The sequence below is a fragment of the Microbacterium aureliae genome, from assembly GCF_054780155.1.
The window spans coordinates 738487-964261 of sequence record NZ_BAAGWW010000002.1 but is presented as its reverse complement, the minus strand read 5'-3'; the positions used below and the strand labels follow the sequence as shown (position 1 = coordinate 964261).

General features: G+C 70.8%; 217 protein-coding genes and 1 riboswitch (2 of these 218 running past the window's edge). Of the genes, 67 read left to right on the top strand and 150 right to left on the bottom strand.

The features are described 5' to 3' along the window. Together ACYVF4_RS10580 and ACYVF4_RS10575 are read left to right on the top strand one after the other, a co-directional pair. Positions 1 to 639, top strand: partial view of a fumarylacetoacetate hydrolase family protein gene (locus tag ACYVF4_RS10580; protein WP_460722444.1) — the 3' portion only. The gene continues 147 nt to the left of window position 1, outside the view; the window shows 639 of its 786 coding nt (coding positions 148-786); its start codon lies beyond the left edge, outside the window; its stop codon occupies positions 637 to 639. After that, the gene (locus tag ACYVF4_RS10575; protein ID WP_460722442.1) at positions 624 to 1433 is read left to right on the top strand and encodes an HpcH/HpaI aldolase family protein; all 810 of its coding nucleotides are present in this window, start codon (positions 624 to 626) and stop codon (positions 1431 to 1433) included. Before ACYVF4_RS10580 ends, ACYVF4_RS10575 begins: the two co-directional genes overlap by 16 nt. A gap of 61 nt (positions 1434 to 1494) precedes the next feature. On the opposite strand, the gene ACYVF4_RS10570 is transcribed toward ACYVF4_RS10575, so the two are convergent. Both ACYVF4_RS10570 and ACYVF4_RS10565 read right to left on the bottom strand, forming a co-directional pair. After that, positions 1495 to 2790 carry an HNH endonuclease signature motif containing protein gene (locus ACYVF4_RS10570; protein WP_460722440.1) on the bottom strand — a complete coding sequence of 432 codons (1296 nt, stop codon included), beginning with the start codon at positions 2788 to 2790 and terminating at the stop codon, positions 1495 to 1497. Between the two features lie 85 nt (positions 2791 to 2875). Further along, positions 2876 to 3178: a hypothetical protein gene (locus ACYVF4_RS10565; RefSeq protein ID WP_460722438.1), complete on the bottom strand. Its 303-nt coding sequence runs from the start codon at positions 3176 to 3178 to the stop codon at positions 2876 to 2878. A 172-nt stretch (positions 3179 to 3350) separates the two neighbouring features. Between ACYVF4_RS10565 and ACYVF4_RS10560 the strand changes: the two genes are divergently transcribed. After that, positions 3351 to 5003: a thiamine pyrophosphate-binding protein gene (locus tag ACYVF4_RS10560; protein WP_460722436.1), complete on the top strand. Its 1653-nt coding sequence runs from the start codon at positions 3351 to 3353 to the stop codon at positions 5001 to 5003. Between the two features lie 3 nt (positions 5004 to 5006). Here the strand turns inward: ACYVF4_RS10560 and ACYVF4_RS10555 are convergent, their stop codons facing one another. From ACYVF4_RS10555 to paaA, 6 genes are all read right to left on the bottom strand, one after another. Continuing rightward, positions 5007 to 5768 (bottom strand): enoyl-CoA hydratase/isomerase family protein, encoded by a 762-nt coding sequence (locus ACYVF4_RS10555; protein ID WP_460722434.1) that lies wholly within the window; start codon positions 5766 to 5768, stop codon positions 5007 to 5009. A gap of 23 nt (positions 5769 to 5791) precedes the next feature. Next, positions 5792 to 6928, bottom strand: a complete 1137-nt coding sequence (gene paaE, locus ACYVF4_RS10550) for a 1,2-phenylacetyl-CoA epoxidase subunit PaaE (RefSeq protein WP_460722432.1) — start codon at positions 6926 to 6928, stop codon at positions 5792 to 5794. Then, positions 6928 to 7422, bottom strand: coding sequence for a 1,2-phenylacetyl-CoA epoxidase subunit PaaD (gene paaD, locus ACYVF4_RS10545; RefSeq protein WP_460723124.1), 495 nt, complete (start codon positions 7420 to 7422; stop codon positions 6928 to 6930). The genes paaE and paaD overlap by 1 nt, the downstream gene beginning before the upstream one ends. A 176-nt stretch (positions 7423 to 7598) precedes the next feature. Then, positions 7599 to 8420, bottom strand: a complete 822-nt coding sequence (gene paaC / locus ACYVF4_RS10540; RefSeq protein WP_460722430.1) for a 1,2-phenylacetyl-CoA epoxidase subunit PaaC — start codon at positions 8418 to 8420, stop codon at positions 7599 to 7601. An 8-nt stretch (positions 8421 to 8428) separates the two neighbouring features. Next, complete coding sequence (gene paaB / locus ACYVF4_RS10535) at positions 8429 to 8785, bottom strand: 1,2-phenylacetyl-CoA epoxidase subunit PaaB (RefSeq protein ID WP_460722428.1); 357 nt, start codon at positions 8783 to 8785, stop codon at positions 8429 to 8431. Further along, positions 8782 to 9753 (bottom strand): 1,2-phenylacetyl-CoA epoxidase subunit PaaA, encoded by a 972-nt coding sequence (gene paaA, locus ACYVF4_RS10530; protein WP_460722426.1) that lies wholly within the window; start codon positions 9751 to 9753, stop codon positions 8782 to 8784. Before paaA ends, paaB begins: the two co-directional genes overlap by 4 nt. 54 nt (positions 9754 to 9807) lie before the next feature. Between paaA and ACYVF4_RS10525 the strand changes: the two genes are divergently transcribed. Then, positions 9808 to 10428: a TetR/AcrR family transcriptional regulator gene (locus ACYVF4_RS10525; protein ID WP_460722424.1), complete on the top strand. Its 621-nt coding sequence runs from the start codon at positions 9808 to 9810 to the stop codon at positions 10426 to 10428. A 143-nt stretch (positions 10429 to 10571) separates the two neighbouring features. Here the strand turns inward: ACYVF4_RS10525 and paaZ are convergent, their stop codons facing one another. Then, positions 10572 to 12662 carry a phenylacetic acid degradation bifunctional protein PaaZ gene (gene paaZ / locus ACYVF4_RS10520; RefSeq protein ID WP_460722422.1) on the bottom strand — a complete coding sequence of 697 codons (2091 nt, stop codon included), beginning with the start codon at positions 12660 to 12662 and terminating at the stop codon, positions 10572 to 10574. Between the two features lie 127 nt (positions 12663 to 12789). Here paaZ and paaI point away from each other — a divergent pair, with 127 nt between their 5' ends. The 5 genes from paaI (at position 12790) to ACYVF4_RS10495 (ending at position 16678) form a co-directional block, all read left to right on the top strand. Next, entirely contained in the window at positions 12790 to 13212 is a 423-nt protein-coding gene (paaI, locus tag ACYVF4_RS10515) for a hydroxyphenylacetyl-CoA thioesterase PaaI (RefSeq protein ID WP_460722421.1), read from the top strand. 51 nt (positions 13213 to 13263) lie between these two features. Beyond that, the gene (locus ACYVF4_RS10510) at positions 13264 to 14061 is read left to right on the top strand and encodes a transglutaminase-like domain-containing protein (RefSeq protein WP_460722419.1); all 798 of its coding nucleotides are present in this window, start codon (positions 13264 to 13266) and stop codon (positions 14059 to 14061) included. Between the two features lie 122 nt (positions 14062 to 14183). Then, a complete protein-coding gene (locus ACYVF4_RS10505; protein ID WP_460722417.1) occupies positions 14184 to 15050 on the top strand; it encodes an ABC transporter substrate-binding protein in 867 nt (288 codons plus the stop codon). 36 nt (positions 15051 to 15086) lie between these two features. Then, positions 15087 to 15947 carry an amino acid ABC transporter permease gene (locus tag ACYVF4_RS10500; protein ID WP_460722415.1) on the top strand — a complete coding sequence of 287 codons (861 nt, stop codon included), beginning with the start codon at positions 15087 to 15089 and terminating at the stop codon, positions 15945 to 15947. Next, positions 15944 to 16678, top strand: a complete 735-nt coding sequence (locus ACYVF4_RS10495) for an amino acid ABC transporter ATP-binding protein (protein ID WP_460722413.1) — start codon at positions 15944 to 15946, stop codon at positions 16676 to 16678. The genes ACYVF4_RS10500 and ACYVF4_RS10495 overlap by 4 nt, the downstream gene beginning before the upstream one ends. Positions 16679 to 16722: 44 nt before the next feature. Here ACYVF4_RS10495 and ACYVF4_RS10490 read toward each other — a convergent pair whose 3' ends face one another. Next, positions 16723 to 17601 carry a bifunctional methylenetetrahydrofolate dehydrogenase/methenyltetrahydrofolate cyclohydrolase gene (locus ACYVF4_RS10490; RefSeq protein WP_460722411.1) on the bottom strand — a complete coding sequence of 293 codons (879 nt, stop codon included), beginning with the start codon at positions 17599 to 17601 and terminating at the stop codon, positions 16723 to 16725. A 134-nt stretch (positions 17602 to 17735) separates the two neighbouring features. Continuing rightward, positions 17736 to 19010 carry a serine hydroxymethyltransferase gene (gene glyA, locus ACYVF4_RS10485; RefSeq protein ID WP_460722409.1) on the bottom strand — a complete coding sequence of 425 codons (1275 nt, stop codon included), beginning with the start codon at positions 19008 to 19010 and terminating at the stop codon, positions 17736 to 17738. Between the two features lie 56 nt (positions 19011 to 19066). Further along, positions 19067 to 19150, bottom strand: a riboswitch (ZMP/ZTP riboswitch). A 158-nt stretch (positions 19151 to 19308) separates the two neighbouring features. On the opposite strand from glyA, the gene ACYVF4_RS10480 reads away from it, so the two are divergent. From ACYVF4_RS10480 to ACYVF4_RS10465, 4 genes are all read left to right on the top strand, one after another. After that, positions 19309 to 20229 carry a hypothetical protein gene (locus tag ACYVF4_RS10480; protein ID WP_460722407.1) on the top strand — a complete coding sequence of 307 codons (921 nt, stop codon included), beginning with the start codon at positions 19309 to 19311 and terminating at the stop codon, positions 20227 to 20229. A gap of 49 nt (positions 20230 to 20278) precedes the next feature. After that, complete coding sequence (locus ACYVF4_RS10475; RefSeq protein ID WP_460722405.1) at positions 20279 to 20662, top strand: YrdB family protein; 384 nt, start codon at positions 20279 to 20281, stop codon at positions 20660 to 20662. Further along, complete coding sequence (locus ACYVF4_RS10470) at positions 20659 to 22053, top strand: FAD-binding oxidoreductase (RefSeq protein ID WP_460722403.1); 1395 nt, start codon at positions 20659 to 20661, stop codon at positions 22051 to 22053. Before ACYVF4_RS10475 ends, ACYVF4_RS10470 begins: the two co-directional genes overlap by 4 nt. A 115-nt stretch (positions 22054 to 22168) precedes the next feature. Further along, on the top strand, positions 22169 to 23623 hold the full coding sequence (locus ACYVF4_RS10465) for a L,D-transpeptidase family protein (RefSeq protein WP_460722401.1): 1455 nt from the start codon (positions 22169 to 22171) through the stop codon (positions 23621 to 23623). A 70-nt stretch (positions 23624 to 23693) separates the two neighbouring features. On the opposite strand, the gene ACYVF4_RS10460 is transcribed toward ACYVF4_RS10465, so the two are convergent. After that, positions 23694 to 25910, bottom strand: coding sequence for an NADP-dependent isocitrate dehydrogenase (locus ACYVF4_RS10460; protein ID WP_460722399.1), 2217 nt, complete (start codon positions 25908 to 25910; stop codon positions 23694 to 23696). A gap of 134 nt (positions 25911 to 26044) precedes the next feature. Between ACYVF4_RS10460 and ACYVF4_RS10455 the strand changes: the two genes are divergently transcribed. Further along, positions 26045 to 26497, top strand: coding sequence for a GNAT family N-acetyltransferase (locus ACYVF4_RS10455; protein ID WP_460722397.1), 453 nt, complete (start codon positions 26045 to 26047; stop codon positions 26495 to 26497). Positions 26498 to 26594: 97 nt separating this feature from the next. Here the strand turns inward: ACYVF4_RS10455 and ACYVF4_RS10450 are convergent, their stop codons facing one another. The 4 genes from ACYVF4_RS10450 to ACYVF4_RS10435 form a co-directional block, all read right to left on the bottom strand. Further along, positions 26595 to 28409, bottom strand: a complete 1815-nt coding sequence (locus ACYVF4_RS10450) for an ABC transporter ATP-binding protein (protein WP_460722395.1) — start codon at positions 28407 to 28409, stop codon at positions 26595 to 26597. Then, complete coding sequence (locus ACYVF4_RS10445; protein ID WP_460722393.1) at positions 28406 to 30229, bottom strand: ABC transporter ATP-binding protein; 1824 nt, start codon at positions 30227 to 30229, stop codon at positions 28406 to 28408. Before ACYVF4_RS10445 ends, ACYVF4_RS10450 begins: the two co-directional genes overlap by 4 nt. A gap of 355 nt (positions 30230 to 30584) precedes the next feature. After that, the gene (locus tag ACYVF4_RS10440) at positions 30585 to 31079 is read right to left on the bottom strand and encodes a methylated-DNA--[protein]-cysteine S-methyltransferase (RefSeq protein WP_460722391.1); all 495 of its coding nucleotides are present in this window, start codon (positions 31077 to 31079) and stop codon (positions 30585 to 30587) included. Further along, positions 31076 to 32602 carry an AlkA N-terminal domain-containing protein gene (locus ACYVF4_RS10435; protein WP_460722390.1) on the bottom strand — a complete coding sequence of 509 codons (1527 nt, stop codon included), beginning with the start codon at positions 32600 to 32602 and terminating at the stop codon, positions 31076 to 31078. Before ACYVF4_RS10435 ends, ACYVF4_RS10440 begins: the two co-directional genes overlap by 4 nt. Positions 32603 to 32739: 137 nt before the next feature. Here ACYVF4_RS10435 and ACYVF4_RS10430 point away from each other — a divergent pair, with 137 nt between their 5' ends. Then, on the top strand, positions 32740 to 34164 hold the full coding sequence (locus ACYVF4_RS10430; protein WP_460722388.1) for a dihydrolipoyl dehydrogenase family protein: 1425 nt from the start codon (positions 32740 to 32742) through the stop codon (positions 34162 to 34164). A gap of 33 nt (positions 34165 to 34197) precedes the next feature. On the opposite strand, the gene purH is transcribed toward ACYVF4_RS10430, so the two are convergent. Genes purH through ACYVF4_RS10415 form a run of 3 tightly spaced genes read right to left on the bottom strand, consistent with a single transcriptional unit; the run spans position 34198 to position 37894 of the window. Then, complete coding sequence (gene purH, locus ACYVF4_RS10425) at positions 34198 to 35805, bottom strand: bifunctional phosphoribosylaminoimidazolecarboxamide formyltransferase/IMP cyclohydrolase (RefSeq protein WP_460722386.1); 1608 nt, start codon at positions 35803 to 35805, stop codon at positions 34198 to 34200. Positions 35806 to 35836: 31 nt separating this feature from the next. Then, positions 35837 to 36433, bottom strand: a complete 597-nt coding sequence (purN, locus tag ACYVF4_RS10420) for a phosphoribosylglycinamide formyltransferase (RefSeq protein ID WP_460722384.1) — start codon at positions 36431 to 36433, stop codon at positions 35837 to 35839. A gap of 9 nt (positions 36434 to 36442) precedes the next feature. Next, complete coding sequence (locus tag ACYVF4_RS10415; protein WP_460722382.1) at positions 36443 to 37894, bottom strand: cell division protein PerM; 1452 nt, start codon at positions 37892 to 37894, stop codon at positions 36443 to 36445. A 115-nt stretch (positions 37895 to 38009) separates the two neighbouring features. Between ACYVF4_RS10415 and ACYVF4_RS10410 the strand changes: the two genes are divergently transcribed. Further along, a complete protein-coding gene (locus ACYVF4_RS10410) occupies positions 38010 to 39476 on the top strand; it encodes an NCS2 family permease (RefSeq protein WP_460722380.1) in 1467 nt (488 codons plus the stop codon). Positions 39477 to 40230: 754 nt separating this feature from the next. On the opposite strand, the gene ACYVF4_RS10405 is transcribed toward ACYVF4_RS10410, so the two are convergent. From ACYVF4_RS10405 to ACYVF4_RS10385, 5 genes are all read right to left on the bottom strand, one after another. Beyond that, positions 40231 to 40974, bottom strand: a complete 744-nt coding sequence (locus ACYVF4_RS10405; protein ID WP_460722378.1) for a formylglycine-generating enzyme family protein — start codon at positions 40972 to 40974, stop codon at positions 40231 to 40233. Positions 40975 to 40984: 10 nt separating this feature from the next. Next, positions 40985 to 41422, bottom strand: a complete 438-nt coding sequence (locus ACYVF4_RS10400) for a nitroreductase family deazaflavin-dependent oxidoreductase (RefSeq protein ID WP_460722376.1) — start codon at positions 41420 to 41422, stop codon at positions 40985 to 40987. A gap of 82 nt (positions 41423 to 41504) precedes the next feature. Then, positions 41505 to 42407, bottom strand: coding sequence for a succinate--CoA ligase subunit alpha (sucD, locus tag ACYVF4_RS10395; protein ID WP_460722374.1), 903 nt, complete (start codon positions 42405 to 42407; stop codon positions 41505 to 41507). A 21-nt stretch (positions 42408 to 42428) separates the two neighbouring features. Next, positions 42429 to 43592 (bottom strand): ADP-forming succinate--CoA ligase subunit beta, encoded by a 1164-nt coding sequence (gene sucC / locus ACYVF4_RS10390; protein WP_460722372.1) that lies wholly within the window; start codon positions 43590 to 43592, stop codon positions 42429 to 42431. Between the two features lie 117 nt (positions 43593 to 43709). Next, entirely contained in the window at positions 43710 to 45236 is a 1527-nt protein-coding gene (locus tag ACYVF4_RS10385; RefSeq protein WP_460722370.1) for an FAD-dependent oxidoreductase, read from the bottom strand. 92 nt (positions 45237 to 45328) lie between these two features. Here ACYVF4_RS10385 and ACYVF4_RS10380 point away from each other — a divergent pair, with 92 nt between their 5' ends. From ACYVF4_RS10380 to ACYVF4_RS10365, 4 genes are all read left to right on the top strand, one after another. Further along, on the top strand, positions 45329 to 46006 hold the full coding sequence (locus tag ACYVF4_RS10380) for a TetR family transcriptional regulator (protein ID WP_460722368.1): 678 nt from the start codon (positions 45329 to 45331) through the stop codon (positions 46004 to 46006). A 67-nt stretch (positions 46007 to 46073) separates the two neighbouring features. Next, complete coding sequence (locus ACYVF4_RS10375) at positions 46074 to 47309, top strand: acyl-CoA dehydrogenase family protein (RefSeq protein WP_460722366.1); 1236 nt, start codon at positions 46074 to 46076, stop codon at positions 47307 to 47309. A gap of 77 nt (positions 47310 to 47386) precedes the next feature. Then, positions 47387 to 48535 (top strand): AI-2E family transporter, encoded by a 1149-nt coding sequence (locus ACYVF4_RS10370; RefSeq protein WP_460722364.1) that lies wholly within the window; start codon positions 47387 to 47389, stop codon positions 48533 to 48535. 3 nt (positions 48536 to 48538) lie between these two features. Then, on the top strand, positions 48539 to 49585 hold the full coding sequence (locus ACYVF4_RS10365; RefSeq protein ID WP_460722362.1) for an ATP-dependent DNA ligase: 1047 nt from the start codon (positions 48539 to 48541) through the stop codon (positions 49583 to 49585). Between the two features lie 49 nt (positions 49586 to 49634). Here ACYVF4_RS10365 and ACYVF4_RS10360 read toward each other — a convergent pair whose 3' ends face one another. After that, complete coding sequence (locus ACYVF4_RS10360; RefSeq protein WP_460722360.1) at positions 49635 to 51215, bottom strand: aspartate:alanine exchanger family transporter; 1581 nt, start codon at positions 51213 to 51215, stop codon at positions 49635 to 49637. Next, positions 51212 to 52264, bottom strand: coding sequence for a non-homologous end-joining DNA ligase (gene ligD, locus ACYVF4_RS10355; protein ID WP_460722358.1), 1053 nt, complete (start codon positions 52262 to 52264; stop codon positions 51212 to 51214). Before ligD (ACYVF4_RS10355) ends, ACYVF4_RS10360 begins: the two co-directional genes overlap by 4 nt. A 185-nt stretch (positions 52265 to 52449) precedes the next feature. Between ligD (ACYVF4_RS10355) and ACYVF4_RS10350 the strand changes: the two genes are divergently transcribed. Continuing rightward, entirely contained in the window at positions 52450 to 53244 is a 795-nt protein-coding gene (locus ACYVF4_RS10350) for a substrate-binding domain-containing protein (protein ID WP_460722356.1), read from the top strand. Here the strand turns inward: ACYVF4_RS10350 and ACYVF4_RS10345 are convergent. The 10 genes from ACYVF4_RS10345 to ACYVF4_RS10300 all read right to left on the bottom strand — a co-directional run bounded on the left by ACYVF4_RS10345 (position 53234) and on the right by ACYVF4_RS10300 (position 63810). After that, positions 53234 to 54361, bottom strand: a complete 1128-nt coding sequence (locus ACYVF4_RS10345) for an SseB family protein (RefSeq protein ID WP_460722354.1) — start codon at positions 54359 to 54361, stop codon at positions 53234 to 53236. The genes ACYVF4_RS10350 and ACYVF4_RS10345 overlap by 11 nt on opposite strands. Before the next feature lie 195 nt (positions 54362 to 54556). Further along, the gene (locus tag ACYVF4_RS10340; protein ID WP_460722352.1) at positions 54557 to 56608 is read right to left on the bottom strand and encodes a sunset domain-containing protein; all 2052 of its coding nucleotides are present in this window, start codon (positions 56606 to 56608) and stop codon (positions 54557 to 54559) included. 135 nt (positions 56609 to 56743) lie between these two features. Next, positions 56744 to 59191, bottom strand: coding sequence for an ATP-dependent helicase (locus ACYVF4_RS10335; protein ID WP_460722351.1), 2448 nt, complete (start codon positions 59189 to 59191; stop codon positions 56744 to 56746). Positions 59192 to 59264: 73 nt separating this feature from the next. After that, positions 59265 to 60146, bottom strand: coding sequence for a CHAD domain-containing protein (locus ACYVF4_RS10330; RefSeq protein ID WP_460722349.1), 882 nt, complete (start codon positions 60144 to 60146; stop codon positions 59265 to 59267). Positions 60147 to 60161: 15 nt separating this feature from the next. Continuing rightward, on the bottom strand, positions 60162 to 61031 hold the full coding sequence (locus tag ACYVF4_RS10325; protein WP_460722347.1) for a hypothetical protein: 870 nt from the start codon (positions 61029 to 61031) through the stop codon (positions 60162 to 60164). A gap of 47 nt (positions 61032 to 61078) precedes the next feature. After that, entirely contained in the window at positions 61079 to 61327 is a 249-nt protein-coding gene (locus ACYVF4_RS10320; protein ID WP_460722345.1) for a DUF1232 domain-containing protein, read from the bottom strand. Positions 61328 to 61423: 96 nt separating this feature from the next. Further along, positions 61424 to 61678, bottom strand: coding sequence for an SHOCT domain-containing protein (locus tag ACYVF4_RS10315; protein WP_460722343.1), 255 nt, complete (start codon positions 61676 to 61678; stop codon positions 61424 to 61426). A gap of 90 nt (positions 61679 to 61768) precedes the next feature. After that, positions 61769 to 62602 (bottom strand): WD40/YVTN/BNR-like repeat-containing protein, encoded by an 834-nt coding sequence (locus ACYVF4_RS10310; protein WP_460722341.1) that lies wholly within the window; start codon positions 62600 to 62602, stop codon positions 61769 to 61771. Between the two features lie 56 nt (positions 62603 to 62658). Continuing rightward, on the bottom strand, positions 62659 to 63249 hold the full coding sequence (locus tag ACYVF4_RS10305) for a DUF305 domain-containing protein (protein WP_460722339.1): 591 nt from the start codon (positions 63247 to 63249) through the stop codon (positions 62659 to 62661). Between the two features lie 87 nt (positions 63250 to 63336). Next, positions 63337 to 63810 (bottom strand): DUF6153 family protein, encoded by a 474-nt coding sequence (locus tag ACYVF4_RS10300; RefSeq protein WP_460722337.1) that lies wholly within the window; start codon positions 63808 to 63810, stop codon positions 63337 to 63339. Between the two features lie 97 nt (positions 63811 to 63907). On the opposite strand from ACYVF4_RS10300, the gene ACYVF4_RS10295 reads away from it, so the two are divergent. Next, positions 63908 to 66496 carry an AMP-binding protein gene (locus ACYVF4_RS10295; RefSeq protein WP_460722335.1) on the top strand — a complete coding sequence of 863 codons (2589 nt, stop codon included), beginning with the start codon at positions 63908 to 63910 and terminating at the stop codon, positions 66494 to 66496. Here ACYVF4_RS10295 and ACYVF4_RS10290 read toward each other — a convergent pair. The 4 genes from ACYVF4_RS10290 to ACYVF4_RS10275 all read right to left on the bottom strand — a co-directional run bounded on the left by ACYVF4_RS10290 (position 66450) and on the right by ACYVF4_RS10275 (position 70701). Further along, on the bottom strand, positions 66450 to 67166 hold the full coding sequence (locus ACYVF4_RS10290; RefSeq protein ID WP_460722333.1) for a glycosyltransferase family 2 protein: 717 nt from the start codon (positions 67164 to 67166) through the stop codon (positions 66450 to 66452). The two genes, ACYVF4_RS10295 and ACYVF4_RS10290, sit on opposite strands and share 47 nt — an antisense overlap. Beyond that, on the bottom strand, positions 67163 to 68578 hold the full coding sequence (locus tag ACYVF4_RS10285) for a bifunctional PIG-L family deacetylase/class I SAM-dependent methyltransferase (RefSeq protein ID WP_460722331.1): 1416 nt from the start codon (positions 68576 to 68578) through the stop codon (positions 67163 to 67165). Before ACYVF4_RS10285 ends, ACYVF4_RS10290 begins: the two co-directional genes overlap by 4 nt. Continuing rightward, positions 68578 to 69600 (bottom strand): acyl-CoA dehydrogenase family protein, encoded by a 1023-nt coding sequence (locus tag ACYVF4_RS10280; protein WP_460722329.1) that lies wholly within the window; start codon positions 69598 to 69600, stop codon positions 68578 to 68580. The genes ACYVF4_RS10285 and ACYVF4_RS10280 overlap by 1 nt, the downstream gene beginning before the upstream one ends. Before the next feature lie 90 nt (positions 69601 to 69690). Then, a complete protein-coding gene (locus ACYVF4_RS10275; RefSeq protein WP_460722327.1) occupies positions 69691 to 70701 on the bottom strand; it encodes a glycerophosphodiester phosphodiesterase family protein in 1011 nt (336 codons plus the stop codon). A 128-nt stretch (positions 70702 to 70829) separates the two neighbouring features. Between ACYVF4_RS10275 and ACYVF4_RS10270 the strand changes: the two genes are divergently transcribed. From ACYVF4_RS10270 to ligD (ACYVF4_RS10260), 3 genes are all read left to right on the top strand, one after another. Then, the gene (locus ACYVF4_RS10270; RefSeq protein WP_460723122.1) at positions 70830 to 71729 is read left to right on the top strand and encodes a Bax inhibitor-1/YccA family protein; all 900 of its coding nucleotides are present in this window, start codon (positions 70830 to 70832) and stop codon (positions 71727 to 71729) included. 135 nt (positions 71730 to 71864) lie between these two features. Continuing rightward, the gene (locus ACYVF4_RS10265; protein WP_460722325.1) at positions 71865 to 73952 is read left to right on the top strand and encodes an alpha/beta fold hydrolase; all 2088 of its coding nucleotides are present in this window, start codon (positions 71865 to 71867) and stop codon (positions 73950 to 73952) included. A 46-nt stretch (positions 73953 to 73998) separates the two neighbouring features. Continuing rightward, positions 73999 to 75231 (top strand): non-homologous end-joining DNA ligase, encoded by a 1233-nt coding sequence (ligD, locus tag ACYVF4_RS10260; protein WP_460722323.1) that lies wholly within the window; start codon positions 73999 to 74001, stop codon positions 75229 to 75231. Between the two features lie 143 nt (positions 75232 to 75374). Here the strand turns inward: ligD (ACYVF4_RS10260) and ACYVF4_RS10255 are convergent, their stop codons facing one another. The 7 genes from ACYVF4_RS10255 to guaB all read right to left on the bottom strand — a co-directional run bounded on the left by ACYVF4_RS10255 (position 75375) and on the right by guaB (position 82802). Further along, entirely contained in the window at positions 75375 to 76769 is a 1395-nt protein-coding gene (locus ACYVF4_RS10255; RefSeq protein ID WP_460722321.1) for a glycosyltransferase, read from the bottom strand. Between the two features lie 37 nt (positions 76770 to 76806). Next, positions 76807 to 78390: a glutamine-hydrolyzing GMP synthase gene (guaA, locus tag ACYVF4_RS10250; RefSeq protein WP_460722319.1), complete on the bottom strand. Its 1584-nt coding sequence runs from the start codon at positions 78388 to 78390 to the stop codon at positions 76807 to 76809. Beyond that, the gene (locus tag ACYVF4_RS10245; protein WP_460722317.1) at positions 78387 to 78929 is read right to left on the bottom strand and encodes a DUF3817 domain-containing protein; all 543 of its coding nucleotides are present in this window, start codon (positions 78927 to 78929) and stop codon (positions 78387 to 78389) included. Before ACYVF4_RS10245 ends, guaA begins: the two co-directional genes overlap by 4 nt. 10 nt (positions 78930 to 78939) lie before the next feature. Further along, the gene (locus tag ACYVF4_RS10240) at positions 78940 to 79767 is read right to left on the bottom strand and encodes an SURF1 family protein (RefSeq protein WP_460722315.1); all 828 of its coding nucleotides are present in this window, start codon (positions 79765 to 79767) and stop codon (positions 78940 to 78942) included. Next, complete coding sequence (locus ACYVF4_RS10235) at positions 79767 to 80882, bottom strand: GuaB3 family IMP dehydrogenase-related protein (RefSeq protein ID WP_460723120.1); 1116 nt, start codon at positions 80880 to 80882, stop codon at positions 79767 to 79769. The genes ACYVF4_RS10240 and ACYVF4_RS10235 overlap by 1 nt, the downstream gene beginning before the upstream one ends. Positions 80883 to 80988: 106 nt before the next feature. Beyond that, complete coding sequence (locus ACYVF4_RS10230) at positions 80989 to 81267, bottom strand: DUF2277 domain-containing protein (protein ID WP_460722313.1); 279 nt, start codon at positions 81265 to 81267, stop codon at positions 80989 to 80991. A 32-nt stretch (positions 81268 to 81299) separates the two neighbouring features. Continuing rightward, entirely contained in the window at positions 81300 to 82802 is a 1503-nt protein-coding gene (gene guaB / locus ACYVF4_RS10225; protein ID WP_460722311.1) for an IMP dehydrogenase, read from the bottom strand. Between the two features lie 327 nt (positions 82803 to 83129). Between guaB and ACYVF4_RS10220 the strand changes: the two genes are divergently transcribed. From ACYVF4_RS10220 to ACYVF4_RS10205, 4 genes are read left to right on the top strand one after another with little or no spacing between them, the layout of a single operon-like run. Next, a complete protein-coding gene (locus ACYVF4_RS10220) occupies positions 83130 to 84428 on the top strand; it encodes a branched-chain amino acid ABC transporter permease (RefSeq protein ID WP_460722309.1) in 1299 nt (432 codons plus the stop codon). 9 nt (positions 84429 to 84437) lie between these two features. After that, positions 84438 to 85418 (top strand): branched-chain amino acid ABC transporter permease, encoded by a 981-nt coding sequence (locus tag ACYVF4_RS10215; protein WP_460722307.1) that lies wholly within the window; start codon positions 84438 to 84440, stop codon positions 85416 to 85418. A 55-nt stretch (positions 85419 to 85473) separates the two neighbouring features. Beyond that, the gene (locus tag ACYVF4_RS10210) at positions 85474 to 86421 is read left to right on the top strand and encodes an ABC transporter ATP-binding protein (RefSeq protein ID WP_460723118.1); all 948 of its coding nucleotides are present in this window, start codon (positions 85474 to 85476) and stop codon (positions 86419 to 86421) included. After that, a complete protein-coding gene (locus ACYVF4_RS10205; protein WP_460722305.1) occupies positions 86418 to 87158 on the top strand; it encodes an ABC transporter ATP-binding protein in 741 nt (246 codons plus the stop codon). The genes ACYVF4_RS10210 and ACYVF4_RS10205 overlap by 4 nt, the downstream gene beginning before the upstream one ends. Positions 87159 to 87470: 312 nt before the next feature. Here the strand turns inward: ACYVF4_RS10205 and ACYVF4_RS10200 are convergent, their stop codons facing one another. Further along, on the bottom strand, positions 87471 to 88754 hold the full coding sequence (locus ACYVF4_RS10200; RefSeq protein WP_460722303.1) for an ABC transporter substrate-binding protein: 1284 nt from the start codon (positions 88752 to 88754) through the stop codon (positions 87471 to 87473). Positions 88755 to 88961: 207 nt separating this feature from the next. Here ACYVF4_RS10200 and ACYVF4_RS10195 point away from each other — a divergent pair, with 207 nt between their 5' ends. From ACYVF4_RS10195 to ACYVF4_RS10185, 3 genes are read left to right on the top strand one after another with little or no spacing between them, the layout of a single operon-like run. Further along, positions 88962 to 89174 carry a heavy-metal-associated domain-containing protein gene (locus tag ACYVF4_RS10195; protein WP_460722301.1) on the top strand — a complete coding sequence of 71 codons (213 nt, stop codon included), beginning with the start codon at positions 88962 to 88964 and terminating at the stop codon, positions 89172 to 89174. Beyond that, positions 89174 to 91429, top strand: coding sequence for a heavy metal translocating P-type ATPase (locus ACYVF4_RS10190; protein ID WP_460722299.1), 2256 nt, complete (start codon positions 89174 to 89176; stop codon positions 91427 to 91429). The genes ACYVF4_RS10195 and ACYVF4_RS10190 overlap by 1 nt, the downstream gene beginning before the upstream one ends. Beyond that, positions 91426 to 91752, top strand: a complete 327-nt coding sequence (locus ACYVF4_RS10185) for a metal-sensitive transcriptional regulator (protein WP_460722297.1) — start codon at positions 91426 to 91428, stop codon at positions 91750 to 91752. Before ACYVF4_RS10190 ends, ACYVF4_RS10185 begins: the two co-directional genes overlap by 4 nt. A gap of 262 nt (positions 91753 to 92014) precedes the next feature. On the opposite strand, the gene rarD is transcribed toward ACYVF4_RS10185, so the two are convergent. Together rarD and groES are read right to left on the bottom strand one after the other, a co-directional pair. Further along, positions 92015 to 92965 (bottom strand): EamA family transporter RarD, encoded by a 951-nt coding sequence (gene rarD, locus ACYVF4_RS10180; protein WP_460723116.1) that lies wholly within the window; start codon positions 92963 to 92965, stop codon positions 92015 to 92017. A 216-nt stretch (positions 92966 to 93181) separates the two neighbouring features. Then, complete coding sequence (groES, locus tag ACYVF4_RS10175; protein ID WP_251453483.1) at positions 93182 to 93478, bottom strand: co-chaperone GroES; 297 nt, start codon at positions 93476 to 93478, stop codon at positions 93182 to 93184. Positions 93479 to 93650: 172 nt separating this feature from the next. On the opposite strand from groES, the gene ACYVF4_RS10170 reads away from it, so the two are divergent. Continuing rightward, on the top strand, positions 93651 to 94904 hold the full coding sequence (locus tag ACYVF4_RS10170; protein ID WP_460722295.1) for a THUMP-like domain-containing protein: 1254 nt from the start codon (positions 93651 to 93653) through the stop codon (positions 94902 to 94904). Here the strand turns inward: ACYVF4_RS10170 and ACYVF4_RS10165 are convergent. From ACYVF4_RS10165 to glmS, 8 genes are all read right to left on the bottom strand, one after another. After that, positions 94873 to 95334, bottom strand: a complete 462-nt coding sequence (locus ACYVF4_RS10165; RefSeq protein WP_460722293.1) for a hypothetical protein — start codon at positions 95332 to 95334, stop codon at positions 94873 to 94875. The genes ACYVF4_RS10170 and ACYVF4_RS10165 overlap by 32 nt on opposite strands. Then, a complete protein-coding gene (tsaD, locus tag ACYVF4_RS10160; RefSeq protein ID WP_460722291.1) occupies positions 95331 to 96407 on the bottom strand; it encodes a tRNA (adenosine(37)-N6)-threonylcarbamoyltransferase complex transferase subunit TsaD in 1077 nt (358 codons plus the stop codon). Before tsaD ends, ACYVF4_RS10165 begins: the two co-directional genes overlap by 4 nt. Beyond that, entirely contained in the window at positions 96404 to 96916 is a 513-nt protein-coding gene (gene rimI, locus ACYVF4_RS10155) for a ribosomal protein S18-alanine N-acetyltransferase (RefSeq protein WP_460722289.1), read from the bottom strand. Before rimI ends, tsaD begins: the two co-directional genes overlap by 4 nt. Next, positions 96913 to 97572: a tRNA (adenosine(37)-N6)-threonylcarbamoyltransferase complex dimerization subunit type 1 TsaB gene (tsaB, locus tag ACYVF4_RS10150; protein WP_460722287.1), complete on the bottom strand. Its 660-nt coding sequence runs from the start codon at positions 97570 to 97572 to the stop codon at positions 96913 to 96915. Before tsaB ends, rimI begins: the two co-directional genes overlap by 4 nt. Positions 97573 to 97831: 259 nt before the next feature. Continuing rightward, complete coding sequence (gene tsaE / locus ACYVF4_RS10145; protein WP_460723114.1) at positions 97832 to 98278, bottom strand: tRNA (adenosine(37)-N6)-threonylcarbamoyltransferase complex ATPase subunit type 1 TsaE; 447 nt, start codon at positions 98276 to 98278, stop codon at positions 97832 to 97834. 50 nt (positions 98279 to 98328) lie between these two features. After that, positions 98329 to 99453, bottom strand: coding sequence for an alanine racemase (gene alr, locus ACYVF4_RS10140; protein ID WP_460722286.1), 1125 nt, complete (start codon positions 99451 to 99453; stop codon positions 98329 to 98331). Continuing rightward, entirely contained in the window at positions 99450 to 99815 is a 366-nt protein-coding gene (locus ACYVF4_RS10135; protein ID WP_460722284.1) for a holo-ACP synthase, read from the bottom strand. The genes alr and ACYVF4_RS10135 overlap by 4 nt, the downstream gene beginning before the upstream one ends. A 40-nt stretch (positions 99816 to 99855) precedes the next feature. Then, a complete protein-coding gene (gene glmS, locus ACYVF4_RS10130) occupies positions 99856 to 101709 on the bottom strand; it encodes a glutamine--fructose-6-phosphate transaminase (isomerizing) (RefSeq protein ID WP_460722282.1) in 1854 nt (617 codons plus the stop codon). Between the two features lie 96 nt (positions 101710 to 101805). On the opposite strand from glmS, the gene coaA reads away from it, so the two are divergent. Then, positions 101806 to 102783, top strand: coding sequence for a type I pantothenate kinase (coaA, locus tag ACYVF4_RS10125; protein WP_460722280.1), 978 nt, complete (start codon positions 101806 to 101808; stop codon positions 102781 to 102783). A 33-nt stretch (positions 102784 to 102816) separates the two neighbouring features. On the opposite strand, the gene ACYVF4_RS10120 is transcribed toward coaA, so the two are convergent. Then, positions 102817 to 102981, bottom strand: a complete 165-nt coding sequence (locus ACYVF4_RS10120; protein ID WP_460722278.1) for a hypothetical protein — start codon at positions 102979 to 102981, stop codon at positions 102817 to 102819. Positions 102982 to 103086: 105 nt separating this feature from the next. Here ACYVF4_RS10120 and ACYVF4_RS10115 point away from each other — a divergent pair, with 105 nt between their 5' ends. Next, positions 103087 to 104031: a Ppx/GppA phosphatase family protein gene (locus ACYVF4_RS10115; protein WP_460722276.1), complete on the top strand. Its 945-nt coding sequence runs from the start codon at positions 103087 to 103089 to the stop codon at positions 104029 to 104031. 24 nt (positions 104032 to 104055) lie between these two features. Here the strand turns inward: ACYVF4_RS10115 and ACYVF4_RS10110 are convergent, their stop codons facing one another. The 8 genes from ACYVF4_RS10110 to ACYVF4_RS10075 form a co-directional block, all read right to left on the bottom strand. Then, positions 104056 to 106152 carry a glycoside hydrolase family 32 protein gene (locus ACYVF4_RS10110; protein ID WP_460722274.1) on the bottom strand — a complete coding sequence of 699 codons (2097 nt, stop codon included), beginning with the start codon at positions 106150 to 106152 and terminating at the stop codon, positions 104056 to 104058. A gap of 63 nt (positions 106153 to 106215) precedes the next feature. Continuing rightward, entirely contained in the window at positions 106216 to 107169 is a 954-nt protein-coding gene (locus ACYVF4_RS10105; RefSeq protein ID WP_460722272.1) for a family 43 glycosylhydrolase, read from the bottom strand. Between the two features lie 126 nt (positions 107170 to 107295). Continuing rightward, a complete protein-coding gene (locus ACYVF4_RS10100) occupies positions 107296 to 108225 on the bottom strand; it encodes a carbohydrate kinase family protein (protein WP_460722270.1) in 930 nt (309 codons plus the stop codon). Beyond that, entirely contained in the window at positions 108222 to 109175 is a 954-nt protein-coding gene (locus ACYVF4_RS10095) for a carbohydrate ABC transporter permease (protein ID WP_460722268.1), read from the bottom strand. The genes ACYVF4_RS10100 and ACYVF4_RS10095 overlap by 4 nt, the downstream gene beginning before the upstream one ends. A 1-nt stretch (position 109176) precedes the next feature. Beyond that, positions 109177 to 110118, bottom strand: coding sequence for a carbohydrate ABC transporter permease (locus ACYVF4_RS10090; protein WP_460722266.1), 942 nt, complete (start codon positions 110116 to 110118; stop codon positions 109177 to 109179). Positions 110119 to 110181: 63 nt separating this feature from the next. After that, positions 110182 to 111471, bottom strand: coding sequence for a sugar ABC transporter substrate-binding protein (locus ACYVF4_RS10085; RefSeq protein WP_460722264.1), 1290 nt, complete (start codon positions 111469 to 111471; stop codon positions 110182 to 110184). Between the two features lie 38 nt (positions 111472 to 111509). After that, complete coding sequence (locus ACYVF4_RS10080) at positions 111510 to 112595, bottom strand: LacI family DNA-binding transcriptional regulator (protein ID WP_460722262.1); 1086 nt, start codon at positions 112593 to 112595, stop codon at positions 111510 to 111512. A 136-nt stretch (positions 112596 to 112731) separates the two neighbouring features. After that, positions 112732 to 113031 carry a putative quinol monooxygenase gene (locus ACYVF4_RS10075; protein ID WP_460722260.1) on the bottom strand — a complete coding sequence of 100 codons (300 nt, stop codon included), beginning with the start codon at positions 113029 to 113031 and terminating at the stop codon, positions 112732 to 112734. Between the two features lie 157 nt (positions 113032 to 113188). Here ACYVF4_RS10075 and ACYVF4_RS10070 point away from each other — a divergent pair, with 157 nt between their 5' ends. Then, positions 113189 to 114805 (top strand): glycoside hydrolase family 68 protein, encoded by a 1617-nt coding sequence (locus ACYVF4_RS10070; protein WP_460722258.1) that lies wholly within the window; start codon positions 113189 to 113191, stop codon positions 114803 to 114805. Between the two features lie 85 nt (positions 114806 to 114890). Further along, positions 114891 to 116576: a glycoside hydrolase family 32 protein gene (locus ACYVF4_RS10065; RefSeq protein ID WP_460722256.1), complete on the top strand. Its 1686-nt coding sequence runs from the start codon at positions 114891 to 114893 to the stop codon at positions 116574 to 116576. A 54-nt stretch (positions 116577 to 116630) separates the two neighbouring features. Here ACYVF4_RS10065 and ACYVF4_RS10060 read toward each other — a convergent pair whose 3' ends face one another. The 7 genes from ACYVF4_RS10060 to ACYVF4_RS10030 all read right to left on the bottom strand — a co-directional run bounded on the left by ACYVF4_RS10060 (position 116631) and on the right by ACYVF4_RS10030 (position 123130). Next, positions 116631 to 117680: a LacI family DNA-binding transcriptional regulator gene (locus tag ACYVF4_RS10060; RefSeq protein ID WP_460722254.1), complete on the bottom strand. Its 1050-nt coding sequence runs from the start codon at positions 117678 to 117680 to the stop codon at positions 116631 to 116633. A 31-nt stretch (positions 117681 to 117711) separates the two neighbouring features. Further along, a complete protein-coding gene (glmM, locus tag ACYVF4_RS10055) occupies positions 117712 to 119067 on the bottom strand; it encodes a phosphoglucosamine mutase (protein WP_460722252.1) in 1356 nt (451 codons plus the stop codon). Between the two features lie 14 nt (positions 119068 to 119081). Beyond that, a complete protein-coding gene (gene rpsI / locus ACYVF4_RS10050; RefSeq protein ID WP_460722250.1) occupies positions 119082 to 119555 on the bottom strand; it encodes a 30S ribosomal protein S9 in 474 nt (157 codons plus the stop codon). A 26-nt stretch (positions 119556 to 119581) separates the two neighbouring features. Further along, positions 119582 to 120028 (bottom strand): 50S ribosomal protein L13, encoded by a 447-nt coding sequence (gene rplM / locus ACYVF4_RS10045; RefSeq protein WP_460722248.1) that lies wholly within the window; start codon positions 120026 to 120028, stop codon positions 119582 to 119584. 173 nt (positions 120029 to 120201) lie between these two features. Further along, positions 120202 to 121815, bottom strand: coding sequence for a hypothetical protein (locus ACYVF4_RS10040; protein WP_460722246.1), 1614 nt, complete (start codon positions 121813 to 121815; stop codon positions 120202 to 120204). Positions 121816 to 122002: 187 nt separating this feature from the next. Continuing rightward, the gene (locus tag ACYVF4_RS10035) at positions 122003 to 122815 is read right to left on the bottom strand and encodes a shikimate 5-dehydrogenase (protein ID WP_460722244.1); all 813 of its coding nucleotides are present in this window, start codon (positions 122813 to 122815) and stop codon (positions 122003 to 122005) included. A 180-nt stretch (positions 122816 to 122995) separates the two neighbouring features. Next, the gene (locus tag ACYVF4_RS10030; protein WP_460722242.1) at positions 122996 to 123130 is read right to left on the bottom strand and encodes a hypothetical protein; all 135 of its coding nucleotides are present in this window, start codon (positions 123128 to 123130) and stop codon (positions 122996 to 122998) included. Between the two features lie 158 nt (positions 123131 to 123288). Here ACYVF4_RS10030 and ACYVF4_RS10025 point away from each other — a divergent pair, with 158 nt between their 5' ends. The 4 genes from ACYVF4_RS10025 to ACYVF4_RS10010 all read left to right on the top strand — a co-directional run bounded on the left by ACYVF4_RS10025 (position 123289) and on the right by ACYVF4_RS10010 (position 126751). After that, positions 123289 to 124599: a UDP-glucose dehydrogenase family protein gene (locus ACYVF4_RS10025; protein WP_460722240.1), complete on the top strand. Its 1311-nt coding sequence runs from the start codon at positions 123289 to 123291 to the stop codon at positions 124597 to 124599. A gap of 183 nt (positions 124600 to 124782) precedes the next feature. After that, the gene (locus tag ACYVF4_RS10020; RefSeq protein WP_460722238.1) at positions 124783 to 125814 is read left to right on the top strand and encodes a TerC family protein; all 1032 of its coding nucleotides are present in this window, start codon (positions 124783 to 124785) and stop codon (positions 125812 to 125814) included. 114 nt (positions 125815 to 125928) lie between these two features. Continuing rightward, on the top strand, positions 125929 to 126345 hold the full coding sequence (locus tag ACYVF4_RS10015; RefSeq protein WP_460722236.1) for a CBS domain-containing protein: 417 nt from the start codon (positions 125929 to 125931) through the stop codon (positions 126343 to 126345). Positions 126346 to 126439: 94 nt separating this feature from the next. Further along, a complete protein-coding gene (locus ACYVF4_RS10010; RefSeq protein ID WP_460722234.1) occupies positions 126440 to 126751 on the top strand; it encodes a hypothetical protein in 312 nt (103 codons plus the stop codon). Here the strand turns inward: ACYVF4_RS10010 and ACYVF4_RS10005 are convergent. Beyond that, complete coding sequence (locus tag ACYVF4_RS10005) at positions 126726 to 128207, bottom strand: plasmid pRiA4b ORF-3 family protein (RefSeq protein WP_460722232.1); 1482 nt, start codon at positions 128205 to 128207, stop codon at positions 126726 to 126728. The two genes, ACYVF4_RS10010 and ACYVF4_RS10005, sit on opposite strands and share 26 nt — an antisense overlap. Before the next feature lie 547 nt (positions 128208 to 128754). On the opposite strand from ACYVF4_RS10005, the gene ACYVF4_RS10000 reads away from it, so the two are divergent. Beyond that, positions 128755 to 130116: a threonine/serine exporter family protein gene (locus tag ACYVF4_RS10000; protein WP_460722230.1), complete on the top strand. Its 1362-nt coding sequence runs from the start codon at positions 128755 to 128757 to the stop codon at positions 130114 to 130116. A 168-nt stretch (positions 130117 to 130284) separates the two neighbouring features. On the opposite strand, the gene ACYVF4_RS09995 is transcribed toward ACYVF4_RS10000, so the two are convergent. Beyond that, positions 130285 to 130710 carry a universal stress protein gene (locus ACYVF4_RS09995; protein WP_460722228.1) on the bottom strand — a complete coding sequence of 142 codons (426 nt, stop codon included), beginning with the start codon at positions 130708 to 130710 and terminating at the stop codon, positions 130285 to 130287. Between the two features lie 207 nt (positions 130711 to 130917). Here ACYVF4_RS09995 and ACYVF4_RS09990 point away from each other — a divergent pair, with 207 nt between their 5' ends. Then, positions 130918 to 134478, top strand: a complete 3561-nt coding sequence (locus tag ACYVF4_RS09990) for a carbohydrate binding domain-containing protein (protein WP_460722226.1) — start codon at positions 130918 to 130920, stop codon at positions 134476 to 134478. Positions 134479 to 135120: 642 nt separating this feature from the next. Here ACYVF4_RS09990 and ACYVF4_RS09985 read toward each other — a convergent pair. From ACYVF4_RS09985 to ACYVF4_RS09940, 10 genes are all read right to left on the bottom strand, one after another. After that, the gene (locus tag ACYVF4_RS09985; protein WP_460722224.1) at positions 135121 to 136131 is read right to left on the bottom strand and encodes an alcohol dehydrogenase catalytic domain-containing protein; all 1011 of its coding nucleotides are present in this window, start codon (positions 136129 to 136131) and stop codon (positions 135121 to 135123) included. 40 nt (positions 136132 to 136171) lie between these two features. After that, the gene (locus ACYVF4_RS09980) at positions 136172 to 137293 is read right to left on the bottom strand and encodes an aminopeptidase (RefSeq protein WP_460722222.1); all 1122 of its coding nucleotides are present in this window, start codon (positions 137291 to 137293) and stop codon (positions 136172 to 136174) included. Then, a complete protein-coding gene (locus tag ACYVF4_RS09975; RefSeq protein ID WP_460722220.1) occupies positions 137290 to 138777 on the bottom strand; it encodes an FGGY-family carbohydrate kinase in 1488 nt (495 codons plus the stop codon). The genes ACYVF4_RS09980 and ACYVF4_RS09975 overlap by 4 nt, the downstream gene beginning before the upstream one ends. 2 nt (positions 138778 to 138779) lie before the next feature. Beyond that, positions 138780 to 139586, bottom strand: coding sequence for a BtpA/SgcQ family protein (locus ACYVF4_RS09970; protein ID WP_460722218.1), 807 nt, complete (start codon positions 139584 to 139586; stop codon positions 138780 to 138782). Further along, positions 139583 to 140215, bottom strand: coding sequence for a DAK2 domain-containing protein (locus tag ACYVF4_RS09965; RefSeq protein ID WP_460722216.1), 633 nt, complete (start codon positions 140213 to 140215; stop codon positions 139583 to 139585). Before ACYVF4_RS09965 ends, ACYVF4_RS09970 begins: the two co-directional genes overlap by 4 nt. 3 nt (positions 140216 to 140218) lie before the next feature. Next, entirely contained in the window at positions 140219 to 141220 is a 1002-nt protein-coding gene (locus ACYVF4_RS09960; protein ID WP_460722214.1) for a dihydroxyacetone kinase subunit DhaK, read from the bottom strand. Further along, the gene (locus ACYVF4_RS09955) at positions 141217 to 142356 is read right to left on the bottom strand and encodes an ABC transporter permease (protein WP_460722212.1); all 1140 of its coding nucleotides are present in this window, start codon (positions 142354 to 142356) and stop codon (positions 141217 to 141219) included. Before ACYVF4_RS09955 ends, ACYVF4_RS09960 begins: the two co-directional genes overlap by 4 nt. Then, on the bottom strand, positions 142353 to 143372 hold the full coding sequence (locus tag ACYVF4_RS09950) for an ABC transporter permease (RefSeq protein WP_460722210.1): 1020 nt from the start codon (positions 143370 to 143372) through the stop codon (positions 142353 to 142355). The genes ACYVF4_RS09955 and ACYVF4_RS09950 overlap by 4 nt, the downstream gene beginning before the upstream one ends. Further along, the gene (locus ACYVF4_RS09945) at positions 143372 to 144868 is read right to left on the bottom strand and encodes a sugar ABC transporter ATP-binding protein (protein ID WP_460722208.1); all 1497 of its coding nucleotides are present in this window, start codon (positions 144866 to 144868) and stop codon (positions 143372 to 143374) included. Before ACYVF4_RS09945 ends, ACYVF4_RS09950 begins: the two co-directional genes overlap by 1 nt. Positions 144869 to 144944: 76 nt before the next feature. Next, positions 144945 to 145991: a substrate-binding domain-containing protein gene (locus tag ACYVF4_RS09940; RefSeq protein ID WP_460722206.1), complete on the bottom strand. Its 1047-nt coding sequence runs from the start codon at positions 145989 to 145991 to the stop codon at positions 144945 to 144947. Positions 145992 to 146184: 193 nt separating this feature from the next. On the opposite strand from ACYVF4_RS09940, the gene ACYVF4_RS09935 reads away from it, so the two are divergent. Further along, positions 146185 to 146919 (top strand): DeoR/GlpR family DNA-binding transcription regulator, encoded by a 735-nt coding sequence (locus ACYVF4_RS09935; RefSeq protein WP_460722204.1) that lies wholly within the window; start codon positions 146185 to 146187, stop codon positions 146917 to 146919. A 459-nt stretch (positions 146920 to 147378) separates the two neighbouring features. Next, positions 147379 to 148395, top strand: a complete 1017-nt coding sequence (locus ACYVF4_RS09930) for a magnesium and cobalt transport protein CorA (protein ID WP_460722202.1) — start codon at positions 147379 to 147381, stop codon at positions 148393 to 148395. Between the two features lie 3 nt (positions 148396 to 148398). Here ACYVF4_RS09930 and ACYVF4_RS09925 read toward each other — a convergent pair whose 3' ends face one another. Further along, the gene (locus ACYVF4_RS09925; protein ID WP_460722200.1) at positions 148399 to 148602 is read right to left on the bottom strand and encodes a dodecin; all 204 of its coding nucleotides are present in this window, start codon (positions 148600 to 148602) and stop codon (positions 148399 to 148401) included. Between the two features lie 229 nt (positions 148603 to 148831). On the opposite strand from ACYVF4_RS09925, the gene ACYVF4_RS09920 reads away from it, so the two are divergent. The 5 genes from ACYVF4_RS09920 (at position 148832) to ACYVF4_RS09900 (ending at position 153941) form a co-directional block, all read left to right on the top strand. Then, the gene (locus tag ACYVF4_RS09920; protein ID WP_460722198.1) at positions 148832 to 149524 is read left to right on the top strand and encodes an SGNH/GDSL hydrolase family protein; all 693 of its coding nucleotides are present in this window, start codon (positions 148832 to 148834) and stop codon (positions 149522 to 149524) included. 431 nt (positions 149525 to 149955) lie between these two features. Next, positions 149956 to 151077, top strand: a complete 1122-nt coding sequence (locus ACYVF4_RS09915; RefSeq protein ID WP_460722196.1) for a glycosyltransferase — start codon at positions 149956 to 149958, stop codon at positions 151075 to 151077. Between the two features lie 311 nt (positions 151078 to 151388). After that, complete coding sequence (locus ACYVF4_RS09910) at positions 151389 to 152093, top strand: glycosyltransferase (RefSeq protein ID WP_460722194.1); 705 nt, start codon at positions 151389 to 151391, stop codon at positions 152091 to 152093. Beyond that, positions 152083 to 152979: a glycosyltransferase family 2 protein gene (locus tag ACYVF4_RS09905; RefSeq protein WP_460722193.1), complete on the top strand. Its 897-nt coding sequence runs from the start codon at positions 152083 to 152085 to the stop codon at positions 152977 to 152979. The genes ACYVF4_RS09910 and ACYVF4_RS09905 overlap by 11 nt, the downstream gene beginning before the upstream one ends. Next, positions 152976 to 153941, top strand: coding sequence for a glycosyltransferase family protein (locus tag ACYVF4_RS09900; protein ID WP_460722191.1), 966 nt, complete (start codon positions 152976 to 152978; stop codon positions 153939 to 153941). Before ACYVF4_RS09905 ends, ACYVF4_RS09900 begins: the two co-directional genes overlap by 4 nt. Here the strand turns inward: ACYVF4_RS09900 and ACYVF4_RS09895 are convergent. Next, the gene (locus tag ACYVF4_RS09895; RefSeq protein ID WP_460722189.1) at positions 153886 to 155259 is read right to left on the bottom strand and encodes a hypothetical protein; all 1374 of its coding nucleotides are present in this window, start codon (positions 155257 to 155259) and stop codon (positions 153886 to 153888) included. The two genes, ACYVF4_RS09900 and ACYVF4_RS09895, sit on opposite strands and share 56 nt — an antisense overlap. A gap of 100 nt (positions 155260 to 155359) precedes the next feature. Here ACYVF4_RS09895 and ACYVF4_RS09890 point away from each other — a divergent pair, with 100 nt between their 5' ends. The 6 genes from ACYVF4_RS09890 (at position 155360) to ACYVF4_RS09865 (ending at position 161470) form a co-directional block, all read left to right on the top strand. Then, complete coding sequence (locus tag ACYVF4_RS09890) at positions 155360 to 156478, top strand: polysaccharide pyruvyl transferase family protein (RefSeq protein WP_460722187.1); 1119 nt, start codon at positions 155360 to 155362, stop codon at positions 156476 to 156478. Positions 156479 to 156566: 88 nt separating this feature from the next. After that, the gene (locus ACYVF4_RS09885) at positions 156567 to 157682 is read left to right on the top strand and encodes a Coenzyme F420 hydrogenase/dehydrogenase, beta subunit C-terminal domain (protein WP_460723112.1); all 1116 of its coding nucleotides are present in this window, start codon (positions 156567 to 156569) and stop codon (positions 157680 to 157682) included. Continuing rightward, positions 157592 to 158242 carry an acyltransferase gene (locus ACYVF4_RS09880; RefSeq protein ID WP_460722185.1) on the top strand — a complete coding sequence of 217 codons (651 nt, stop codon included), beginning with the start codon at positions 157592 to 157594 and terminating at the stop codon, positions 158240 to 158242. The genes ACYVF4_RS09885 and ACYVF4_RS09880 overlap by 91 nt, the downstream gene beginning before the upstream one ends. Next, positions 158239 to 159132 carry a glycosyltransferase gene (locus ACYVF4_RS09875; RefSeq protein ID WP_460722183.1) on the top strand — a complete coding sequence of 298 codons (894 nt, stop codon included), beginning with the start codon at positions 158239 to 158241 and terminating at the stop codon, positions 159130 to 159132. The genes ACYVF4_RS09880 and ACYVF4_RS09875 overlap by 4 nt, the downstream gene beginning before the upstream one ends. A gap of 66 nt (positions 159133 to 159198) precedes the next feature. After that, positions 159199 to 160656 (top strand): lipopolysaccharide biosynthesis protein, encoded by a 1458-nt coding sequence (locus ACYVF4_RS09870; RefSeq protein ID WP_460722181.1) that lies wholly within the window; start codon positions 159199 to 159201, stop codon positions 160654 to 160656. Positions 160657 to 160672: 16 nt separating this feature from the next. Beyond that, complete coding sequence (locus ACYVF4_RS09865; RefSeq protein WP_460722179.1) at positions 160673 to 161470, top strand: polysaccharide pyruvyl transferase family protein; 798 nt, start codon at positions 160673 to 160675, stop codon at positions 161468 to 161470. A 150-nt stretch (positions 161471 to 161620) separates the two neighbouring features. Here ACYVF4_RS09865 and ACYVF4_RS09860 read toward each other — a convergent pair whose 3' ends face one another. Together ACYVF4_RS09860 and ACYVF4_RS09855 are read right to left on the bottom strand one after the other, a co-directional pair. Beyond that, positions 161621 to 162895 (bottom strand): acyltransferase family protein, encoded by a 1275-nt coding sequence (locus tag ACYVF4_RS09860; RefSeq protein ID WP_460722177.1) that lies wholly within the window; start codon positions 162893 to 162895, stop codon positions 161621 to 161623. Positions 162896 to 163184: 289 nt separating this feature from the next. Next, complete coding sequence (locus ACYVF4_RS09855; RefSeq protein ID WP_460723110.1) at positions 163185 to 163436, bottom strand: acyltransferase; 252 nt, start codon at positions 163434 to 163436, stop codon at positions 163185 to 163187. Positions 163437 to 163885: 449 nt separating this feature from the next. Here ACYVF4_RS09855 and ACYVF4_RS09850 point away from each other — a divergent pair, with 449 nt between their 5' ends. Next, complete coding sequence (locus ACYVF4_RS09850) at positions 163886 to 164461, top strand: cation transporter (RefSeq protein WP_460722176.1); 576 nt, start codon at positions 163886 to 163888, stop codon at positions 164459 to 164461. Positions 164462 to 164464: 3 nt separating this feature from the next. Here the strand turns inward: ACYVF4_RS09850 and ACYVF4_RS09845 are convergent, their stop codons facing one another. The 8 genes from ACYVF4_RS09845 to ACYVF4_RS09810 form a co-directional block, all read right to left on the bottom strand. Continuing rightward, the gene (locus ACYVF4_RS09845; RefSeq protein WP_460722174.1) at positions 164465 to 164965 is read right to left on the bottom strand and encodes a hypothetical protein; all 501 of its coding nucleotides are present in this window, start codon (positions 164963 to 164965) and stop codon (positions 164465 to 164467) included. A 173-nt stretch (positions 164966 to 165138) separates the two neighbouring features. After that, positions 165139 to 166050 carry a mechanosensitive ion channel family protein gene (locus tag ACYVF4_RS09840; RefSeq protein WP_460722172.1) on the bottom strand — a complete coding sequence of 304 codons (912 nt, stop codon included), beginning with the start codon at positions 166048 to 166050 and terminating at the stop codon, positions 165139 to 165141. A 265-nt stretch (positions 166051 to 166315) separates the two neighbouring features. Further along, positions 166316 to 169531, bottom strand: coding sequence for a hypothetical protein (locus tag ACYVF4_RS09835; RefSeq protein WP_460722170.1), 3216 nt, complete (start codon positions 169529 to 169531; stop codon positions 166316 to 166318). A gap of 294 nt (positions 169532 to 169825) precedes the next feature. Beyond that, complete coding sequence (locus ACYVF4_RS09830) at positions 169826 to 170923, bottom strand: glycoside hydrolase family 172 protein (protein WP_460722168.1); 1098 nt, start codon at positions 170921 to 170923, stop codon at positions 169826 to 169828. Between the two features lie 63 nt (positions 170924 to 170986). Next, positions 170987 to 171883, bottom strand: a complete 897-nt coding sequence (locus tag ACYVF4_RS09825) for a carbohydrate ABC transporter permease (RefSeq protein ID WP_460722166.1) — start codon at positions 171881 to 171883, stop codon at positions 170987 to 170989. After that, entirely contained in the window at positions 171883 to 172821 is a 939-nt protein-coding gene (locus tag ACYVF4_RS09820) for a carbohydrate ABC transporter permease (protein WP_460722164.1), read from the bottom strand. The genes ACYVF4_RS09825 and ACYVF4_RS09820 overlap by 1 nt, the downstream gene beginning before the upstream one ends. Positions 172822 to 172868: 47 nt before the next feature. Beyond that, positions 172869 to 174209, bottom strand: a complete 1341-nt coding sequence (locus tag ACYVF4_RS09815) for an ABC transporter substrate-binding protein (RefSeq protein ID WP_460722162.1) — start codon at positions 174207 to 174209, stop codon at positions 172869 to 172871. A 116-nt stretch (positions 174210 to 174325) separates the two neighbouring features. Then, positions 174326 to 175351, bottom strand: a complete 1026-nt coding sequence (locus ACYVF4_RS09810; RefSeq protein WP_460722160.1) for a LacI family DNA-binding transcriptional regulator — start codon at positions 175349 to 175351, stop codon at positions 174326 to 174328. A 146-nt stretch (positions 175352 to 175497) separates the two neighbouring features. On the opposite strand from ACYVF4_RS09810, the gene ACYVF4_RS09805 reads away from it, so the two are divergent. Then, a complete protein-coding gene (locus tag ACYVF4_RS09805) occupies positions 175498 to 176925 on the top strand; it encodes a DUF222 domain-containing protein (RefSeq protein WP_460722158.1) in 1428 nt (475 codons plus the stop codon). 13 nt (positions 176926 to 176938) lie between these two features. On the opposite strand, the gene ACYVF4_RS09800 is transcribed toward ACYVF4_RS09805, so the two are convergent. Further along, entirely contained in the window at positions 176939 to 177523 is a 585-nt protein-coding gene (locus tag ACYVF4_RS09800) for a VanZ family protein (protein WP_460722156.1), read from the bottom strand. Between the two features lie 135 nt (positions 177524 to 177658). On the opposite strand from ACYVF4_RS09800, the gene ACYVF4_RS09795 reads away from it, so the two are divergent. Next, positions 177659 to 177802, top strand: a complete 144-nt coding sequence (locus ACYVF4_RS09795; protein WP_460722154.1) for a hypothetical protein — start codon at positions 177659 to 177661, stop codon at positions 177800 to 177802. 46 nt (positions 177803 to 177848) lie between these two features. Here the strand turns inward: ACYVF4_RS09795 and ACYVF4_RS09790 are convergent, their stop codons facing one another. The 14 genes from ACYVF4_RS09790 to ACYVF4_RS09725 all read right to left on the bottom strand — a co-directional run bounded on the left by ACYVF4_RS09790 (position 177849) and on the right by ACYVF4_RS09725 (position 191652). Then, on the bottom strand, positions 177849 to 177989 hold the full coding sequence (locus ACYVF4_RS09790; RefSeq protein ID WP_460722152.1) for a hypothetical protein: 141 nt from the start codon (positions 177987 to 177989) through the stop codon (positions 177849 to 177851). Beyond that, positions 177986 to 178162 (bottom strand): hypothetical protein, encoded by a 177-nt coding sequence (locus tag ACYVF4_RS09785; protein ID WP_460722150.1) that lies wholly within the window; start codon positions 178160 to 178162, stop codon positions 177986 to 177988. Before ACYVF4_RS09785 ends, ACYVF4_RS09790 begins: the two co-directional genes overlap by 4 nt. A 118-nt stretch (positions 178163 to 178280) precedes the next feature. Beyond that, positions 178281 to 178451: a CsbD family protein gene (locus ACYVF4_RS09780; protein WP_460722148.1), complete on the bottom strand. Its 171-nt coding sequence runs from the start codon at positions 178449 to 178451 to the stop codon at positions 178281 to 178283. A gap of 278 nt (positions 178452 to 178729) precedes the next feature. After that, a complete protein-coding gene (locus tag ACYVF4_RS09775; protein ID WP_460722146.1) occupies positions 178730 to 180304 on the bottom strand; it encodes a glycoside hydrolase family 32 protein in 1575 nt (524 codons plus the stop codon). Positions 180305 to 180519: 215 nt separating this feature from the next. Continuing rightward, the gene (locus tag ACYVF4_RS09770) at positions 180520 to 181950 is read right to left on the bottom strand and encodes a glycoside hydrolase family 32 protein (protein WP_460722144.1); all 1431 of its coding nucleotides are present in this window, start codon (positions 181948 to 181950) and stop codon (positions 180520 to 180522) included. 32 nt (positions 181951 to 181982) lie between these two features. Continuing rightward, on the bottom strand, positions 181983 to 183011 hold the full coding sequence (locus ACYVF4_RS09765) for an ATP-binding cassette domain-containing protein (RefSeq protein ID WP_460722142.1): 1029 nt from the start codon (positions 183009 to 183011) through the stop codon (positions 181983 to 181985). Next, entirely contained in the window at positions 183011 to 183922 is a 912-nt protein-coding gene (locus ACYVF4_RS09760; protein ID WP_460722140.1) for an ABC transporter ATP-binding protein, read from the bottom strand. Before ACYVF4_RS09760 ends, ACYVF4_RS09765 begins: the two co-directional genes overlap by 1 nt. Then, on the bottom strand, positions 183919 to 184962 hold the full coding sequence (locus ACYVF4_RS09755) for an ABC transporter permease (protein WP_460722138.1): 1044 nt from the start codon (positions 184960 to 184962) through the stop codon (positions 183919 to 183921). The genes ACYVF4_RS09760 and ACYVF4_RS09755 overlap by 4 nt, the downstream gene beginning before the upstream one ends. A 9-nt stretch (positions 184963 to 184971) precedes the next feature. Beyond that, the gene (locus tag ACYVF4_RS09750; protein WP_460722136.1) at positions 184972 to 185949 is read right to left on the bottom strand and encodes an ABC transporter permease; all 978 of its coding nucleotides are present in this window, start codon (positions 185947 to 185949) and stop codon (positions 184972 to 184974) included. An 82-nt stretch (positions 185950 to 186031) separates the two neighbouring features. After that, a complete protein-coding gene (locus ACYVF4_RS09745) occupies positions 186032 to 187696 on the bottom strand; it encodes an ABC transporter substrate-binding protein (RefSeq protein WP_460722134.1) in 1665 nt (554 codons plus the stop codon). Between the two features lie 64 nt (positions 187697 to 187760). Then, positions 187761 to 188780: a LacI family DNA-binding transcriptional regulator gene (locus ACYVF4_RS09740; protein ID WP_460722132.1), complete on the bottom strand. Its 1020-nt coding sequence runs from the start codon at positions 188778 to 188780 to the stop codon at positions 187761 to 187763. 575 nt (positions 188781 to 189355) lie between these two features. Beyond that, positions 189356 to 190315, bottom strand: coding sequence for a DUF418 domain-containing protein (locus tag ACYVF4_RS09735; protein WP_460722130.1), 960 nt, complete (start codon positions 190313 to 190315; stop codon positions 189356 to 189358). 77 nt (positions 190316 to 190392) lie between these two features. Next, the gene (locus tag ACYVF4_RS09730; protein WP_460722128.1) at positions 190393 to 191085 is read right to left on the bottom strand and encodes an endonuclease/exonuclease/phosphatase family protein; all 693 of its coding nucleotides are present in this window, start codon (positions 191083 to 191085) and stop codon (positions 190393 to 190395) included. Positions 191086 to 191199: 114 nt separating this feature from the next. Beyond that, positions 191200 to 191652 (bottom strand): OsmC family protein, encoded by a 453-nt coding sequence (locus ACYVF4_RS09725; RefSeq protein WP_460722126.1) that lies wholly within the window; start codon positions 191650 to 191652, stop codon positions 191200 to 191202. 144 nt (positions 191653 to 191796) lie between these two features. On the opposite strand from ACYVF4_RS09725, the gene ACYVF4_RS09720 reads away from it, so the two are divergent. From ACYVF4_RS09720 to ACYVF4_RS09695, 6 genes are all read left to right on the top strand, one after another. After that, on the top strand, positions 191797 to 192258 hold the full coding sequence (locus ACYVF4_RS09720; protein ID WP_460722124.1) for an RrF2 family transcriptional regulator: 462 nt from the start codon (positions 191797 to 191799) through the stop codon (positions 192256 to 192258). Positions 192259 to 192348: 90 nt separating this feature from the next. Then, positions 192349 to 193374 (top strand): sulfite exporter TauE/SafE family protein, encoded by a 1026-nt coding sequence (locus tag ACYVF4_RS09715; RefSeq protein WP_460722122.1) that lies wholly within the window; start codon positions 192349 to 192351, stop codon positions 193372 to 193374. Positions 193375 to 193568: 194 nt separating this feature from the next. Continuing rightward, positions 193569 to 194408, top strand: coding sequence for a hypothetical protein (locus tag ACYVF4_RS09710; protein WP_460722120.1), 840 nt, complete (start codon positions 193569 to 193571; stop codon positions 194406 to 194408). Between the two features lie 138 nt (positions 194409 to 194546). Then, positions 194547 to 195443 carry a response regulator transcription factor gene (locus ACYVF4_RS09705; RefSeq protein WP_460722118.1) on the top strand — a complete coding sequence of 299 codons (897 nt, stop codon included), beginning with the start codon at positions 194547 to 194549 and terminating at the stop codon, positions 195441 to 195443. Positions 195444 to 195791: 348 nt separating this feature from the next. Continuing rightward, positions 195792 to 197441, top strand: a complete 1650-nt coding sequence (locus tag ACYVF4_RS09700) for a sensor histidine kinase (RefSeq protein WP_460722116.1) — start codon at positions 195792 to 195794, stop codon at positions 197439 to 197441. Then, on the top strand, positions 197438 to 198640 hold the full coding sequence (locus tag ACYVF4_RS09695; protein ID WP_460722114.1) for a hypothetical protein: 1203 nt from the start codon (positions 197438 to 197440) through the stop codon (positions 198638 to 198640). The genes ACYVF4_RS09700 and ACYVF4_RS09695 overlap by 4 nt, the downstream gene beginning before the upstream one ends. A 9-nt stretch (positions 198641 to 198649) precedes the next feature. Here the strand turns inward: ACYVF4_RS09695 and truA are convergent, their stop codons facing one another. From truA to infA, 12 genes are all read right to left on the bottom strand, one after another. After that, on the bottom strand, positions 198650 to 199516 hold the full coding sequence (gene truA, locus ACYVF4_RS09690; protein WP_460722112.1) for a tRNA pseudouridine(38-40) synthase TruA: 867 nt from the start codon (positions 199514 to 199516) through the stop codon (positions 198650 to 198652). A 69-nt stretch (positions 199517 to 199585) separates the two neighbouring features. After that, complete coding sequence (locus ACYVF4_RS09685) at positions 199586 to 200425, bottom strand: universal stress protein (protein WP_460722110.1); 840 nt, start codon at positions 200423 to 200425, stop codon at positions 199586 to 199588. A gap of 94 nt (positions 200426 to 200519) precedes the next feature. Continuing rightward, positions 200520 to 201611, bottom strand: a complete 1092-nt coding sequence (locus ACYVF4_RS09680; protein ID WP_460722108.1) for a hypothetical protein — start codon at positions 201609 to 201611, stop codon at positions 200520 to 200522. 26 nt (positions 201612 to 201637) lie between these two features. After that, the gene (locus ACYVF4_RS09675; RefSeq protein WP_460722106.1) at positions 201638 to 203071 is read right to left on the bottom strand and encodes a mechanosensitive ion channel domain-containing protein; all 1434 of its coding nucleotides are present in this window, start codon (positions 203069 to 203071) and stop codon (positions 201638 to 201640) included. A gap of 3 nt (positions 203072 to 203074) precedes the next feature. Continuing rightward, positions 203075 to 205330 (bottom strand): adenylate/guanylate cyclase domain-containing protein, encoded by a 2256-nt coding sequence (locus ACYVF4_RS09670; protein ID WP_460722104.1) that lies wholly within the window; start codon positions 205328 to 205330, stop codon positions 203075 to 203077. Between the two features lie 73 nt (positions 205331 to 205403). Continuing rightward, positions 205404 to 206462 carry a GNAT family N-acetyltransferase gene (locus ACYVF4_RS09665; protein WP_460722102.1) on the bottom strand — a complete coding sequence of 353 codons (1059 nt, stop codon included), beginning with the start codon at positions 206460 to 206462 and terminating at the stop codon, positions 205404 to 205406. Between the two features lie 275 nt (positions 206463 to 206737). Beyond that, entirely contained in the window at positions 206738 to 207328 is a 591-nt protein-coding gene (gene rplQ, locus ACYVF4_RS09660) for a 50S ribosomal protein L17 (RefSeq protein WP_460722100.1), read from the bottom strand. A 45-nt stretch (positions 207329 to 207373) separates the two neighbouring features. Beyond that, a complete protein-coding gene (locus tag ACYVF4_RS09655; protein WP_460722098.1) occupies positions 207374 to 208363 on the bottom strand; it encodes a DNA-directed RNA polymerase subunit alpha in 990 nt (329 codons plus the stop codon). A gap of 150 nt (positions 208364 to 208513) precedes the next feature. Further along, positions 208514 to 208912 (bottom strand): 30S ribosomal protein S11, encoded by a 399-nt coding sequence (rpsK, locus tag ACYVF4_RS09650; protein WP_251451638.1) that lies wholly within the window; start codon positions 208910 to 208912, stop codon positions 208514 to 208516. A gap of 32 nt (positions 208913 to 208944) precedes the next feature. Continuing rightward, positions 208945 to 209319 (bottom strand): 30S ribosomal protein S13, encoded by a 375-nt coding sequence (rpsM, locus tag ACYVF4_RS09645; protein WP_460722096.1) that lies wholly within the window; start codon positions 209317 to 209319, stop codon positions 208945 to 208947. A 209-nt stretch (positions 209320 to 209528) separates the two neighbouring features. Continuing rightward, positions 209529 to 209645, bottom strand: a complete 117-nt coding sequence (rpmJ, locus tag ACYVF4_RS09640) for a 50S ribosomal protein L36 (RefSeq protein WP_005050492.1) — start codon at positions 209643 to 209645, stop codon at positions 209529 to 209531. Between the two features lie 62 nt (positions 209646 to 209707). Beyond that, the gene (infA, locus tag ACYVF4_RS09635; protein ID WP_005050493.1) at positions 209708 to 209929 is read right to left on the bottom strand and encodes a translation initiation factor IF-1; all 222 of its coding nucleotides are present in this window, start codon (positions 209927 to 209929) and stop codon (positions 209708 to 209710) included. Between the two features lie 153 nt (positions 209930 to 210082). Here infA and ACYVF4_RS09630 point away from each other — a divergent pair, with 153 nt between their 5' ends. Continuing rightward, positions 210083 to 211648 carry a DUF2142 domain-containing protein gene (locus tag ACYVF4_RS09630; RefSeq protein ID WP_460722093.1) on the top strand — a complete coding sequence of 522 codons (1566 nt, stop codon included), beginning with the start codon at positions 210083 to 210085 and terminating at the stop codon, positions 211646 to 211648. Between the two features lie 7 nt (positions 211649 to 211655). On the opposite strand, the gene ACYVF4_RS09625 is transcribed toward ACYVF4_RS09630, so the two are convergent. The 25 genes from ACYVF4_RS09625 to ACYVF4_RS09505 form a co-directional block, all read right to left on the bottom strand. After that, entirely contained in the window at positions 211656 to 212339 is a 684-nt protein-coding gene (locus ACYVF4_RS09625; RefSeq protein ID WP_460722091.1) for a DsbA family protein, read from the bottom strand. A 23-nt stretch (positions 212340 to 212362) separates the two neighbouring features. Beyond that, positions 212363 to 213202, bottom strand: coding sequence for a type I methionyl aminopeptidase (gene map, locus ACYVF4_RS09620; protein WP_460723108.1), 840 nt, complete (start codon positions 213200 to 213202; stop codon positions 212363 to 212365). Beyond that, positions 213202 to 213807, bottom strand: a complete 606-nt coding sequence (locus tag ACYVF4_RS09615; protein WP_460722089.1) for an adenylate kinase — start codon at positions 213805 to 213807, stop codon at positions 213202 to 213204. The genes map and ACYVF4_RS09615 overlap by 1 nt, the downstream gene beginning before the upstream one ends. Further along, positions 213804 to 215126, bottom strand: coding sequence for a preprotein translocase subunit SecY (secY, locus tag ACYVF4_RS09610; protein ID WP_460722087.1), 1323 nt, complete (start codon positions 215124 to 215126; stop codon positions 213804 to 213806). The genes ACYVF4_RS09615 and secY overlap by 4 nt, the downstream gene beginning before the upstream one ends. Before the next feature lie 97 nt (positions 215127 to 215223). Then, positions 215224 to 215790: a 50S ribosomal protein L15 gene (gene rplO, locus ACYVF4_RS09605; RefSeq protein WP_460722085.1), complete on the bottom strand. Its 567-nt coding sequence runs from the start codon at positions 215788 to 215790 to the stop codon at positions 215224 to 215226. Further along, positions 215790 to 215975 (bottom strand): 50S ribosomal protein L30, encoded by a 186-nt coding sequence (gene rpmD, locus ACYVF4_RS09600; RefSeq protein WP_023954062.1) that lies wholly within the window; start codon positions 215973 to 215975, stop codon positions 215790 to 215792. Before rpmD ends, rplO begins: the two co-directional genes overlap by 1 nt. Further along, positions 215975 to 216661 carry a 30S ribosomal protein S5 gene (gene rpsE / locus ACYVF4_RS09595; RefSeq protein WP_460722084.1) on the bottom strand — a complete coding sequence of 229 codons (687 nt, stop codon included), beginning with the start codon at positions 216659 to 216661 and terminating at the stop codon, positions 215975 to 215977. Before rpsE ends, rpmD begins: the two co-directional genes overlap by 1 nt. After that, positions 216658 to 217017, bottom strand: coding sequence for a 50S ribosomal protein L18 (rplR, locus tag ACYVF4_RS09590; RefSeq protein ID WP_460722082.1), 360 nt, complete (start codon positions 217015 to 217017; stop codon positions 216658 to 216660). The genes rpsE and rplR overlap by 4 nt, the downstream gene beginning before the upstream one ends. A 2-nt stretch (positions 217018 to 217019) precedes the next feature. Next, the gene (gene rplF, locus ACYVF4_RS09585; protein WP_460722080.1) at positions 217020 to 217556 is read right to left on the bottom strand and encodes a 50S ribosomal protein L6; all 537 of its coding nucleotides are present in this window, start codon (positions 217554 to 217556) and stop codon (positions 217020 to 217022) included. A gap of 6 nt (positions 217557 to 217562) precedes the next feature. Next, positions 217563 to 217961, bottom strand: a complete 399-nt coding sequence (gene rpsH, locus ACYVF4_RS09580; RefSeq protein WP_460722078.1) for a 30S ribosomal protein S8 — start codon at positions 217959 to 217961, stop codon at positions 217563 to 217565. A 104-nt stretch (positions 217962 to 218065) separates the two neighbouring features. Next, positions 218066 to 218656, bottom strand: a complete 591-nt coding sequence (gene rplE, locus ACYVF4_RS09575; protein WP_460722076.1) for a 50S ribosomal protein L5 — start codon at positions 218654 to 218656, stop codon at positions 218066 to 218068. 2 nt (positions 218657 to 218658) lie between these two features. Next, positions 218659 to 219018 (bottom strand): 50S ribosomal protein L24, encoded by a 360-nt coding sequence (gene rplX / locus ACYVF4_RS09570; RefSeq protein ID WP_460722074.1) that lies wholly within the window; start codon positions 219016 to 219018, stop codon positions 218659 to 218661. Positions 219019 to 219020: 2 nt separating this feature from the next. Further along, on the bottom strand, positions 219021 to 219389 hold the full coding sequence (rplN, locus tag ACYVF4_RS09565; protein WP_045246799.1) for a 50S ribosomal protein L14: 369 nt from the start codon (positions 219387 to 219389) through the stop codon (positions 219021 to 219023). Continuing rightward, positions 219386 to 219712, bottom strand: coding sequence for a 30S ribosomal protein S17 (gene rpsQ / locus ACYVF4_RS09560; protein ID WP_460722071.1), 327 nt, complete (start codon positions 219710 to 219712; stop codon positions 219386 to 219388). The genes rplN and rpsQ overlap by 4 nt, the downstream gene beginning before the upstream one ends. After that, complete coding sequence (rpmC, locus tag ACYVF4_RS09555; protein WP_460722069.1) at positions 219712 to 220026, bottom strand: 50S ribosomal protein L29; 315 nt, start codon at positions 220024 to 220026, stop codon at positions 219712 to 219714. Before rpmC ends, rpsQ begins: the two co-directional genes overlap by 1 nt. Continuing rightward, positions 220026 to 220445 (bottom strand): 50S ribosomal protein L16, encoded by a 420-nt coding sequence (gene rplP / locus ACYVF4_RS09550; RefSeq protein ID WP_045275476.1) that lies wholly within the window; start codon positions 220443 to 220445, stop codon positions 220026 to 220028. Before rplP ends, rpmC begins: the two co-directional genes overlap by 1 nt. Continuing rightward, positions 220445 to 221203: a 30S ribosomal protein S3 gene (gene rpsC / locus ACYVF4_RS09545; RefSeq protein ID WP_251451664.1), complete on the bottom strand. Its 759-nt coding sequence runs from the start codon at positions 221201 to 221203 to the stop codon at positions 220445 to 220447. Before rpsC ends, rplP begins: the two co-directional genes overlap by 1 nt. Continuing rightward, positions 221203 to 221601, bottom strand: a complete 399-nt coding sequence (rplV, locus tag ACYVF4_RS09540) for a 50S ribosomal protein L22 (protein WP_460722066.1) — start codon at positions 221599 to 221601, stop codon at positions 221203 to 221205. The genes rpsC and rplV overlap by 1 nt, the downstream gene beginning before the upstream one ends. A 25-nt stretch (positions 221602 to 221626) precedes the next feature. Continuing rightward, on the bottom strand, positions 221627 to 221908 hold the full coding sequence (gene rpsS / locus ACYVF4_RS09535; RefSeq protein ID WP_019181724.1) for a 30S ribosomal protein S19: 282 nt from the start codon (positions 221906 to 221908) through the stop codon (positions 221627 to 221629). Between the two features lie 12 nt (positions 221909 to 221920). Beyond that, positions 221921 to 222760, bottom strand: a complete 840-nt coding sequence (gene rplB / locus ACYVF4_RS09530; RefSeq protein WP_460722064.1) for a 50S ribosomal protein L2 — start codon at positions 222758 to 222760, stop codon at positions 221921 to 221923. A 24-nt stretch (positions 222761 to 222784) separates the two neighbouring features. Beyond that, positions 222785 to 223084, bottom strand: a complete 300-nt coding sequence (gene rplW, locus ACYVF4_RS09525; RefSeq protein ID WP_192635689.1) for a 50S ribosomal protein L23 — start codon at positions 223082 to 223084, stop codon at positions 222785 to 222787. After that, positions 223081 to 223740, bottom strand: a complete 660-nt coding sequence (rplD, locus tag ACYVF4_RS09520; protein ID WP_460722062.1) for a 50S ribosomal protein L4 — start codon at positions 223738 to 223740, stop codon at positions 223081 to 223083. The genes rplW and rplD overlap by 4 nt, the downstream gene beginning before the upstream one ends. Positions 223741 to 223742: 2 nt before the next feature. After that, the gene (rplC, locus tag ACYVF4_RS09515) at positions 223743 to 224402 is read right to left on the bottom strand and encodes a 50S ribosomal protein L3 (RefSeq protein WP_460722060.1); all 660 of its coding nucleotides are present in this window, start codon (positions 224400 to 224402) and stop codon (positions 223743 to 223745) included. 8 nt (positions 224403 to 224410) lie between these two features. Then, positions 224411 to 224719: a 30S ribosomal protein S10 gene (gene rpsJ, locus ACYVF4_RS09510; protein ID WP_013584016.1), complete on the bottom strand. Its 309-nt coding sequence runs from the start codon at positions 224717 to 224719 to the stop codon at positions 224411 to 224413. 440 nt (positions 224720 to 225159) lie between these two features. Then, positions 225160 to 225375 (bottom strand): hypothetical protein, encoded by a 216-nt coding sequence (locus ACYVF4_RS09505; RefSeq protein WP_460722058.1) that lies wholly within the window; start codon positions 225373 to 225375, stop codon positions 225160 to 225162. A 155-nt stretch (positions 225376 to 225530) separates the two neighbouring features. Here ACYVF4_RS09505 and ACYVF4_RS09500 point away from each other — a divergent pair, with 155 nt between their 5' ends. After that, a protein-coding gene (locus ACYVF4_RS09500; protein WP_460722056.1) for a sugar transferase crosses the window boundary here: on the top strand, positions 225531 to 225775 show its 5' portion. It continues 1294 nt past the right edge of the window; the window shows 245 of its 1539 coding nt (coding positions 1-245); its start codon is at positions 225531 to 225533; its stop codon lies beyond the right edge, outside the window.

Genomic DNA, 225775 nt, shown 5'->3' with positions numbered 1-225775 from the left:
AACCTCGCCGCCGGCCGGCGCCTGGTCGGCCGCAAGATCGGGCTGACCTCCAAGGCGATGCAGCAGGCGACGGGCATCACCGAGCCGGACTACGGGGTGATGTTCGACGACACGGTCTATCAGGACGGCGCCGACATCCCCGTGGAGCACTTCTCGAACGTGCGCATCGAGGTCGAGCTCGCCTTCGTGCTGAAGGAGCCACTCGAGGGCCCGGACTGCACGCTCGAGGACGCCCTCGCCGCGATCGACTACGCGGTGCCCGCGCTCGAAGTGCTGAACTCGCACATCGAGCTCGAGGGCCGCACGATCGTCGACACGATCAGCGACAACGCCGCCTACGGCGCGATGGTGCTGGGCAGCGAGCGTCGCCATCCGGACGAGATCGACCTGCGGTGGGTTCCGGGTGTGCTCTCGCGCAACGGCGAGATCGAAGAGACAGGTGTCGCGGCGGGAGTTCTCGGGCATCCGGCGACGGGTGTGGCGTGGCTGGCGAACAAGTTCCACCAGCACGGTGCCAGACTCGAGGCGGGCGAGATCATCCTCGCCGGATCGTTCACGCGGCCCATGTGGGTCTCGCGCGGCGACACCGTCCACTGCGACTACGGACCGATGGGGACCATCACATGCCGCTTCGTCTGACCCCCACCTTCCGTGACGCCCTGGCCGGGAGCGACCGGGCGCTGGCGGGGATGTGGGTGTGCTCGGGGTCGCCGCTCGTCGCCGAGATCGCGGCAGGGTCGGGCCTGGACTGGGTGCTCATCGACATGGAGCACGCCCCCAACGGCCTCGAGTCGGTCCTGGTCCAACTGCAGGCCGTCGCTGCGTACCCGGTCACCCCGGTGGTGCGCGTTCCGAGCCTGGACCCGGTGGTGCTCAAGCAGGTGCTCGACCTCGGCGCGCAGAACGTGCTGGTGCCGATGGTGAACAGCGAAGCGGATGCCGCGGCCGCCGTCGCGGGGGTCCGCTACCCGCCGCGGGGTCGCCGGGGCGTCGGTTCGGCGCTCGGCCGCTCGGCCCGGTGGAACCGCGTGGACGGCTATCTCGCCGACGCCGACGACCACGTCTCGCTGTTCGTGCAGGTCGAGACCGCCGAGGCGGTGGCGGCAGCATCCGCCATCGCGGCCGTCGACGGCGTGGACGGCGTGTTCGTCGGCCCCAGCGATCTCGCCGCATCCATGGGGCGGCTCGGCGCGCAGACCCATCCGGACGTCGTCGCCGCCGTCCGGCGCACCTTCGACGCGGTGCGCGGAGCGGGCAAGCCGGTCGGAGTCAACGCCTTCGACCCCGACGTCGCCCAGGCATACCTGGATGCGGGCGCGTCGTTCGTCCTCGTCGGCGCGGACGTCGCGCTGCTCGCGCGCGGCTCGGAAGCCCTGGCGGCACGGTTCACCCCCCGAGGCGCACCGGACGACCGCCACCGCCCCTCGTACTGAGGGGTCGTACTGGCTGAGGGGTCGTACGGGGCAGAGTCCTCCCCCATTGCGGGTCTCGTCGTCAGAACGGCGCGGGGGTCTCCTCGACGTCGCGGCGGGGCGTGAAGACGGGCACGCGCCTCTCGGGCTGCACGGCGTAGACGCGTCCCGTGGGCGATTCCCATTCGAGCACCCCGCCCGCCCGCTGCCTGACCGCCCAGTCGCCGTGGGTCTTGACGATGTGGTGGTTCTTGCAGAGCGGACCGAGATTCCACATCGCGGTCTCGCCGCCGGCCGACCACGCGAGCGTGTGATCGACCTCGCAGCGGGACGCCGGCATGCTGCATCCGGGAGCCAGACAGCGGTCGGCCCGCCATTTCACCAGTCGCTTGAGCGACGGGGGCGGTTCGTACGCGTCCCGCCCCACCGACAGGACCATGCCGGTCTCGGGGTGGGTGAGCACCCGCATCCACGACCGGGCGCCGCCGCACAGTTCACGGGCGGCGTCGATCGGGATCGGCCCGACGCCCTCGACCACCGGCGGATCGGGACGGCGCGCATGCTCGTCGTCCAGCAGGGCGAGAGCAGGCACGGTGACCACGACGCGGGCGCGGATGCCGCGGACAGCGGCCGAGTGCTGCGGCACGTCGCCGTCGATCATGAGGTCCGACAGGACGTCGGCGCGCACCTGATCGATGGTCCGCGTCTCTCCCGGCGCCGACATGATCTGCTTCGCCATGCGCGTCGCACGGTCGAAAGCAGCGTGGGCTTCGACGGTCGGCCCGTAGTGGTGGGTCCACGACATCCCGTCGCCGTCGTGCTCGATGTACACCCGGCGTGCGATGAGCGCGCGCTGCTGGCGTTCGGCGAGGGTGTGCGCGCGGGCGCCGTCGATCAGCTTGCGCAGCAGCCGCCGGAACGCGCCCAGCGGGTGCGACTCCGCCAGCCGCAGCGCCTCGCTCTCGAGCGACTGCGCGATGTCGGGCTCGATGCCGTCCATCAACGACACGAACGTCCGTGCGTGCTGTTCGGTGATGATCGCGCGGCTCAGCGAATCGAACACCGTGCGATGGCGATGCAGCAGCGACTGGGTGAGCGACATGAGCTCCTGCGCGGCGTACTCGGTGAGCCCCATGCCGGCCACCAGCTCCAGCCGCAGCGATCGGTCGAGGACGTCCGTGATCGCCCTTCCGGCCGCACCCGCTTCGGCGATGCGGGTCGCGCGCAGCTGCTCGATCGCCATCAGCTGCTCGGCGAACATGACCGCCCGCATCGTGGCGATCTCGAGCACCCGGTCCATTTCGTCGGGCGGGGGCGGGTCCGGCGAATCCGGCGGTCGTCGCCGGTCGTCCGAATCGTCGTGATGTTCGATGTCCATGCCCCGACTCTATGAGGGGGTTCGGACATCAGAACGAGAGCGGTCCCCGGGGTTGCGCCCCGGGCCCCAACCCCCGGCCGCGCCGTCAGGCGCAGACGTCGGTGACGAACTGGATGTTGTAGTGCGCGACGCGCTGCGGAACCCCGGCGAAGGCCTCGGCGCGCGCGTCCGAGGCCATGTACTCCTCCTCCAGCGCGAGGAAGGCCGCCTCGTCGCCCTCGGCCGAGACGGCCCACACGAACTCGTTCGTCTCGGGCAGACCGTAGGCGAACTCGATCGGGAACCCGGCCTCGGGCCGCACCCGCGGCATCCACTCGTTCCACCAGTCGACGAACGCGTCGTACTCGCCCTCGACGAGGGTGTACCGGCGCAGCTGAACGGTTCTCATGCCGCCATCATGCCGCGCGGCCGCGACGGGCGGGAAATCCCGCCGCGCCCTATAATCGACAGCGTCCGGCGCCACGGGTGCCGGTGCTCGAAAAATGGGCACGGATGCGCTGCGGCGTCGCACGCGCGAGACACATACGGCCTCTTCGTCGTCCCGTCTCGAAAGCATCGCCATGCCCTCTGTCTCTGCGCACGTCGCCCTCACCCTCGCCCGCCACATCGACCACGTCTTCGGCGTGATGGGCAACGGCAACGCCTACGTCCTCGATGCCCTCGAACGCTCGACGTCGGTGACGTTCACCGCCGTCCGGCACGAGGCCGGCGGCGTCGTCGCCGCCGACGCCTATCACCGCGCGTCGGGGCGCCTCGCCGCGGCGACAGCGACCTACGGCGCGGGCTTCACCAACACCCTCACCGCCCTCGCCGAGGCCGTGCAGGCGCACGTGCCCCTCGTGCTGGTGGTCGGCGACGAGCCGACTTCGGGACCCCGGCCGTGGGACGTCGACCAGATCGCCCTGGCCTCGGCGGTCGGCGCGCGCACCTACACGGTGGGGCGAACGGATGCCGCAGCCACGACCGTCATCGCCATCGAGCACGCGCTGACCTACCGCGTCCCTACGGTGCTCGCCGTCCCCTACGACGTCGCCGTCGCCGACGCCGGTCCCGTCCCCGAGGTCCCCGACCTGCGGCTGCCCGGTCCCCTGCCCGTGCGCGGGGAGTTCGCCCAGGCGACGCTGGATGCGGTCGCCGACGCCCTCGCGGGCGCGGCCCGGCCCTTCCTGCTGGCCGGCCGCGGCGCCTGGGTCGCCGGAGCCGGCCCGGCGCTCGGCGACCTCGCCGACGCGACCGGCGCCGTCACCGCCTCGACCGCGCTCGGCCGCGGCGTCTTCCCGCGCGGCGAGTACGACCTCGGTGTGACGGGCGGCTTCGGCGCCGCCGGCGCCATGGACCTCGTCCGCGAGGCGGACGTCGCGGTCGTCTTCGGCGCCTCGCTCAACCAGTTCACGATGCGGTTCGGCGAGCTGTTCGCCGCCGGCACGCGCGTCTTCCAGGTCGACGTGGCTCCCGCCGCGACCCACCCGCACGTCGGCGGGTACCTGCGCGGCGACGCCGCCGTCGTCGCCGCCGCCCTCGCCGACCGGCTGCGCGCCCGTGGCGCCGCGGCGAGCGGGTGGCGCGACACGGTCGACTTCACGACGCTGCGCCGGAACGACCCCGGCGACGGCGTCGCCCCGGACGGGCGCCTGGACCCCCGCTCGGTCGCCGCCCGCATCGGACAGTTGCTGCCCGAGGACCGCGTCGTGGTCTCGGACGGCGGTCACTTCATCGGCTGGGCGAACATGTACTGGCCGGTGGCGTCGCCCGATCGCATGATGATGGTCGGCACCGCCTTCCAGTCCATCGGCCTGGGCTGGCCGTCGGTGCCCGGTGCGGCGCTGGCCAAGCCCGAGTCGACGATCGTCCTCACCACCGGCGACGGCGGCGGGCTCATGGCCCTGGCCGACCTCGAGTCCGCCGTCCGGGTCGCCGCCGGGCGCGGCATGGCCGTGGTGTGGAACGATGCCGCCTACGGCGCCGAGGTCAACCTCTACGGGCTCAAGGGGCTCGCCCGCGAGCCCATGCTGATCCCCGAAGTGGACTTCGCGGCCCTCGCGGCGGGCGTCGGCGCCGACGGCGTGGTCGTCCGCAGCCTCGACGACCTGGAACGGCTGGCCTCATGGGCGGCCGAGCCGCCGGCATCCCGTCGCTTCCTCGTGCTGGACTGCCGCGTCTCGGGCGCCGTCATCGCGCCTTATCAGCACGAGATCATCCGGGTGAACTCGTGACGTTCAGTCCCCGCTGAAGCCGGGCGCGCGCTTCTCGCGGAAGGCCGCGAAGCCCTCGCGGTAGTCGGCGGTGGCGGCGAGGCCCGCCTGCGCGGCGGTCTCTGCATCCACCGCCTGCCAGAGGTGGGGGCCCTGCAGGCCGGCGACGATGCGCTTGGACGCGGCGAAGGCGAGAGTGGGGCCGGATGCCGCACGCGCAGCCCGCTCGCGGGTGAAAGCGAGCAGATCGCCCGGCGCGACCGCGCGGCTGAACAGCCCGGCCGCCACGGCGTCGGCGCCGGTCAGCAGGTCGCCCGTGTAGATGAGGTCGAGCGTGCGGTGCGCGCCCAGACGCTCGAAGAACAGGGCGTGCCCGCCGGAGTCGAGGGTCGCGCCGAGCTTGACGAAGGGCGAGCCGACCTCGGCGTCCTCGGCGATGTAGACGACGTCGGTGGCGATCGCGAGGCCCAGGCCGACGCCCAGGCACGCGCCCTGCACGGCCGCGAAGGTGGGGGCGGGAAAGGCCGCCATGCGGCGCATGACCCGCTCGACGGCGGCGAGGTAGCCGTGCACGTCATCGGTGCGCGGGTCCACGTCGGCGATGTCGCGACCGGCGCAGAAGACCTTGCCCTCGCCCCGAAGCACGAGCGCGCGGGCGCCGGCCCGTTCGGCGGCGAGATACGCCTCGTCGAGTTCGGCGAGGTCGCCGAGATCGACGGCGTTGCGCTTCGCCGGGGCGTTCAGGCACACCTCGGCGACGTCGTCGGCGATGGTCAGCTCGATCATCGGTGCTCCTTTCGCAGGACGCCTCAGGCGTCCCAGTCGACCTCGACGGTGTCACTGGTCGGCACGGCCTGGCAGGTGAGGATGAGGCCCCGGGCCAGTTCCTCCGGCTCGAGCGCGTGGTTCTGCGCCATCTCGGCGGTGCCGCGCCGCAGCACCGCGCGGCACGTGCCGCAGACCCCGTCGGCGCACGCGAACGGCACGTCGCCGCGCGTGCGCAGCGCCGCCGCGAGGATCGTCTCGCGCGCGCTCACCGGGGTCGTGACGGTGCCGGTCGTCCCGTCCAGCCGGAACGCGATGGTCCGCACCGGCTCCCCGGCGCGGGTCTCGGGCGGCGCGATGCGCGGGGCTTCGCCGGCCGGGCGCCCCGTCGAGAAGAGCTCGACCCGGATGGATGCCGGATCCACGCCCAGCCGGCGCAGCACCGACCGGGCGCGCTCGACGAGTTCGATCGGACCGCACAGGAACCACTCGTCCACGCCGTCCACGCCGATCACCCGCGTCAGGAGCGTCTCGAGCCGCTCGTCGTCGAGCCGGCCGGACAGCAGCTCGGCCGGCCGCGTCTCGCGCGTGAGGACGTGGTGCAGGGCGAGGCGGGCGGGGAAGCGGTCCTTGAGGTCGGCGAGTTCGTCGACGAACATCGCGTCGCCGGCGGTGCGGTTGGAGTAGACCAGGTCGAAGGTGTCGTCCGGGCGCTCGCGCAGCTGGTGCTCGATGAGGGCGACCATCGGGGTGATGCCGGATCCCGCCGCGATCGCGGCGAACCGCGCCGGACGGTCGTAGACACCGTGGGGGACGAAGTGCCCGTCGGGACTCATCACCTCGAGGACGTCGCCCGCCTGGAGCTCCGACACCGCCCACGTCGAGAACGCCCCGCCCTGCTCGCGCTTGATCGCGACGGTGAGCCGCCCCGGCGACGGCGCGCGGCAGATGGAGTAGCTGCGGCGAAGCTCCGCCCCGTCGATGCGGGCGCGCACGGCCACGTGCTGGCCCGCACGGTACGCGAAGGAGTCGGCGAGCTCCTCGGGGACGTCGAACACCACCTCGACCGCCTCGGCGGTGAGCGGGCGCACCGCGGCCACCGTCAGCGGGTGGAAGACGGCGCGGCGGCGGGGCGCGGCATCCGTCGGCTGATCGGTCGCGGGAGCGGGCGTGGGGGGCATCACAGCTCCTTGAAGCGATCGAAGGGCTCGCCGCACGCCTGGCACTGCCACAGCGCCTTGCACGACGTCGACGCGAAGCGCGCGAGTTCGCGCGTGTGCAGCGAGCGGCAGCGGGGACAGCGGACGCCAAGGCCCAGCGCCACGGTGCCGCCCGCGCCGCGGGGGCGGGGCGGGGCGATGCCGTAGGCCTCGAGCTTCGTGCGGCCCGCCCCGCTCATCCAGTCCGTCGTCCAGGCGGGGGCGAGGACGACCTCGACCCGGGCCGGCACGCCGTGTGCGGCGAGCGCGGCGACGATGTCGGTGCGCAGGGCCTCGACGGCGGGGCAGCCGGAATACGTCGGGGTCAGCTGCACGACCGCCGTGCCGTCGGCGTCGAGGCGGACGCCGCGGAGCATCCCCAGGTCGGCGATCGTGAGGACCGGCAGCTCGGGATCGGTCACGGTGGCCGCGGCATCCCAGATCGCCGCGAGCTGCGGGTCGGCCGGGCGCGGCAGGGCGACGGCCTCGGCGGCCGGCGTCGACGGCCGTTCAGGACTCCACCGATCCGCGCGGGTTCGGGCGCCGTTCGCCCCTGCAGCCTCTGTCGGCCCCGAATCCGTGGAGTTCTGCACCGCGCCCGCGACGGCGCCGGCCTCGGCGCCCGCGACAGCCTCGGCGGGCCCGGCGGCCGTCACCATGTCGCACCCGGATGCGCGCGGGCGAGGACCTGCATCTCGCCGATCAGCCGGCCGAAATCCTGGGAGTGGACGCCCTGACGCCCGCCGCCGCGGGCGAACGGGACGGTGGGCACCATGAGGCCGGCATCCTCGATCACCGTGACGAGGGCCGCGAGCACCTCGTCCCGCAGCTCCGCCGGGTCCACCGCGACGCCCGCGAGCCCCTCGGTGGCCGGGTCCGGCTCGAAGAGCTCGCCGACGTACGGCCACACGTCCGCGACGGCGCGCTCCAGGCGCCGGTGGGACTCCTCGGTCCCGAGCCCGAGGCGCAGCATCCACAGGCTCGCGTGCTCGGCGTGGTACGCGACCTCTTTCACGGCCTTGGCGGCGATGGCGGCGAGGGTGGCGTCCGCCGATCGGGCGAGCCTGCGGTACAGCGCCCCGAACCACAGCGAGGCCACGGTGAGCCGGGCGATCGTGAACGCGAAGTCCCGGCCGCCGGTGACGGCGTTGGGCAGCTCGAACAGCCACCGGCTGCGGAACTCCGCCTCGGACCGGAAGTAGGCCAGGTAGTCCTCGCTCCGCCCCGAGGCGGAACCGGCGTAGGTGAGCAGCGCGCGGGCGTGCCCCAGCAGGTCGAGCCCGATGTTGCCGAGGGCGACGTCCTCCTCGAGTTCGGGGGCGTGGGCGATCCACTCCCCCATCCGCTGCGCGAGCACGAGCGCGTCGTCGCCGAGACCCAGGGCGTAGTCCGCGACGGCCGGCGTCGCCGGTGCGAGCGAGGGGACGGATGCCGCGGCATCCGGCGTGAGGATCGAGAGCCTGTCGGTGGTCATGGCGGACCTCACAGGTGCGGCACGTCGGCGGACGCGCGGTAGGCGGTCGGGAAGCGGTAGTCCTTGCCGTGCGGCGACTCGAACCACGCGTCGCGGTCGTCGGGGTCGCTCGCGGCGATCGCCGACGAGGGGACGACCCACACCGACACCCCCTCGCCCCGGCGGGTGTAGAGGTCGCGGGCGTTCTGCAGGGCGAGCTCGGCGTCGGGGGCGTGGAGCGATCCGGCGTGCACGTGCGAGAGGCCGCGGCCGGAGCGGACGAAGACCTCCCACAGGGGCCACGTCTCGCGGCGCGGGGCGGCGGGCGCTTCGCCTGCCTGCGCTCGCTCGGCGACCGGGGAAGCGACCGGGTCCGGGGTGCTCACGATGCCACCGCCTCGAGCTCGCGCTCGGCGGCGACGCGGTCGGCGTACGCCCGCGCGGCCTCACGTACCCACGCGCCGTCCTCGTGCGCCTGCCGGCGGGTGGCCAGCCGCAGTGCGCCGGCCTGCCCGTTGCCGGCGAGCACCTCACGGAACTCGTCCCAGTCGAGGTCGCCGTAGTCCCAGTGGCCGCGCTCGTCGTCCCAGCGCAGGTCGGGGTCGGGCAGGGTCACGCCGAGGATCTCGGCCTGCGGCACGATCATGTCGACGAAGCGCTGGCGCAGCTCGTCGTTGCTGAAGCGCTTGATGTTCCACGCCATCGACTGCGCGGAGTTCGGCGACGCGTCATCGGGCGGCCCGAACATCATCAGCGCGGGGGCGTACCAGCGGTTCACCGACTCCTGCGCCATCTCGCGCTGGGCGTCGGTGCCGTTCATGAGCGTCAGCAGGATCTCGAACCCCTGCCGCTGGTGGAACGACTCCTCCTTGCAGATCCGCACCATCGCGCGGGCGTACGGCCCGTAGGACGCGCGGCACAGCGGCACCTGGTTGCAGATGGCCGCACCGTCGACGAGCCATCCGATCGAGCCCATGTCCGCCCACGACGGGGTGAGGTAGGTGAAGATCGAGGAGTACTTCGCGCGTCCGCTCAGCAGCTGGTCGTACATCTCCTCGCGCGGGGTCCCCAGCGTCTGGGCGGCCGAGTACAGGTAAAGGCCGTGGCCGGCTTCGTCCTGCACCTTGGCCATCAGGATCGCCTTGCGCTGCAGGCTCGGCGCCCGCGTGATCCAGTTGCCCTCGGGCTGCATCCCGATGATCTCGGAGTGCGCGTGCTGCGAGATCTGCCGCACAAGCGTCCGCCGGTAGGCGTCGGGCATCCAGTCGGCGGGCTCGATCTTGTCGTCGGCGGCGATGATCTCGTCGAATCGCGCCTGCCCGACGGCATCCCGTTCGGCCGTCGTCTCCTGCATCCGCGCCTCCTTGCGCTACTTACCGGTCGTTCAGTAATGCTACTCTCTGGGAGCATGAGCGACAAGGCGACGGCACCCTTCCGTCGGGGCAACGGCCGGCTCGACCGCCCGGCGTACGACCTGGACACCGTGCTCGACGTCGCCGTCGCCCTCTTCAACGAACGCGGCTACGAGGCGACCTCGATCAGCGCGCTCGCCGAGCGTCTGGGCACCAGCAAGTCCGCGCTTTACTATCACGTGAGCGGCAAAGAGGAGCTCCTCGCCCACGCCCTCGACCGTGCGCTCGACCGGCTCGAGCACGTGCTGTCGCAGGCGACGGATGCCGGCTCCGCCGCCGCCGACCGGCTCGCGTTCGTGCTGCGCGGGGCGGTCGCGGTGCTGGTGGCCGAGCTGCCGTCGGTCACCCTGCTGCTGCGCGTGCGGGGCAACACGGACATCGAGCGCGACGCGCTGCGGCGCCGGGCCGACATCGACCACGCCGTGACGGGGCTCGTCGCCGAGGCGCAGGCCGAGGGATCGCTGCGCGCCGACCTGGACCCCGGCACGACCTCGCGGCTGCTGTTCGGCATGATCAACTCGATCGTGGAGTGGTACCGCCCGGGCGGCGCGCTGGACGCCGACGCCCTCGCCGACGCGACGGTCTCGGTCGCTCTGGACGGCCTGCGCTCCCGCTGATCCCGCGGCCGCGCTGCCGCCGGGCGCGGCCAGCCCCACACCCGCGAGACTGCATCTCTCGCCCGAGACCGCGGTCTGCACCCACGGTTTCGGGCCGGAGATGCAGTCTCGCGGACGGGGCGGGCCGCGGCCGCGCGGCCGGGTCAGGACTTCGCGACGAGGGTCAGGACGTCGTAGGTGGCGACGACCTCGTCCCGCTGGTTGACGATCACGGCATCCCACCGGACTTCGCCGTAGTCGGCGTCCTCGCGGGGCGAGAGCGCCTTGGCCGTCAGCGTCACCCGCACGCGGTCGCCGGGCGAGACGGGCGTGACGAACCGCAGGTCCTCGAGCCCGTAGTTGGCCAGCACCGGACCGGGAGCGGGGTCGACGAACAGCCCGGCGGCGAACGACACCAGCAGGTAGCCGTGCGCGACGCGCCCGGGGAAGAACGGGTTGGCCGCGGCGGCGGCCTCGTCCATGTGGGCGTAGAACTCGTCGCCGGTGAACCCGGCGAAGTGCTCGATGTCGTCGAGGGTGACCTCGCGCTCCTCGGACGCGAACCGGTCCCCCACCCGCAGCTCGGCGAGGGACTTGCGGAAGGGGTGGATGCCGTCGGCCACGGCCGCCCCGGCGTGCCACTGGCCGGTGGTGCGGGTGAGGACGTCCGGCGACCCCTGCACGGCGGTCCGCCGCATGTAGTGCAGCACGGAGCGGATGCCGCCGAGCTCGGCGCCGCCGCCCGCGCGGCCGGGGCCGCCGTGGACGAGGTGCGGCACGGGCGAGCCGTGGCCGGTCGACGTCCGTGCGACCGAGCCGTCGAGCACCAGCACGCGGCCGTGCCACGGCGAGATCCCCGCCACGACCTCGCCGACGAAGGCCGGGTCGGCCGAGCACACGGTCGCCACCAGCGACCCGCCGCCGAGGTTCGCCAGCCGCACCGCGTCCGCGGCGTCGCGGTAGCCGATGACCGACGCGACCGGGCCGAAGGCCTCGACCTCGTGCACCGCGGGGGTGTCGGCGTCGGCGAAGCGCAACAGCACCGGCGCGACGAACGCGCCCTCGGGCGCGGTCCGGCGCGAGCCGTCCGCGACGACGATGTCGGGCTCGTCGGTGGATCCGACGACGATCTCGCCGCCTGCGGCGACGAGTTCGGCCACACGGGCGCGCACCTCGTCGCGCTGGGCGATCGAGACGAGCGGTCCCATCGTGACCCCCTCGGCGCGGGGGTCACCCAGCACCGCCTTGGCCCGCAGGCGGGCGCGCAGGGCGTCCACGAGGTCGTCGAGGACCCCCTCGGGCGCGATCACCCGCCGGATCGCGGTGCATTTCTGCCCGGCCTTGGCCGTCATCTCGGTCACGACCGACGCGACGAAGGCGTCGAACTCCGCCGTTCCGGCGACGGCGTCCGGCCCCAGGATCGCGGCGTTGATCGAGTCCGCCTCGCACGTGAGCGTCACACCCCGGTCGATCACGGCGTCGTCGCGGCGCAGCATCCGCCCCGTCGTCGCCGACCCGGTGAAGCCGACCGCGTCACGCGCGTCGAGGTGGTCGAGGAAGCCGCGGACGGGACCGACGACGAGCTGCAGCGCACCGTCGGGCAGCAGGCCGGAGTCGACCATCACCCGCACGGCCGCCTCGGTGAGCGCCGCCGTGGGCGTGGCGGGCTTGACGATCGAGGGGACGCCGGCGAGGAACGCCGGGGCGAACTTCTCGAGCATGCCCCACACCGGGAAGTTGAACGCGTTGACCTGGAACGCCACGCCCGGCAGCGACCGCCACACGTGGTGCCCGCCGAACGAGCCGTCGCGCGAGAGGTTCTCGGCCGCGCCGTCGACGAGGGTCGTCGCGTTCGGCAGTTCGCGCCTGCCCTTGGACCCGTAGGTGAACAGCACGCCGATGCCCCCGTCGATGTCGATCATCGAGTCGCGGGCCGTCGCGCCGGTGGTCGCGCTCACGGCGTAGAGCTCGTCCTTCGCGGCGGTGAGCGCCTGCGCGAGCGCCTTCAGCAGCAGCGCACGTCGATGGAAGGGGATCGCCCCGAGCGCACGCTGGCCGTTCTCGCGACCATACGCGACCGCCGCGGCGACGTCCGGTGCGCCGCCGACCCGTGCCACCGGCATCCCCGTGGACGCGTCGGCGACGACGGTCGCGTCATCGCCGTCCGGCGTCCACCAGGTCCCGGCCACGTAGCTGGCGACGAGCGGGACGCTCGAGTCGTCCATGGGAGCGTCGGCGTCGGTCAGAAGCGTCATCGCAGGTTCCCTCCGGTGAGTCGCGTTCGTGACACGGCCCCGCCTTGACTTACTGAACGTTCGTTCGACACCATGATTCCACAGCCCCGTCGGCGCCTCAACGCCGCGCGGACACCCGAGGAGCGCCATGGACGACGACGTGTACGCGACCGAGCACACCCGCCGGATGATCGCCGGCGACGCCTGCTCGACCGCGCTCGGGATGCAGGTGGTCACCGCCTCGCCCGGTCACGCCGTCGTGCGCATGCGCGTGCGGACCGACATGCTCAACGGCTTCTCCGTGGCCCACGGCGGCATGGTGTTCGCCCTCGCCGACACGGCGTTCGCGCTGGCGTGCAACGAGACGGATGCCGTGACTCTGGCCGCGGGCGCCGACATCGCCTTCCTGTCCCCCGCCCGCGAGGACGAGGTGCTCGAGGCCGTCGCCGAACGCCGCGCGATCGGCGGGCGATCAGGTCTCTACGACGTGCGGGTGACCGGTGGCGACGGCCGCGTCGTCGCCGAGCTGCGCGGCCGCAGCCGCACTACCCGCGGCACGCTGCCCGGCTGACCGCGCGGCCACCGGCATCCGCTCGTCAGCGGGGTCTGGCATGCTGACCGGATGCAGCGTGACGTCTCGAGCCGGATCGTCCTGACCGTCACCGAGCCCGCCGACCTGTGGTTCGAGGTCGCGGTGTCGGCGCACCACTCCCCCGCGTCGGAGTCGCTGACGGCGACGCTCGACGGCGCCGCGGTCGAGGTGACCGAGCTGCGCGACGCACACGGCACGCGCGTGCACCGCGTGCGACCGGGCGCGGGCGAACTCGTCGTGCACTACGAGGCCGCGCTGGCCGGCCCGGGCGACGAGGCGGCCCCCGATGACGTCGAGCGCCTCGTGTACACCCGGCCGAGCCGGTACGCCGAGTCCGACGCGCTCGCCCCGACCGCCGCCGCGGAGTTCGCCGGCATCACCGATCCCGCCCAGCTGCTGACGGCGGTGTCGAGCTGGGTGGGCACGCGGCTCGCCTACGTCCCCGGCTCGTCGCTGCCGACCGACGGCGCCTCGCGGACGCTGCTGGCCCGGCGGGGTGTCTGCCGCGACTACGCCCACCTGTGCGTGGCGCTGCTGCGCGGCCTCAACGTCCCCGCGCGACTGGTGTCGGTGTACGCGCCGGGCCTTCAGCCGATGGACTTCCACGCCGTCGCCGAGGCCTGGGTCGAGGGCGCCTGGCACGCCGTCGACGCGACCACCCTCGCCCCGCGCGGGAGCCTCGTGCGGATCGCGACGGGCCGGGATGCCGCCGACACGGCCTTCCTCACCGTGACGGCCGGCCGCGCCGACCTGGTCGAGGTGACGGTGTCCGCGACCGCCGACACGCTCCCGGACGACGACCTGGACCGCCTCGTGCGCCTTCGCTGAGCGGCCGGGTGCGGGCGTAACAGTCCGACTCGCGCGGACCGCGGCGGTCCCGCGGGCGGCGAGAATGGAACCGGCCCGTCCGCCGATCCGGCGCACCGGCCCTGACTCCCAGGAGGACCCCCATGTCGCGTCGCCTCACGCTGCGCACCGCTCTGGCCGGTGTCGCCCTCGCCGCTCTCGCCCTGACCGGCTGCGCCGGCGGCACGGGAGGGACCGGGTCGGACACCGGCGCCGCCACCGCCGGCGGCGTGCCCGACGACGCCTACATCACCCCCGGCAAGCTCACGATCGCGACGGGCGAGACGGCGTACTTCCCGTACGTGATCGACGACGACCCCGCCAGCGGCGAGGGCTTCGAGGCCGCCGTCGCGTACGCCGTCGCCGACAAGCTCGGCTTCGCCCCCGAGGACGTCGAGTGGGTGCGCACGAGCTTCGAATCGGCGATCGCGCCGGGGCCGAAGAACTTCGACTTCAACATCCAGCAGTACACGATCACCGACGAGCGCAAGCAGGCCGTGGACTTCTCGTCGCCGTACTACGCCGCCAGCCAGGCGGTCGTCGCGATCGAGGGCGGCGCCGCCGACGACGTCACCGACCTCGCGGGCCTCAAGCCCCTCGTCATCGGCGCGATGGCCGGTTCGACCAGCGCCAAGACCGTCGAAGAGGCGGTGCAGCCGGACGCCGAGCCGCAGCTGTTCAACTCCAACGAGGATGCCGTGGCCGCCCTCATCGCCGGTCAGATCGACGCCATCGTGCTCGACCTGCCGACCGCGTACTACGCCACCGGCGTGTACATCGAGGACTCCTTCATCGTGGGCGAGCTGCCCGCCGCGGGCGTCCCCGACGAGTGGGGCCTGCTGCTGCCGAAGGACTCCCCCCTCACCCCCGGGGTGACCGCGGCCGTCGACGAGCTCCGCGAGGACGGCACGCTCGACGAGATCACCGACGAGTGGCTGGGGTCCGGCCAGGGCGTGACGCTGCTGGAGTGACGGGGCCGGCCGTGAGGTCGCGCTAGCGTCGTTCTCGTGTCTTCCCCCCATGCCCGCGGGCACGAGCCGAGTCCTCTCGAGCTCGAGCGCCGCGCGTACCGCCGCCGCCGCGAACAGCGGTCGGTGCTCGTGGCGATCGGCTCCACCCTCGCCTTCGCGCTGATCGTCTGGCTGACCGTCGTCAACACCCCCGGGTGGGCGGCCGTCCAGCGGGCGTTCTTCGACCCCGTCATCGGGCTCGAGGCGCTCCCGCGCGTGTGGGACGGCTTCATGCTGAACCTGCAGGTGCTCGGACTGTCGCTCATCACCGTGTCGGTGACCGCCACGGCCGTCGCGCTCCTCCGCACCCTGCGCGGCCCGGTCTTCTTCCCCGTTCGCGTTCTCGCCGCCGGCTACACCGACCTCTTCCGCGGCATCCCCTTCATCATCGTGCTGTTCCTCGTGGGGTTCGGCGTTCCCACCATCCTCGACACCCGCATCCCGCCGATCGTGCTCGGCGTGATCGCGGTGACGCTGACCTACTCCGCCTACGTCGCCGAGGTCATCCGCGCGGGCATCGAGGCGGTGCACCCGTCGCAGCGCCTGGCCGCCCGCTCGCTGGGCCTCAGCTACGGCCAGTCGCTCGGCCGCGTCGTGCTCCCCCAGGCGCTGCGCAAGATGACCCCGCCGCTCATGAACGATTTCATCTCGATGCAGAAGGACGTCGGCCTCATCTCGATCCTCGGCGCCGTCGACGCCGTACGCGGGGCTCAGATCGAAGCCGCCCAGAACTACAACTTCACGCCCTACGTCGTCGCCGGCATCCTGTTCGTCCTGATGGCGATCCCGACGATCCGACTGACCGACTGGTACACCGCGCGACTGCGCGAGCGCGAGCAGACGGGATCCGTGCTGTGAGCGCACTGCTCCAGGCGACCGGCATCTGGAAGTCCTTCGGCGATCGCGACGTGCTGCGCGGCGTCGACATCGACCTCGCCGCCCACGACGTGGTCGCCCTCATCGGGGCGAGCGGGTCGGGCAAGTCGACCCTGCTGCGGTGCCTGGGGCTGCTCGAGCCGATCGACGACGGCCGCATCCTGCTCGCCGGCGACGACATCTCCGACCCCCGCGTGGACGGCAACCGCGTGCGCGCCCGCTTCGGCGCGGTGTTCCAGCACTTCAACCTGTTCCCCCACCTGTCGGTGCTCGGCAACGTCACCCTCGCCTCGCGCGTGGTGCACAAGGTGCCGAGGGCGGCCGCCGAGAAGCGCGGACTCGAGCTGCTGGATCGCGTGGGGCTCGCCGACAAGGCGCGCGAGCACCCTGACCGGCTGTCGGGCGGGCAGCAGCAGCGCGTGGCGATCGCGCGCGCCATCGCCACCGACCCCGAGGTGCTGCTGCTGGACGAGATCACCTCGGCGCTGGATCCCGAGCTCGTCACCGAGGTGCTCGAGCTCGTCCGCCGCCTCGCCGCCGACGGCACCACGATCCTCATGGCGACCCACGAGATGGCGTTCGCGCGCGACGTCGCCGACCGCGTGGTGTTCCTCGACGACGGCCGCATCATCGAAGAGGGCCCGCCTGCCGAGGTCTTCGGCGCCCCGCGCGAGGCGCGCACGAAGGCGTTCCTGTCCCGCTTCACCGCCTGAGACGGGTCGGATGCCGGCGGCCCCGGCCACCGGCATCCGCTCGTCTATGACGCCTGGCGCTCGGCGGCCTCGACGACGTTCGTCATGAGCAGCGCCACCGTCATCGGCCCCACCCCGCCCGGGTTGGGCGAGAGGTAGCCGGCGACGTCTGCGACGCCCGGGTGGACGTCGCCGTAGACGCGAGAGATGCCCTCGGCGTCGGTCTCGCGCGTGACGCCGACGTCCAGCACGGCGGCGCCGGGCTTGACGTCCTCGGCGCGCACGATATGCCGGACGCCGGCGGCGGCGACGATGACGTCGGCCTGCCGCAGGTGATCCGACAGGTCGGCCGTGCCGGTGTGGGTGAGGGTGACCGTGGCGTTGTACTCGCGGCGGGTGAGCAGCAGCCCGATCGAGCGGCCGATCGTGACGCCGCGGCCGACGACCACGACGTGCTTGCCGGCGAGGTCGTAGTCGTTGCGCACCAGCAGCTCGATGACGCCCCGCGGCGTGCACGGCAGCGGCGTGTCGATGGGCGTGTTGACGTTCAGCACGAGCCGTCCGAGATTCGTCGGATGCAGTCCGTCGGCGTCCTTGGCCGGGTCGATGCGCTCGAGCACGGCGTCGGTGTCGATGTGCTTGGGCAGCGGCAGCTGCACGATGTAGCCGTGACAGTCCGGATCGGCGTTGAGCTCGTCGATCAGCGCCTCGACGTCGGCCTGGGTGGCGTCGGCGGGGAGCTCGCGCTGGATCGAGTTCATCCCGATCGCCACGGACTGCCTGTGCTTCATGCCCACGTACAGCTGCGAGGCGGGGTCGGCGCCGACGAGCACCGTGGCGATGCCCGGCGTGATGCCGCGCGCCTTCAGCGCGTCGACCCGCTCGCGCAGCTCGTCCTTGATCGCGGCCGCCGCCGCCCTGCCGTCGAGTGTCGTCGCGGTCATGTCTCTCCTCACGTCGGTCCGCCCGGACGAGCCGGGCGCCGATTCGGCGTCGCCATCCGCGAGACTGCATCTCCGGCCCGAAACCCCGGGCTCACACCACCGTCTCGGGACGGAGATGCAGTCTCGGCGTCGGGCTACTGCTGCAGGCCGGGGTACAGCGGGAAGGCGTCGGCGAGGGCGCCCACGCGGGCGCGGAGCGCCTCGACGTCCGCGCCGGGCTGCAGCGCGAGGGCGATGACGTCGGCCACCTCGGTGAACTCGGCATCGCCGAAGCCGCGCGTGGCCAGCGCCGGCGTCCCGATCCGCAGCCCCGACGTCACCATGGGCGGGCGCGGGTCGTTGGGGACGGCGTTGCGGTTGACGGTGATGCGGATCTCGTGCAGCAGGTCCTCGGCCTGCTTGCCGTCGATCGCGGCGTCGCGCAGGTCCACCAGCACCAGGTGGACGTCGGTGCCGCCGGAGCGCACCGTGATGCCGGCATCCTTCACGTCCTGCTGCGACAGCCGGTCGGCGATGATCGCCGCACCGCGCAGGGTGCGCTCCTGCCGCTCGCGGAACTCGGGGGTCGCCGCCAGCTTGAACGCCGTGGCCTTGGCCGCGATGACGTGCATGAGCGGGCCGCCCTGCTGGCCGGGGAAGACGGCGGAGTTGATCTTCTTGGCGATGTCGGCGTCGTTGGTGAGGATGATGCCCGAGCGCGGGCCGCCGATGGTCTTGTGCACCGTCGAGGACACCACGTGCGCGTGCGGCACGGGCGAGGGGTGCAGGCCCGCCGCGACGAGTCCGGCGAAGTGGGCCATGTCGACCCACAGCAGCGCGCCGACCTCGTCGGCGATGGCGCGGAAGGCTGCGAAGTCCAGCTGGCGCGGGTACGCCGACCAGCCGGCGATGATGACCTTGGGCTTGTGCTCGACGGCGAGGCGGCGGACCTCGTCCATGTCGATGATGCTGGTCTCGGGGTCGACACCGTAGGCGACGATGTTGTACAGCCGGCCCGAGAAATTGATCTTCATGCCGTGGGTCAGGTGGCCGCCCTGGTCGAGCGAGAGCCCGAGCAGCGTGTCGCCGGGGCGGGCGATGGCGTGCAGGACGGCGGCGTTGGCCGACGCGCCCGAGTGCGGCTGGACGTTGGCGAACTCCGAGCCGAACAGCGACTTCGCGCGGCTGATCGCCAGCTCCTCGGCGACGTCGACCTCTTCGCAGCCGCCGTAGTAGCGGCGGCCCGGGTAGCCCTCGGCGTACTTGTTCGTCAGCACGGAGCCCTGGGACTGCAGCACCGAGACGGGCACGAAGTTCTCGGAGGCGATCATCTCGAGGTAGCCGCGCTGGCGGTCGAGCTCGCGCTCGAGCACCTGGGCGATCTCGGGGTCGACCTCGCTGAGCGGGGCGTTGAAGTACGGATCGGTCATGACGCTCTGGTTCCCTTCCGGTGGTCGGATGCCGACGCGAAGCGACGGTGTATCGAGACCCCGGCCCAGGCGTGCGGTCGAATGCCGTGTCAGTCGCTCCCCGGTGGTGGCCCACCTCAACGCCAGTCGCGACATCGACGAGCATAACGGATGCCGGGCGGCGAGCGCCCCGTCGCAATCGGCCCTGGTCAAACGGTGACCCAGCCGCCACAATGGGACGGTCGCCCGATGCTGGGGGCGCGGGCGACGGCGATCGGCGCTGTGGGAGCGCCGATGCGGCACCCCGCCCGGAGTCAGTATGGGATACGAGACTGCGCGCACCGAGCGCGACCCGAGCATGCTCGCGGATTCGGCGCTGGTCCTGCGAACGAGGTCCGGTGACGTCCGCGCACTGGGCGAGCTCCGGCGCCGCCACCGGCACGCGGGGGTGACGGTCGCGGCGTCGGTGTCGAACCTGGATCCGGTCAAGGTCACGGACGAGGCGTTCTCGCGGAGCGCGCAGGCGATCGCCGCGGGCGGGTCGCCGTCGGGGTCCTTCCGGGCCTACCTCTTCGCCAGCATCCGCAGCACGGCGGCGACGTGGGGCAAGACCGCGCGTCGCACCGCCGACGACGTGCTCGATCCGCAGCACGCGCTCCCTCCCGCGCGGGCCGACGCCGAGACCCTCGACCGCAGCCTCATCCATCAGGCGTTCCGCCGGCTGCCCGCCCGGTGGCAGGAGGTGCTGTGGTACACCGAGGTCGAGCAGATGCGGTCCGCTGATGTCGCACCGCTGCTCGGGCTCCGGCCGGGCGCCGTGGCCGCGCTCGCCGGCCGCGCCCGCGAGGGCCTGCGCACGGAGTGGCTGTCCGCCCATCTGCGCTCCGTCGCCGCCGAGTCCGAGTGCCGCGACGCGCTGGAGCTGATCGGGGATGCCGCTCACCTCGGGCGCCGCGATCGCGCACGACTCGACGAGCATCTGGAGCGCTGCACCCGCTGCACGATCGTCGCCGACGAGGCGGACGACATCTCTCAGCGTCTCGCGCTCGTGCTGCTGCCGCTCACCGTCGGCATCGCCGGCACCGCGGGGTACCTCGCCGCGTTGCAGGCGGGCGAGTCGGCCGTCGGCTTCGAGGCGGAACCGGTGGCGGGCGAACCCGCCGCGACGACGCCGGCCCGGGGGCCGATGACGCCCGGCGCGCGGAGGCGGTCGCGCGCGTTCCCGTGGCGGTCCCGGTGACGCGCCAGGCCTGACGGGGCGAACCGGACCGCGGCCTACACTGGAGGCCATGCCCGAATCCCCCGACACGGCCGCCGTCCCCGCCGACTCCGGGCTGCGGGCCCGGCCGTCCGTCCTGGACGTGCTCGCGCTGCTGAGCCAGCTGTTCGCCGTGGTGACCCTCGCCATCTGGGGGTTCGCGTTCTGGGCGTTCCCGTGGAACATCGTCGTCGGGATCGGCGCCCCGCTCCTCGCCGTCATCGTGTGGGCGCTGTTCGTGTCGCCCCGGGCCGTGCTGGCCGTCCACCCGTTCGTGCGCGCGGTCATCGAGCTGCTGGTGTACCTCGCGGCGACGATGGCGTGGTGGAGCATGGGGGCGACCTGGGTGGGACTGATCTACGCTGTGGTCGCGGTGACCCTCGGCGTCCTGGCGGGACGGCGCCGGATCGGATGAGCACGCCCGCCGAGGTCCTGACGCTCCTGCGCGAGCACCTCGGCGAGCGCGTGGACACCGCCCCCGCCTCGCTCGAGGCGGCACGGGCCGACAAGTCCGGGCACGCCGCCGCCGGGCGGCCCCTCGCGGTGGTGCACGCGGCATCCGTCGCGGACGTCCAGCACACACTGCGGGTGGCCACGGCCACCGGCACGCCGGTCGTGACGCGCGGGGCGGGCACCGGGCTCGCCGGCGGCGCGAACGCGGGCGCGGGCGAGATCGCCCTGTCGGTCCGGGCCATGGACCGGGTGCTCGAGGTGCGACCCGACGACCTCGTCGCCGTCGTCGAACCCGGGATCATCAACGCCGACCTCAACGCCCTGCTGGCCGGACACGGACTCTGGTGGGCGCCGGATCCCGCGAGCCGCGCGATTTCGACCGTCGGCGGCAATATCGCCACCGGCGCCGGCGGCCTGCTGTGCGCGAAGTACGGCGCGGTGAGGGACGCGGTGCTGGGGGTCGATCTCGTGCTCGCCGACGGACGTCTGCTGCACCTCGGCCACCGCACGGTCAAGGGCGTGACCGGCCTCGACCTTACAGGCCTCGTCGTGGGTTCCGAAGGCACCCTCGGCGTGGTGGTGGGGGCCACCCTCAAACTGCGGCGGCTGATCCCGGGCGAGGTCCGCACTCTCGCGGCGACCTTCCCCGACGTGCGCGCGGCCGCGGCGGCCTCGGCCGCCGTCACCGCCGCGGGCCTGCAGCCGGCGATCATGGAGCTGATGGATGCCACGTGCCTGGCGGCCGTGCACGATCTGCTCGACCTCGACCCGCCCACGCCGGGCGCCTCCCAGCTCACCATCCAGACCGACGGGCCCTCGGCATCCGTCGAGAGCGACGCGATCACCGAGATCCTGCGCGCGGCCGGCGGCACCGTCGCCGTCGCCGCCGACGCCGCGGAGGGTGAGCGGCTGCTCACGATCCGGCGGTCGATGCACCCCGCTATGGAGCGCCTGGGCACGACGCTCATCGAGGACGTCTCGGTGCCGCGCAGCGCGCTGCCGGACATGTTCGACGAGATCGCGCGCGTCGAGCGCGGGCACGACGTGCGCATCCCCACGGTCGCGCATGCCGGCGACGGCAATCTGCACCCGAACTTCGTCTTCGACGCCGACACCACCGGCACCGACGGCGTCGTCGAGGTGCCCGAGCACATCTGGGCGGCCGCCGACGACCTCTTCCGCGCCGCGCTGCGCCTGGGCGGCACCCTCACCGGAGAGCACGGCATCGGCGTCCTCAAGAGCCGCTGGCTGGCCGACGAGCTGGGCGAGGACCAGTGGCGCCTGCAGCGCGAGATCACCCGGGTGTTCGACCCCGCTGGCATCCTGAACCCGGGCAAGGTGTTCGCCCGCTGAGGCGATCCCCTTCGCGCGGTCATTTACCCAACCGTTACACCCCCGGGGCGTACATGCCCCATCGCGCACACGCCGGGGCCTACCATGGATCCAGCGCGGATCACAATCGGGGGGTGTGGGTGTGACGGATCTGGCGACGAAACCGGGGGCCGACGAGGCACCTCGCGACGCCGTGCCCGGCGCGGACTCCGCGCCGCCCTCGGGGTACGCGTGGGCACCCGCTGAAGCTCCCGCACGCCGTCGACGCACCGGCCTGTGGATCGGGGTCGGCGCCGCCGTCACCGCCATGGGCTTGGTCGCCGCGTCGCTCGTGCTCATCGCCCCCGGCACATCCATCGCCGGCGTAGGCGTGGGCGGAATGACCGCCGGCGCCGCTGCGGACGCCGTCTCGCAGCGCCTGGCGGACACCGTCGTCGTGCTCACCGGCGACGGCGGCGACGCCGAGTTCACCGGAGCCGACCTCGGCGCCTCGGTGGATGCCCGCGGGCTCGCCGACGACGCCTTCGCCCAGCATCCGATGTGGAATCCCGGGCAATGGTTCCGGGAACCGTCGGACGCCGCGATCACCCTGGACGCCGAGGTCGCCGACTCCGCCCTGCGCGCGGCCGCTCCCGAGCTGTACGTCGCGCCGGTCGACGCGACCCTGGTCTACGACTCCTCCGAGGTGCGCTACGTCACCACTCCGGCCGAGGACGGCGTGGGCGTCGACCTCGACGCGGTGCGGGCGGCCCTGCAGCAGGCCTTCGACGACGGCGTGACGCGCGTCGAGGTCGCCGCCACCCCCGCGCCGCTGGCCCCGCTGGTGACCACCGGCGCCGCAGAAGAGACGGCCGCCACGCTCAACGGGATCATCGAGAAGGCGGGCTTCTACATCGACGACGAGCGGGTCGTGCCCGTCAAGCCCGCGACCGCCGCGTCCTGGCTGTCGGTCTCGCAGACCCCCGAGGGGACCTTCGAGATCTCGGCCGACGCCGCGGCCATCGAGAAGGTCGTCGGCACCCTCGCCAAGTCCGTCGACCGCGAACCGGTCGACGCGCGCGTCATCACCGACTCGTCCGGATCGGTGCTGCGCACCGAGGTCGAGGGGGTCACTGGGCGCGAGCTCGGCAGCACCGACGGCATCGCCGCGGACTACGCCGCGCAGCTCGCCGAGGGCGAGGCCGTCTTCGACCTGCCGGTCACCGAGACCGACTTCGCCACCACCGCGATCGCCCGGCGCATCGAGGTGAACCTCAGCTCGCAGCGGACCTACCTCTTCGAGAACGGCGAGGTCACGCGCGCCTACGCGATCTCGTCGGGCCTGCCCGACACCCCCACGACGACCGGCTCGTATCGCATCTTCGCGCACGTCCCGATCCAGGACATGGGCTGCTTCGAGAACGCCCCGTACTGCACCGAGGACGTGCCGTGGGTGACGTACTTCAACGGCGACCAGGCGTTCCACGGGGCGTACTGGCACAACAACTTCGGCACCCAGATGAGTCACGGCTGCGTGAACATGCCCGTCGACGTCGCCAAGTACCTCTACGACTGGGCGCCCACCGGCACCGAGGTGTGGGTGCACTACTGACCTCGGCCAGGATCTGAACGACGAGGGGGCGGATGCCGCAGCATCCGCCCCCTCGTCGTTCGCGGTCTCGTCAGATCCCGTCGATGATCCGGTTGAAGGTCTCGGACGGACGCATCACGTCGGCGACCAGCTGGGGATCGGGGCGGTAGTACCCGCCGATGTCGGCCGGCGAGCCCTGGACGGCGATGAGCTCCTCGACGATCTGGGTCTCGGCCGCGGAGAGGTCCTCGGCCACCGGCGCGAACGTCGCCGCGAGCTCGGCGTCGGCCTGCTGCGCGGCCAGCTCCTGCACCCAGTACAGCGCCAGATAGAAGTGGCTGCCGCGGTTGTCGATCGTGCCGAGCGCACGGCCCGGCGACTTGTCGTTCTCGAGGAAGGTTCCCGTCGCGGCATCCAGCGTGTCGGCCAGGACCTTCGCCCGCGCGTTGCCGGTGAAGTCCGCGAGGTGCTCCAGCGATGCGGCGAGCGCGAAGAACTCGCCGAGCGAGTCCCAGCGCAGGTAGTTCTCGGCGACCAGCTGCTGCACGTGCTTGGGGGCGGAGCCGCCCGCGCCCGTCTCGAACAGGCCGCCGCCGGCCAGCAGCGGGACGATCGAGAGCATCTTGGCGCTCGTGCCGACCTCGAGGATCGGGAAGAGGTCGGTGAGGTAGTCGCGCAGCACGTTGCCCGTGACCGAGATGGTGTCCTCGCCCTTGCGCAGTCGGTCCAGCGAGTACTGGGTCGCCGCGGCGGGCGCGAGGATCTCGATCGTCAGGCCGTCGGTGTCGTGCTCGGCGAGGTACGTCTTCACCTTGCCGATCAGCGTGGCGTCGTGGGCGCGGCCCTCGTCGAGCCAGAACACCGCGGGCGCCCCGGTGGCGCGGGCGCGCGTGACGGCGAGCTTGACCCAGTCGCGCACCGCGACGTCCTTCGTCTGGGTGGCGCGCCAGATGTCGCCCGTCGAGACCTCGTGCTCGAGGAGCACGTCGCCGGCCCGGTTTGTGACGCGGACGACGCCCGGCGCGGCGATCTCGAAGGTCTTGTCGTGGCTGCCGTACTCCTCGGCCGCCTGCGCCATGAGCCCGACGTTGGGGACGGTGCCGATCGTGGCCGGGTCCAGCGGCCCGTTCGCGATGACGTCGTCGATGACGCTCTGGTAGACCCCCGCGTAGGACGAGTCGGGGATGACCGCGAGCGTGTCGTCCTCTGCCCCGTCGACTCCCCACAGCTTGCCGCCGTTGCGGACGAGCGCCGGGATCGAGGCGTCGATGATCACGTCCGAGGGCACGTGCAGGTTCGTGATGCCCTTGTCGGAGTTCACGTACGACAGGCGCGGGCCGTCGGCGAGCGCGGCGTCGAACGCCGCGGCGATCTCGTCCCCGCCGGCGACCTGCGACAGGCCCGAGAGGATCGAGCCGAGGCCGTCGTTGGGGGTGAGGCCGGCGGCGGCGAGGGCGGCGCCGTGGGTGGCGAAGACGTCGGCGAAGAAGGCCTTGACGACGTGCCCGAAGATGATGGGGTCGCTGACCTTCATCATCGTGGCCTTGAGGTGCACCGAGTACAGCACGTCGTCCGCCTTGGCGGTCTCGAGCGTCTCGGCGAGGAAGGCGTCGAGGGCGGCGGCCGAGAGGAACGTCGCGTCGACGATCTCGTTCTCGAGGACCTTCACTCCGGATTTCAGCTCGGTGACCGTGCCGTCGGCCGCCACGTGCGAGATCGTGAGGACGTCGTCACCCGGGATCGTCACGGACTTCTCGTTCGAGCGGAAGTCGTCGTGCCTCATCGTCGCCACCCGCGTCTTCGAGCCCTCGGCGAAGGGCTTGTTGCGGTGCGGGTGCTTGCGCGCGTAGTTCTTCACCGACAGGGGGGCGCGACGGTCGCTGTTGCCCTCGCGCAGCACGGGGTTCACGGCGGAGCCCTTGATGCGGTCGTAGCGGGCGCGCACGTCCTTGTCCTCGATCGTCTGCGGCTCGTCCGGGTAGTCCGGGATGTCGTAGCCCTGCGACTGCAGCTCGGCGATGGCGGCCTTGAGCTGCGGGATGGACGCCGAGATGTTCGGCAGCTTGATGATGTTGGCCTCGGGCAGCGTCGCGAGCCCGCCGAGCTCGGCCAGGGCGTCACCGACCTGCTGCTCGGGCGTCAGCCGCTGCGGGAAGGCGGCGAGGATGCGACCGGCCAGCGAGATGTCGCGGGTCTCGACGTCCACCCCCGCCTGATGCGTGAGGGCCTGCACGATCGGCAGGAAGGACGCGGTCGCGAGCGCCGGCGCCTCATCGGTGTAGGTGTAGATGATGGTCGAGTCGGTCACCTGTGTCGTCTTTCGTTCGGGGCGCCGTTCAGCCTATCGCACCGCCTCAAACTATCTCGATGTCGAGATAATCGGATGTCGGTGGCGCACGCCGTGCGTGACCGGCACCGCCGATTGCGGATACCCTGTGGACCATGGCTGATCTGCGACTCGAGGAACTCTCCGCCGCGACCATCGTGGCCGTCAACAACCTGTCGCTGAAGCCGGGGCAGGAACAGTTCCTGGCGCCGGTCAGCTACGGGATCGCCGCGACCGTGATCAACCCCAAGACCTCGTGGCAGCGCGTCGTGCTCGACGGCGACGAGGTCGTCGGGTTCGTCAGCGCGAACTTCGACGACGAGGCCCCCGAGGACCACTTCAAGTCCGTGCTGTGGCGCATCAACGTCGACGCCGACGACCAGGGACGCGGCGTCGGCCGCTTCGCCGTCGAGAAGCTGATCGGCGAGGCGCGCGAGCGCGGCATGGACCACGTCAACGTCATCTACGAAGCCGGTGAGGGCGGACCCGAGGCCTTCTTCCGCCGCGTGGGGTTCACCCCCGTCGGCGAGACCGAGTACGGCGAGGTCATCGCCGAGGTCCGCCTGTAACACCTACGCCCGCCAGCCGCGAGACTGCATCTCTCTCCCGAGACCGCGGTCTGAAGCCGGGGTCTCGTCGCTGAGATGCAGTCTCGCGGTCGTCCGCTCAGACGAGCGACTCGCGCCAGGCCGCGTGCAGCTTGGCGAAGCGACCCTCGCCGCCGATGAGGTTCTCGGGGGCGTCGTCCTCGATGATCCGGCCGTGCTCCATCACCAGCACGCGGTCGGCGATCGCCACCGTCGAGAGGCGGTGGGCGATGATGATCGCGGTGCGGTCGGCGAGCAGGGTCTGCAGCGCCTCCTGGATCTGGCGCTCGCTCGGGATGTCGAGCGAGGCCGTCGCCTCGTCGAGGATCAGCACCGACGGATCGGCGAGGAACGCGCGCGCGAACGAGATCAGCTGCCGCTGACCCGCCGAGACGCGCCCGCCGCGCTTGTTGACGTCCGTGCCGTAGCCGTCGGGGAGCGCCTCGATGAAGTCGTGCGCACCCACCGCTCGCGCCGCCGCCTCGATCTCGTCCAGCGTGGCGTCGGGCTTGCCGAGCGCGATGTTGTCGGCGACCGTGCCGCTGAAGAGGTAGGCCTCCTGCGTCACCATCACGATCGCGCGGCGCAGATCCTTCGGATGCAGCATCCGCAGGTCCACGCCGTCGAGCGTGACGCTGCCGGCGGTGGGGTCGTAGAACCGCGACACCAGCTTGGCGAGCGTGGACTTGCCGGCGCCCGTGGTCCCGACCAGGGCGATGGTCTGCCCGGCGGGGATGTCGAGGGTGAAGTCCGGCAGGATCAGGCGGTCCCGGGCGTAGCCGAAGCGCACCGCGTCGAAGCGGATGTGCCCCTTGGCCGTCCACAGGTCCACGGGGTGGGCCGGGTCGGGCACCGTCGGCTCCTCCTCCAGCACGCCCGACACCTTCTCGAGCGCCGCCGTGGCGGACTGGTACGAGTTCAGGAAGAACGCGACCTCCTGCAGCGGCGAGAAGAAGTTCCGCACGTACAGCACCGCTGCCAGCAGCACGCCGACGGCGATCCCGCCGTCGACCACGCGGATGCCGCCCCACAGCAGCACGAGCGCGACCGACACCGAGGCCACGGCCATGAGGCCGGGCTCGAACGTGCCGAACAGGCGGATGGACCGCATGTTGATCTCGCGGTAGGCCGCCGCCGAAGCGCCGAACTCGGCGTCGTTGCGCGGCTCCTTGCGGAACGCCTTCACCGCACGGATGCCGGTCATCGTCTCGACGAACTTGACGATCACCTGCGCGCTCAGCACGCGCGACTCCCGGTACACCACCTGCGAGCGGCGGTAGAACCAGCGCATCAGCATCATCAGCGGGATGCCCATGACGGCCAGGATGATCCCGGACTGCCAGTCCAGCAGCAGCAGCGCGATGAGGGTGAAGCCGCCGTAGAGCAGCCCCGAGACGAGCTCGTTGAGCCCGCCGTCCAGCAGCTCGCGGATGGAGTCCAGGTCGCTCGTCTGCCGCGAGATGATGCGGCCCGACGTGTACGACTCGTGGAACTCCAGGCTCAGCTTCTGGGTGTGCAGGAAGATGCGCTTGCGCAGATCCAGCATCACCGCCTGCGTCAGCCGGGCCGCCACGACCACGTACCACCCGATGAGGGCGGCGCCGGCGGCCGCCGTGACAAGGTACACAGCGACGACGCCGACGGTCGGCATCCAGTCCAGGCGCTCGACGACGGCCGGGAGGGCCCGGTCGATCCCGAACGCGATGAGCGCGGGACCGGCCACCCGGAAGGCCGTCGAGATGACCAGCACGGTGGCCGCGAGGATCAGCTGGCCGCGCAGCGGGCGCACGAGCGAGCCCAGAAGGCGCAGCGAGCGCCGGCGGATCGCGCGGCTCTCGTCGCGGGTGTAGTCGGAGCGGTCCTCGCCGCTGGTTCCGGTGACCGTGGTGCTCACAGGTTCACCTCCCTCTCTCGCAGGCGGGCCTGCTCGACTTCGAGACTCGAGATCACGTGACGGTAGTGCTCGCTGGTGCGCAGCAGCTCGGAATGGGTGCCCACCGCGGTGATGCGGCCGGCCTGCAGCAGGGCGACGCGGTCGGCGAGCATGACCGTCGACGGGCGGTGCGCGACGACGAGCGCCGTGGTCTCGTGCAGCACTTCGCGCAGCGCGTCCTCGACCAGGGCCTCGGTGTCGACGTCCAGCGCCGACAGCGGATCGTCGAGCACGAGGACCGCCGGTCGGGCGGCGACCGCGCGGGCGAGGGCCAGGCGCTGCCGCTGCCCGCCCGAGAGGCTCAGGCCCTCTTCGCCGATCACCGTCTCGACGCCGTCGGGCAGGTCGTCGACGAACCCGGCCTGGGCGACGGCGAGGGCCTCGCGCAGCACGCGCTCCCCCTCGTCCGAGTGCGGGTCGAGGTCCTCGCGCCCGAGCAGCACGTTCTCGCGCACGGTCTGCGAGAACAGCGTCGCGTCCTCGAAGGCCATCCCGATGTGGCGGCGCAGCTCGACCAGGCCGAGGTCGCGCACGTCCACGCCGTCCAGCAGCACGCGGCCGCCGGTGACGTCGTACAGCCGCGTCGGCAGCGTCGTCAGGGTCGTCTTGCCCGATCCCGTGAGGCCCACGAGCGCCATCGTCTCGCCCGGTTCGAGGGCCAGGTCGACGCCGTCCAGCAGGTCCCGCTCGGTGGGCGCGGCATCCTGATAGCGGAAGTGCACGTCCTCGAACACCAGCTCGCCGCGCGGCCGGGGCAGGGTCACGGGGTCGGCGGGGTCGGTGATGGAGTTGTGCTCGTCGAAGACCTCGAAGATGCGGTCGGTGGCGGTGCGGGCATCCAGCATGAACGAGAACAGGAACCCGATCGACTCCATGGGCCAGCGCAGCACCGTGGCCATCGCGAAGAACGCGACGAGCTCTGCCGTCTGCAGCTGCCCCAGCTGGACCAGCAGGATGCCGGCACCCAGGCACAGCGCGAAGGCGATGTCGGGCAGCAGCACGAGCCAGAACCAGATGAACCCGATCGCGCGGGCCTTGCTCAGCTCGGTCTGACGGAGCGTCTCGGCCTGCCGGGTGAACTTCTGCAGCGCGTGCGCGCCGCGGCCGAAGGCCTTGAGCACGCGGATGCCGTGGACGCTCTCTTCGACCGAGGTCGCCAGATCTCCGGCCTGGTCCTGGCTGCGGCGGGCGAGCGAGCCGTAGGTCTTCTCGAAGCGGTAGCCGGCGTACCACAGCGGCGCCGAGGTGACGAGGAAGATCGTCCCCAGCAGCCAGTGCCAGCGGAACAGCAGCACCGTGCCCACGGCGATCGTGATGACGTTGACCACGAGCAGGACGAGACCGAAGGCGAGCCACCGGCGCATCATGCTGAGGTCCTGCATCATGCGGCTCAGCAGCTGACCGGACTGCCACCTGTCGTGGAACGCCACGGGCAGGCGCTGCAGGCGGGAGTAGAAGGTCTGCCGCAGCTCGTACTCGACGGCGGTGGCGGGGCCGAGCACGAACCAGCGCCGCAGCCACACCATGGCCGCTTCGGCGAGCCCGAGGACGAGGATGGCCACAGCACCCCACACGATGAGGCCCAGGTCGCCCGAGGCGATGGGGCCGGCGACGACCTGCTCCAGGACGAGTGGGATCGACAGGGCGAGCAGGCTCGCGATGAGCGCGCTGACGGCGCCCATGCTCAGCCGCGGCAGCACCGGGCGCGCGAAGGGCAGCAGTCGGATCAGAGAGCGGAAGGTGGACAGTTCGGACCGTGGCGGTTCGGCGGTGAGGGTCATGATCCTTGTGGGGAGAGTGAGGCGGTGGCCCGATCGGGGCCGGATGAGCGCGCGGACGCGCGAGGAAGCGTGGCGTCGGTGGTGAGAACGCTCCCGGGGGCGGCGTTATGCCGGTTCAGGTGGCGCGACGGGCGCGCAGGCCTTTCGGGGAGCGGTCAGCCCCGGGGGCGAAGGAGGAGGCGACCCGGGATGCCGCGGACGGCGGCGGGGAGGACGACCTTCGCAGCGACGGCGATCAGGGACATGGCATCCTCCTCGGTTGAGCGGTGGTGCCGCGAGCGCGACAGCCCTCCAGCGTATGGCTGTGAGCCGGCTGAACGCAAGCGTTTTCTCGCCCGCCCTGCGACGCCCTCCCTCAGCTGCGCGCTTCGCGCTCGAGCAGGCTGTGCTTGACCGCGGTCCCCCACGCGAAGCCGCCGAGCGAGCCGTCGGCCCGCAGCACCCGGTGACACGGCACGAACAGCGCCGGGGCGTTTCGTGCACAGACGGATGCCGCGGCGCGGACCGCGCGCGGCTGACCCAGCTCGGCGGCGAGCTCGGTGTAGGTCAGCGGCCTCCCCAGGGCGATGCGGCGCAGCGCATCCCATCCGGCCCGCTGCATCGGGGTGCCGGACTGGCTGACCTCGACGTCGTCGATGGCGGCGAGGTCGCCGGCGTAGTAGGCGGCGACGGCGGAGGCGGCATCCGTCACGCCCTCGCGCACGTCGACCGGACGCCGCGCCGGCTGCAGACGGGCGAGGATCGCCTCGGCGTCCGCCGTCCAGCCCGATGCGAGGACCCGACCGGCGTCGTCGGCGAGGATCGTGAAGGCGCCGTCGGGGGTGTCGACGGTCTGCAGGGTCGCGGTCATCGCGGACTCTCTTTCTGCGGGGCGGGGCCCGATGCTGTGGCGGGGGTCCGCCAGGCCCGCGTGACGGGGGCGGCGTACCAGAGGTGGGCCATGAGGTAGCTGCGCCAAGGCGCGGTGCGCCCGGCCCACGCGGTGAGCCCGGCCGCGTCGGCGGGGATGCCGAGGACGGCGGCACCGGTGCGGGCGGCGACGTCGCCGGGCAGCAGCACGTCGGGCGAGCCGAGGATGCGCATGCCGACGTAGTCCGCCGTCCACGGGCCGATGCCGGGGAGGGCCAGGAGCGTGCGGCGCTGCTCGGCGGGGTCGTCGCCGGGTCCGAGGGCGAGGGAGCCGTCGGCCAGGACGGCTGCGGCGGCGATGATCGCGCGGACGCGGGCCGCCGGCCCGCGCAGCACCTCGGCCCCCCGCTCGGCGATCTCCGCCGGAGCCGGGAACAGCAGGGCGGGGCCGTGCGGGGTGTCGACGGACTCGCCGAGCTCGGCCGTCAGGCGTCCCTGCACGGTGCGCGCCGAGGCGACGCTGATCTGCTGCCCGATCATCGCGCGGATCAGCATTTCTGCGGGGTCGACGGCCCCGGGGACCCGCACCCCCGGGATGCCGGCGACAGCGGCGGTGAGTTCCGGATGCCGGGCGAGGGCGTCGTCGATCGCGAGCGGATCGGCGTCGAGGTCGAACAGGCGCCGCACGCGGGCGATGAGGGTGCCGAGGTCGGCGAGCACGGACAGCTGGGCGCGCAGCCGCAGGCGGCCCGCTTCCTGCCGCACCTCGAACCACGCCGGCCCCCCGGGCAGGCGCACCACCCGGGCGAACGAGTCCGCTCCACCGGTCTCGACGCCCGGGACGGCGTGGGCGCGCATCCAGCCGAACAGCCCGGCGGCGTCGATCGGGCCGCGGAACGGAAGGGCGAGATCGAGGCTCCCGGCCGACGCGGGGCGGGGACGGCGGGCGCGCAGTTCGAGCGGCGGCATCCCGAACACCTCGCCGATGGTGTCGGTGAACTGGCGGACGCTGGTGAAGCCGGCAGAGAAGGCGACGTCGGCGGCGCTCAGATCGGTGCCGACGAGCAGCATCCGCGCAGTGTGCGCGCGGTGCGCCCGCGCGAGGGCGAGCGGCCCGGCGCCGAGCTCGGCCGTCAGCAGCCTCGTGAGGTGTCTCGGCGAGTAGCCGAGGCGGGCGGCGAGCCCCGGCACGCCCTCGCGGTCGACGACGCCGTCGGCGATCAGCCGCATCGCCCGCGCGGCGGTGTCGCTGCGCAGGTCCCACTCCGGTGATCCGGGCGCCGCCTCGGGGAGGCACCGCTTGCAGGCGCGGTACCCGGCCTCGTGCGCGGCGGCCGAGGTGGCGTAGAAGGTGACGTTCGCTTCTTTGGGCGTCCGCGCGGGGCAGCTCGGACGGCAGTAGATCCCGGTCGTGCGTACGGCGGTGACGAACTGCCCGTCGAAGCGCGGGTCGCGGGAGCGGATGACGCCGTAGCGCTCGGCGAAGGTCATCCCCCGCGGCGGCGCCGTCATCGTCGTGCTCATGCCCTAAGCCTGACACGGGCCCGCGACACCGGCTGGCGGAAATCGGACACGGCGGTGGCGGTAGGGAACGCTGCGGCACACCGGGGCCGCGGCTGCAACCCCCGGTGCCCCACCGCGCGCCCGGCTACCGTGTGGCCATGAGCGCACGGGAGTACGACCTGATCGTGATCGGCGCCGGGGCGGTCGGCGAGAACGTCGCCGACCGTGCGGTGCAGCGGGGACTGTCGGCGGTGATCGTCGAGGCCGAACTCGTCGGCGGGGAGTGCTCGTACTGGGCCTGCATGCCGTCCAAGACGCTGCTCCGCCCGGCGGCGGCGATCCGCGCGGCCCGCAGCGTCGCCGGCGCCCGCGAGGCGGTGACCGGCGACCTCGACGTCGCCGCCGTCTTCGCCCGGCGCGACGGCATGGTGCACCAGTGGGACGACACCTCGCAGGTCGAGTGGCTCGCGAGCGCCGGCATCGACCTGGTCCGCGGGCACGCGCGCCTCAGGGGCGAGCGGCAGGTCGAGGTCACGGGCGCGGACGGCGCCACCACGCGCCTCGCCGCCCGCCACGCCGTCGCCGTCTGCACCGGCTCGGCCGCCCTGCTCCCCGACATCCCGGGCCTCGCCGACATCGCGCCGTGGACCAGTCGCGAGGCGACCAGCGCCCGCGAGGCGCCGACGAGCCTGGCGATCCTCGGTGGCGGCGTGGTGGGCTGCGAGATCGCCACCGCCTATGCCGGGTTCGGCACGGCGGTCACGCTGCTCGCGCGCTCGGGGCTGCTCGGCGGCATGGAGCCGTTCGCGGGCGAGCGGGTGACGGCATCCCTCCGCGAACGCGGCGTCGAGGTCAGGCTGGGCGTCGAGGTCGTGGGCGCGCGGCGCGACGGCGACGACGCCGTGCTCACGCTGGACGACGGATCCGAGGTGACGGCCGCCGAGGTGCTCGTCGCGACCGGGCGGACGCCCCGCACGACCGACCTCGGCCTCGAGGCGGTCGGCCTCGAGCCCGGGACGTGGCTGGACGTGGACGACACCCTGCGCGTCCGCGGCACCGACTGGCTCTACGGGGTGGGAGACGTCACCCACCGGGCGCTGCTGACCCATCAGGGCAAGTACCAGGCGCGCGCGGCGGGGGACGTCATCGCCGCCCGCGCGCGGGGGGACGAGGTCGACGACGCCCCGTGGGGGTCGCACGTGGCCACCGCCGACCACGACGCGGTGCCGCAGGTCACCTTCACCGATCCCGAGGTCGCATCCGTCGGGCTCACCGCCGTAGCCGCGCGAGAGAAGGGCCTCGACATCCAGGTGATCGACTACGACCTGGCGAGCATCGCCGGCGCCTCGACGCACGCCGACGACTACGCGGGTCAGGCGCGCGCGGTCGTCGATCGCGACCGCGGCGTGCTCGTGGGCGCGACGTTCGTCGGCCCCGATGTGGCCGAGCTGCTGCACGCGGCGACGATCGCCGTGGTCGGCGAGGTGCCGCTGTCGCGGCTGTGGCACGCGGTGCCCGCCTACCCCACGCTCAGCGAGGTGTGGCTGCGGATCCTCGAGGAGTACGGCCGCCCGGGTTCCTGACGACCGTACGCCGGGCGGCGGACGGCGCCGGGCTCAGTGGAAGAAGTGGCGCTCGCCGGTGAAGAACATCGTCACTCCCGCGGCGCGGGCGGCGTCGATGACCTCCTGGTCGCGGACGGATCCGCCGGGCTGGATGATCGCCCGGATCCCGGCGTCGATCAGCACCTGGGGGCCGTCGGCGAAGGGGAAGAACGCATCGGATGCCGCGACCGACCCGGCCGCACGGCTGCCGGCCCGCTCGACGGCGAGGCGGCACGAGTCCACGCGGTTCACCTGGCCCATGCCGATGCCGACAGTGGCCGAGCCGTGCGCCAGGACGATGGCGTTGGACTTCACCGCGCGGCACGCCTTCCACGCGAAGATCAGGTTCGTCATGGCGTCCTCGGCGGGGCGCTCGCCCGAGACGAGCTCCCAGTCCTTGGCGACGGACTCGATGTCGTCGGGGAAGCGGTCGGCGTCCTGCAGCAGCAGTCCGCCCGAGACCAGGCGCACGTCCATGCGCTCCTGCTGCCAGTCGGCGGGCAGGCGCAGCACGCGCAGGTTCTTCTTGAGCTTGAACAGCTCGAGCGCCTCGGGCTCGAAGTCCGGCGCGACGATCACCTCGGTGAAGATGTCGCGCAGATTCTCGGCCATCTTGAGCGTGACGGTGCGGTTGGCGGCGATGACGCCGCCGAACGCCGACACCGGATCGCACTCGTGCGCGCGCAGGTGCGCGCTGGCGATGGGGTCCAGCGCCTGCGGGGCCGTCACGGCGATGCCGCACGGGTTGGCGTGCTTGATGATCGCGACGGCCGGCTTGACCATGTCGAACGCGGCGCGCAGGGCGGCATCGGCGTCGACGTAGTTGTTGTACGACATCTCCTTGCCCTGAAGCTGGGTGGCCTGGGCGATGCCGTGCCCGCCGATGCGGGTGTAGATCGCGGCGCGCTGGTGCGCGTTCTCGCCGTAGCGCAGCGTCGTCAGGCGCTCGGCCTTGATCGTCAGATGGCGGGGCAGGTCGCCCTCTTCGGCGATGGACTCCTCGGCGAACCAGGTCGCCACCGCGCGGTCGTACGCCGCAGTGTGGGCGAAGGCGCGCGCGGCGAGCTCCCTGCGCTGGGCGAGCGTGGTGCCGCCGGCTCCCAGCGCCTCGATGATCGCCGGGTAGGACTCGGGAGAGGTCACGATCGCGACGTTGGCGTAGTTCTTCGCCGACGCGCGGACCATCGCGGGTCCGCCGATGTCGATCTGCTCGACGACGTCGTCGCCCTGGGCGCCCGAGGCTACGGTCTCGACGAACGGATAGAGGTTGACCACGACGAGCTCGAAGGGCTGGATGCCGAGTTCTGCCAGCTGCCGCTCGTGGTCCTCGAGGCGCAGGTCGGCGAGCAGCCCGGCGTGGACGCTGGGGTGCAGCGTCTTCACGCGCCCGTCCAGCGACTCGGGGAACCCGGTCACCGCCGACACGTCGGTCACGGCGTGCCCGGCGTCGCGGATGGTCGCCGCCGTCGAGCCGGTCGAGACGATCTCGACGCCGGCGCCCGCGAGCGCCTCGGCGAGGGCGAGCAGGTCGGTCTTGTCGCTGACCGACACCAGCGCGCGCCGGATCGGGACCTCGTCGCGGCGGCGGTACGAGTCGGGGGCGTGGCGGGGTCCGGCCATGAGGGCTCTCCTGGGGCGTGAGGCGGGCGGGTCAGGGGGTGTGCGCGACGGCGTCGAGGTCGAGGTCGCCCGTGGCGATGCGGTGGACGACGTCGATGAGCAGCCGGCGCTCGACGGGCTTGATGCGCTCGTGCAGCGTGTGCTCGTCGTCGCCGGGCAGCACCGGCACGCGCTCCTGCGCGAGGATCGGGCCCGAGTCGACCCCGTTGTCGACGATGATGACGCTCGCCCCCGTCTGGGTCGCCCCGGCGTTGAGCGCATCGCGCACGCCGTGCGCGCCGGGGAATTCCGGCAGGTAGGCGGGGTGGGTGTTGATGATGCGCGGCGCGCGTGCGTCCACGAGCCCGGCGGGCAGCAGGCGCATGAGTCCGCTGAGCACGACCAGGTCGGGCTGCCACACGTCGAGCTGCTCGGCGAGTTCGGCGCCCCATTCCTCGCGGCTGTCGAAGCGCTCGTAGGGAACCATGAAGGTCGGGATGCCGTACTCCTCGGCGTGCGCGAAGCCGTCGGCCTCGCGATCGGCCCCCACGACGACGACGCGCGCCGGGTAGGCGGGGTCGGCCGCGGCGTCCAGGAGCGCCCGCATGTTGGAGCCTGCGCCAGAGATGAGGACGGCGACAGTCAGCATCCGGCCAGTCTACTGTCGTGGGCCTGCGCCGTCAGACGGGTGCTCCCCCGAGCCGAGGGGCTCCAGCGGCTGCGTCTCGTCGAAGGATCCGGGGCGCTCCAGCGGCTCGATCGGCTGCGTCTGGTCGAGCGGCTGCGTCTGGTCCAGCCACGGCGAGCGCCCGCTCGAGGCACTCGCAGGCGTCTGCGCCTGCGCGGGCTGCGGCGAATGCTCGCGGCGGCGCGGGGCGAGCAGCAGGATGCCGGCACCCACCGCGACCTCCAGCCCCACGGCGAGGGCGACCGGACCGGGTTCCGGCCCCACCTCGGCGAGGCGTCCGGGCCCGATCGATCCGGACGCGACGGCGGCGAGCAGCGCCCACGCGCCGCCGGCGACGAGGGCGATGCCGGCGGTGACGGCGAGGCGCGCGGCGATGGGGTCGTCGTCGTCGGCGCGGCGCAGCACGGGGCCGATGCCGCGGGCGACGGCATCCTTCTCGAAGGCGATCAGGCGAGACCGCGCGATCCAGCCGGCCAGCGCGCCGATGCCCACGGGGACGAGCGCCAGCAGCAGCAGCCAGGGCGACGTCGAGCCGGGGACGATCCCCAGGATCGGGATGCCGGGGACGACGCCCAGCTGCGTCGCCGCCGGCGACACCGACGAGCCGGCGCCGAGGGCGAATCCGGGTCCGGCGGCGAAGGCGAGACCCCACACCGCGAGGGTCGGAAGGTACGCGGCCTGCGCGAGTGTCAGCAGCGTCGCTCCGGCTGCGTCGACGTTGCCGGCCTGGAAGAGGGCGATCACCTCGGAGCCGCGCGTGAGGATGCCGACGGCGACGACGAGCGCGCCGAGCCCGAGCAGCCCTGTCACGGCGGCGGCGCCGCCGCGGGCCACGAGGGCGGGGACGTACCCCCAGCCGTGGGGCGAGCCCTCGATGTCGTCGCGCAGCCGGGCGACGGCGCCGGCGCCGGCTTCGCGCCACTCCGTGACGACCGCGCCGGCCAGGGCGGGGAGCGCGAACCACAGGACGGGGTACAGCGCCGCCTGCCACTGTTCGGTGCGGGCGACGGCGGTGGCGGAGGTGAGCGAGATCAGCGCGCTCAGGATGCCGGCGACCGCCGCGCCGGTCACGACCCCGGTGATCCACGCCTCGGCGCGCGACGCGCGGGCGCCCGAGCGGGCGGCGAAGATCGCGGTGAACGCGGCGAGGGCGAGCGGGGGGACCGAGACGACGAAGGTCTCGGCCGCCGGGTCGACGGCCACTTCGGTGGCGTAGACCGGCGCGAGGGCGAGGTCGAGCGGGACGCCGTGGCCGAGCTGCCAGATCGTCGCGGCCGCCGGCCACAGGCTCGTCCAGTCGGCGCCGCCGCCGAAGCCGAAGACCCACAGCAGGGTGAGCGGCGCGAGGGTCGCCGCGATGCCGACGGCCACCGCGATGGCGGCGTCGACGGCGGCAAGGAGGACGACGGTGAGGCGATGCATGCGCCATCGACCCTACTCGCGCCGTCGGCGGCCGCCGTCGCGGCGGGCCGGGCGGACGGCATCCGGTCGAGCGCGTGACGCCGGAGCGACTAACGTTCTTCGTCGGAGGTCCTTCATGAGCACTGCCCCGTCCCGCGCATCCGAGAACGTCGAGGCTCCCGAGCCCCGCAACGGCATCGATCGGTTCTTCGACATCACCCGGCGCGGTTCGACCGTTTCCGCCGAGGTGCGCGGGGGTGTCGTGACGTTCGTGACGATGGCCTACATCGTCATCCTGAACCCGATCATCCTGTCGGGCGGGGTCGATGTCGAGGGCGGCAGCCTGGGATTCGCGCAGGTGGCGGCCACCACCGCGCTGACCGCCGGCGTGATGACGGTGCTGTTCGGCCTGGTCACCCGCCTGCCGTTCGCCTTCGCGGCGGGGCTGGGGATCAACTCGTTCCTCGCGGTGTCGGTGGTGGGGCAGGTCACGTGGGCCGAAGCGATGGGGCTGGTCGTCATCAACGGCCTCATCATCGTGCTGCTGGCGGCGACCGGGTTGCGCCGCATGATCTTCGATGCGGTGCCGATCCAGCTGAAGCTTGCGATCACCGTGGGGATCGGGCTCTTCATCGCCTTCATCGGGTTCGTCGACGCGGGGCTGGTCACCGCGACGGGTGCGGGGTCCCCGCCGGTGGGCCTCGGGGTCGACGGCTCGGTCAGCACCGTGCCGACCCTCGTGTTCGTGTGCACGCTGCTGCTGACGGGGGTGCTGGTCGCCCTGCGGGTGAAGGGCGGCATCCTGCTGGGCCTCGTGGCGGGCACGGTGGCGTCGCTCATCATCGAGGCGATCTGGAACCTCGGGCCGAAGTTCGACGGCGACCAGGTCAACCCCGGGGGATGGGGACTGTCGGTGCCCGAGATCCCGGCGTCGCTGGTGAGCGTCCCCGACCTGTCGCTGCTCGGCCAGGTGTCGTTCGGCTCGTTCGAACGAATCGGAGTGCTCGCCGCGCTCATGCTCGTCTTCACCCTGGTGTTCACCAACTTCTTCGACGCGATGGGCACGATGACCGGCCTGTCGAAGGAGGCGGGTCTCGCGGACGCGAAGGGCGACTTCCCCCGGATCCGCTCGGCGCTCGTGGTCGAGGGCGTCGGCGCGGTCGCGGGCGGGCTGACGTCGAGCTCGTCCAACACGGTGTTCATCGAGTCCGGAGCGGGCATCAACGAGGGCGCCCGCACGGGCCTCGCCAACGTCGTCACGGGCGTGCTGTTCCTGGTCGCGATGTTCTTCACGCCGCTGGTGTCGGTGGTGCCGACCGAGGTCGCCGCGGCGGCCCTCGTCATCGTGGGCGCGTCGATGATGGCCCAGATCCGGCACATCGACTTCTCGGACTTCTCGGTGCTGCTGCCGGTCTTCCTGGCCGTGACGGTCATGCCCCTGACGTACTCGATCGCCAACGGCATCGGCGCGGGCTTCATCGCGTGGGTGGTGCTGCGCTCGCTCTCGGGCAAGGCGCGACAGATCAGCCCCCTGCTGTGGATCGTCGCCGCCGGCTTCGTGCTGTACTTCGCCCGCGGTCCGCTCGAGGCGCTGCTCGGATGAGTCGGGGTCGTTTCGCGCGCTGACCCGCGAGCGCGGTAGCGGCGAGGGCCGTCGTGGCGGGGGTGCCGGGCGTGGCGGGCGTGGCGGGCGTGGCTGGCGTGCGGGTTTCGCCCGGCGTGCCCGCTTGCGGGCGTGCCGTCTCGCCCGAGGCAGCCGGCCTCCCCGGCGGGCCTCCCCGGCGTACCCAAAGGGCTTTCGACGTTTCTTTATTTGGCCATTGAACTTCCCGCTCACAAGCCCCTGACGCCGCCGGTCCAGCTGTCGGATACGCCATTGAACTTCCCGTTCACACAGTCTGTGGCGGCGCCCGTCCAGCTGCCGGATACGGCGATGAACTTCATGCTCACATGGCACGGGCAGGCGGACGTGTGATCGCGCGCCCCGCGCGCCGGACGGGTCCTCCCCCGCCCTCCGCGAGCACCACGGGCGCCCACACGCACCGCGTGCCCACCAAGGGTGAGCGGGAAGTTCATCGCCCGATGCCGAATATCGCGACGGGCAACCCCCACACGCACCGCACCCTCATCACCCGTGTGAGCGGGAAGTTCATCGCCCGATGCAGAACATTGCGACGGGCAACCCCCACACGCACCGCACCGTCACCACCCGTGTGAACGGGAAGTTCATCGCCGAATACAGAATGTTGGATCGGGAAACACCACGCACAACACGCCTACCAACCGTGTGAGCGGGAAGTTCAATGCCGAATCCAGAACATGTCATCGCACGACCAGACCACCAGCGCACGACACCCTCAGCGCAGCGGCGTCCAGCCCGGCGGCAGCGGTCCGTCGACGTCGGCACGCTCGCGGTCGACCGCGGCAGACCACCCCTGGGCGGCGTCGACGGCGTCGAACCCGCCGCGGGCGACGCGGAAGCCGACGTCGTCGTGATGCATCCGCGGGGCCCCGCCGCGCCGCGCCGACGCGCGCACGCTCCACGCGTCATCGGCGAAGCCGCCGCCGCGGAACACTCGGTAGTCCGCGTACCGCGCAGGATCCAGCAGATCCCAGCACCACTCCCAGACGTTGCCGAGCGTGTCGAAGAGACCGTTGAGATTCGGAAGCTTCCCGCCGACGTCCTGCGGGGACGTCACGCCGTCGGCGCTCGTCCACGCGATGTCCGCGAGCGGGCCGTAGTGGGCGCCCGTCGAACCGGCGCGGCACGCATGCTCCCACTCGGCCTCGGTCGGAAGGCGGAAGCCGTCGGCATCGACGTGCCACGTCACCTCCTCGCCGTCGAACGTGTACGCGGGGTCGAGCCCCTCCCACTCCGATGCGGCGTTGCAGAAACGGATCGCGCGCAGCCAGCTCACGTCGGTCGCGGGACGCCGCGGGCGCGTCGCCGGCTCGCCCAGCAGCTCGGCGAGCTGCTCCTGCGTGACCGGGAACACCCCGATCTCGAACTGCTCGAGCGCGACGCTCCAGCGCACCTTGCGACGGGCGTCGTGCAGCGTGACCGAGCCGGCACCGATCGACCTCAGCTCGATGTCGGCCACCGGGATCGGATCAGTCCTGCGGCTCGAGGACGAACACGGCGATCTGCCGGTCGGTGCGCGTCTGGTACGCGTCGTAGTCGGGCCACACCGCGCTCGCGCGCTCCCACCACGCGGAGCGCTCGTCGCCGGACAGCTCCCGCGCGACATAGTCGCGCTTCACGGCGCCGTCCTGCAGCTCGACCAGCGGATGCCGGCGCATGTTCTCGGCCCACTTCGGCTCGTCCGGCGCGCCGCCCTTCGACGCGACGACCGCGTAGCGCCCGTCGTGCTCGACACGCATCAGCGCCGTCTTGCGCAGCGCGCCCGTCTTCGCGCCGACCGTCGTCAGCACGATGATCGGCACGCCACGCAAGAGGTTCCCCTCGCGTCCACCCGAGGCCTCGAAGACCTCCGCCTGCTTGCGCGCCCACTCGGACGTGGACGGCTTGTACTCTCCGGTCAACGGCATGCGTCCACGATAACGGCGCACGCGACGACGAAGGGCGGATGCCGGGGGCTCAGGCCCCGGAATCCGCCCTCACGTACTGGCGTTACAGCGACTCGATGATCTCGCGCATCAGGGCGGCGGTCTCGGACGGCGTCTTGCCGACCTTCACGCCGGCGGCCTCGAGGGCCTCCTTCTTGGCCTGCGCGGTGCCCGCCGAGCCCGAGACGATGGCGCCGGCGTGGCCCATGGTCTTGCCCTCGGGAGCGGTGAAGCCGGCGACGTAGCCGACAACGGGCTTGGTCACGTTGGCCTTGATGAACTCGGCTGCGCGCTCCTCGGCGTCGCCGCCGATCTCGCCGATCATCACGATCGCCTTCGTGTCGGGGTCCGCCTCGAACGCCTCGAGGGCGTCGATGTGGGTGGTGCCGATGACCGGGTCGCCGCCGATGCCGATGGCGGTCGAGAAGCCGAGGTCGCGCAGCTCGAACATCATCTGGTAGGTCAGCGTGCCCGACTTCGACACCAGGCCGATCGGGCCCTTGCCGGTGATGTTGGCGGGCGTGATGCCCACGAGCGACTCGTCCGGGGTGATGATGCCGGGGCAGTTCGGTCCGATGATGCGGGTGGTGTTGCCCTTGGACTTCGCGTACGACCACGCCTCGGCGGTGTCGCCGATCGGGACGCCCTCGGTGATGACGACCAGCAGCGGGATCTGCGCGTCGATGGCCTCGATCATCGCGGCCTTGGTGAAGGCGGCGGGGACGAAGGCGATCGACACGTCGGCACCGGTCTTCTCCATCGCCTCGGCGACCGAGCCGAACACGGGCAGCTCGACGCTGTTGCCGTCCTTGTCCTTGTGCAGCACCGTGGTGCCGGCCTTGCGCGCGTTGACGCCGCCGACGACCTGCGTGCCGGCCTTCAGCATCAGCGCGGTGTGCTTGGTGCCCTCGCCGCCGGTGATGCCCTGGACGATGACCTTGGAGTTCTTGTCAAGGAAGATCGACATGTTTCTTGGTTCCTATCCGGGTCAGGCGTTGGCGAGCTCGGCGGCCTTGTCGGCGCCCTCGTCCATGGTCGCGGCGAGGGTCACCAGCGGGTGACCGGCATCCTGGAGGATCTTGCGCCCCTCGTCGACGCGGTTGCCGTCGAGGCGGACGACGAGCGGCTTCGAGGCGGTCGAGCCCAGCTCGGCGAGCGCGCCCACGATGCCCTTGGCCACCGCGTCGCACGCGGTGATGCCGCCGAAGACGTTGACGAACACCGACTTCACCTGCGGGTCGCCGAGGATGACGTCCAGGCCCGCGGCCATGACCTCGGCCGAGGCGCCGCCGCCGATGTCGAGGAAGTTGGCGGGCTTCACGCCGCCGTGCTTCTCGCCGGCGTAGGCGACGACGTCGAGGGTCGACATGACCAGGCCCGCGCCGTTGCCGATGATGCCGACCTCGCCGTCGAGCTTGACGTAGTTGAGGTCGTTCTCCTTGGCCTTCGCCTCGAGCGGGTCGGCGGCGTCCTTGTCCTCGAGCAGAGCGTGCGAGGCGTGGCGGAACTCGGCGTTCTCATCCAGCGTGACCTTGCCGTCCAGGGCGATGATGTCGCCCTCCTCGGTCTGGACCAGCGGGTTGACCTCGACGAGGGTGGCGTCCTCGCCCTTGTACACGGCGAAGAGCTTGACGAAGACGTCGGCGACCTTGGGGGCGAGCTCGTCGTCGAAGTTCGCCGCGCGCGCGATCTCGAGCGCCTTGGCTTCGTCGATGCCGGTCAGCGGGTCCACCTCGATGCGGGCGAGCGCCTCGGGCTTCTCGACGGCCAGCTGCTCGATCTCCATGCCGCCCTCGACCGAGCACAGCGACAGGTACGAGCGGTTGGCCCGGTCCAGCAGCACCGAGAAGTAGAACTCCTTGGCGATGCGGGCGCCGGCGGCGACCATCACGCGCTTGACGACGTGGCCCTTGATGTCGAGGCCGAGGATGGCCTGAGCGGCCTCGAACGCCTCGTCCGGGGTCTTGGCGACCTTGACGCCGCCGGCCTTGCCGCGGCCGCCGGTCTTGACCTGGGCCTTGACGACGACGACTCCGCCGAGCTTCTCAGCGGCGGCCTTTGCTTCTTCAGGGGTGTCCGCGACGATGCCGGCGAGCACCGGCACCTCGTACTTCTCGAACAGATCGCGTGCCTGGTACTCGTAGAGATCCACGTGCAGTCCTTCGCTGTGGCGAATGGCGCCAGCGTCAGCGCCGGTTTGTCTTGACGTCGAGAGATTTCGACCGCGACCAGCCTACTACCGCCGAGGACGGCCGCGAGACCAGCGATGTCATCCCAGCCGGGGCAGATCGTGCAACGCCGGCCCCTCGATGCGGGTGCCGTCGGGGGCGAACCGCGACGCGTGCAGCGGGCAGTCCCACGTGCATTCGGCGTCGTTCCACGACAGCACGCCCCCCAGGTGCGAGCACACGGCGCTCACCGCGCGCGTCGTGCCGTCGACCGTCGAGATGCCCACCGGCTGGGCGCCGCGATGCGCCACGACCCCCTCGCCTTCGGCCGGGCGGTCGATGGGGACCGTGGTGCGCTGCGCGCCGACCCAGCGGGATGCCGCCTCCCACCCCACGCGGATGTTCTCGGCGCCGCCGCGGCCCAGGTCGGCGGGCACGGTGAGCCGGTGGGCGATGACCGACATCCACCGCGGACGCTCCCGCCAGGGCACGCGGCGGATCTCGGCACTCAGCCGGAGCGCCGCGGCAGGGCCGTTGGACAGCCCCCACTTGCCGAATCCGGTGGCGAAGCGGATGCGGCCGAGGCTGCGCGGAAGCACGCCGACGAACGGGACGAGGTTGTGCGACTCGTAGTCCTGCGCCGACCATGACGTCACCGGTTCGGCCCCCGGGAAATGCCGCCGGGTCCACGCGACGATCTCATCGACGTGGGACCGCTCCGACACCACGCGCCCCACCGGATGACCGTGGCCGCCGACGATCAGCTGTGCGGCATCGGCCGGCCCATCGTCGGCCGTGACGGACCGGATCGAGCGAGCCGGGGTGTCCACGGATAGATAGAGGCCGTCCGGCACCTCGCCGTCATAGGCGAAGGCGACGCAGTAGGAGCGCAGGCCGCGGGTCTTGGCGAAGTACAGCCCGCGATCGAGGATCGCCGCTCCCGTCGCCAGGACGATGCTGTCGGCCGAGAGCGAGCCGTCGGCCGTCTCGACCGATGGCGTCGGCACCGCGTGCACCCTCGTGACGCGGGCGCCCGTGTGCAGCGTCCCGCCCGCGTCGAGGAACGCGCGGGCGAGCGCCCCCGCGAGCCGGCCGGGGTCGAGGGCGATCTGGTCGTCGAGGGCCACGGCGTCGACGAGGGGGAAGGGCGTGGGGGATCCGGCATCCGTCATCACCCGACGCACGGGCAGGCCTGCCTCGAGCGCGGCGGCCGCCTCAGCCTCGACGCACGGCACCCCGTGCGTGCTCTGGGCGTAGGAGTACGCGATGCGGCGGCTCGTCGGGACGCCCGCCTCGGCGGCGAAGGACGTCAGCCATTCCGCTCCGTCGCGGTTGGCGTCCACGTAGGCGCGGACGAGGGATGCCGGGTGGTGCCGGCGCAGGTTCGACAGCACGCACCCCTGCATCAGGGACAGCTTGCCGGTGTTCGACCCGGTCGCCAGGTGCGCGACCTGCTCCGCCTCGACGACGGCGACGTCGATGCCGTCCCGCTGGAGCATGAGCGCCGTGCACAGCCCCGTGATCCCCGCGCCGACGACGACGACGTCGTGTTTCGCGCCGGCTTCGAACGGCCGGCCCTGCAGGGCGTCGGCGTCGAGCGATGCGGGGCGAGGCCACAGTGCGTCCATCAAGTCAGTGAACCGTCACGGCCCGGACGGCTGTAGTGGGTTGACAGCCGTGGGGGCTGATGACAAAGCGCCTGATCGCTAGGCTCGTCCCCGTGACAGCCGAGGCACCTTCTCCTCCCGCCGGGCATGCGGCGGTCGTCAGCGCGGCACTCGAGCTGTTCGTCACGCGCGGGTTCGACCAGACGTCGGTCGAGCAGATCGCGCAGGCGGCGGGAGTGTCGCGCTCGACGTTCTTCCGGCAGTTCGGGGGAAAGGACGACGTGGTCTTCGTCGACCACGAGCTGCTGCTGGACCAGCTGCGGGAGTTCCTGTCCGAACCTCACGACAACCCGTGGGCCGCGGTGTGCGAGGCCTCGATCCGCGTGTTCAGCCACTTCGCCGCCGATCCTGAGCTCGCGCGCCGCCGATATGCCGTGGTGCGCGAGGTGCCGGCGCTGCGCGAGCGCGAGATCGTGACCGTGTTCCGCTACGAGCGGCTCTTCGACGACTACCTGCGCCGCGCCCTGCCCGGCATCGACCCGCTGGACGCCGTCGGCTTCGCCGCGCTGGTCACAGCCGTGCACAACCATGTGCTTCGCCAGCTGCTGCGCAGCCCCAAGCGCGTGCCGGTCTCGACCCTGCGGCGAGCGCTCGACGGCGCGATGCGCCGCTTCGGCGTCCTCGATCCGGCCGATCCGGCGGACGACGACGTGGTCGTGGCGGTCTTCCCCAAACGGATGCCGCGGGCCGAGGTCGCCCGCCGGCTGCAGGAGCACCTCGACGCCGACTGACCTGCGCCGGACCCGCGTGATACGCAGTCCCAGCATTTGCGACATCCAGTTCCGTTACACTGCGGGCATGAGCGCGTTCACGCCCGTCCCCGGCCAGCAGGTGGAGTCCTACGACCTGACCGCGGCCCTCGACACCGACTACTACGCCGTCTTCGCCGATCTGAGCGACGGCGAGCGCGACGCGTGGCGGCGGGCGCGGACGTTCGTCGACGAGATCCTCCCGGTCATCGACGAGCACTGGGACCGCGGCGAGTACGACACGGCCTTCGCGCGGCGGATGGGCGAGCTCGACCTCTTCACCGACGGCATCGAACACGAGGGGCTGACGCACCTGTCGCCGCTGGCGGCGGGCCTGGTCAACATGGAGATCTCGCGCGGCGACGGCTCGATGGGCACGATCCTCGCCGTCCAGGGCGGGCTCGCCCTGCGCACCCTGGCCCTGTTCGGCAGCGACGCCCAGAAGGAGCAGTACCTGCAGCCTCTTGCCCGCGGCCAGGTCCTGGGCTCCTTCGCGCTCACCGAGCCCGACCACGGATCGGACTCCGTCTCGCTCGAGACCCGCGCCGCCCGGCAGCCGGACGGCTCCTGGGTGCTGGACGGGGCCAAGAAGTGGATCGGCAACGGCGCCTCGGGCGGCGTCACCTTCGTGTGGGCGCGGGTCGTCTCGCCCGGCGCCGAGGACGACGGCGCGGTGCGGTGCTTCGCCGTCCCGCAGGACACCCCCGGCTACGTCGGCGAGCCGATCCTCGGCAAGGCGTCGCTGCGCGCCATCCACCAGGCCCACATCACGCTCACCGGCGTCCGGCTTCGCGCCGACGCACTCCTTCCCGGTGCGAAGACGTTCAAGGATGCCGCCACGGTGCTGTACTCGACGCGCTCGGGTGTCGCGTGGTCGGCGCTCGGGCACGCGACCGCGTGCTACGAGGCCGCCCTGCAGTACTCCCAGCAGCGCGTGCAGTTCGGCAAGCCGCTGGCGAAGTTCCAGATGGTGCAGGAGCGGCTCGCCCAGATGCTCGAGGAGCTCACCGCGATGCAGCTGTACTGCCGCCACCTCGCCGACCTCGAGGCCGCCGGCGGCCTGCGTCCCACGCAGGCGTCGCTCGCGAAGTACCACAACACCCGCGCCGCACGCCGGATCGCCGCCACCGCACGCGACCTGCTCGGCGGCAACGGCATCCTGCTGCGATACCGCGTGATGGCGCACATGGCCGACATCGAGGCGATCCACACCTACGAGGGGACCGAGAGCGTGCAGGCGCTGCTCATCGGCCGGGACATCACCGGCATGAGCGCCTTCGCCTGACCGTGCGCCCCTAGCGGCTCGGCGTGCCGGGACGCAAGGCGCGACCGGCGTCGGGGCCGAGGGCTACTGTCGCAGGCATGGGACTGTTCCGCCGCACCGACGACCGCCCCGAATCGCCCGCGTCCGTCGCGCTGGGCATCCCCGCCGTCCGCCTGTGGAGCGACGGCTTCGGAAAGCTTGCGACCCGCTCGTTGCAGGTGCTGATCGTCGTCGCCCTGGCGACCCTGATGATCTTCGGCATCCGCCAGCTCACCCTCGTGACGATCCCGCTCGTGATCGCCCTCATCCTCGCGTGCGCGTTCCACCCCGTCATGGCGTTCATGCGCCGGCGCGGCGTGCCGTCGGCCCTCGCCACCGTCCTCACGCTGCTGTCGATCGTGCTGCTGCTGACGGGCGTCGGCTGGCTGATCGTGTGGGCCGTGCGCGACCAGTGGGACGAGCTGTACGCCCAGGCGCAGACCGGCCTGCAGTCGGTGGTGGAGTGGGCGCAGAACCTGCCCTTCGCCCCCACGCAGCAGCAGCTGGACGAATGGCTGCAGGCGGTGACGGACTTCCTCACCAGCGCCCAGTTCGGATCGGGCGCCCTGGCGGGCGTGAACGCGGTGGTCAACTTCGTCACCGGCTTCATCCTGATGGTGACGATCCTCTTCTTCTTCCTGAAGGACGGCCCCCGCATGTGGGAGTTCCTCCTGCGGCCCTTCCGCGGTGAGGACTACGCCCGTGCGCGCCGCATCGGCGACAAGACCGTCACCGTCCTCGGCTCGTACGTGCGCGGCACCGCGACCGTCGCGGCGGTCGATGCCGTCGGCATCCTGATCGGTCTTCTCATCCTGCAGGTGCCGCTGGCGATCCCGCTCGCCGTGCTGGTGTTCCTGCTCGCCTTCATCCCGATCGTCGGTGCGACCCTCGCCGGCATCCTCGCGGCGCTGGTGGCGCTCGTCGCCAACGGCTGGGTGAACGCGCTGTTCGTGGTGGGCGTGGTCGTGCTCGTCAACCAGCTCGAGGGCAACTTCCTGCAGCCGGTGCTGATGGGACGGTCGATGAAGCTGCACGCCTTCGTGATCCTGGTCGCCCTGACCGTGGGCACGGTGCTCGGCGGCATCGTCGGGGCCATCCTCGCCGTCCCGCTCGCCGCCGCGGCGTGGGGCGTGATCCAGGTGTGGGACGGTCCCGGCACGCCGGCGCGCTGGGCGCGCCCCAAGCGCGCCGAACTCGCGAAGGAGTGACCCGTGACCTACGTGATCCCCGCGCCGATGCTGGCGAAGTCCGTTCCCGAGGTCCCCGGCCCCGACGCCGTCGCGGGCGGGGTGAGCTACGAGCCGAAGTGGGACGGCTTCCGGGCGCTGGTGTCGTGGGACGGCGAGAGCGTCGAGATCGGCTCCCGCGGGGCGAAGCCGCTCACCCGCTACTTCCCCGAACTCGTCGAGGCCTTCGCGCGGCTGCTCCCCGAACCGTGCCTGCTCGACGGCGAGGTCGTCGTCCCCCGGGGCGAGGCCGGCGCGCAACGCCTGGACTGGGACTCGCTCACCCAGCGGATCCATCCCGCCGCCTCGCGGGTGGCCATGCTCGCCGAGACCACCCCGGCGATGTTCATCGCCTTCGATCTGCTCGCCCGCGGCGACCGCGATCTGCAGCCGGCGCCCTTCCGCGAGCGGCGGGAGCAGCTGGTCGCCCTCGTGTCCGGCCTGCCGCACCCGATCCACGTCACCCGCACGACGACGGATGCCGCGACCGCCCGCCGCTGGCTGAGCGAGTTCGAGGGCGCAGGGCTCGACGGCGTCGTGGCCAAGCCGCTCGAGCAGCCGTACGCGCCCAACAAGCGGACGATGTTCAAGATCAAGCACGCACGCACCGCGGATGTCGTGGCGCTCGGCTACCGCGTCCACAAGTCCGGGCGCGGCGTCGGGTCACTGCTGGTCGGGCTGTACGACGACGAAGGCCGGCTCCACAACGTGGGCGCCGTGTCGGCGTGGAGCGACAAGCGGCGCCTGGAGCTCGTGGACGAACTGGCGCCGCTGGTCGAGACGGACTCCTCGGGCGACGCGGTCACCGGCGAGGGCGAGAAGTCCCGCTTCTCGGCACCGGACCGGGACTCGTCGTTCGTGAAGCTGCGCCCCGAGCGGGTGCTCGAGGTCCGCTACGACCAGCTCGAGAAGCACCGGTTCCGCCACACCGTGCAGTTCGAGAGGTGGCGACCCGACCGCGACCCCGCGTCGTGCCGGTACGACCAGCTCGAATCGGTGTCGGCCTACGACGTCGGAGCGGTGCTGGAGTGAGGCCGCCCGCGCCTGCCGACCCCGGGCATCGCCCGGCCCGGCCCGGGCGTCACAGCAGGACGAGCACCTGGGCGAGAAGGATCTTCACCACCATCGCCGCCGGGTACACCAGGCTGTAGCCGAGCGCGACGCGCACGTCGTAGCCGGTGCGGCCGTTGGCGAAGGCGAGGATCGCCGGATTGGTCTGCGCCCCGCCGATGAGCCCCGACAGCCGCGTCCCGCCGATGCGGAACACGTGCCGCATCAGCAGGTACGTGCCGAGCATCACGACGGTCGTCACCACCGCTCCCAGCAGCAGCAGCCGGACGACTTCGCCCGACACGATCGCCGCGATGATGAGCGAGCCGGCCTTCGTGCCCGCGTAGGCGAGGAAGATCAGCAGGCCGACCTCGGCCAGCACGGTGGCCGCCGTGTGCGGCAGCGACACCAGCACCGGGCCGATACGCGTGACGCGGCCGAACACGAGACCCACCACGAGTGCCCCGGCGGCGAAGCCGAGACTGAACTGCCCGCCGCCGGGCAGCGGCACCTGGATCGAGCCGAGAAGCAGCCCGAGGGCGAGCCCCAGGCCGAGGGCGACCGGGTTGATGTCCGACAGGCCGCGCTCGGAGTCCCCGAGGTGGGCGGTGACGGCCTTCAGTTCGGATGCCGGGCCCACGACCCGCAGCCGATCGCCGAGGTGCAGCACCAGGTCCGGCGAGCCGACGAGGTCGACGTCGCCGCGCCGGACCCGGATGATGCTGGCGCCGTACCGCTCGCGCAGCCCCAGACTGCCGATCGTGCGGCCCGCCAGGCGCGGATCCGACAGGATGATCCGGCGGTAGTCCAGCACCGTGCGGTCGCGCACGAGGTCGATCGCCGACGTGTGTCCGAGCTCGGTCGCGACGGCGTCGACCTTGTCCTTCGGGCCGACGACGTTGACGACCGCGCCGGGAGGCAGGGGGGTGTCGGGCCAGACGGGCTGCGGGTCTCCCCCGCCCTTGGGCCGCAGGCGCGAGAAGGCGACGGCGTCCCCGTAGCGCCGGGCGAGATCACCCGCGGTGGGCATCGCGGCGGTGTCGACCCGCACGGGCTTGTCCACGATCGCCGCGGGCGCGTCGGTATCGCCCGCCCGGTGGCGGAGCGCGAGCGCCGCCACGGCCATGGCCCCGAGGACGCCGAAGACGTACGTGCTGGCGTAGCCGATCGTCGCCTGCGGGTCGCCCCCGGTGGCCGCCAGTGCCGGGGTGTTTGTGAGGGACCCGGCGAACGATCCAGCGATGGTGAGCGGCGGGACACCGAGGGCGGTGCCGAGGAAGAAGGCGATCGCCGCGCCGACCAGCAGCAGCGCGGTCACCACGAGCATGAGCGGATACGCCGTGCGCAGCGCGTTGAAGAACCCGGGTCCGGCGATGATGCCGGTGCAGAAGGCGAAGAGCACCAGCCCGGCATCCCCGATCGGCGGCGGGATGGCGATCACCACCCCCTGCGACACGCCCCACGCCGTCACCCCGATCGCGGCGAACAGCACCGCGACGGCGCCGAGCGACACTCCTGCCACCCGCACCCGGCCGACGGCGGCGCCGAGGCCGATCAGAGCGAACAGCACGATCACCGGCTGCGCGGCGAGGAACTCGAACACCGCCGTCACGTCGTCTCCTGCGCCGCGGCATCCTCGCCGCCGTCTTTGCGCGCGCGGCTGGGCTGCACCCGCGGCGGCTCCCCCGGCATCTTGGGGAACTCCGGCGGGAAGGGCAGTTCGCCGAGCCCGGCGTCCAGGTCGCGCTGCCACCACTCCAGCAGGGTGTCGATCCGGCCCGGCTCGCGGAGCAGTCCCGCCCACGGATCGCCGACGTCGGCGAGGCGCTGGGGCACGGTGCGCACGGTGAACGCGGACGGGTCGACCCCGGGCAGCTCGTCCCACGTGAGGGGCGTCGACACCGTCGCCGCCGGCAGCGCGCGCGGACTGTACGCGCCGGCCATCGTGCGGTCGCGGTTGGCCTGGTTGAAGTCGAGGAAGATGCGCCGGCCCCGCTCCTCCTTCCACCAGTTCAGGGTGACCTTGTCCGGCATCCGCCGTTCGAGCTCGCGCCCGGCGGCGATGACGGCGTGGCGGACGTCGAGGAACTCGTGCGTCGGCTCGATCGGGCAGAACACGTGGATGCCGCGGTTCCCGCTCGTCTTGAGGAACGCCGTCAGCCCCGCCTCGGCGAGGACGTCGCGCAGCGCGGGGGCCACCGCCGCGGCATCCGCGAAATCCGTGCCCGGCTGCGGATCCAGGTCGATCCGCAGCTCGACCGGGCTGTCGGTGTCTGCCGTGAGCGAGGCCCAGGGATGGAAGACCACCGTGTTCATCTGCGCCGCCCACACCACGGCGGCGGGTTCGGTCAGCACGATCTGCGGATGCCGGCGCCCGCTGTTGTAGCGCACCGTCACCGTGCGGACGTAGTCCGGGGCGCCTTTCGGCGGGTTCTTGGAGTAGAACCGCTCGCCGTGGACCCCCTCGGGAAACCGCTCCAGCGACACCGGCCGGTCGCCGTTGGCCGCCAGGAACGGCCCGGACACGGCGAGGAGGTACTCGGCGAGCTCGTGCTTGGTGATCCCGAGCTCGGGCCACAGCACGCGGTTCGGGCTGGACAGCCCCACCTCGCGGTCCCCGTCGGGGCCGGGGATGGTGAGGGTGATGCGTTCCGGGGCCATGGTTTCACGCTAGACCAGCGCGGCCGCCCCCGTCAGCGGGCTCGCGAGCGGATCCGGGGTCGCGGTCGTGCGTGCGTGAGGCATGCGGCATGCGGAATGACGACCCGGTCGCGCGAGGGTGAACATCTCGGGAACAGCAGGCGGACCGGGCGTCCGAGCCGGATGCCGCTTGTTAGAACGGTCGAATGGTCATCCGCGGGCGAGGTCGCCTCATCGCGATCGACGTCGCCGCCCCGCGGAGCCGCCGCGCGGTCGAGGTCGTCGATGCGGTTCGGCGCGCCGCCGAGACGGCGGGGTTCCGGCTCGCCGCAGCCGGCGACCCCGTCGCCGCGCGGGTGCGGGTGCGACCCGGAGTCTCGGGCGTCGAGGTGCGCATCACCCTCACCGACCCCGCGGCACGCCCGGGAGCGGGTGTCATCGGCGCGGACGACGCCGCCGCGATCCGCCTGGCCGTGCACCACCTCGCCGCCCTCGGGCACCGGCGGATCGCGCTGGCCTTCGACGCCGATGCCGCCGAGGGGCCCCTGCGCCGCGCGGCCTACATCGATGCGATGGCCTCGCTCGGGCTCGGGCGCAGCAGCATGCTCCTCGGTCCCGCAGACATCGGCGAGGCACTGACCGGGTCCGCCGGCGGGACCTCGCCGGCCGCCGCGGATGCGACGGCGGGAACTGCCCCGGGCGCCGCGGCGCCCACAGCGCTGTGCGCGGCGGACGCGGCATCCGTTCATGCCGTGCAGAGCGCGACGGCCGCCGGCGCGCCGCCGGTGAGCGTGGTCGCGTGCGAGAGCGACGACGAGTCGCTGGCACGCGTGGACGTGCGCATCGACGAGGTCGCCCGGCGGGCGCTCGAGCTGCTGGCCACCATGCTGGTGGGCGACTGGCCGCGCACCGAGACCGTCAGCCCTGTGCTGCGACCCGGCCCCTCGGCCGTCGCGGCGCCCGGCTGGACGGTGCCGGCCCTCGCGACGCTCAGTCGGTGAGGGCGAGCAGGGGTGCGAGGTCGTCGCGACGCAGTCGCAGCCAGGGGCCGCGCGGGTCGACGACGATGCCGGTCAGCCGCTCGTCCGAGAACAGCGACTTGGCCAGCTGCGCGGCCGTGATGGGCGCCGCCTGGTCGCCCCGGCCGCCGGCCACCACCTCGAGCGGGTGCGAGTACACCTCGAGATAGCGCGACCCGTCGGCCTGGCGCGACTCGGCGACCCCGATCGGACCGTCTTCACCGGCACGGTTGACCGCGACCCAGAGCGGCGCGTGGGTGAGCGCCTCGGCCACGCGCGCGGCGGTCTCGGGGGTGCGCTCCCCCGCGAGCAGCGTCTTGATGGTCAGCTGCTCGTCGAAGGTCTCGACCATCTTCGTCAGCAGCGCGGTCGGCAGGACCGCGCGGGCGGGCGCCGACGCGTGATCGAGGATCAGGCCGTCGTACTTCGCCGACAGCACGTGCCGGATGACGGCGAGCACCGGCTGGCCCATCGCGGACGTGCTGGTGTCGCCGTCGGCGCGCACGCTCGCCTGGAGCGCGGCGCCATTGCTGTAGGCGAGGGCGAACCGCTTGTCGTTGATCGTGGCGACGGCCAGGGGCAGGTTCTTGCCCTCGGCGATCAGACTGCGGGCATCGCCCTGGACCCGCAGGAACAGGTGGCCCTGGAGGAGCTGCCGTGCGACGTTCATCAGGTCCACGCCGTCCGGGGAATCCGGAAGGTTCGCCAGCGTCTTGGCCACGAGCGCGTTGTCGCGCAGCCCCGGGATGGTCTCGGTGGGTGCCGGCGGCAGCTCGGGAGCCTGCGAGCGCGGGCGCGGCGCGGCCGGGGGGGCGGGCTGCGCGGCAGGCGGCGCCGCCGGGGGCTTGCCGTACGTCGAGACCGAGATGCCGACCTGCGGCACCGCCTCACCGGGCTGCTCGGTGTCGGCCGCGGCGTCCTGGGTGGCGAGTCCCGCGGCCTGGTCGGCGGCCTGGACCGGGGCGGTCTGAGCCGCCGTGTCCGCGGGCTGGTCCGGGGTGGCCGCGTCCGGGGCCGCCTGGTCCGGGGCGGTCGCTCGGTCCTCGGCCGGAGCCGCCGCATCGTCGCGCGAGCGCTTGCCGCGAGAGAAGATTCCCATCGTTCGAGCCTAGCCCCGCCCTGCGTTCAGAACTCCACCGATCCGGCAGCCGCAGCAGCACTCACCCGCCCGCGCGGCCGCTCCCGCCCCGATCCCGTGGAGTTCTGAACCGGCCCGGCGCCGAGGTCGGCCGGCCGGACGCCGAAGCCGGCCGGCCGGTGGGGGCGCTCCGCGTTGGAGCACCCCCACCACGCCTCAGACCTTGGCCTTGCGGTAGCCCGCCGAGATCGCCGCGGACTCGGTGCGGAAGCATTCCTCGGGCTGGGTCACGTCGTAGTACCGCTGGCCGGGCACGTGGTAGATCCAGGAATTCTGGTTGCCCTTGATCGGCGCCCAGGACGGGCAGTTGTACAGGCTGATGGGCGCGGTCCTGCTCGCGTAGCCGACGGTCGCCGACGCCGCCGACGTCCGCGAGATCGTGGCGTAGCCCGACAGACGGCCGGTGACCTTGACGGTGATCCGCTTTCCGGCGTGCGCCGAGGTGAGCTTCAGGCTCGATCCGGTCGCGCCCGAGATCGCGGTGCCGTTCGCGTACCACTGGTACGCGAAGGACGTGCCCGAGGTCCACGTCCCGCGGTTGACGGTCAGAGTCTGGGTGACCAGCGCCGTGCCCGAGATGCTCGGCGTCGAGGCGCGGAGGATCTTCGCCGTCGGCGACGACGTCAGCGACACCGTCGCGTACCCCGACAACCGCCCGGTGACCCGGACCGTGATCTGCTTGTGCTCGGTGCTCGACGAGAGCCGGTAGCTCGACCCGGTCGCCCCCGAGATGGCGGTCCCGTTCGCGAACCACTGGTACGCGAAGGTGGTTCCGGTGGTCCACGTCCCGCGCTTGGCGGTCAGGGTCGCCCCCACCGCGCGCGTCCCCGAGATCGACGGCGTGACCGCGGTGGCCACCTTGCCCGACACCGCAGAGGTCTTCGACACCGTCGTGTGCCCGGACTTCTTCGCGGTCACCTTGACCGAGATGCGCTTGCCCTTCAGCGTGCTCGGGATCTTGTACGTCGTCGCCGTGGCTCCCGAGATCGCGCGGCCGTCGGCGTACCACTGGTACGCGAAGACGGCGTCTGCCGTCCAGGTCCCCCGGTCGACCCGAACGGTGAAGCCCGCGGCGATCGGTCCGGTGATCTTCGGCGTCGTCCAGCGCATCACCCGCGGCGTCTGCGACGTCGTCTTGGTGACCGTGGTGTAGCCCGCTTTGGCCCCCGTGATCGCCACCGAGATCCGCTTGCCGTCCTGGGCGGCGGCGGGACGGAAACTCGAGCCGGTCGCCCCCGTGATCGCGGCGCTGTCGGCGAGCCACTGATACGTGAACGTCGTGCCCGACGTCCACGTGCCGGGGCTCGCCGTCAGCAGGCTTCCGACCGCGGCGGTTCCCGAGACGGCCGGGCTGCCGGCGGTCAGGTTCACCAGCAGGTCCGCGCTGACGTCGAGCTCCTCGCCGGCCGCGAGCGGCAGCACCGTGGCGTCCTCGAAGGACGGCTGGTCATCCCACCACTCGGACCGATAGCTCGTGGACGGCGAGGTGTACTCCACGAGGTAGTGACCGGCCGGCAGCTGGCCGAGTCCGAAGCCGATGGTGTTCGTGGTGACGTCCATCACCGGCTGGAAGAACGCGCTTCCCGACTCGTCGGGGCCGTCCGTCCCCCACACCGTCACGACGGCACCCGAGATCGCACCGCCGGTTCGCGCGCTGGTGACGGCCCCGTAGAGCCCTGCCGCCGCCGCCATCGCTCGCGGCTCGAGGTGGACGGAGCCGCCGTCGGTGACGACCGCGGGCACGTCGTACGACGGCACCGCGTAGCCGGCGTACCAGCCCCACGCGAGGTCCGAGCGCTCACCCGGGTCGAAGAAGAAGTCGTACTCGCCCGCGGCGAGCGCGGCGAACGCATACCCGCCGGCGTCGTCCGTGGCGGCGGTCTCGACGTGCTCGTACTCGTCGCCGACCAGACGCCACGCACTGACCTGGATGCCGGCGACCGGCGTGACCCCGTCGTCCGCCGTCACCGTGCCGGCCACGCTCGGCGACACGGCGTCCTCGGTGGTGACCGGGGCGGACTCGCCGTGCTGCAGGGCCTGGACCGTCGGGCTGTCGGGGTCACCGGGCCCGTCGACGGCTGTGGCGAGGCGCCCAGGCGCGGCGGTCGCTTCAGCGGTGTCGCTCGCGACGAGGAGCGCACCGGTGAGGACGGAGCAGAGGACGATCGCGAGCAGCAGGCGCGCTCGCAGGACGAATGCGTGGATCACGGCGTTGGCCTTCAGGTCACGCCGAGCGACGGTGGTTCGAGGCCCCCCGCCTCGGACTCTCCGACTCTATGAGGCGCCTATGCTCCGCCGCGAGCGTGAATCGACGACTCCCGGTGACGAATCGATAACCGCCGGCTACAGCTTTTGGATGGGGGCGATCTTGATCAGCAGCTTCTTCGCGCCCGCGGAGTCGAAGCGGACGTGGGCGACGCGCTTGGCGCCCTCGCCGGTGACGGTGTCGACCCGCCCCTCGCCGAAGTCCTCATGACGGATGCGGTCGCCCGCCGCCAGCTCCATGTCACCGTTGTCGCGGACCTTGGCGGGAATCCGGTTGGCGAACTTCTCGATGTCGGCGCGCGGTTCCCGCCGGCCGAGTGGGACGAGGTCGTCGCCGTACCGCTTGCCGCCGAAGCCGCCTCCTGACCCGCCGCGCCGCGCGTTCAGCGCGCGCGACTGGGTGCCGCCGCGGGAGTTGACGTCGCCCGGCGACTGCCGCCAGTGCAGCAGCTCGGCGGGGATCTCCTGCAGGAAGCGGCTGGGCATCGCCACGGTCACCTCTCCGAACTGCGCGCGCGTCATCGCCAGCGACATGTACAGGCGCTTGCGCGCCCGCGTGATGCCGACGTAGAACAGCCGGCGCTCCTCCTGCGGCCCGCCCGGCTCCCCCGCCGAGATGCGGTGCGGGATGAGGTCCTCTTCGACGCCGGTGAGGAACACCGCGTCGTACTCGAGGCCCTTCGCGGTGTGCAGGGTCATCAGCGACACCGACCCGGACGCGTCGTCGAGGTCGTCGGCATCCGACACGAGAGCGACCTCGGCCAGGAAGTCGATGACGGTGCCGTCGGGGTTGTTGCGCGCGAACTCCCGTGCGACGGCGACGAGCTCGTCGAGGTTTTCGAGGCGGGCCTCGTCCTGCGGGTCCTTGCTGGCGCGCAGGGCGTCGCTGTAACCGGACTTGTTCAGCAGCAGCTGCAGTCCCTCGGCGACGGCCGTCGGCGGCGCCAGTTCACCGGATGCCGGCAGCATGAGCGCGGTCGCCTCGGCCAGCACGGCATCCAGGTGCGCGATGGCGGTCTGGATCTTGGGGCCCACGCCGAGCGCCGAGGAGTTGGCCAGGGCGTCGCGGAAGGTGATCTGCTCCTCTTGCGCGTACCGCGAGATCGCCTCGATCGTGACGTCGCCGATCCCTCGCCGGGGCCGGTTGATGATGCGGCGCATCGCCATCTCGTCGGCGGGGTTGGACACCGCGACGAGGTACGCGAGCGCGTCCTTCACCTCGGCGCGCTCGTAGAACTTGGTGCCGCCCATGATCTTGTACGGCACCGCCGAGCGGATGAAGATCTCTTCCAGCGCGCGGGACTGCGAGTTGGTGCGGTAGAAGACCGCCATCTGCCCGTAGTCGATCCCCGCGCGGTGCAGCACGTCGATCTCGTCGGCGACGAACTGGGCCTCGTCGTGCTGCGAGTACCCGGTGAAGCCGATGATCTTCTCGCCCGCGCCGACGTCGGTCCACAGCTTCTTGTCCTTGCGGTCGAAGTTGTGGCCGATGACTGCGTTCGCCGCCGACAGGATGTTCTGCGTCGACCGGTAGTTCTGCTCGAGCAGCACCACCTTGGCGCCGGGGTAGTCGCGCTCGAACTCGGTGATGTTGCGGATGTCGGCGCCCCGGAAGGCGTAGATCGACTGGTCCGAGTCGCCGACGACGGTGAGGGATGCCGCGTCCTCGGCGGACGGCTCCGGTTCGAAGATCATCATGCCGCCGCCGACGGCGGTGGGCGCGGCATCCGACCCGACGGGCTTGGTCAGCTCGTGGATCAGTGCGTACTGCGCGTGGTTGGTGTCCTGGTACTCGTCGACGAGGATGTGGCGGAACCGCCGGCGGTACACATCGGCGACATGCGGGAACGTCCGGAACAGGTACACGGTCTGGGCGATGAGGTCGTCGAAGTCGAACGCGTTCGCCCGCTGCAGCGCGCGCTGGTAGTCCGCGAACACGTCCACGAACACCCGCTCGGCGGGATCGTTCATATTGGCCTGACGCGCATAGGACTCGGCATCCGCGAGCTCGTTCTTGAGCTTGGAGATCCGCGACTGGGTCGCCGCCGGGGTCAGGCCGTAGGCGTCGGCCTCGTGCTCCTTCACCAGCCGCTTGATGAGCGCGCGGGAATCACCGGAGTCGTAGATCGTGAAGGCCTTCGTGAATCCGAACTGGTCGGCCTCGCGGCGCAGGATGCGCACACAGGCGGAGTGGAAGGTCGAGATCCACATCCCCTGCGCCCGGTCGCCGATCAGCTGCTGCACGCGCTCGCGCATCTCGCCGGCGGCCTTGTTGGTGAAGGTGATGGCGAGGATCTGGCTCGGCCAGGCGTCCTTCGTGCGCAGGAGCGAGGCGACACGGCGCGTGAGCACGCTCGTCTTGCCGGATCCGGCGCCGGCGACGATCAGCAGCGCCGGACCGCGGTAGGTCACCGCGTCGCGCTGCTGCGGGTTCAGTCCGGCGAGAAGGTCTTCATCGGGGCGGATGCCGGCGGACTGCGGCCCGCGGTCGCCGCCGACGATGAGGGGGATGGGGGCGTCGGTCATGGCCCGACAAGTCTAAGTTGCGCCGCCGACACCGGCGGATCGTCCGCGACGGCGCCGGGGCGGAGGGATGCCGCTACCCCGGCAGCTCCGCGGCGGCCCGGCGCACCCGGCGCACCGCGTCGTCGAGGCCTTCGAGAGATCGCTCGGCCTCGCGGTGCACGTGCGCGATGAGGACGTCGTACGCGGCTGCCGGCTCGCCCGCTCGCCGCGCCTGCGCCCGGGCGATCTCGAGGCTGCGGGTGAGAATGAGGCCGTCGCGGTGGTCGCCGAGCATGTCGTGGATGTCGTCGCCGCCGGCGGCGAGCCCGTCGAGCTCGTCGCCGAACAGCTCGGGAGCGACCGCCGCGATCGCCTCGGCGTTGTATCTCAGTCGCCTGCCGGCCTTCCGCAGCACGTGGAAGGCGTCCAACGACCCGTCGACGCCCTTCGCGGCGCGCCGCACGCGGCGGGCCTCATGCCCCAGCACGCCGGCCAGCGTGTCACGGGCGGATGCCGCCGGATCGGCCAGCAGAGGGTGTTCCGCCGCCTCGTCCAGCAGCCGACGTCGCTCGTCGGCCCGCGGGTGCACGGCCAGCTCGAGCAGCCGTCCGTGAGCGCGCCGGCACTCGTCGCGGTGCTGCTCGACGACGCGGCGGCGCACGTCGGCGTCGTCGATGTCGCACGCCTGGAGCGCGCCTTCGCCCAGTTCGGCGAGCACTTCGAGGTCGCGGACGACCCCGAGCTCGTGACCCCACTCGTCATACCGCACCCGCAGCATGCGTGCGACCGACGGGTCGAGGACGTGGCGGAAACCGCCGAGGACGCTGCGCAGCCGCCTCACCCGAACGCGATGCTGGTGGACTCCGTCGGGGTCGTCGTCCCGAGCCGCCGGCCACGTCTGGATCAGCTCGGTCCTCGCACCCCGGAGGACGTCACCGACGATGTCGGCGAGTGGACGCTCGTCGGCTGCCGGCATGTGCGATCCCGTCGGTCAGAGGCCGACGCGCTCCGTCCGGCGCGCAGAGATGCCGAGGAAGACTCCCACCGCGGCCACGAGCACGGCGACCACGATGACCGGCCAGGCGATGCCCGAGCGGTCTCCGGCCGCTGAGACGGCGGTGAGCACGGCGACCATCACGGCGACGCCGGCGCCGAGGCCCGCGAGGATGAAGCCGACCGCGCGCCGCGCACCGAACGTGCCGTGCAGCGCCCAGGCCCCGGCGACGAAGATCCACGCCGTCGCGGCGAAGGCGACACCCGACGCGATCGCGCGCAGCACCGGCGACGACACCACGACGCTCCACCACCCGTCGGGCCCCGCGAACGAGATCTCTGCCAGAGACAGGATGCTGTGCAGCACGACGCCGCCGCCGACGGCGGCGATGACGGGCCAGGGTGAGCGGCCGCCGACCAGCAGCCGCACGACGACCGCGAACACCACCCAGCCGGCGAGCACGGCGAGCAGCTCGCCCCACGACGTCAGCTCCGCCTGCAGGATGCGGGTGCCGACCAGCAGCGCCGCGGGGATCGCGAACATCAGCGCCCGATCGAGCGGCAGCAGGCCGAGCGAGGACTCGCGCGCTCGCCAGGGACGCGACGACGACAGCCAGGTGGCGCGGGCTCCGGCGGCCCCGGGGCGCCGCACCAGGCTCGTCTGGGCGGCGAACATGCCGATGACGAGCCAGGCGAGCGCGAGCGCCATCAGAGCACGCGCACCCCAGACCAGGCCCGGTGCGTCCCCGGCCGCGGCCGGCCTGACGAGGAAGACGGTCGAGATCAGCGGGGCGGCCAGCGTGCCGGCGATGAACAGACCCGCGACGAGGGCCACCGAGATCGTGCCCTTGTGCGCCGCCGTCGCCATCCGCTCAGCCTAATCCGTGCCGGGCGTGTCGCGTACGGCGGGGCGACTCAAGCGGCCCCGGCCCGCTTGCCCGACTTCAGCCCGGCGCGCCACCGGCCGTGTTCGCGGGCGACGAGGACGGCGAAGACCCCCCAGAGCCCGAGGTCGTCGGCGAACCCGAGCGGCCCCAGGATCAGCTCCGGGATCAGGTCGATGGGCACGACCGTGTAGACGAGGGCCGCGAGCCCGGCGATCCACGTCGTCGGCGCGACACGGTGCTCGCGCGTCCGGATCGCCTTGATGAAGCTCCACCACATGTGTCCAGTGTGCGCCACACGCGCGACATCGCCCAGACGCCGAGCGACCGCCGGGCCCTGACCTCCCCCTCGGTCACGGGCCCGGCGGCACGATTCTCACCCGCCGCGCTGATCCAGCGCCCGGGTGATGTGCCCGAACTCCTCTGGACTGATCTCACCGCGCGCGAGCCGCTCTTCGGCGATGTGGCGCGCCGCGCTCGGCGACCCCCATCCGGGGTTCACGCCGGGACGCCGCGACGAATCCATGCTGAACAGCCTGACCAGCAGCACGATGAGCGCCACGAGGACGAGCACCAGCAGGATGATGCCGAACCACATCCAGCCCCAGCCCCAGCTTCCGCCGTACATCATGGGACACCTCCGCTCGATCCGGACCATGGGGTCCGTGGTCTCATCGTCCTCCGCGGCTGCGCGACGGTGAGGGCCGAAGGTCCCGCCTCGTCAGCCGTCAGAGGATGTCAGCAGCGTCAGCCCGCTGTCGTCGACGACGAGGACGTCGCCGCGATCGTCGATGCCGACCGCCTGCACGGTCCCGTGCACCGCGCCGATACGCTCCCACGCGGCATCCGGAGCCGAGGTCGTCCAGACGTCGCCCCTCCGATCGACGCCCACCAGCCGCGCGCGGTCGGCCGACGCGGACACGAGGAAGAGGCTCGGCGCGTCCGTCAGCCGGCCGAACGTCGCTCCCTGATCGTCGCTCACGCGCGGCCCCTCGGGGCCGGCCAGGATGACGCGACCGGCGGCATCCACCGCCAGGGCGAACGCGGGCAGCGTGGTGCCGGTGGGAGCCCAGGTGGCTCCGCCGTCGACGCTGCGCAGCACCTGGCCGCTGTCGGTCGCCTGGCCGTAGAGTTCGCCGTCGAGACCACCGGCGAGCACGTGGAAGTCCTTCTCGCCGGTGAAGGCGACCGGAGCCCAGGTGAGACCGCCGTCGTCGCTGCGGATGATGCCCAGGTGAGGCGAGCCCAGCTCCTCGGGTGTGGCCGAGCCGGGGTGGCCGGACGCGAACAGCGTCTCGCCGCCGGCGGCGAGACCCATCGCGTCGAAGTCGTCGCGGCCGATGCGGTCGCCGAGCTCGCCGTCCGCGGTGACCGCGACGAGACCGCCGTGGGTGCCGAGCAGGAAGCCCTCGCCCGCCGGATCGGGGATCACCGCGTGGACGTGCGTGCCGATGTCGGCATGCTCCTCGTCGGGCGGCGCGGCGGCGGCGCATCCGGTGAGGGCGAGGGGAAGGAGCGTGGCGGCGACGGCCGCCGCGCGCAGAGTCGTGCGCATGAGGACCTTTCGGAACGGGGGCGGGGGCGCCGGCATCCGGACGCCCCCGCCGGACGTCACATGTCGGCGAGCATCTCGCGCATCAGTTCGATCTCGGCCGTCTGCGACTCGACGATCGCCTCGGCGAGCGCGCGCACGTCGGCGCTCTCGCCGTTCTCGAGCGCGACCTCCGCCATCTCGAGGGCGCCCTCGTGGTGCTGGATCATCTGCTCCAGGAACAGCTTGGACGCCTCGGCGCCCTCGGCGTCCTCGAGGGCGTCCATGTCGCCCTCGCTCATCATCCCGTCGCCATGGCCCATGTGGTCGCCGTCGGAACCCGGCATGTCGACGTCCCACTCGTCGAGCCACTCCTCCATCTGGTCGATCTCGGGCTGCTGGGCGTCCTTGATCTGCTGGGCGAGGTCGGCCACGTCCGCGTCGATGTCGTCCTTGCCGAGCAGCAGATCGGACATCTCGACGGCCTGTTCGTGGTGGGGGATCATCATGCGCGTGAACATGACGTCCGCCTCGTTCACGCCGGCGACCTCGGACGAGCCGTCGCCGGGCCCCATCCCGGGCATGGTGTCGGGCCCGCCGCCGGCGCAGCCGGACAGGGCGAGCAGGGCGGTCAGCGTGAGCGCGGTGATTCCCGCGTGTCGGATTCTCATCAGGATTCTTCCTCTACAGGTTCGTGAAATCCCTCGGCGGATGCCGGGGGCGCGGGTCGAGGGAGCGGACGGTCCGCTCCCCGCCCGTCACGTGCGGCTGATGCAGAGGGCGACGAGCGAGGGCGGGCGCAGCGGCGGGCGCGCGGAGGCCGTGCGCTGCCGGAGCTCCGCGCGCGGGAGGAGGTCGGACAGGAGCAGCGCGCCGCGCGGCCTCAGCAGCAGCAGCAGGACCACGGCGAGGATCGCGAGGACGCACGTGATCGCGAGGGCGTCGAGGTGCCCGCCGTCGCAATCGCACGGCTGGCCGGCGACGGAGTCGGTGGCCGCCGTCATCGAGCCGGCCCCGGCGCCCGCGTCGTGGTGGGTGTGCGCGGCGCCTGCCTGATGCGCGGCGGGAGCGGCGACGACGGGTGCGGCGTGCGCACCCGCGTGAGGGCCGCCGAGCGCGTGCATGGCCAGGAGTCCGACGATCACGGCGCCGGCGATCCCGATGGCGAGGAGCACGGCGCGAGCGAGCGACTGCCCGGCGCGGAGCCGTCCGTGCAACGCGATCAGCGACATGTCTCCTCCGCGTTCCACGGTACGTCACCGCGGACGGGTGACGCACGATGACGCACAGATCGCCCTTCAAGATTGCTTAGGCTACCCTTACCTCGTCATGCTTCCCTCTTCCTCCCTCGATGCCCGCCCGGCGCGTCGCCTCTTCGCCGGCGCGAGCGATGCGGTCGCGCTCGTCCACGACGGCGAGCGCATCGACTACGCCGAGCTCGAGCGCCGCGTCGACGAGCGGCGGGCCCAGATCGGCACCGCTCGGCGTCTCGTCCTGATCACGGCGGGCAATGCCGTCGAGCCGATCGTCACGTTCCTCGCGGCGGTCGAGGGCCGGCATCCGGTGCTGTTCGTGCCGGACGGCCCCTCGAACGAGCGGCATCGTCAGGCGATGATCGCGCGCTTCGATCCCGACGTCATCGCCGCGGGGCAGGATGCCGGGTGGCGGCTCATCGAGCGTCACGACGCCCCGCGGCACGAGTTCCACGACGACCTCGCGATGCTCGCGAGCACCTCCGGGTCCACGGGGTCGCCCAAGCTCGTGCGCCTGTCGTTCGAGAACCTGCGCAGCAACGCCGCCGCCATCGCCCAATACCTGGAGCTGACCCCCGACGACCGCGCGGCGACCACGCTGCCGCTGCAGTACTGCTACGGGCTGTCGGTCGTGACGAGCCACCTCGCCGTCGGCGCGAGCCTCGTCCTCACCGACCGCAGCGTCGCCGAGGACCGCTTCTGGAGCGAGTTCACCGCCGCCGGCGCGACATCGTTCGCGGGAGTGCCGTACACCTTCGACCTGCTCGAGGCGAGCGGCTTCGCAGACCGGGTGCCCCCGACGCTGCGCTACATCACCCAGGCGGGCGGGCGGATGGCGCCGGATCGCGTGCGCCGCTTCGCCGGACTCGGACGCGCCCACGGCTTCGACCTGTTCGTCATGTACGGCGCGACCGAGGCCACGGCACGCATGGCCTACCTGCCGCCGGAGCGCGCGCACGACGCCGCCGGATCGATCGGCCGCGCCATCCCGGGCGGGTCGCTGCACGTGGATGCCGGCGCCGGCGACGACGTCGGCGAGCTGGTCTACCGCGGACCCAACGTCATGATGGGCTACGCCGAGTCCGCCGCGGACTTCACCCTCGGGCGCACCGTCGACGAGCTGCGCACCGGCGACCGGGCCCGCCGGCGACCCGACGGGATGTTCGAGATCGTCGGGCGCATGAACCGCTTCGTGAAGGTCTACGGCCTGCGCGTGGACCTCGACCGGCTCGAGCGGCTGCTGGCCGACGACGGCTTCGACGCGCGCGTCATCGCGGTCGACGAGCGCCCCGTGGTGTTCGTCCTCGCCGAACGGCAGACCGCGGCCGTGGCGGCCGCCGCCGCCGAGGCGCTGGGCATCCCGGCGCACGCCGTCCGGGCGCACGCGATCGCGGAGTTCCCCCGCACCGCGAGCGGCAAGCCCGACACCGCGGCACTCGTCGAGCACGCCGCCGCGCTGTCCCGGTCGTCGGCCGACGCGGCCGCGGCCGACGAGACGGTGTCGGCGGACGGCATCCGGGCGCTCTTCGCGCAGCTGCTCGGCCGCCCCGACGCCTCCCTCGCCGACACGTTCACGTCGCTCGGCGGCGACTCCCTCAGCTACGTCGAGATGTCGGTGCGGCTCGAGCAGCTGCTCGGAACCCTGCCGGCCGACTGGCCGCGCCTGACGCCCGGCCAGCTCGCCGCGCAGGCGTCGCCGCCCGCCGTCGCGACCGCATCACGTGATACGTCACGCGGGGCGAAGCGGGGCGGCATGGCCCGCGTGGACACCGGCATCGTGCTGCGCGCCGTCGCGATCGTCCTGATCGTCGGCTCCCACGCCGACCTGTTCACCGCGCAGGGCGGCGCCCACCTGCTGCTGGCTCTGTTCGGCTTCAACCTGGCGCGCTTCCAGCTCGCCGCCGGCTCGGGCTCGCGACCGCGGCGGCTGCTGCGCACGGCGGCGCAGATCGCCGTCCCCGCCGTCCTCTGGATCGCCGCGGTGGCCGCCGTGACCGGCCAGTACCGCCCCGAGACCGCCCTGCTGGTCAACGGCTTCGTCCACGGCGGGGATGCCGGGTGGCACGCCCAGTGGCAGTTCTGGTTCATCGAGCTGGCGGTGTGGGGCACGCTCGGGCTCGCCGCCCTGTTCGCCTGGCGCCGCGCCGACCGGCTGGAGCGCGCCCACCCCTTCGGCTTCGCCCTCGCCCTGCTCGCGGGCTCCCTGGCGATGAGATATGCCGTCACGGGCATCGAGTCCGGACTCGTCGAGCGCTACACGATCCCCGCCGCACTGTGGATCCTGGCGATCGGGTGGGCCGGCGCCCGCGCCGACCGCACGTGGCAGCGCGCGCTGCTCTCGGTGGTGACCGTCGTCGGGATGGCCGGGTTCCTTGGCAACCCCGCGCGCGAAGCCGTCGCCGCCGTCGGCATCCTGATCCTGCTGTGGGTGCCGGCGCTGCGGCTGCCGCGCCTGCTGGTGCCCCTCCTCCACCCCCTCGCCGGCGCCTCCCTGTTCATCTATCTCACCCACTGGCAGGTGTTCCCCGCGTGGGAGCAGAGCGCGCCGCTCATGGGCACGGTGCTGTCGCTCGCGATCGGGATCGCCGCGTGGTGGGGCTACCGGCGGATGCGCCTGGTCATCCGGCGGCGACGGCCCGCAGCAGCAGCGCAGCCTGCTGCCTGACGAACCCCGCGTAGCCGCCGGGCGTGCGGCCGACGATTCGGCCCGAGGTGAGCACCTCGGCGGCGTCGCCGGCGACGGCGCGGGCTCCGGCGGCGCGGGCGCGCGTGACGAGGTCGACGTCCTCGTGCTCGCGCAGGCCCGCGAACCCGCCGACGGCGTCGTACACCTCGCCCCGGATGCCGAGGCTCGCACCGTGCACGTTCCCCGCCGGGCGCCCGCGCACGTGGGTGGCCCGCCAGTGCCGTTCGTACACGGCGGGCAACTCGGCGAAGTCGGGCCGCACCGTGCCGAGGTAGACGTCGGCCCCCGCGGCGGCCGCGTCGAGCTGCGCGGTGATCCAGTGCGGCGGCACGGCGGAATCGGCATCCGTGTTCGCGATCCACACGCCCTCGGCGCCGCCCGCCTCGGCGAGCGCATCGGCGATGCCCGCCGCGCGCGCCCGCCCAACCGAGGCGTGCGTGACGTCCACCACCGGCACGCCATGACGCGCCGCCACCAGCGCCGTGCCGTCCGCGCACGCATCCAGCACCACCCGCACGAGGCACCGGATGCCGCGCCGCTCGGCCCGCGCGATCGCGGCGTCGAGGGCGGTCAGGCAGCGCCCGAGCAGCACCTCTTCGTCGTGGGCGGGGACGACCGCGACGACGGTGTGCACCGGCATCCGGGTCATGCCAGCCCCTCGCGCTGGGCGACCGAGCGGACGGGCGGCCGCTGGAACACCTCGAGCAGGAAGTCCGCCTCGCGATGCTGCACGGTCACCGCCCACGCGGGGTGGGCCCGCAGCGCGCGGTGCACGCTGTCGCCGCTGCGCGGGTAGTCCGCCACCGGATGCCGCCAGTGGCATGCGACGAGCGTGCCGTCCGCGGCGAGGGACTCGTCGATGCGCGCGAGCGTGGCGGCCAGGTCGCCGGCGGACAGGTAGTAGCCGACCTCCGAGAGCACGACGGTGTCGAAGACGCCCTCGGGCCACTGCTCGGGCATGTCGAGCCGCTCGAACCGCACCCGCTCGTCCCGGACGCGGTCGCGGGCACGATCGATCGCGGCCTGCGCGATGTCGGCGGCCACGACGGCGTCGGCACGCGGGGCGAGCGCCGCGGTGAGGGCACCGGTCGCGCAGCCGATCTCGAGCACGCGGCCGAGCCCGCGTGCGGGGAGTGCCGCGAGCAGCGCCGCGCGCTTTCGCTCCTCGTACCAGCGCGAGTCGAAGCCCCACGGGTCGTCGTGCCGCCCGAAGAAGTCCTCGAAGTACTGCTGCGGCAGGGTGCCGCCGTCACCCGCGGCCCCGTCGTCGGCGCCGCCCTCGACGAAGACCACCTCGACGTCGCGGTCGAAGTGCCCGAGCGCCTGCGGATGCAGGATCGGCTCGTCACCGGCGGCGTCCGACAGCGGCTGCGTCTGCGACGCGTGTGTCGCCAGCGCCTCGCGCTTGGCCCGTCTCGCGTCGGGATCCAGACGGATCCCGCGGGCCCGGGCCCACGGCACGTCGTCGGGGGTCCCCCAGTGCCACAGCCAGATCGGGTAGCCGACGTGCGAGACGTCCGCGCGGGCGGCCGGCCGGTCCGACGCGTCCGCGGCCCGTAGCCCGGCCAGGACCTCGGCGACGACCTCGGCGACGACGCGGTGGTCGCGGTGCCCGTCACCCGACCACGGCGCGGCCACCAGCGTGCGCTTCGGAGCGGTCAGGCCGACCTCGGCGCGCACGCGCGCGGCGAGCTCCTGCCGCACGTCGTCCAGTCCGCCGTCGGGCAGACCGGCGAACACCAGCGCGGCGCCCGGTGCGAGCCGCTGCACCGCCGCGGTGACCTCGGCGCGCCGCAGGGCCGCCAGCCGCTCGGGCGTGTGCGTGGGGGAGTCCGGGTGGGAGCGGTCGCCGTCCGTCGCCACGACGACCGTGACGCGTCCGCCCTGACGGTGGACGGTGTGGATCAGACCGGCAGCACCCAGGGTCTCGTCGTCGGGATGAGCCGCCACGACGACCAGCTCGTCGATGCGGGTGTCCAGCGCGGCGACCGCCGGCATCCGCTCGTCGTCCTGCCACACGCGTTCGGGGGTGCCGGCGTCGAGGTGCGAGAAGGCGGGCATCAGCGGCCTTCGACCAGGTCGCGCCCGATCCGGGCGACGTCGCGCGCAGCGTGGTCCTGCCGCAGGTAGAGGTGCAGGTCGGCCACGCGCGCGGCGTGACGGCCGTCGGACACGAGCGGCCCGGGCCCGAGGGCGCCGTCGGCCTCGGCGAGCACCTGCGTCGCGGCCCGGGCGACCACGGTGCGCACGCGCTGCGCGAGCAGGCCGGGGTGACCGGTGCCGCCGGCGTCCACCAGGCCGGCCGCCTCGGCCAGCACGGCACGAGCCGCCCAGAGCGCGGCATCCGCCGAGCCGAGGTGGACGAGCGCGAGCTGGTCGGCGCGGTCCGAGGACGCCGCGCGCTGCAGCGGTTCTCGCAGTCCCTCGGCGGCGCCCCACCACACGGCGGCGACCGACATTCCTCCCCACGCGAATCCGGGACGCTCGAGGTACCAGCCCGGCCCGCCGACGGGTGTCGCGGGGGTCCCGTCGAAATCGACGGGGGCGCTGACGACCTGCGGCAGTCCGCGCGCGTGCCACGGTCCGTCGTGGGGGTGCACGGTGGCGCCGCGCAGGTCGACGGCGAACAGCGCGCGCTCGGTGTCGCTCACGAACGCGGTGACGAGGGCGTGGCTCAGGTGGCTCGCGAGCGAGCACCACGGCTTGGTGCCGTCCAGGATCCACCCGTCGGCGGTTTCGGTCGCCCGGACGCGGCCCTGCGCCCCCTCGGCGGCGAAGACTCCCCACGTCGCACCCTCGATGTGGCCCTGACCCGCCTGCGCCAGGATCGCCAGCGCGTCCAGGTGGGGCTCGAGCATCCGCGCCGCGGCGACGTCGATGCGGGCGGCGCCGGCGAGGAGCTCCCACAGCTCCCGGGTGCGGCCCTCCCCCGCGCGCGGCGCCCAGGCCCCCACCTCGCGCACCCACGCGAGCGTCGCGTCGATGTCCACGCCGAATCCTCGGTCGACGTCGGCGCCGGCGAGCGCGGCCGCCACGTCGGGCGCGGACTCGGCGTGCGGGGCGAGGGTGAGTTCGTGCGGCACGGGCACCTCCTGCCTCGGACGCTATCCGAGCCCGCCCTGCCGGTCGGCGGGGGTTGACAGCCGCGTGGCCGCGCCCCTATCGCCGCATCTCTACCTGCGGAAGAACTCTACGCCCAGGTCGGGGTGGTCGACGAAGACGCCGTCGACACCGGCATCCCGGATCACCGCCCACTCGGCCTCGTAGTCACCGAACGCCGCCGCCCCGCCGGGGCCGCGCAGGGTCCGCGCGAGGAAGCGGTTCTCGGGACGGCAGGTCCAGGTGAACACGCGCAGCCCGCGGGCGTGGGCATCGGCGACGACGGGGGTCGGCCCCGTCACCCGGCCCAGCTTGTCGGGCGCGAGGATCATCCGCTTGTCCACGCTGATGCCGTCGACGACGCCGACCAGCCGGTCCAGGCCCGCCGGCGACGCCGTCGCGCGGTACGTGGGAGCGGCGGCTCCACGGGCGGCGACCAGGTCGAAGGGCTTGCCGGCCGCTTCGAGCAGATAGATGTACGAGCCGCGGATGCCGTGGGCGCGCACGTCGCGCAGCACCGTCGACTCGAACGACTCCACGATCACGGGGAGCTCCCCCGCCGCCCAGCCGGTCGCCCGCAGCTCGGCGGCGATGAGGGCGGCGATGTCGAAGCCCAGCGAGGCGAAGTACGTCGGATGCTTGATCTCGAGGACGATGCCGATCTCGCGTCCCTGCGCGAGGGCGGCGGCGCGGACGAGGTCGAGCACGTCGCGCAGGCGCAGCACCGGCTGCTGGTCGTCGAAGGTGGCGCTCCCGGGCCGGATGTCGGCGAGGCGCTCCCGGCAGCGGAGCGTCGACAGCTCGTCCCACGTGAAGTCCTCGGTGAACCAGCCGGCGTGCTCGACGCCGTCCACCGTCTTGCGGGTGCGCCGGTCGGCGAACTCCGGCCGATCGCCGACGTCCGTCGTCCCCGAGATCTCGTTCTCGTGGCGCACCACCAGCACGCCGTCGCGCGAGACGACGATGTCGGGCTCGACGGCATCCACCCCCAGCTGCAGCGCCAGGTCGTACGAGGACCGCGAATGCTCCGGGCGGTAGCCGGGCGCGCCGCGATGACCGATGACGAGCGGGGGACGGCGCGGCACGCTCACAGGCTACCCGCGCGAGTTGATAGTCCTCTCTCAGCGGACAACCGCTGTGTCACACGGTTTCTCGGATATCGTTGATCCACAGCACGGTGCTGTATATCCACCGACTTTGGAGTGTGAGAGCAGTGGCCCTCAACAACCCCGCGTTCAACAACCCGGCGTTCCAGGACCCTCGAGCCGTTCAGACCTACCCCGGCGGGCCGCAGGCCGCCACCCTCGGCAGCGCTCAGCGCATGGGGACCGACCTCGCCGCGCAGGCCCAGATGGAGGGCATGTACGCCGCCCCCGCCGCCGGCGCCCGCGAGACGGACCGCATGACCGTCGAGGACACCGTCGTCAAGACCGTCAGCCTCTTCGCGATCCTCGTCGTCACCGCCGTGGTCGGCTGGATCTGGACCCTCTCGCCCGTCGCCGCGACCGGCCAGCCCACGATCCTCCCCTGGATCATCGGCGGACTCGTCGGCTTCGTGCTGTCGATGGCGATCATCTTCACCTCCCGCAAGAAGGTCCGCCCGGCGCTGATCTTCGCCTACGCCGCGGCCGAGGGCCTGTTCGTCGGCGGCATCTCGGCCTTCTTCGAGATGATGTTCCCCGGCATCGTCATGCAGGCCACCCTCGGCACCCTCGCCGTGGTCGGCGTCACCCTCGCCCTCTTCGCCAGCGGCAAGGTCCGCGCCTCCAAGCGCGCGACGAAGATCTTCATGGTCGCCATGATCGGCTACCTGGTCTTCTCGCTCCTGAACGTCGGCCTGATGTTCTTCGGCGTGCTGCCCCAGGGCGCGATGTTCGGCCTGCACAGCTCGATCGAGATCATGGGCATCCCGCTGGGTGTCATCATCGGCGTGCTCGTGGTCCTCATGGCCGCCTACTCGCTGGTGCTCGACTTCGACCAGATCCAGCAGGGCGTCCGCAACGGCGCCCCCCGCCAGTACGGCTGGCTGGGCGGCTTCGGCATCATGGTCACCGTCGTGTGGCTGTACGTCGAGATCCTGCGCATCATCGCGATCGTCCGCAGCAGCAACTGAGCTGACGCGAGACGGACGCAGGGGGTCGCCTTCGGGCGGCCCCCTTTCTCGTGCCGCCACCCCGCGCGGGTCGCGTGAGCGCGCGGGGCGATCCTCGATAGGGTGACGGACATGGCCGGGCACCGAACATCGACAGTGTCCGCGGCCCGCCCGATCCCCCGGCTCCTCGCCGCCCTCGTCGCGGTCGGACTGCTCGCCGGTCCCGCCGTTCTCCTGCCACCGGATGCCGCGACCGCCGGCCCCGCGATCACCGGAGGCGCCCGCACCGACGGCGCGTCGAGCCCGATCGAGCGCGGCGACTGCCCCGTCGGCATCCCCGCATCCCAGCGCGATCGCGTGGAATGCGGAACCCTCACGGTGCCGGAGCGTCGAGGCGACGCCAACGACCCGGAGCGGAACATCCGGGTGCCCTACGCCGTGATCTCGGCCACCGGCTCCGAGCGGGCCGCCGACCCTCTGGTGGTCCCGACGGGCCGCCCCGCGCTCGGGGGCGCCTCCGACGCGTTCATCGGCACGGTGCGCCACTTCCTCTCGGACGGCGACTGGGCCACCGGCTCCCGCGACGTCATCGTCGTCGAGCAGCGCGGCGGCGCCCTGTCCGAGCCGTCCCTGGCGTGCGCCGAGGCGGGCATCGACGGCCGCGTGCGCGACGGCGTGTGGGAACCGGCATCCGATGACCTCGCCCGCTTCGCCGCGGCGTGCCGCGAGCGTCTCGTCGCCGACGGCGTGGACCCCGCCGCCTACACGACCCGCGCATCGGCGACCGACCTGGTCGACCTGCGGCAGGCGCTGGGCTTCGACGCCTGGAACCTCTACGCCGCCTCGTACGACACGCGCCTCGTCCTCACGGTGCTCCGCGACCAGCCCGCGGGCGTGCGTTCGGTCATCCTCGACGGCGCGTATCCGCTGCAGGTGGACCGCTACGCCGCCGAGCCGGGGAACCTCGCCGACACGGTGCGGCTGCTCGCGGCGTCGTGCAGCGCCGACGCCGACTGCGCCGAGCGCTACCCCGATCTCGAGCAGACCTTCGCGCGCGTGCTGGACGACGCGGCCGAGGATCCCGCCGAGCTCACCGCCCAGCATCCGCAGGACGGCTCGCCGGTCGACCTGCGGCTGGACGACCGCGCCCTCGTCGACGGTCTCGCCCAGGCCCTGGCCGCCGGCGACGCCCGCGCGCTGCCGTTCCTCATCGACCAGCTGGATGCCGGCAACCCCGGTGCCGCGCTCCCCGTCGCCCAGCGCCGCCTCGACCGCATCGGAAGCGTCCCGCTGGGCCTGGAGCTGTCGCTCGAGTGCGCCGAGGAGATCCCGTTCACGTCGGTGCGGGCAGAAGGCGAAGAGCCGGCCGAGGGCGAAGAGCCGGCCGAAGAGCCGGCCGAGGAGCCCTCGCCGCTCGACCGCATCGCCGCCCGCGTCACCTCGGGCGCCGAACGGCTCGCGCAGTGCGAGGCCTGGCAGGTCCCCGCGCTCGGCGACCGCGAGTCCGCGCCTGTCAGCAGCGAGGTGCCCGCCCTGATCCTCGCGGGTGGCTTCGACCCGTACACCCCGCTCGGGTGGGCCGAGGCCGCAGCGGACGGCCTCTCGCGCTCGACCGTGGCGTTCCTTCCGACGGCGGGCCACGCCCCGCTGCGCCAGCGCGACGCCTGCGCCACCTCGCTGGCCGGGCAGTTCCTCGCCGCGCCGGACGGCGCGATCGAGGCGTCGTGCCTCGCGGCATCCGGCCCCGTCGATCACCTGACCACCGCGGACATCGACCCGACCACGGCCGTGTACCGCCTGGATCGCGACGTGCTGCAGCAGCGCGACCTCGTCTCGCTCGGGCTGCTGGGAGTGGCCGTGACGCTGCTCGTGGCCACGCTCGTCTACGGCGCGGTCGTCGCGCTGCGGCGCCGACTGCGCCTGAGCGGCGACGTCCCCGAAGGGGCCGTGCTGGCGGCGGTGACCGCCGCCGCGCTGAACCTCGCCTACGTCGCGGGCCTCGGTCTCGTGCTGCTCGCCACCGAGCGGCAACTGCTGGCCTACGGACTGCCGCCGGGCGTGTGGCCGCTGCTGCTCCTGCCGTTCGCGGGTCTCGTGATCACCGTGCTGCTGATCGTCCTCATCGTGCGCGCATGGCTGCAGGACGACGGCACCGTCCTGCACCGCATCCTGCTGTCGGTGTCGGCGGCCGCTTCGCTGCTGTTCGCCGCCTGGCTGCTGGTGCGGGGGCTGCTGGCGCTGTGAGCGCAACCCCTCACGCCACCCGCGCGCGAGGGCATAGCGTGACGGGATGAGCCCGTCGACATCGGATGCCGAGATCCTCGAGATCGGCCCCCACGAGGTGCGGATCTCGAGCCCGGCCAAGGTGGTCTTCCCGCAGGCCGGCCTGACCAAGCTCGACGTCGTGCGGTACTACCTCGCCGTCGCTGAGGGAGCACTGCGCGGGGCCGGAGGCCGGCCGATGGTGCTCAAGCGCTTCCCGAAGGGGATCGACGCGGAGCCGTTCTTCCAGAAGCGGGTGCCCGAGAACCACCCCGGCTTCGTCGACACCGCGACGCTGCACTACGCCAGCGGCACGTCGGCCGAAGAGGCGGTGATCCGGGATGCCGCCGGCCTGGCGTGGGTGGTCAACCTCGGCTGCCTGGACCTCAACCCGCACCCCGTGCGCGCCGAGGACCTCGATCACCCCGACGAGCTGCGCATCGACCTGGACCCCATGCCCGGCGTGGAATGGTCGCAGATCGTGGACGCGGCGTTCGTGGCGCGCGACGTGCTCGACGACGTCGGGCTGGTCGGCTGGCCGAAGACCAGCGGGTCGCGCGGCCTGCACATCCTGGTGCGGCTCGCGCCGCGGTGGGACTACCGCGACGTGCGGCTGGCCGCCGAGACCCTCGCGCGCGAGGTCGAGAACCGGGCGCCGGGCCTGGCCACCGCGCGGTGGTGGAAGGAGGAGCGCGGCGAGAGCGTCTTCGTCGACTTCAACCAGAACGCCAAGGACCGCACCGTCGCCTCGGCCTACTCCATCCGGCCCCTGCCCGACGCGCGGGTGTCGACGCCGCTGGACTGGGACGAGGTGCGCGAGCGCCGCCCCGAGGAGTTCACCGTCGCGACGGTGCTCGAGCGCTACGCCGCGATCGGCGACCCCCACGCGGGCATCGACGACGCCGCCGGGGTGCTGGACGGGCTCCTGGCCCTCGCCTCCGAGCTCGGGCCCGCCGAGAAGCCGCCGCGGGCGTCGGCCGGCTCCGGCCGCCGGGAATCGGTCATGCCGCTCGTCGAGGTCGCCCGCACGAAGACCAAGCCCGAGGCGCTCGCGGCGCTCGAGAAGTGGCGAGCCCGGCATTCCGGTGCGGCGGCGCAGCTGCATCCGGCCGATGTGCTGGTGGACGGGATGCGCGGCTCGAGCTCGCTCTGGTACCGCGTGCGGGTGAACCTGCAGCACGTCGCCGACGCCGACCGCCCGCCGCAAGAGGCGCTGATCGCCGACTACGACCCCTGGCAGGGCCGCACCTGGCAGCGCTGACCGGCTGGGCCGCTCGGGCGGTGCGGCGCCCGCGCCCGTTCAGAACTCCACCGATCCGGTGCCGGATCCCGCCCGGGGCCGCCCACGCGCCCCGAACCCCACCCGATCCGTGGAGTTCTGCACGCGGCCGGGCCGGCCGCGGGTCAGGCCCGGCGGCTGGGGCGCGCGAGCACGTCGCGCGCGGCCTGGGCCAGGGCGGCCATGGCGTGGGCGGGGTCGACGCGCCGCGCGGCGGCGACGGCCTCGCGCGCGAGCCGGGCGTGCTCTTCGGGGTCCGACAGCACGCGCACGATGGCGTCGGCGAGCGCGGCGATGTCGCCGTCGGGCACCAGCACTCCCCCGCCCTCGGCGAGCAGCTCGCGCGGGCCGTAGCGGATGTCGAACGCGACGACCGGCGTCCCGTGGACGAGGGCTTCGGCCAGCGACAGCCCCTGTCCCTCGAAGGCCGAGGTCGAGACGAAGACGGATGCCGCGTCCAGCACGCGTCCGGGATCCTCGGTCGACCCGTGCAGCACCACGTGCGCTCCAAGCCCCAGGCTGTCGATCAGCGCCTGCAGCTGGTCGCGTTCGGCACCGGCGCCGTAGACGTCGAGGGTGGCGTGCGGCACGCGGGCGATGACCTCGACCATGGCGTGGACGGCGAGATCGACGCGTTTGCCGGGCGCGAGCCGGTTCAGCATGACCGCCCGCCCCGGCACGCGGTCGGCGGCCGGGACCACCGAGGCACCGGCGGGCACCGCGTGCGGCACGACGACGTGGATGCCGGGGTCGCCGAAGCGCTCGGCGACGTCGGCGCGCTGCGCGGCGGTGGGCCACAGCACGGCGTCGAACTTCTCGGCGACCGAGAACCAGCGGGTCCACAGCGGGTTCAGGTCGCCGTCGGGTTCGTACGGGGGCTCGAGGTGGATCGTGTGGATGGCGTGCAGCAGCCGCACCTCGGGGTCCCCCCATCCCACGAGCAGCTCGCCGAGCTGGCGGGACTCGCACACGACGAGCACCTGCCGGTCGGCGTTCCCCGCCCGCAGCTGCGACACGACGTGGTCGAGCCAGGCGCGGTACAGCGCGCCGAAACCGTCCAGGATGCCGGCGACGCGGCCCCGCGAGTCGTACACCGCGACGGGAGCCGTGCTGACGTGCCAGTCGGGGTCGCCGGCGATGACCGGCAGACCGACCGCCGGGCCGCCCTCACGGCCCGGGACGACGCGGTACTGCAGCGCCGGGTCGGGCTCACCCGGGTGCGCGGCGTCCCGCAGCCAGTCGGCGGCGCCGCCGCCTGCGGCATCCGCCTCGTCGAAGAGGTTCCGCATCCGCGCGGGGTCGACGACGAGGTCGCGCCCCGCGAAGACTCGCCGGTGCTGCTCGTGGTCGGCCCGGGTGCCGGGGTCGACGGTCAGCAGCAGCGGGCCGGCTCCGCCGGCGACGCCCGCCGCGGCCATCTGGCGCGCGCGAGCGAGGGTGGCGAAGGTGTACCCGCCGTCCTGATCGGGGATCAGCCGGCTCGACAGCACCAGGTACTCGGCGTCGGGGAAGGAGGTCACCGTCCCATCCTGCCCCGAGCCCGGCGGCTGCGTCAGGTCACTCCCACTCGATGGTCCCCGGGGGCTTCGACGTGACGTCGAGCACGACCCGGTTGACCTCTCGCACCTCGTTGGTGATGCGGTTCGAGATGCGCGAGAGCACGTCGTAGGGCAGGCGCGTCCAGTCCGCCGTCATGGCGTCCTCGCTCGAGACGGGACGCAGCACGATCGGGTGGCCGTAGGTGCGGCCGTCGCCCTGCACGCCCACCGAGCGGACGTCGGCGAGCAGCACGACCGGGCACTGCCAGATCTCGCCGTCGAGGCCCGCCGCCGTCAGTTCCTCGCGGGCGATGGCGTCGGCATCCTGCAGAATCTCGAGACGGTCAGCGGTGACCTCGCCCACGATCCGGATGCCGAGGCCGGGGCCCGGAAACGGCTGACGCGCCACGATCACCTCGGGCAGGCCGAGCTCGCGGCCGATGGCGCGCACCTCGTCTTTGAAGAGGGTCCGCAGCGGCTCGACGAGCTCGAACTGCAGGTCCTCGGGCAGCCCGCCGACGTTGTGGTGGCTCTTGATGTTGGCGGTGCCCGCGCCCCCGCCGGACTCCACGACGTCCGGGTAGAGCGTCCCCTGGACGAGGAAGCGGATGGGCTCGCCGTCGGCCTCGGCCTCGGCGACGAGCTCGGCCTCGGCCTGCTCGAAGGTGCGGATGAACTCGCGCCCGATGATCTTGCGCTTCTGCTCCGGGTCGCTCACGCCGGCGAGCGCGGTGAGGAAGCGCTCGCGCGCGTCGACGGTGACCAGGCGCACGCCGGTCGAGGCGACGTAGTCCTGCTCGACCTGCTCGCGCTCGCCCTTCCGCAGCAGCCCGTGGTCGACGAAGATGCAAACGAGCTGGTCGCCGACGGCCTTGTGGACCAGGGCCGCGGCCACGGCGGAGTCGACCCCGCCCGACAGGCCGCAGATGACGCGGCCGGAGCCGATCTGGGCCTGGATGCGGGCGACCTGCTCGGCGATGACGTTGCCGCTGTTCCAGTCGGCGGGCAGCCCCGCGGCCTTGTGCAGGAAGTTCTCGATGACCTGCTGGCCGTGGTCGGAGTGCTTGACCTCGGGATGCCACTGCACGCCGTACAGGCGGCGCTCGTCGCTGCCGAAGGCGGCCACCGGCGTCGCCGACGTGCGCGCGAGGACCTCGAAGCCGGCCGGCGCCTTCGACACCTGGTCGCCGTGGCTCATCCACACGTTCTGCTGCACCGGCTGCCCGCCGAAGAGGACGCCCTCGTCGTGGACGATGCTCGCGTCGGTCGCGCCGTACTCCCGCAACCCCGTGTTGGCGACCTCGCCGCCGAGGGCCCGGGCCATCACCTGGAAGCCGTAGCAGATGCCGAGGGTCGGCACGCCGAGCTCGAACACCCCGGCATCGAGCTGGGGGGCGCCGGTCTCGTACACCGACGACGGGCCGCCCGACAGGATGATCCCGACCGGGTTGCGCTCGGCGATCTCGGCGGCGGTGGCGGTGTGCGGCACGATCTCGCTGTAGACGCCCGCCTCGCGCACGCGCCGGGCGATCAGCTGCGCGTACTGCGCGCCGAAGTCGACGACGAGGACGGGGCGCTGCGAGGTGTCGGTCTGTTCGGTCACCGGGTGCCTTCCGCTGCGGGGACGTTGTCGGGGGTGCCATCGACGGATGCCGGCGGCTCGGCCGCCTCGCGGGCGGCGAGATGGCCGCGCACCTCGCGCGCGACCTTGGCCTCCATGAAGAAGGACAGCAGCGGCACGATGCCGCCGAGGGCGAGGACGATGAAGCGAGGGAACGGCCACCGCATGAGGCTCCAGATGCGGAAGCACGCGAAGAGGTACACCACGTAGAACCACCCGTGGGCGACGAGGATCGCGAGGGACAGGTTGAAGCCGTCGCCGGTCGAGATCATCTCGCATCCCTGGCCGCCGGGGATGAAGAGGGAGTACCACAGGCACTCCGGGCCGGGGATGGCGGTGGCGAACCACAGCAGGCCGCCCGAGCCGCCGAGGAAGAGCTCGACGTGCAGCGGCGTGTACTTCAGGATCATCTCGGCCACCAGCAGCAGCAGGCCGATCCCGGTGATGATCGAGGCGATCTGGTAGAAGGTCAACGCTCCGCGGATCGCCGGAAAAGACGAGGCTCTGGGGGCGCGAGGCATGGGGTCCAGTCTAGCCGTCGCCCGCATCCTCGATCTCCTCGAGCTCCCTCTCCCACGCGTCGCGCGCCAGGCGGTACCAGAGGTAGAAGGCGAAGCCGGCGAAGACCGCCCACTCGGCGGCGTAGAAGATGTTCAGCCAGTTGACGCTCGAGGACTCCGCCGGCGCGGGCGACGAGATGGCCTGGATGCCGCCGAGGGGTTCGTCGGCGACGAGGTACGGCCGGTAGACGGCGAGGCCCTCGACGTCGGACCACTGCCCCAGCAGCATCGCCGGCGACATGCGGGTCATGGTCTGCGGGTCGGCGCCGCGCGGCGGCAGGGCGGGTCCTTCGTCCGACACCAGGCGTCCGGTGATCTCGACCGGCTCGGCCGCGGCCTGGTCAGAGAGGGCGGATGCCGCCTCCTCCGCCTCATCGAGAGTGGCGGTCCAGCCGACCGCCACGGCGAGCGCGACCGGTTCCTCGGCGCCGTCGACGCGGAACTGGCCGGTCACCCAGTAGCCCTCGACACCGTCGTTGAAGCGCGACGAGACCACCAGGAAGTCCGGCCCCACCCACTGTCCGCTCACGCGGACCTTCTGCCCGACGAGCGGCTCGGCGAGGTACTCGCCCGGCTCCACCACGTCCGCGATGGGCTGCACCTGCTCGGTGGCCCCGGGTGGCAGCGGGTCGGTGTTGATCGCGCGACTGAGCTGCCACTGTCCGAGCCAGCCGAGAACGCCGGCGATCACGAGGCACACCAGCAGCAGCGCGATCCAGCGGGGGCGCAGCATCACCTCGCGCAGGGTGGGCGGGAAGACCTCGGGGACCGGATCCTCCGCCCGGGGGGCGTCGGTCATCACTTGCCGTACGGCGCCACCACGACCTCGACGCGCTGGAACTCCTTGAGGTCGGAGTATCCGGTGGTCGCCATGGACTTCCGCAGCGCGCCGATGAGGTTGGCGGTGCCGTCGGCGACGGGCGCCGGCCCGTACAGCACGGATTCGAGCGTCGTGACCTGGTCGACGGCCACGCGGCGACCGCGCGGCAGCTTCGCGTGGTGGGCTTCGGGGCCCCAGTGGTAGCCGCGGCCGGGGGCATCGGTGGCGCGGGCGAGGGCGACACCGAGCATGACGGCATCCGCCCCCATCGCGAGGGCCTTGACGATGTCGCCCGAGGTTCCCACGCCGCCGTCGGCGATGACGTGCACGTAACGCCCGCCGGACTCGTCGAGGTAGTCGCGGCGCGCGCCGGCCACATCGGCGACGGCGGTGGCCATCGGCGCGTGCAGGCCGAGCGTGGCGCGCGTGGTGGACGCCGCTCCCCCGCCGAATCCGACCAGGACGCCGGCGGCGCCGGTGCGCATGAGGTGCAGCGCCGCGGTGTAGGTGGCGGCGCCGCCCACGATCACGGGGACGTCGAGGTCGTAGATGAACTTCTTGAGGTTCAGCGGCTGGTCGACGCTCGAGACGTGCTCGGCCGAGACCGTCGTCCCGCGGATGACGAACAGGTCGACTCCGGCGGCGACCACCGTCTCGTACAGCTCCTGCGTGCGCTGCGGGGTCAGGGCGCCGGCGACCGTGACGCCGGCGGCGCGGATCTGGGCGAGCCGGTCGCGCACGAGCTCGGGCTTGATCGGCTCGGAGTACAGCTCCTGCATGCGGCGGGTGGCACCGGCATCCGGAAGCGAGGCGATCTCGTCCAGGAGCGGGGCGGGGTCGTCGTAGCGCGTCCACAGCCCCTCGAGGTCGAGCACGCCGAGCCCGCCGAGCTTGCCCAGTTGGATGGCGGTGTCGGGGCTGACGACGGAGTCCATGGGGGCGCCGAGCACCGGGATGTCGAACTGGAAGGCGTCGATGGACCAGGCCGTCGAGACGTCCTCGGGGTTGCGCGTGCGCCGCGAGGGCACCACCGCGATGTCGTCGAACGTAAAGGCGCGACGGGCCCGCTTGGCGCGGCCGAGCTCGATCTCCATGGTCACGGGGTCCAGCCTACCCGGCGGGGCGCCGCGGGCCCGGGCGGGGTCCCGATACGCCTCACGACGAGACAGAGCACCGCGCCGCCTCGTGCCAGGCGGCGAGTCAGGCGGCGGAGTAGCGGCCCGACGCGACAGCGCGGGCGCGGGCCTTGGCCGCCTCCTCGTCGCGGTTCTTGGGCGGAGCGGTGGTCACCAGGTCGTCGAGCAGGTGCTGGGTGACGTGCGCGATCTCGTGGACGGCGCGGTCGAAGGCATCCTGGTTCGCCTTCGAAGGCTTCGTCGTCCCCGCGATCTTGCGCACGTACTGCAGCGCCGCCGCGTGCACCTCGTCCGAGGTGGCGGCGGGCTCGAAGTTGTGGAGCGTGTGGATGTTCCGGCACATGTCGGCGACGATACGCCGGATGCCGGCATCCGTCACCGCTTGTAGTTGGGCGCCTCGACGACGATCTGCACGTCGTGCGGGTGGGACTCCTTCAGCCCCGCCGGCGTGATGCGCACGAACCGGCCCTTGGCCTTCAGCTCTTCGATGGTGCGGGCGCCGACGTAGAACATCGACTGCCGCAGGCCGCCCACCAGCTGGTAGGCGACGGCCGACAGCGGGCCGCGGTAGGCGACCTGGCCCTCGATGCCCTCGGGGATCAGCTTGTCGTCGCTGGGGACGTCGGCCTGGAAGTAGCGGTCCTTCGAGTACGAGGTCTTCTTGCCGCGGGTCTGCAGCGCGCCGAGCGATCCCATGCCGCGGTACTGCTTGAACTGCTTGCCGCCCTGGAACACGATCTCGCCCGGCGACTCGTCCGTCCCCGCCAGGAGCGAGCCCAGCATGACGGTGTCCGCACCGGCGACGAGGGCCTTGGCGATGTCGCCCGAGTACTGCAGGCCGCCGTCGGCGATGACGGGGACGTCCGCCTCGCGCGCGGCCAGCGACGCCTCGTAGATCGCCGTCACCTGGGGCACGCCCACGCCCGCCACGACGCGCGTGGTGCAGATCGAGCCCGGTCCGACGCCCACCTTGACCGCGTCGACGCCCGCGTCGATGAGCGCCTTCGCACCCTCTCGCGTGGCGACGTTGCCGCCGATGACGTCGATGTGCTCGAAGGACGCGTCGGCCTTCAACCGCTTGACCATCTCGATGACACCGGCGGACTGCCCGTTCGCGGTGTCGACGACGAGGACGTCCACCCCGGCGTCGCGCAGCGCCTCGGCGCGCTCCCACGCGTCGCCGAAGAAGCCGATCGCGGCACCCACGCGCAGGCGGCCCTGCTCGTCCTTGGTGGCCAGGGGGTACTTCTCGCTCTTGTCGAAGTCCTTGATGGTGATGAGGCCGGCGAGCTTGCCGCCCTCGTCGATGAGCGGCAGCTTCTCGACGCGGTGCTTGGCGAAGGTCGCGATGACCTCACCGGCGCCGATGCCGACGGGGGCGGTGATGAGGTTCTCGGTCGTCATCACGTCGCGCACGAGCGTGGTCTGCCGCTCGAAGCCCGAGACGAAGCGCATGTCGCGGTTGGTGACGATACCGACCAGGCGCCCGTCGTCGTCGACGACCGGCAGCCCCGAAATCCTATAGGTCGCGCACAGCGCGTCGACCTCTTCGATGGTGGCGTCGGGGGTGGTGGTGATCGGGTCGGTGATCATGCCCGACTCGCTGCGCTTGACGCGGTCGACCATCGCGGCCTGGTCGGCCACCGAGAGGTTCCGGTGGATGATTCCGATGCCGCCCTCGCGCGCGATGGCGATCGCCAGGCGCGCCTCGGTGACGGTGTCCATCGCCGCCGACAGCAGGGGCGTGGCGACGGTGATGCGGCGCGTCACCCGGCTGGAGGTGTCGGCCTCGCTCGGGATGACGTCGGTGTGCCCCGGCAGCAACAGGACGTCGTCATAGGTCAGTCCGACGAAACCGAACGGGTCGTGGTGCTCCATGGGGGTTCTCCTGCGCGCGTGCCTTGCCTGCACGGGCGTGTAGCTCGAGGGGGACGACGGCGGCCGGCGCACGGAGCGCCGCCTTCGATTCTAAGCGCCCGCGCATGCCGATTCATTCCCGGATGCCGGGCCCGACACGCCCGGGATGACAGGGCTCCCGCAGCGTGGAGTCCCGATTCCATCACGTCTCGAACATGTATATCCCCCGAAACAGCGGCGACACATTACGCTCTTACCGTCGTTCATCACGGCCGATGCGACCCGGTAATCGGCGCTGCGTGGTGTGCCGAACTGGGAGGTTCTGTGAGTCCTGTGACTGAGGTCGCGATGCGCACGACGCATCGGCGAACGGTCTTCGCACTCCTGGCGCTCCTGTTGATGCTCATGGGACTCTTCGCGACCTCGGCGCCTGCCGTCGCGGCCGAGGACGACCCGTACCGCATCAGCGGGAACGTCCAGCTCGATGGCGAGCCGCTGGAAGGAGTCGTCCTCACCATCGACGGCCCCGGCGGGATGCAAGAGGTCGAGACCGACGAGAATGGCCAATGGCGCGTCGGCGTCCCTGAGCGCGGCGAGGACTACACCGTCACCCTCGACGAGAACACGCTGCCCGAGGGCATCGCCGTGGTCGACGACGAGGATGACACCCCCAACGTCAAAGAGGTGACGATGGGCCAGGGCGGCCGGGTCACGGTGAACTTCTTCATCGGCGAAGGAGAACGCAACGTCACGAGCTTCTTCGACCAGCTCATCCAGCGCCTCGTGCAGGGCATCAGCTTCGGCCTCATGCTCGCCCTCGCCGCCGTCGGCCTGACGCTGGTGTACGGCACGACCGGCATCTCGAACTTCGCCCACGGCGAGATGGTCACCTTCGGGGCGGTGAGCGCACTGGTCCTCGTGGGGCCGGCGAGCCTCGCCCTGCCGTGGTGGCTCGGCCTGCCCGTGGCGGTGATCCTCAGCGCCGTCCTCGGACTGCTCATGGACATGGCGCTGTGGCGGCCGCTGCGCCGGCGCCGCGTCGGCATCGTGCAGCTGATGATCGTCAGCATCGGCCTCTCGCTGGCGCTGCGCTACATCTTCCAGTTCTTCATCGGCGGCGGGACGGCCCAGCTGCCGTTCTCGACGGCACCCAAGATCCCCCTCTTCGGCGCCGTGCAGATGAGCGTCATCGACATGGTGTCGATCGTCATCTCGATCCTCGTCATCGTCGCGTTCGCGCTGTGGCTCACCCGCTCCAAGCTCGGCAAGGCGACCCGCGCGATCTCGGACAACCCTTCGCTCGCGGCGGCCTCGGGCATCGACGTCGACTTCGTCGTGCGCGTGGTGTGGATCATCGCCGGCGGTCTCGCCGGTCTCGCCGGCATCCTGTACGCCTATTACCGCCCCGGCATCCGCTGGGACATGGGCGCCCAGGTGCTGCTGCTGATGTTCGCCGCGGTCGTCCTCGGCGGTCTCGGCACCGCGTACGGTGCCCTCATCGGCGCGCTCATCGTCGGCATCCTCGTCGAGGCGTCCAGCCTCTGGATCCCCGCGGACCTGAAGTTCGCGAGCGCGCTGTTCATCCTCATCGTGATCCTGCTGTTCCGACCACAGGGCATCCTCGGTCGGCGCGAGAGAATAGGTTAAGGCGAACCCATGGACTGGCTTCAGATTCTCTCCAACTCGGCCTCGTCGATCCTCAGCCCCGCGACCATGGGCTACGCCCTGGCGGCGCTGGGACTGGCGGTGCACTTCGGCTACGCCGGCCTGATCAACATGGGCATCGCCGGCTTCATGGCCATCGGCGCCTACGGCTACGCGATCTCGGTGCTCACCTTCGGCTTCCCGTGGTGGCTCGCCGCCCTCACCGGGCTCGTCGCCGCGGCGGTGTTCGCCCTCATCCTCGGCATCCCGACGCTGCGGCTCCGCGGCGATTACCTGGCGATCGTGACGATCGCCGCCGCCGAGGTGCTGCGCCTGCTGTTCCTCACCACCGCGTTCGACGATGTCACCGGCTCGGCCGACGGCCTGAGCGGGTACCACGCGAGCTTCCGCGCCTCGAACCCCATTCCGGACGGGACGTACGGGTTCGGACCGTGGATGTACAACGAGAACCAGTGGTGGGTCCGGATCATGGGCCTCACCACGATCGCCCTGGCGCTGCTGGTGGTGTGGATGCTCACGCACAGCCCGTGGGGCCGCGCGCTCAAGGGCATCCGCGAGGACGAGGACGCCGTGCGCTCGCTCGGCAAGAACGTCTTCTCGTACAAGCTGCAGTCGCTCGTCCTCGGCGGCGTCATCGCGGCGGCCGGCGGCATCATCTACGCGCTCCCCTCGGCGATCAGCCCCGGTGTGTACGTGACGTCGCTGACGTTCTTCGTGTGGACGGCGCTGCTCCTCGGCGGTGCGGCCACGGTGTTCGGGCCGCTGCTGGGCTCGCTCATCTTCTGGGTGCTGCAGACATTCCTGTCGAACGTGCTGCCGGCCCTCGCCTCGGCCGGCCTCCTGTTCGGCATGTCGTCGATCCAGGCGGCGACGCTGCGGTTCATCCTCGTCGGCGTCGCCCTCATGCTGCTGGTGATCTTCATGCCCCAGGGGCTGCTCGGAAACAAGAAGGAGCTGACCTTTGTCAAGTGAAGCCGGCGCCACCGCGCCGAAGACCGGCCCCGTCGCCCGACCCAAGACCACCGGGCTGCACAAGGGCGACGCCGCCCCCGGCTGCGCGAAGGTCGACCCGATCATCGTCGCCGACCGCGTCCGCCGCTCGTTCGGCGGTGTGCGGGCCGTCGACGTCGACCACCTCGAGATCCCGCGCGGGGCGATCACCGCTCTGATCGGGCCGAACGGCGCGGGCAAGACCACGCTGTTCAACCTGCTTACCGGCTTCGACAAGCCCGACGAGGGAACGTGGAGCTTCGACGGCAAGGACCTCTCGGGGGTCCCCGCCTACAAGGTGGCCCGCATGGGCCTGGTCCGCACGTTCCAGCTCACCAAGGCGCTCGGCCTGCTGACCGTCCTCGAGAACATGAAGCTCGGCGCGAAGGATCAGCGCGGCGAGCGGTTCTTCGCGAGCCTCATCCCCGCCCTGTGGCGGGCGCAGGAGCAGGAGCACGAGACCCGTGCCATGGGCATCCTGAAGAAGTTCAAGCTCGACACGAAGGCGGCGGACTTCGCCGCGAGCCTGTCGGGCGGGCAGCGCAAGCTTCTCGAGATGGCCCGGTCGCTCATGACGGACCCGACGCTGGTGATGCTCGACGAGCCGATGGCGGGCGTGAACCCCGCGCTGACGCAGTCGCTGCTGGACCACATCCTCGACCTGAAGGACGAGGGGATGACGGTGCTGTTCGTCGAGCACGACATGCACATGGTGCGCCACATCGCCGACTGGGTCGTCGTGATGGCAGAGGGCCGCATCGTCGCCGAGGGTGACCCGTACACGGTCATGCGCGATCCCGCCGTCATCGACGCCTACCTCGGCGCCCACCAGGAGGTCGACCTCGGCGTGGTCACCGGCCGCATCGACATCATCCACGCCGACAAGACGACGGATGCCGCAGCCTCGGCCGCCGTCAGCGCGGACGACATCGAAGCCGCAGGCGCCGCGGAACTGGACGCTGAAGAGAAAGAGAACGGCAAGTGAGCACCGATACCGCCACCGGCACCCCGGTCGTCGTCGTCGAGGACGTCCACGCCGGCTACCTGCCGGGGGTCAACATCCTCAACGGCTGCAACCTCGTCGCCCACAAGGGCGAGCTCATCGGCATCATCGGCCCGAACGGCGCCGGAAAGTCGACGCTGCTCAAGGCGATCTTCGGGCAGGTGAACATCCGCGACGGCCGCGTGTCGCTCGAGGGCGACGACATCACCGGGCTGAAGGCCAACAAGCTCGTCTCGCGCGGGGTCGGGTTCATCCCGCAGACGAACAACGTCTTCCCCTCGCTGACGATCGAAGAGAACCTGCAGATGGGGCTCTACCAGCGTCCGTCGGCCTACGCCGAGCGGCTGGAGTTCGTCACCGGGATCTTCGGCGAGCTGAAGAAGCGCCTCAAGCAGCGCGCGGGATCACTGTCGGGCGGTGAGCGCCAGATGGTGGCGATGAGCCGCGCTCTCATGATGGACCCGAAGGTGCTGCTGCTCGACGAGCCGTCGGCGGGCCTCTCGCCCGTCCGCCAGGACGAGGCGTTCATCCGGGTGTCCGAGATCAACAAGGCCGGAGTCACCTGCATCATGGTCGAGCAGAACGCGCGGCGCTGCCTGCAGATCTGCGACCGCGGCTACGTCCTCGATCAGGGCCGGGACGCCTACACCGGCTCGGGACGCGACCTGCTGAATGACCCCAAGGTCACCGAGCTGTACCTGGGCACGCTGGGCACCTGAGCGGTGTCGATGAGGGGGCGGATGCCGACGGCATCCGCCCCCTCTCGTGCGCGCCGTCGCGGGACCTCCGTCGCCGTCGGGGTGGGTGGACGTGGGACGGGCGCCGGTTGAGTTGACGCTATCCGTCGCCAACCGCCCCCGTGACCGCGAACGGCGTCAACTCCGGGGCCGCCGGGCCGGCGCGAGCTGGCCGGGTTGACGGCATCCGTCACCAACCGCCCCAATGACCGCAAGTAGCGTCAGCCCCCGCGCCGCGGGTACGCGAAGGGGCCCCGGATCCGAAGATCCGGGGCCCCCACGATCGAGCGGGACTCAGCCCTCGTAGGCGAAGTAGTTGTTGTCCTCGCCGAACTCGTAGATGCCGATCGACGCCTCGGTCGGGTCGCCGACCTCGTTGAACGTGATCGGGCCCGAGATGCCGTCGTAGTCGGCGGTACCGCCTCCGACGATGATCTCGGCGCACTCGGCGTAGGTCGAGCACTTCTCGCCCTCACCGGCGCCGCCCGAGACCTCGATGAGCTTCTCGGCCATGGCCGCCGGGTCGTTCGAGCCGGCCGCGAGGGCGGCCAGCGCGAGCAGCACGGTGGCGTCGAAGGACTCGGCCGCGTAGCTGTACTCGGTCAGCGCGTCCTCACCCTCCTCCTCGAGGAAGGCGTCCAGGCTCGAGGTGAAGTCGGTCAGCGTGTCGATCGACAGACCGGGCAGGGTGCCCTTGGCGCCGGTGAGCGAGCCTTCGGGCAGCTCGTCGCCGAAGTTCGAGAGGTTGCCGTCGACGAAGTACAGCTTGTCGCCGGGGAACTCGCCGAGCAGGCTCGGCAGGATCGTGGCGACCTCTTCGAACGTGATCAGGACGATCGCGTCGGGGTCGGCCGCGACGACCTCGGCGATCTGCGCGTCGAAGGTGGTGTCACCGGTGTTGTAGGTGGGCGCGGCCACGACCTCGCCGCCGGCGGCCTCGAAGGCCTCGGTGACGTACTTGGCCAGGCCCGTGCCGTAGGAGTCGTTCAGCACGATCATGCCGAGCTTCTGCACACCGTCCTCGGCGATCAGGTTGCCGAGCACCTCGCCCTGCAGCACGTCCGAGGGGGCGGTGCGGAAGTACAGCCCGTTGTCCTCGTAGGTGGTGAAGGCGTCCGAGGTGTTGGCGGGCGAGAACTGGATGACGCCCGCGCCGACCAGCTGGTCGATGAACTGCAGCGAGGTGCCCGAGGACGCCGCGCCGATGACGGCAGACACGTTCTCGCCGAGCAGACGCGGGATCTCGGTCTCGTACGCCTTGTTGTCGGTGTCGCCCGAGTCGCCGTAGACGACGTCCAGGGTCAGCCCGGTGTCCTCGGAGACCTCGTTGATCTGCGCTGCCGCGAAGGCGACGCCGGCCTCTTCGGGCGGGCCGAGGAAGGCCAGGTTGCCGGTCTGGGGCAGGGCGGTGCCGATCTTGAGGCTGATCTCTTCGGAAGGCTCGGCGGGGCCGTTGGTGGCATTGCCGCCGCCGCCCCCGTCACCTGAGGCGCATCCGGCGAGGACGAGTGCGCTGACGCCGACCGCGGCGATGCCGCCGAGGACCTTGCCGGCGCGCGAACGTGAGAAGACGCTCATTGTGCTCCTTGCTGTATGAGTCGGGCAGGCCCTAGGGCCCCCAGTTCCCACAAACCTAACCGCGCGCATCGCTCGCGAATGTTGCCATTCGTTAACGATGTGTAACGGGATTCGAGGGTCCCGGCGGACCGGACATACCCCCGAGAGGTATACACTCGATGATCGGTACCCCTCAGGGGTATCGCTCACGAAGCGAAAGGTGATGACATGACCGAGAAGTACGAGTACACCGTGACGGGCATGACCTGCGGGCACTGCGAGTCGAGCGTCCGCAGCGAGGTCTCGCAGCTGGCCGGCGTCACCGGCGTCGAGGTGAGCGCCAAGTCCGGCACCCTCGTCGTCGAGTCCGAGGCCCCGCTCGCCGACGCCGACGTCATCGCCGCCGTGGATGAGGCCGGCTACCAGGCGGTCCGCGCCTGATGTCCGCTCCCGCGTCGGCGACCGGGCCCGGCGCGCGCGTCGAACTCCAGATCGGAGGCATGACGTGCGCGTCGTGTGCGGCGCGCATCGAGAAGAAGCTCAACCGGATGCCGGGAGTCGCGGCATCCGTGAACTACGCCACCGAGAAGGCGGTCGTGCACGTGCCGGCGGACATGGACGCCGCCGCGCTCATCGCCGAGGTGGAGAAGACCGGCTACACCGCCGCGGTGCCCGCTCCCCCGCGGGAGGCGGCCCCCGAGGCGGAGCCGGTGGACGAGGAGCTGGTGCGGCTGCGCCAGCGGGTCATCGGCTCGGCGATCCTGACCGTCCCGGTGATCGTCCTGGCGATGGTGCCCGCCCTGCAGTTCACCTACTGGCAGTGGGCGTCGCTGGCGCTCGCGGCGCCGGTCGTCGTGTGGGGCGCATGGCCGTTCCATCGCGCGGCGGGCGTGAACCTGCGCCACGGCGCGGCGACGATGGACACCCTGGTCTCGATGGGCGTGTCGGCGGCCTTCCTGTGGTCGCTGTACGCCCTCTTCCTCGGACACGCGGGCATGCCCGGAATGACCCACGCGTTCGAGTGGACCATCCAGCGCTCCGACGGCGCGGGCGACATCTACCTCGAGGTCGCCGCCGGCGTGACGACGTTCGTGCTGCTGGGCCGCTACTTCGAGCTGCGCTCCAAGCGGCGCGCGGGGGCGGCTCTTCGTGCGCTGCTCGACGTCGGCGCGAAGGACGCCGCGGTGCTGCGCGGCGGCACCGAGATCCGCGTGCCGGTCGCGCAACTGCTGGTCGGCGACGAGTTCGTCGTCCGACCCGGCGAGAAGATCGCGACGGACGGCGTCGTCGTCTCGGGGTCGTCGGCGGTGGACGCCTCGATGGTCACCGGCGAGTCGGTGCCCATCGAGGTCGAGCCCGGAGACGCCGTCATCGGCGCTACCGTCAACGCCGGCGGACGCCTCGTCGTCCGCGCGACGCGCGTGGGCGACGACACCCAGCTGGCGCAGATGGCGCGGCTGGTGGAAGAGGCGCAGTCCGGCAAGGCCGAGGTGCAGCGGCTGGCCGACCGCATCTCGGGGGTCTTCGTCCCGATCGTCGTCGCGATCGCCGTCACCACCCTCGTCGTGTGGCTGGCGCTCGGGTGGCCGCTCGCGTCGGCGGTGACCGCCGCCGTCGCCGTCCTCATCATCGCGTGCCCGTGCGCGCTCGGCCTGGCCACCCCGACGGCGCTGCTGGTCGGCACCGGCCGCGGCGCGCAGCTCGGCATACTCATCCGCGGTCCCGAGGTGCTGGAGTCCACGCGCCGGGTCGACACCGTCGTGCTCGACAAGACCGGCACCGTCACAACCGGACGGATGTCGCTCGCGGATGCCGTTCCCACCCCCGGCGTCGACACCGCCGAGCTGCTGCGGCTGGCCGGATCGGTCGAGCACGCTTCGGAGCACCCCATCGCCCGGGCGATCGCCGACGCGGCCGAGGACCTCGCCCCCGTCGAGTCCTTCCAGTCCCACGCGGGCCACGGCGTGACCGGCGTCGTCGACGGGCACGCCGTCGTCGTCGGGCGGCGCGCGCTGCTGGCCGAGTGGGCGGTGCCGCTTCCCGCACAGCTCGAGAAGGCGATGACGGATGCCGAGTCCCTCGGCCGCACGGCTGTCGCCGTCGCGTGGGACGGCGAGGCGCGCGGCGTCCTCGTCGTGTCCGACCAGGTCAAGCCCACGAGCGCCGAAGCGGTCGCGCAGCTGCGCGCCCTGGGCCTCGAGCCGGTGCTCCTCACCGGCGACAACGCCACCGCCGCCGCCGCGATCGCGCGCGAGGTGGGGATCGAGCGGGTCACCGCCGAGGTCCTGCCCGCCGACAAGGTCGCCGTGGTCAAGGCGCTGCAGGACGAGGGCCGGGTCGTCGCGATGGTCGGCGACGGCGTGAACGACGCCGCCGCCCTCGCGCAGGCCGATCTCGGCATGGCGATGGGAACGGGCACGGATGCCGCCATCGAGGCCGGCGACATCACCCTGGTGCGCGGCGACCTGCGAAGCGCCGCCGAGGCCGTCCGGCTCTCGCGGTCGACCCTCGGCACGATCAAGGCCAACCTGTTCTGGGCCTTCGCCTACAACGTCGCGGCGATCCCGCTGGCGGCGCTGGGGCTGCTCAACCCGATGATCGCCGGCGCGGCGATGGCGTTCTCGAGCGTCTTCGTCGTCGGCAACAGCCTGCGCCTGCGGCGCTTCCGCCCCACCCCTCGTCTGGAGCAGTCATGACTCTCGAAGCACCGGCATCCGCTGACATCACCGTCGATCATTCGCACCACGGGTACATCACCGACAAGGCGAAGTACCTCAACCGCCTGAAGCGCATCGAGGGTCAGGCGCGCGGCATCGCCAAGATGGTCGAGGACGAGAAGTACTGCATCGACATCCTCACGCAGGTGTCGGCGCTGACGTCGGCGCTCGAGGCCGTCGCGCTCGGGCTGCTCGACGACCACCTGCGGCACTGCGTGGTGGATGCCGCGCGCGCCGGCGGCGCCGAGGCGGACGCCAAGATCACCGAGGCCTCGCAGGCGATCGCCCGCCTCGTGCGGTAGGTCCCCGGGCGCGCGCCGCCGGCGCCGTGGCGCCCCGGCTAGGAGATACGCACTCGTGAGGATGCGGCCCGCGCCCGGGATCCTTCCCAGCCTCACTTCTCCTCGCCGGCGCACCGGGCGCGGACTTCTCGCCCGGGTGCGCCGCCGGTCAGTCGCGGCCAGCCGGATAGGAGATGCGCATCCGTGAGGATGCGGCCCGCGCGCGGCATCCTTCCCAGCCTCATTTCTCCTCGCCGGCGCACCGGCACCGGAGCGACCAGGCTCAGGTGAGCTCGGCGACGTCGGACACCGCGGTCCGCGACCGGCGGGCCGCCACGAGGGAGTCGACCGTGAGGACGGTCAGCGCCAGCCAGACCAGCGCGAACCCGATCCAGCGCTCCAGCGGCATCGGCTCGCCGAGGATCCAGGCGCCGGTGATGAACTGCATGATCGGCGCGACGAACTGCAGCAGTCCCACGAGCGTCAGCGGCGCACGGCGCGCCCCGGCGGCGAAGAACAGCAGCGGCACGGCCGTCATGGCCCCGGCGAGCAGGATGAGCACGGTGTGCCACGCGCCCAGGGTGCCGATCGTGAGCCCCGTCGTCGCGGCCACCGCGACAACCTGGGCGACGGCGACGGGCGCGAGCCACAGCGACTCCAAGGTGAGGCCGCTGACGGCGTCGACCGAGGGGCCGATGCGCTTCTTCACCAGCCCGTACAGCGCGAACGAGCAGGCCAGCGTCAGGGCGATCCACGGGAACGACCCGTAGCCGACGATGATGACGGCGACCGCGACGCCGGCGATCCCGAGCGCGACCCACTGCGTCGTCCGCAGCCGCTCGCGCAGCAGCAGCACGCCCAGCAGCACGGTGAAGATCGGGTTGATGAAGTACCCGAGGCTGGTCTCGATCACGTGACCGGTGAGGGTCGCGATGAGGAACACCTGCCAGTTGACGTAGATGACCGCCCCAGCGAGCACCGTCCACAGCACCAGCCGCCGGTTGCGCAGGATCGCGAACAGCTTCGGCCACGTCCGCGTGACCGTGAGCAGCACGGCGCAGAAGGCCAGCGACAGCAGGATCCGCCACGCGACGACCTCCCACGGCCCCGTCGGTGCGAGCGCCAGGAAGTACAGCGGCAGGAACCCCCACAGCACGTAGGCGGTGAAGGCGTACACCCCGCCCAGGAAACGCTCGCGAGCGGCATCCTGCTCGCCGACGGATGCCGGTGGCACCGCGACCCCGCCGGTCCGTGCGGTCGTGTCGGGGTGGGGCTCTGGCGTCACCCGATCAGCCTACGACCGCCGCGGGGGTCGATCCGGCGGGAATCGGCCGCGGCATCGCGCGCCGCCTGCCGACATGCGCAGGAAGACTGCCACGGCGCACGAGAAGAGGGCCGGGTGCCGAAGCACCCGACCCTCTGCGTCGCGTTGCGCGGAACGCGGGAAGTGTCAGCGGACGACGACCGCGAGGACGTCGCGGGCCGACAGGACGAGGAACTCGTCACCGCCGAACTTGACCTCGGTCCCGCCGTACTTGCTGTAGATGACGCGGTCGCCGACGGCGACGTCGAGCGGGACGCGGTTGCCGTTGTCGTCGATACGGCCCGGGCCCACCGCCACGACCTCGCCCTCCTGGGGCTTCTCCTTGGCGGTGTCGGGGATGACCAGACCGCTGGACGTGGTCTGCTCGGCCTCGACCTGCTTGATGACGATGCGGTCCTCGAGCGGCTTGATGGAAACCGACACGGGTCTACCTCTGCTTTCCTTGAGAATCAAGACTCGTTAGCACCCACACGCTGAGAGTGCTAACGAGAGTCTAGGCAAGCGACTGGCACTCTTGCAACGTGAGTGCCAAAGCCGGGCGGATGCCGTCGGCCGGGCCCGCGGACAGGGGCTCGCACCCGCATAGGCTGGGTCGATGGAGATGGCCGAGCTGACCGCCCTGCTCACCCCCGCGGGCCTGCGGCTGCTGGACGATCTCGGTCCCGTCACGTCGACCGAGGATGTCGCCCGCGCCGTGTCGCGCCTGCGGAAGGCGGGCCACTCCCCCGATCTCGTGTCGGCCGTCGTGGGGCAGGCGAGGCTCCGCGCGAAGGGCGAGGCGAAGTTCGGCCCGTTCGCCGGGCGGATGCTGTTCACGCGCGCCGGTCTCGAGCAGGCGACCCGGCTGGGGGTCGCCGCTCGCCACGCGGCGCGGTTCCGGGACGCCGGCATCACCCGGGTCGCCGACCTCGGCTGCGGCATCGGCGGCGACGCCCTCGGGATGGCCGCCCTCGGGATCGAGGTCGACGCCGTCGACGCCGACGAGGTGACCGCCGCGATCGCCGCCTACAACCTCGCCCCGTTCGGCGACGACGCGCGGGTGCGGCACGCGACCGCCGAGGCGGCGGCCGCAGAGCTGTTCCCGGATGCCGGGGGCCCGGCATCCGCCGATCTCGGGCCGCAGGCGGTGTGGCTGGATCCGGCGCGGCGAACCGCCGGGCACGGAGAGACCTCGCGCACCGGTCACGAGGACTGGTCGCCGTCGCTGGAGTGGGTGTTCGACCTGGCGCGGCGCGTGCCGGCGGGCATCAAGCTGGGTCCGGGCATGGACCGCGACCTGCTGCCGGAGGGCTTCGAGGCGCAGTGGGTGAGCGCCGACGGCTCGACGATCGAGCTCGTGCTGTGGTCGGGCGTCCTGGCGCGGCCGGGGGTGACGCGCGCGGCCCTGGTGATGCGCGGCGATCAGGCCTTCGAGCTGACCGCCCCGGCGGATGCCGTGGACGAGCCCGCGCGCGAGCTCGGGGCGTTCGTGCACGAGCCGGACGGCGCGGTGATCCGGGCGCGGCTCATCGGCGACGTGGCGCGCGAGCTCGAGGCGGGGATGCTGGACGAGCGGATCGCGTACCTCACCGGCGACGCGGCAGTGACGAGTCCGTTCGTGCAGTCGTTCCGGGTGCGCGAGACCCTGCCCGCCGACACCAAGGCGCTCGGGCAGGCGCTGCGCGCCCGCGGCATCGGCCGGCTCGAGATCAAGAAGCGCGGCGTGGACGTCGACCCCGCGGCCCTGCGCACGAAGCTGAAGCTGCGCGGTGACGAGTCGGCGACGCTGCTGCTCACGCGCGTCGGGTCGTCGCGGGTGGCGATCCTGGCCGATCGCGTCAGCGGAACAGATTCATCGGGACCGCGCTGAGCAGGTTCGCCTGTGTCGCGGCGAACCACAGCCACCCGGCGCTGTAGACGAGGGACACCGCGGCGAGCACGATCGCCCAGACCGCCACCGGGCGGCTCTCGGTCGGCCGGCGCAGGGCGAGGATGCCCGAGATCACCGCGACGATGCCGATCGGAAAGCCCCAGCCCACCACGAGCGACGCGGCCAGTCCCATGACCGCGAAGGCCAGCGCCCATCCCGACAGCCCGCGCTGCGGACCGGCCGGCTGGACCTGCGCCCACACCGCGTCGGTGTCGATCGTCGGGCCGCTCGGCACCGTCACGTCGACGGGCCCGGTCGGCAGCCGCGAGAAGCCGCCCCGGTGCTGGCCGGGCAGCGCGGACGACGCCGCGCGCGCCTCGACGTCGGGCGACGGGGGCTCGACCGGCAGATGAGCTCGCGAGTCCGTCATGCGGCCCCCTTTCGGGCGACCTGGATCTCGGTGACGGGCAGCGTCGAGTCCGCGCCGAACTCCAGCGTCGACGGCGGGCGCCCCGACCGGATGAGCTCGGCGGCCAGCGCCGCGATCATCGCGCCGTTGTCGGTGCACAGCGACAGCGGGGGGATCCGGACGGTCACGCCCGCGGCATCCGCCCGTTCGAGCGCCACGTCGCGCAGCCGCTTGTTGGCGATGACGCCGCCCCCCAGGAGCAGGCGCGGCACGCCGTGGTCGGCGCACGCGGCGAGCGCCTTGGTGACCAGGACGTCGACGACCGCTTCACGGAAGGATGCCGCCACATCGGCGACGGGGATCTCTTCGCCGGCCGCCTGCCGCTGCTCGACCCAGCGGGCGACGGCGGTCTTGAGGCCCGAGAACGAGAAGTCGTAGCGGTGGCGGGCCATGTCGCTCGCGCGCGACAGCCCGCGCGGGAACGCGATGGCACGGGGATCGCCGGCTGCGGCGGCGCGATCGATCTGGGGGCCGCCGGGGTAGGGCAGGCCGAGCAGGCGCGCGACCTTGTCGAACGCCTCGCCCGCGGCGTCGTCCATGGTCTCGCCGAGCATCTCGACGTCCGAGGTGAGGTCGCGCACGAGCAGCAGCGACGTGTGGCCGCCGCTGACCAGCAGCGCCACCGTCGGGTACTCGATGGGCGCCGTCGGCGCGGGCGACAGAATGTCGGCCGCGATGTGGCCGACGAGGTGGTTCACCGCGTACAGCGGGCGATCCAGCGACACCGCGAGCGCCTTCGCGGCGCCGACTCCCACCATGAGGGCCCCCGCCAGCCCGGGACCGCTGGTGACGGCGACCGCGTCGATATCCGCCAGCTCCACCTGCGCCTCGGCGAGCGCGGCGGCGATCGCCGGCTGGAGCGCCTCGAGGTGGGCGCGGGCGGCGACCTCGGGGACCACCCCGCCGTAGCGGGCGTGCTCGTCCATCGAGCTGGCGATGGTGTTGCTGAGCAGGGTCCGGCCGCGGACGATCCCGATGCCGGTCTCGTCGCAGCTGGTCTCGATGCCGAGCACCAGTGGCTCGTCGCGGTTCACGTGCACACTCCCCCGGTCGCGGCCGGCTCATCGCGCGCGGCGGCGGGCTGGTGAGCCTGCCAGCCGCGCAGGTCCAGGCGCATGACGACGGCGTCCACGCCGTCCGGCTGGTAGTAGTTCGGGCGCCGCGCGAGCTCGACGAACCCCTCCGAGGCGTACAGCGCCTGGGCGACGGGGTTGTCGGCGCGCACCTCGAGGAACACCTCGCGCACCCGGCGACGGACCGCCTCGTCGAGCAGGGTGCGAAGCAGCGCGCGCCCCCTGCCCCGGCCGCGGGCGCCGTCGGCGATCGTGATCGTCTGGATGTCGGCATCCGTCCCGCCGCGCACCGCCCGCAGACCCGCGTAGCCGACGAGCCGCCCCGCCTCCTCGACCACGACGTACCAGCCGTGGGGGGACGACAGCTCTTCGCGCATCATCGCCGGCGACCAGGCGTCGGTGGGGAAGGACGCCCGCTCGAGCGCCATGATCGCGTCGAGGTCGGCGGAAGTCGCGGGCCGCGTCGTCATGCGCTCACCCGCTTCGGTCCGGCGGATGCCGTGACGTCGGGCGAGCGCAGATACAGGGCGTCGGCGGGCCCGATCGTGCGCCCGGCGGCCACGGCGCGCGCGGCGGCGAGGGCGAGCATGGCGGCGGGGGTGCGCTCGGCATCCCGCCGCAGCGCCCCATGGGCGGCGAGCACGGAGTCCAGGTCGTCGCGCGGCGCGAGCGCAGCCTCGGCTACGCGGACCGGAAGGCCGTCGTCGTCGAGCCCGCGATACACCGTGTAGGCGTACTCGCGGCGGCGGGCGTCTGTGGCGACGGCGAAGAGTTCGTCGTCGGAGTCCTCGAAACCGCCCGTGAGCGCGTCGTGCAGCAGCAGCTCGAGGGCGACGGCGTCGTGGCTCGGCACCGGCACCACGGGGATCCCGCGGCCCACGGCGAACGTGCGGGCCGCGGCGATGCCGACGCGGAGCCCGGTGAACGGCCCCGGACCCATGCCGGCGGCGACGTGCGTGATGTCGGATGCCGTCACCTGCGCCTCGGCGAGCACCCGCTGCAGCAGGGTGCCGATGACCTCGGCGTGACCGCGGGGGTCGGTGCTCTCGAGGGCGGCGCGCACGACGCCGTCGGGCTCGACGACCGCGACCGCCGTGCCGAGCGAGGTGTCGATGCCCAGAATCACGGGTTCCAGGGTAGTCGCCCGGCGAGGCGCCCCCGGCGGCGGCCGGTGTGCGCGGGGCGCTGGGGCGCAGGTTCTCTGCTGCGGCGCAGGTTCGCAGCATCCGGAATTTCACTACGGCGCCCGTTTCCTGCTGCGGCGCACCAGATCCGCACCGCCGCAACAGCGAACGTGCGCCCCAGCGCTCAGGACCCCACCCCAGCACACCGCCGGCACTCGAGCCCCGGACCGCAGCCCGAACCCAAGCGCCCCGCGCGGGCGGCTACGGCCGGCGGGTGACGGTGACCACGCGCGGGGCGTCGGCGTCGAGCTCGGCCTCGCGGCCGGTGGTGCCGCATGCGCTGTCGACGCCGTGGCCGTGCCACTCGCGGTCGAGCTCGACCTCCCACCACGTGTCGCGCAGGCCGTCGACCATGCCGCGGCCCCACTCGACGATCGTCACCGAGCCGTCGAGGTCGATGTCGAGGTCGTCGAGTTCCACCGCCGAGCCCAGGCGGTAGGCGTCGACGTGCACGAGGGGTGCGCCGCCCACGAGCGAGGGGTGGGTGCGGGCGATGACGAAGGTCGGGCTCTGCACGGGTCCCCGCACGCCGAGACCCGCGGCGATGCCGCGGGTGAGGGTCGTCTTGCCGGCGCCGAGGGGTCCCGTGAGAACGACCAGATCACCCGGATGCAGCATCCTGCCCATCTGCTCACCCAGGGCTTCCATGGCATCGGGCGAGTCGACCTCGCGGCGTCCGACGAGCTCGTCCAGCCCGGTCACTGCGTCACCTGCCGTCGCGTCACCCGCGGACCGATGCGCGTGACGATCTCGTAGTTGATGGTTCCTGCCGCGTCGGCCCAGTCGTCCGCGGAGGGGACCCCGAGGGTCGGGTCGCCGAAAAGCACCGCCTCGTCGCCCACGGCGACGGGGTGATCGCCGACGTCGACGACGAACTGGTCCATGGCGATCCGGCCCGCGACCGTGAACCGGCGCCCGCCGATGGTCACCGGCCCCCACTCCGACGCCTGCCGCGGCACGCCGTCGGCGTAGCCGAGGGGCACGAGGGCGAGGGTCGTCTCGTGGTCGGTGCGATGCAGGTAGCCGTACGAGACCCCCTGCCCCGCCGGCACCCGCCGCACGGCCGCGACGGCGGCGCGCAGGGTCATCGCGGGGCGCAGGCCGAGGTCGGCCGAGGTGCGGTCGGCGAAGGGCGACAGCCCGTAGATCCCGATGCCGAGCCGCACGCAGCCCAGGCGCGCCTCGGGCAGGTCGATCGCGGCGTGGGTGGCGGCGATGTGCCGCAGCTGGGGGGCGAGACCCGCCGCGGCCGCGACGCCGAGCCCGTCGTGGAAGGCGCGCAGCGCCGCCCGGTCATCGGCATCCGAGGTGTTGGAGAGGTGGCTGAAGATCCCGACGACGCGCAGCTTGCCGAGGCGCTCGAGCCGCGCGGCCTCGGCGACGACCATCGGCCAGTCCCCCGGCGGGACGCCGTTGCGGCCGAGACCGGTCTCGAGCTTCAGGTGCACCGCGACGGGACGATCGGCGGATGCTGCGCCCGCGGCCTGCAGCAGCTGCTCGAAGCTCGAGATGCCGAGCTCGACGCTCAGCGCCGCGGCTTCGGCGAACGACGCCCCGGGCGCGTGGAGCCAGGCGACGAGCGGCGCGTCGATGCCGGCGCGGCGGAGGGCCACCGCCTCGGCGATGTCGGCGACGCCCAGGCGCGACGCACCGCCCTCGAGCGCGGCCGCCGCGGAGCGCGCCGCGCCGTGGCCGTACCCGTCGGCCTTGACCACGGCGATGACCTCGGAGCCGGTGAGCCGGCGCAGGTGCCGGACGTTGGCGGTGATCGCCGTCACATCCACGACGGCCTCGCGCATCACGCCCGCGGGGAGGCGGCTCATGCGCCCGCCCCCGCCGTCTCTGCCACCACGTATGCCGTCGCGAGCCCGGCGTCGTGCGACATCGACAGGTGAAGCGTCGTGATGCCGCGCTCGGCGACGGTCCGGGCGGTGGATCCCGACAGTGTGAACCACGGCCGACCCGAGGGCTCGGGCGTGATCTCGATCTCGGTCCAGTGGATGCCGTCGGAGCCGCCGAGCGCCTTGATCAGCGCCTCTTTCGCGGCGTAGCGGGCGGCGAGCGAACGGGGCTTGAGCTCGCGCTCCGCCGCCGAGAACAGGCGCTCGGCCAGGCGCGGGGTGCGCTCGAGGGTGCGCTCGAAGCGGGCGATATCGACCAGATCGACGCCGATTCCGACGATCATGCGACCTCCCTCCCTCTCACGCGCGGCCGCGCCGGCGCGATCACTCCACCGTGACGGACTTGGCGAGGTTGCGGGGCTGGTCGACGTCCAGACCCTTGGCCGTGGCGAGGCCCATCGCGAAGATGTGCAGCGGCACGACCGCCAGCAGCGGCTCGAACAGCGGGCCGGCCAGCGGGATGTGCAGCACCTCGTCGGCGAAGGGCAGCACCGCGGCATCCCCCTCTTCGGCGATGGCGATGACGCGGGCGCCGCGCGCGCGGATCTCTTGGATGTTCGAGACGACCTTGGAGTGCAGCAGCGCCGACTGGCGGGGCGAGGGGACGATGACGAACACGGGCTGGCCCGGCTCGATGAGCGCGATAGGCCCGTGCTTGAGCTCGCCGGCGGCGAAGCCCTCGGCGTGGATGTACGCCAGCTCCTTGAGCTTCAGCGCGCCCTCGAGGGCGATCGGGTACCCGACGTGCCGCCCGAGGAAGAGCACCGACCGCGTGTCGGCCATCCAGTGGGCGAACTGCTCGATGCGGCTCTGCTGGCGGTGGAGGATGTGCTGGATCTTGTCGGGCACGGCCTCGAGCTCGCGGACGTTCTCGGCGGCCTGCTCGGCCGTGAGCGCGCCGCGCACGCGGCCGATGTGCAGGGCCAGCAGGTACAGCGCGGTGATCTGGGCGACGAACGCCTTCGTCGAGGCGACGGCGACCTCGGGCCCGGCGTGGGTGTAGACGATCGCGTCGGACTCGCGCGGGATCGTCGCGCCCTGCGTGTTGCAGATCGACAGGGTCTTCGCGCCGGCCTCGCGGGCGTACTTGACCGCCATGAGGGTGTCCATCGTCTCGCCCGACTGCGAGATCGACACCACCAGGGTGTCGGGCCCGATGACGGGGTCGCGGTAGCGGAACTCGTGGGCGAGCTCGACGTCCACCGGGACGCGCGCCCACTGCTCGAGGGCGTACTTGCCGACGAGGCCGGCGTACGAGGCGGTGCCGCACGCGATGACGATGATGCGCGAGACGCCGGCGAACAGCTCGTCCAGGCCGTCCAGCTCCGGGATGGCGACGGCGCCGTCCTTCACGCGGCCGCGCACGGTGTTGGCGACGGCGTCGGGCTCCTCCGACACCTCCTTGGCCATGAACGACGACCAGCCGCCCTTGTCGGCGGCCGCGGCATCCCACATCACGTCGAACGGCTCGACGTCGACCTCGTCGCCGGTGAAGTCGGTGACCTCGACGCCCGAGGGTGTGATGGCGACGATCTCGTCCTGGCCGATGGCCAGGGCGCGGCGGGTGTGCTCGACGAAGGCGGCCACGTCCGACGCGAGGAAGTTCTCGCCGTCGCCGAGGCCGATCACCAGCGGCGAGTTGCGGCGGGCGCCGACGACGAGTCCGGGGTGGTCCTGGTGCATGGCCAGCAGCGTGAACGCGCCCTCGAGGCGGGCGACGACCATGCGGAAGGCCTCGACGAGGTTCCCGCCGGCCTGACGGTACTCGCGGCCGAGCAGCACGGCGGCCACCTCGGTGTCGGTCTCGCTGCGGAAGGTGTAGCCCTCGGCGACGAGCTCGCTCTTGAGCTCCGAGAAGTTCTCGATGATGCCGTTGTGGATGACGGCGAGCTTGTCGTCGTCGGCGAGGTGCGGGTGCGCGTTCGCGTCGGTCGGGCCGCCGTGGGTGGCCCAGCGGGTGTGGCCGATGCCGGTGGTGCCGTCGTGCAGCGGGTGGGCGACGAGGTCGTCGCGCAGGACGCCGAGCTTGCCGGCGCGCTTGCGCATGCCCAGGTCGCCGTCGCCGTCGATCACGGCGATCCCCGCCGAGTCGTAGCCGCGGTACTCCAGTCGCGACAGGCCGGCGAGAAGGATGGGCTGGCTCTGACGCGGGCCCACGTATCCGACGATTCCACACATGCGGACGATGCTATCTGCCCGGCGCTTGCGAGATGGCTGTGCGAAACGGATGCCGCGGGCCCGGCCCGCCGCGAGCCGGCGGCTACGATGGGCCCGATGTCCGCCGACGACGACGCCCCCCGCCTGGCCGCCGACCAGGCCGCAGACGTGGCCGCGCTGTCGTTGTACCGCGAGATCGACCGCGGCGAATGGTCGCGGCTGGCCGCCGGCGGCACCCAGCCGCTCAACGAGACCGAGGTCGTCCAGATCCGCGGTCTCGGCGACCGCCTGGACATGACCGAGGTCGCCGAGGTGTACCTGCCGCTGTCACGGCTGCTGTCGCTGTACGCCGAGGCGACCAAGCGCCTGGGCGATGACACCGCGGACTTCCTGGGCGACGCCGAGGCGTCGACGCCGTTCGTCGTCGGGGTGGCTGGTTCGGTCGCCGTGGGCAAGTCCACGATCGCCCGACTGCTTCGCGAGCTCATGAGCCGGTGGCCGGGCACGCCGCGCGTGGAGCTGGTGACCACCGACGGCTTCCTCTACCCCAACGCCGAGCTCGAGCGGCGCGGCCTGATGGAGCGCAAGGGGTTCCCGGAGTCGTACGACCGCCGGGCGCTCGTCGCCTTCCTCACCGAGGTCAAGAGCGGTGCGGCCGAGGTGCGCGCGCCGTTCTACTCGCACATGCGCTACGACATCGTCCCCGACGCGCACGTCACCGTGCGCAGGCCCGACGTGGTGATCGTCGAGGGGCTGAACGTGCTGCAGCCGCCGCCGTCGCCGAACGACGTCGCGGTCAGCGACCTGTTCGACTTCTCGATCTACGTCGACGCCGACACCGAGCACATCACCCAGTGGTTCGTGAACCGCTTCCTGGCTCTGCGGCGCGGGGCGTTCACGAATCCGAACTCGTTCTTCAACGTCTTCGCGCACCTGTCGGACGACGAGGCCGTCCAGACCGCGCTGGGCTACTGGAACGACATCAACCTGCCGAACCTGCGCGAGAACGTGCTGCCCACGAAGCACCGCGCGACGCTGGTGCTCGAGAAGGCGGCTGACCACACCGTCGAGCGGGTGCTGCTGCGCAAGCTCTGATCCGGATGCCGGGGTGCCGGCATCCGGATCATGTCAGCCTCGCGCGAAGAGCTTCGCGAAGAAGCCCGCCGAGGGCGCCTGGTCGTGCCCGCCGCAGCGCTGGGAGTTCGGGATGCCGCGCATCACCTGGTCGACGTGCTGGCCGCAGCCGGCCCACGTGGTCTTTCCGCAGGTGCGGCAGCTGACGGCTCGGCACATGGTGCGCTCCTTATGTCGGGAATGTGCGATCCGACTATACCCCCCGGGGTATCTAGAAGTCGAATCGGCCGGTGGACGACAAGCCCGCACCACTACCCTGGGTGCGTGCGCTTGGGAGTCCTCGACATCGGCTCGAACACCGTCCACCTGCTCGTGGCCGACGTCCATCCCGGCGGTCGCCCGCTCGCGGCGACCAGCCAGCGCACCGTGCTGCGCCTGATGCGCTATCTCGGCCCGGACGGCGAGATCACCGAGGACGGCGTGCGGGCCCTGGTCTCGGCCGTCACCGAGGCGCGCGCGATCGTCGCGAGGGAGAACGTGCAGGAGCTCCTCGCCACGGCGACCTCCGCCGTCCGCGAGGCCGCGAACGGCCCCGAGGTCATCGCGCGGATCGAGCAGGCGCTCGGCCAGCCGCTGCAGGTCCTGGGCGGCGAGACCGAGGCGCGCTACACCTTCCTGGCGATCCGGCGCTGGTTCGGGTGGTCCGCGGGCCAGATCCTGATGTTCGACATCGGCGGCGGCTCGCTCGAGCTCGCCGCCGGCGCCGACGAGCTGCCCGCCGTCGCCGAGTCGGTCCCCCTGGGGGCCGGCCGCATGACCGTGCAGTTCCTGCCCGACGACCCGCCCGGCGAGGACGCCATCGACGCGCTGCGGGCGCACGCGGCCGCGGTGCTGGCGCCGGTCGCCGAGAGGTTCGCGTCGCAGCCGCGCCCCGACCACGTCGTCGGGTCGTCCAAGGCCATCCGGTCGCTGGCCAAGCTCGCCGGCTACCCGGTCCCCGGGTGGTCCGGCATCGAGCGCATGGTCCTGCCACGCAAAGAGCTGAAGGCGTGGATCCCGCGCCTTGCTCGCATCCCCGCCCAGACCCGCCAGGAGCTGCCGGGCATCACCGCCGACCGCACCTTCCAGATCGTCGCCGGGGCCGTGGTGCTGCATCAGGCGATGAAGGCGATGGACGTCGACGAGCTCGAGGTGTCGCCCTGGGCCCTGCGCGAGGGCGTGCTGCTGCGCTACATCGAATCGCTGAACTGGAACGCGCCGGGCGCATAGCCCCCGCCGCCCGGCGCGTCCCGGTCAATCGCTCAGCGTCACCTGATCCACCATCAGGTGCCCCCACGCGCCGGTGGCGTCGTCGAGGATCTGGAACTGCGCGCTCCGCCCGGCGAACTCCCGCACGTCCCACTCCACGTGGCGGAGCTTCTCGGAGTCGTCGCCGGTCGCGGTGCGGACGGGTCTGCCGTCGATGAGCAGCTGCACCGAGGTGGCGGGCTCGACGCCCAGGGCGTGGTCACCGCCGGCGATCAGGAAGTGCACGAAGTTGCGGTCCACGGTGAACCTCGGCGACGTGACGGTGCCCGTGGCCGCGTCGCCGCCGCCCGCGTACGTGTCGGCCGTCCGCCGGCCCACCTGCCCGGGCAGATCGGATGCCGTCGGCCCGGCGGCCGCGAGGTCGCCCGTCGCCGTCCACCCGGCACCCCATGTCGCGCCCTCGAAGTCGCCGATGAGGCGGGCGGGCCGCTGGACCACGCTGCCGAACTCGGTGAACGTCAGGTCGCGGAACACCGCCGGCCCGCCGGACGTGTAGAGGGCGACGCCGTCGTCCCCGGGAGGAGCGAACACCTGGCTGGAGTGGACGTACCGGCCGTCGTCGACGAACAGCTCGATGGTGCTGCGGTCCACGAGGATCTTCAGCCGCACGGTCCCGGCGCGGGAGTCGAACGGGGTTCGGCTCTCGGTCTTCCACGTCCCGGCGGGATAGCCGGTCTGCCCGCGGTTGACGTAGGCGTACGACTCGGTCACCCCGACATCGGCGTGGCGGGATCCGTCGGCGGACCTGCGCAGCTGCATCCCGATGTTGGTCGCCGTCTGCCACGACACCTCTGCCTCGACCTGATACGCCTCGCCCCGGTAGGCCAGCGGCAGGAACCCGTCGACGGCGACGTCGCCGAGCGACGTGCGCGCCGTCGCGATGCGCTGCAGCGCCGCCACCGGCTGCGACACCAGGCTGAACGTCGACCCGTACCGCTTCAGGGCGATCTCGCGGGTGATCGAATCGGTGCCGTTGAACCCGTCCGCCGTCCACGTGGGGGTGACGTGCGCGTAGTCCCAGTTGTTCATCCAGCCGATGGCGTAGCGACGGTCCAGCGGCGCAGCCGGGTCCTCCCACGTCACGGCGCCGTACCAGTCGAACCCGTGGTCGAGCCACTGCGGCGCGGTCTGGTCGAAGCGGAACGACGTGCCGTCGAAGTCACCCGTCCAGTACGCGAAGGTCGCCGGCTCGTTGGTGGCGTACCCGTTGGCGCTCACCCCGAAGACCCACTTCACGGTGCCGTCGTCGGCCCGGATGCGGAACAGGTCGGGGCACTCGATCGTGCCGATGCCGTCGTTGACGTATTCCCACGCGCGCGTCCAGCGCTTCAGGTCCGGCGACGTGTAGAAGCTGACGCGGTCGCGCTCGGCGATCAGCGCGACCCAGCGGCCGCGCTCGGCGTCCCACACGACTTTCGGATCCCGGAAGTCGCGGCGGCCCTCGTTGGCGATGACGGGCTGCTCGCCGTACGGCCGGAAGTTGCGCCCGCCGTCGGTGGAGTACCACAGGAACTGCGCCTGCGCCCCCGACGCGTTCGCCTGCTGCGCGGGCGTGGGGTGGTCCATCTGCGTGACGAGCATCACCACGGCCCCGGCGCCGAAGCCGGCGGTGTCGTCGTGGTCGACGACGGCGGAGCCGGACCACAGGTCGTAGTTGGCGTTGGTCTTCTTGGGGGCGGCGACTCCCTGATCGGCGAACACGACGCCGTCGTAGGACGTCGCCAGACGCCATTCGGTGCCATAGTTGGCCGACGGATCTGCGTCGTAGTCGCCGTTGTACAGGTAGTAGTAGTGGAACTTGCCGTCCACGTACACCGGCCGCTGGGGGTCGTTCTTCCAGTGGTCGGGCACCGTGAGGTGGTACTGCGCCCGATACGCCGGGCCGGTTCCGTGCGGCGCGGGCAGGCCCTCGGCGTCCTGGTGCGCCAGTGCCGGGCTCACCCCCGCCCCGGCCGCGAACGCGACGCCGGTGGCGGCGAGGGCCGCCACGACCCGGCGCACGAAGGGGGTGAGCCGCGCGGGCGCGGACGGCGCGCTGATGGGCGCCGTGCTGATGGACAGTCTGCTTCTGGTCGATGACATCGTCGTCATCCCTCCTGTTCGGTGTTCGCCGGGCCGCGCACGCTCGGCGCGACCCGGCACGGCTCAGCCGGCCCGTGTCACGACGAGGCGATCCCCCTCCCAGGCGACGGGCATCGGGTCGGTCACGCCGCTGACGAACGGGGTGTCCTCGCCGATGTTGCGGAAGGCGAACAGCAGCCACTGGCCGTCCGAGCGGCGCTGGAGCAGCCGGCCGACGTACAGCGACTCATCGGTGAGCGGGTAGGCGGCGTCCAGGTCGAACGGTCCCAGCACGCTCTGGGCGGGCACCGCCCACGTGCCGCCCTTGGTGCCGCGGCGGAACTCGCTGGCATCGCCGTCCATGCACGAGAAGATCAGCACGGGGCGCCCGTCGACGACCTCGACCTGCATCACCTCGAGCTGGCCGAAGCCGGTCTCGCTCGGCGCCGACAACGGCTCGCGCAGCTGCCACTCGCGCAGATCGGGCGACCACGCGTGGCCGATGACCCCGCGCCCGTGCACCGGGCCCTGCGGCGCGCGCGCGGTGATGTACATGTGCCAGCCGTCGCCGTCCGGGTCGGGGAACACCCACGGGTCGCGGAAGGCCTCGTCGTGCCAGGCACCGGCGTCGACCTTCTCGTACCAGGGCCCCTGCGCCTCGAGCACGGGGCCGGGGGCCTTGGTCCAGGTGATCAGGTCGCTCGAGGTGGCGTAGCCGATGCTCTGGATGTTCTGTCCGTCGGCGTTGAGGCGGGCGCCGGTGTAGAAGAGGTACCACGTGCCGTCCGGGTGGCGCAGGGTCGAGCCGGTCCAGGTCGCCATCTCGTCGAAGGCGGGGGCGTCGCTGCGGACGAGGGCGTCGGCCACCTGCGTCCACTCGACCAGGTCGGTCGAGACGGCGTGGCCGATCGAGGCGCGGTAGTGGCGGGCGTCCGGGTTCTGCAGGGCGCGAGAGGCGTAAAGGAAGAACATGTGGTACTTCTCGCCGTCGTCGGCGAACCAGTAGTCCCACACCCAGGAGCCGGGAAGGTCGAACATGAGGATTCCTTGGTGTCGAGGCGCGCCCGCGGGCGGCGCCGTGTCGTGAGAGGCATCGGGGCGATGCCGTGAAGGGTCCGGATGCCGTCGGCGCGGCGCTCCGGAGAAGTGAGGGGTGGCGGCGGGTCAGCGCCGCCCGGCATCCAGCTCGTCGGCACCGGGCGGGTCGGCGCCGGGTCGCGAGACGGTGATCGCGGCGGCCCGCGCGCATCGCTCGAGGATCTCGACGAGCTCGTCGAGATCGAGCAGGCCGAGGGCTTCCCGGCGGCCGGCGCCGGCGAGGCCCCGGGCGGCGACTCCGTCGATCAGCGCGCCCATGTAGGTGTCACCGGCGCCCACGGTGTCGACGACGTCGGTGCGCACCGCGGGAACCCGGACGACGCCGCCGGCGACGACAGCGAGGCTGCCGTCGGCTCCAGCGGTGACCACGACGAGGGCCGGACCGGTCCGCTGCCAGCGGCGCGCCACCTCTTCGACGTCCTCCCCCGGATGCAGCCACCGGACGTCGTCGTCGCTCGCCTTGACCACGTCGGCCGCCGCGATCAGGTCGGCGACCCGGCGGCGCACAGCCTCGGCATCCTCGACCAGAGACGGCCGGATGTTGGGGTCGTACGTGACCGTCGCGTGCTCGCGGGCGCCCTGCACGAGGCCCGCCACCGTGGCCGCGCCGGGGTCGAGGACGGCTGCCACCGAACCGACGTGGAGCACGGCGGCATCGGCGACGGCGGCGGCCGCGGCATCCGGAGCGAGCTCCCACGCGAGGTCGAACTCGTACTCGGCGGCGCCGGTCGCGTCCAGTCGCGCGGTGGCCGTCGAGGTGCGCGGGGCCGCCTCGGCCGCGACCTCGACGCGGGACGCCTCGAGCCACGACCGCACCTCTCGGCCGTGGGCGTCGGCACCCAGGCGGGTGACCAGCAGCGGCCGGCGCCCGAGGCGCCCGAGGGTGAGTGCCACGTTGGCCGGGCTGCCCCCGGGCGTCTCGTCGACGGTGCCCGACGCGCGGTGCACGACGTCGACGAGGGCCTCGCCCACCACGACGATGCGGGGCTCGGTCATCCCTTGACCCCGCTCGCGGCGATGCTCGAGACGAACGCCCGCTGGAAGATGAGGAAGACGATCAGCACCGGCAGCGTGATCAGCGACGTGTAGGCCATGACCTCGCCCCACGCGGTGTTCAGCTGGAAGAAGTACTGCATCCCGACCATGACCGGGCGCAGCTCCTCGCGCTGGACGACCATGAGGGGCCACAGGTACTGGTTCCACGCCGGCAGGAAGGTCAGGATCGCGACCGTCGCGAAGGCCGGGCCCGAGAGCGGGACCAGGATGCGGCGGTAGATCGTGAACCAGCTGGCGCCGTCGATGCGCGCGGCCTCGTCCAGCGACTTCGGGATCGTGGAGAAGTACTGCGTGAACAGGAAGATCGAGAACGCGTTCGCGATGAACGGCACGATCTGCACCTCGTAAGTGTTCAGCCAGCCGAAGTCGTACTTCAGCACGCCGCCCTCCATGACGAGGGTGGGCAGCTGGTTGACCCAGTAGACCATCGGCACGGCGATCGTCTCGAACGGGACGATCAGGGTGGCGATGACGACGGCCAGGACCACGAAGCGACCCTTCCACTCGAGGCGGGACAGTGCGAAGCCCGCCATGGAGTTGACCACGAGCCCGAGGCCCACGGTCAGCACGGTCACGAGGATCGAGTTGAACATGAACTGGGCGACGGGGACGCGGTCGAAGACGCCGAAGTAGTTGTCCAGGCTGATGTCGCCCGCCGGCACGAACGCCATCGGCGAATCGATGTCCTGCAGGATCTGGCTGTCGGGCTTCAGGCTCGAGACGAACATGAACACCAGGGGGAACAGGAAGATCACCGCGAAGAGCGACATGGTCGCGTAGAGGGCGATCCTTCCGCGCAGACGCTGGCCCTTCTCGCTGCGGGGCGCGGTGGCGCGACGCCGCGAGCGCGGCTCCGCCACCGGGGACGTGAGGGGTTCGGTGACCGACATGTCAGTCCTTGTCTCGCGTCAGGCGACGCTGGATGAGCGCGATGACGAGCACCGCGACGAAGAAGATGAGCGAGATCGCGGCGGCGTAGCCGATCTCCTGCTGCTGGTATCCCTTGCGCACGGCGTGGAAGACGATGGTCGAGGTCGAGTTGACCGGACCGCCCTGGGTCATGACGTCGATCTGGACGAACAGTCCGAGGGCGGCGATCGTGATGGTCACCAGGACGAACACCATCGTGGGACGAAGGCCGGGCCACGTGACGTTGGTGAACTGCCGCCAAGGGCTGGCGCCGTCCATCTTCGCGGCCTCGTACAGCTCCTCGGGGATGGTCTGCAGCCCCGAGAGCCAGATGATCATGTGGAAGCCCACCGCCTGCCAGATCGACAGGACGATGATGGCGCCGAGCGCCGTGTCTGGATTGTTCAGCCAGTCCGTGCCCGACCAGGCGCCGAAGGTGATGGCGTCGATCAGGGAGTTGATGAGCCCGTCGCGCTGGTACATGAACTTCCACAGGATCGACACCACGACGATCGACGTGACGACGGGGATGAAGAAGATCACGCGGAAGGCCGTGACGCCGCGCATCCGCCGGTTGACGAGGACCGCCAGCAGGAGTCCGAGACCGGCCTGCACGGGGACGACGACGAGGGCGAAGATCGCGGTGTTGCCGGCCGACTGCAGGAAGACCGGGTCGGCGCCGAAGGCGCGGATGAAGTTGTCGAAGCCGACGAAGCGCGGCGGGTTCGGCGAGATCAGGCGTGCGTTGGTGAACGCCAGCGTGAAGGCGAGGATGACCGGGATGATGAGGAAGAGGATCAGGAGCAGGCCCGCGGGGGCCACCATCCCGATTCCTGCCCAGGTCTCGCGACCCCGGATGGAGCGGATGCGACGGGTGGCGCGCCGAGGCTGCTCGGCGGCGACCGTCGGGGGTGTGACAGTCATGTTGGCTCTTCTCGACAGCGCCGGCGGGGGCGGGCAGGCCCCCGCCGGCGCGATGGGAGTGGCTTAGAAGCCGTACCCGTCGTTGGACTCGATATTGGCGTCGATCTCGGACACCGCACGGTCGAGCGTCTGCTTGACGTCCGCGCCGTTCATGATGTCCTTCGCTGCCGTCTCGAAGGTGGTGGAGATCACCGCGTAGGCGGGGGTCTCGGGACGCAGCACGGCGTACTGCTGCGAGAACTCGACGAAGGGACGCAGCTCGCCGTCGTCGCCGAAGTACTCCGACGCCTGGGCGGCCGCCTCGGTCGCGGGGATCACGACCTGCTTGTCGGCGAACTCGGTGATGTACTCGTCCTGGAAGCTGAACTCCAGGTACTTGCGCGCGCCCTCGGCGTCGTTGCAGCTGGACGAGATGGCCCACTGCCACGATCCGCCGCCGATCTTCGGGCCGTTGCCGAGGTCCGGCGGGGGCAGGATCGCCAGGTCGTCGCCGACCGCGTCGAGCGCGGCCACCGCGTTCCAGACACCGGTGTAGCTCAGCGCCACCTCGTCGTCGATGAACTCCTGGTTGCCCACGGTGCCGCCGTTGCCGGCGTAGCCGTCGGCGAACAGTCCGGCGAACCACTCGCCCCATGCGACCGCCTCGGGGCCGTTGAGCGCGCCGTCCGCGGTGAGCATCGTGTCGCGGTCGATCAGGTCGCCGCCGAAGCTCTGCAGGAACGGCGAGTAAGCGTACGGCCACCACTCGCCGGTGTCCTCGGCGCCGATGTCCAGCGGCGTCTCATAGCCCGCGTCCTTGAGGGTCGCCAGCGCGTCCTCGAACTCGTCCGCCGTCCAGGGCTCCTCGACGGTGGGGATGCGGATGCCGTTGTCGTTGAGCACGGACTCCCGGGCGAAGATCGAGAGGGCGGCATCCCAGTAGCCGGCCGAGTAGATCTCGCCGTCCCACTCGCCCACCGCGGTGGGCAGCAGCGAATCGGTGAGTTCGGTGGGCAGCCCCAGCGGCTGCAGGTAGCCGGCCCATGCCCAGTTGGGCATGATGGGCCCGTCCAGGTCGAGCAGGCACGGCAGATCACCCGACGCGGCCGCCGCGACGATCGCGTCGTTGTAGGCACCCTGGGGGAACGACTCGTGGACGACCTCGTACTCGTCCTGCGACTCGTTGAAGTCCGAGATGATCCGCTCGTAGACCTCGAGCTCGGCGGGGTTTCCCGCGGAGTGGGTCCACATGGTCAGCTCGGTGCGGCCGTCCTCAGAGGTTCCGTTGCCCTGTCCGGCCTGTCCGCAGCCGGTCAGGGCGAGTGCCCCGACCAGACCTGCCGATACGAAGATCGGCGTCATCCTGCGCGTCATTGTGATTTCCTTTTCTTGGCGATCGACTGCCACGTCGATCACCGGTCGGGGGCCGCCAGCAGCGGCCTTTCGGTGTGTGATGCCCGTCGCCGGTTCTGTTTGCCGACGTGTGCCGGCGGCGGGCCGACGGAGTCTCGTCGGATGACGGGACACTCCATCTGGTGCGTGGCGTCCACATCCCCTTCCGCGCGGACGCCGAGCGCGACCTCCATCGCCCATCGCCCCATGGCGTAATGGGGCAGGGCGACGGTGGTCAGAGGGGGGTCTTGTTCCGCGGCGACCAGCTGCTGATCGTCGTAGCCGACAATCGACAGGTCGCGCGGGATCTGCATTCCCCGATGGTGCGCGGCGGTGTAGACGCCGACGGCCATGCGGTCGTTGAAGCAGAAGATTCCGGTGGGCCGCTGCTCGACGGGCAGGTCGAGGAGCCGATCTGCGGCGGCCCGTCCACCCTGCGCGGAGGTGTCCCCCCTGACGTGCAGGTCGGGATCGGGGGTGATGCCCGCCGCGGCGAGCGCCTCGAGGTATCCCTCGAGACGCAGCCCTGAGGCGATGGGGGTGTCATCGGTGTCCAGGTAGGCGATGCGCCGATGGCCCGCCGCCAGCAGCTCGCGCACGGCTGCCGCGCCGCCCGCGCGATCATCGGGGACGACGCTGCGGTAGCCGCCGGTCGCGGGCCGGCAGTCGAGGAAGACGGTGTCGGCGGGAAGGCCGTCGGGCACGTCGACGACCCGGTGCCACATGCAGGCGTAGAGCATCGCGTCCACCTGCTGGGCGGTGAGCGAGCGGATCGCCTCGCGTTCGATCTCGGCGTCTCCAACGGTGTCGACGAGGTAGACGAGGTGCCCGTTCTCGCGGGCGGCGTCCTGCGCGCCGGCGAGCATGCGGCCGGCGAAGGGGGTCGTGGCGATCTGGTCCGAGATCAGGCCGACGGTGCGGGTCTGCTGGGTGCGCAGGCCGCGGGCCACCGAGCTCGGGGCGTAGCCGACGGCGCGGGCGGCGTCGCGGACGCGCTGGCGGGTGTCCGCCGAGATCCGCGACTCGACGTCGTTCATGACGAGCGAGACGGTCGTCACCGACACGCCCGCCGCCTTCGCGACGTCTGAGATCTTGGCCCGGGCCATTTGTCACATCCTCGTGATAAATCGATTTATCCGACGACAGAGAGTATGACCACATCGGGCGGCCGCCGTCAAGTCCGTCTTTCGAACCGAGGGGAACGAGCGCCGCGAGCGGCGGAATTCCGGGCTTCGCGAAGAGTCAGCGCACCGGCAGCAGGAAGTGCAGGACGCTCTCGTCCTCGACGATCCGAGGCTGCAGCTTCGCATTGAAGACCGCGCCGGCCTCGCCGGCGAGGTGCGCCTCGAAGGCCGCCCGGTCCCGGTAGATCTCGAAGACGAAGAACGCCTCCGGCGCCTCGACGCGGCGGTAGACCTCGAAGTGCACATTGCCCGGCTCGTCGCGCACCACATCGCCGTAGTCGGCGATCAAGCGGGCGACGTCGTCGGCGTGGCCCGGCAGCGCGGTGAATTCGGCGGTGAGGACGACTTCAGAGGTCATGTGCCCCAGTCTGGCCCTGACGCGCATACGCACGCCAGTGCACGGGTGCACCTTGTCCCCCAAAGGTCCGACATGCACGTTCCCGGCATCCGTGGCACTATGGACTCGCAATGCAAATCGATTTGCATGTTGCGTCACGTAACCCCAGGAGATATCGATGCATACCCCCACGAAGCACACCAGACGCCTGCTGGCAGGCGGCGTCACGGCTGTCGCCCTCGCGGCCGGCGCCCTGATCGGCCTGCCCTCGGCCGCCGTCGCCACCCCCGCGGCGGCCTCGTCGCTGCCCGACCTGCAGGACGGCCCGCTCCCCACGGTCCACACCCAGCAGGCCTACGACCCCGAGGACGACTTCACCGCGAAGTGGACCCGCGCCGACGCCCGCCAGCTCAAGCGCCTGTCCGACCCCGCCGCCCCCTCGCGCGAGAACTCGATGCCCGCTTCGCTCACGATGCCCGAGGTCCCGCAGGACTTCCCCGACATGTCGGACGAGCAGGTCTGGGTGTGGGACACCTGGCCGCTGACCGATGAGGACGGCAACCAGTACTCGGTCAAGGGCCAGGAGATCATCTTCTCGCTCGTGGCCGACCGCAGCCTCGGCTTCGACGACCGTCACGTCTTCGCCAAGATCGGCTACTTCTACCGTCCCGCCGGCGTCCCCGCCGACGAGCGTCCCGAGGACGGCGGCTGGACCTACGGCGGCCTCGTCTTCGACGAGGGCGTGACCGGCCAGATCTTCGAGGACAAGTCCTTCAGCCACCAGACCCAGTGGTCGGGCTCTGCCCGCATCTTCAAGGGTGGCGAGGTGAAGCTGTTCTTCACCGACGTCGCCTTCTACCGCAACGAGGACGGCAGCGACCGCAAGCCCTACGACCCGCGCCTGGCGCTCAGCGTGGGCAAGGTCCACGTCACCGGCAAGGACGTCAAGCTCACCGGCTTCGACAAGGTCCACGACCTGCTCAAGGCCGACGGCACGTACTACCAGACCGGCGAGCAGAACCCGTACTTCAACTTCCGCGACCCGTTCACCTTCGAGGACCCGAAGAACCCGGGTGAGACCTACATGGTCTTCGAGGGCAACACCGCCATGGCCCGCGACGAGGCCTACTGCACCGAAGAGGACCTCGGCTACCAGCCCGGCGACCCGTTCGCCGAGACGGTCGAAGAGGTCAACGCCTCGGGCGCGCCGTACCAGATCGCGAACGTGGGCCTCGCCAAGGCCACGAACGACGACCTGACCGAGTGGGAGTTCCTGCCCCCGATCCTGTCGGCCAACTGCGTCACCGACCAGACCGAGCGCCCGCAGTTCGTCTTCAAGGACGGCAAGGCGTACCTGTTCACGATCACGCACCGCGGCACCTACGCGTCCGGCATCGACGGGCCCGAGGGCGTGTACGCGTTCGTGGGCGACGGCATCCGCTCCGACTTCCAGCCGGTCAACGGCGGATCGGGCCTGGCCCTGGGCAACCCGACCAACCTGAACTTCGCGGGTGGTCAGCCCTTCGCGCCGGACTACAACCAGCACCCGGGTCACTTCCAGGCGTACTCGCACTACGTCATGCCCGGCGGCCTCGTGCAGTCGTTCATCGACACCATCGGCACGCATGACGACTTCGTTCGCGGCGGCACCCTCGCCCCGACGGTGAAGATCGACATCGACGGCGACACCACGAGCGTCGACTACTCCTACGGCGACGGCGGCCTCGGCGGCTGGGCCGACATCCCGGCGAACCTCAACCTCAATGCCGGCGGTCAGGTCAAGCCCCAGCGCTGATCCTCACCACCCACGGGTGCCCCGGAACGCGTGTCGTTCCGGGGCACCCGCCCGTCACCCCTCGCCCGACCGGAAGGACATCGACATGACCGCTCAGGATGCCCCCCTCACGCCCGCGCCGCGCGCACCGCGCCGCCGCACCGTCGTGGTCGCGGCGATCATCGCCGCGCTCGCCCTGGTCGCGGCGGTCGTGACGGCCGTCGTCACGCGCGAGGATCCGCGGGCCGCAGACCCCGCCGGGCAGCCGGCGCAGCCGGCGGCGGAGCAGTTCCAGCGCCCGGCCGACTGGTCCGCGCACCGCCCGGCGGTGCACTTCACCCCCGCCGAGAACTGGATGAACGACCCGCAGAAGCCGTTCTTCCTCGACGGCGTGTGGCACTACTACTACCTGTACAACGCCGACCACCCGGACGGGAACGGCACGGCGTGGTACCACGCGACCTCGCCCGACCTGGTGCATTGGACCGAGCACGGCGTGGCGATCGAGAAGTACACCAACGGCCTCGGCGACATCTGGACCGGCACGGCCGTGGTCGATCACGACGGCACCGCGGGTTTCGGCGAAGGCGCCGTCATCGCACTGGTGACCCAGCAGACCGACGGCGTGCAGCGCCAGTCGCTGTTCTTCTCGACCGACGGCGGCTACACCTTCGCGTCCTACGACGGGAACCCCGTCATGGACAACCCCGGCGTCGCGGACTGGCGCGACCCCCGCGTGTTCTGGGACGACGCCGCCGGCCACTGGGTGATGGCGCTGGCCGAGCACGACCGCATCGGCTTCTACACCTCGCCCAACCTGCGCGACTGGACCTACACCTCGGACTTCACCACCGACGGGCTCGGCGTCCTCGAATGCCCCGACCTGTTCCCCATGACCGTCGACGGCGACCCCGACCGCGTGCGGTGGGTGCTGCTGGCCGGCGCCAACGGCGCCGCAGAGGGCAAGACCACCGGCACGGTGTACTGGACGGGACAGTGGGACGGTGAGCGCTTCATCGCCGACGACGCCGGGCCCGCGGGCCACCAGTGGCTCGACCACGGCGCCGACTACTACGCCGCGGTCACGTGGGACGACCCGCGCCTGTCGCCCGAGGAGCGCCTGGCCTCGCGCTACAGCATCGGCTGGATGAACAACTGGGCCTACGCCGGCCGCTTCCCGACCGAGGACTGGCAGGGCGGCTCGGACTCGCTCGTGCGCAGCATCCGGCTCGCCTCGGACGGCGACCGCGTGTCGCTGCGCTCCGCCCCCGCCGACGAGCTGCGGATGCTGGAGGGCGAGCCGCGCGCGGTGGACGACGTGAACCTGGATGCCGGCGGCATCGCCGAGCTGCCCGCGCCGGGCGCCGACGCGTACCGTCTGAGCCTGGACGTCTCGTCGGCCGACGGCTCGGGCGAGGCGCGCGTGAAGGTGCTCACCGGCGACGGCCGCTCGGCCACCGTCGGATACGACTTCGCCGAGCAGGTCGCGTTCGTGGCGCGGGATGCCGACGCCATCGCCGCCGGGATGCCCGAGGAGTACCGGGCGGTGCGCACCGCCCCGGTGCCGACGCGGGACGGCCGCGTGCACCTGGATGTCGTCATCGACGTCGCCTCGATCGAGGTGTTCGCCGGCGACGGCGAGGCCGCACTGACCATGGCGACCTACGGCGCACCGGGCGGCCGGGCGCTGCGGATCGAGGCCGCGCACGGCGCGGTGTCGGTCAGCGGGGCCACGCTCACGCCGCTGCGGGTGGCCCCCATCCAGCGCGCCGGGGAACCCGGGCGGGGCTGAGCGCGCGGCCGGTTCAGCGGCCGGGCGGCGCGATTCAGCGGGCGGGCGGCCGGTTCAGCGGGCGGGCGGCGCCACGGTGCCGCGCTCGACGAGCCGGCCCGGCAGCTGCTCGACGCGGTTGAGCAGCGGGGCGCCGTCGATGCGGTCCAGCAGCCGCCGCATCCCCCACTGCCCCATCTCGGCGTGGGGCAGGGCGATGGTCGTCAGGCCCGGGTCCAGCGCGTCGGCGACCGGGTGCAGGTCGTCGATGCCGATCACCGACAGCTGCTCGGGTACCCGGATCCCCCTCCGGGTGGCGGCCTGCATGACGCCCATCGCGACCTGGTCGTTGAAGCAGATGACAGCCGTCGGCGGCGTGTCCTGGTCGAGCAGCTCGCCGCCGACGCGGCGTCCGCCGACGGCATCCGAGAAGCTCACCTTGAGGCGGTTCTTCGGCAGGGGGATCCCCACATCGCCGAGTGCAGAGCGGATGCCGGCGAGACGGCCCCGCGCCGCGCGCGAGACGGTCGTGCCGATGTAGGCGATGTCGCGGTGGCCGGCCTGCAGCAGCCGCCCGACGGCGAGCGCGGCGATCTGGGCCTCGTTGGGGACGACGGCGTCCACCGCCCAGTCCGGGTCGGGTTCGGGGGCGGCGTCGACGAGGACGATCGGCAGGTCGTCGGGCGCCTCGATTCGCGGCACCCGCTGGTGGAACATGCGGGCGATGAGCATCCCGTCGACCCGCTGGGCCGCGAACCGCGAGATGAGGTCGCGCTCGACGGCGGGGTCGCCGCCGCTCTCGCCGACCATCAGCAGCACGTCGCGGTCGAGGGCCGCCACCCGGGCGCCCTCGATGATGCGGCCGGCGAACGGCGTCGTGGCCAGGTCGTCGCCGACGAGGGCGACGAGCCCCGTCCGGCGGCGGCGCAGGCTGCTGGCCACGCGGTCGGGCACGTAGCCGAGCTCGCTGGCGACGGCGAGGATCCGCTCGCGGGTCGCGGCGTTGACGGTGCGGGCGCCGCTCAGCGCGTGCGACACCGTCGTCGGCGACACCCCGGCGGCCTTCGCGACGTCGCTGACGCGCGCCCGGCCGGCCGGTCTCGCACCCGTGCGTCCCGCCTCCATCCGCCCAGCCTACGGGGGCGGATGCGCCGGATCACAGCGCCAGGCGCTCCCGCACGACGTCGGCCAGGGCGTCGGCGTGCCGCCGCGCGTCCGCCTCGGATGCGGCTTCGACCATCACCCGCACGAGCGGCTCGGTGCCCGACGCTCGCAGCAGCACGCGCCCGGTGTCGCCGAGCTCTGCCTCGGCGGCGGCGACGGCATCCGTCACGACCGGGTCCGAGACCCCGTCGCGGTCGACGCCCTTCACGTTCACCAGCACCTGCGGGTACACGGTCATCACCGAGGCGAGGTCCGCGAGGGACCGCCCCGTCGCCGCCATCTCGGCCACCAGATGCAGGCCGGTGAGCAGGCCGTCGCCGGTGGTGGCGTACTCGCTCATGATGACGTGGCCCGACTGCTCGCCGCCGAGGGAGTAGCCGGACTGGTTCATCGCCTCGAGCACGTAGCGGTCGCCGACGCCGGTCTGCACGACGCGGATGCCGTGGTCGGCCATGGCGCGATGCAGTCCGAGGTTGCTCATCACGGTGGCCACCAGGGTGTCCTCGACGAGGTGCCCGCGGTTCTTCATCGACACCGCGAGGATCGCCATGATCTGGTCGCCGTCGACGATGTTGCCGGCCGCGTCGACAGCCAGGCAGCGGTCCGCGTCGCCGTCGTGGGCGATGCCGACGTCCGCCCCGGCCTCGACGACGGCACGGGCCAGGCCGTCGAGGTGGGTCGAGCCGACGCCGTCGTTGATGTTCCAGCCGTCGGGGTCGGCGCCGATGACGGTGACGCGGGCACCGGCATCCTTGAACGTCTCGGGCGAGACTCCGGATGCCGCGCCGTGGGCGCAGTCCAGCACCACGTCCAGGCCGTCCAGGCGGTGCGGCAGCGACGCCAGCAGGTGCATGACGTAGCGGTCCTCGGCGTCGGCGAAGCGGCGGATGCGGCCCACGGCCGCTCCGGTCGGCTGCAGCTTGGGGGCCGAGAGGGCCGCCTCGATGCGCTGCTCGACGATGTCGGGGAGCTTCACGCCCCCGCGGGCGAAGATCTTGATGCCGTTGTCGGGGGCGGGGTTGTGCGAGGCCGAGACCATGACGCCGAAGTCGGCGTCCATGTCGGCGATGAGGAACGCCGCGGCCGGGGTCGGCAGCACGCCGGCATCGAACACGTCGACGCCGGACGAGGCCAGGCCCGCCTCGACGGCGGCCGAGAGGAACTCCCCCGACACGCGCGGGTCGCGCGCCACGACGGCGGTCAGGCGCTTGCCGGCGGCGCGGCGAGCCTCTGCCGTACGGCCCTGGCCCAGGACGACCGCGGTCGCCTGGGCCAGGGTGAGTGCGAGGTCGGCGGTGAGGGGGCCGTTGGCCAGCCCCCGCACACCGTCCGTGCCAAAGAGCGGCATCGGAACCCGCGAGATCAGCGCTTCGAGTACTGCGGAGCCTTGCGGGCCTTCTTGAGACCGGCCTTCTTGCGCTCGATGACGCGGGCGTCGCGCGAGAGGAAGCCGGCCTTCTTGAGGGCCGGGCGGTTGTTCTCGGCGTCGATCTCGTTGAGCGCGCGGGCGATGCCCAGGCGCAGCGCACCGGCCTGGCCCGAGGGGCCGCCGCCCGAGATGCGCACGATGACGTCGTAGGCGTCGGTGAGGCCGAGGACCGTGAACGGGTCGGTGATCAGCTGCTGGTGCAGCTTGTTCGGGAAGTAGTCCTCGAACGTCCGGCCGTTGACGGTGATGGTGCCGGAGCCCGGAACCACGCGCACGCGGGCGATGGCCTGCTTGCGGCGGCCGACCGCGGCGCCCGAGACCGAGAGCACGGGGCGCTCGGCGGCGACGGCGGTGGTGTCGACGGGGGTCTCGGTCGAGAAGGTCTGCGGGGTGTCGTTGTTCGCCACGAAAGTGTCCTTAGTCTGTCCGGCGCTTACTGGGCGACCTGGTCGAAAGTGTACGTCTTGGGCTGCTGAGCGGCGTGCGGGTGCTCGGCACCGGCGTAGACCTTCAGCTTGGCCAGCTGCTGGCGACCCAGGCTGTTCTTGGGGAGCATGCCGCGGACGGCCTTCTCGACGGCGCGAGCCGGGTTCTTCTCGAGGAACTCCTCGTACGACACGGCCTTCAGGCCGCCCGGGTAGCCGGAGTGACGGTATGCCATCTTCTTCTGCAGCTTCTGACCGGTCAGGGCGACCTTGTCGGCGTTGATGATGATGACGAAGTCGCCGCTGTCGATGTGGTTGGCGAAGGTCGGCTTGTGCTTGCCGCGGAGCAGGGCCGCCGCGTGCGAGGCGAGGCGTCCGAGGACGACGTCGGTCGCGTCGATGACCAGCCACTCGCGCTGGGTCTGGCCAGCCTTGGGGGTGTAAGTGCGCGTCACAGTAGTGCTGCTTTCTTGATCGAACGGAGAGGTTCGTGAATCCCGCTCCGGGGTGGTTCCACGGCCTGAGGCCGATGAACACGCCAGTGGAGGGCTCACGTTCGCGGTACGCAGCCAGCAGGGCGCGCGCACCAAAGAGCGAGTCTACGACATCGGGATGCCGTGGCCAAATGCTACGGGGTCGGGACCGGAGCGGGCGGCACGGGCTCCGGCGCCGGTTCCGGCGCGGGCGCGGGTTCGGGAGCGGGCTCGGGTGCCGGTTCAGGCGCGGGTTCGGGCTGCGGAGCCGGCTGGGGCTGCGGTGCGGGCTCGGGGGCGGGCGCCGGATATACCGGCGTCCAGACGCGCCACGGCTCCTCGATCTCGATGCGCTCCTGCTCCTGGCGGAGCTCGGCGACCGCGCGGGAGTAGGCCCACAGCTCGGCATCTCCGGAGCGGCCGGCCTCCTGCGCGGGCCGCACGGCCTTCGCCGACTTCAGCACCGCGTCGCGGAAGCTCTGCTCGGGCAGGGTGAACTCGGCCACGAACTGCTCGGCGAATCCGGGCAGGCTCGTCCCGATCGCCGCCTGCGCGGCGCGGAGGTCGGCGATCCGCTGCTCCAGCACGGCCGACGCGGCGGCGATGTCCTCGGTCGCCGTCTGCGCGAGCACGGCGTACTCGACCGCGGCATCCGCCGCGGCGTCCAGCGCCGACGGGTCGGACTCGTCCACGTCACCGCGCTCGTAAGGCTCCGGAACGGCCGGGCCGTCGGCGCCGAGCACCGCGTTCAGCTCGGTGAGGGCGTCCTCGGCAGCCGTGCGGGCGCCCGTCGGGCTGATGCCTGCGATGACCGCGAGGGCGGGCGCGGCGCTGTCGGCTGCCGCGCGCCCCTGGGCGACGAGGTCGGCGTACGCGGCAGAGGCGGCCTCGAGATCGGATGCCGGCTGCGCGAGCCGCTCTTCGGACTGCTCGAGGCTCGCCAGGGCCGCCTCGACGCGATCGCCCGCGGCGATCGCGGGAAGGACGAAGAGCGAGGCGATCACGAGCGCGAAGACGAGGGCGATCGCGCCGATGATGAGCCACGTGCGCGCACCCCACGAGGCGGGACCGCGCCACGGCACGACCCCTCGCCGCGGCGGGGACTCGTCGTCGTCGGCGTCGGCCGTGTCGACGGTGGCGGTGTCGGCGGCGTCGGTAACGGTGACGGGCGCTGCGGACGCCACCGCCGCGCCGCCGCGGCGGATGCCGGGGGTCGGGGCAGCTGCGAGGTCGTCCGCGGGGTCGTCGGCGGTGTAGGACGCCGGGTCGGATGCCGGCAGCACTGACGTCGGCTCGAGCACCGTCGTCACCGGGACCGGCACCGCACGGTGCGCCGCCATCGACTCGGCGGGCTGGTCATCGGCGGTGTCGTCCCCCGCGGTGCTGTCCCACGGGGTGTCGTCGAGGTCGTCGTCGAGGTCGGCGTCGTACGGGGACGCCGTGGGCAGCAGAGCCGTGGCGTGATCGGGGTCGTCCGACAGCCCGTCGGCCCGGGTGTCGCCGGAGTACGCCTCGCCTGGATAGGTCTCGCCGACGGCGGCGGCGGGGTCGAGGTCCTCACGGGCCGGCGCGAGCGCGGACGGGTCGGCGTCGGCGGGCTCGGCGTCCTCTGCGGCGGGCGCGGCCGGGGCCGGCGCGGGCAGCGGCGGGCGCGGCGGCACGGCGAACAGTGCGGCCAGGCGGTCGTCGTCGGTCCGGGGCTGCGCGTCGGCCGCCAGGTCGGCGTCGCCGAACAGGTCCGCGAGCGTCGGCGCACGCTCGGCCGTCACGTCGGCCGGCGATTCCCCCGCCGACGTATCCCCCGCCGGGCCCGGTGTGCCGCCGGTGCCTCGAATTCGTCTCATGTGCTGTGTCCCCAGTCGCGCTCCTCCGGGAAGCGCCGCCAGTGTACATCCGCGAAATCCGAGGTTTCCGGGGGTTGCGCGGGGGCTCGCGCACGTGCGATAACGCGGCGGCTCAGGCGCGCGAGAACGCCGCCGCGCGCTCCACCTGCTCGCGTGTCGGGGTGACCCCGGTGTACCGCGCGAACTGGCGCGCCGCCTGCAGAGCGATGACCTCCGCGCCGGTGATAACCGGGATGCCGGCGGCTCGCGCCGCGCGGATGAGCGGCGTCTCGGCGGGGAGCGCGACGACGTCGAAGACGACCTCGGCCGCAGCGACGTGCTCCTCGCTGAAGGCCAGGGCGTCGGCATCCGCACCCTGCATGCCGAGCGGCGTGACGTTGACGATCACGGCGTGGCCGGGAGCGGGATCGGCGGTGATCGCGCGGTAGCCGTAGGCGTCGGCGAGTGCGGCGCCCGCCGCGGAATTGCGTGCCAGGACCGTGAGGTCGTCGAAGCCGGCACCCCGGAAGGCGGCGACGACGGCTTTGGCCATCCCGCCGGATCCGCGCACGAGGACCGGCAGTCCGCGATCGACGGAGTGCGTGCCGAGCAGTTCGGCGACGGCCTCGTAGTCGGTGTTCGACGCGGTGAGGATTCCGCCGTCGTTGACGATGGTGTTGACCGACGCGATGGCCTCGGCCGACGGCTCGAGGTCGTCCACGAGCGGGATCACCGCCTCTTTGAAGGGCATCGACACCGAGCAGCCGCGGATCCCGAGCGCACGCACGCCCCCGATCGCGGCGGCGATGTCGTCGGTGGTGAACGCCTTGTAGACGAAGTTGAGGCCGAGCTCGTCGTACAGGAAGTTGTGGAACCGCGTCCCCAGGTTCGAGGGCCGCGCGGCCAGCGAGATGCAGAGTGTCATGTCTTTGTTGAGGATCGGCACGCGCCCATTCTGCCCGCCGCATCGATCAACGGATGCCGGTGCCCCCGGCATCCGTCGCCCGCGTTGACGCCATCCGCCGCCACCACGCCGCATAACCGCGATCCGCGTCAACCCGGCCGCGCACCCGCACCGCGGGTTGACGCCATCCGTCGCCAACGCGCCGGATGACCGCAACCGGCGTCAGGTGCCGTAGTGGTGGTAGACCTCGCGGCGCGTGCCGAGGACCGTCGCGACGTAGGCGGCGACGGCGAGACCGAGCACACCGCCGAGGGCGATGGCGGTCCACTTGAGGATCGCGAGGAATACAGAGGGCACAGTCGAAGAGAGGTCCGGGGTGAGACAGGGGGTCGGCGCGGCGCGAAGGCGGCTTCGCGCGACCGACTCTAGGGTACCCGGTGCTCCCTGAGTGGGAGGCTCAGGCCCCGGCTTCTAGGATGAGACCGTCCCCGGCACCGCCACCCCCTGGAGTTCTCATGCGTCTGTCCGTCATCGGTTGTGGGTACCTGGGTGCCGTGCACGCGGCGGCGATGGCCTCGATCGGCCACGAGGTCGTCGGCATCGACGTCGACCAGGCCAAGGTCGAAGCCCTCGCCAGCGGCCGTGCGCCGTTCTTCGAGCCCGGGCTGCAAGAGATCCTGACCGAGGGCATCGCGTCGGGCCGGCTGCGCTTCACCACGGACATGTCCGAGGCCGCGGGCGCCAAGGTGCACTTCGTCGGCGTCGGGACTCCGCAGCAGAAGGGCGGGTACGCCGCCGACCTCACCTACGTCAACGCCGCCGTCGACGGGCTGCTCCCCTACCTGGCTCCCGGCGACCTGGTCGCGGGCAAGTCGACCGTGCCGGTGGGCACCGCGGCGAGCCTCGCTCCGCGCGTGGCCGAGAAGGGCGCCACCCTCGTGTGGAACCCGGAGTTCCTGCGCGAGGGCTTCGCCGTGCAGGACACGGTGGACCCCGACCGGCTCGTCGCCGGCGTCCCGTCGGGCGACGAGGGCGAGCGGGCCGCCGAGATCCTGCGCGAGATCTACCACCCGTCGGTGTCGAAGGGCACGCCCTTCGTCGTCACCGACTACGCCACCGCCGAACTGGTCAAGGTCGCCGCCAACGCGTTCCTGGCCACGAAGATCAGCTTCATCAACGCGATGGCCGAGATCGCCGAGGTCACCGGCGCCGACGTCACCCAGCTCGCCGACGCGATCGGCCACGACGCCCGCATCGGCCGGCGTTTCCTGGGCGCCGGCATCGGCTTCGGCGGCGGCTGCCTGCCCAAGGACATCCGCGCCTTCAGCGCACGCGCCGAAGAGCTCGGCCGGGGCGAGTCGGTGGCGTTCCTGCGCGAGGTGGACGAGATCAACCTGCGCCGCCGCGACCGCGCCGTCGACCTCGCCGTCCAGGCGCTCGACGGGTCGGTGTTCGAGAAGAACGTGACCGTCCTGGGGGCGGCGTTCAAGCCCCACAGCGACGACATCCGCGACTCCCCCGCCCTCGACGTCGCGGTGCGCCTGCACGGCCTCGGCGCCCGGGTCACCGTCACCGACCCCGAGGCGCTCGGCAACGCCAAGCGCGTGCACCCGCAGCTGACCTACGTCCACGATCGCGACGAGGCCCTGACCGGGGCGGATGCCGTGATCGTCGTGACCGAGTGGGACCAGTACCGCCGCGAGCTCGACCCCGCCCACGCCGCGAGCCTGACGCGCGGGCGCGTCATCGTCGACGGTCGCAACTGCCTCGACCCGGCCGCGTGGCGCGAAGCCGGCTGGACGTATCACGGCATGGGCCGCCCGTAACCCGGGAGCTCGCTGTGCGCCGCGGCTCGCGGCATCCGTTATTCTTTTCTGCAGCAAGGGGAGTACTCCCACGCGGCGATCGCGTCATTACGGGTCCGAAGAAGTGACCCCGCGTCGCCGGTCCGGCTCCGCCGGATGGAAGAGACCTTGGGCCATCCGTTCGCCCGAGTCTCAGGAGTACCCATGGACGTCACCCCTCTCGTCTGGATCATCACCATCGCGGTCACGATCGCGTTCTTCGTCTACGAGTTCTACGCCCACGTGCGAAAGCCGCACGAGCCGAGCCTGGGCGAGGCGGCCCGCTGGTCGGCGTTCTACATCGGCCTGGCCCTGCTGTTCGGCGTCGGGATCGGCATGGTCTCGGGCTGGCGGTACGGCGGCGAGTACTTCGCCGGCTACCTGACCGAGAAGGCGCTGTCGATCGACAACCTGTTCGTCTTCCTGCTGCTGATGACGAGCTTCGCGGTGCCGAAGATCTACCAGCAGAAGGTGCTGATGATCGGCATCGTGATCGCGCTGATCATGCGCGGCGCCTTCATCGCCGTGGGCGCGAGCCTGGTGGCGAACTTCTCGTGGATCTTCTACATCTTCGGCGCGCTGCTGCTCTTCCTCGCCTACAAGCAGGCCTTCGGCGACCACGACTCCAACCCGGCGGACGGCCGGTTCATGACGTGGGTGCGCCGCCACCTGCCGGTCTCGGACGAGTACGACGGCGACAGGCTGTTCACGGTGCGGGGCGGCAAGCGCCTGGTCACCCCCATGATGCTGACGATCATCGCGATCGGCTTCATCGACCTGATCTTCGCCGTCGACTCGATCCCGGCGATCTACGGCCTCACGCAGGAGGCCTACATCGTCTTCACCGCCAACGCGTTCGCCCTGATGGGTCTGCGGCAGCTGTACTTCCTGATCGGCGGGCTGCTGCAGCGCCTGGTCTACCTCGCGCAGGGTCTCGCGGTGATCCTCGGCTTCATCGGCGTGAAGCTCGTCTTCCACGCGCTGCACGTCAACGAGCTGCCCTTCATCAACGGGGGCGACCCGGTGCTGTGGGCCCCCGAGATTCCGATCTGGTTCTCGCTGCTGTTCATCGCCGCGACGGTCGCGGTGGCGACGTGGGCGAGCCTGGCGAAGACCCGGCGCGACGAGCGTCGCGGTATCACGCAGCCGGATGCCGTCACCGACGCAGCCGACGAGGTGGCGCGGCGCGGGCACTGAGGGTCCTCGCCGGCCCCGCCGTTGTCAAGCCCCGTGCGCGGGCCGGGCGGCCGGGGCATCGTCGATCGGGTTCACCATCGACGGGTCCCGCGGACCCGACAGGAGGAATTCACCATGACGACCGCACGAGACGTGATGACCACCGACGTCACCTGCGTCAACGAGTCCCAGACCCTGGTCGAGGCGGCGCGCATGCTGCGCGACCTGGACGTGGGGGCGTTGCCCATCTGCGGCAGCGACGACCGGCTGAAAGGCATGCTGACCGACAGGGACATCGTCGTGAAGTGCCTCGCCGACGGGGGCGACCCGGCGACCAAGACCGCCGGCGACCTCGCCGAGGGCAAGCCGGTGACGATCGGCGCCGACGACGACATCCGCGACGCCATGACCGTCATGCAGGACCACCAGGTCCGGCGGCTTCCGGTGATCGACGGACACCGCCTGGTCGGCATCATCAGCCAAGCCGATGTCGCCCTGTCGATGTCGGCGACCGAGACGGGCGAGACGGTCGCCGAGATCTCGGAGGACTGAGCACCGACCGCGCACGACGCCGCCGGCCACCGATGTCGGCGGCGTCGTCGTACGCTGGAGGGGTCTCGGCCGGAGAAAGGGATGCCGGCCACCCGTGTCCACGTCGAAGCGCTACGCGCAGCACTACGACCGCCTCATGCACGAGCGCATCGACGAGGTGCGCATTCCGCCGTGCACGCTGCCGCATCAGGCCTTCGGTCGCGAGGAGCTGCGGTGGGCGGGCCCGGGCGAGAAGCAGGCGGTGTGGGCGTGGATCTCGTGGCCGCACAAGCCGGCGGAGCGGATCGCGGCACGCGCGATCGGGTGGAACAACCGCGTGGTCGTCGTGGAGTGGGACGACCGGACGGGCACGCGCAACACGGTGGTGTGGCGAAGCGGCGTCAGCCGGCGGCAGGCGCAGGTGTGACCTCGCCGGCCCCCCGCAGCACGCTCCCGGCGAACGCGGCGGCCACGGGGTCCACGGCGGAGCGATCGCGCCAGTCCCGCGGGGCGCGGGCGATGTTGTCGAGCACGACGAAGACGTTCTCGCGGTACAGGTCGTAGCCGCGCACGCCCGTCCCGTCCGCCCGCTGCCAGCCGAGCGCGGTCAGCCACCCGGCGACGCGGTCGACCTCGAGGACATGCCTGCCGCCGCGCGCAGGGGCGGCGGCAGCCAGCAGCACGAGCACCGTGGCGTCGCGCGAGAAGGACTCATTGCCGTTTCCGTCGCGGGTCCGCAGCGGACGCACACCCGTGATGCCGTCGTGCACGCGGGTGACGAGGTGCTCCCATAGCCGATCGTCGCTGCGGCGCGCGCGAGCGCCGGCCTGCGTCAGCAGCAGTTCGCCGCGGTACTTGCGGAGCAGCCCGTAGGTGGTGAGCAGCATCCGGAAATCCCCGAGCGGCGCGATGTTGCTCTCACGGTTGCGGGCGCCGATCCACGCCGCCGTCGCCGGGACGGCCGCGCACGCCTGCACGACGTCGGCGGGCTTGAGGTATCCGGCCGGAGTGAGAGCGAGTCCCGCGGAAGCCCGCTCGAGGAACCATCGGTAGGCGCGCAGCGCCTCGTGCCGTTCGTCGGGGTCGACCGGGTCGCCCGGGATGAGCGTCATCGCCGCCAGGAGCGTCTCGCCCTCGGCCTCGGTGCCGCGCAGCCGCGTGAGGACGTCGACGAGGGGGTCGCCGAGCCCGAGCTGCCGCAGCGCGATGAACGGATCCTGCAGCGCCTGGTTGACCTCGTCCACGCTGAAGCGCTCAGGATCGGGCAGGAGCTCGCGCAGCGTCTCGTCGTCGACCCCGCGGCTGTCCTCGGGAGGGGCGGCCCGGCGTCCGTCGACGCAGACGGCCACTGGGGTGTCGGCGGTCGCGGCATCCGTCGCCTCCTCCAGCCGGACGCGCACCCGCCAGTTGTCGCCGTAGTCGTAGACGTAGTGCAGCACGTCACCGAGGTCGTGCAGGGTCTCGTCGAGGCGCACCTCGGATGCCGGCATCCCGTCGTCATCGCCCTCGTCGACGTCGAACGGGCAGAGGAAGTTCTCACTGCCGCGCTCCCACGCCTCGCCGCCAATGGAGAAGCGGTGCAGGTGGGTGTCGGACCACGCGAACGCGGCCTGCAGGATGTCGTGCATCTCGGCGAGCGTGATGTCGGAGCGCACGCGCAGGCGCCGCCAGATCTCGGGCTCGTCGCCCACGAGCTCGACCCGCAGGCCGTAGACCACCGGCTGCTCGCGCGGCGGGCGGCGCAGCGACGGCAGCGCGGGGGGATCGGCGTGACCGGCGCCGGCGCCCAGCATGCCGAGGCCGGCGGCGAGATCGCGCAGGTCCGCGAGGTCCCGCCCCGAGATGAGGGCGTCAAACCGGCGTCGGAGTTCGTCCTCATCCATGCCGAACACTCTAGTTTGGGCGCCTGATCAGTTATCGGGGTTGACAGGGGTCCCGTCGGTGCAGCCCTCGCACAAAAGGCGAGTGACCCGCGAGCTGGGGACTCGCGGGTCACTGTCCGCCAAGAGAATTCGTGGGCTCTCGCACCCGAAGCGATGCCGACGATGGCGGGTGAGAACGAAGAGCTGGGGACCCTTCGTGACATCAATGGTAGGTCGGGGCAAGAGATCCGTCTGTCGGAACTTTGGGGGACAAGAACGGCCGGATGCCGGCATCCGTCGCGCCCCGGGAAAAGTGAAGCGGCCCGCAAGCTGGGGACTCGCGGGCCGCTGACCGCCGAAGCTCATCTGCTCTCGCACCCGAAGCGGGGCAGACGATGGCGGTTGAGAAAGGGCACTGGGGATGCCCGTGGTTCAAGAGTAAGCGGTGTCGACATCGGTGTCTGTCGGTACTTTGGGGGACAACGCGCGATATATCGGTCGTGTCAGGCCGAAGGGCCGTCCGCTCCCTCGGTGGAGGTCTGCGGCGGGCCCGCGTAGCGTGGTCGGGATGATCTCCACCGTGGCCGCCGTCGTCGTGCTGGTGGGGGCGGCGGTGTTCCTGTTCGCCACCCGGAACCGCGGCGAACGCGACATCACCGTCGCCGCCCGCGCCGCCGCCATCACCGGCGCGGTACCGGTGACGGCCGATGCCAAGCCCGACGCGGCCACCGTGCTGTCGGCGGCCGAGCAGCTCGGCTCGCTCATGACGCAGGCCGGTTACTCCGTCGAGACCGTCCACGACGTCATCGACCAGATGGCCGAGGCCAACGGGCTCGTCGAGAGCGAAGCCCTGGTGTTCCCCAACGCGCTGCTGGTCTCGGCGCGCGGGCGCGGCCAGCACCGGACCGGCGCCGTCTCGAGCGGAAGCGGGCAGTTGCACCTGTCGCAGATCGACGAGGTCCACCGCACGGCCGACGGCGCCCGCACCGGCGTGATGGATCCGGCGTCGGTGGCCGAGAAGATCCGCCGCATCCGCGAGATGCCGCCGCTGTACGGTCCGGCGCTGCGGATCGTCGGCTACGTCTTCCTCAGCGGGGCGCTGTCTGTACTGCTCGGGGCGACCTGGAGCGGGGTGATGGTCGCCTCGGGGCTCGGCCTGGTCGCCGGCTCCGCCCTGCTGCTGGGCGAACGCGTGCCCCGCCGCTACAGCGCCCTCATCACCGTCGGGATCGCCTTCCTCGTCGCACTCGCGGTCTTCCTGCTGCTGCGCGCAGGCTGGGGCACCGGCATCCTGCCCGCCCTGCTCGCCCCGCTCGTGGTGCTGCTGCCGGGAGCCCTGCTGACGACCGCGGTGCTCGAACTGACGACGGGGCAGATGCTGTCGGGGGCCGCGCGGCTCGCGGCCGGCGCGATGCAGCTGGTGCTGCTGGGTGCGGGGATCATGACCGCGGCGGCGCTCGTCGGCATCCCGGATCTGGACTTCAGCGAGCACCCGAGTCCCATCGGCGAGGTCGCGCCGTGGATCGCCGTCGCCGTCTTCGCCGTCGGCATCTGCGTGCACCGCAGCGCCCCCGCCCGCGCGCTGCCCTGGATGCTGCTTGTGCTGTACGTCGCGTACTCCGCGCAGGTGCTCGGCGACCTCGCCGTCGGCGGTGTGCTCTCGGCGTTCATCGGCGCGCTGGTGGTCACGCCGGTCACCTCGCTCGTCGCCCGGCAGCCGTCCGGCCCAGCGCCGATGGTGACCTTCACGCCCGCGTTCTGGCTGCTCGTGCCCGGCGCCCTGGGACTCGTCGGCGTCGCCGATGTGCTCGGCGGTGACGCCGGGGCATCGGACTCACTGGTCGCGACGCTGTCGACCATGGTCGCGATCGCGCTCGGCGTGCTGGCCGGCTCGGCCTTCTCGAACCGGATGCAGCGCCCGGCGGTGTAGGGGGCCTGTCTCGGGCCCGGTTGCGGTTCAGAACTCCACGAAAACGGTCGACCCGCGCGGCATCAGCCGCCGCCAGCGCCCGAACCCGCCCGGATCGGTGGAGTTCTGAACCGAGGCAGGCCGCCACAGGCCGCCACCGAGGCCGCGCCCCGGCCCGCCGCCACCGGGTCAGTGGTGCACGAGGACCGGGCAGTGGGCGTGCTCGGCGCACTGCGCGCTGACCGAGCCGAGCAGCAGCCCGACGAAGCCGCCGTGTCCGCGGCTGCCGACGACCAGCAGGTCGGCGTGCTTGCTCTGCTCGATGAGGACGCCGGCCGCGGGCCCGGGCAGGATCCTGGTCGTGACGTTCGCGGGCACCCCCTGCGGCCACACCTCGACGAACGTCTCGTCGAGCACCGTGCGGGCGTCGGCTTCGGGATCCATCGACTCGGTGAACCCGGTGTAGACCGGCGGGAAGGTCCAGGTCATGACGACCGTGAGCTCGGCGCCGAACGCGTCCGCGAGGATGCTCGCGTGCCGCAGCGCCGCGACGGAGTGATCGGACCCGTCGACGCCGACCAGGATGCGCCGGTACACGGCGATTGTTTCGCTCATGGTCCGATTGTGCGCGCGCCCGCCGCACCGGGAAAGGGCCGGAGGTCCCGTCCCGCACGGTTGACAGGCCGCCCACCCGATCCGTAGTCTTCTCTGCAATCCGTGAGAGCGCTCCCACGATTCACCCTCTTCGTCTGACCCCGACGTGCGGCCAGTCGTGGGAGCGCTCCCGCAACTTCGAGGATGAAGGACCAGACGAGGAAGTCCATGCGAAAAACCCCTGCCCTGCGCCGCCCCGCGGCGATCGCGACCGTCGCCGCCCTCGCGGCGACCGGCCTGTCATGGACAGCCTCCGCCGCCGGTGCTGCGGACACCGAGCTGACGCTCTTCGACTTCGAGTCCGGCACGTCCAGCCACATCCAGTGGGGGGATGCCGGCGCCGGCGTCGAGGCCTACGGCGCGATCACGCCGCCCGACGCCGACCCCAACACGCACATGCTCAGCTACGGCTTCAACCTGCTGAGCGGCCCCAACTACTACGGAGGCATGGGCTTCGAGTTCGGCGGCGGCCAGCCCGCGCAGAACTGGGCGTCCTACGACGGCGTGCAGTTCTGGCTGTACGGCGACGGCAAGGGCGGCACCCTGCAGATCGAGCTGCTGGACGCGGTCTCGGCCGATCCGGGCGTCTACGACCGCTACGACACGGTCATCCCGGTGGGGGACGCGGGCTGGCGTCTGGTGCAGGTCCCGTTCGCGGACTTCCAGCGGGCGATCGACTACCAGGACGGCGGCGCGCCGAACGACGGCAGCCTCGACCTCACCTACGTCCGCGGCGTCCTCTTCCCCGCCAACAGCGGTGAAGGCGTCGTGAAGATCGACGACATCGGCCTCTACGCCGGCGCCGCAGTGGCGCCCTCGGTGGGCGTGCAGCAGACCGCACTCAACGTCACAGAGGGGGCGGATGCCGTCATCCCGGTGACCCTCAACCGCGCGGCCGACAGCGACGTCACGGTGGACTACTCCACCGCCGACGGCACCGGCGTCGCCGGCACCGACTACACCGCCGCCTCGGGCACGGTGACGATCCCCGCCGGCGAGACGACGGCGAGCATCACCGTTCCGACGACGGGCAACGACCTCGCCGACGGCAACCGCACCTTCACGGTGTCGCTGTCCAACGCCGCGGGCGCCACGCTCGGCACCGATGTCACGACGGTGACGATCCGCGACGACGACGCCGGCACCCCGACCGGGCCGAGCGAGCCCGGCGTCATGGTCGAGGACTTCGAGTCCGAGCTGATCCTCGGCGACTCGGCAGCGGTCCCGCCGCTCGGGTGGTTCGCCGTCGCCGGCTCGAGCAACATCCCGACCTTCGCACGCCAGCCCGACGCGACCGTGCCCGGGACGACCGAGGACAACGACGCGCTCGAGATCGGCCTGGACACCTCGTCGTGGGCGGTCGTCATCGACAACTTCACGCCGGACGGCGAGACGTGGGTGCCGCAGGACTGGAGCGCCCACAACGCCGTCGGGTTCTGGATGAAGGGCACCAACTCCGGCGCACCGATGTTCATCGACATCCTCGACAACCGCAACCCGGACTCGCAGGTCGACGACGCCGAGCGCTACTCGGTGCGGTTCGCGGACGACTTCAGCGGCTGGAAGTTCATCGAGCTGCCGTTCTCGCAGTTCACGCGCAAGAACATCGGCAACGGCGCACCCGATGACGGGTTCACCCTCACCGAGGTGCACGGCTTCGGCATCGGCGTCGAGCAGACGTCGTCGCGCGTGGCCCCGGTCATCCGCATCGACGACCTGCAGCTGATCGGCACCGCCGAGGAGCGCCCGGTCACGATCAACATGGCGCGGGCAACCTTCCCGGTGACCGAGGGCGAGGCCGCCCGCGTCGAGGTGCGTCTGACGCGCGCCGCCGACGAGGACGTCACGATGTCCTTCCGCACGGAGGAAGCCACGGACCGCACGTCGACCGAGGACCCGGCGGCGACGCCCGAGCGGGACTACGTCTCGACCTCCGGCGAGCTGACGATCCCCGCCGGCGAGCGCAGCGCCTTCATCGAGGTCGCCACGATCGACGACGCCAAGCCCGAGGTCGACGAGACCTTCCTCGTCCGCCTGAGCGACGCGGTGGGCGCCGAGCTCAACCCGCTCGCGGTGGCCCGGGTCAGCATCGCCGACAACGACGCCGCGACCGGCACGATGCTCGAGGACTTCGAGGACGGCATCGGCCTGCTCCGCCCCACCGGCGGCGCCGAGCTGTCGGACCGCGAGGTCGCGGCATCCGATGTCGACTCGTACCCGGGGCAGGACGACTACGAGACCGTGCTCGACATGGTCGGCGCGGGCGGCTTCGAGCGCACGCTGCAGCAGCCGCAGGACTGGACGGGCCAGGACGGCATCGGCATGTGGTTCTACGGTCAGGGCGACGGCGACCCCGTCACGGTCACCGTGCACGACGACGGCGCCGCGGACGCGGGTCCCGCCGACTGGGAGCTGGCGTGGTCCGATGAGTTCGACGCGGACGCCGGCACCCCCGCCGACCCCCGCTACTGGACGTACGAGACCGGCGGCTGGGGCTGGGGCAACGACGAGCTGCAGTACTACAGCGACTCGACCGACAACGCCGCCCACGACGGCGACGGCAACATGGTCATCACCACGCGCAAGGTCGAGGACCCGGCCGCGAGCGGCCTGGAGTGCTGGTACGGACCGTGCGAGTACACCTCGGCCCGCCTGATCACCGAGGGCAAGGTCGAGGCCAAGCACGGCCGCATCGAGGCGCGGGCGAAGATGCCGGACGGCGAGCCGGGCATCTGGCCGGCGATCTGGACGCTCGGCAACGACTTCCGCGACGTCGGCTGGCCGCGCACCGGCGAGATCGACATCATGGAGTACGTCGGCAAGCTGCCGAACGAGATCTTCGGCACCATCCACGGCCCCGGGTACAGCGGCGGTCAGGCGTACGGCGACACGTACGACTTCGGCGAGGACCTCTCGGGCCAGTGGCTCACGTTCTCGATCGAGTGGGAAGAGGGCGAGATCCGCTGGTACGTACAGCGCGACGGCGGCGAGGAGTTCCTGTTCCACACCGCCACACCCGAAGACGTCGCCCCGAGCGACTGGGTCTTCGAGCACCCCTTCACGATGCTGATGAACATGGCGGTCGGCGGCAACTTCGGCGGCCCGCTGGGCGCGGATCTGGAGTTCCCGCAGCAGCTGCTCGTGGACTACATCCGCGTGTACCAGGCGCCCGACACGGCGGAGCGGTTCGAGGCGACCTTCGCCGACGACACCGCCGGGTGGCGCTTCGTCGAGGTTCCGTTCGACGCGTTCGAGCGCTCGGCGACCCAGCCGGCGGGCGCGCCCAACGACGGCCTCACGCTGACCGCGGTCCGCGGTTACGGCGTGAGCACCGCATCGGCGGGCGGCGACGGGGCACGGATGCTGGCGCTCGCGGCGGACGGCGTCTCGCTCGACCGGCTGCAGCTGCTGGCCGACGTGACCGATCCCGTCGACCCGGTCGATCCGGGTGACGGCGGCGGCGTCGACGGCGGCGGCGGTGGCAACGGCAACGGTGCCGGGAACGGCGGCGGCGTCGACGGCGGCGGCGGTGGCAACGGCAACGGTGCCGGGAACGGCAACGGGAACGGGAACGGCGGCGGGAACGGGAACGGCAACGGCGTTGCCGTCGGCGGCCTCGCCGAGACCGGTGGCGGCGACGCCACGCTGGGCTTCGCGCTGGGGCTGCTGCTGACCGCGCTGGGCGCGATCACGCTGCTGCGACGGAAGTTCGCTCTGGTCGGTCGCTGAGCGACCCGAAGCGCCCCCGGCCTGCACTCCAGGTCGGGGGCGCTTCGCGTATCCCCGTCCGGTACTGTCCCCGGTCGCTGAGCGAGCGCAGCGAGACGAAGCGCCCCCACGCACCCACGCTTCGTCTCGTCGCTGCGCTCCTCGCTCAGCGCCCGGATCTTGTCCCCCCGGCCGCTGAGCGAGCGCAGCGAGACGAAGCGCACCCACGCTTCGTCTCGTCGCTGCGCTCCTCGCTCAGCGTCCGGATCTGCAACCCCTCGGCGATTGAGTAGCGCCGCAGGCGCGTACCGAAATCCCGGCAGAGCACAGAACGCGCCGCGAGCGCAGCGAGCGACGCGTGCCGCTCCCACCCCGGCCGCTGAGCGAGCGAAGCGAGCGAAGCGCACCTCGAACCCGCGCTTCGTCTCGTCGCTGCGCTCCTCGCTCAGCGTCCGGATCTGCAACCCCCCGGCGATTGAGTAGCGCCGCAGGCGCGTACCGAAATCCCGGCAGAGCACAGAACGCGCCGCGAGCGGCGCGTGCCGCTCCCGGCTCCACCCACCGCGCGCTTCGTCTCGTCGCTGCGCTCCTCGCCCAGCGACCGGTTCCCGGCCCCCGGCCGCTGAGCGAGCGCAGCGAGACGAAGCACCCAAGGCGCGGGCGTCAGCCGTTCGCGAGGACGGCGCGGGAGCGCAGGCTGCCCGAGGCGAGGAGCTCGAGCGCGTGCTCGGCCTCGGCCATGGGGAAGCGGTCCACGACGGTGCGAATCTTGCCCTCCGACGCCAGCCGCAGCACCTCGCGCATCGCGGTGCGCGGGCCGAGGATGGACGCCTTGATCGTCTGCTCCTTGTTGAACGGGAAGCCTTCGATGTTCGCCGGCACGCCGGTGACGAGCGTGCCGCCCCACTTCAGCGCGCGAAGCGCCTGCGCGGTGACGGCATCCGACGGGGCGAAGGTGACCGCGGCGTCCAGCGTGTCCTCGAGGGCCTCGCCGGGGTCGACGACGGACGCGTCGACGATCTCGTGGGCGCCGAGTTCGCGAGCGACGGCCAGGTGGTCGGCGCTGCGGGCGACGGCGACAACCTCGGCGCCCGTGAGCAGCGCGAACTGCAGCGCGAGGTGACCCACGCCGCCGAGCCCGAAGACGCCGAGGCGCTGCCCGGGGCCGACGTCGAGCTTGGCGATGGCGCCGTATCCGGTGATGCCGGGGCAGAACAGCGGCGCCGCCTCGACCAGGTCGAGGTTCTCGGGCACGTGGTAGGTGTGGGCGGCGTGCGAGAGCATGAACTCCCCGTACCCGCCGTCGACGTGCTCGCCGGTGATGAGGCGCTGGTGGCACAGGTGCTCGCGGTTGCTCGTGCAGAACTCGCACTTCTCGCACGTCCACCACAGCGGCTGCACGCCGACGGGGTCGCCGACGGCGAAGTCGGTGACGCCCTCGCCGAGCGCGGCGACGCGTCCGGTGACCTCGTGGCCGGGGACGATCGGGCTGATCGCGGGCACTCCCCCGTCGACCCAGTCGCCCTCGATGGTGTGCAGGTTCGAGCGGCACACGCCGCACCCGGCGACCTCGATCAGCAGCTGGCCGGGGCCGGGCTGGGGCGTGGGCGTCTCACGCCATTCGAGCGGATGCTGGGCGAGCGGCGCGGGGGTGTCGAGCTGGTTGGCGTGCACGGCGTTTCTCCTTGTGGGTGGGCGCTCCGAAGAGCGGGGTTCACGATCGGGTCGGGGGTGTGGCGACGGCGATGTCGTGCAGGAGCGGCTGCACGACGCCGTCGAGGATGAGGGGCTCACCGTCGACGGTGAGGCTTCCGGGCTGCGCGCCGTCGCGGCGGCGCAGGTCCCGCACGATGTCCCAGTGCAGGGCCGAGGCGTTCACGCCGCCGCACTCGGGGTAGGCCCGGCCCAGCGCGATGTGCACGGTGCCGAGGATCTTCTCGTCGATCAGCAGGTCGCCGGTCGGAGTCTGCAGCGCGGCGTTGACGCCGATGCCGAGCTCGCCGACGCGGCGGGACCCGGCATCCGTGTCGAGCAGCTCGCGCACGAACCCGATGCCTTCGGCCGCGGCTTCGCCGACGACGAGGCCGCGCTCGAACTCGAGCTCGAGGTCGCGGATGCGCACGCCCGCGAAGAAGAAGTCGCCCGGGAAGCGGATGCTGCCGCTCACGCCGTGCTCGAGCGGCGCGGTCGCGATCTCGCCGTCGGGCCAGTTCGCCTCGCCCGCGAAGGCCATCCACCGCCGACCGGCGACGGGCAGCTCGAGCCGGCGCCCGGAGTCCTCGATGACGACGGTGCTCGCCCCCTCGAGCCGGGTGCACAGCGCGTTCATGCGCGAAGCGGCATCCGCCCAGTCGGCGTCGAAGGATGCCGCCCACTCGGCGGCGAGGACGTCGGCGTCGAGCCCGGTCGCCGCCGCCCACGCGGGGGTCGGCACGCGCAGCAGCGCCCAGCGGGTGCCCTGCCAGCGCAGGGTCGAGACGATGCCTCGACCGTGCCGCAGCGCAGCGATCCGTGCCGGGTCGGCGTCGACGACGGGGGTCGTCATGGCGCGGAACGACACGTGGACGTCGGACCACTCCATCGCGGCGACCTCGAGCGGCGGCGCCTGGGCGAGCAGCTCGCGCGGCGCCCAGCGCAGCGCGCCGGCGTCGAAGCGCTCGTCGGTGGCGAGCACCTGCGGCAGGGCGCCGCGGCGCCAGCACTCGTCGACGAAGGCGGCGACGGCATCCATCGCCGAGCCGTCCGTGACGAAGACCGACACCCGGTCCCCCGCCGCGACGCGCACGCCGTCGGCGATGAGCGCCGCGATCCGCGGCCAGTCGACCGCCGCGCTCATCGGGCCCTCCGCTGCTGCAGGGGCGCGACCGCCCGGTACAGGTCGAGGTAGTCGGCGTGGTCGCGGACGAGCCGCTCCGAGGCGACGTCGTCGGCGCGCACGACCGAGCGCACCGATACCCAGTCCCGCACGTCCGCGGGCGACGAGACGGCGCCGACGCCGAAGGCGGCGAGGAAGGCGTCGCCGAAGGCGCCTCCGGGGGATTCCACCACCTGCTGGTCCAGGCCCGTGACCGCCGACACGGTGTCGAGGATGTAGGGGTCGCGAGTGGCGCCGCCGACGGCCATGACGCGCGTCACCGGCGCATCGCCGCGGGCGAAGGCGCCGATCGCCGCGGCGATGGAGTGGCCGACGCCCTCGAGCAGGGCGCGGGCGACGTCGGCGCGCGTGTGGTCGAGCCCGAGGCCGATGAGCACGCCCCTGCTCGCCGGGTCCTGGAACGGCGTGCGCTCGCCCGCGAAGTGGGGCATGGCCAGCACGCCGCGCGCCCCCGGTTCGGACTCGGCGGCCAGCGCCATCAGCCGGGCGAACGTCTCTTCGTCGGTGTCGGCCGTCAGGCCCAGCAGGTCCGCCGCCCAGCGGGTCGCGGTGCCGGCGGTCGAGGTGCCGGCGGCGAGGACGTAGGTGTCCTCGAACACGAACGGCGCCGCCCACAGGTCCTCGCTGGTGCGCAGGCGGTCGCCGACGCGGATGAAGTAGCCGCTCGAGCCGTACATCGCCATGAGCTCGCCGTCCGAGACTACGCCCGACCCCACCGCCTCGGCGGGGGCGTCGGTCGTGCCGACGATGACCGGCACACCCGCCGGGATGCCGGTGGCTGCGGACGCGGCATCCGTCACCGTGCCCGCGATCTCGGTCGTCCAGGCCAGGCGGGGCAGACGGCGCTCGTCGACGACATCGTCGCAGCCGTCGAGGTTCCACCGGCCGGCGGCAAGGTCGTACAGAGGGTGGAAGTAGCCGGCGGTGGCGTGGTCGATGACGACCTCGCCGGTGAGCTTGGCCACGAGCCACGACTGACTGGTGAGGAACCACCGCGCGGCCCGCCACACCTCGGGCTGCTCGTCGCGCAGCCACGCGATCTTGGGGCCGGCGGACTGGCTGGTGAGGGAGTTGCCGCTGCGGCGGCGGATCGCGTCGTCACCGAGCCGCTCGGTGAGCGCCGCGATCTGCGCGGTGGCGCGCGTGTCGACGCCGTAGAGGATCGCGGGGCGCAACGGGGTGAGGTCCGCATCGACGGCGACGACGCAGGGGCCGAGGGCGCTCACCGCGACGGCGCGGATCGACGACGCGCCGACGGCGTCCGCGAGCTCGCGCGCGATGGCGCACACGTCCGACCACCAGTCGGTCTCGGGGTCCTGCTCGACGTGGCCGGGAGCGGGCGTGGCGATCCCGTGCCGGCGCCGGGCCTGTGCGACCACGGTTCCGGTGGGATCGACCACCACGCCCTTGCTCTCGAAGGTGCCGACGTCGATTCCGACGAACATCGTCAGCGCACGCTCCGGGCGACGCTCATGAGGTCCTTGACGCGGGCGACGTCGACGTCGTTCTCGAACTTGCCGTCCTTCTTGAAGAACGTGCCGACGATTCCCGCATCGGCATACGCCATGCTGCCCGCGAGGGTGTCGGGGCGCACGCCGGTGTTGACGATGACCGGCGTGGCGCCGGCGTTCTCTTTCACGACCTTCAGGGTCGAGGTGTCGGTGGGCGCCCCCGCCGTCAGCCCCGAGACGCATAACCCGTCCGGCACGCAGTTGAACACCGTCGAGCGGGTGAGGGCCCCGAGCTCGCGGCCGGCGACGTACGACGCCGCTTCGGGGACGATGTTGAACAGCAGCCGGACGTCCTCGCCCGACACCGCCAGGCGGTGGCGCGCGGTGCGACCCACGTTCGTGTCCCACATCCCGAAGTCGCTGGCGTAGACGCCGGTGAAGATCTCGCGGACGAAGGCGGCACCCGTCGCCACGGCCAGGTCGATCGAGCGCACGGCATCCCACAGCACGTTCACGCCGAACGGCACGGCGAGCTGATCGCGGACCTCGCCGATCACGCGCGCCATCGAGATCGCGGTGATCGGGTCGGTCTCGGTGAGGTAGGGCAGGCTGAACTCGTTCGAGATCAGGATGCCGTCTACCCCGCCCTCTTGCAGCGCGTCGATCTCGTGGCGGGCGTGGGCGATGACGGCGTCCATGCCGCCGGCCTTGTCGTACCCGGGGTCACCGGGCAGCGCCGGCAGGTGGCACATGCCGATGATCGGCTTCCTGACCTGGAAGACCTCATCGAGCCACGTGGTCACGCGGCGGCTCCGGCGGCGGCGTCCGCGTCGCGCCACGCCTCGACGAAGCGCAGCAGCGCGGTGGCACCCGGGTCGGCGAGCCCGATGCTGCGCTCCTGCAGCCACGACGCGCGGCCGCGACGCGACTGCAGCGGCTTGGTGCGCTCCACCGCGTCGGCGGCGGCAGTGACGGCGGCGTCGACGGCGGAAGCGGCATCCGTCTGGCCCTTCAGCACGTCTGCGACCGCGGCCAGACCGTCGTAGATGGTCTTGTCGCCGAGCTGGGTCTTGCCGCGCTGGGCGATGCTGCCGGCGGCGGCCTCGGCGAACGCCTGCGCGTCGGCGATGGTGATCTCGGCCTTGTCGGCCCACACGCGCGAGCCGGCCAGCAGCGCACCGGCGACCAGAGCCGCCATCGTCGAGGGGTTGGCGTTGGCGAAGGCCTTCGCGGTGGCCCGGGCGATATCGGTCGGCGACGCGTCGGCGGGCAGCTCGCCGAGCGCCTGGATGACCGCGTGCGATCCGGCCGAGACGGTGATCCCGAGGTCGCCGTCGCCGAGCTGCTGGTCGAGGTCGCGCAGCTCGTCGGCGGAGTTCACCAGCAGCGCGAGGCTGCGGCGCAGCTGGGCGTTGAGGTCGGTGGGGTTCATCGGTCAGTTCTCCTCGAAGAAGGGCGAGCGTGCGGGAGCGTTGAGCAGGGCGAGTCGGTCGTCGTTCAGCTTGAGCAGCGAGATCGACGCGCCCGCCATCTCGAGGCTCGTGGCGTACTCGCCGACGTAGTTCTTGTCGATGCGGATGCCGCGGGCGCTGAGCACCTGGTGCGTCTTGCGGTACAGGACGTACAGCTCCTCGAGCGGGGTGGCGCCCAGGCCGTTGACGAGCACCGCGACGCGGTCGCCGTCGGTGAGGTCGAGGTCGGCGATGAGCGCCTCGACGATGTGGTCGGCGATCTCGTCGGCGGTCTCGAGCGGGCCGCGGCGGGTGCCGGGCTCGCCGTGGATGCCGATGCCGATCTCCATCTCGCCGTCGGGCAGCTCGAAGCTCGGCTGGGCCGTGGTCGGCAGGATCGTCGGGGCGAGGCCGATGCCCATCGTGGCGGTGTTCTCGACGACGTCCTCGGCGACGGCGGCGACCTCGTCGAGCGAGTCGCCCCGCTCGGCGGCGGCGCCGGCGGCCTTGAAGGCGAAGAGGATGCCGGCCACACCGCGGCGGTCGAGCTTGCGCTCCTTGGGCTGGCTGGCGACGTCGTCGCGGCCGAGCACCGTGCGGGTGGGGATGTCCTCGAGCTCGGCGAGGTCGACGGCGAGGTCGAAGTTGAACACGTCGCCGCCGTAGTTGCCGTACAGGTACAGCACGCCCGCGCCGCCGTCGACGGCCTTGGTGGCCTGGAAGATCTGGTCGGAGCTCGGCGAGCTGAAGACGTTGCCGATCGCGACGCCCGAGCACAGGCCCTTGCCCACGTAGCCCTTGAAGAGGGGCAGGTGGCCTGATCCGCCGCCGGTGACGATGCCGACCTTGCCCTGCTGGGGCGCGTCGGCGCGCACCAGGACGCGCAGGTCGTCGCCGGGGGTCTTCACGAGGTCGGGGTGCGCCAGCAGGATCCCCTCGACGAACTCGTCGACGAAGGCCTCGGGGGCGTTGATGATCTTCTTCACGGGGTTCCGTCCTTTCCACGGCTCTGAAGCAGGCCGCGCTTCTGGGTGGCGACCGCCACCGTCTCACTGGTCGCCGCCGGCGAGGCCTTCGCCCGGCGACGGAATCTGATCTGGTCGAGCACCATCACCGCGATCAGCAGCACGCCCTGGGCGATGGCGTACTCGTACGCCGACAGCCGCAGCGCGGTGAAGCCGCTCGAAACCACCTGCAGGGTCAGCGTGGCGAGGATGACGCCGAGCACCGTGGCGAAGCCGCCGTTGGGGTTCGTTCCGCCCAGGACCGCGATGACGATGGCCAGCAGGATGTAGCTCGAGCCGTAGTCGGCGCTCGCCGAGGGGTTGCGGGCCAGGAAGATGAGCCCGGCCAGGGCGCCCAGCATCCCGCTGAGGATGTAGGTCAGCATCAGCGTCGAGCGGGCGCTGATGCCCGAGTAGCGCGCAGCCACGGGGTTGGCGCCCTGCAGCTGGATCTTGCGGCCGATGGGGGTGCGGTCCACGACGACGGCGAGGATGATCGCCGCGACGATGAGGATGACGAACAGCACCGGGATGCCGACGGCCGTCGCGCGCCCGATCGATCGCAGCACGCTCGGGGCGCCCGAGATCGTCACCCCGCCCGTCCACACCAGCGCGATGCCGTTGAACAGCTGCATCGTGGCGAGCGTGGTGAGGATCGGGGTGATCCCGACGATGCTGATGAGTGCGCCGTTGACGGCGCCGAGGGCTGCGCCCACGGCGAGTCCGGCGAGGATCAGCAGCGGCGCCATCCCCTCGGCGGTCTGCTCGCCGGCGGCCGCCGAGATGGCGGTGTAGAGCGAAGAGACGGTGATCGCCGACATGTTCGCGATGGCCACCACCGACAGGTCGATGCCGCCGGTGAGCATCGCGAGCATCATCGCCAGCGAGATCAGGCCGATCTCGGGGGCGCCGACGCCGATGTTCTGCAGGTTGACCGGGTTGAGGAAGACGCGGGGGTTGAGGGCGGCGAACAGGATGAACGTCGCCGCGAGCAGGATGATCATCCGCCCGGAGCCGCGCTGGACGTGAATGCGCGAGATCAGCGAGCGGAACCGCTCGTCGAGCCGCGCGTTGGCACCTCCGAGGCCGGGGGCGTTCTGCGAGCCGTTGGCGCTCATGCGCGGCTCACCTCCTCTTCGAGCAGGACGGCGGACGGGCGGGAGCGCAGGGCGGCGAGCGCCTGGACGCTGACACCGACCAGCAGCAGCACGCCGACGGCGGCCCGCTGCCACGTGCTCGGGATGCCGATGAGCACGAGGTTGTTGTTGATGAGCTGGACCAGCAGCACGCCGAGCACGGTGCCGAACACCGAGCCGCGGCCGCCGAAGATCGACGCGCCTCCGAGGACGACGGCGGCGATGATGTCGAGCTCGGTGCCCACCAGCGCCTGCGGGTTGGCGTTCTTGCCGAGGATGACGAAGATCACCCCGCCGACGGCGGCGAGCGCGCCCACCAGCACGTACAGCAGCACCTGCGTGCGGACGACCGGGATGCCCACGCGGCGGGCGGCTTCGATGTCGCCGCCGATGGCGTAGATGCTGCGCCCGAACGTCGTGTACTTCAGCATCCACCACACCGCGACGACGATCACGAGGACCGGGATCATCATGGCGTGCAGGTAGCCGGCGCCGGGGATGTCGACCAGGTGAGCGTCCGACGCCTGGGCGACGGATGCCGGCAGGCGGCTGGCCGAGATGTACGCGGAGCCGATGTAGGTCAGCAGGATGCCCTTGATGATCCCCTGGGTGCCGAGGGTGACGATCAGGGTGGGCAGGCGGAACCGCGCAATCACGATGCCGTTCAGCAGTCCCCACAGGGCGCCGACGACGACGGCGATGACGAAGATGCCGACGAGGGTGGGGTCGAAGCTCGCCTGGCTCGACCACGAGATGGTCGTGTAGGCGGCGAAGATCGCGATGGCCGGGAACGACACGTCGATGCCGCCCGAGATCATCACCAGCAGCACGCCCAGCGCGAAGATGAGCGGCACCAGCGAGGAGCGCACGAGTCCGAAGAACGTTCCGGGGGTGAGGAAGGCGGGGCTCGAGAGCGACATCGCGATGACGACCACGATGATGACGGCGACGAGGACGCCCTCGTTGTTGGCGCCGCGCAGGCGACGGAGCAGGTCCATCAGGCGGTCATCCTCTCTTGGATGCGGTCCACGGCGATGTCTTCGCCGGCGACCTCGCCGACGATGCGGCCCGCCCGGACGATGAGGACGCGGTGGCAGCTCGTGACGAGCTCGGGGATGTCGTCTGAGATGACGATGATCCCCATGCCCTGCGCCGCCTGCTCGCGCAGGATCGCGAAGATCTCCTCTTTCGAGCCGATGTCCACGCCCACGGTGGGGCCGTTGAGCATGAGGACGGTGGGCTTGCGGTCGAGCCACTTGGCGATGACGACGCGCTGGGCGTTGCCGCCCGACAGCGAGCGGACCGGCGCCTGCACGTTCGGCGCCTTGACCCGCAGGCGCTGGAACAGCTGCGACATCGAGCGGCGCATGCGCGCGGGGTCGAGCAGGAGCGCCTTGCCGCGGTAGGAGTCCAGCGACGCGGCGACCATGTTGTCGGCGATCGACTTCTCGAGGAAGAGGCCCTGGGTCAGGCGGTCCTCGGGGACGTACCCGATGCCGGCCTTCACGGCGTCGTGGATCGAGCGGATGCGGTGCTCGGTGCCGTTGACCGTGATGCGGCCCTCGTCGGCGGGCGCGACGCCGAAGATCGCCTCGGCGATCTCGCTGCGCCCCGAGCCGAGCAGGCCGGTGATGCCCAGGATCTCTCCGGGGCGAAGGTCGAACGACACGTCGGCGAAGGCGCCCTTGCGGCCGAGACCGTCGACGGTCAGCACCGGGCGGAGTCCGTCGGGGAGATGGTCGACGAGGCGTTCCTCGCTGACGTCGCGGCCGGTCATCGCCTTGGCGATGAGGCGGCCGGTGTACTCCGACGCGGGGCCGGATTCGACGACGAGGCCGTTGCGGATGACGGTGACCTGCTGCGAGATCTTCAGCACCTCGTCGAGCTTGTGGCTGACGAACACGACTGCGACACCGCGCTGCTGCAGGCGCCGCACGATGGCGAAGAGTCGGTCGACCTCGCTGTGGGTGAGCGCCGTGGTCGGCTCGTCCATGATGAGCACGCGCGCCTCGCCGACGAGGGCGCGGCAGATCGCGATCAGCTGACGGTCGGCGACCGACAGGTTCTCGACGTCGGCGTCGAGGTCGAGGTGAAGGCCGAGGTCGCGGACGACCTTCTCGGCGGCCTCGCGGATGCGCCGGCGCGACGAGAGCTTGCGCCGGTCTGCCAGCTCGCTGAGCATCGCGATGTTCTCGGCGGCGGTGAGGTTGGGGAACAGCGAGAAGTCCTGGTAGATCACCTGGATGCCGGCGCGGATGGCCTGCGCGGGGGTGACGTGGCCGTGGGACTCGCCGTCGATGACGATGGCACCGGAGTCGGGGCGCTCGACGCCCGAGATGACCTTGATGAGGGTGGACTTTCCGCTGCCGTTCTCACCGGCGAGGCAGTGGACCTGGCCGGATTCGAGGGTCAGCGAGACGCCGCCGAGGGCGCGCACGCCGCCATAGGTCTTGACGACGTCGCGCACCTCGAGGACCGTTTCGGCGGGGCTCATGGGCGGAGGGCTCCTTCGAGTCGCCGCGCGGGGACGCTTCCACGAATGGAGGCGCCCCCGCGCGGGCGAGTGGGGATCAGAAGTCGTACTCGGCCGCGTTCGAGGCGTCGACGACCACGCCGGCCTCACCGGCGAAGACGTTGTCGAAGCCCTCGAGCTTCACGAGCGACTCGTAACCCGGGATGCCGAGGTCCGTGCCCTCTTCGATCGTGCCGCCGTCGACGAGGATCTGTGCGATCGCCAGCTGGGCCTTGCCGGCGAGGGCCGGGTCCCAGAAGAAGATCTTGTCGATGGCGCCGGAGTCGAGGTAGCTGCCGGCCACCGACGGGATCGAGGTTCCCATGACGCAGACGCTGTCGGCCTTGCCGGCCTCTTCGACCGCGCGGGCGATGCCGACGACGTCCGTGCCCGCCGAGCCCTGGAAGCCCTTGATGTCGGGGTACTTCGCCAGCAGCTCCTTGGCCTTGTTGTAGGCGACCTCCTCGTCCTCTTCGGACTCGATCGGGTCCTCGAGGCGCTCCATGTCGGGGAAGTTGGCCGTCTGGTTGTCCAGCGCCCCCTGCACCCACTCGCCGTGCGAGCCGTTGGTCAGGCGACCGACGAACTGGACGTAGCCGCCCTCTTCGCCCATGCACTCGGCGAGGTTGTCCATGATCTGCGCGCCGTAGGCGGTGTTCTCGAACGCCTCGATGTCGATGTCGACGTTCTCGATGCCCGCCGCTTCGTGGGCGACCACGACGATGCCGGCATCCCGGGCCTCACCGAGAACCGACGCCAGACCGGCGACGTCGTTGGGGACGACCGTGATGGCGGCCGGCTCCTGGGCGATCAGGTTCTGGATGATGTCGACCTGACCCTCGTTGGTCGCCTGGGCGGGGCCTTCCTGACGGGCGTCGAGCCCGGTCTCGGAAGCCCACTCGTCGACGCCGACCTCCATGCGGTCGAACCAGCCGATGCCGGTCGCCTTGACGACGGTGACGTAGGCGCCCGAGGCGCCGTCCGACGAGCCGTCGCCGCCCGTGCCCGGGTCGGTCGATCCGCTTCCTGCCGTGGTGCCACAGCCTGCGAGGGCGAAAACCGTCGCTCCGGCAAGCAGCGCGATTGCGGGACTCTTGCGCTTCATACTCACTCCTTCGTGGGATCCAGTCGCGGCACCTTTGCGCATTCGCGACGATCTGCGGCCCGACATTACTCAGGCACGTCCGTCGCGTCAACCGTTTCTGCGCATAACAACTCGATAACGCGCAGTGATGCTCGATATCGCGCAAGAGGTGCCGCTATAGTCAGTCGCAGGTTCGAGGAAGGACAGCCCCGCAATGACGCGTCAGGCACAGATCGTGGAGTTGCTCACCGAGCGCGGCTTCCAGTCGGTGACCGAGCTCGCCGAGGCGCTCGAGGTCGCGCCGTCGACCATCCGCCGCGACCTCGAGCAGCTCTCCACGCGCGATCTCGTGCAGCGCACCCACGGGGGCGCCTTTCCCATCCGGGCATCCGATCTGCCCGTCTCGATCGACAAGACGCTGCACCGTCGAGAGAAGGTCGCGATCGGCAAGGCGATGGCCGACCGCATCCTCGACGGGCAGACGGTGCTGCTGGACAGCGGCACCACGACGCTCGAAGTCGCGCGCCACCTGCACAGCGCGCGCATCACGGTCGTGACCAACGACCTGCAGATCGGCATGTCGATCGCCGAGCGGCAGAGCGCGAACCTCGTCTTCATCGGCGGCGAGCTGCTGCCCAACGACTGGTCGATGTGGGGCCCGACGGCCGTCGAGCAGCTGCGGAACCTGCGTGTGAACGTCGCAATCCTCGGCTGCGACACCGTGATGGACGACGGCCTCTACAGCACCTCGAGCTACGAGATCGAGCTGAAGCGCACGATGCTGTCGGTGGCCAACGAGGCGTTCTTCGTCGCGGACAGCTGGAAGTTCGGCCGCGACGCGCTCTTCCGCATCGCCGATCTGGATCCGTTCACCGCCGGGATCACCGACACCCACCTCGATCCCCTGCGCGCCTCGACCTTCCCCGTCCCCCTCATCCGCGCCTCCTGACCCCTGTCCTCGGTCCCCCCGGTCGCTGAGCGAGCGCAGCAAGACGAAGCGCCCGCTCCCGCCGCCGGCGCTTCGTCTCGTCGCTGCGCTCCTCGCTCAGCGTCCGAATCCCCTCCCCCCGGCCGCTCAGCGTCCGATCCCCTCCCCCCGGCCGCTCAGCGTCCGAATCCCCTCCCCCGGTCGCTGAGCGAGCGAAGCGAGACGAAGCGCCCGAGCCCCGGCGATTGAGTAGCGCCGCAGGCGCGTACCGAAATCCCGCACGAACACAGAACGCGCCGCGAGCGCAGCGAGCGACGCGTGCCGCGCCCGGCTCCACGCCCCCGGCCGCTGAGCGAGCGAAGCGAGACGAAGCGCCCGCACCCCCGCGGTCCTCTCCCCCGGTCGCTGAGCGAGCGCAGCGAGACGAAGCGCACCCCCGGGCGTACTGTCGATACGTCCAACCCGCGGAAGGGGCCCACCATGACGGTGATCGACAACGGCGTATACGTCGACGGGCGCCGCACGGCCGATCCGGTGAGCCTCGACGAGACGTTCGAGACGATGCGCGAGCGCGGCGGCATGGCCTGGATCGGGCTCTACCGGCCGGATGCCGCTGAGCTCCGCAGTGTCGCGGCGGAGTTCGCGCTGCATCCGCTCTCTGTCGATGATGCCTTCAAGGGCCACCAGCGCTCGAAGCTGGAGCGCTACGGCGACACGCTCTTCGTCGTGCTGCGTCCGGCGAGGTACATCGACGAGCGCGAAGAGGTCGAGTTCGGCGAGCTGCACGTGTTCATCGGGCCGGATTTCGTCGTGACCGTCCGCCACGCCGAATCCCCGCACCTCGGGAGGGTGCGCCGGCGTCTGGAGCACGATCCCGAGCTGCTGGCGCGCGGACCCGAAGCGGTGCTGTACGCGATCCTCGACCAGGTGGTCGACGAGTACGCCCCGGTGGTCGCGGGCCTCGAGAACGACATCGACGAGATCGAGGATCAGCTCTTCGACGACGGCGTCGACGTGTCGCGGCGCATCTACGAGCTTTCGCGCGAGGTGCTGGACTTTCATCGGGCGACGGAGCCGTTGATAGGGATGCTGGAGGCCCTGCTGCGCGGCTTCGACAAGTACCAGGTCGACATAGAGCTGCAGCGCAACCTGCGTGACGTGCTCGACCACGCCTTGCGGGTCACCGAGCGCGTGACGACCTTCCGGTCGCTGCTCGACAACGCCCTCACCGTCGAGGCAAACGTCGTGGCGCGGCGCCAGAACGAGGAGATGCGCCGGATGTCCGAGATGAGCCTCGCGCAGACCGAGCAGACGAAGAAGATCTCGTCGTGGGCGGCGATCCTGTTCGCCCCGACGCTGATCGGGGCGATCTACGGCATGAACTTCCACCACATGCCGGAGTTGTCGTGGATCTTCGGTTACCCGATGGCGCTGGCGCTGATGGCCGCGTGCAGCGGCGGCCTGTACGCGGTGTTCAAGAAGCGCGGCTGGCTGTAGCGCTCACTCGAGGCGGAAGCCGACTTTCATCGTCACCTGGAAGTGCGTCTCGCCGTCGACGAGCGCGCCGCGGGTGCTGACGACTTCGAACCAGTCGATGTGCCGCAGGGTCTCGCCGGCGCGCGAGAGTCCGTTACGGATCGCGCTGTCGGTCCCCTCGGTCGACGTCCCGACGATCTCGGTGACCCGGTAGGTGTGTCCAGACATGGTCTCGCCCTTCCCGCGGGCTCCGTCGCCCGCTGTGTCGCCGACGCTACTCCCTCACGCGCCCCTCCGGTCGCTGAGCGAGCCCCCGCCCGTGGCCCGGCCGCTGAGCGAGCGAAGCGAGACGAAGCGCCCCCGCCGCCTCCCGGCCGCTGAGCGAGCGAAGCGAGACGAAGCGCCCCCCGCACCGCCTCCCAGCCCTCCCCCACCCGCCCCGTGACAGCATCGTCCGATGCGTTCGTTCCTCCGACGGCATCCGTTCTGGGTCGCCGTGATCGCGGTCGCCGTGGTGGCCGGTGCCGCCTCGCCGCTGATCGTCCGCCAGGCCCGGATCGCCCATGCGGAGAAGACCTGCCGGGACATCCACGCGTTCGCCGAGACCCTGGATGAGGCACCGGTCACTCGCGGCGCCGAGACCGTCGCCGTGATCGGCGACTCGTACTCGCAGGGCTGGGGTCTCGGCGGCCCTGCGAAATCTTGGCCAGCCACCTTCGGCGAGGCGACCGACACCACGGTGTTCGTCGACGGCTTCGCCGGCTCGGGCGTGACCGGTTCCGTCTACTGCCCCGAGGCGTCGTTCCTCGATCGGGTGGATGAGGTGAACAGAATCAATCCGGATGCCGTCATCGTGCAGGCCGGCCTCAACGACGTCGACGCGACCTCGGAAGAGATCGAGTCCTCGCTGTCGAAGGTGATCTCGCGCATCGAGGCCGAGCGCGTCGTCGTGGTGGGTCCGCCCGCCGCCCCGGCCTACAGGCGGGACAACCTCGCGCGAGTGGACAGTGCACTCGCCTCCGCGGCCGAGAAACGCGATGCCCAGTACATCTCGCTGCTCGATCTCGAGCTCGACTACCAGTCCGACCGCCTGCACACCAACCGCGCCGGCCAGCAACTGATTGGGGATGCTGTTGCCGTCGAATGGTAGACCCCGGCCGATACCCGGTCACCGAAAGAGTCGAGGCCGGACAGACAATCCCAACTCGACCCACTGCCGCTCGCTTGCGGCTGGCGAAGCAGTGGAGCAAGGTCACGGTCACGTCTCGAGCCTCGGCTACCCTGGTAAACGAAGAGCGCGGGTGACTGGCTGAGAGGGTGCTTGGTGACGTCGTACCTGAGGAAGGCCCACGGTCGCTGGAGGTCACCGCTGCGGATCGCACGTCAGATCTCCAGCGCGGGCCGCAGGGTCGCCGAATACCGAATCGGTTTCCGGTCGGCACCACCCCAACCGCCGTGTATAGAGCCACGAGTCGTCCGCTGTCGCGCACAGGGACGAGCACCAACGTCTGCACTACAGGGCCGATCAAGTGACGAGCACGCGCGCGTTAGGCGACCGAGGATCTAAACGTTAGGACGTACATGCCATCTGTTGCGATCATTGGCACACGGGGATACCCCAGCTTCTACGGTGGTTTCGAGACCGCCGTACGGCGCCTCGCGCCATATCTTGTTGAACGCGGATGGGATGTGACCGTCTATGGTCGCCCGGGCTCGACACGCCCGAGCGACCCCAACCGCGACGCTCGCGTCAAGTCGGTCGAAACGTGGGGCGTCGAGTCTCGGTCCCTCAGCACTCTTACCTTCGGCTTCAGCGCAACAAGGCACTGCATCGCCGAATCTCACGACGTTGCCCTCGTCATGAACGTTGCGAATGGATTCTGGTTGCCGATGCTCCGCCGGGCGAAGATTCCAACAGTCGTCAACGTTGATGGAATGGAGTGGGACCGAGCCAAGTGGGGCAGACTCGCCAAGCAAATGTTCCGCACCGGAGCACGCCTCACTGCGAGACATGCGAACGAAGTTGTAGTCGACGCGCTGGAGATCGGTCGGCGCTGGCGAGCCGAGTTCGGGATCGACGGCACGTTCATCCCGTATGGCGGCGATTCACCGACCGGCGTACTGCCGGTTGAGCCTGGCTTGAGTCATCGATCCTACGCATTGCTCGTTGCCCGATTCGTACCTGAGAACACCGTCGCCGAATTCCTTTCCGCCGCGCCCCGCATTGCAGAGACCAGCGACGTGGTCATCGTCGGTTCTTCTGGCTACGGTGGCCCCCTCGACGATGAGGCCGCTCGACTTTCGCAAGAGTACGAGAGAATTCACTGGCTCGGACACCTGCACGACGACGCCCGCCTGCACGCGCTCTGGCAGCACGCCGGGGCGTATTTCCACGGACACAGCGTCGGTGGCACAAACCCGGCACTGGTCCAGGCGATGACCTGCGGCGCCCCTATCGTCGCGAGGGACACGGTTTACAACCGAGAGGTACTAGGTGATGCAGGGTTGTTCACCTCGCCAGACGCCGACTCCATAGTCGCGAGTGTGAAGGAACTCCTGAGCAACCCGCGGGAGCAGGAAAAGGTTTCGAGGTTGGCGCAGGCGCGCGCTGAAGCAGAATATTCCTGGCAGTCCGTGTGTGAACGCTACGAAAATGCTCTCATCCGCGTACGGCAGGGCGCATGGACCGGCGCCGCTCGTTGACCGTTATGTTCTCAACGGAGAACATAACGGCACCCTTGAACCCCTACGTCCGGCTGCTTGCGGAATCGCTCGAGGCCGCGGGCGTTCGAGTTACCCCCTACACGCCAGACTTCGATCCCGACACCATCGACGTGTTTCACGTGCATTGGCCTGAGCATCTCTTCCTCGGTCGATCCCCGGTGGACGTCCTACGAAGGGCTGGCCAGACATTGGCAGTTATCCGTCGGCTACACCGTGGACCAGCGGTCATCGTGCGGACGGTACACAATAAGTCCCCGCACGAGGCGATGAATCCGGTCACGAGGTACGGCATGAGCATCCTGGAGCGGCTCACCGACCATCACATACACCTGACATCGTCCTCGTTACTCGCGTCTCCGTCGCACAGCGCCACACACATCCCGCACGGCGACTACTCCGAGTTGACGAGTGCGGCTAATCGACGGGCGAAGTCGGTGCCGATGTCGATGTCGAACGATCTCCTGTTCCTCGGCTTGATTCGTCCCTATAAGAACGTGCCAGACCTACTGGACGCCTTCCGCGGCGCTCCGGAAGATACGACGCTTCGAATAGTCGGCGAGTCACAATCAGATGCACTCTCCGCCGCCATCCAACGCGCAGCAGCGGAGGACAACCGCATCTCGCTGAGCCTCTCGCGCGCCAGCGATCAGGATCTCATTCGCCACCTGGACGAGAGCCGTTTGGTCGTCCTACCGTTCTCGGAGTTCGGGAATTCAGGCTCAGCTCTGCTTGCCCTATCCGCGTCGCGTCCTGTACTGATACCGCGGACAGCCGCTTCCGAAGAACTTCAGCAGGAGGTCGGGGACCAGTGGGTGCACCTTTTCGATGGCCGACTGACGAGCGACCATCTGACGTCCGCCCTTAGTCACCTGCCTGCAGAGGGCGCGCAGCCTCGGTTCGTCGGACGGGACTGGCAGTCAGTGGCTGAGAAGCACATCGACGCATATTTGGCCGCGATAGATAGCGCTCCGGGATCGAGAAGACATGGAGCGTGAGACGTATTCAGCCGTCGTCCTGTATTTCAGACGAGGGACGGCCGTACTAGACACCATCGCCGATCTGAAGCGGCAAAGCGTCCCGCCGGCGGAGATCTTGCTGGTGGACAACGGGTCAGAAGACGGAGTTCTGAACCAAATAGCCGCGGAACTCGCTGACGTGACGGTGCTCACGCTGGATGTGAACCGGGGATACGCGGGCGGGATGAACGCGGGTTATGCGAATCTCCGACAACAGGGCCCGTGGACGCTATTCGTGACGCACGAGTTGCGGCTCGACGCCCACTGTGTCGAGGCAATGCTCGCCGCCGGCAGTCCCAAGTCATCCGAGACCGCCCCGGATGTAGTCGGTCCGACGCTGCGTTTGATCGGTGCGGACGATGTCTGGTCCTATGGTGGATCCCTCGACCGGTTCGGCGCCCCGCGACACCTATCTGGACCGCATGATGGACCATTGCTGTGGATCGATGGTGCCTGCGTTCTCGTCAGAGAGATTCCGGGCGCCGAATCAATATTCGATGAGAGATTCTTTCTGTACTGGGAGGACGTGGAACTTGGGGCAGGCCCCACGCGTTCAGGCCGTGTCGCGGTCGCCGAGACGGCAGTTGCGTGGCAATCCACGAACACAATGCCTGTCTATTACGCGGTAAGGAACCGAATACTCTTCTGGAGGTTGAAGTCGCACGTTCTCAACGTGGGCTTGGCCCTGGGTTGGACCGGCGCGAAGGTCGTACAGGACCTGCTGCGGCGAGATATCGACAGTAAGCGCCGCATACGTGCGCGACTCGCGGGTGCCCGTGACGGCTTCACCGGGGAATTGCGAACCCCATTTGGCGCAGCTAGGGAGCCTGCGCTCACCTCCGATCGGCAGGGAGGCCAAGCATGAGCACCCACGTCGCCCTCGTCAATCCACTGCCTATCGCACTCCACCACTATCAACGAAGCCTGCAGCACACGCTCGCTTCGATCTCTATCGACTCTCAGGTATGTGCCACTGAGAGCGCTGAGCTCGGTGGTGAGGCGCCGATCTCAAAGCTCCGCCGGGCGGCGGCACTGGTTCGAGACCGCCGCCGGGTCAGCGCACTAAGCGCGTCAGAAACTCTAGTCCTGTGGCCAGCATTCGGTTCCCTGGAATCACTGTCCTGGCCCCGCTCCTCCTCGGTCACAGTCATCTGGCACGACCCCCGGCCGCTCCGCAAGACCCACTTCAGCGGCAAGCTCTCGGATTACGCCGGCGCGCTACGGCAACGACATTCTCAGATTTCATTTCTGGCGCACACTGAAGAAGCGCGTCGCGACATTGAGGAAATGGGCTTCAGCGTTCGAGCGGTTGTCGAGCATCCTTACCTCGACGTCCCCCTGCTGAAGAGGCGAGACGACACGCCGCGCGTTCTCGTTGCTGGCCAGTACAAGCCGGTGCGCGATCTGTCGCTCATGCGTGCACTCGGCACAGAGCTGCGGAGCGCCGGCTATATCCCGGAGATCGTGGGTCGGGGTTGGCCCGCCGTCGATGGCTGGGATGTGCGCTCGGAGTTCGTGAGCGAGGAGGCCCTCCAGGGGCTCTTGTCAGAGTCCCGCGTCGTGATATTGCCGTACTCGAGGGTCTACCAAAGTGGCATTGCAATCCGCGCCGCGGAACTCGGGACTCCGGTCGTCGGGCCTCGAACATCCAACGTCGCTGCCATCTTTGGAGACGATTGGCGCGGTTGCGTGGACGACTCCACTCCCCAGGCTTGGTTGGAGGCGATTGATCACGCCGTCCGGACACCTGCGGCCGAGGTGGACGATCGGATCAGGGCATGGAAGGCGCGGGTTCGGACGTCCTGGCGCGCTCTGTTGCCGGAGTAGTGAGTTGCTGCGAGGCGCGCGGCCACAAAGAGGTAACGGCAGCTCCAACCACTGCCCAGTAGACCGACTGATACTGCGTGATGGGCGCAACAGTGAGAAGAAACGGAATATGCGCGACGATCGCGAGGCTGGCTGGCGTCGCGGACGCTACCAGGACACCGCGGCCGATCAAGAGATAGACCAGCAGATAGAGGATTGCCGCGAGCGCTCCGCAATACAGTCCGACGAAGAGCAAGCCGTTGTCGATCGAATAGAAGTTGCGCCATGCATATGTTGGCCCTCCGTCTACGGCCACCGCTCCAGAGGCGAGTCCGACAACGTTCAGGTCCGGCAGCAATTCCAGGAGGTTTCCGCGATACGCCGCTGAGTTAGCGACCTCGGCGCCGCCCTCGGAGAGCAAGTCTCCGAGTGGCCCCGCGGCGATCACGAGGCCGATGAGGCTGACGCCCGCGGTCACAACCCGCTGAGCCGGCCGTAGGCGGGGGTTGAGCGTCACAACAAGCACGAGCGCGACTGCTACAGAGAGCCAGGAAGCGCGACTCAAGGTAGCGATCGCCCCGCCGATGATGAGCCCCGAGACAGCTAGCCGCTGGTGTCCCCGCATGCCCATCAGAGCAAATGGCAATGCGAGACAGAGCACGCCCCCCAGCGCGATCGAATGCCCAAGGGTCACTTCGGCCCGAGTCAAGCCGCCCCGGACCTGCAGACCCATCCAGTTTTCGGCGCCGACGGCGTATGTATACGGCCACATCTCGGCGATGTTGAAGGACAGCAGGAGTTGGAGCATGGCTAGCCCGCCAAGGAGTGCGGCCACGCGGATGAGGTTCCGGCTGAAGCTCGGCATCGTCATCAGGTGGCGGCCCGCCCAGTAGGCGGCTCCCCATTCCAACACAGCTTGTGACGCGAGGTAGCCCGGCGTGCCGCCCCACGCGACTCCTGCGGCTACCGCAGCCAGAAGGAGGATCACCGCCAAGTCGACGCTAGTGAATCTGGCCATCGATTTCCCTGACCAGGCGAGGATGATGGCCACGGAAATCACCGCCAGCGGCACCACTCGGTATCCCAAGACCTGGAGATAGATCCAGGGGGGCAGCAATACAAGGGTCAGTAACCAGACCGTCGCTGCGAGCGATGGCGAGGCCCGGAAAACGAGTATCAGCAGGCCGCCACAAACGGCGATGATCCCCAGGATCATCATCGGTGGACCAAGCCAACCGAGAACCAGAAGCAGCAGAATCGCGATCGTAAGGAGGATCGCTGTCGCCGTCACATCGCGACGGCCCCGAAGCCCTCGTCCCACCTCGCTCTTCACCAACATGACCGTCCCTAGCATAGGCTTTGGGGACGCTTGCTCCCACACCGTGGTGGTCGATCCGCGCCCTGTCCTCTGATCCACACACCATCCTTAGGGAACCACCATGCCCCCCACCCGTACTGCACAGCACGCCGGCAAGCGAGTTCTGGTGCTGTGGGCCGACGATCGCAGCACGAACCTAGGTGTGCGCGCACTCGCCAGCGGAACTGCGAGGCTGATCGGAGAAGCGTTCCCAGGCTCGGTTGTGGCTTTCCAAAGTTATGAGCAGGGCGTCGCGCCGCTGCCTATCAATACCCGCACCATTCTCAAGGCTTGCGCAGGCTTCGACCGACGAACCATTCGATGGCTTCAGCAGTACGACCTGGTGATCGACACCGGCGCAGGAGACAGCTTCGCGGACATCTATGGGCTGGGACGCCTCCTGCAGATGACAGGCATGCGAATCGCGGTGGCTCGTGCCCGCGTCCCGCTTGTTCTAGGCCCGCAAACCATCGGCCCCTTCAACACCCGACTAGGCCGCGCTCTGGCACGCTGGACGACGAGGCGGAGCCTTGCCGTCTTTGCAAGGGACCACAAGAGTGCGGCCTACGCCCGCGAAGTACTCGGCCTCCCCGTCAGCCGCGCAACAGATGTCGCTTTCGGGCTGCCCCCCGCGGACGTCGATTCACCTCCCCGGGATGTGCTCTTCAACGCATCTGGACTGTTGTGGAATCCGAATCCTCACGTGGATTACGAAAAATACAGAGAAGCAGTGCTGCGCTGCATTTCAGATCTCAAGGATCAGGGTCGGACAGTCACTCTCCTAACCCACGTCATCAGCAGTGATAATCCTGACTCGGATGAGATCCCGATCCCAGACATCCTGGCAAGCCATCCCGACCTTGAGGTCCTGCGTCCGACGACTCTGGGAGAGGCACGAGAACAGATCGCGTCCGCGAAAGTAGTCATCGGTGCCAGGATGCACGCTTGCCTAAACGCTCTGTCACAGGGCGTACCCGCGGTTGCCTGGGCGTACTCGCGCAAGTTCGAGCCGCTCCTGAATGAGCTGGGCTGGCCCCACGTCATTGACCTTGAGCAGGTGACCACCGCCCCGCGTGCGACTAAGTCGGCTGTCGAGGAGCCTGCGCTTGCCACAACCGCACGTCAGGTGCAAGCGCGGGCAACGCAGATCGTGGACGCGACCGTGAAGCACATTCGCGATTTGGAGGGTGCAATTGGCTGATAATCTCGCCGCCGCCGTCGAGAGCGTCGTCGCTTCGGGAAATTGCAGCGGATGCGGATTATGCCCCCGGCTGGACCCGTCACTCGAGATGCATCTGGATGCAGCAGGATTCAGCCGGCCACGTCGCGTCAGAGCGAGCACCATAACATCGGCAGATCCAGCTTGGACAGAATTCCACTCGGCTTGCCCAGGCAAGCTGGTGACGGCCGCGAAAGCGCCGTCTGCAGGCAAGTCGGATCCCTTATTCGGATCCTACCTAGAGTCCTGGCGAGGCTGGGCACGAGATACCGCGGTGCGGGAGGCGGGCAGTAGCGGCGGCGCGATATCGGCGCTCGCAGCCTGGATGGTGGACAACAACGAAACAGTCGCCGGGGTCGCAGCGGATCGAGGCCGCCCATCGCGCACCGTCCCAGTTCAAATTCGCAGTAGAGACGAAGTTCTCGCTGCCGCTGGCTCACGCTATGCACCGGTCGCAACGCTGACCGGGGACGGCGTCGCGACCTCCTCGGCGATCATTTCAAAGCCCTGCGAAGCCGCGGCCTGGCGGTCTGTGCAGAGTTCTCGCGGTTCCCAGACGCCGCTTCTCATCTCATTCTTCTGCGCCGGCGTCCCCAGTCAGACAGCGACCGATGCGCTGATACGCAAGCTCGGCATGGACCCTGACGACCTCGTCGCGCTCAAGTATCGCGGTGACGGCTGGCCCGGCGACTTCAGGGCTGTTAGCCGGGAGGGCGAATCGGCTTCGATGTCCTACGACTTGTCGTGGGGGCGAGAGCTCGGCCCGACAATGCAGTGGCGATGCAAGATCTGTCCCGACGGGACGGCTCGAAGCGCGGACATCGTAGCCGGCGACTATTGGCGAACCGACGACCGAGGTTATCCCCTTTTCGAGAACGCGGAAGGTGAGAGCGTCCTCATAGCGCGAACCCAACGCGGCTACGACACATTGCGGGCGGCTGCCGATGCCGGCGTCATCGAGCTCGAGATCCTCAGCCTCTCCGAGCTTCACAAAGTGCAGCCCCTGCAAGTAGAGAGGGTCCGCCAGTTGAACGGCAGACTCTGGGGCGCACGGTTGGCGGGCCGAAGCGTTCCGCATTTCCGGGGTTTTGGATTATGGCGCCACTCCCTACGTCACCCGATTCGGGATTTCCTGCGCCCCGCCGTGGGATCCGTGGTCCGCACCATTCGCGCGAGGAAGGCTTAGACGTGAACCGTTCGATTCTGCAGCGACTCCATCTTCGCGACTACTGGCGAGGTCTCATACTCTTCACCCTGTTTGTTTGCGGTCGCGTTCCGTGGCATCAGTTCCGGCTCCTCACGTATCGGGTCGCCGGGGTGCGAGTCGGCCGCAGGTCCACAATTCACTGGAGGACAGTGTTCTTCGAACCTCAAGGCATAACCATCGGCAACCACTGCATAGTGGGAAACGACGCCTTCCTGGACGGTAGGCGCGGACTTTCTCTCGGCGACAACGTGAATATCGGTGGCCACGTACAGATATACACACTGCAACATGACCCGCAATCGTCGTCCTTCGCAACCGTGGGGGGACCCGTGGTGATCGAGGATCGAGCGTGGGTTGCGTCGCGGGCTACGATTCTCCCCGGGGTACGCATCGGCGTCGGTGCTGTCGTCGCAGCCGGCGCCGTTGTGTCGAGAGATGTCCCGGACTACTCGATAGTGGCCGGCGTTCCTGCCCGACAGGTGGGCACGCGAAGCCGCAACTTGGAATACTCACTCGATTATCACCTGCCGTTTCAATGACCGACATGCATTCAACCGTCGACGTCCTGATGATTACGCACCGTCGCCCCGAGTACGTGAAGCTCTCCCTTCCGAGACTGCTAGAATCTCTGCCCCCTCACGGGAGGGTGTGGTTATGGCACAATGGCGAAGACGAACAGACCCTGGAGGTCGTTCGATCCTTTCTGGGTCACCCTCGAATCGCACATTTTCGACATTCGCCTGAGAATGTTGGTCTGAGAACGCCCACAAACTGGCTCTGGGCGAATTCGGAAGCGGACTTCATTTCAAAGGTGGACGACGATTGCCTCGTAGACCCGCGGTGGATCACCACGCTGTTGGACGCTCACAAGGGGGCCCCGGAAACAGGCGTCCTGGGCTCCTGGCGGTTCTACGACGAGGACTACATGCCGCGGCGGGCCGAGAAGAAGCTCCGCCAGCTTGCGAACGGTACTACACTCCTGCAAAACCACTGGGTACAGGGCAGCTCGTACCTAGCACGCCGCACGCTCCTCGAGGAAATCGGCCCCATCGCTCAGGGAGAGTCGTTTCCTGACTGGTGTATCCGCGCGGCACGCGCTGGCCGTGTCAACGGATGGGTCTTCCCGTTCGTCCACGAAGAGCACATGGATGACCCTCGGTCACCCTGGACAATGTTTACTGATGATGCGGCATTCATGGCACACAGGCCTCTATCAGCGGCACAGACGGGTGTCACGACGACAGCCGGTTGGACTCGTCAGATGAAGAGATCCGCGCGCGTCTTGCAGACTGCGAGCTTGGACATCCGTCGGTACACAGGATGGCGGCGGCGGCTACTGAACGCGCGTATTCGCGCGAGCGATCTCACACTCCGTGCGTGGAACGGGGTGTCACGGGGGGCGCTGCATGGCCACGGCGCCAACGAATAGGAGGGCGTCGCTGAATGGCGTTGCCCTGACGCAGGTCACGCCTTCCCGGGAGCCTGGAGGAGCGCTGTGACAGGGACCGTCCTAGGGGGTGCGGCCGCGCGCGGCGGCGCCATCACTTTCGCAGGGCAGATCGTCCGTTTCGGTGTGCAGATCGCGTCGACGGTGGTGCTTGCACGGCTACTCACCCCAGCGGATGTCGGCACCTTCGCGATGGTCTTCGCGCTTCTGGGTGTAGCTAGCGTTCTCGGCGACTTCGGCCTCTCGCTTGCCGCGATCCAGGCACGCAGTATCAGTCATGCGCAACGATCGAATCTCTTCTGGACCAACGCGGCCATAGGTTCACTCGTCATGGTGGCCGTCCTCATACTCGCGCCCTATTTGACAGTCTTATACGACACGCCTGGGATCACCCTCCTGGCGCAGTGGCTGTCGGCATCATTCCTTATCAACTCAATTGCGGCTCAGTTCCGCGCGGAGGCAACGAGACAGCTTCGCTTCAAGTGGCTCGCCGCCGCTGACATTGTCGCGGTGGGCGTTGGGCTCATAGCGGCGATTGCTGTTGCCTTGTCGAACGGCGGTTACTGGGCGCTCGTGGTACAGCAACTGGCGATCTCGGCGACCAGTCTTATGATGCTAGTCGTGGCAGCGAACTGGTTGCCCAGCTTTCCTCGCCGGGCGGCCGGGATGACGCAGCTATACCGGTTTGGCGCTAACACGCTCGGCGTACAACTACTCAACTACCTCACGGCTAACGTCGACAGCGTTCTCATCGGACGCTACTGGGGGGCTAGCCAGCTGGGGTTCTACGATCGCGCCTACCAAATCTTCAAGCTCCCACTGCAGCAGATCGGCGCTCCGATGTCACGAGTCGCGATACCGGTGCTCTCCCGCCTCCAGGATGACGACGCACAGTATGAAAGATTCGTGCTCCGTGCTCAAGTAATTCTCAGTTACACGTTTGCGGGCGCCTTCATCTTCCTCGCCACAGCCGCCGGCCCGCTGATCGACATCATATTGGGCCCGAAGTGGGAGCCCGCTAAGGAGATATTTGCCGTACTCGCGATAGGTGGCGTCTTCCAGGGCATCAGCTACCTGTACTACTGGATCTTCGTGTCGCGCTCCCTGACCGCCATTCAGTTCCGGTGGACCGTGATCAGCCGAGTATTCATGGTCGGCGCTATGGCCGTGGGTCTTCAGTGGGGCCCGACTGGCGTCGCGGCGGGCGGGACGATGGGACTCGCGGTCAATTGGCTGATACTGACAGCATTCCCACTCCGTCACGCACGCGTGTCACGAGCCGCGATCTTGAAGATCTCCATTCGGCCCATCATCGTGTGGACGCCGGTCGCCCTCGTCTGCACAATCTTGACAAAGACCGCGCTCGGGCCACTCGGCGCTACTGAGGCACTGCTCATCACGATTGCCCTCTTCGGGATCAACGCTGCGATTGCTTGCGTGATCCCGCGCGTCCGCCAGGACTTTCGGGAGATTTGGCGCGTAGTGACTTTGATGAAGAAATCATGACCTGGAGCAGAGACATATGCCAGTAGAGGTTTACTCCTTCAACCCGAAGCGGCGGCCGCACGGCAGGCTGGGCCGCTTTCGCCAGCCACGGCCCCTGAATAACTTTGGTGACCTGCTCGGCCCGCTGATTGTCCAGCGCCTTCTAGAAGATAGGGGGCTGAGCCTCTCCTCAGGCAGGGGGCGACTATTGAGCGTCGGATCTATCCTGCATTTCGCGCGGGAGGGAGACGTCGTATGGGGAAGCGGAATTAACGACAAAGTCGAGACTCTGTCGTTCCCTAGCATCGACGTCAGGTCAGTCCGCGGCCCTCTCACGAAAGCACGTCTGGGTAGCCACGGAATCGACGCGCCCGAGATTTTTGGCGATCCTGCTGCGTTGTGGGGTTTGTTGTGGCCTCGAGAGACCTACCTCACAGGATCCCCGCTTCGCGACGTCACAATCATCCCCAATTACAATGATATGGGCATGACTTCTGCCGTGGACCGGCGGATTGTGAGCCCTCTCTCGCCAGTGGATTTTGTGATCCGAGAGATCGCGAACAGCAGGTTCGTTTGTGGGTCATCGTTGCATGCGATAGTGATCGCCGAGTCTTTCGGGATTCCCGCGCGCCTAATCGAGTCGTCGCTCGAATCGGATTTCAAGTACGCCGACTACTATGCGGGCACTGGACGTGACCGCTACACGCCAGCGCGCACGGCAAAGGAAGCGGTAGCGATGGGCGGAGAACCGCCCGCCCAGTTCGATAAAAACCGACTCATAGCGGCGTTCCCGTTTGATCTGTGGGACGGGAAAGTCGGAAAGAATCACGCCTAACGTGGTGGCTGGAGATATTCGCAGCCGGTTGAGCGCACGACGCCGAGGGCTATACCGGACATCTCTGCAATCTGCGTCGCCGAGGCTTCTCAGCGGTCCCCACCTTGGACCACCGCACCGTGAAGCGTCTGGCAGGCGCGATGATGTTGATCAGTGCGGTGGCGCTTGGGTCGGCGCCAGAACCGTAGGCTCCCTGGCACTTATCTCGGTCCGTCGCTTGAGGCGCATCGCCGGTTTTTCCACACCGAAGTAGGTCGCCGAGGCGAGCGCGAGAGTGATCAGCAACGTAAGCCCGACGCTCTGAGAGAACCCGAGCCACGAATCCGCACCTGCCCACCCGAGGCCTTCCACCAGCCAAATGACGGGGAGATGCCACAGGTAGAAGCTGTAGGAGACGAGGCCAACGTAGCGAAACGGCAGAGTCTCTAGAACTCGAGCAAGGATCCCTGGTGTCCCGCTTGTTCCGGGAAGCGCGACGAAGAATATAGCCGACCCAAAGGCCGCTGCATACACGGTGTCACTGAAGTCACCTGGCGCGTAGCGTGCGGACACGAAGCCGACGACCGCAACTACGCCACTGACCACGCGCGCGAGGGGCGCCAACCGGTGACTCAGAACCGCCTTGTCAAACGCGACGACCATGACAGCTGCGAGCATTCCGAACGCGAACAAGTCTGCGTGAGCAAAGAAGCTGCGCGCGAGCACCGCGTACCAATTTCCGCCCCACTCATACAAGAATTGATCGGTTTCGGGAAGACTCCGGAAGACCCCGCGCTTCACGATTTTCCCGGCAACACCGAGGACGAATATCGCTGCAATCGGAATCACCGCGACCGCGACGCCCCACCTGCCGTGATCCCGCTTCACGACCATCCAAACGAGAAAAGCAATGACAGGCATCACCGCATAGAACACCAACTCGACAGTCAAGCTCCAGGCGACCCCAAGCCCCGTCTTTATGCTGAAAGGGAATAGCGTCTGAAGCATGGTCAAGTTCACGCCGAGCAGGCCCGGATCCGTCATGTAGCCGACGAGATCTCGCGTGGATTGAGTTGAAGTGGTCTGCGGAGATGTGTAAGCGGTTCCCAGAATCAGCGACACGAGGAGCAGCACAACAACATAGGCGGGGAAAATTCGCAGCAATCGATTCGCCGCATACCTGCCGAGGGCCGGAAACCGTTCGCCCGTCATAAGTGCGGTTGCGAACGGTCGGAACAGTAGAAAGCCGGACAACGCGAAGAAAAGGGTCAAACCGTTGAGCACTACGGACATGATGGGCGCCGCAGCGCCCCATGACACCGACGAGGCCAAGTGGACGTGCACGTGCCCAATGAGGACGCCGACTGCCGCAACCGCACGCAGGCCCTCCATGCCGATGATGCGGCTACCCCACGACGGCTGGAACGCGACCTGCGTCCTTTTCATCACTTGCTTCCTCCTGCTCCGTATCAAAACCCTGGTCAGACTACAGGGCTTCGCAATGGGGCGACCGGCGTGCACCGGACCTGGCACAAGCTACTGGGGAGGCCTCGGACGAGGGGCATTAGTCATGCAGCGCGGACGCTCCCGGCTCAGATGGCGCCGACGACCGCTGGGGTGGGCGAGTTCTCCTCCACAGTTACTAGACGCGCCTTGCACACTTCCTACTGCCCGATCGACGAGAATCCATCATCGATAGCCCGAAAGTGGGCGGGGTCACACTGGTCCCAAGCGCTCATCCCGTGTGCAGCGGACGGATTGCGCGTGCGGGCACTCCGGCGTAGAGAGTGTTTGCTCGGCAGTCCTTCGTGACCACCGCGCCGGCCGCAACCACCACGCCCTCCTCGATCGTCACGCCCGGGAGAATGGTGACGTTTGCTCCGATCCAGCTCCCATCGGAAATCGTGACGGGAGCGAACTCATGCGCCCCCGCGCGCTGGTCGGGACCACCGATTCGGTGTGAGCTTGTCACCACCGTTGCGCCCATCCCGAAGTAGACACGCTCCCCTATCGTCACAGGAGCAGATGTGGTGAACATGCACCCGTAGTTGATGAAGCTGTTGCGTCCTATGGAGATGTTCGGACTCCCAAACCAGACGTTCGGGGAGATTCGAGACTTTTGGACGTCTGCGCCCCACGCGCGAAGAAGCCGCCAGCGTAGCGGCACCGGGATCAGTGGACTGCTCAAGATTCGATTGACCAAGTCGCGGCCTAAGTTGGGCCATGCATTGGCCAGGCGACCCGCCGTCACTCGTGTCTTCGCTGCGATCCTCTGGCACATGCGTGTTCCCCACTCGAAGTCAGATATCGCCCGGCTGGCAAGGTCACCCGCGACGCAGCCGGACTGCGGCAACCTGCGTCGCCAGCGCCTTCGGCACCATCGGTCGATGGTAACGAGCTTGCGCGCCTCCGGTGTAAGTAGTGACGATGGTCACCGTGCAGATCCTCCGTCGGGTCGTCCTGATCGTCGCGCTGCTGAACCTCGGGTACTTCTTCGTCGAGTTCGTCGTGGCGTTCGCGATCGGGTCGGTGTCGCTCTTCGCCGACAGCGTCGACTTTCTCGAAGACGCCGCCATCAATCTGCTGATCTTCTTCGCGCTGACCTGGTCGGTGAGCAAGCGCCGCAAAGTGGGATCGGTCCTCGCGTTCGTGATCCTCATCCCCGCGCTCGCGACGATCTGGACCGCGGTCGCGAAGGCGTTCGATCCCGTGCCACCCTCCCCCGTCCCGCTCACCGTGACCGCGATCGGCGCTCTCCTGGTCAACCTCACCGCAGCCGCCCTGCTCGTGCGTCACCGCCACCACAGCGGCAGCCTGACGAAGGCAGCATGGCTCTCGGCCCGCAACGACGCGCTGGCGAACCTCGCCATCATCGTCGTCGGCATCCTCACGTTCTGGTTCGCGACCGGCTGGCTCGACATCATCGTCGGCGTCGGGATCGGCCTGCTGAACGCCGACGCCGCGCGCGACGTGTGGAAGGCCGCACGTCGCGAAGCGGACCCCGTCCCGTAGCGGTCACTCCGCCGGCCGGCCGCCCCACTTCGACAACTGGTACCCGGCGGCCGCTCCCCCGGCAACAGCGAGCGCCGCACCGCCCCACCCGAACACCTCGGTCCCCGCGAAGAGGTACCAGAGCGTCGTTGGCAGCCATTCATCGAGCACATGGATGCCGGGGAACGACACCTGCGGCTCCAGCGTCTGGAACCCCAGCCACAGCGCCACGACGTTCGCCGCAACAAGCGACACCAGTCCGACGGCGAGCACGACCGGCCAGCGGGCCCCGCGGCGGGCGATGGCAACGGTCGTCGCGGTCGCGCCGGCCAGCGCGATCGCCGAGACCATGACCCCCAGCATCCCGAACACCGGCTCTTTGCCCGCAGGTGCGAAGAGCACGGGCGCGGCGGCCCCGAACGTCGTCGCCAGCGCGCCGGGCGCGATCAGCAGCACCCACGGCGCGAGCGCGTTGAACAGACTCACCGGCCGGTAGCGCTCGAGCCCATGTATCGCCATGTCCATGTCGCCCCCAAAGCGCATGTCCTCCGGGCGGCTCCCACAGTCGCCCGTACCGGTGAGCATCTAACGCGCAGCGGGGGAAGTCAAGCGACTTAGGTCCTCTGTCTCAGTCGGCCGCTCGATGAAGACGACACCCCGCCGCGCGGGTGGCACGGCGGGGTGTCGAAGCGATCGCGTCAGATCTGGTCGGAGCGACGCGTGGGCGGGGGCGGCACGGCACCCGGCGTGGTCGGCGGCACCGGCGGCGCGGCAGGGGCACCCTGCGCGGTCGGGGGAACCGTCGGCGGCGCGGGGGCGGCTGCGGGGGCCGATGCCGGCGGCATCACCGCGGTGCGCTCGCGATCGGCGGCGTTGTCCGGCGCGGTGACGCGGCGAGCGGCATCCTTCAGCTGCTCCTTCGCGGGCGGGGCGTCCTGCGCCTCACGCTTGATCTTGGGAGCCTCTTCTTCGGCCTTGTTCAGCATGCCTTCCCAGCGCGCCTGCATCGGCTTGATGAGACCGCCGCCGACACCGACGATGATGACGCCCGCGATGATGGCGAGAACCGCGATCAGGATCGGGGTGGTCACCGTGGTGGCGACCTCGACCTGGTTCAGCGCCGCGGTGATGCCGAGGAACAGGATGAAGATCGCGGCGATGTTCGCCAGCACGCGCCCATACGACAGACCGCTCAGGGTGTTCTGGATGAGCGTCTTGGCACCCGCGGCGATCGCGGCGGCGATGATCACGATGATGATCGCCACGATGATCTTCGGCAGGAAGGCGATGATGCCCTCGAGCAGGTCGCTCACCGGGTTCGGTCCGAAGACCCCGAAGGCGAACTGCAGCACGAACAGCACGAGCGTGTAGTAGACGATCTTGGCGATGATGTCCGACGCGTCGAGCTTCGACTTCGCCAGCGCCCGCTTGATGCCGCCGCGCTCGACCAGCCGGTCGAAGCCGACCTTCTCGAGCAGCTTCTCGAGCCCCTTCGCGATGAGCTTCGCGACGATCAGGCCGACGATCAGGATCAGCAGGAACAGCAGGAACAGAGGTATGAACGCGAAGATCGCGCCGAGCGCGTTCTGCAATGCGACAAGGAAATTCATCGGGGGCTTCCTGTTCTTCAGGCGATCCGCGGGTGCAGAGCGCTGGAGTGCCCCAGTATTCGCCAAGGGGGTCCTCTCACCCGGGGCCCTTTCGCGAGCGGGGGTGGGTGTGATAGGTGCGCGGGGCCGGCGCCGGGCGCCTGGTGCGGAGTGGGTCGGGCGAGCGGCTCGTTAGGAGATCAGCATCCGTGAGGTCTTCTCACCGCGCCGGCTACCTTCTAAGCCTCATTTCTCCTATCGACCGGGCGGTGCCGGGCGGTGCGGGTCAGGGGGCGGGTTGCAGGTCCAGCAGCCGGCAGAGGCGGGCGGCGCCGTCGGCGCTGCCCGGGGTCTCGCAGTCGGCCTCGGCCTGGAGGGCGCGATCCATCGAGTCCGCGCTGTACGCCGACAGCGCCCAGCCGAGCGGCGGCACCACCGACGGTCGCGTCCCGGCCGAGACCACCACGATCTGGTTCGCGAACGCGTCGCGCACGGCCTGCACCGCCTGCTCGCACGGCGAGTCGAATGGCGCGCACACATCGCGGATGCTCGCCGACACCCGCTGCAACCACGCCCAATCAGAGAGCTGTGTCGCTCTCGCCCCGTAGCCGACGAGGGGCACGAGCGGTTCGGCGGTGAGATTCTCGAGCGTCTCGGCGACGTCGAAGCCGGCGGAGTTGCGCAGGTAGACCACGATCGGCACGTACGGGCTGGAGGCCGCCTCATTCCGCTCGCGGACAGCCGCGGCGATCTGGGGACCGAGGTCGGCGAGGGTTCCGAGCCCCGACCCCTCGGCGTACCCGCCGTCGATCAGCTGCGCCCTGCCGTCGCACTCCCCCTCGGGAAGCCGGCCGCCCGGCGTCACGATCGGGAACCTCGCCGACAGCATCGCGGCGGTCGCCCGGTCGAGCTGCGCGAGGCACTCCGCGGCGGGCCACCACGTGACCGCCGGATCCGTCGTCGGATCGTCGCACCGCGGGGCGTCGGCGGGGTCAGGGGTGGGCGCCGCGGGGTACGGGGTCGGGACTACGGACTGATCGCCGACGACCACACGGCAGCCGGAGTCCACGTCGGTCGAGTTGAGCAGCGTCACCCCTGTCCGTCGCTTGGCGGTGACCTCGTACGGCTCGGCCAACGAATGGATGCCGGCGATCCACCCGGTCTCGATCAGCGCGGCGCGGTCGCGCCAGCGCCACTCGAAGACGCGGGCCGCGGCATCCGTGTCGTCGAAATCAGGCGGCGGCGCGATATAGGACGGCAGCTTCACCCCGGTCGCCGAGGCGATCACGTCGCCGGCGAGCAGGCCCGACACCGCCATGCCGAGGGTGTCGGGGCTGGCGAGGGCGGCGAGGTCCGCGGACATCGCCGCCGGGTCGTCGACGAGACCCGAGAGGACGAGACCGACCGAGCCGCCGCTGACGCCGCTCGAGACGAGCACCGTCTGGTCCAGGCACGAGGCGCCGAGGATGCGCTCCAGCGCCTTCGCGGTCCAATACGCCGCGCGGATGCCGCCTCCTTCGGCGGCGACGAGCAGCACGGGCCGGATCTGCTGTTCACCGACGGTCACGGTGCAGCGGTTGGCGCCGAGGCGGGCGACGAGCGCGTTCGAGGCGTCGTCGGGGCCCTCCGCAGGCGGGGTCGCGGGTGTCGCGGTGGGCAGGGTGCGGATCAGGTGCGGCTGCCCGTCGGCCGAGAGGACCCCGAAGACCGCGCCCCACACGAACGGCACGACGAGGCCGAGGGTGAGGACCGGGGTGGCGGTGAGGCGCAGCATCCGGAAGATGGGCAGCGGCGCGTAGTCCTGCAGGGCGACGGCGAAGCCGCCGAAGATCGCCGTCCAGCAGGTGAGGATCAGGACCATCGCCGCCGTCGGGCCGAGCAGTCCCGCCACCTGCGGCCAGAGCGTGAGCAGCACGAGCACGGTGGCGCCGCCGCCGATGAAGCCGAGGAGCCACCGCCGGTGGCGGCGCCATTCCGCCGCCTGGGCCGCCGTGGCGGCGGGAGAGGACCCCGGCGGCACGCGCGGTTCGGTCGGATCGTTCGCGGCGACGACCCCGGCCAGCGTGAACCGGCGCGCATCGGGGCGGCGCCGGTCGAGCGTGCGCAGCAGGCGCGGGGCGGTCAGGGCGATGGCGGTCGCGAGCACCAGGACGGCCGGCGCGACGAGGTCGATGGGCGCGCCGGCGAGGGCATCGGGGGTGTCCGTCGCGGGATCGGCGGGCGCCGCGTCAGCGATGAGCTGCAGGAAGGTCGGCGCCGCCGTCGACCGAACCAGCCCCAGTGCCGCGACCGAGATGACCGCGATCGCGAGCACGTCGCCCGTCAGGCGCGCGTAGAGCGCGCGCGGCGGGTCCGCGCCCGGCGCGGGAAGCGGCGGCAGGCTGCGGTGCGGCGGGCGCACCCACAGCAGCGCGATCCCGGACGAGAGCAGGACCAGGGCGGGAAGCGCCGGGAAGGCGATGAGGGGTCCGAGACCGAAGACGTCCCGCCCGCCGGACAGCAGGAAGCCGAGGACGGCGATGATGAGCCACGCGGCGATCGGCAGCATCCACCACCACATCACAGGGGTCAGCGTCACCTCGACCGGCTCCTGCCGGGGCGGAACGTACCGCGCGTACATCAGCCGCGCACGGGCGCGGCCGAGGGCGAAGGCGGCGAGGAAGGCGACCGCGACCGCGACGACCGCCGTCACCGCCTGGTAGGAGTGCGTGGTCAGCCACTGGCGCTGCACGTCGGGGAGCTGGTCGAGGACGCCGTCCGTCGGGACGCACGACATGATGCCGAGCGTCACGACGCCGACCACCGACAACCGTTGCACCCACACCGCCTGCCACCCGCGCCGCACCGCGCGCGCGAGGGCCCGCCGCGTCGGGGTGTGGCGCAGGACGAGCACCACGAAGACGACCACGGCGGCCCACTTGAGCAGGGCGACGACGGCGATCGCGGTCGCTGTGACGGGCGCGGGGCCGGCGATCGCGAGGGTCAGCGACGCGACGGTGAGCAGCACGAACTCGACCGCCTCGAATCCGACGACGACCCACAGGGCGCGCACGAGGGTGCGCGGGCGCAGGACGGTGCGCGGGCGGTTCGCATCGGGATCCGGGATGCCGGTGGTCTGGGTCGTGGGCGGGGTCGGGGTCGGCGGCGCGGACCACCGGGCGAGGAAGGCGAAGCCGGCTGCGGCGTAGCAGACCACCAGCAGCGCGTCGACGAGGGTGTGCAGGGTGATCCACCCGGCGAGCGCGACCCGCAGGTCGCTCAGCGCCCAGTCGGCCCACGCGTCGCGGGCGGCGATCGACAGCGGTCCGACGACGGTTCCGAGGGAGTGGGTGTGGCCTTCGGTGTTCGCGACGGCCGAGATCAGGCGGTCGAGCTCGCCCATGACGATCAGGGCCATCGCGGCGGCCGTGGCCACCTGCATCCACCGGATCACCGTCGAGACGGCGCGGGATCCCTTTTCGGGCGGCGCGCTGCTGCGGGACGCCGCGATCGTCTGCACCATGCGCTCCCCCGAGCCCTGGCCGGGCCCCCACCGGCCCGCGATGGCGCGATGCTAGCGGACGGTGGGGTGGCGCGACAGGGGTGGGGGCATCGACTGCGGGCAGCCCCGGCCGCGGGCAGCCCCGGCCCCGGGTAGCCCCGGCTAGGAGACTTGCACTCCTGAGGATGCCGCGGGCCGCCGGCATCCTTCTGTGCACCATTTCTCCTAGCCGAGCGTTGGGCCGGGCGAGGCCGGGGCGCAGGGCCGAGCGAGGCCGCGGCGCAGGGCCGCGTTGAGCACCCGGCCCTCACCCGGTCAGCGCGGGGTGCGGTCGGCGGCACCCGGCAACGGCGGGAACGGTGCCGCGACGGTGGTCTGGTACCAGTACGCGGTGGTCGAGATGTCGTCGCTGCGCTCGAACAGGCCGTGGTCCCATGTGCCGATCTGCTGCACGGTCACCCGCAGCCGCTCGGCGAAGTACACCGGGTCCGGCAGGTGCCAGCGGTACAGGCCGTGCATCGGCAGCATCGCCGTGGTGAACTCCGACGCCTTGGTGGAGTCGACGGCGCTCGCGAACGGGTATCCGAAGTACGGCGCGCTGAAGGTCAGCAGCCGCGGCTCCGGATCGGCGCGCAGCGCGTCCTGGAACGCCCACGCTCCCCCGGCGTAGTCCTCCAGTCCCGTGCTGCAGAGGGTGGGCAGGGCGGTGTCGTCGTCGACGAAGAACTTCACCTCGCCCTCTCCCCACCAGTACCGCTGCAGCGAGGCGAGCGCAACATAGGTGCCGACGTACGTTCCGGCACCCTCGACGCCGTCCAGGATCACGTGATCCTGTCCGCGCGCGGTCGTGCCGTTGCTGCGGCGCCACTGCGCATGGAAGTATCCGGGCCACTCGCCGAAGTCGTCGCCGACGGTGTAGTCGATCTGGAAGAAGACATGCCCCACGTCGCCGGCGTGCTCGCTGGCGACCTCGATGCGCGCGCCGCGTCGGAACGGCATCGGGAAGTAGGAGTTCATGCCCCCGGTCGGCGCGACGACGATCGGCTCCGAGGTCACGAGCGCGCGCTCCCCGAACCCGTTGCAGAAGAAGTCGCCGAGCGGCACCTCGACCTGCGGGTGCTCCGCGCCGTCCCAATAGGCGCGCAGCACCAGATCGCGCAGCACGAAGGGCCCGGCCGGGGTCTTGTCGGCGACGGTGATCCAGATGTGCCGGATGACGCCGGGACCCTCGATGTCGGCGAGGACTACGCGGCCGCCGGCGGGAAGCTCGTACCAGGCGCTGCCCTTCCGGCCCGGTCCGAGGTTCGAGCTCGCCGAGCCGGCCGAGCCCGGCGCTCCCGTCGGGTTCTCGGCGTTGATCGCGCGGCTGCGCACGGTGCCGTCATTGCGAAGGCGGTTCCACGAGGTGGGCATGTGTCTCTTTCTTGGGTGAGAGGGGATGAACGGGCCGGATGCCGGTGGCACCGGCATCCGGGATCACTTGACGGCGCCGGCGGTCACACCGCGACTGATGGTGCGCTGGAACAGCAGGAAGAACACCAGCGTGGGGATCAGCGACAGCAGCGACCCGGCGTTGACGACGGTGATGTCGATCGAGTGCTGGCCGCGCAGGGTGGACAGCGCGATCGGGACGGTCTGCGAGGCGGGGTCGCCGAGCAGGATCAGCGGGATGTAGAACTCGTTCCACGTCCAGATGAAGGTGAACACCACCAGCACCGTCAGGGTGGGCCGGACGATCGGGAAGACGACCTGCCACAGGATGCGCCACGAGCCGGCGCCGTCGATGGCTGCCGCCTCGAGGACCTCGCGAGGGAACGTCGACATGACGCTCGAGAGGATGTAGGTGCCGTACGCGGCCCACAGCACGATGAAGACGACGATCACCGACCACACCGAGTTGAGCAGCCCGGTCGCCTGCGCTCCGTAGAACAGCGGATAGATGAGCGCCTCGTGGGGAACCATCGTCGCGATCAGCAGGAACGCCGTGATCGCGGTGTTCGCGCGGATCCGCCCGATGCCGATCGCGTACGAGGCCAGCAGGGCCAGGGCGGTGCCGGCGAACGCGACGATCGTCGAGGTGAGGATCGAATTCCACAGTGCGCGGGGGAAGTTCACCCGCGCGACGTAGTCGGCGAACGCGTCCAGCGTGAACGTGCCCGGCCACGCCAGCGGGCCGTTCGCGGAGTAGTCCGCACCGGTCTTGAAGGCGTTCAGCACCAGCAGCAGGAAGGGCGCCGCCATGAGCAGCGCCACGCCGACCGCGAGCGCCAGCATGAGCCAGTTCATCGGCGTGCGGTGGGCCCTGCGAACGGCGACGGATGCCGGTGCCGGCCGGGCGGGACGGGTGGGACGCGGCGGGGCGAGGGTGACCATCAGCGGTGCTCCTTGCGGGATTCGCGGTGCTGCCACAGCAGCATCGCCGTGGCGACGACGAAGATGACGACGGACATGACCGTGGCGATCGCCGAGCCGTACCCGACCCGCGACAGCTCGAAGAAGTTGCGGTACGCGTAGTAAGACGGCACGATCGTGGACTCCTCAGGGCCGCCGCCGGTGAGGATGAGGATGGGGGCGAAGACCTTGAGCGCCGCGATCGTCGCCGTCAGCACGACGACGAAGATCTCGGGACGGATCTGCGGGATCGTGATCGCCTGGAACCGGCGCCACCATCCGGCGCCGTCGAGCTCGGCCGCCTCGTAGAGCTCGGGGTCGACGCGCTGCAGCGCCGACATGAAGATCACGACCGGATAGCCGATCTGCAGCCAGACGAGCATCAGCATGACGGAGTAGATCGCCACCTGCGGGTCGCCGAGCCAGTCGGGCGGGTTCGGGATGCCGATTCCCTCGAGCAGCAGAGTCAGCGACCCCTGCTGGGTGTTGAGGATGGACGACCAGATGAATCCGGCCACCGCGATCGGGAGGATCTGCGGCAGATAGTACGTCGCGCGCAGCACGGCGATGGCACGGTCGCCGTAGCGACGACCGAGGTAGTCGAACAGCAGCGCGGCCAGCAGGATGCCGATGAAGGTGGGGATGACCGTGATCGCCACGATCATCGCGAGGCTGTTCTGGAACGAGCGCCAGAACGTGTCGTCACCGAACAGGGTGACGTAGTTCTCGACGCCCGCCCATCGCATGGGTGCGAGGCCGCCCTTCCAGTGGAAGAGGCTCGTGTAGATGTTCATCGCGAACGGCGCGGCGACGACGGCGAGGAAGCCGGCGGCCAACGGTGCGAGGTACAGCCAGTACGCGCCGCGCCGCTCGAGGGGACGACGACGGCTCGCCGGGGGGTGGTGTGCGGTGGTTGTCATGATGACTCCTCGGGTGGGGGCCCGCCGGAGCGGACCCCCACCTCGTGTCAGCCCGCGAGAGCGACCTCGCGGCCGTCGTCGTAGAAGGACTGGAGCTTCTCGGTCCATTCCTCAGCGGTCATATTGCCGTTGGACATCGCCTGCATGCCCGACTGGATGAAGTCCAGGAACCCGGCGACGGGGTAGTCCGGGTAGAACGCCAGGGAGTCGGCATCCAGCAGATCGTTGAACCGCTCGGTGAACTCGCGCGTCAGGTCGTCCTCGATCGTCGAGGCGTCCCCCGCGAGGGGCAGTCCGCCGAGCTGGCCGATCTTGTTCTGCACCTCATCGCTGAGGGTGATGTCGATCCAGTCGTAGGCGAGGTCCTTGTTGTCGGCGTTGGCCGGGACGCCCCACAGGTGACCGCTCGATCCCATCTGCAGGTTCGCGCCCGGAAGGGTGAAGTATCCCCAGTCGAACTCGGCCTGCTCGCGGATGCGGGCGAACTCCCCCTGGTTCCAGATGAGCATCGCCTTGTCGCCGCTGAGGAAGTTCACCGTCGCCTGCTCGAAGTTCAGCCCGCCGAGCTGCTCGCCGACGTAGCCCTTGTCGATCCACTCCCCGAAGCGCTCGGCGGCCGGACCCCACGGCGCCGCGTCGAAGTCGACCGGCTCGCGCAGGAACATGAAGTCGTCGATCGCGGTGCGGTCGGCCTGGGCGGCGACCAGGGAGTACCAGACCCACATCTGGTTGAAGCCCTGGCTCGTCGACGCCGACGACGAGATCGGCGTGATGCCGGCATCCAGCAGCTTGTCCATCGCCGCCTCGAACTCGTCGAGGTCCGTCGGCGGCTCGGTGATGCCCGCCTCGGCGAAGAGCTCCTTGTTGTAGTAGAACATCACGTATTCGCCGATGTTCGGGATGCCGTACCACTCGCCCGAGCCCGCGAGACCCTGCTCGTCGTACTTGGCGAACGCCTGCATGGCGCCCGTGATCTTCTCGTCCCAGCCGTACTGCTCGACCGCGTCGGTGAGCGGAGCGAGAAGGCCCTGGCCGGCGAGCTGGCCGCCGTCGGCATTGCCCTTGTTGAACTCGATGACGTCGGGCACGTCGTTGCCGGTGAGGGTGATCTTGGCGTTCTGGCGCATCGCGTCGAAGCTGGTCGTCTGGAAGTCGACGGTGACGTCGGGGTGCTTCTTCTTGAAGATCTCGAGCGCAAGCTGCCAGCCCTGGCCCTGCGCCGTCTCGGGGTTCTCGTACTGCAGGATCGTGAAGGTCTCGCCGTCGTTGTCGGGGCCTGCCTGGCCGGACTGGCCGGCCTGGCCGGACTGGCCGGCGCAGCCGACGAGGGACAGCGCCATGGCCGCTGCGGCGACGGCGCCGACGGCGGTTCTGCGGATGGGTGTCATTTCGGTTCTCCTTGATGGGTGGGGGGGGTTGCGGGGGGTCTCGGGGTTTCCGGGCGCGCCGAGCAGCGCCCCGGTGGTGACCGGGTCGGATGTGGGGCGGCGGCGAGCCGGCGGTGCTAGCGGGGAGGCGGTCCGACCGAGCCGCGCTCGATGAGCGGGCACGGGATCTTCTCGACGATCGGCGGACCGGTCGCGGTGCCGTGGATGCGCTCGAGCACGCGGGTGGCGGCCCAGGCGCCCATCTCGTAATGCGGCAGGCGGACGGTGGTCAGTCCTGGCCGCAATGCGTCGGCGATGAAGCGCTGGTCGTCGAAGCCGACCAGCGAGAGGTCATCGGGGATGCGGAGTCCCAGATCCGCCGCGGCCTGAGAAGCGGCGAAGGCGAGCTGGTCCGAGAAGCAGAAGAGCGCCGTCGGGCGATCGGGGCGCGCGAGCGATTCCCGGATCGGCGCGTACGCCGCGGCGGTGGCGGTGTCGTCGAGCGCGAGAACGAGGGCCGGGTCGACCTGCTGGCCGCCGGCAGCCAGCGCGGCCGCGTAGCCCTCGAAGCGCAGACCCGAGGCGATGTAGCGGTCGCCCCCGATGGTGCAGAACCCGATGCGGCGGTGTCCGGCATCCACCAGATGCATGACGGCGTCGTACGCGCCCGCGCGCTCGTCGGGGACGACGCCGTCGGCGCGCGAGGGATCGTCGGGCAGCCCGTCGAGGATGACCAGGGGGATCGTCGGCGGGACGGCGGGCACCGGCATCCGTCGATGGAACTCTGCGGCGACGATCATGCCGTCGATGTCGCGCTGCAGCAGCGACTTGGAGGACTGCTCGACCAGTTCGGGGCGATTCGTGGTGTCGATGATGAGGGCGAGGTAGCCCTCCTGCCAGGCGACCGTCTGCACGCCCTCGAGCATGCGGCCGGCGAAGGGGACGCTCGCGACGCGATCCGAGATGATGCCGATCGTGTGCGTGCGCTTCGTCTTGAGGCCGCGGGCGAGCTGGTTGGGGATGTAGCCCATCTCGGCCGCGGCGACACGGATCCGGTCGGCGGTGAGGGCGTTCACCCGCCCCTCGTGCCGGTCGTTCAGCACCAGCGACACCGCGGACGGCGATACGCCCACCGCGGCGGCGAGGTCTCTGAGGGTGATCACGACGGCTCCTTCGACATCAATCGATTGACGTTGCGGATGCCGGAGACCGGCCATGTCGTCAATCGTTTGATGTGACGGTAGAAACGTCAAACGCCTTGACGCAAACGGGCGTTACCGAACTGTGACCATATGGGAATTTTCGTATCTTGCTTCTATATTCGCGTCGGTTAGTTTATCCCCATGGTCGTGCAGTTTCGATTCAATGTCCGAGGGTCGGTATAGCTTCGAGGTATGGCCAATCCGCTGCAGCTCCTCGCCGAGACGGTGAGAGCGCCGCGCGCGGACTCTGGACCGGGGAGGACGACCTCGAGGCGCTAGAACAGCGAGAGCTGGTCGCGCTGAACGCTCGGCTCAGCACCGCGCAGCGCGCGCTCGACGGCGCACGGGCGCGCGTCGCGCGTGAGATCGCGCGACAGTCCTCCCCCGACCTCGGGCCCGAGGGGCTGGCGAAGAAGCAGGGGTTCCGCACTCCCGAGTCGCTGATCGCCGCGACGACCGGAACGACCGTCGCCGAGGCGAGCAGGCTGCTCCAGGTAGGCGAGGCGACGGCGCCGCGCCGCACGTTCGAGGGTGAGCGGCCCGCGCGACGGCCCCGCGTCGCGAAGGCGCTCGCGGCGGGACTGCTGCGCAGCGACCAGGCCGCGGCGATCATCGCCCTGCTCGACCGCATCGCGGTGCGGGTGGATGCGGCGGTCCTCGACCGCGGCGAGCAGGACCTCGTCGCGCAGGCGGCGGGCATGGCGATGAACGACCTCGCGCGGCTGCTGCTGCGCGCCGAGACCGCGCTCGATCCGGCCGGCGTCGCCGAGCGCGAGGATCAGCTCAAGGCCAAGACCGGTGCGCGCATGTACGAAGACAAGTTCGGGATGCTGCACGTCGAAGGCGTGTGGGATCCCGAGAACGGCGCCCCGATCAAGGTGGCGATCGAGTCGTACGTCCGCGCCCAGCTGCAGGCGGCTCGCGGCGACACCGTCGACCCGGATGCGCCGCGGCGGACGGTGCCGCAGATGCAGGCGGATGCCGTGACCCGACTGGCGCAGCACCTGCTGGGATGCGAGCGCCGGGACGTTCCCGTCGAAGGTGCGACGGTCGTGGTGCGCATCGATCTCGCCGACCTCGAATCCGGCGACGGGTACGCCACGATCGACGGCCTGGCCGCCCCGGTCACCGCCGCCACCGCGCGCCGCATGGCCGCGTCGGGCGGCGTGATCCCCTGCGTACTCGGCGGCGACAGCGAGATCCTCGACTGGGGACGACGGCAGCGCCTCTTCACCCTCGCGCAGCGCCTCGCGCTGGTCGAACGGGACGGCGGGTGCGCGATGTGCGGGGTCCCACCGTCACATGCCAAGGCCCATCACCTTCGATGGTGGGCTCGGGATGCCGGGCCCACCGACCTCGCCAACGGAGTGCTGCTCTGCGAGAGCTGTCACCACCGCATCCACGACAACGGGTGGGAGATCCGCATCGACGGCGCGGGCACGCGCGCGAAAGTGTGGTTTCTTCCGCCACCCGGCGTCGACCCCGCGCGGACGCCGCGGCTGGGCGGACGGGCACGGTTTGACCTGGTCGCGTGAGGGGGGTGATGGGTCAGCCGGGATGGCGGGTGCGCCACCAGTCGACGGCGGCCACGAGCAGCAGTCCGACGCAGGCTCCGGTCACGTTCGCGACGATGTCCATGACACTCGGAACACGACGGTCGAGGGCGAGGGCCTGCACCGATTCGATCGCCACCGTCGTCACGAAGGCGATCGGCACGACGAGGTACTGGCGCGCGAGGATCACCGCGAGCAGCGCTCCCAGCGGCACGAACAGAAGGATGTTCGCCCCGAACTCCAGACGGGCATGCGTGATGACCGGAAAAACCCGGGTGATCGCGCGGATCAGAGGACCCGCCCCGCTGTCAACCGGGACCGGCCAGATCGCGATCAGGACGAGTCCGGCGAGATAGATGGCGAGCGTGACCCGCGCCCAGCGTCCGCCGACGTAAGGCACTGCGGCCGGTGGAGTGGGAGGCTGCGTGGCCGGGGCTGCCGGGTGCGACGGGCGCGCCGCGTGCGACGGGTGCGCCGTGTGCGTCGCCTGCGCCCCGGAGACCGTGGGCAGCGGCGGACGGGGCGGCACGCCCAGATCGCGCAGTGCGCGGTCGAGCGCGTCATCGCCGGCGTGCGGCATCCCGGACCTCCCCAGGCTCGGCGCCGCGACGGTGCCGCGCGTGTGATCAGCGAGTCTAGCCGCGACACCGGATGTCGACGATCGGACGTAGAGTTCTCTTGGCCGCTGTGGGAGCGGCCCGGACTGGGGCAACACGTGACACACCTCGATGCCGACGAGGGCATCCTCGACGCGGCCGCGCAGCCGCACTGCCCGGAATGCGGCGCCGTGCTGCACGACATCCCCGGCGGGTTCTTCTGCCCGGCGGACGGACTGACCTTCCTAAGCGGTCAGTCCTGACCCGTCAGCCCTGACCTGTCAGTCATGACCCGTCAGACCTGACCGGTCAGCCGCGGTCTTCGCCGTAGCCGCGGATGCTGCGCAACTCGGCCTCGAGCTCGGCGCGCGCCGCGTCGGTCTTCTGCGCGTCCTCCGGCACCTGCTCGACCGGCTCGTCTGCGCGCCCCTCGGGCGCGACGCCGCTCACGCCGCCACCCCGAGAACGACCGCGAGCGCTTCCGAGGAGTGCTCGCCGCCGAACTGCAGCGCCTCGCCGGTGAAGAGACTCAGCAGCACCATTCCGAGCACGAACGCGATCGCGGCGAACAGGATCGCCGCGCCCGCGAGAGAGATCAGCAGGGGCAATCGAGATGCGTTCATGGTCCGATCATGGCCGATCCCCGGACACGTGAGGGCCTCTTACCCCGAACCGATCCTCCGTGCACACAGCCGAAGCCCCGGCATCCGTCGATGGGATGCCGGGGCTCCGGGTGTCTTGTTACTTGAACGCGTCCTTGACGTTCTCGCCCGCCTGCTTGAGGTTGGCTCGCGTCTGGTCGGCCTGACCCTCGCGCTCGAGGCGCTCGTCGTCGGTCGCCTTGCCGGCGCCCTCCTTGGCCTTGCCGCCCATCTCTTCAGCCGCGTTCCGGATCTTGTCGTCGATACCCATATGAGGCTCCTTCCGTCTGTCCGTCCCCCGACGCTACGCCGCGACATCGCCGCCGCCAGGGGGGTTGCGCACCGCCACCGGTCGCGATATACCGCGTTGCGGGGATCAGCCGATCGCCCGCCGCTGACGCCGTCCGCGGTTACCGCGCGGGGTGGCGACGGATGCGGTCAACCCGCCGCGCGGCAGTTGACGCCGTTCGCGGTCACCCGGCACCGTGACCACCGACAGCGTCAACTCCGCCACCGCGGGCCGCGGGCACCGGCATCCGCAGAGCAGCCCTACCGCACCGCGAGCTCGCGCACCGTCAGGTCGCGGAACACCGACGCCCCCTCGTACGAGTACAGCCGGATGCCGTCATCGCCCTCGAGCGGGAACACCCGGTGCGAGTGGACGACCTGCCCGTCGCCGACGAACATCTCGACGCTCGTGCGGTCGACGAGGATCCGCAGCCGCAGCCGGCCGGTGGACGGGTCGGCGGCGAACTGCGACTCGCCGCCGGTCGGGTTGATCGTCGGCCGGCGGTTGACGTACGTGAACGGCCCGGGCAGGAACATGCCGGCGGCCACATGCCGCCCGCCGCCGGGGGCGCGGCAGACCTCGACGCCGACGTTCCCGGGACGGCCGGACCACGTGATCTCGCACGACAGTTCGTACGCGAGCGAGCGCACCGCGAGGTCGCGCGTGCCGTCGACGGTGAGGTCGCCGAGCCGGTGCGTGCGGGTGGTGTAGTCCCGCAGCGCGGCGGTCGGCTGCGACGCGAGCGTGTACCCGGACCCCGACCGCACCAGCCGCACGTCGCGGGCGATCATGTCGTCGCCGTTGTAGCCGTCGGTGGCGAGGGTCGGGGTGTTGTGCGGGTAGTCCCAGAAGTTCGCCCACCCGATCGCGTGGCGCAGGGTCTCGTCGACCGCGCCCGACGCGTCGCGGTGCTCGTAGGTGACGGCGCCGTAGAAGTCGAAGCCTCGATCCAGCCACTGCGGCTCGTCGTGGTCGACCCGGAACGACGTGCCGTCGAACGCGCCGGTCCAGTACGCATAGGTCGCCGGCAGGCCGCGCCCCTTGCCGTTCGCGCTCGTGCCGAGCACCCAGTGGGTCGTGCCGTCGTCGGCGGTCATGCGGAAGAGGTCCGGGCATTCCAGCAGCCCCAGGTCGGTGCGGCGGAACTCCCCCACCTCGCGCCATGCCTTGAGGTCCGCCGAGGCGTAGAAGCCCAGCCGCTGCCCCTCGGCGTTGAGCATGAACCAGCGCTCGCGCTCGTCGTCCCAGATGACCTTCGGGTCGCGGAAGTCCTGCACTCCCGGGTTCGGCAGCACCGGGTCGGACCCGCCGGGACGGAACGACCGGCCGCCGTCGGTGGAGTACCAGAGGAACTGCGCCTGCCGCCACTCCGGCGCCTGCGTGACCAGCGCGATCACCGCGCCCTCGCCGTAGCCGGCCGTGCCGCGCTCGTCGACGACCATGCTCCCCGACCAGCAGTCGCCGTTGCCGTTGCTGAACTTCGGGATCGCCACGCCCTGGTCGCGGAACGTCACGTGATCCCGCGTGGTCGCGCGCCGCCACGAGGTGCCCGACCCGCCCGCCTGGTAGTCGGCGTTGTAGAGGTAGTAGTAGTGGTACTCGCCGTCGAGCCAGATCGGCCGCTGCGGGTCGTTCTTCCAGTTGTCGGGAACGCTGAAGTGGTACTGCGGGCGCATGCGCGTGCGACCTTTCGACATGGTCCCGGATGCCGTCGGCCGGGGAGCCGCGACGGCCCCCGTGCCGGTGGTCAGGACAGCGGCGCCGCCCAGCGCGGCCGCACCCGTCAGCAGACCGCGGCGCGACAGCGTGGACCGGGGGGTGGAGTTCTCGGACATGGGTCACCTTTCATCGTTGGAAGGGGGTGGAGCAGGTCGCCGGCTAGGAGATCCGCACTCGTGAGGACGCGCGGCGGACCCGGCATCCTCAGCAGTGCGGATCTCCTAGCCGGCGCGGGGCGCGGCGGCAGCCGCAGCCCCGCGCGGGGGTGAGCTAGCCGGCGAGGGGCGCGGCGACAGCCGCAGCCCCGCGCGCGGGGGTGAGACGCGGCGGGTCAGCGGGTCACGGTGGCCATGCGCCACGCGCGCACCGACCCCGCGGCGCCGCCGGCACAGGCGACCTCGACGCCCAGGCTGTCGGGGCGCGTCGGGTAGACGCGGCCCGACAGCGGCACGCCGTTCGCGAACGCCTCGAGCGCCGAGTGGTCCACGAGAACGCGAAGACGGATGCCGTCACCGGCCGGCACCTCGCCGGCGAGCGCCGCCGCATCCACGGCGGCATCCCGCGACGACGCCGACCTGTCGAGGGCGAAGTGCACGGCATCCCCGGTGCGCGAGAGGCGGTACACCGTCCGCTCCGCGCCGTCGGCCGACGCCCGCACCGCGACCTCGACCGATCCGCCGTCGGGCACCGAGAGGTCGAACTCCAGGTCCAGCTGGTCGCCGGCGACACCCGCCAGCCCGTCGGCGGCGCCGTCGTACAGCAGCTCCCGCCGCAGCGCGTCCACCTCGGGTGCGGGCGCCTGATGCAGCGTCCCGCCCGGACCCGCCGTGACGACCCGGGGCAGCGACATCACGCCCGACCAGCCGGCCTGCAGCACCGCCGCGTCGGGCCGGGCCTCCTGCATCCAGCCGAACATGATGCGCCTGCCCGACTCGTCGCGGAACGACTGCGGCGCGTAGAAGAAGCGGCCCCCGAGGTCGAGCCGGTGAAGGCCTTCGGGCTCGAACCGGTCGCCGGCGTAGCGGCCCGACCAGTAGAGCGGATGCAGCGTCCGCCCCTCGTCCCACGCCGAGAACACCAGCGCGTCGGCGCCGCCGGGCACCCCGAACAGGTCGACGCACTCCCACATCGTCCCGGTCCAGTCGAGGTCGCCGAGCGCGCCGTCCGCGGCGTCGCCGGTCAGCAGCTCGCCCACGTAGGTCCAGGAGCGCAGGTCGTCGGACTCGTAGAGCAGCGCGGTTCCGCCTACTCCCCGGATGCCGGAGCCGATGATCTGGCGCCAGCGGTCGTCCTCGCGCCACACGCAGTGATCGCGGAACGCGACGATGTCGAGCCCTGCCGGCGGCGCCGCGATCACCGGGTTCGCGGCATCCTTCGTCCACGTCACGAGATCGGCGCTGCCGGTGGCCAGGCACGGCAGCTCGCGATCGCCCTGGCGACCCGAGTACACCAGGTGCGACACCCCGTCGTCGTCGGTCACGAGCACACCCGACCAGCAGCCGTCCTCGTCGGGACCGGCGCTCGGCTCGAGCGCGATCGGCAGATCCCGCCAGGTCACGAGATCCGTGCTCACCGCGTGACCCCACTGGATGCGGTGGTGCACCGGCGCTTCGGGGTTGTACTGGTAGAAGAGGTGGTACTCGCCGCCGCGCTGCGCGAGCCCGTTGGGGTCGTTCAGCCAGCCGGCGGGCGAGACGAAGTGGAACCCCGGCCGGTGCGGGTCGGCAGCGGCGCGGGCCTCGAGCTCCGTCGATGAGGCCACAGCCCCGACAGTAGCGGCGTCGTCGATCAGTGTCATGCGTGGGTCTCCGTGTCGGTCGTGATGGTCCGCTGCAGCGCGGTGCCGGGGGCGTCGGCGGGCGGGGCGTACAGCCCGCACCGCACCCAGTGCTCGGGCAGGTCGCTCAGCCGGTGGAAGACAGGCTGCTCGGCCGAGCAGTCCGGGCCGGCGTGCGCGCACGAGGTCGGCTGCAGCACCTCGCGGCGAAGGTGCGCCCGCTCGACCGGGTCGAACGACCCGGCGCGCGTGGGATCGGGGACGGCCGAGATGAGCAGCCGCGTATACGGGTGGGCGGGATGGGCGAGCAGGTCCAGCGATTCGCCGCCCTCGACGAACTCCCCCGCGAACATCACGACGATGCGGTCGGCCAGGTAGCGCGCCGATGCGAGGTCGTGCGTGATGTAGAGCATCGAGATGCCCTGCTGCCGGCAGAGGTCGCGCATCAGGTTGAGCACCCCGATCCGAACCGACACGTCGAGCATCGAGGTCGGCTCGTCGGCGAGGATCAGGCGCGGACCCACCGCCAGCGCGCGGGCGATCGCGATGCGCTGCCGCTGCCCGCCCGACAGCTCGTGCGGATACCGGTCCAGCAGCTCGGCGGGAAGGTCGACCTTCGCCATCAGCCGCCGCTGCGCCTCGTCCATGCCGCCGCGGCCGACGACGCCGTGGAGCCGGAGCGGCCGCTCGAGGAAGTGCGACACCCGGTGCACCGGGTTCAGCGACCCGAAGGGATCCTGGAAGATCATCTGCACCGCAGACCGGTACTCCCGGCTCGCCGCCCGGGGCTCGGTGCGCAGCACATCCGCACCCTCGAACGCGATCGTCCCGCCGCTCGGCTGCTCGAGCCGGGCCACGCACCGGGCGAACGTCGACTTGCCGCTGCCGGACTCGCCGACCAGCGCAACGATCTCGCCGGGGGCGATGTCGAGATCGACACCGCCGAGGGCCCGCACCTTCGTGCGCGAGAACAGCCCGCCCGTCGCGAACGTCTTCTGCAGTCCCCGCACGCTCAGCACGGGCGTCACCGCCGTCCTCACACTCATCACACGACCGCCTCTCGCAGGTCGTCAGCGCCCACCGGCGCGACGAAGTGACCCGCCGCGACCTCTTCGAGGTCGGGGATGCGGCGGAACCGGACGCCCTCGCCGAGTCCGCGCAGCGGCGTGCGCGGACCGGTCAGGGGCGGGAACGCGTTCATCAGCGCACGCGTGTACGGATGCCGGGGGTCGTGGAACACCGCCTGTGCGGGCGCCGTCTCGACGAAGCGCCCCGCGTACATCACCGCCATGCGGTCGGACAGCTCGACCATGAGCGACATGTCGTGCGTGATGAACAGCACCGCAAACCCCAGTTCGCGCTGCAGGTCCTTGATCTGGGCCATGATCTCCTGCTGGACGACGACATCCAGCGCCGTCGTCGGCTCGTCCAGCAGCAGCAGCGGCGGACGCAGCGCGGTGGCCATCGCGATGACCACGCGCTGGCGCATGCCTCCCGACAGCTGGTGCGGGTAGGACGCCAGCCGATCACGCGGGATGCCGACGAGGTCGAGCAGCTCCGCCGCACGGGCGAGGGCCTGCCTCTTCGGCATCCGTTCGTGCGTGGTGAAGATGTCGGCGATCTGGTCCCCGATCGTCATGACCGGGTTCAGGGAGTTCATGGCGCTCTGGAACACCATCGCCACCTGCCGCCAGCGGAACGCCCGCAGCTCGTCGGCGCCGAGGGCCAGCACGTCGATGCCGCGGAAGCGGATCGACCCGCCGGCGATGACCGCGGGATCGCGCAGCAGCCGCAGGATCGCGTTGGCGATCGTGGACTTGCCGCACCCGGACTCCCCCGCCAGGCCGAACACCTCGCCCTCGGCGACGGTGAAGCTCACGCCGTCCACGGCGCGGACTGTGCGGGCCTCGGTGACGTACTCGACCGTGAGGTCCTCGATCTCGAGCAGCGCGCTCATCGGCCGGCTCCGTTCTGGCGGCGTGCGGATACAGGGGCGGATGCCGTCGCCACCGGCGTCGGCTCGTCAGGGGACGTGCGGCGGCGGGGCCGGCGCAGGCGCGGGTTGGTGACCTCGTCGACGCCGTAGTTCACCAGCGCCAGGGCGAAGGCGACCAGGGCGATGCAGACTCCGGGCGGGACGAACACCCACCACGCCCCGGTGAGGAGGGCGCCGTCGTTGCTCGCCCAGTAGAGGTTGGTGCCCCAGCTGATCGTGGAGATGTCGCCGAGGCCCAGGAACTCCAGGCCCGCCTGCGCCCCGATGCCGAAGATCACGCACGCCAGCAGCGTCGACATGACGATCGAAGCCATGTTCGGCAGGATCTCGCGGAACATGATCCTCACGCCCCGCTCGCCGGTGACCTGCGCGGCGGCGACGAAGTCCTTGCCGCGGATCGACAGCGCCTGCGAGCGCAGCACCCGCGCCGACCCCGCCCAGCCGGTGATCACCAGCACCACGATGACGGTGCCGAGGCCCTGCGGCAGGAACGCCGCGAGGATCACCAGCAGCGGCAGGCCCGGCAGCAGCAGGAAGACGTTCGTGATGAGCGAGAGCAGGTTGTCCACGGCGCGGCCGAAGTAGGCCGAGGCGAGCCCGACGAGCAGACCCACGAAGGTCGCGGCGATGCCGACGACGAAGCCGACGAACAGCGACGACCGCGCGCCCCACACGTTCAGCGCGAAGACGTCCTGCCCCTTGGCGGTGGTGCCGAACCAGTGCTCGGGCGAGGGCGGCTGCGCGCCGAACCCCTGGATGAGCATGGGGTCTCCCGGCGCGATCACCGGGGCCAGCAGAGCGACGACGGCGAAGAGGGCGAGGATCACCAGACCGCTGACGGCCTTGGCGTTGCCCCGCAGGCCGGCGACGAGCCCGGTGCGTGCGCGCCGGGGCCGGCGGGCCGCGGCGGGCGCGGCATCCCGACCACTGCCGGGCGCCCCGTCGGGGGCGACGCCGAGATCCAGCTCGGCCATGACACGAGGGTCCTGTGCGAGTGACATGAGGGCCTCCTAGCTGACGCGCACGCGCGGGTCGAGGCGGACGTAGACGACGTCGACGGCGAAGTTCGCGATCAGCACCGCCGTGGTGATGGTGAGGAACAGCCCCTGCATCAGCGGGTAGTCGAGATTGGTGACCGCCTGCAGAAGCTGGTAGCCGACGCCGGGGTAGGCGAAGACCACCTCGGTGAGCAGGGCTCCGCCGACGATGAAGCCCAGCGACATGCCGAACGCGGTCACCGACGGCAGCAGGGCGTTGCGTGCGGCGTAGCGCAGCATGATGCGGTTGCGGCGCAGGCCCTTGGCCTCGGCCATCACGATGTAGTCCTCGGCGTTGGTGGCGATCATCGTGTTACGCATGCCCAGCATCCAGCCGCCGATCGACACCAGGACGATCGAGGTCGCCGGCAGCACCAGGTGGTAGAGCACATCGCCGAGGAAGGCGAGCGAGAACTCCGGCACCGAGCCGACCGAGAACGCGTGCCGCAGCGGGAACCACCCGAGCGTGACCCCGAAGAGCCACAGCGCCCCCATCGCGAGCCAGAAGTACGGGAACGACCCGATGAACACGAGCACCGGCGGCAGGACCGAGTCCAGGATGCCGCCACGGCGCCACGCCGCGAGGATCCCCAGCAGGTTGCCGATGAGCACGGCGACGACGAGCGAGGTGAGACCCAGCAGGATCGTCCAGCCGATCTGCGCCGAGATCACCTGCGTGACCGGCGACGGGAACCGCGAGATCGAGAAGCCCATGTCGCCGCTGAACAGCTGCCCGAGATAGCGGACGTACTGCTCCCACAGCGGGGCGTCGTCGAGCCCGAACGAGCGGCGGAGCGCGTCGATCTGGTCGGGGCGGATCTCGCCCTGCAACCGCGCGACCATGCGCGAGACCGGGTCGCCGGGCATCAGCCGCGGCAGCATGAAGTTGAGGGTGATCGAGACCCAGAACGCGGCCAGGTAGAAGCCGAGACGGCGCGCGATGTAGCCCATGGGAACCTCCTCGAGGTCTGGGTGGGATGAGAGGGCGGCGGGGTCGCGCGCGCACGCGGCGCACGCGCGCGACCCCGGGCGATCAGCCGGCGACCGGCTCCAGCGACGTCAGGATCAGCACCGCGGTGCGGGCGCGGACCGACAGCGTCGCGTACGGGTCGTCCTCACTGGGCCAGCCGGTGAAGCGCTCGCTGCTGGCGGCGCCCCACTCCGGGCCGGGGAAGAGAGGCGCCACCGGTGCCTCTTCGGCGAAGAGGGCCTGCAGCTCGCTCATGATCCGCTGCTGGTCGGCCTCGTCCGAGGCGCCGGCGAACTCGTCCAGCAGCGCGTCGGCTTCGGCGTTGCCGTAGCGGTGGAAGTTGTCGAACGTCTGCTCACCGACCGGCTTGACCGTCTCGGTCGACATCACGCCGCGGTAGAACTGGTACGGCGTCGGGGCGCCCGCGCTCCACACGATGCCCGAGTCGAACGTGCCGTTCTCGTAGCCGGCGACGACGTCGCCCCAGTCGCGCGCGGCGACGGTGACGGTGACGCCCAGGTCGGCGAGGTTCTGCGAGATGACGTTGCCGACCGACACCCAGTCGCTCGAGGTCGAGCCGACCGAGAAGTCGAACGCGAACGGCGAGCCGTCGGGCAGCGTGCGCGTGCCGTCGGCGCCGGCGGTGATGCCCGCCTCGTCCAGCAGCTCGCCCGCGGCCTCGAGGTCGCGCTCGGTCCACGCGCACTCGCCGGCGATGCTGTCGTCGCGCCACGAGTCGTACGCGCCGGACAGACCCGTGCAGTCCGCCGGATCGGTATAGCCCTGCATCCCGATCTTCGTCACCTGCTCGCGGTCGACGGCCATCGACAGCGCCTTGCGCACGTTCGGGTCGTCGAAGGGCGCCTTGGTGGTGTTGAACTGCCAGTTGATCATCGACCCCGTCGGCGGGAACCAGTAGAAGCGGTGCTCCGGGTCCTTCGCCACGTACGCCTCGTCGATGTTCGGGATGAACTGCGGGGCCCAGTCGACGTCGCCGTTGGCCGCGGCGAGGTTGGCGCCGTCGTTGCCGGCGAATGCCAGCATCCGCACGCCTTCGATCTTCTGCTTGTCGGGCTGCCAGTAGTTCGGGTTGCGCAGCAGATCGAAGGACTGCGCCTGGAAGTTCGAGACCTCGGTGTAGGGACCGGTACCCACGGGCTCCTCGTTGGCGAAGGTGGTGGGGTCCTCGACCTCGCTCCAGATGTGAGCGGGCGCGATGATCTGCTGGCCGATGTCCAGCAGCGCCGGCGAGAACGGCTCGTTGAAGGCGAACTCGACGGTCAGGTCGTCGACCGCCGTGACGGTGTCGATGTAGTCGAAGCCGCCGCGGATCTCACGCTGCAGGTCGAACGACAGCACGACGTCGTCGGCGCCGAAGTCCTCGCCGTCGGACCAGGTCACGTCGTCGCGGAGCGTGTACGTGATGCCGGAGCCGTCCTCGGCGACCCGCCAGTCCGTCGCCAGCCACGGCGTGGTCGACCCGTCGGCGGGGTTGAAGATGAGCATCGACTCGTAGATCGCCTGATGCGTCATCGGGAAGTCGGGGTTGGCGAACGGGTTGAAGTTCCGGTCGAACGTGCCCATGTCCTCGCGCGGGATGGTGAGCAGCTGTGTGCCGTCGAGGTCGGACGATGCCGCCTCCTGGCCGCCGCCGGCGCAGCCGGTGAGGGCGAGCGCGGCGGCCGCCGCGAGCGCGCACAGTCGTGCCGCCCTGATGTGCAGTGCCATGATTGGTGCTGTTCCTTTCTTCTTCGTTGAAGCCGAAGGGTCTCGCTCGTCTAGAGATGTCCAGTCACACGGACGAGCGTTCGAGGAGCGGGCAGTCGACCGTCACGGTTGTCGTGTCGGTCGGCTTTCCCGCCGTGATCGCGGCGAGGATCTCCACGCCGCGGGCGCCCATCTCATCGAAGGGCAGGGCCACCGTCGTCAGACCCGGTCTCAGGTAGGCCGCGATGAGCTCCTGATTGTCGAATCCGATGACGGCGACGTCGTGGGGGATCTTCAGCCCGCGCTCCTTGATCGCGTCATAGGCGCCCATGGCCATGCGATCGTTCGCGCAGAACAGCGCGGTGGGCGGGTCCTTCTGATCCAGCAGGGCCTCGACGGCGGTGAAGCCGCCGTCGGCGGTGGCGTGTCCCGACAGCTCGAGCGATTCGTCGATCGGGATGCCGGCGGCCCGCAGCGCCTCGTGATACCCCTGGCGGCGGCCGACCGCCGCGGGGATCTCGGGGTCGAGGTTGACGAAGCCGATGCGGCGGTGGCCGGCGGCCAGCAGCCGCTCGGTCGCCCGGCGCCCGCCGGTGAGCTCGTCCGGGACCACGGCCGGGAACCGGCCCTCGGGGTCGAAGCAGTTGACCAGCACCGTCGGCACCTCGCGCGCGAGGTCGGGCACCTTCACGGCCCGATGCCACGTCGCGGCGTAGATGAGACCCTCGACCCGCTGCTCCAGCAGGCGCTCGATGGCGGCGGTCTCTGCATCCGGATCGGACTCGGTCGACGCGATCAGCAGGTACTTGTCGTTCAGCAGCGCGCGGTCCTGCGCGCCCTTGATGATGTCGACGGCGAACGGCGCGGTGACGATCTCGGTCACCAGGCCGTACCAGTCGCTGCGCTGCTGCGCGAGGGCGCGAGCGCCGGCGTTCGGGCGGTAGCCGAGCTGGGCGGCGGCGGCCAGGACGCGGTCGCGCGTGTCGTCGGCGAGCGTGACGGAGCGGCGGTCGTTGAGCACGAGCGACACCGCGGTGCGCGAGACCCCGGCGGCGGCGGCGACGTCTTTCATGGTGACGTTGCGGCGGGGCGTGGGGCGCGACATTGCGGGAATCTTTCCGGTGGGCTAACGCGTGTTAGGTGGGCGTGCTCCGATGCTAACGCGGGTTAGGGCGCGGGTCAAGAGCGGGGTGGTGATGGACGGGTGGGTGGGGGCGCGCGCGGCAGCGAGTTGACGACATCCGTCGCTACCGGCGGCCATAACCGCAAACCGCGTCAACCGCGCGGCCGACCCTCGCGCCAGGTTGACGGCATCCGTCACTACCGGCCCCCGCAACCGCAAACCGCGTCAACCCGGCACCCGACCCGGCCGCGCGTAGGGTTGGCCGCGTCGTCGCCGCATCCGTCGCCACCGCAACCGCAAATCGCGTCGACCGCTCAGCCGATCCTCGCGCCGGGTTGACGGCATCCGTCACTACCGCCCGCCGCATCCGCAAACCGCGTCAACCGCTCGGCCGACCGCCGCGCCAGGTTGACGGCATCCGTCACCACCCACGGCCGTAACCGCGAACAGGGCCAACCCGGGGAACCCGCGCCCGCGCCAGGTTGACGGCATCCGCCATCACCGGCCGCCGCAACCGCAAACCGCGTCAACCCGACCGGCGGCTGGGCGCCTGGTCGTCAGCGCCGCGCGCGACGTCCGGTCGCCAGGCCCATGGCGCGCTCAAGCGGACCTGTGCCCACGTGTCGCCACCACAGCCACCCGACGAGGATCATGCCCGGCACCACGACGAGCCAGCCGATGTAGTCGTTCGAGGACGGCCACACTCCGCCCCAGAAGGCGAGGATCCCCACATGCAGCACGTACAGGCTGAGTGCGACCGCACCGACCGCGCGCATCGGCGAGAACGCCGCATCCACAGCGCGTCGCCACCGGGGATGTTCGCTCGTGGCCAGCAGCACGACTGCTCCGTAAACGGCGAACACGAGACCCACATCGTGAAGCGTGTCCGGCCAGGACCCCGAGATCGCGTAGCCTCCCGCCGATCCGAGCACCGGCCGCACCGCATACGCGATCGGAGCGACGGCGATCATCGTCCACAGCACGCGGTCTCGCGTGAACCCGTGACGCATCAGCAGCGCCCCGAGCAGGAAGAAGGGCAGCAGATTCGTCAGTCGATACATCGACCCGAGCACCGTCCAGGACGCCAGCTCGCGCAGGATCCCTGTCGCATCTCCGTCAAGGAGCGGCCACAGCACCTGCCTGGACCACGCGTTGAGTGGATCGCTCACGACTGCGAGCCCGACGGTGACCATCGCCAACCAGCGCGTCCGCAGGAACAGCAACGGCAGGCCGACGATCAGCAGGATGCCGAGATGACTCAGGATGACGACAACCCACGTGCTCCACATCGACACGATGATCCCGAGCGCGATCAGGATCGCCCCGCGCAGAAGCTGCTGGAAGACCATGTAAGGGATGCCGGGCCGCGCAGTGCGCACGATCACCAGCTGTGTGGAGATCCCCATCACCAGGGCGAACAGCGGTGAAGCGAGATCGTTGATCTGGGCCATGGTGAAGCCGAGCCATGCGGGGACGTCGGGAAGGAACGGCACGGCGTGCGCGATCAGCATCGCCACTAGTGCCGTCCCTCGCAGGACGTCGGGAACGACGAGGCGCGGCCCGCCGACTGCCCCGGCGGGATCCGCGCGCGGCTTCACGCGACGCCCAGCTCGGCCTCTGCGGTCACGCGCGCGGTCACGAGGATCGGCAGGTGGTCGCTCAGACCCTGCGGGAGCGTCGTCACCTTGTCGATCGTGAAGCCCGACGAGGTCGCGAAGTCGTAGTGCCCGCGGAAGAACCGGTACCGCGTGTAGGTGCGGGCATCGCTCAGCGACAGCTCGTATCCCTGGCTGCGGACGTGCTGACCCAGGTGCTCCTTGAAGACGGGGTAGTTGTAGTCGCCGACCATGAGCGCCGGCAGCCCCTCGCCGAGGTGCTGGATCTCGGCGAGCGCCGTGCGGATCTGGTGGCGGCGCAGGGAGTTCAGCGCCGTCAGCGGCGCGGCGTGGAAGGACGCGACGATCACGTGGCGCCCCGCGTCGATGTCATGCAGTCGCACGCCGAGCATGCGCTCCTCGGCGGGCTTGAGGACGCGGTCGTGCAGCGACTTCTTGAGCGAGAGGAGGCGCGTCTCGACGATCCGGTAGGTGTTCTCGCGGTAGTACACGGCAAGGCCCAGCCGGTTGCGCTGCGTGGCGTGCGCGAGCCGCAGCCCGTGGATCGTCTCGGGGATGTCCGCGGAGTCGCACTCCTGCAGGCACAGCACGTCGACGTTGTGACGCTCGACCAGGGCATCGAGCTCGGTGGCCGCCCGATGCTTGCGCAGGTTGTACGAGATGACCCTCATGACGACGACAGCCTAGACCCGCGGCCCGCAGCGGTGGGCGGCCTTGACACGACTCATCGCGATCTCCTCACCGACACGAATCGTCGACGCCCCTCCGTCACGAGACCCCCGCCCTCACACCGGCCGTTCGGCGGTCACGCTGCCCTCGACCTCGCACACCGCCGCGAGCGTGTTGAACACCGTGCCGAACTTGCGCAGGTTCGCGTGGACGAGCTCGACGCGACGGTCCGGCTCGTCGGTCGCGATCCGCATCGCGTACGTGATGCGGGTGAACCGGGGCGGAGCGTCCTGCCGGTGGAGCACCACCTCGACCGTGGCTTCGTCGAACGAGAAGCCCAGCATGGCGCCCGCCCGCGCGAGGTTCTTCAGCATGCACGCCGCGAACGCGCTCCCCAGCAGGTCGGCCGGCCCGGGATCCCCCGTCGGCGGCGCACCCCAGCGGGCGTCGAGAGCGACGCGCGTGCCCGCCGCCTCGACGAACGCCTCGCCTGTTCGCGAGGTGGACCCGCGCACCACGTACTCCCGCGGCCCCTGAGGCGCCGGCATCCCCGCCTGCTGTCCTTCCATGCGTCCATCCTGCTCGCGGGCGGGTCCGTGCACCACCGTTCTTCCCCGACGGATGCCGGCGCGCGGCGCTGACGGAAGGCCCGGCCTGCGCGAGAATGAGATCGCCCCTCACCGCCGCCCCGACCCGCTTCCGGAAGGCCCGCCATGCGCATCTCGGCCCGCGCGGACTACGCCGTCCGCGCCGCTCTGTCGCTGGCCCGCGCGGCCGACGGAGAACACCTCTCGGGCGACCGCATCGCCACCGAGCAGCACATCCCCGCCGCCTTCCTCGAGGGGATCCTCGGTGCGCTGCGCAAGGGCGGCATCGTCACCAGCCGCCGCGGCGCGGCCGGGGGCTACCGCCTGGCGGGGCCGGCGGCCGGGATCTCGGTGGCCGACGTCATCCGCGCCGTCGACGGCCCGCTGGTGTTCGTGCGAGACGAGCGTCCGAGCGAACTGGAGTACCCCACCGGCGACGAGGCACTCGTGGCCCTGTGGGTCGCCCTCCGCGCCAGCGTCCGTCGCGTGCTCGACGAGACCTCGCTGGCAGACCTCGCCGCCGGCGCCCTGCCCCCGATGGTCCGCGACCTCGCCGACGACCCGGAGTCGTGGGTCAGCGGCCGGTAGCGACACATTCCGTCACGTTCTCGACACCGCCCCGGCGGCCCGGAACACTAATACCGACTAATCCAGTCGGAATTGACGGAAAGGCCTGCCATGCAGACTCTCGTGCTCCTCGCTCTCGTGGGCCTCGGCGCCCAGCTGGTCGACGGAGCGCTCGGCATGGCGTACGGCGTGACCTCGACGACGCTGCTGCTGGCGATCGGTGCGAACCCCGCCGCGGCGAGCGCGTCGGTGCACCTGGCCGAGATCGGCACGACGCTGGCCTCGGGCGTCTCGCACTGGCGCTTCGGCAACGTCGACTGGAAGGTGGTGCTGCGCATCGGCGTCCCCGGCGCGATCGGCGCCTTCCTCGGCGCGACCGTCCTCTCGGCCCTGTCCACCGATGTCGCCAAGCCCGTCATGAGCGTCATCCTGCTCGCGCTCGGCCTGTACATCCTCACCCGCTTCACGTTCCGCTCGCTGCCGCGCGTGGACCGCGCGAAGCCCCTGCGCCTGCGCTTCCTCGCGCCGGTGGGGCTCGTCGGCGGGTTCCTCGACGCCACGGGCGGCGGCGGCTGGGGCCCGGTGGGAACCCCCGCCCTGCTGGCGAGCGGACGCATCGAGCCCCGCAAGGTGATCGGCTCGATCGACACCAGCGAGTTCCTGGTGGCGATCGCCGCCTCGATCGGCTTCCTCATCGGCCTGGGCTCGGGCGGCTTCGACCTCACGTGGGTCGGTGCTCTGCTGGCCGGCGGCCTGATCGCCGCGCCCATCGCCGCGTGGCTCGTCCGCAAGCTGCCGGCCCGCCTGCTGGGCTCGCTCGTCGGCGGGATCATCATCTTCACCAACGCCCGCACCCTGCTGCTGCAGTGGGATGCCGAGGGCGCCGTCACCGGCTGGGTGCTGGCGGCCGTCGCCGTGGTGTGGGCGGCCGCGGTCGCGGTGTCGTGGCGGGCCTGGCGCGCCGAGAAGCACGCGTCCCACACCGCGCCGCACGCCGCGCCCGACACCGCGACGGCCACCGCCACGCCCACCACTCCCGACGCCGCTCCCGACACCGCGACGGCCACCGCTGCACCCACCGCGCCCGCCGATGCCGACGCATCGGGTGAACTGGTCGGCAACGCCGCGAAGGACTGATGGACACCGCCCCGCGCCGGGCATAAAGTGTGGGCAGGACCGACGGCGCAGAGGCTCGACTTCACCCGAACGACGACCTTTCAGGCCTCGCCCGGTGCACCGCCGGCCCTCGAGATCCCCTCGGCGTCTCCTGACTGCTTCATGGTCCGTCGGGGGGATCCCCCTGTCCGCACCCGGCCGGTACGGTGGGCCAGGTGACCGACGCTCCTGCCCCGCCACCGGACGCGCAGCGGCATCCGGCGACGCCGGCGACCACGTCCCCGCAGCGTACCTACCGCTACCTGCGGATCGCGACGGCACTGACGGTGGTGGCCATCTTCACCGCGGTCCTCGCGGCGGTCCCCTTCGTCGGCTGGCTGCCCAGCATCAGCCACTACTACGACTCGCCCGCCCGCACGGTCTTCACCGGCGCGTTGATCGCCGCCGCCGTCTGCCTGTTCGCCCTCTCGGGCCGCGGCGCCTCGCGCGCCCTGCTGGACGCGGCCGCGCTGTTCGCCCCGCTCGTGGCGATCATCCCGTTCTCGGACGTCACGGCCGACCCCGCGACGGTCTTCGCCGACGTGCGCGTCGGGCTGACCGCCTACCTCGTCGTCGGCGCCCTCGTGGTGGGGATCGGCGCCGCCCTCACCGCCCGCGGCGAGATCGACCCGCGCGAGGCGGGCCTCTCACTGGGCCTGGGCGGCGGCATCCTGCTGATCGTCGGCGTGGGCTGGATGCTGGCACCTGGCGTCGTCCTGGCCGTCGGGCACGTGATCGCCGCCGTGGCCTTCTTCGCCCTCATCGCCGCCACCGCCCTGCTCGAGGCGTTCCGTCCGGCGACCGGCGCGACGGCGCCCTGGCTGCGGACGGCGTACGCCGTTCTCGGATCCTCGCTCGCGGCGGTGCTCGTGGCGACCCTCGCCCTCAGCGGCGAGCGCTTCTACGCGTGGCGGCCGGTGCTCATCGGTGAGAGCATCGCGCTGCTGCTGTTCGCGGCCTTCTGGGTGCTGCAGACCGCGCAGAACTGGCGCGATCGGGATCCGTCCCTGCGCTGACGGCGGCGCGCATCGCTCGGCCGGCGAGAATTGTGACCGCCGTGTGACGTGACGGATGTGACAGATGTGTAGCATCGAAATCTCGCATCGGGGCCGTCTGAGGGTCTCGAGCGACTTGCGATCAGCCGGGGGGCGAACGTGATCAGCACAACCGAGGGTCCGCGGACGGCGGTCATCGTCGAGGACGACCCCGAGATCCGCCACATCCTCGCCGAGGTCTTCGAATCGGCCGGGTTCTCGACGGTGACCGTGGGCAACGGCATCGACGGCGTCCGCGCGGTCGCGGACTACCAGCCGCTCATCACCACGCTCGACATCAACATGCCCGGCATCGACGGGTTCGAGGCCGCGCGGCGCATCCGCGCGCAGAGCAGCACGTACATCATCATGCTCACGGGGATGCAGGACGAGACCGACGTCGTCCTCGGACTGGGCGCGGGGGCCGACGAGTACCTCGCCAAGCCCTTCCGTCCGCGGGAGCTGCGCGCCCGCATCGACGCGGTCCTGCGTCGCCTCGGCGGGAGCCGCGCCGTGGCCCCGGCTCCCGTGCCGGTCCAGGACCGCGTCGGGCCGTCGTTCCCGGGGCACCCCGGCGTGGGCGCGGCCCACCCGTCGCGGGCGGCTCAGCCCGCGGCCGGCGGGGACACGCGTGCCGCCCTGCGCGCCCGCGAGGAGCCCTCGGCCGTCGCCACCGCCGACGGCAACTGGCTGCAGCACCGCGATCTGCGGGTGGACCCCGACACCCGGATCGCCCTCATCGGGTCCGACGAGATCGTGCTGACCCGCACCGAGTTCGACCTGCTGACGACGCTGCTGCACTCCAAGCGGCGCGTGCGCAGCAAGGCCGATCTGACGCTGGTGCTTCGCGGCGAGTCCTACGTCACGAGCTATCTCGTCGGCGAGGCCGACAAGCGGGCGATCGAGGCCCACATGACGAATCTGCGGCGCAAGCTCGGCGACAGCCCCACCCAGCCCCGGTACATCGAGACGGTGCGCGGGGTCGGATACCGGCTCACCTCGGAATTCGCCGCCTGACGCACTGCGCCCCCGCACCTCCCGGGACCTCGGGCGGGTCCCGGGAGGAGCTTGGGGGATCACCTTCCCTCGGGTGAGAAGGTGTCCCGATGCGCGACCCGTCGTCCCCAGATCCCCAGTGGGTCGCGCACGTCGTCGATTGCGCAGCGGCCGGTGCGCAGTGCCGGACCGGTCATCCTCCCCCATCCGGTTCAGCCGGGTCCGAGCCGCCTGGGTCCAGCGTGCCGGGCCGACCTCAAGAACCCGACGTCGTCGCGCCAGGGCTCGCGCAAGAAAGCCACAAGGAAAACACGGTGGCGTGCGCTGAGGTGCGCCAGACACCGCCCGCCCCGCCGCTACAATCCGAGAATGACCGGGAAGCAGTCGGGCGCGGCCTGGGATGCGCCCGACTCCCGTACTCGGTCCATCTGGCTCACGCAGCTCACGCTGGCCGTCAGCGTGGTGGTGCTGATCGTCGCGATTCTCATCATCGACCCACAGCTGTTCGCGCACTGGACCGTGGCCACCGGCATCCTGCTGATCCTGCTCGTGACGGTCGCGACCCTCGCCGCACCCCGCCGCTGGCTGGCCACCGACAACGTCATCGTCATCCCCTTCGCCGACGCGCTGGCGGTGGCGATCGTGGCCTACGACAGCGGCCTGCGCTTCTGGGCGTTCTGGATCTTCCCGGTGATGTGGGTCGCGATGAGGTTCTCCGCGCTGGCCCTGGCGGGGCTGCTCGTCGGGATCGGCGGGGCGATGCTCCTCGGGTCGGGCGCCGACTCGCCGCTGCAGATCATCATCTCGCTGCTGGCGCTGTCGTTCCTGGGGATCACCGCCCATCTGGCGATGCGGGCCGCGAAGGCTTACCGCACGCTGATGCGCCGGCAGGCACACCGCCTGCAGGCGACCCTGGATCGCAGCTCCCGCGAGGAGCGTCGACTGAGCGACCTGCTGAACGGACTGGACACCGCGGTCGCGCGGATCTCGTCATCGGGTCGGATCCTGACCACCAACGACGCCTACGTCCGCCTCTACGGGCTTGACCCGCACGACATCACGCAACCTGCGCGCTCGGTCGAGTACGACACGGACCGAGGGATGCCGCTTCCCGCCGTCCAGCGTCCGATCGCGCGCGCCGCGCGGGGCGAGAGCCTGACCGATCTGCGAGTGTGGCTGTTCACGCTCGACGGGCAGTGGCGAGCTCTGTCCATCTCGACCAAGCGCGAGAGCGACGACGAGGAAGGTCGCACGCTGCTGTTCGTCCACGACGTGACGGAGGTGGTGCTGGCCGAACGCGAGCGGCGACGACTGGCGGCCATCGCCTCGCACGAACTCAAGCATCCGCTCACCGCCGTCCTCGGCTACGCCGAGCTCGCCCTGGAGGGCGACCAGCTCACGCCTCGCACGCGAGATCAGCTGGCCAGCATCCACCGGGCCAGTGAGCGGATGCTGGAAATGACCACGAAACTCCTCGACCCCTCGCGGCCGGCCCCATCACCGGCGCCCCGCCGGCTGGATCTGCGTGAGATCGTGCGGGAGTCGGTGGAGACCTTCACGGTGGCCGCGAGCGCCAAGGATGTCGCCCTCGCCGCCGAACTCGCCGAGGATCTGCCACTCGCCGGCGACGCGTTCCGGCTGCGCCAGGTCATCGACAACATCGTCAGCAACGCCGTGAAGTACACCCCCCGCGGCGGGTACGTCTGGCTCAGCGCCGGGCGCGAGGGAGCCGAGGCCGTCGTGTCGGTCACCGACACCGGCATCGGCATCGAGCAATCCGATCTCGCGAGCGTCTTCACCCCGTACTACCGGACCGCGAAGGCCATCGACAGCGCCCCGGGCACCGGTCTGGGGCTCGCAATCAGCCGCGACATCGCCGTCGAGCACGGCGGGTCGCTGACCGTGGACAGCGAGTTCGGTGTCGGGACCACGGTGACCCTGCGGCTCCCGTCCGCCGACGCGACCCCGCCGCACCCCCCGTCCCTTCCCCCGGATCGTCCCCGGGCGGCGAGCGCATGACCGCCCACGAGCTGCACGCGGTCCTCGCGGGCGACGTCTCGGCGGTGGGGCTGGCTCTCGCCTTGATGACCACCCTCGCCACGATCTGCGCCTTCGGGTTCGGATTCCTGCTGCGGCCGACGCAGGCGAATCTGCTGTGGTCCGCCGCGATCGCCCTCGCGGCGGTCGCTTCGTGCGGCGTCGTCGCCGCCGACGCCGTACCCTCGGAATCGCTGCGCCTGGGCGCCCTGGGGCTGTTCGCGGGTCTGCCCGCTCTGGTGTGGTCAGGCGCCCGATCGCAGCGCGGCGCGCGTCCGTTCGTCTGGATCGGACCGGTGATGGCGGGGTCCGGCGTCGCGGCCATGCTGGCCAGCGGCGACGAGTCCGGGATCGGTCCGGTGTGGCGGCTGGCGGTGCTGGCGGCATCCGTCTTCAGCGCCCTCGTCGTCGTCGAGTGGATCCGCTGGTCCGCGCCCCGCGACCGGTTCACGGTGCCTCTCGTGGTGGCCTCGGGCCTGTACGCGGTGATGAGCGTGACGGGCACCATCGCCGGCGTCGCGGGTCTGGCGGGATGGCAGCCTGATGCGGGCACCGTGCGGCTCGTGCGGATCGCGTTCATCATCCTCTACCTCGCCGCCGTGCTGCTCGCCGTCGTCGGTCCGGCGCTGCGGGCACTCGTCCGCGCGCGCCGCATCCGCCCGAGCAGCGCCTGGGACGCCTTCGAGGAGCGGGCCCACGCCACCCTCGTCCGCGGGCAAGAGACCGGCACTCCGTGGTCGCTGGTCTACGTGCAGGTGGACGACGCCGACGAGGTGCGCCAAACCGCCGGCGCCCCGGAGCTGTCCGCCGTGACCGGCCGGATCGAGCGCGCCCTTCAGGCGGCGTTCCCCGACGCCCAACTCGCCTCTCCCACACCCGGAGTCGTCGTCGTCCTCGCCCCGGGTCCGAACCCCCAGATGCGCGAACGAATCCGGTCCGCTCTCGCCCGCATCTCGCGGCTCGCCCCCTACGGCCGCCTGCCGGTGCGGCCCTCGGCGAGCGCGGGCTGGGCGCCCGCGTCCTCGGTCGGCTACGACCTGACGGTGCTGCTCTACCTCGCCGCGCAGGCCGCCGCCAACGCCGAGGACAAGGGCGGTGACCGGTGGGAGCGCGTCGGACCGGCGACGGTGCTCGGCACGGCCGAGCCCACCGGTGTCACGGCCCGCATGCTCCGTCGCTGACGGCCGCCCTCACGCGTCCTCGCCGTCCCGGTCCCGGCGGGCGCGGGTCTGCTCCGCGCGGGCCGCGAGCAGCTCGTCGGCCGGGTACCCGACACCGGTCAGGGTGAGTCCCCGCGCCGCGAGGACCTTCACCTCTGGCACCCGCTCGCGCTCGTCGCGGATGTCGGCGACGTCGGCGACGGAGAGCCTGCCCTCGCCGACCGCGACGCACGCGCCGACGAGCGCACGCACCATGCTGTGGCAGAACGCATCGGCCCTCACGTTCGCCACGAGCACGCCGTCGCCGGCGCGCCGCCAGTCGAACTCCAGCAGCGTCCGGATGGTCGTGGCCTCGGGGCGCGGCTTGCAGTACGCCGCGAAGTCGTGCAGCCCGATGAGGCTCCTCGCCGCGGCATCCATCGCCGTCCCGTCCAGCGCCGCGCGCACGGTCGTCGTGCGATGCCGCTCGAGAGGGTCGTAGCCGCTCGTGCGGTCGGCGATGCGGTACTCGTAGCGGCGCCAGGTGGCCGAGAACCGGGCGTCGAACCCGGCGGGGGCGACGCGCGTGCGCACGACCGCTGCGTCGGCGTACTGGCCCAATACTCCGCCGACCCGTGCGGCGAGCGCCGCGACGGCGCGGTCGGGGTCATCGGCGTCACGGCGGTTGCGGGCCAGCAGCAGCCGCTCGCGCTGCGCGTCGTCGAGGTCGAGGTGGGCGACCTGGTGGCTCGCGTGCACCCCGGCGTCGGTGCGGCCGGCGACGACCAGCCGCGGCTCCCCGCCGATGATGCGGCCGAGGGCGTCCTCGAGGGTGCCCTGCACGGTGCGCAGGCCCGGCTGCCGTGCCCAGCCGCGGAAGTGCGTGCCGTCATAGGCGATGTCGAGCCGGATGCGCACCAGGCCAGCCTATCCGCGCCCGCTCGCTCCCCAGATGCGAGCGGGCGCGGCCCCAGCCCCCGGCCCCCGTCAGCGGACGATCGCCGTCGTGCTCTTCAGGCGGTACAGCATCTGCTCGCTGACCGAGCCCAGCAGGAACCGTGCCACGACCCCGCGGCCGTGGGAGCCGAGGACCGTCAGCCGGGCGGTCGCCGCGTAGCGGCTCAGCACGTCGGCCGGACACCCCTCGTCCACGTGCTTCTCGACCTTCAGGTCGGGATAGGTCTGCGGCAGGCCGGCGAGCGAGATCGCCTGCGCCTCTTCGGCGAGGTGATGCAGCGACTCCATGTACGTGGCCGGGTACAGCCCCGGCGAGCGCGGCACCTCCATGGGCTGCCAGGCCGTGACGGCCACCAGCGGCTCGCCCAGCCGGTCGGCCTCGGCGGCGGCGAACGCGATCGCCTTCTCGCTGAGCTCCGACCCGTCGACGCCGACCACGACGCCCGCGCGCTCGCCGTTCTCGGTATCGGGCACGACGACCACGGGACAGTGGGCGCCCGCGCTGATGCGGATGCCGTGCAGCCCTCGCGCAGGACCCCGGCCGCCGACGTGGTAATCGCTGCCGATCACCAGCAGCCCGGCATCCTTCGACGCCTCGATGAGCTTGGCGACCGGGTTGCCGTGGTCCACGCGCGTGGTCACCGGAATGCCGTGATACCGGATGCTGTCCGCCTCGGCCGCGAGATGCTCGGCGGTCTCGGCCTTCATCTCGGTCACCAGCGACGCCTCACCGACGACGCCGACGGCACCGCCGATGATCCGGAACAGCTCCAGCGGCGCCCGCCGGGCGGCGGCGCGGTGCGCCGCCCATTCCACGGCCCGGCGTCCCGCATCCCCGGGAACGACACCGACCAGGATTCTCTCGGTCATCTCGCTCACACTCCTTCGCGCTCGTCCTCGGGATCGACGCTACGGGGCGCGCGGGAGCGGGTTCAGGGCCGAAAGGCCCATCGACCTCGCGAGATCATCCCTCCACGACGAGCAGACCCGCCGCGACGAGGTCGTCGAGGGCGGCGGCCACCGCGTCCTCGGGACGGGACCCCGGCGGCACGCCGTGGGCGTCGACGGCGACGCGGGTGAGCCCGGCGAGCGTCGCGCCGTCCGCGGAGCGCCACAGCGCCGGTGCGATCCCCGCGAGGACCCGCACCGTGCCCCGGCCCCGCTCGTCGGCGCTCAGGACCGCGATGCGATCGGGATCGTGCAGGTCGATGCGGTCCACCCACGGCGCGCGCCGATAGCGGGAACCGGTCGAGGAGCCCGTCGCGGGGGTGGCGGCTGCGGTCGGCGCGGGCTCCCAGGGCACGACCGTCGCCGCGCCCGCCGCCAGCAGCTGATCGATCACCGGCACCAGGTCGCCCGCCTCGCGGTACACCAGGCGCCGCACGCCGCCGACGGCGGTCACGAGCGCGGCGATGAGCCGCAGCGGGGACTCGGTGCGCGACAGGAAGCTCGACTGCCCCACGAGCTCTGCCAGGGCGTCGGCGAGTTCGACGCCCTCCACCAGAGGCGCGCCGACGTGCTCGGGCCGGCGGTCGAGCAGGGCGATGGCCGCGACCCGCAGCGGCGCGTCCGGCAGCGGCACGAGCTCCGCCGACGAGGGCGCGATCTGCCGCTTCGGCTTCGCCGGGTCCTCGATCACCGACAGCGGCTTGCGGTAGGGCCGCACCCCGCCGGACTCGTCGATCGCGACGGTCTCGTCCGACACGTACGAGAACGTCCGGCCCAGCGTGCGCGAGGCCGTCGTCTTCCCCCGGCCGGACGGACCGACCAGCACCACGACATCGCCGGTCGCGCCGGCGAGCCCGGCGGCGTGCAGCATCCACACCCGTCCGTGCGCGGCCTCGATCGCGGCGAGGGTCACCGACTGCGACAGGGACGACAGCACCCGTTCGACCGGGCCGGATGCCGGGCGCACCACGACGTCCGGCGTGGCGCCGGCAGGGCTCACGGCATCCGCCCACGCCTGCCGGACGGCGTCGGCGCCGGGCTCGTCCAGCGCGCCCAGGTCGATGCCCACCCGCACACCGACCGCGTCGACGCACAGGATCTCGGGCACACCCGAAGCCTAGGGCCTGAGGCGCCTCAGCCCAGCACGCGCCGCCCGAACGGCAGTCGCTCACCCACCGCCTGCAGCGCCACGCGCGCCTGGCGGACCCGGTTCTCGCTCTCGCGGACGAACTCACGGGCAACGACCGGATGCAGCCGCACGATGTCGTCGAGGACCGAGACCGGCAGCACCACGGCGTCCACCTCGCTGGTCGCGACCGCCCGCGAGATCGTCTGCGTGCGGCTGAGCGCGGTGATCCCCACGACATCGTCCGGACCGAGCTGGGCGACCTGCACGAACCCGTCGGCCTCGGTCGGGATGCCGAGGACGACCGTGCCCGACAGCAGCACGCGCGCCTCGGCGGGGACCACCCCGGGGACGAGGATCGACTCGCCCGCGCAGTAGCGCTCCAAGCGCGCGTGCGCGGCGAGCGCCTCGGCCTCGGCGGGCTTGAGGCTGAGGGTGGGCGCGACCCGGCGCAGCGCCTGCTGCAGCCGCGCCGGCGTGCGCCAGTCGTCGGTGTCGTCGGCGTCCAGGTGCAGCTCGGCCCGCCGCGCGGCGTACCACAGCCGGGTGAGGAAGGCGTTGCGGACGGCGTCCTCGTCGCCGGGCGTGCGCAGCGGGATCGCCACGGTGTAGGCCGAGCCGGGCAGGGCGGCCGCGGCGGGCTCCGCCTGCGGCGAGACCAGCGGGATGTCGCGGGCGACCTGCACCAGCAGCTCCCGCACGCGGCCCGGCGGGTCGTCGCTGCCGAAGGCCACCTCGATCACCGTCGCATAGGGCTCGGGGCTGCGCGACAGGTTCGTGAAGGCCCCGCCCGCCAGCTCGCCGGTGGGGATCACGAGGGTGCCGTTGCCGGTGTCCAGGTGCACCGCACGCCAGTTGACCTCGACGATCCGGCCCCGGGTGCCGTCCACCTCGAGCCAGTCGCCGAGCTCGAACGGCGCCTCGAACACCAGGAACAGCCCCGACACGATCGACCCGACCGCGTTCTGCAGCGCCAGGCCCACCACGATCGAGGTGACGCCGAGGGCGGCGAAGACGCCCGCGACATCGGCATCCCACACCCACCAGAAGACCGCCGCGATCCCCAGGATGATGAAGACGAAGCGGATCAGGTCGCTGAAGATCGTCGGGAAGCGGTCGCGCCACGACCCCTTCTCGGCGCGGTGGAACACCAGATGGTTCACCGCGTTGATGGTGACCACGATCACGAGCAGCCCGAACACCGTCCAGATCACCCGCGGCCACGTGCCCTCGCCCTGCCACGCACCCGGCTGGCTGATCAGCACGAGCACGCCGGCCACCGGCACCAGGTAGTTGCGGACCATCAGGACGATCGGCGCCGCACGGCTGCCCCGCCGCGCGAGCGCGTTGTGGAACTCCGTCAGGCCGATGAGGGCGACCGGCAGGCCGACCGAGACGATCACCGCGGGCCAGAACCACGGCTGCGCCACGATGCCGTTCACGGCTCACCCCTCCACGACGGGAGCGGGGACCTCGACGCGCCACACCCGCTGCCCGCCGGTCTGCGTCTCGACCTCTCCGGCGGGTACGAGCGAGAACGACTCGGGCAGCCGCTCGGCGACGCGCTGGGTGAGGTAGATGCCGGGTTCGCTCGAGTCGCCCTGCACGCGGAACGCGAGGTTCACGGCATCCCCCCACATGTCGTACACGACGCGTGCCCGCCCGATGAGTCCGCTGGTGACGCGCCCCGAGTCCAGGCCGGCGCGCAGGCGCAGCCCCACCCCCTGCTGAGCCGAGTAGCGCTCGAGGATCGTCTGCAGCTCGACGGCGAAGTCCACCGCGCGGCGGGCGTTGTCCACCCGCGGGGTCGCCAGACCGCAGCTGGCGAGGTACCCCTGCCGCGTCGTGCGCACCCGCTCGACGCCGTGGCGCTCGGCGGCCTCGTCGAACGAGCGGATGAGGTCATTGAGGCGCGCGACCGCCTCTTCGCTCGACATCGTCAGGGCGAGCTCCTCGAACCCGACGATGTCGGCGAAGACGACCGTGACGTCGTCGCTGTCCTGCGTGATCGCGTCGTCGCCGTGCTTGTAGCGGGCGGCCATCCCCTCGGGCATGAACGACAGGATGAGGCGCTCGTTGGCGCGCTCCTGCTCGTCGATGAGGCCGGACTTCACCTGCAGGCTGCGGCTCATGTCGTTGAAGGCGCGCGCGACATCGGCCAGCTCGTCGCTGGAGCCGGCGTCGACCTGAACGCCCTCCTCGCCCGCGGCGATCCGCTGCGCCGCCGTCTTCAGCCGCCGCAGCGGCCGAACGAACACCTGGGCGAGCACGAGCGAGAGCAGGCAGACGAAGATGATCATCGCCGCCGTCGACAGCAGCAGATTGCGCGTGAAGTCGTCGACGGGCACCATCGCCTCGGCCGTCGTCTCCTGCGCGATGATCCCCCAGCCGAGCTCGCCCACGCCCAGCGGGGCATACGCGATGAGGCTCTCGCGGCCCAGGTAGTCACGCCCGACGAGCGTTCCGCTCTCGCCGGCCAGAGCGCGCGTCACGGCATCCCCCGTCACGTTCTGATGCAGCAGCGTGTTCCCCGTCTTCACCCCGAGCGCCGCCTGCGCGGGCGGCAGGCCGGCGGCCACGGCCGCCGCGACGTACGCCTCGGGATCGTCCTGCAGCTGACGCGAGACCGACCGCATCGTGCCGTCGGGGCCGACGAGATAGGTCTCGCCCGTCTCGCCCAGCCCGTTGAGGCGCCACTGGCCGCCGACGGTCATCACCTCGTTGATGCGGTCGATGGGCAGCTCGATGGCCAGCGCCCCCAGCACCTCGCCGCCGTCGGCGATCGGGGTCACCGCCCAGCCGGCAGGCGTGCCGAGGCTCGGGTTGTACGCGGCGAAGTCGGCGACCACCACCTCGCCGACGATGTTGCCGCCCATCACCTGCCGGTACGCCTCGGCGAGGTTGGACAGCCGGTACGGACCCTCGAACAGGTCGGTCCCGAGATCCACCCCCTTGAACGCCGTGTACACGACGTTCCCCCGGGTGTCGATCATGAGGACGTCCTCGAACTCCTGCAGCCGCGTCATAGCGCGGTAGTAGTCGTGGAAGCGCTCATGGGCGGCCGACCACGCGCTGCCGTCGCCGGCGTCGTCGGTCTCGATGGCGTCCTCCCACGTCTCGTGCGGGATGACGTAGTGGTACTGCAGGTAGCGCTGGGCTGCCGAACGCGGCGCGAAGGTCGCACCGTCGACCTCTTCGCCGGTGGCCTCGGCCAGCCGCGCCGCGAACGTGTCGCGGTAATAGGCGTCCACGGCCGCGGTGGCCGCGGCATCCGCCGGTTCGTCCTCGAGCTCGGCGAAACCCGCGGCGAACGCGCGGGCGGCCTGGATGCTCGTCTCGTTGCGGGCGCCCAGGGTCACGGCGTTCTCGATCGTGGCCACCAGCTGCGCCACCTCGCGCGTGCGGTTCTCACGGATCTCGACGAGCTTCTCGTAGGCGATGGCCCGCAGCGCCTCGGTGCCGTTGAGGTACCCGATGACACCGACGACGATGCTCGAGAGCACGCTCACCGACAGCAGCATCATCAGCAGGATGGAATAGATCGACAGCCCCGGACGCACCCTGCCGCGCGGCGTGCCCACCCATTCCGTGGGAGCCGCGTCGATGTGCTGCGCCGTCGTCCCCGACACGATCCCGCCACCCCCGTCCGCGCCCGCGGGGCGCCACAGAAGGACCGGCCCCGAGCCCTCGAGGCTGGCCATACCCTAGCGCCGGGCGTGGCCCCGCGATAGAGGGGCGGCGGCGGGGGGCCGCGGGCGCGGGACGGGTGCTCCGCTAGAACTCGCGGGTCAGCACGCGGTCGCGCTCGGTGGCGACGAAGCCGAGCCGCTCGTACAGCGCATGGGCGCCGGTGGGACTCTCGGTGTCCACGTCGAGGACCGCCTTCTCGAGCCCGGCATCCGTCATCGCCCGCAGCGTGCGCGCGATGACCCGCGGGGCGAGACCCTCGCCGCGGTGATCGCGGACGACCCCGATGAGGTCGATGTAGGAGTTGCTCGCGCCGAGGGCCTGCCAGTCGTCCTCGTTCACCGACGCCAGGCAGAAGGCGACGATCCGGCCGTCGGCGTCCAGCGCGAGCGTCGACAGGTCGGGACGCAGGAACGCGCCGCCGACGAACTGCGCCCAGCGCTCGGGGCTCGAGGGGAGGCTCCCCCAGTGATCCCGGAAAGCGTCGTTGCGCGCCCGGCGCATGTCCTCGGCGCGGTCGGCGGTGTATGCCGCGAACGTGATGCCGTCCGGGTCGGGCAGGTCGGGCACGGGAGCGGTGTTGTCGCGCACCATCGTGGTGAACCACCGGGCAGTGCGAAGGCCCACACGCTCGGCGAGGACGACCGCGCCGTGGTTGCGCTCCCCGGCATACAGCGCGACTTCGCCGGGCACCGAGGAGCCGGACTCGGCCAGCTGCTGCATCGCCCGCGCGTACTGCCAGCGGACGACCTGCTCGCCGATCCCCCGCCGTCGCCACTGAGGGTGGACCGCGCCTTGCAGGTACGCCTTGACCTTCGTCGTGGTGTCGGGATGCCGCATCACCGTGCCGACGGCGACCACCTGCCCGTCGTCGGCCACGGCGAGGATCGTGTCGCGGGCGTGGTCGACGTCGGGAAGCTCGAACGTGTCGGCCACATCCTCGCGCGGGGTCACCCACGTGGGGTGATCGACGCGGTCGGCGGCGGCGAGAACCGCGTGGATCGCGTCCACGTCGTCGCGCGATGCGCCCCGCCACGTGGCGATGCCGGGATGCTGCGGAAGGCGCGGGCCGGTCACCTCGACCCCCGCCGCCGCGAGCCGCTCGGCGAGGGTGGCGGCGGCATCCGTCGTCGGGTCGGCACTCACCCGGCCACCCTACCCGCGCGTTCCCCTCCCCGCGTGCGCCCCTGCCGTGCGCCCCTGTGCGCGTCCCCCGCTCGCGTCACGGATCACGTGATGCTCTCGAGATCACCCGCTATTCGCCGTCCTTTGCGGGTGATCTCGTACCGATCACGTGATCCGTACACAAGAGAGGGCCGGATGCCGGGGGCTCGGGCGCGCGTCAACGACAAGACCCGCACCACGCGGCGGTGGTGCGGGTCTCGGCGAAGATCCCGGCGGCGCTCAGCGCCGCATCCGGATCACTCGGACTTCTTGTCCTCGACAACGGCGTCCTCGGCCGCCGCCTCGGCGGCCGCGCCCTCCTCCTGCGACTCCGCGCCGGCGTCAGCGTCAGTGTCCTCGGCGGGAGCCTCAGCGGTCTCGTCAGCGGCGGTCTCGTCGGCCGGGGTCTCGACGACCTCGTCCTCGGCGGGCGCCTCGGCGGCGGCCTTCTTCGACGAAGAGGACGACGACTTCTTCGGCTTGGCGTTCACCGGCTCGAGCACGAGCTCGATGACGGCCATGGGGGCGTTGTCGCCCTTGCGGTTGCCGACCTTCGTGATGCGGGTGTAGCCGCCATCACGGTCGGCGACCAGCGGAGCGATCTCGGTGAACAGGACGTGCACGACTTCCTTGTCACCGATGACCGACAGCACGCGGCGACGAGCGTGCAGGTCACCGCGCTTGGCGAAGGTGATCAGGCGCTCGGCGAGCGGACGCAGGCGCTTGGCCTTGGTCTCGGTCGTCTTGATCGACTTGTGGGTGAACAGCGCGGCGGCCAGGTTCGCCAGCAGCAGACGCTCGTGTGCGGGACCGCCTCCGAGGCGGGGACCCTTCGTGGGCTTGGGCATTCTCAATTACTCCAGTGGGAAAAGTCGGTCGGGGGGACGAACTGCTCAGACGTTCTCGTCGTCGTAGCCGCCGTAGAAGTGCGCGCCGTCGAACCCGGGAACCGAGTCCTTCAGCGACAGGCCGAGCGAGACGAGCTTGTCGCGCACCTCGTCGACCGACTTCTGACCGAAGTTGCGGATGTTCATGAGCTGGGTCTCGCTCAGGGCGACCAGCTCGGACACGGTGTTGATGCCCTCGCGCTTGAGGCAGTTGTACGAGCGGACCGACAGGTCCAGGTCCTCGATCGGCATCGACAGCTCGTTCGACAGGACGGCCTCGACCGGCGCGGGGCCGATCTCGATACCCTCGGCCTCGACGTTCAGCTCGCGGGCGAGGCCGAACAGCTCGGTCAGGGTGCGACCGGCCGAGGCGACGGCGTCGCGCGGGGCGATCGAGGGCTTGGACTCGACGTCCAGCACGAGCTTGTCGAAGTCGGTGCGCTCTCCGGCACGAGTCGCCTCGACGCGGTAGCTGACCTTGAGGACCGGCGAGTAGATCGAGTCGACCGGGATCTGACCGGCCTCGGCGTACTCGTTGCGGTTCTGGGTCGCCGACACGTAGCCGCGGCCGCGCTCGATGGTGAGCTCGAGCTCGAACTTGGCGGTGTCGTTGAGCGTCGCGATGACGAGGTCGGGGTTGTGCACCTCGACACCGGCGGGCGCCGAGATGTCGGCGGCGGTGACCTCACCGGAGCCGGTCTTGCGCAGGTACGCGGTGATGGGCTCGTCGCGCTCACTCGAAACGACGAGCTGCTTGATGTTGAGGATGATCTCGGTGACATCCTCCTTCACGCCCGGGATGGTGCTGAACTCGTGCAGGACGCCGTCGATGCGGATCGACGTGACAGCCGCGCCGGGGATCGAAGACAGGAGGCTGCGACGCAGCGCGTTGCCGATCGTGTAGCCGAAGCCCGGCTCCAGCGGCTCGACGACGAAGCGGCTGCGGAACTCCCCGATCTTCTCCTCGGTCAGAGTGGGACGCTGTGCGATGAGCACTATGTGTTCCTTTCGATCACGTGCCCGCTATATGACACGTGCGGTGGGTGAGGTGTTGAGTTTTATCCGGGATGCCGGTGCACCGGCATCCGTCACACATACGGGTGGCCGGGCGCCGGGGTGGGAACCCCGGCAGCCCGGCACACGAGATCAGACGCGGCGGCGCTTGGGGGGACGGCAGCCGTTGTGAGCCTGGGGGGTGACGTCCTGGATGGACCCCACCTCGAGGCCGGCGGCGGTCAGCGAGCGGATCGCGGTCTCGCGGCCCGAACCCGGACCCTTCACGAAGACGTCGACCTTCTTCACGCCGTGCTCCTGAGCCTGGCGAGCGGCCGACTCGGCAGCCATACCCGCGGCGTACGGGGTCGACTTGCGCGAGCCCTTGAAGCCGACGCCACCCGAGGACGCCCAGCTGATGACGGCGCCCGAGGGGTCGGTGATCGAGACGATCGTGTTGTTGAACGTCGACTTGATGTGGGCCTGGCCCACGGCGATGTTCTTCTTCTCCTTGCGACGCGGCTTGCGCGCAGCGGTCTTGGCCTGTGCCATGTTCGTGTTCTCCTAAACCAGGGGGCGCCGGACTAGCGCGCCTTCTTCTTGCCGGCGACGGTGCGCTTCGGGCCCTTGCGGGTGCGCGCGTTGGTCTTGGTGCGCTGGCCGCGCACAGGCAGGCCGCGACGGTGGCGCAGGCCCTCGTACGAGCCGATCTCGACCTTGCGGCGGATGTCGGCGGCGACCTCGCGGCGAAGGTCACCCTCCACCTTGTAGGTGCCCTCGATGTGGTCGCGGAGCGCGACGAGCTGGTCGTCGGTGAGGTCCTTGACTCGGATGTTCTCGTCGATCTCGGTCGCAGCCAGGATCTCGTTCGAGCGGGTACGGCCGATGCCGTAGATGTAGGTCAGGGCGATGACCACGCGCTTGTCGCGCGGGATGTCGACGCCGGCGAGACGTGCCATGCGGCTCTCCTAGGAGTGTCGTGGAGGTGTGGAGCAGGATCGGTGCCCGGGCCTCCGCCCGAGGTGTCCCCCTTGCGGGTTCTGATCCTGCCGATGAGGAGTATTCAGTTGTTCGTTCGCGGGGGCTTCGTCTCGGTCGCCTGCGGCGGCCTCGCTCAGCCTTGACGTTCGCGTGTCAACGCGGCTGCGCCGCCTCGACACGACTCACGTCAACCCTGGCGCTGCTTGTGGCGCGGGTTGGACTTGCAGATCACCATGACGCGGCCGTGGCGGCGGATGACCTTGCAGTGGTCGCAGATGGGCTTGACGGAGGGGTTGACCTTCATGATTTCCTGTTTCGCTGTCTTCGCCTGACGGATCAGCCCGCGGCGTTACTTCTCGACCGGTCTCAGCGGTAGCGGTAGACGATGCGGCCGCGGGTCAGGTCGTAGGGCGACAGCTCCACGACCACGCGGTCCTCCGGGATGATGCGGATGTAGTTCTGCCGCATCTTGCCCGAGATCGTGGCGAGAACCTTGTGACCGTTGGTCAGCTCGACGCGGAACATCGCGTTGGGCAGAGCCTCGGACACGACGCCCTCGATCTCGATGACACCGTCTTTCTTCGCCATACGCTCGCTAACACTTGTGCAGACCGGCCGGTCTGCGGTGGATGGGATTGCGGTGCACGGACACGCCGAGAAAGGCGCAAGGCACCAAAGATCAAGAGTACGTGATATCGGATGCCGCGGCAACTCGGGTCCGACTGCTAGCGTCTGCCCAAGATGATGCGCGAACGGGCGAAGGGCCTCTTCCGGGAAGTCAGCGAAGCGCAGCTGTGGGGTGCGGTCGCTGCTACTGCGATGCTCGCTGCCGCGTTGCTTTCGTGGGCAGTGGTCACACCCGGCATGCGAGGGCCGGATGAGCCGAACCACATCGCGACGGCAGTCGAGCTGTTCGAGACGGGCGAGTATCCTCCGCCCGGCACGTCTCCTTTCCCCGTCAGCGTGCGCGCCTCCTACCCGTGGTTCGGCTTTCCCGGTGCGCAGGAGGTCTTCCCCTCAGCCGGTCCGGTCGGAACCCTCCCTGCCGAACCGCCCTCTCTGAGCGAGCTCCGCATCGCGGGCGAAGCGACGGCAGATGCGTCCGTGACGAATCAGATCACGCAGCACCCGCCGCTCTACTACATCCTCCTGGCCGGATCGATTCATGCCCTCTCCCTGGAGGAGACTGCCGTCACGGGTGCCGTGATGATCATGCGTCTGCTCAGCGGCGCGCTCCTGCTCCCCATACCAGCGCTGGTCGGTGCGACGTGTCGCCGGCTGGGGTTGCCGCCCACCGCGCAGCTGGTCGCGATGTTCGTTCCGGCCGCCTGGATCCAGTTCTCGCACATCAACGCCCTCGTGGGCAACGGATCGCTGCTCATCCTCGCCTCGACGGTGTCGCTGGCGCTGATGGTGCGCGTCGCGACGGGGGACATGCGCGTGCGCACGGCTCTGATGCTCGGGGGCGCGCTGGCATGCGCGCTGTGGACGAAGGGCTACGCCCTCGCCCTGCTCCTGCCGGCGCTCCTGGCCTATGCCTGGCGGTGGCGCGCGGACCGCGGACGAATCTGGTTGCCGATGCTGTCGGGGGCTCTCGTGACCTGCCTCGGCCTGATCTGGTACGTCCGAGCGCTGATCTCCCAGGGGACCCTGCAGCCGACCGCGCACCCTGACCGGGTGATCCCCTTCGCCTGGGAACCCCTCGTCCCGTGGCTCGGGCGCTTCGCCCACGATCTCTCCGGGTCGATGTGGATGAATCTCGGGTGGCTCGAGACGCCGGTCCAACCCGCAGCGCTGCACATCGCCGCGAGCCTGGGCGCGATCGCGATCGGGGCCATCGGCGTGTGGCGCCTTCGCCGCAGGCCCGTCGTCGTCATCATCCTGTTGGCGGCGATAGCCCTGACCCTCGCGATCTTCGCCGTGGGCAGCGCACGTCACTGGCTGTGGAACGGCACCATCCGCGCAGCGCAGGGCCGCTACCTCCACGGGACGGTCCTCGCGTTCGCCGTGCTGATCGCGGCGGGTCTTCCCCGACGGCGATGGGTCGCGATCGGGGCTCCCGCACTGGCGGCCCTGGCCGTGGTCGCGGGGGTCGTCTTCGGGGTTCGACACTTCTGGCAGGACGCTTCGATCCTGCGAGCGGCCGAGGCGTGGCCCGCAGGCGGCGCCGCACTCGCTGTCGCCGCGGCACTGCTCCTCGGCTCGCTGGCGGCGGGAACCGTCGCGGCGCTGCGCTCTGCGGAAGAGGAGACCGTCGGACCGCTCAGCGCGCCTCCGGACGATGCGCGCGGCGCCCTCGGCGACTGAGTGGATATCAGTCGAACAGCGAGGCGAGGTCCGCCGGCTGCGGCAGGTCGCTGTTGGCGATCGCCTCGCCGTTGACGGCGATGGTCGGGGTCGCGATGCCGGCCTGACCGGGCTGGACCGGGGTCTCCTCGGTCATGTCGGCGACGTAGCCGACGTAGGCGCCGTCGTTGACGCAGCCGCTGACGTCCTCTGCGGTCAAAGACCGGGCGATCTCGATCATCTGCTCGTCGGTGAGGCCGCTCGAGCCCTCTGCCGGCTGGTTCGAGAACAGCGCCTGCATGAAGCCGAGCGCCGCATCGGCATCCGCCTCGGCGACGCAGTACATCGCATTCGCCGCACGCGTGGAGTACTCCGTGCCCTGCGAGTAGCGGTCGAGGATCGAGATGGGGTGGATGCCGAGGGTCGCGGTGCCGTCGTCGACGAGACCCTGGATCGACTCGCCGTACGCCTGCTCGAACTGGTTGCAGACGGGGCACATGAAGTCGATGTAGGTGTCGAGGCGGTTCTCGCCGTCGCCGATCAGGATGGCGCCGGTCTCGGCCTCGATGTTCTCGGCCTGGGGAGCCTCACCCGGCTCGTTCGCGGCGTTGTTGAGCGTCACCACGAGCACGGCCACGAGGGCGAGCGCGACGACGACGCCGATGCTCACCCAGATCGCGAACCAGTTCGTCTTGCGAGCCTGCGCAGTCATCCTCTTCCTTCCGCCGGTTTCGATCAGGCGATCGGGCGCGGGGTCACGCCGAACGCGGCGAGCTCCGCCGCTCCCCCGTCGGGTGCCGTGAGCACCCAGATCCCGTCCTCGTGCACGGCGACGCTGTGCTCCCAGTGGGAGCCCGCGGTGCCGTCCAGGGTCGAGACCGTCCAGTCGTCGTCCTCGACGAACGTCGCCTGGTCGCCGATGACGACCATCGGCTCGATCGCCACAGCCAGTCCCGGCCGGACGTCCGCGCCCCGGTCGGGGATGCGGTAGTTGAAGATCGACGGCGACTCGTGCATCTTGCGTCCGATGCCGTGACCGACATAGTCCTGCAGGATGCCGTAGCCCGCCTCGGGCGCGTGGGCGGCGATGTAGTCCTCGATCGCCGCGCCCACCTCGCCGAGGTGCGACGCCGTGGACAGCGCCGCGATGCCCGCCCACAGCGACCCGCGCGTGACCTCGCTCAGTCGCTCGCGCTCGGCGACGAGCTCGGGCCGCTCCGGATCGGGGACGACGACCGTGAACGCCGAGTCGCCGTTCCACCCCTGATACTCCGCGCCGCAGTCGATCGAGAGGATGTCCCCCGGCTCGAGGGCGCGGTCCCCGGGGATGCCGTGGACGACCTGCTCGTTCACCGACGCGCAGATGGTGTGGCGGTACCCGCGGACGAGCTGGAAGTTCGAGCGCGCGCCGCGCGAGACGATGACAGCGGATGCCGCGGCATCCAGCTCAGCCGTCGTCACGCCCGGCGCGATCAGCGCGCGGACGGCATCCAGCGCGGCCGCGGTGATGAGCCCGGGCTCGACCATCGCCCGCAGCTGGGCGGGGGTCTTGTAGATCGAGCGGCGCAGCACGATCAGGCCGCGGCGGAGCGCACGAACCCGCGCGCCTCGAGCGCCTTCACGATCCGCTCGGTGATCTCGTCGAGCGAGCCGACGCCGTCCACCGCGTCGACGATGCCGCGCTCGCGGTACACGTCGAGGATGGGCGCGGTCTCGCGCTCGTAGATCGCCAGCCGGTTCGCGATGACCTCTTCGGTGTCGTCGGTGCGGCCCTGCTCCTGGGCGCGCAGCGACAGCCGCGAGATCGACTCGTCGCGCGGGACGCTCAGCTCGATGACGGCGTCCAGCGCCTCACCGCGGTCGGCGAGGAAGGCGTCGAGGTCGCGCACCTGGCCGAGGTTGCGCGGGTAGCCGTCGAGCAGGAACCCGCCCGCGGCATCCCCCTCGGACAGCCGCTCGCGCACGACGGCGCTGGTCAGCTCGTCCGGCACCAGGTCGCCGGCCTCGATGATCGCCTTGACCTGCTGGCCGAGGTCCGAGCCCGCCGAGACGGCGGCGCGGAAGACGTCGCCCGTCGAGATGGCGGGGATGCCGAGCGCCTCGGCGATGCGGACGCCCTGCGTGCCCTTGCCCGAGCCCTGCGGCCCGACGATGAGAAGTCGTGCGTGGGTGGTGGTCATCGAAGAAGCCCCTCGTAGTGGCGCTGCTGCAGCTGCGCGTCGATCTGCTTGACCGTCTCGAGACCCACACCGACGATGATGAGGATCGAGGCGCCGCCGAACGGGAAGTTCTGGTTGGCGCCGACGGTGGCCAGGGCGATCAGCGGCAGCAGGGCGATGAGGCCCAGGTAGATCGACCCCGGCAGGGTGATGCGGGTGAGGACGTAGTCCAGGTACTCGGCCGTGGGCCGGCCCGCGCGGATGCCCGGGATGAAGCCGCCGTACTTCTTCATGTTGTCGGCGACGTCGACCGGGTTGAAGGTGATGGCGACGTAGAAGTACGTGAAGCCGACGATCAGCAGGAAGTAGATCGCCATGTACAGCGGGTGGTCGCCCGAGACGAGGTACTGCTGGATCCACGCGACCCACCCGGGCACGCTCTCGCCGGCCTGCGGCTGGTTGAACTGCGCGATGAGGGCGGGGATGTACAGCAGCGACGAGGCGAAGATGACGGGCACGACGCCGGCCATGTTCACCTTGATCGGGATGTAGGTGTTGGTGCCGCCGTAGGTGCGACGGCCGACCATCCGCTTGGCGTACTGCACGGGGATGCGGCGCTGGGACTGCTCGACGAAGACGACGAGGGCGATCACCAGGATGCCGACGGCCAGGACCAGCAGGAAGACCTCGAAGCCGCGCGACTGCCAGATCGCCCACAGCGAGCCGGGGAACGCCGCGGCGATCGAGACGAAGATCAGCAGCGACATGCCGTTGCCGACGCCGCGCTCGGTCACCAGCTCGGCGAACCACATGATGAGGCCGGTGCCGGCGGTCATGGTGATGATCATCAGCAGCTGCGCCCACCACACGTCGTTCGTGAGCAGCTGCTCGCACTCGGGGACGCCGGTGATGCCGAACAGCTGACCGCTGCGGGCCACCGTGACCAGCGTCGTGGACTGCAGCAGCGCCAGCGCGATCGTCAGGTAGCGGGTGTACTGCGTGAGCTTGGCCTGGCCCGCCTGCCCCTCCTTGTAGAGGGTCTCGAAGTGCGGGATGACCACGCGCAGCAGCTGCACGATGATCGTCGCGGTGATGTAGGGCATCACGCCCAGCGCGAAGATCGACAGCTGCAGCAGCGCGCCGCCCGAGAACAGGTTGACCAGAGACAGCAGACCCTCGGTGCCCGCGCTCGCGTTGAGACACGACTGCACGTTGGGGAAGTTCACGAACGGGGCCGGGACGTGGGCGCCGAGTCGGTACAGCGTGATGATGGCAAGGGTGAATGCGATCTTCCGACGAAGGTCGGGCGTACGGAAGACCCGCGCGATGGCGCTGAACAAGAGGATGCCTCCAGATGGGATGCCGGGCGCACGGGGCGCACCGACGTCCAGGGTAACGCAGAGGGGGCCGGAGCAAGCTCCGGCCCCCTCTGGTGCACTACTTGACGGAACCGCCCGCAGCGACGATCTTCTGCTCGGCAGAGCCCGAGACCTTGTCGACGGCCACGTTGAGCTTCACCGAGATGTCTCCGGTGCCGAGCACCTTGACCTTCTCGTTCTTGCGGACGGCACCCTTGGCGACCAGGTCGCTGACGGTGACGTCTCCCCCGCTCGGGTAGAGCTCGGCGAGCTTGTCCAGGTTCACGACCTGGTACTCGACGCGGAACGGGTTCTTGAAGCCGCGGAGCTTGGGGGTGCGCATGTGCAGCGGCATCTGCCCACCCTCGAAGCCGACCTTGACCTGGTAGCGGGCCTTGGTGCCCTTGGTGCCACGGCCGGCGGTCTTGCCCTTCGAGCCCTCACCGCGACCCACGCGGGTCTTGGCGGTGTGGGCGCCGGGGACCGGACGCAGGTGGTGGACCTTCAGCACGCCGGGACGCGAGACCGCGACGTCCTTCTTCTTGGGCTCCGCCTTGGCGGCAGCGGCCTTCTTGGCCGGCGCCTTCTTGGCGGGAGCCTTCTTCTCGACGACCTCTTCGGTCGCCTTCTCGGCCTTGTCAGCCATCAGTCGATCTCCTCAACCTTCACGAGGTGCGCGACGGTCTTGACGTAACCGCGCGTCTGCGCGTCGTCGGGACGGACGACGGAGTCGCCGATCCGCTTCAGACCGAGCGAACGCAGCGTGTCGCGCTGGTTCTGCTTCTCGCTCACCTTGGACTTGACCTGGGTCACCTTCAGACGGGCGGCCATCATGCACCAACCTTCGCTGCTGCGGTGGCGTCGGCCTCCGCGCGCACGAGGCGAGCCGGAGCCACCTGGTCGAACTCGAGACCGCGACGCGCGGCGACGGCACGGGGCTCCTCGAGCTGCTTGAGCGCCTCGACGGTCGCGTGCACGATGTTGATCGTGTTCGACGAGCCGAGCGACTTGGACAGGACGTCGTGGATGCCGGCGCACTCCAGGACGGCGCGGACCGGACCACCGGCGATGACACCGGTACCGGCGGCGGCGGGGCGCAGCAGCACCACGCCGGCGGCGGCCTCACCCTGCACGGGGTGCGGGATGGTCGAGGCCGACCGGGGGACGCGGAAGAAGTTGCGCTTGGCCTCTTCGACACCCTTCGAGATGGCCAGGGGCACCTCGCGGGCCTTGCCGTAGCCGACGCCCACGACGCCGTTGCCGTCGCCCACGACGACGAGCGCCGTGAAGCTGAAGCGACGACCGCCCTTGACGACCTTCGACACGCGGTTGATGGTCACGACGCGCTCGAGGAACTGGCTCTCGTTGCGGTCACGGCCCCCGCGGTCACGGTTGGGGTTGCGCTCGCGACCGCCGCGGCGGGGCTCGCGCTCGCGCTCAGCGGGCGCGGTGGCGGCCTCGGCCGGGGCCTCGGCAGCTGCCTGCTCGGTCACGTTGCTCTCCTTGTTGTCACTCACAGGTTCAGACCTCCCTCGCGGGCGCCGTCGGCGATCGCCGCGACACGGCCGGCGTAGCGGTTGCCGCCACGGTCGAACACGACATCCGAGACCCCGGCGGCCTTGGCGCGCTCCGCGAGGAGCTCGCCGACCTTGCGGGCCTTGGCGGTCTTGTCGGCGTCGGAGGCACGCAGGTCCGTCTCGAGCGTGGACGCCGAGGCCAGCGTGTGGCCCTTGCTGTCGTCGACGATCTGGACGAAGACGTGGCGCGCCGAGCGCGTGACGACCAGGCGCGGACGATCGGTGGTGCCGACGACCTTCTTGCGAAGGCGGGCGTGACGACGCGCGCGCGCGTCGGACTTCGACTTCACGGCCATGGTTACTTACCAGCCTTTCCGGCCTTGCGCCGGACGACCTCGCCGGCGTAGCGCACACCCTTGCCCTTGTACGGCTCGGGCTTGCGGATCTTGCGGATGTTGGCGGCCGCCTCGCCGACGGCCTGCTTGTCGATGCCGCTCACGGTGAGCTTGTTGTTGCCCTCGACCGTGAAGGTGATCCCGGCGGGCGGCTCGACGAGCACGGGGTGCGAGAAGCCGAGGGCGAACTCGACCGAGCTGCCCTTCTGCGCCACGCGGTAACCCGTGCCGACGACCTCGAGGCCCTTGGTGTAGCCCTGGGTGACACCGATGATGTTGTTGTTGATGAGCGTGCGGGTCAGGCCGTGGAGCGACCGCGACTCGCGCTCGTCGTCGGGACGGGTGACGAGCACCTGGCCCTCGTCGACCTTCACCTCGATGGGCTTGGCGACGGTGAGCTGCAGCTCGCCCTTGGGTCCCTTGACGGCGACGTTCTGGCCGGCGACCTCGACGGTCACGCCGGCGGGGATGTCGATGGGAAGACGTCCGATACGCGACATGTCAGATCACCACACGTAGGCGAGGACTTCCCCACCCACGCCCTTCTGCTCGGCCTGGCGGTCGGTGAGAAGACCGGAGGAGGTGGACAGGATCGCGACACCGAGGCCACCGAGGACGGTGGGGATCTCGGTCGACTTCGCGTAGACGCGCAGACCGGGCTTCGACACGCGCTTGATGCCGGCGATCGACCGCTCGCGGTTCGGGCCGTACTTCAGCGTGAGGGTCAGCGTCTGGCCGACGCGGGCGTCCGAGACGGCCCAGTCGGAGATGTAGCCCTCCTGCTTCAGGATGTCGGCGATGTGGGTCTTGAGCTTGGAGCTCGGCAGCGACACGGAGTCGTGGTGCGCCGAATTCGCGTTGCGCAGACGGGTCAGCATGTCTGCGACCGGGTCTGTCATTGTCATGATGTGTTTCCTTCGTTCACCAGGTTTCGTACGCCGTTACACGACGGCCGACCTGTGGTGGGATGGCGCTCCGCGCCGCGAGGATGCGGAGCGCCGGGGTGATGTTACGCCTGGGCGTCCTCGGTGCGGAACGGGAACCCGAGGTGGCGCAGCAGGGCGCGGCCCTCGGCATCCGTCGACGCCGACGTCACGATGGTGATGTCGAAGCCGCGCACGCGATCGATCTTGTCCTGGTTGATTTCGTGGAAGACCGACTGCTCCTGCAGGCCGAACGTGTAGTTGCCGTGCCCGTCGAACTGCTTCGGCGAAAGACCGCGGAAGTCGCGGATGCGCGGCAGCGCCAGGTTGACCAGGCGGTCGATGAACTCCCACGCGCGGTCGCCGCGGAGGGTGACGTGCGCGCCGATGGCCTGACCCTCGCGCAGCTTGAACTGCGCGATGGACTTGCGGGCCTTGGTGACGACCGGCTTCTGACCGGTGATCTTGGTGAGGTCGTCGACCGCGCCATCGATAACCTTGCTGTCGCGAGCTGCCTCGCCGACACCGGTGTTCACCACGACCTTGACCAGTCCGGGGGTCTGCATGACGTTGGCGTAGCCGAACTCGTCCTGCAGGGCCTTCTTGATCTCGCCGTTGTACTTCTGCTTCAGGCGGGGCTGGGTCTTGCCAGCCTCCGCGGCAGTTGCCGTGCTCATGCTCAGAGGTCCTTGCCGCTCTTCTTCGCGTAGCGCACGCGGACGGTGCGCTTCACGCCGTCCTTCGTCTGCTCCTCGACGCGGTGGCCGACACGGGTCGGCTTCTTGCTCGAGGGGTCGACGAGTGCGACGTTCGAGATGTGGATCGGGGCTTCGAAGGTCTCGATGCCGCCGGTCTTGGTGCCGCGCTGGGTCTGGCCCACGCGGTTGTGCTTGGTGACGTAGTTCACGCCTTCGACGATGACGCGGTTCTGCTCGACGAGGACCTCGAGGACCTTGCCCTGCTTGCCGCGGTCACCGCCGCGCTCGGGCTTGGCGCCCGAGATGACCTGAACCAGGTCACCCTTCTTGATCTTCGCCATGATCAGATGACCTCCGGGGCGAGCGAGACGATCTTCATGAACTTCTTGTCGCGAAGCTCACGGCCGACCGGCCCGAAGATGCGGGTGCCGCGGGGCTCCCCGTCGTTCTTCAGGATGACGGCGGCGTTCTCGTCGAACTTGATGTAGGAACCGTCGGGACGACGGGTCTGCTTGACGGTGCGGACGACGACGGCCTTGACCACGTCGCCCTTCTTGACGTTGCCGCCCGGGATCGCGTCCTTGACCGTGGCGACGATGACGTCGCCCAGGCCCGCGTAGCGCCGGTTCGAGCCGCCGAGCACACGAATGGTGAGCAGCTCCTTGGCGCCGGTGTTGTCGGCGACCTTGAGGCGGGACTCGTTCTGGATCACTTGGCCTTCTCCAGGATCTCGACCAGGCGCCAGCGCTTGGTGGCGCTCAGCGGACGGGTCTCGTTGATGAGGACGAGGTCGCCGATGCCGGCGGTGTTGCCCTCGTCGTGCGCCTTGACCTTCGACGTGCGACGGATGACCTTGCCGTAGAGCGGGTGCTTCACGCGGTCCTCGACCTCGACGACGATCGTCTTGTCCATCTTGTCGCTGACGACGTAGCCTCGGCGGGCCTTGCGGTACCCGCGGGCCTCAGCGTCACGCACGTCGTGCTCGGCCGACTCGTGACCCGGAACGACGGTCTCGTCGGTCTTCTTGGTAGCCATCACTCAGCCTCTTCCTTGGCGGCGTCGTCAGCGGCATCCGCCTTCTTCGCCTTGGTCTTCTTGGCCTTCGTCGCCGTCTCGACGGGTGCGGGCGTGGCACGGATGCCGAGCTCGCGCTCCCGGATGACGGTGTAGAGCCGCGCGATGTCGCGCTTGACCGCACGGATGCGGCCGTGGCTCTCGAGCTGGCCGGTGGCCGACTGGAAGCGCAGATTGAACAGCTCTTCCTTGGCCTTGCGCAGCTCCTCGACGAGGCGCTGGTCTTCGAACGTGTCGAGCTCGCTGGGTGCGAGCGTCTTGGTGCCGATCGCCATTACGCGTCGCCCTCCTCGCGCTTGATGATGCGTGCCTTCAGAGGCAGCTTGTGAATGGCACGGGTCAGGGCCTCACGAGCGAGTTCCTCGTTGACACCGGCGACCTCGAAGAGGACGCGACCCGGCTTGACGTTGGCGACCCACCACTCGGGCGAGCCCTTACCCGAACCCATGCGGGTCTCGGCGGGCTTCTTGGTGAGCGGTCGGTCGGGGTAGATGTTGATCCACACCTTGCCGCCACGCTTGATGTGACGCGTCATCGCGATACGAGCGGACTCGATCTGACGGTTGGTCACGTAAGCGGGGGTGAGTGCCTGGATGCCGAACTCGCCGAAGGAGACCTTCGTGCCGCCGGTGGCCTGGCCGTCACGCTTGGGGTGGTGCTGCTTGCGGTACTTGACCTTGCGGGGGATAAGCATCAGGCCGACGCTCCTTCTGCCACGGGGGCCTCGTTGCGGGGTCCGCGACGACGGTCGCCGCCGCGGTCGTCACGACCACGGGACTTGGGCGCGTTCGCCTGCTCGCGAGCCAGCTCCTTGTTGGTGAGGTCGCCCTTGTAGATCCAGACCTTCACGCCGATGCGGCCGAAGGTGGTCTTGGCCTCGTAGAAGCCGTAGTCGATGTTCGCGCGCAGCGTGTGCAGCGGAACACGGCCCTCACGGTAGAACTCCGACCGGCTCATCTCGGCGCCGCCGAGACGACCGGACACCTGGACGCGGACGCCCTTGGCGCCGGCGCGCTGGGCGCCCTGCAGACCCTTGCGCATCGCGCGGCGGAAGGCCACACGAGCCGAGAGCTGCTCGGCGATGCCCTGGGCGACGAGCTGAGCGTCGGCCTCGGGGTTCTTCACCTCGAGGATGTTCAGCTGGATCTGCTTGCCGGTCAGCTTCTCGAGGTCGGCGCGGATGCGCTCGGCCTCGGCGCCGCGGCGGCCGATCACGATGCCCGGGCGGGCGGTGTGGATGTCGACGCGGACGCGGTCACGCGTGCGCTCGATCTCGATGTTGCTGACGCCGGCGCGGTCCAGCGACGTGGTCAGCAGGCGACGGATCTTGATGTCCTCGGCCACGTAGTCGGCGTAACGCTGCCCGGGCTTGGTCGAGTCCGAGAACCAGCGCGACACGTGGTCCGTGGTGATGCCGAGGCGGAAGCCGTACGGGTTGACTTTCTGGCCCATTACTTGCTCGCCTTCTTGGTCTTGGCAGCCGGCGCCGACTCGGCGACCTCGGGGGTCGACAGCACGACGGTGATGTGGCTGGTGCGCTTCTTGATCTGGAAAGCACGACCCTGCGCGCGGGGCTGGAAACGCTTCAGCGTCGTGCCCTCGTCGACGTACGCGTTCTTCACGTACAGGTCCTGCTCGGCCAGGTACTCGCCGGCGGCATCGGCCTTCACGCGAGCGTTCGCGATCGCCGAGGCGACGAGCTTGTAGATCGGCTCGCTCGCGCTCTGCTGCGCGAACTTGAGGATGGCCAGGGCCTCCTCGGCCTGCTTGCCCTTGATGAGCGCGACGACACGACGAGCCTTCTGAGGGGTCACGCGGATGTGTCGCACGCGTGCGATGGACTCCACCATTTCTCTCTCCTCTTGCGTCCCCGCGTCAGCGGCGACGGCCCTTCTTGTCGTCCTTCACGTGGCCGCGGAAGGTGCGGGTGGGCGCGAACTCGCCCAGCTTGTGGCCGACCATGGTCTCGGTCACGAACACGGGGATGTGCTTGCGACCGTCGTGCACGGCGATCGTGTGGCCGAGCATGGCCGGCACGATCATCGAGCGACGCGACCAGGTCTTGATGACGTTCTTGGATCCCGCCTCGTTCTGGACGACGACCTTGCGAAGCAGGTGTTCGTCGACGAAGGGGCCCTTCTTGAGACTGCGTGGCATCTTCCTCTGCTCCTACTTGCGCTTCTTGCCGGCGGTGCGACGGCGGACGATGTACTTGTCGCTTTCCTTGTTCGCGTGACGGGTGCGGCCTTCGGCCTGGCCCCACGGCGAAACAGGGTGACGACCACCGGAGGTCTTGCCCTCACCACCACCGTGCGGGTGGTCGACGGGGTTCATCGCGACACCACGGACGGTCGGGCGGACGCCCTTCCAGCGCTTGCGGCCGGCCTTGCCCCAGTTGATGTTCGACTGCTCGGCGTTGCCGACCTCGCCGATGGTGGCGCGGCAGCGCGCGTCGACGTTGCGGATCTCGCCCGAGGGCAGACGCAGCTGGGCGTAGGGGCCGTCCTTGGCGACGAGGCGAACCGACGCGCCGGCCGAGCGGGCCAGCTTGGCGCCGCCGCCGGGGCGGAGCTCGATCGCGTGGATGACGGTACCGGTGGGGATGTTGCGCAGCGGCAGGTTGTTGCCGGGCTTGATGTCGGCGCCGGCACCCGACTCGACGATGTCGCCCTGCTGCAGCTTGTTCGGGGCGAGGATGTAGCGCTTCTCGCCGTCGACGTAGTGCAGCAGCGCGATGCGCGCGGTGCGGTTGGGGTCGTACTCGATGTGCGCGACCTTGGCGTCGATGCCGTCCTTGTCGTTGCGACGGAAGTCGATCAGACGGTACTGACGCTTGTGACCGCCACCGATGTGACGAGTGGTGATGCGGCCCTGGTTGTTGCGGCCACCGGTCTTCGACAGCGGGCGGAGGAGCGACTTCTCAGGCGTCGATCGGGTGATCTCGGCGAAGTCGGCCACCGACGAGCCGCGGCGACCCGGGGTCGTGGGCTTGTACTTGCGAATAGCCATATCTCTAGTCCTCTATCCCGACCGTCAGCCGACTGCCGTGAAGATGTCGATGGTGCCCGACTTCAGGGTCACGATGGCGCGCTTGGTGTCCTTGCGCTTGCCGGTGCCGAAGCGGGTGCGACGGGCCTTGCCGGCGCGGTTGAGCGTGTTGACCGCGGCCACCTTGACGCCGAAGATCTTCTCGATCGCGAGCTTGATCTCGGTCTTCGAGGCACGGGGGTCCACGAGGAACGTGTACTTGCCCTCGTCGATGAGCCCGTAGCTCTTCTCCGAGACGACCGGCTTCAGGATGATGTCGCGCGGGTCCTTGTTCACGGCGGTCATGCCGAGACCTCCTCGGTGGCCGTCTTGGAGGCGACGAAAGCCTCGTAGGCGGCCTTGGTGAAGACGATGTCGTCCGAGACGAGCACGTCGTAGGCGTTCAGCTGGTCGAAGGTCAGCACGTGGACGTACGACAGGTTGCGCACGCTCAGGATGCTGAGCTCGTCGTCGCGGTCGATGACGACCAGGACGTTCTTGAGGGCGCCCAGACCGGCGAAGACCGCAGCGGCGGCCTTGGTCGAGGGCGAGCCGTCGATGCCGAACGACTCCACCACGTGGAGGCGCTCGCCGCGGGCGCGGTCGCTGAGCGAGCCGAGGAGGGCCGCCGCGATCATCTTCTTGGGGGTGCGCTGCGCGTAGTCGCGCGGCTTCGGCCCGTGCACGATGCCACCGCCGGTCATGTGAGGCGCGCGGATCGAACCCTGTCGGGCGTTACCGGTGCCCTTCTGCTTGAAGGGCTTGCGGCCGGCGCCCGAGACCTCACCGCGACGCTTGGTCGAGTGGGTGCCCTGGCGAGCCGCGGCGCGCTGCGCCACGACGACCTGGTGGATGAGCGGGATGTTCGTCTTGACGTCGAACAGCGCGGCGGGCAGCTCCACGGAGCCGGCCTTCTTGCCGTCTGCCTTCACGACGTCGAGCGCGAGAGTCGAGTCAGCCATGATCAGGCACCCTTCACTGCGTTGCGGACGTAGACGATGCGGCCGCGCGCGCCGGGGACGGCGCCCTTGACGAGCAGCAGACCCTTCTCGGCGTCGACGGCGTGCACCGTGAGGTTGAGGACGGTCACGCGCTCGCCACCCATACGGCCGGCCATGCGCATGCCCTTGAAGACGCGGCTCGGGGTCGACGACGCGCCGATCGAGCCGGGCTTGCGGTGGTTGCGGTGAGCACCGTGCGAAGCCGAGACGCCCTTGAAGTTGTGGCGCTTCATGACACCCGCGGTGCCCTTGCCCTTGCTGGTGCCGACGACGTCGACCAGCTGGCCGGCCTCGAAGGTGCCGTCCACGGTGAGCTCCTGACCGAGTGAGTAGTCAGCGGCGTCCGCGGTGCGGATCTCGGTGAGGTGGCGGCGGGGGGTCACGCCGGCGGCCTCGAAGTGGGCCGACTGCGGCTTGTTGACCTTGCGGGGGTCGATCTGGCCGTAGGCGATCTGAACGGCCTTGTAGCCGTCCTTCTCGGGGGTGCGCACCTGCGTGACGACGTTCGGCGCGATCTCGATGACGGTGACGGGGACGAGCTTGCCGCTTTCGTCCCAGACCTGGGTCATGCCGAGCTTGGTGCCCAGCAGGCCCTTGGAAACCTTGGAGTTGATGTCAGCCATGTCGAACCTCAGAGCTTGATCTCGATGTTGACGTCGGCCGGCAGGTCAAGGCGCATCAGCGAGTCGACGGCCTTGGGCGTCGGATCGATGATGTCGATCAGACGCTTGTGGGTGCGCATCTCGAAGTGCTCGCGGCTGTCCTTGTACTTGTGGGGCGACCGGATGACGCACACGACGTTCTTCTCGGTCGGAAGGGGCACGGGGCCCACGACGGTCGCGCCCGCACGGGTCACGGTGTCGACGATCTTGCGCGCCGACGAGTCCAGGCCGGCGTGGTCGTACGACTTCAGGCGAATGCGGATCTTCTGTCCCGCCATTGTCTGCTCACTCTCTTTCTCGCGTCTTACCTCCCGGGGTCCCCGGGGGCATCGGACGCACGATGACGCTCTCGCGCCATGGCACTTCCGCCGGCAGCTGCCGGCGGTGCTGCACCGCTGTTCTGCTGTCAAACCGGTAATCCCCGGCTCCGGCCGCCCCGCACGCGCACGTGCGAATCCCGCGAAACGGGATGGGGTTGTCGGATGTATGTCGTTCTGCTGCCCGCGGCCTAGGACCCTGCGCTCGAGGCGCCGCCTATGCACTGCCCTGGCAGTGATCCTGAGCACGCCGAAAGGCGCGTCGGAGTGTGGAACTGGACTAGTCTACGTGCCGTCCGGGCGTGCCGCAAACCCGGGCGTGTCGCGATGCCGGTGATGCGGCTACTTCTCAGCAAGACGGCCCCGGGGCGTCCCCCGGGGCCGTGGTCGAACGACGAGGACTACTCGTTGCCGATGGAGCGGTCGATGCTGTCGCGCACGCCGTCGACGTGGGCGTCGATGGAATCCGGCGCGATCTTCTTGACGAACTCGGCCGCGGCGTCGAGTGCCTTGTCGCTGACCTCTTCGGCCTGCTCCGACTTCAGCGTCTGCTCGATCTGGTCCTTGTTCTTCTCGAGGAAGTCCTTGCCCTGGTTGACGAGGTCGTCGATGCCCATGTGATCCCCTTCCGATCGGCGCCCGGCGCGCACTGAGCATCATTGTTCCGCGCGCCCGACGGTGACACAATGGCAGGGTCGCTCGGGCCTTCCGCTGACTGGGGATGCGGATCGCGGGCTCTGCCCGCCTCGCCTGGGCGACCGAGGGGGGAAACGTGGTATCCAATCTCGTCGGTGCGGCTGGGGGTCCGCCCGATGCGTCCATCGATCGCCTGCGCGCTCTGGGCAGGCGGCATCTCACGGCGGTGCCGAGCGCCGCGGCGGACTGGCGCGCCCGTTATGCGCGCCTGCTGTGGATGAGCGATCTCGTCGTGCTGATCGCCGTGGTCTACGGCGCGCAGATCGCGTGGTTCGGCCTGGGCAACGCTCAGGTGTCGATCCGCGAGGACTCGCGCCTGAG

Bases quoted from the DNA above. Each gene is read 5' to 3' on its own strand.
- ACYVF4_RS09980 (WP_460722222.1), bottom strand. From the start codon at position 137,293: ATGAGCGCGGCGGTCGACTGGCCGCGGATCGCGGCGCTCATCGCCGAC.
- ACYVF4_RS09845 (WP_460722174.1), bottom strand. From the start codon at position 164,965: ATGGACATGGCGATACATGGGCTCGAGCGCTACCGGCCGGTGAGTCTG.
- glmM (WP_460722252.1), bottom strand. From the start codon at position 119,067: ATGCCGCTCTTTGGCACGGACGGTGTGCGGGGGCTGGCCAACGGCCCC.
- glyA (WP_460722409.1), bottom strand. From the start codon at position 19,010: ATGACCGATCCGTACTTCAACGCCCCGCTCAGCGAGGTCGACCCCGAG.
- ACYVF4_RS10080 (WP_460722262.1), bottom strand. From the start codon at position 112,595: ATGGCCCGGGCCAAGATCTCAGACGTCGCGAAGGCGGCGGGCGTGTCG.
- tsaE (WP_460723114.1), bottom strand. From the start codon at position 98,278: ATGGAAGCCCTGGGTGAGCAGATGGGCAGGATGCTGCATCCGGGTGAT.
- rplP (WP_045275476.1), bottom strand. From the start codon at position 220,445: ATGCTTATCCCCCGCAAGGTCAAGTACCGCAAGCAGCACCACCCCAAG.
- ACYVF4_RS10385 (WP_460722370.1), bottom strand. From the start codon at position 45,236: ATGGACGCACTGTGGCCTCGCCCCGCATCGCTCGACGCCGACGCCCTG.
- ACYVF4_RS10475 (WP_460722405.1), top strand. From the start codon at position 20,279: ATGCCCGAATCCCCCGACACGGCCGCCGTCCCCGCCGACTCCGGGCTG.
- ACYVF4_RS09825 (WP_460722166.1), bottom strand. From the start codon at position 171,883: ATGGTCACCCTCGCCCCGCCGCGTCCCACCCGTCCCGCCCGGCCGGCA.
- ACYVF4_RS10220 (WP_460722309.1), top strand. From the start codon at position 83,130: ATGCGCACGACGCATCGGCGAACGGTCTTCGCACTCCTGGCGCTCCTG.
- ACYVF4_RS09800 (WP_460722156.1), bottom strand. From the start codon at position 177,523: ATGCCGCACGCCGGCGATGACGCGCTCGACCGCGCACTGCGCGATCTG.
- ACYVF4_RS09990 (WP_460722226.1), top strand. From the start codon at position 130,918: ATGCGAAAAACCCCTGCCCTGCGCCGCCCCGCGGCGATCGCGACCGTC.
- ACYVF4_RS10335 (WP_460722351.1), bottom strand. From the start codon at position 59,191: ATGACCGACGCCCCCATCCCCCTCATCGTCGGCGGCGACCGCGGGCCG.
- rplE (WP_460722076.1), bottom strand. From the start codon at position 218,656: ATGAGCACGGCAACTGCCGCGGAGGCTGGCAAGACCCAGCCCCGCCTG.
- ACYVF4_RS09925 (WP_460722200.1), bottom strand. From the start codon at position 148,602: ATGTCTGGACACACCTACCGGGTCACCGAGATCGTCGGGACGTCGACC.
- ACYVF4_RS10435 (WP_460722390.1), bottom strand. From the start codon at position 32,602: ATGAGCACGACGATGACGGCGCCGCCGCGGGGGATGACCTTCGCCGAG.
- paaC (WP_460722430.1), bottom strand. From the start codon at position 8,420: ATGACCACCGACAGGCTCTCGATCCTCACGCCGGATGCCGCGGCATCC.
- ACYVF4_RS10095 (WP_460722268.1), bottom strand. From the start codon at position 109,175: ATGTCGGTCACCGAACCCCTCACGTCCCCGGTGGCGGAGCCGCGCTCG.
- paaZ (WP_460722422.1), bottom strand. From the start codon at position 12,662: ATGACGCTTCTGACCGACGCCGACGCTCCCATGGACGACTCGAGCGTC.
- ACYVF4_RS09875 (WP_460722183.1), top strand. From the start codon at position 158,239: ATGACCGACATGCATTCAACCGTCGACGTCCTGATGATTACGCACCGT.
- ACYVF4_RS09815 (WP_460722162.1), bottom strand. From the start codon at position 174,209: ATGACACCCATCCGCAGAACCGCCGTCGGCGCCGTCGCCGCAGCGGCC.
- ACYVF4_RS10575 (WP_460722442.1), top strand. From the start codon at position 624: ATGCCGCTTCGTCTGACCCCCACCTTCCGTGACGCCCTGGCCGGGAGC.
- ACYVF4_RS10415 (WP_460722382.1), bottom strand. From the start codon at position 37,894: ATGCATCGCCTCACCGTCGTCCTCCTTGCCGCCGTCGACGCCGCCATC.
- ACYVF4_RS10490 (WP_460722411.1), bottom strand. From the start codon at position 17,601: ATGACCGCGACGACACTCGACGGCAGGGCGGCGGCGGCCGCGATCAAG.
- ACYVF4_RS10200 (WP_460722303.1), bottom strand. From the start codon at position 88,754: ATGAGCGTCTTCTCACGTTCGCGCGCCGGCAAGGTCCTCGGCGGCATC.
- ACYVF4_RS10315 (WP_460722343.1), bottom strand. From the start codon at position 61,678: ATGATGTACGGCGGAAGCTGGGGCTGGGGCTGGATGTGGTTCGGCATC.
- ACYVF4_RS09955 (WP_460722212.1), bottom strand. From the start codon at position 142,356: ATGAGCGCCAACGGCTCGCAGAACGCCCCCGGCCTCGGAGGTGCCAAC.
- ACYVF4_RS09915 (WP_460722196.1), top strand. From the start codon at position 149,956: ATGCCATCTGTTGCGATCATTGGCACACGGGGATACCCCAGCTTCTAC.
- ACYVF4_RS10000 (WP_460722230.1), top strand. From the start codon at position 128,755: ATGATCTCCACCGTGGCCGCCGTCGTCGTGCTGGTGGGGGCGGCGGTG.
- purH (WP_460722386.1), bottom strand. From the start codon at position 35,805: ATGGCCGGACCCCGCCACGCCCCCGACTCGTACCGCCGCCGCGACGAG.
- ACYVF4_RS09785 (WP_460722150.1), bottom strand. From the start codon at position 178,162: ATGAACGCATCTCGATTGCCCCTGCTGATCTCTCTCGCGGGCGCGGCG.
- ACYVF4_RS10110 (WP_460722274.1), bottom strand. From the start codon at position 106,152: ATGTCATCGACCAGAAGCAGACTGTCCATCAGCACGGCGCCCATCAGC.
- ACYVF4_RS09820 (WP_460722164.1), bottom strand. From the start codon at position 172,821: ATGACAACCACCGCACACCACCCCCCGGCGAGCCGTCGTCGTCCCCTC.
- ACYVF4_RS10190 (WP_460722299.1), top strand. From the start codon at position 89,174: ATGTCCGCTCCCGCGTCGGCGACCGGGCCCGGCGCGCGCGTCGAACTC.
- ACYVF4_RS09775 (WP_460722146.1), bottom strand. From the start codon at position 180,304: ATGTCCGAGAACTCCACCCCCCGGTCCACGCTGTCGCGCCGCGGTCTG.
- ACYVF4_RS10330 (WP_460722349.1), bottom strand. From the start codon at position 60,146: ATGCCGGCAGCCGACGAGCGTCCACTCGCCGACATCGTCGGTGACGTC.
- rpmC (WP_460722069.1), bottom strand. From the start codon at position 220,026: ATGGCGATCGGCACCAAGACGCTCGCACCCAGCGAGCTCGACACGTTC.
- ACYVF4_RS09830 (WP_460722168.1), bottom strand. From the start codon at position 170,923: ATGCCCACCTCGTGGAACCGCCTTCGCAATGACGGCACCGTGCGCAGC.
- rimI (WP_460722289.1), bottom strand. From the start codon at position 96,916: ATGACGACGCGGCCCGCGACTTCCGCCGACCTCGACGCGATCATGGCG.
- ACYVF4_RS10090 (WP_460722266.1), bottom strand. From the start codon at position 110,118: ATGACTGTCACACCCCCGACGGTCGCCGCCGAGCAGCCTCGGCGCGCC.
- ACYVF4_RS10105 (WP_460722272.1), bottom strand. From the start codon at position 107,169: ATGTTCGACCTTCCCGGCTCCTGGGTGTGGGACTACTGGTTCGCCGAC.
- ACYVF4_RS09855 (WP_460723110.1), bottom strand. From the start codon at position 163,436: ATGGGCGCAACGGTGGTGACAAGCTCACACCGAATCGGTGGTCCCGAC.
- sucD (WP_460722374.1), bottom strand. From the start codon at position 42,407: ATGTCGATCTTCCTTGACAAGAACTCCAAGGTCATCGTCCAGGGCATC.
- ACYVF4_RS09715 (WP_460722122.1), top strand. From the start codon at position 192,349: ATGCAGACTCTCGTGCTCCTCGCTCTCGTGGGCCTCGGCGCCCAGCTG.
- ACYVF4_RS10085 (WP_460722264.1), bottom strand. From the start codon at position 111,471: ATGACGCGCAGGATGACGCCGATCTTCGTATCGGCAGGTCTGGTCGGG.
- ACYVF4_RS09695 (WP_460722114.1), top strand. From the start codon at position 197,438: ATGACCGCCCACGAGCTGCACGCGGTCCTCGCGGGCGACGTCTCGGCG.
- ACYVF4_RS10120 (WP_460722278.1), bottom strand. From the start codon at position 102,981: ATGTGCCGAGCCGTCAGCTGCCGCACCTGCGGAAAGACCACGTGGGCC.
- ACYVF4_RS09750 (WP_460722136.1), bottom strand. From the start codon at position 185,949: ATGGGCTACATCGCGCGCCGTCTCGGCTTCTACCTGGCCGCGTTCTGG.
- ACYVF4_RS10165 (WP_460722293.1), bottom strand. From the start codon at position 95,334: ATGACGGACTCGCGAGCTCATCTGCCGGTCGAGCCCCCGTCGCCCGAC.
- ACYVF4_RS09685 (WP_460722110.1), bottom strand. From the start codon at position 200,425: ATGACCGAGAGAATCCTGGTCGGTGTCGTTCCCGGGGATGCGGGACGC.
- rplB (WP_460722064.1), bottom strand. From the start codon at position 222,760: ATGGCTATTCGCAAGTACAAGCCCACGACCCCGGGTCGCCGCGGCTCG.
- ACYVF4_RS09760 (WP_460722140.1), bottom strand. From the start codon at position 183,922: ATGAGCGCGCTGCTCGAGATCGAGGACCTCACGGTCGAGTACGTCACC.
- rpmJ (WP_005050492.1), bottom strand. From the start codon at position 209,645: ATGAAGGTCAACCCCTCCGTCAAGCCCATCTGCGACCACTGCAAGGTC.
- ACYVF4_RS10025 (WP_460722240.1), top strand. From the start codon at position 123,289: ATGCGTCTGTCCGTCATCGGTTGTGGGTACCTGGGTGCCGTGCACGCG.
- ACYVF4_RS09905 (WP_460722193.1), top strand. From the start codon at position 152,083: ATGGAGCGTGAGACGTATTCAGCCGTCGTCCTGTATTTCAGACGAGGG.
- ligD (WP_460722323.1), top strand. From the start codon at position 73,999: ATGAGCCCGTCGACATCGGATGCCGAGATCCTCGAGATCGGCCCCCAC.
- ACYVF4_RS10170 (WP_460722295.1), top strand. From the start codon at position 93,651: ATGGAGATGGCCGAGCTGACCGCCCTGCTCACCCCCGCGGGCCTGCGG.
- rplX (WP_460722074.1), bottom strand. From the start codon at position 219,018: ATGGCGAAGATCAAGAAGGGTGACCTGGTTCAGGTCATCTCGGGCGCC.
- ACYVF4_RS09720 (WP_460722124.1), top strand. From the start codon at position 191,797: ATGCGCATCTCGGCCCGCGCGGACTACGCCGTCCGCGCCGCTCTGTCG.
- ACYVF4_RS10375 (WP_460722366.1), top strand. From the start codon at position 46,074: ATGAGCGCGTTCACGCCCGTCCCCGGCCAGCAGGTGGAGTCCTACGAC.
- ACYVF4_RS09670 (WP_460722104.1), bottom strand. From the start codon at position 205,330: ATGGCCAGCCTCGAGGGCTCGGGGCCGGTCCTTCTGTGGCGCCCCGCG.
- ACYVF4_RS09895 (WP_460722189.1), bottom strand. From the start codon at position 155,259: ATGTTGGTGAAGAGCGAGGTGGGACGAGGGCTTCGGGGCCGTCGCGAT.
- ACYVF4_RS09765 (WP_460722142.1), bottom strand. From the start codon at position 183,011: ATGAGTGTGAGGACGGCGGTGACGCCCGTGCTGAGCGTGCGGGGACTG.
- ACYVF4_RS10185 (WP_460722297.1), top strand. From the start codon at position 91,426: ATGACTCTCGAAGCACCGGCATCCGCTGACATCACCGTCGATCATTCG.
- ACYVF4_RS10345 (WP_460722354.1), bottom strand. From the start codon at position 54,361: ATGGGAATCTTCTCTCGCGGCAAGCGCTCGCGCGACGATGCGGCGGCT.
- ACYVF4_RS10240 (WP_460722315.1), bottom strand. From the start codon at position 79,767: ATGACCGACGCCCCCCGGGCGGAGGATCCGGTCCCCGAGGTCTTCCCG.
- rplF (WP_460722080.1), bottom strand. From the start codon at position 217,556: ATGTCGCGTATCGGACGTCTTCCCATCGACATCCCCGCCGGCGTGACC.
- ACYVF4_RS09920 (WP_460722198.1), top strand. From the start codon at position 148,832: ATGCGTTCGTTCCTCCGACGGCATCCGTTCTGGGTCGCCGTGATCGCG.
- ACYVF4_RS10020 (WP_460722238.1), top strand. From the start codon at position 124,783: ATGGACGTCACCCCTCTCGTCTGGATCATCACCATCGCGGTCACGATC.
- rpsJ (WP_013584016.1), bottom strand. From the start codon at position 224,719: ATGGCGGGACAGAAGATCCGCATTCGCCTGAAGTCGTACGACCACGCC.
- ACYVF4_RS10370 (WP_460722364.1), top strand. From the start codon at position 47,387: ATGGGACTGTTCCGCCGCACCGACGACCGCCCCGAATCGCCCGCGTCC.
- rplQ (WP_460722100.1), bottom strand. From the start codon at position 207,328: ATGCCCAAGCCCACGAAGGGTCCCCGCCTCGGAGGCGGTCCCGCACAC.
- ACYVF4_RS10235 (WP_460723120.1), bottom strand. From the start codon at position 80,882: ATGGAGATCGAGCTCGGCCGCGCCAAGCGGGCCCGTCGCGCCTTTACG.
- ACYVF4_RS09730 (WP_460722128.1), bottom strand. From the start codon at position 191,085: ATGAGGGTCATCTCGTACAACCTGCGCAAGCATCGGGCGGCCACCGAG.
- ACYVF4_RS10005 (WP_460722232.1), bottom strand. From the start codon at position 128,207: ATGGATGAGGACGAACTCCGACGCCGGTTTGACGCCCTCATCTCGGGG.
- rpsK (WP_251451638.1), bottom strand. From the start codon at position 208,912: ATGGCACAGGCCAAGACCGCTGCGCGCAAGCCGCGTCGCAAGGAGAAG.
- ACYVF4_RS10565 (WP_460722438.1), bottom strand. From the start codon at position 3,178: ATGAGAACCGTTCAGCTGCGCCGGTACACCCTCGTCGAGGGCGAGTAC.
- ACYVF4_RS10325 (WP_460722347.1), bottom strand. From the start codon at position 61,031: ATGGCGACGGCGGCGCACAAGGGCACGATCTCGGTGGCCCTCGTCGCG.
- coaA (WP_460722280.1), top strand. From the start codon at position 101,806: ATGTCCGCCGACGACGACGCCCCCCGCCTGGCCGCCGACCAGGCCGCA.
- rpmD (WP_023954062.1), bottom strand. From the start codon at position 215,975: ATGGCCGCCCGTCTGAAGGTGACCCAGGTCAAGTCCAAGGTGAGCGAG.
- ACYVF4_RS10075 (WP_460722260.1), bottom strand. From the start codon at position 113,031: ATGACCTCTGAAGTCGTCCTCACCGCCGAATTCACCGCGCTGCCGGGC.
- infA (WP_005050493.1), bottom strand. From the start codon at position 209,929: ATGGCGAAGAAAGACGGTGTCATCGAGATCGAGGGCGTCGTGTCCGAG.
- ACYVF4_RS09910 (WP_460722194.1), top strand. From the start codon at position 151,389: ATGAGCATCCTGGAGCGGCTCACCGACCATCACATACACCTGACATCG.
- ACYVF4_RS10525 (WP_460722424.1), top strand. From the start codon at position 9,808: ATGAGCGACAAGGCGACGGCACCCTTCCGTCGGGGCAACGGCCGGCTC.
- ACYVF4_RS10400 (WP_460722376.1), bottom strand. From the start codon at position 41,422: ATGCCGTTGACCGGAGAGTACAAGCCGTCCACGTCCGAGTGGGCGCGC.
- paaE (WP_460722432.1), bottom strand. From the start codon at position 6,928: ATGCCCCCCACGCCCGCTCCCGCGACCGATCAGCCGACGGATGCCGCG.
- ACYVF4_RS09935 (WP_460722204.1), top strand. From the start codon at position 146,185: ATGACGCGTCAGGCACAGATCGTGGAGTTGCTCACCGAGCGCGGCTTC.
- ACYVF4_RS10455 (WP_460722397.1), top strand. From the start codon at position 26,045: ATGGCTGATCTGCGACTCGAGGAACTCTCCGCCGCGACCATCGTGGCC.
- guaB (WP_460722311.1), bottom strand. From the start codon at position 82,802: ATGGAGCACCACGACCCGTTCGGTTTCGTCGGACTGACCTATGACGAC.
- ACYVF4_RS10295 (WP_460722335.1), top strand. From the start codon at position 63,908: ATGCTTCCCTCTTCCTCCCTCGATGCCCGCCCGGCGCGTCGCCTCTTC.
- ACYVF4_RS09885 (WP_460723112.1), top strand. From the start codon at position 156,567: ATGCATCTGGATGCAGCAGGATTCAGCCGGCCACGTCGCGTCAGAGCG.
- ACYVF4_RS09950 (WP_460722210.1), bottom strand. From the start codon at position 143,372: ATGGACCTGCTCCGTCGCCTGCGCGGCGCCAACAACGAGGGCGTCCTC.
- rpsC (WP_251451664.1), bottom strand. From the start codon at position 221,203: ATGGGCCAGAAAGTCAACCCGTACGGCTTCCGCCTCGGCATCACCACG.
- ACYVF4_RS09700 (WP_460722116.1), top strand. From the start codon at position 195,792: ATGACCGGGAAGCAGTCGGGCGCGGCCTGGGATGCGCCCGACTCCCGT.
- ACYVF4_RS10215 (WP_460722307.1), top strand. From the start codon at position 84,438: ATGGACTGGCTTCAGATTCTCTCCAACTCGGCCTCGTCGATCCTCAGC.
- ACYVF4_RS09725 (WP_460722126.1), bottom strand. From the start codon at position 191,652: ATGGAAGGACAGCAGGCGGGGATGCCGGCGCCTCAGGGGCCGCGGGAG.
- ACYVF4_RS10290 (WP_460722333.1), bottom strand. From the start codon at position 67,166: ATGACCCGGATGCCGGTGCACACCGTCGTCGCGGTCGTCCCCGCCCAC.
- ACYVF4_RS09930 (WP_460722202.1), top strand. From the start codon at position 147,379: ATGACGGTGATCGACAACGGCGTATACGTCGACGGGCGCCGCACGGCC.
- ACYVF4_RS09745 (WP_460722134.1), bottom strand. From the start codon at position 187,696: ATGGCACTGCACATCAGGGCGGCACGACTGTGCGCGCTCGCGGCGGCC.
- ACYVF4_RS10510 (WP_460722419.1), top strand. From the start codon at position 13,264: ATGCAGCGTGACGTCTCGAGCCGGATCGTCCTGACCGTCACCGAGCCC.
- paaI (WP_460722421.1), top strand. From the start codon at position 12,790: ATGGACGACGACGTGTACGCGACCGAGCACACCCGCCGGATGATCGCC.
- ACYVF4_RS10065 (WP_460722256.1), top strand. From the start codon at position 114,891: ATGACCGCTCAGGATGCCCCCCTCACGCCCGCGCCGCGCGCACCGCGC.
- ACYVF4_RS09625 (WP_460722091.1), bottom strand. From the start codon at position 212,339: ATGACTGCGCAGGCTCGCAAGACGAACTGGTTCGCGATCTGGGTGAGC.
- rplV (WP_460722066.1), bottom strand. From the start codon at position 221,601: ATGGTGGAGTCCATCGCACGCGTGCGACACATCCGCGTGACCCCTCAG.
- ACYVF4_RS09740 (WP_460722132.1), bottom strand. From the start codon at position 188,780: ATGTCGCGCCCCACGCCCCGCCGCAACGTCACCATGAAAGACGTCGCC.
- ACYVF4_RS10350 (WP_460722356.1), top strand. From the start codon at position 52,450: ATGGTCATCCGCGGGCGAGGTCGCCTCATCGCGATCGACGTCGCCGCC.
- rplW (WP_192635689.1), bottom strand. From the start codon at position 223,084: ATGACCGCCGTGAACAAGGACCCGCGCGACATCATCCTGAAGCCGGTC.
- ACYVF4_RS09900 (WP_460722191.1), top strand. From the start codon at position 152,976: ATGAGCACCCACGTCGCCCTCGTCAATCCACTGCCTATCGCACTCCAC.
- ACYVF4_RS10320 (WP_460722345.1), bottom strand. From the start codon at position 61,327: ATGTGGTGGAGCTTCATCAAGGCGATCCGGACGCGCGAGCACCGTGTC.
- ACYVF4_RS09835 (WP_460722170.1), bottom strand. From the start codon at position 169,531: ATGGTGCAGACGATCGCGGCGTCCCGCAGCAGCGCGCCGCCCGAAAAG.
- ACYVF4_RS10135 (WP_460722284.1), bottom strand. From the start codon at position 99,815: ATGATCGTCGGAATCGGCGTCGATCTGGTCGATATCGCCCGCTTCGAG.
- ACYVF4_RS09880 (WP_460722185.1), top strand. From the start codon at position 157,592: ATGGCGCCACTCCCTACGTCACCCGATTCGGGATTTCCTGCGCCCCGC.
- ACYVF4_RS10245 (WP_460722317.1), bottom strand. From the start codon at position 78,929: ATGCCTCGCGCCCCCAGAGCCTCGTCTTTTCCGGCGATCCGCGGAGCG.
- ACYVF4_RS09630 (WP_460722093.1), top strand. From the start codon at position 210,083: ATGATGCGCGAACGGGCGAAGGGCCTCTTCCGGGAAGTCAGCGAAGCG.
- ACYVF4_RS10230 (WP_460722313.1), bottom strand. From the start codon at position 81,267: ATGTGCCGGAACATCCACACGCTCCACAACTTCGAGCCCGCCGCCACC.
- ACYVF4_RS10410 (WP_460722380.1), top strand. From the start codon at position 38,010: ATGAGCACTGCCCCGTCCCGCGCATCCGAGAACGTCGAGGCTCCCGAG.
- ligD (WP_460722358.1), bottom strand. From the start codon at position 52,264: ATGGCCCCGGAACGCATCACCCTCACCATCCCCGGCCCCGACGGGGAC.
- ACYVF4_RS09865 (WP_460722179.1), top strand. From the start codon at position 160,673: ATGCCAGTAGAGGTTTACTCCTTCAACCCGAAGCGGCGGCCGCACGGC.
- paaA (WP_460722426.1), bottom strand. From the start codon at position 9,753: ATGCAGGAGACGACGGCCGAACGGGATGCCGTCGGGCAGGCGCGATTC.
- ACYVF4_RS09965 (WP_460722216.1), bottom strand. From the start codon at position 140,215: ATGAACCCCACCGACCTCAACGCCCAGCTGCGCCGCAGCCTCGCGCTG.
- ACYVF4_RS10480 (WP_460722407.1), top strand. From the start codon at position 19,309: ATGGGATACGAGACTGCGCGCACCGAGCGCGACCCGAGCATGCTCGCG.
- ACYVF4_RS09995 (WP_460722228.1), bottom strand. From the start codon at position 130,710: ATGAGCGAAACAATCGCCGTGTACCGGCGCATCCTGGTCGGCGTCGAC.
- ACYVF4_RS10300 (WP_460722337.1), bottom strand. From the start codon at position 63,810: ATGTCGCTGATCGCGTTGCACGGACGGCTCCGCGCCGGGCAGTCGCTC.
- ACYVF4_RS09890 (WP_460722187.1), top strand. From the start codon at position 155,360: ATGCCCCCCACCCGTACTGCACAGCACGCCGGCAAGCGAGTTCTGGTG.
- ACYVF4_RS09860 (WP_460722177.1), bottom strand. From the start codon at position 162,895: ATGAAAAGGACGCAGGTCGCGTTCCAGCCGTCGTGGGGTAGCCGCATC.
- ACYVF4_RS10555 (WP_460722434.1), bottom strand. From the start codon at position 5,768: ATGATCGAGCTGACCATCGCCGACGACGTCGCCGAGGTGTGCCTGAAC.
- ACYVF4_RS10470 (WP_460722403.1), top strand. From the start codon at position 20,659: ATGAGCACGCCCGCCGAGGTCCTGACGCTCCTGCGCGAGCACCTCGGC.
- ACYVF4_RS10100 (WP_460722270.1), bottom strand. From the start codon at position 108,225: ATGACCGAGCCCCGCATCGTCGTGGTGGGCGAGGCCCTCGTCGACGTC.
- rplO (WP_460722085.1), bottom strand. From the start codon at position 215,790: ATGGCTGACAAGGCCGAGAAGGCGACCGAAGAGGTCGTCGAGAAGAAG.
- ACYVF4_RS09940 (WP_460722206.1), bottom strand. From the start codon at position 145,991: ATGAAGCGCAAGAGTCCCGCAATCGCGCTGCTTGCCGGAGCGACGGTT.
- ACYVF4_RS10305 (WP_460722339.1), bottom strand. From the start codon at position 63,249: ATGAGAATCCGACACGCGGGAATCACCGCGCTCACGCTGACCGCCCTG.
- ACYVF4_RS10505 (WP_460722417.1), top strand. From the start codon at position 14,184: ATGTCGCGTCGCCTCACGCTGCGCACCGCTCTGGCCGGTGTCGCCCTC.
- ACYVF4_RS09755 (WP_460722138.1), bottom strand. From the start codon at position 184,962: ATGTCACTCGCACAGGACCCTCGTGTCATGGCCGAGCTGGATCTCGGC.
- ACYVF4_RS09505 (WP_460722058.1), bottom strand. From the start codon at position 225,375: ATGGGCATCGACGACCTCGTCAACCAGGGCAAGGACTTCCTCGAGAAG.
- ACYVF4_RS10445 (WP_460722393.1), bottom strand. From the start codon at position 30,229: ATGACCCTCACCGCCGAACCGCCACGGTCCGAACTGTCCACCTTCCGC.
- rpsM (WP_460722096.1), bottom strand. From the start codon at position 209,319: ATGGCACGTCTCGCCGGCGTCGACATCCCGCGCGACAAGCGCGTGGTC.
- rpsH (WP_460722078.1), bottom strand. From the start codon at position 217,961: ATGACAATGACAGACCCGGTCGCAGACATGCTGACCCGTCTGCGCAAC.
- rplR (WP_460722082.1), bottom strand. From the start codon at position 217,017: ATGGCCGTGAAGTCGAAGTCCGACGCGCGCGCGCGTCGTCACGCCCGC.
- ACYVF4_RS09840 (WP_460722172.1), bottom strand. From the start codon at position 166,050: ATGAATTTCCTTGTCGCATTGCAGAACGCGCTCGGCGCGATCTTCGCG.
- alr (WP_460722286.1), bottom strand. From the start codon at position 99,453: ATGAGCCGCCTCCCCGCGGGCGTGATGCGCGAGGCCGTCGTGGATGTG.
- ACYVF4_RS10015 (WP_460722236.1), top strand. From the start codon at position 125,929: ATGACGACCGCACGAGACGTGATGACCACCGACGTCACCTGCGTCAAC.
- ACYVF4_RS10560 (WP_460722436.1), top strand. From the start codon at position 3,351: ATGCCCTCTGTCTCTGCGCACGTCGCCCTCACCCTCGCCCGCCACATC.
- ACYVF4_RS09975 (WP_460722220.1), bottom strand. From the start codon at position 138,777: ATGTTCGTCGGAATCGACGTCGGCACCTTCGAGAGCAAGGGCGTGGTG.
- ACYVF4_RS10060 (WP_460722254.1), bottom strand. From the start codon at position 117,680: ATGGAGGCGGGACGCACGGGTGCGAGACCGGCCGGCCGGGCGCGCGTC.
- ACYVF4_RS10285 (WP_460722331.1), bottom strand. From the start codon at position 68,578: ATGCCCGCCTTCTCGCACCTCGACGCCGGCACCCCCGAACGCGTGTGG.
- ACYVF4_RS09780 (WP_460722148.1), bottom strand. From the start codon at position 178,451: ATGGGTATCGACGACAAGATCCGGAACGCGGCTGAAGAGATGGGCGGC.
- rpsQ (WP_460722071.1), bottom strand. From the start codon at position 219,712: ATGGCTACCAAGAAGACCGACGAGACCGTCGTTCCGGGTCACGAGTCG.
- rplC (WP_460722060.1), bottom strand. From the start codon at position 224,402: ATGGCTGACATCAACTCCAAGGTTTCCAAGGGCCTGCTGGGCACCAAG.
- rplD (WP_460722062.1), bottom strand. From the start codon at position 223,740: ATGGCTGACTCGACTCTCGCGCTCGACGTCGTGAAGGCAGACGGCAAG.
- ACYVF4_RS10570 (WP_460722440.1), bottom strand. From the start codon at position 2,790: ATGGACATCGAACATCACGACGATTCGGACGACCGGCGACGACCGCCG.
- glmS (WP_460722282.1), bottom strand. From the start codon at position 101,709: ATGTGTGGAATCGTCGGATACGTGGGCCCGCGTCAGAGCCAGCCCATC.
- ACYVF4_RS10430 (WP_460722388.1), top strand. From the start codon at position 32,740: ATGAGCGCACGGGAGTACGACCTGATCGTGATCGGCGCCGGGGCGGTC.
- ACYVF4_RS10195 (WP_460722301.1), top strand. From the start codon at position 88,962: ATGACCGAGAAGTACGAGTACACCGTGACGGGCATGACCTGCGGGCAC.
- ACYVF4_RS10070 (WP_460722258.1), top strand. From the start codon at position 113,189: ATGCATACCCCCACGAAGCACACCAGACGCCTGCTGGCAGGCGGCGTC.
- ACYVF4_RS10310 (WP_460722341.1), bottom strand. From the start codon at position 62,602: ATGCGCACGACTCTGCGCGCGGCGGCCGTCGCCGCCACGCTCCTTCCC.
- purN (WP_460722384.1), bottom strand. From the start codon at position 36,433: ATGCTGACTGTCGCCGTCCTCATCTCTGGCGCAGGCTCCAACATGCGG.
- ACYVF4_RS09615 (WP_460722089.1), bottom strand. From the start codon at position 213,807: ATGACCACCACCCACGCACGACTTCTCATCGTCGGGCCGCAGGGCTCG.
- ACYVF4_RS09945 (WP_460722208.1), bottom strand. From the start codon at position 144,868: ATGAGCCCCGCCGAAACGGTCCTCGAGGTGCGCGACGTCGTCAAGACC.
- ACYVF4_RS10440 (WP_460722391.1), bottom strand. From the start codon at position 31,079: ATGACCGCGACCCTGCAGACCGTCGACACCCCCGACGGCGCCTTCACG.
- rpsS (WP_019181724.1), bottom strand. From the start codon at position 221,908: ATGCCACGCAGTCTCAAGAAGGGCCCCTTCGTCGACGAACACCTGCTT.